General features: G+C 70.1%; 211 protein-coding genes, 1 tRNA gene, 1 pseudogene and 1 riboswitch (1 of these 214 running past the window's edge). Of the genes and pseudogenes, 107 read left to right on the top strand and 106 right to left on the bottom strand.

Going from position 1 to position 217,910, the window contains the following annotated elements:
* Window positions 1-71, top strand: partial view of a CaiB/BaiF CoA transferase family protein gene (locus ACK4JY_RS02265; protein WP_409602576.1) — the 3' portion only. It extends 1,117 nt beyond the left edge of the window; 71 of the gene's 1,188 nt are visible here — the last part of the coding sequence; its start codon lies off the left edge, out of view; it ends in the stop codon at window positions 69-71.
* Here the strand turns inward: ACK4JY_RS02265 and ACK4JY_RS02260 are convergent.
* The 8 genes from ACK4JY_RS02260 to ACK4JY_RS02225 form a co-directional block, all read right to left on the bottom strand.
* On the bottom strand, window positions 68-517 hold the full coding sequence (locus ACK4JY_RS02260; RefSeq protein ID WP_409602575.1) for a putative signal transducing protein: 450 nt from the start codon (window positions 515-517) through the stop codon (window positions 68-70). The two genes, ACK4JY_RS02265 and ACK4JY_RS02260, sit on opposite strands and share 4 nt — an antisense overlap.
* Window positions 514-888, bottom strand: coding sequence for a VOC family protein (locus tag ACK4JY_RS02255; protein ID WP_409602615.1), 375 nt, complete (start codon window positions 886-888; stop codon window positions 514-516). Before ACK4JY_RS02255 ends, ACK4JY_RS02260 begins: the two co-directional genes overlap by 4 nt.
* 27 nt (window positions 889-915) lie before the next feature.
* The gene (gene odhB, locus ACK4JY_RS02250; protein ID WP_409602574.1) at window positions 916-2,478 is read right to left on the bottom strand and encodes a 2-oxoglutarate dehydrogenase complex dihydrolipoyllysine-residue succinyltransferase; all 1,563 of its coding nucleotides are present in this window, start codon (window positions 2,476-2,478) and stop codon (window positions 916-918) included.
* Between the two features lie 69 nt (window positions 2,479-2,547).
* Window positions 2,548-5,550: a 2-oxoglutarate dehydrogenase E1 component gene (locus ACK4JY_RS02245; protein WP_409602573.1), complete on the bottom strand. Its 3,003-nt coding sequence runs from the start codon at window positions 5,548-5,550 to the stop codon at window positions 2,548-2,550.
* 215 nt (window positions 5,551-5,765) lie between these two features.
* On the bottom strand, window positions 5,766-6,668 hold the full coding sequence (gene sucD / locus ACK4JY_RS02240) for a succinate--CoA ligase subunit alpha (RefSeq protein ID WP_409602572.1): 903 nt from the start codon (window positions 6,666-6,668) through the stop codon (window positions 5,766-5,768).
* A gap of 53 nt (window positions 6,669-6,721) precedes the next feature.
* Window positions 6,722-7,912 carry an ADP-forming succinate--CoA ligase subunit beta gene (gene sucC / locus ACK4JY_RS02235; RefSeq protein WP_409602571.1) on the bottom strand — a complete coding sequence of 397 codons (1,191 nt, stop codon included), beginning with the start codon at window positions 7,910-7,912 and terminating at the stop codon, window positions 6,722-6,724.
* An 87-nt stretch (window positions 7,913-7,999) separates the two neighbouring features.
* Entirely contained in the window at window positions 8,000-9,508 is a 1,509-nt protein-coding gene (locus tag ACK4JY_RS02230; protein ID WP_409602570.1) for a spinster family MFS transporter, read from the bottom strand.
* A 107-nt stretch (window positions 9,509-9,615) separates the two neighbouring features.
* Window positions 9,616-11,850 carry a TonB-dependent receptor gene (locus tag ACK4JY_RS02225; RefSeq protein WP_409602569.1) on the bottom strand — a complete coding sequence of 745 codons (2,235 nt, stop codon included), beginning with the start codon at window positions 11,848-11,850 and terminating at the stop codon, window positions 9,616-9,618.
* Window positions 11,851-12,029: 179 nt separating this feature from the next.
* On the opposite strand from ACK4JY_RS02225, the gene ACK4JY_RS02220 reads away from it, so the two are divergent.
* Both ACK4JY_RS02220 and ACK4JY_RS02215 read left to right on the top strand, forming a co-directional pair.
* Window positions 12,030-12,749: a TetR/AcrR family transcriptional regulator gene (locus ACK4JY_RS02220; protein WP_409602568.1), complete on the top strand. Its 720-nt coding sequence runs from the start codon at window positions 12,030-12,032 to the stop codon at window positions 12,747-12,749.
* Window positions 12,749-13,531: a LytTR family DNA-binding domain-containing protein gene (locus tag ACK4JY_RS02215; protein ID WP_409602567.1), complete on the top strand. Its 783-nt coding sequence runs from the start codon at window positions 12,749-12,751 to the stop codon at window positions 13,529-13,531. Before ACK4JY_RS02220 ends, ACK4JY_RS02215 begins: the two co-directional genes overlap by 1 nt.
* Here the strand turns inward: ACK4JY_RS02215 and ACK4JY_RS02210 are convergent.
* The 3 genes from ACK4JY_RS02210 to ACK4JY_RS02200 all read right to left on the bottom strand — a co-directional run bounded on the left by ACK4JY_RS02210 (window position 13,528) and on the right by ACK4JY_RS02200 (window position 16,903).
* The gene (locus ACK4JY_RS02210) at window positions 13,528-15,009 is read right to left on the bottom strand and encodes a carotenoid oxygenase family protein (RefSeq protein ID WP_409602566.1); all 1,482 of its coding nucleotides are present in this window, start codon (window positions 15,007-15,009) and stop codon (window positions 13,528-13,530) included. The genes ACK4JY_RS02215 and ACK4JY_RS02210 overlap by 4 nt on opposite strands.
* A gap of 70 nt (window positions 15,010-15,079) precedes the next feature.
* Window positions 15,080-15,526 (bottom strand): DUF2141 domain-containing protein, encoded by a 447-nt coding sequence (locus tag ACK4JY_RS02205; RefSeq protein ID WP_409602565.1) that lies wholly within the window; start codon window positions 15,524-15,526, stop codon window positions 15,080-15,082.
* 156 nt (window positions 15,527-15,682) lie between these two features.
* Complete coding sequence (locus tag ACK4JY_RS02200; RefSeq protein WP_409602564.1) at window positions 15,683-16,903, bottom strand: YihY/virulence factor BrkB family protein; 1,221 nt, start codon at window positions 16,901-16,903, stop codon at window positions 15,683-15,685.
* Between the two features lie 82 nt (window positions 16,904-16,985).
* On the opposite strand from ACK4JY_RS02200, the gene prmC reads away from it, so the two are divergent.
* From prmC to ACK4JY_RS02175, 5 genes are all read left to right on the top strand, one after another.
* Window positions 16,986-17,891 (top strand): peptide chain release factor N(5)-glutamine methyltransferase, encoded by a 906-nt coding sequence (prmC, locus tag ACK4JY_RS02195; RefSeq protein WP_409602563.1) that lies wholly within the window; start codon window positions 16,986-16,988, stop codon window positions 17,889-17,891.
* A 288-nt stretch (window positions 17,892-18,179) separates the two neighbouring features.
* Window positions 18,180-19,172, top strand: a complete 993-nt coding sequence (locus ACK4JY_RS02190) for a DUF4167 domain-containing protein (protein ID WP_409602562.1) — start codon at window positions 18,180-18,182, stop codon at window positions 19,170-19,172.
* A gap of 135 nt (window positions 19,173-19,307) precedes the next feature.
* Window positions 19,308-19,964, top strand: coding sequence for a DUF4893 domain-containing protein (locus tag ACK4JY_RS02185; RefSeq protein WP_409602561.1), 657 nt, complete (start codon window positions 19,308-19,310; stop codon window positions 19,962-19,964).
* Window positions 19,961-21,328 (top strand): FAD-dependent oxidoreductase, encoded by a 1,368-nt coding sequence (locus tag ACK4JY_RS02180; RefSeq protein WP_409602560.1) that lies wholly within the window; start codon window positions 19,961-19,963, stop codon window positions 21,326-21,328. Before ACK4JY_RS02185 ends, ACK4JY_RS02180 begins: the two co-directional genes overlap by 4 nt.
* A gap of 71 nt (window positions 21,329-21,399) precedes the next feature.
* Window positions 21,400-21,801 (top strand): hypothetical protein, encoded by a 402-nt coding sequence (locus ACK4JY_RS02175; RefSeq protein WP_409602559.1) that lies wholly within the window; start codon window positions 21,400-21,402, stop codon window positions 21,799-21,801.
* Window positions 21,802-21,836: 35 nt separating this feature from the next.
* Here ACK4JY_RS02175 and ACK4JY_RS02170 read toward each other — a convergent pair whose 3' ends face one another.
* Both ACK4JY_RS02170 and ACK4JY_RS02165 read right to left on the bottom strand, forming a co-directional pair.
* Window positions 21,837-22,466: a DUF4240 domain-containing protein gene (locus tag ACK4JY_RS02170; RefSeq protein WP_409602558.1), complete on the bottom strand. Its 630-nt coding sequence runs from the start codon at window positions 22,464-22,466 to the stop codon at window positions 21,837-21,839.
* The gene (locus ACK4JY_RS02165; protein ID WP_409602557.1) at window positions 22,466-24,082 is read right to left on the bottom strand and encodes a serine hydrolase; all 1,617 of its coding nucleotides are present in this window, start codon (window positions 24,080-24,082) and stop codon (window positions 22,466-22,468) included. Before ACK4JY_RS02165 ends, ACK4JY_RS02170 begins: the two co-directional genes overlap by 1 nt.
* 237 nt (window positions 24,083-24,319) lie before the next feature.
* On the opposite strand from ACK4JY_RS02165, the gene ACK4JY_RS02160 reads away from it, so the two are divergent.
* Both ACK4JY_RS02160 and clpB read left to right on the top strand, forming a co-directional pair.
* The gene (locus ACK4JY_RS02160) at window positions 24,320-26,533 is read left to right on the top strand and encodes a TonB-dependent receptor domain-containing protein (protein WP_409602556.1); all 2,214 of its coding nucleotides are present in this window, start codon (window positions 24,320-24,322) and stop codon (window positions 26,531-26,533) included.
* A gap of 126 nt (window positions 26,534-26,659) precedes the next feature.
* Window positions 26,660-29,278 (top strand): ATP-dependent chaperone ClpB, encoded by a 2,619-nt coding sequence (gene clpB / locus ACK4JY_RS02155; protein ID WP_409602555.1) that lies wholly within the window; start codon window positions 26,660-26,662, stop codon window positions 29,276-29,278.
* Window positions 29,279-29,305: 27 nt separating this feature from the next.
* On the opposite strand, the gene ACK4JY_RS02150 is transcribed toward clpB, so the two are convergent.
* The 4 genes from ACK4JY_RS02150 to ACK4JY_RS02135 all read right to left on the bottom strand — a co-directional run bounded on the left by ACK4JY_RS02150 (window position 29,306) and on the right by ACK4JY_RS02135 (window position 32,364).
* Window positions 29,306-30,256 carry a DUF2971 domain-containing protein gene (locus ACK4JY_RS02150; RefSeq protein WP_409602554.1) on the bottom strand — a complete coding sequence of 317 codons (951 nt, stop codon included), beginning with the start codon at window positions 30,254-30,256 and terminating at the stop codon, window positions 29,306-29,308.
* Window positions 30,257-30,928: 672 nt separating this feature from the next.
* Entirely contained in the window at window positions 30,929-31,732 is an 804-nt protein-coding gene (locus tag ACK4JY_RS02145) for a hypothetical protein (protein ID WP_409602553.1), read from the bottom strand.
* An 11-nt stretch (window positions 31,733-31,743) separates the two neighbouring features.
* Complete coding sequence (locus ACK4JY_RS02140; protein WP_409602552.1) at window positions 31,744-32,124, bottom strand: DUF2442 domain-containing protein; 381 nt, start codon at window positions 32,122-32,124, stop codon at window positions 31,744-31,746.
* 30 nt (window positions 32,125-32,154) lie between these two features.
* On the bottom strand, window positions 32,155-32,364 hold the full coding sequence (locus ACK4JY_RS02135) for a DUF4160 domain-containing protein (protein WP_409602551.1): 210 nt from the start codon (window positions 32,362-32,364) through the stop codon (window positions 32,155-32,157).
* 428 nt (window positions 32,365-32,792) lie between these two features.
* Between ACK4JY_RS02135 and ACK4JY_RS02130 the strand changes: the two genes are divergently transcribed.
* From ACK4JY_RS02130 to ACK4JY_RS02120, 3 genes are read left to right on the top strand one after another with little or no spacing between them, the layout of a single operon-like run.
* On the top strand, window positions 32,793-33,470 hold the full coding sequence (locus ACK4JY_RS02130; protein WP_409602550.1) for an SOS response-associated peptidase family protein: 678 nt from the start codon (window positions 32,793-32,795) through the stop codon (window positions 33,468-33,470).
* Window positions 33,467-34,000, top strand: a complete 534-nt coding sequence (locus ACK4JY_RS02125) for a disulfide bond formation protein B (protein ID WP_409602549.1) — start codon at window positions 33,467-33,469, stop codon at window positions 33,998-34,000. The genes ACK4JY_RS02130 and ACK4JY_RS02125 overlap by 4 nt, the downstream gene beginning before the upstream one ends.
* Window positions 33,984-34,574, top strand: coding sequence for a demethoxyubiquinone hydroxylase family protein (locus ACK4JY_RS02120; RefSeq protein ID WP_409602548.1), 591 nt, complete (start codon window positions 33,984-33,986; stop codon window positions 34,572-34,574). Before ACK4JY_RS02125 ends, ACK4JY_RS02120 begins: the two co-directional genes overlap by 17 nt.
* Here the strand turns inward: ACK4JY_RS02120 and ACK4JY_RS02115 are convergent.
* From ACK4JY_RS02115 to ACK4JY_RS02100, 4 genes are read right to left on the bottom strand one after another with little or no spacing between them, the layout of a single operon-like run.
* Window positions 34,552-35,541: an esterase-like activity of phytase family protein gene (locus tag ACK4JY_RS02115; RefSeq protein WP_409602547.1), complete on the bottom strand. Its 990-nt coding sequence runs from the start codon at window positions 35,539-35,541 to the stop codon at window positions 34,552-34,554. The two genes, ACK4JY_RS02120 and ACK4JY_RS02115, sit on opposite strands and share 23 nt — an antisense overlap.
* Window positions 35,538-37,409, bottom strand: coding sequence for a cobaltochelatase subunit CobT (cobT, locus tag ACK4JY_RS02110; RefSeq protein WP_409602546.1), 1,872 nt, complete (start codon window positions 37,407-37,409; stop codon window positions 35,538-35,540). Before cobT ends, ACK4JY_RS02115 begins: the two co-directional genes overlap by 4 nt.
* 52 nt (window positions 37,410-37,461) lie before the next feature.
* A complete protein-coding gene (locus ACK4JY_RS02105) occupies window positions 37,462-37,701 on the bottom strand; it encodes a zinc-finger domain-containing protein (RefSeq protein WP_409602545.1) in 240 nt (79 codons plus the stop codon).
* 59 nt (window positions 37,702-37,760) lie between these two features.
* The gene (locus ACK4JY_RS02100; RefSeq protein WP_409602544.1) at window positions 37,761-38,015 is read right to left on the bottom strand and encodes a hypothetical protein; all 255 of its coding nucleotides are present in this window, start codon (window positions 38,013-38,015) and stop codon (window positions 37,761-37,763) included.
* A 158-nt stretch (window positions 38,016-38,173) separates the two neighbouring features.
* Here ACK4JY_RS02100 and ACK4JY_RS02095 point away from each other — a divergent pair, with 158 nt between their 5' ends.
* Window positions 38,174-39,148: an ABC transporter ATP-binding protein gene (locus ACK4JY_RS02095; protein ID WP_409602543.1), complete on the top strand. Its 975-nt coding sequence runs from the start codon at window positions 38,174-38,176 to the stop codon at window positions 39,146-39,148.
* Between the two features lie 78 nt (window positions 39,149-39,226).
* Here ACK4JY_RS02095 and ACK4JY_RS02090 read toward each other — a convergent pair whose 3' ends face one another.
* The 3 genes from ACK4JY_RS02090 to ACK4JY_RS02080 are packed head-to-tail and all read right to left on the bottom strand — an operon-like array spanning window position 39,227 to window position 41,623.
* Window positions 39,227-39,622, bottom strand: a complete 396-nt coding sequence (locus ACK4JY_RS02090; protein ID WP_409602542.1) for a Tat pathway signal protein — start codon at window positions 39,620-39,622, stop codon at window positions 39,227-39,229.
* Window positions 39,623-39,656: 34 nt separating this feature from the next.
* Window positions 39,657-40,661 carry a biotin synthase BioB gene (gene bioB, locus ACK4JY_RS02085; protein ID WP_409602541.1) on the bottom strand — a complete coding sequence of 335 codons (1,005 nt, stop codon included), beginning with the start codon at window positions 40,659-40,661 and terminating at the stop codon, window positions 39,657-39,659.
* Window positions 40,662-40,699: 38 nt separating this feature from the next.
* Window positions 40,700-41,623 carry an aspartyl protease family protein gene (locus ACK4JY_RS02080; RefSeq protein WP_409602540.1) on the bottom strand — a complete coding sequence of 308 codons (924 nt, stop codon included), beginning with the start codon at window positions 41,621-41,623 and terminating at the stop codon, window positions 40,700-40,702.
* 168 nt (window positions 41,624-41,791) lie between these two features.
* Here ACK4JY_RS02080 and ahcY point away from each other — a divergent pair, with 168 nt between their 5' ends.
* Window positions 41,792-43,183 (top strand): adenosylhomocysteinase, encoded by a 1,392-nt coding sequence (ahcY, locus tag ACK4JY_RS02075; protein WP_409602539.1) that lies wholly within the window; start codon window positions 41,792-41,794, stop codon window positions 43,181-43,183.
* A gap of 77 nt (window positions 43,184-43,260) precedes the next feature.
* On the opposite strand, the gene ACK4JY_RS02070 is transcribed toward ahcY, so the two are convergent.
* A complete protein-coding gene (locus ACK4JY_RS02070; protein ID WP_409602538.1) occupies window positions 43,261-45,693 on the bottom strand; it encodes a TonB-dependent receptor domain-containing protein in 2,433 nt (810 codons plus the stop codon).
* Window positions 45,694-45,829: 136 nt separating this feature from the next.
* On the opposite strand from ACK4JY_RS02070, the gene ACK4JY_RS02065 reads away from it, so the two are divergent.
* Window positions 45,830-46,036, top strand: coding sequence for a twin transmembrane helix small protein (locus ACK4JY_RS02065; protein ID WP_409602537.1), 207 nt, complete (start codon window positions 45,830-45,832; stop codon window positions 46,034-46,036).
* A 4-nt stretch (window positions 46,037-46,040) separates the two neighbouring features.
* Window positions 46,041-46,613 (top strand): cob(I)yrinic acid a,c-diamide adenosyltransferase, encoded by a 573-nt coding sequence (locus tag ACK4JY_RS02060; RefSeq protein WP_409602536.1) that lies wholly within the window; start codon window positions 46,041-46,043, stop codon window positions 46,611-46,613.
* 7 nt (window positions 46,614-46,620) lie between these two features.
* Here the strand turns inward: ACK4JY_RS02060 and ACK4JY_RS02055 are convergent, their stop codons facing one another.
* Window positions 46,621-46,953 carry a hypothetical protein gene (locus ACK4JY_RS02055; RefSeq protein ID WP_409602535.1) on the bottom strand — a complete coding sequence of 111 codons (333 nt, stop codon included), beginning with the start codon at window positions 46,951-46,953 and terminating at the stop codon, window positions 46,621-46,623.
* A 111-nt stretch (window positions 46,954-47,064) separates the two neighbouring features.
* On the opposite strand from ACK4JY_RS02055, the gene ACK4JY_RS02050 reads away from it, so the two are divergent.
* The 5 genes from ACK4JY_RS02050 to hslU all read left to right on the top strand — a co-directional run bounded on the left by ACK4JY_RS02050 (window position 47,065) and on the right by hslU (window position 53,155).
* Entirely contained in the window at window positions 47,065-47,829 is a 765-nt protein-coding gene (locus ACK4JY_RS02050; RefSeq protein WP_409602534.1) for an electron transfer flavoprotein subunit beta/FixA family protein, read from the top strand.
* Window positions 47,829-48,758, top strand: coding sequence for an electron transfer flavoprotein subunit alpha/FixB family protein (locus ACK4JY_RS02045; protein WP_409602533.1), 930 nt, complete (start codon window positions 47,829-47,831; stop codon window positions 48,756-48,758). Before ACK4JY_RS02050 ends, ACK4JY_RS02045 begins: the two co-directional genes overlap by 1 nt.
* Window positions 48,759-48,901: 143 nt before the next feature.
* On the top strand, window positions 48,902-50,395 hold the full coding sequence (locus ACK4JY_RS02040; protein ID WP_409602532.1) for an amidohydrolase: 1,494 nt from the start codon (window positions 48,902-48,904) through the stop codon (window positions 50,393-50,395).
* Window positions 50,395-51,747 (top strand): amidohydrolase family protein, encoded by a 1,353-nt coding sequence (locus ACK4JY_RS02035; RefSeq protein ID WP_409602531.1) that lies wholly within the window; start codon window positions 50,395-50,397, stop codon window positions 51,745-51,747. Before ACK4JY_RS02040 ends, ACK4JY_RS02035 begins: the two co-directional genes overlap by 1 nt.
* Window positions 51,748-51,853: 106 nt before the next feature.
* Complete coding sequence (gene hslU, locus ACK4JY_RS02030; RefSeq protein ID WP_409602530.1) at window positions 51,854-53,155, top strand: ATP-dependent protease ATPase subunit HslU; 1,302 nt, start codon at window positions 51,854-51,856, stop codon at window positions 53,153-53,155.
* Window positions 53,156-53,255: 100 nt separating this feature from the next.
* Here hslU and ACK4JY_RS02025 read toward each other — a convergent pair whose 3' ends face one another.
* Window positions 53,256-53,633, bottom strand: coding sequence for a hypothetical protein (locus tag ACK4JY_RS02025; RefSeq protein WP_409602529.1), 378 nt, complete (start codon window positions 53,631-53,633; stop codon window positions 53,256-53,258).
* Window positions 53,634-53,802: 169 nt separating this feature from the next.
* On the opposite strand from ACK4JY_RS02025, the gene mmcB reads away from it, so the two are divergent.
* Window positions 53,803-54,261, top strand: a complete 459-nt coding sequence (gene mmcB / locus ACK4JY_RS02020) for a DNA repair putative endonuclease MmcB (protein WP_409602528.1) — start codon at window positions 53,803-53,805, stop codon at window positions 54,259-54,261.
* Here the strand turns inward: mmcB and ACK4JY_RS02015 are convergent.
* The 10 genes from ACK4JY_RS02015 to ACK4JY_RS01970 form a co-directional block, all read right to left on the bottom strand.
* The gene (locus tag ACK4JY_RS02015) at window positions 54,246-54,722 is read right to left on the bottom strand and encodes a COG3650 family protein (protein ID WP_409602527.1); all 477 of its coding nucleotides are present in this window, start codon (window positions 54,720-54,722) and stop codon (window positions 54,246-54,248) included. The two genes, mmcB and ACK4JY_RS02015, sit on opposite strands and share 16 nt — an antisense overlap.
* Window positions 54,723-54,796: 74 nt before the next feature.
* Window positions 54,797-55,327: a CHAP domain-containing protein gene (locus tag ACK4JY_RS02010; protein ID WP_409602526.1), complete on the bottom strand. Its 531-nt coding sequence runs from the start codon at window positions 55,325-55,327 to the stop codon at window positions 54,797-54,799.
* Window positions 55,328-55,362: 35 nt separating this feature from the next.
* Complete coding sequence (locus ACK4JY_RS02005; RefSeq protein ID WP_409602525.1) at window positions 55,363-56,514, bottom strand: acyltransferase family protein; 1,152 nt, start codon at window positions 56,512-56,514, stop codon at window positions 55,363-55,365.
* Between the two features lie 36 nt (window positions 56,515-56,550).
* Entirely contained in the window at window positions 56,551-56,922 is a 372-nt protein-coding gene (locus tag ACK4JY_RS02000) for a hypothetical protein (protein ID WP_409602524.1), read from the bottom strand.
* 66 nt (window positions 56,923-56,988) lie between these two features.
* Entirely contained in the window at window positions 56,989-57,264 is a 276-nt protein-coding gene (locus ACK4JY_RS01995) for a KTSC domain-containing protein (RefSeq protein ID WP_409602523.1), read from the bottom strand.
* Entirely contained in the window at window positions 57,264-57,644 is a 381-nt protein-coding gene (locus ACK4JY_RS01990; RefSeq protein WP_409602522.1) for a DUF3597 domain-containing protein, read from the bottom strand. The genes ACK4JY_RS01995 and ACK4JY_RS01990 overlap by 1 nt, the downstream gene beginning before the upstream one ends.
* A 52-nt stretch (window positions 57,645-57,696) precedes the next feature.
* Window positions 57,697-58,224 carry a ribosome maturation factor RimM gene (rimM, locus tag ACK4JY_RS01985; RefSeq protein ID WP_409602521.1) on the bottom strand — a complete coding sequence of 176 codons (528 nt, stop codon included), beginning with the start codon at window positions 58,222-58,224 and terminating at the stop codon, window positions 57,697-57,699.
* A gap of 136 nt (window positions 58,225-58,360) precedes the next feature.
* Window positions 58,361-58,945, bottom strand: a complete 585-nt coding sequence (gene rpsP, locus ACK4JY_RS01980; RefSeq protein ID WP_409602520.1) for a 30S ribosomal protein S16 — start codon at window positions 58,943-58,945, stop codon at window positions 58,361-58,363.
* Between the two features lie 24 nt (window positions 58,946-58,969).
* A complete protein-coding gene (gene ffh / locus ACK4JY_RS01975) occupies window positions 58,970-60,493 on the bottom strand; it encodes a signal recognition particle protein (RefSeq protein ID WP_409602519.1) in 1,524 nt (507 codons plus the stop codon).
* Between the two features lie 210 nt (window positions 60,494-60,703).
* Window positions 60,704-60,850, bottom strand: a complete 147-nt coding sequence (locus ACK4JY_RS01970; protein WP_409602518.1) for a hypothetical protein — start codon at window positions 60,848-60,850, stop codon at window positions 60,704-60,706.
* A 125-nt stretch (window positions 60,851-60,975) separates the two neighbouring features.
* Between ACK4JY_RS01970 and ppc the strand changes: the two genes are divergently transcribed.
* Entirely contained in the window at window positions 60,976-63,672 is a 2,697-nt protein-coding gene (gene ppc, locus ACK4JY_RS01965) for a phosphoenolpyruvate carboxylase (protein WP_409602517.1), read from the top strand.
* 90 nt (window positions 63,673-63,762) lie between these two features.
* Here ppc and ACK4JY_RS01960 read toward each other — a convergent pair whose 3' ends face one another.
* Window positions 63,763-65,937 carry a M3 family metallopeptidase gene (locus ACK4JY_RS01960; protein WP_409602516.1) on the bottom strand — a complete coding sequence of 725 codons (2,175 nt, stop codon included), beginning with the start codon at window positions 65,935-65,937 and terminating at the stop codon, window positions 63,763-63,765.
* Window positions 65,938-66,061: 124 nt separating this feature from the next.
* Between ACK4JY_RS01960 and ACK4JY_RS01955 the strand changes: the two genes are divergently transcribed.
* The gene (locus tag ACK4JY_RS01955) at window positions 66,062-66,913 is read left to right on the top strand and encodes a glutamate racemase (RefSeq protein ID WP_409602515.1); all 852 of its coding nucleotides are present in this window, start codon (window positions 66,062-66,064) and stop codon (window positions 66,911-66,913) included.
* Between the two features lie 16 nt (window positions 66,914-66,929).
* Here the strand turns inward: ACK4JY_RS01955 and ACK4JY_RS01950 are convergent, their stop codons facing one another.
* Window positions 66,930-67,463 (bottom strand): carboxymuconolactone decarboxylase family protein, encoded by a 534-nt coding sequence (locus tag ACK4JY_RS01950; protein ID WP_409602514.1) that lies wholly within the window; start codon window positions 67,461-67,463, stop codon window positions 66,930-66,932.
* Window positions 67,464-67,551: 88 nt separating this feature from the next.
* Complete coding sequence (locus ACK4JY_RS01945; protein ID WP_409602513.1) at window positions 67,552-68,106, bottom strand: peroxiredoxin; 555 nt, start codon at window positions 68,104-68,106, stop codon at window positions 67,552-67,554.
* Window positions 68,107-68,337: 231 nt separating this feature from the next.
* On the opposite strand from ACK4JY_RS01945, the gene ACK4JY_RS01940 reads away from it, so the two are divergent.
* Complete coding sequence (locus ACK4JY_RS01940) at window positions 68,338-69,222, top strand: SIMPL domain-containing protein (RefSeq protein WP_409602512.1); 885 nt, start codon at window positions 68,338-68,340, stop codon at window positions 69,220-69,222.
* Window positions 69,223-69,267: 45 nt separating this feature from the next.
* Window positions 69,268-69,696, top strand: coding sequence for an HIT domain-containing protein (locus tag ACK4JY_RS01935; protein ID WP_409602511.1), 429 nt, complete (start codon window positions 69,268-69,270; stop codon window positions 69,694-69,696).
* Here ACK4JY_RS01935 and ACK4JY_RS01930 read toward each other — a convergent pair.
* A complete protein-coding gene (locus ACK4JY_RS01930) occupies window positions 69,680-70,249 on the bottom strand; it encodes a hypothetical protein (RefSeq protein WP_409602510.1) in 570 nt (189 codons plus the stop codon). The genes ACK4JY_RS01935 and ACK4JY_RS01930 overlap by 17 nt on opposite strands.
* 179 nt (window positions 70,250-70,428) lie before the next feature.
* Between ACK4JY_RS01930 and sdhC the strand changes: the two genes are divergently transcribed.
* The 6 genes from sdhC to ACK4JY_RS01900 all read left to right on the top strand — a co-directional run bounded on the left by sdhC (window position 70,429) and on the right by ACK4JY_RS01900 (window position 74,623).
* Complete coding sequence (gene sdhC, locus ACK4JY_RS01925; protein ID WP_409602509.1) at window positions 70,429-70,902, top strand: succinate dehydrogenase, cytochrome b556 subunit; 474 nt, start codon at window positions 70,429-70,431, stop codon at window positions 70,900-70,902.
* Window positions 70,899-71,306, top strand: a complete 408-nt coding sequence (gene sdhD / locus ACK4JY_RS01920; RefSeq protein WP_409602508.1) for a succinate dehydrogenase, hydrophobic membrane anchor protein — start codon at window positions 70,899-70,901, stop codon at window positions 71,304-71,306. The genes sdhC and sdhD overlap by 4 nt, the downstream gene beginning before the upstream one ends.
* A 4-nt stretch (window positions 71,307-71,310) precedes the next feature.
* Window positions 71,311-73,098 (top strand): succinate dehydrogenase flavoprotein subunit, encoded by a 1,788-nt coding sequence (gene sdhA, locus ACK4JY_RS01915; RefSeq protein WP_409602507.1) that lies wholly within the window; start codon window positions 71,311-71,313, stop codon window positions 73,096-73,098.
* Window positions 73,099-73,100: 2 nt separating this feature from the next.
* Window positions 73,101-73,901 (top strand): succinate dehydrogenase iron-sulfur subunit, encoded by an 801-nt coding sequence (locus tag ACK4JY_RS01910; RefSeq protein WP_409602506.1) that lies wholly within the window; start codon window positions 73,101-73,103, stop codon window positions 73,899-73,901.
* Between the two features lies 1 nt (window position 73,902).
* Window positions 73,903-74,223, top strand: coding sequence for a 2Fe-2S iron-sulfur cluster-binding protein (locus tag ACK4JY_RS01905; RefSeq protein WP_409602505.1), 321 nt, complete (start codon window positions 73,903-73,905; stop codon window positions 74,221-74,223).
* Between the two features lie 70 nt (window positions 74,224-74,293).
* Window positions 74,294-74,623: a PilZ domain-containing protein gene (locus ACK4JY_RS01900; RefSeq protein WP_409602504.1), complete on the top strand. Its 330-nt coding sequence runs from the start codon at window positions 74,294-74,296 to the stop codon at window positions 74,621-74,623.
* Here the strand turns inward: ACK4JY_RS01900 and ACK4JY_RS01895 are convergent.
* On the bottom strand, window positions 74,620-75,474 hold the full coding sequence (locus ACK4JY_RS01895) for an HAD family hydrolase (protein WP_409602503.1): 855 nt from the start codon (window positions 75,472-75,474) through the stop codon (window positions 74,620-74,622). The genes ACK4JY_RS01900 and ACK4JY_RS01895 overlap by 4 nt on opposite strands.
* A gap of 151 nt (window positions 75,475-75,625) precedes the next feature.
* On the opposite strand from ACK4JY_RS01895, the gene ACK4JY_RS01890 reads away from it, so the two are divergent.
* Complete coding sequence (locus ACK4JY_RS01890) at window positions 75,626-76,234, top strand: ankyrin repeat domain-containing protein (RefSeq protein WP_409602502.1); 609 nt, start codon at window positions 75,626-75,628, stop codon at window positions 76,232-76,234.
* A 4-nt stretch (window positions 76,235-76,238) separates the two neighbouring features.
* On the opposite strand, the gene ACK4JY_RS01885 is transcribed toward ACK4JY_RS01890, so the two are convergent.
* Complete coding sequence (locus ACK4JY_RS01885; RefSeq protein WP_409602501.1) at window positions 76,239-78,563, bottom strand: ATP-binding protein; 2,325 nt, start codon at window positions 78,561-78,563, stop codon at window positions 76,239-76,241.
* 130 nt (window positions 78,564-78,693) lie between these two features.
* On the opposite strand from ACK4JY_RS01885, the gene ACK4JY_RS01880 reads away from it, so the two are divergent.
* From ACK4JY_RS01880 to ACK4JY_RS01865, 4 genes are all read left to right on the top strand, one after another.
* Window positions 78,694-79,098: a metallopeptidase family protein gene (locus ACK4JY_RS01880; protein WP_409602500.1), complete on the top strand. Its 405-nt coding sequence runs from the start codon at window positions 78,694-78,696 to the stop codon at window positions 79,096-79,098.
* Between the two features lie 479 nt (window positions 79,099-79,577).
* Complete coding sequence (gene rlmN / locus ACK4JY_RS01875) at window positions 79,578-80,735, top strand: 23S rRNA (adenine(2503)-C(2))-methyltransferase RlmN (protein ID WP_409602499.1); 1,158 nt, start codon at window positions 79,578-79,580, stop codon at window positions 80,733-80,735.
* 230 nt (window positions 80,736-80,965) lie between these two features.
* Window positions 80,966-81,409 carry a DUF350 domain-containing protein gene (locus ACK4JY_RS01870; protein WP_409602498.1) on the top strand — a complete coding sequence of 148 codons (444 nt, stop codon included), beginning with the start codon at window positions 80,966-80,968 and terminating at the stop codon, window positions 81,407-81,409.
* A gap of 4 nt (window positions 81,410-81,413) precedes the next feature.
* Window positions 81,414-82,238, top strand: a complete 825-nt coding sequence (locus ACK4JY_RS01865) for a serine protease (RefSeq protein ID WP_409602497.1) — start codon at window positions 81,414-81,416, stop codon at window positions 82,236-82,238.
* A 1-nt stretch (window position 82,239) separates the two neighbouring features.
* Here ACK4JY_RS01865 and ACK4JY_RS01860 read toward each other — a convergent pair whose 3' ends face one another.
* From ACK4JY_RS01860 to ACK4JY_RS01845, 4 genes are all read right to left on the bottom strand, one after another.
* A complete protein-coding gene (locus tag ACK4JY_RS01860) occupies window positions 82,240-85,104 on the bottom strand; it encodes a M16 family metallopeptidase (RefSeq protein WP_409602496.1) in 2,865 nt (954 codons plus the stop codon).
* Window positions 85,105-85,193: 89 nt separating this feature from the next.
* On the bottom strand, window positions 85,194-86,081 hold the full coding sequence (locus tag ACK4JY_RS01855) for a hydrogen peroxide-inducible genes activator (RefSeq protein WP_409602614.1): 888 nt from the start codon (window positions 86,079-86,081) through the stop codon (window positions 85,194-85,196).
* 93 nt (window positions 86,082-86,174) lie between these two features.
* Window positions 86,175-88,412 (bottom strand): catalase/peroxidase HPI, encoded by a 2,238-nt coding sequence (gene katG / locus ACK4JY_RS01850; protein WP_409602495.1) that lies wholly within the window; start codon window positions 88,410-88,412, stop codon window positions 86,175-86,177.
* Between the two features lie 131 nt (window positions 88,413-88,543).
* Window positions 88,544-89,320 (bottom strand): EcsC family protein, encoded by a 777-nt coding sequence (locus ACK4JY_RS01845; protein WP_409602494.1) that lies wholly within the window; start codon window positions 89,318-89,320, stop codon window positions 88,544-88,546.
* Window positions 89,321-89,429: 109 nt separating this feature from the next.
* Here ACK4JY_RS01845 and mdh point away from each other — a divergent pair, with 109 nt between their 5' ends.
* Together mdh and gyrB are read left to right on the top strand one after the other, a co-directional pair.
* Window positions 89,430-90,392: a malate dehydrogenase gene (mdh, locus tag ACK4JY_RS01840; protein ID WP_409602493.1), complete on the top strand. Its 963-nt coding sequence runs from the start codon at window positions 89,430-89,432 to the stop codon at window positions 90,390-90,392.
* A 232-nt stretch (window positions 90,393-90,624) separates the two neighbouring features.
* Entirely contained in the window at window positions 90,625-93,075 is a 2,451-nt protein-coding gene (gyrB, locus tag ACK4JY_RS01835; protein ID WP_409602492.1) for a DNA topoisomerase (ATP-hydrolyzing) subunit B, read from the top strand.
* Between the two features lie 6 nt (window positions 93,076-93,081).
* Here the strand turns inward: gyrB and ACK4JY_RS01830 are convergent, their stop codons facing one another.
* Complete coding sequence (locus ACK4JY_RS01830) at window positions 93,082-93,516, bottom strand: surface-adhesin E family protein (protein ID WP_409602491.1); 435 nt, start codon at window positions 93,514-93,516, stop codon at window positions 93,082-93,084.
* A gap of 84 nt (window positions 93,517-93,600) precedes the next feature.
* Window positions 93,601-93,677 (bottom strand) — tRNA-Arg (locus ACK4JY_RS01825).
* A 130-nt stretch (window positions 93,678-93,807) separates the two neighbouring features.
* On the opposite strand from ACK4JY_RS01825, the gene ACK4JY_RS01820 reads away from it, so the two are divergent.
* Window positions 93,808-95,091, top strand: coding sequence for a hypothetical protein (locus ACK4JY_RS01820; protein ID WP_409602490.1), 1,284 nt, complete (start codon window positions 93,808-93,810; stop codon window positions 95,089-95,091).
* Between the two features lie 5 nt (window positions 95,092-95,096).
* Entirely contained in the window at window positions 95,097-95,435 is a 339-nt protein-coding gene (locus ACK4JY_RS01815) for a hypothetical protein (protein WP_409602489.1), read from the top strand.
* Here the strand turns inward: ACK4JY_RS01815 and ACK4JY_RS01810 are convergent, their stop codons facing one another.
* Window positions 95,436-96,218: an SDR family oxidoreductase gene (locus ACK4JY_RS01810; RefSeq protein ID WP_409602488.1), complete on the bottom strand. Its 783-nt coding sequence runs from the start codon at window positions 96,216-96,218 to the stop codon at window positions 95,436-95,438.
* Window positions 96,215-96,517: a 4a-hydroxytetrahydrobiopterin dehydratase gene (locus ACK4JY_RS01805; protein ID WP_409602487.1), complete on the bottom strand. Its 303-nt coding sequence runs from the start codon at window positions 96,515-96,517 to the stop codon at window positions 96,215-96,217. Before ACK4JY_RS01805 ends, ACK4JY_RS01810 begins: the two co-directional genes overlap by 4 nt.
* A 142-nt stretch (window positions 96,518-96,659) precedes the next feature.
* Between ACK4JY_RS01805 and ACK4JY_RS01800 the strand changes: the two genes are divergently transcribed.
* The 4 genes from ACK4JY_RS01800 to ACK4JY_RS01785 all read left to right on the top strand — a co-directional run bounded on the left by ACK4JY_RS01800 (window position 96,660) and on the right by ACK4JY_RS01785 (window position 100,270).
* Window positions 96,660-97,367, top strand: coding sequence for a Crp/Fnr family transcriptional regulator (locus ACK4JY_RS01800; protein WP_409602486.1), 708 nt, complete (start codon window positions 96,660-96,662; stop codon window positions 97,365-97,367).
* Between the two features lie 66 nt (window positions 97,368-97,433).
* The gene (locus ACK4JY_RS01795) at window positions 97,434-98,219 is read left to right on the top strand and encodes a class I SAM-dependent methyltransferase (protein WP_409602485.1); all 786 of its coding nucleotides are present in this window, start codon (window positions 97,434-97,436) and stop codon (window positions 98,217-98,219) included.
* Window positions 98,207-99,805, top strand: coding sequence for a 2-polyprenylphenol 6-hydroxylase (ubiB, locus tag ACK4JY_RS01790; protein ID WP_409602484.1), 1,599 nt, complete (start codon window positions 98,207-98,209; stop codon window positions 99,803-99,805). The genes ACK4JY_RS01795 and ubiB overlap by 13 nt, the downstream gene beginning before the upstream one ends.
* Window positions 99,806-99,826: 21 nt before the next feature.
* Complete coding sequence (locus tag ACK4JY_RS01785) at window positions 99,827-100,270, top strand: hypothetical protein (protein ID WP_409602483.1); 444 nt, start codon at window positions 99,827-99,829, stop codon at window positions 100,268-100,270.
* A 3-nt stretch (window positions 100,271-100,273) separates the two neighbouring features.
* On the opposite strand, the gene arfB is transcribed toward ACK4JY_RS01785, so the two are convergent.
* From arfB to hslV, 3 genes are read right to left on the bottom strand one after another with little or no spacing between them, the layout of a single operon-like run.
* Entirely contained in the window at window positions 100,274-100,678 is a 405-nt protein-coding gene (gene arfB, locus ACK4JY_RS01780) for an alternative ribosome rescue aminoacyl-tRNA hydrolase ArfB (protein ID WP_409602482.1), read from the bottom strand.
* The gene (locus tag ACK4JY_RS01775) at window positions 100,675-101,136 is read right to left on the bottom strand and encodes a YaiI/YqxD family protein (RefSeq protein WP_409602481.1); all 462 of its coding nucleotides are present in this window, start codon (window positions 101,134-101,136) and stop codon (window positions 100,675-100,677) included. Before ACK4JY_RS01775 ends, arfB begins: the two co-directional genes overlap by 4 nt.
* 57 nt (window positions 101,137-101,193) lie before the next feature.
* Complete coding sequence (hslV, locus tag ACK4JY_RS01770; protein ID WP_409602480.1) at window positions 101,194-101,751, bottom strand: ATP-dependent protease subunit HslV; 558 nt, start codon at window positions 101,749-101,751, stop codon at window positions 101,194-101,196.
* A gap of 141 nt (window positions 101,752-101,892) precedes the next feature.
* On the opposite strand from hslV, the gene ACK4JY_RS01765 reads away from it, so the two are divergent.
* The gene (locus tag ACK4JY_RS01765; RefSeq protein WP_409602479.1) at window positions 101,893-102,282 is read left to right on the top strand and encodes a BLUF domain-containing protein; all 390 of its coding nucleotides are present in this window, start codon (window positions 101,893-101,895) and stop codon (window positions 102,280-102,282) included.
* 31 nt (window positions 102,283-102,313) lie between these two features.
* Window positions 102,314-103,048 carry a HesA/MoeB/ThiF family protein gene (locus tag ACK4JY_RS01760; RefSeq protein ID WP_409602478.1) on the top strand — a complete coding sequence of 245 codons (735 nt, stop codon included), beginning with the start codon at window positions 102,314-102,316 and terminating at the stop codon, window positions 103,046-103,048.
* Here ACK4JY_RS01760 and ACK4JY_RS01755 read toward each other — a convergent pair.
* Window positions 103,045-104,031 carry a 2-hydroxyacid dehydrogenase gene (locus tag ACK4JY_RS01755; RefSeq protein WP_409602477.1) on the bottom strand — a complete coding sequence of 329 codons (987 nt, stop codon included), beginning with the start codon at window positions 104,029-104,031 and terminating at the stop codon, window positions 103,045-103,047. The genes ACK4JY_RS01760 and ACK4JY_RS01755 overlap by 4 nt on opposite strands.
* 29 nt (window positions 104,032-104,060) lie before the next feature.
* Between ACK4JY_RS01755 and ACK4JY_RS01750 the strand changes: the two genes are divergently transcribed.
* The 5 genes from ACK4JY_RS01750 (at window position 104,061) to ACK4JY_RS01730 (ending at window position 108,780) form a co-directional block, all read left to right on the top strand.
* Window positions 104,061-104,630, top strand: coding sequence for an SH3 domain-containing protein (locus tag ACK4JY_RS01750; protein WP_409602476.1), 570 nt, complete (start codon window positions 104,061-104,063; stop codon window positions 104,628-104,630).
* A gap of 113 nt (window positions 104,631-104,743) precedes the next feature.
* A complete protein-coding gene (fabA, locus tag ACK4JY_RS01745) occupies window positions 104,744-105,271 on the top strand; it encodes a 3-hydroxyacyl-[acyl-carrier-protein] dehydratase FabA (protein WP_409602475.1) in 528 nt (175 codons plus the stop codon).
* A 53-nt stretch (window positions 105,272-105,324) separates the two neighbouring features.
* Complete coding sequence (gene fabB / locus ACK4JY_RS01740) at window positions 105,325-106,554, top strand: beta-ketoacyl-ACP synthase I (RefSeq protein WP_409602474.1); 1,230 nt, start codon at window positions 105,325-105,327, stop codon at window positions 106,552-106,554.
* A gap of 103 nt (window positions 106,555-106,657) precedes the next feature.
* Window positions 106,658-107,857, top strand: a complete 1,200-nt coding sequence (locus tag ACK4JY_RS01735) for a cation:proton antiporter (protein ID WP_409602473.1) — start codon at window positions 106,658-106,660, stop codon at window positions 107,855-107,857.
* 125 nt (window positions 107,858-107,982) lie between these two features.
* Window positions 107,983-108,780, top strand: coding sequence for an enoyl-ACP reductase (locus ACK4JY_RS01730; protein ID WP_409602613.1), 798 nt, complete (start codon window positions 107,983-107,985; stop codon window positions 108,778-108,780).
* An 8-nt stretch (window positions 108,781-108,788) separates the two neighbouring features.
* Here the strand turns inward: ACK4JY_RS01730 and rph are convergent, their stop codons facing one another.
* Window positions 108,789-109,514, bottom strand: coding sequence for a ribonuclease PH (rph, locus tag ACK4JY_RS01725; RefSeq protein WP_409602472.1), 726 nt, complete (start codon window positions 109,512-109,514; stop codon window positions 108,789-108,791).
* A gap of 46 nt (window positions 109,515-109,560) precedes the next feature.
* On the opposite strand from rph, the gene ACK4JY_RS01720 reads away from it, so the two are divergent.
* Genes ACK4JY_RS01720 through grpE form a run of 3 tightly spaced genes read left to right on the top strand, consistent with a single transcriptional unit; the run spans window position 109,561 to window position 111,826 of the window.
* Window positions 109,561-110,118, top strand: coding sequence for a GNAT family N-acetyltransferase (locus tag ACK4JY_RS01720; protein ID WP_409602471.1), 558 nt, complete (start codon window positions 109,561-109,563; stop codon window positions 110,116-110,118).
* Window positions 110,115-111,203, top strand: coding sequence for a heat-inducible transcriptional repressor HrcA (hrcA, locus tag ACK4JY_RS01715; protein WP_409602470.1), 1,089 nt, complete (start codon window positions 110,115-110,117; stop codon window positions 111,201-111,203). Before ACK4JY_RS01720 ends, hrcA begins: the two co-directional genes overlap by 4 nt.
* Before the next feature lie 35 nt (window positions 111,204-111,238).
* Complete coding sequence (gene grpE / locus ACK4JY_RS01710; RefSeq protein ID WP_409602612.1) at window positions 111,239-111,826, top strand: nucleotide exchange factor GrpE; 588 nt, start codon at window positions 111,239-111,241, stop codon at window positions 111,824-111,826.
* 162 nt (window positions 111,827-111,988) lie between these two features.
* On the opposite strand, the gene ACK4JY_RS01705 is transcribed toward grpE, so the two are convergent.
* The 3 genes from ACK4JY_RS01705 to ACK4JY_RS01695 all read right to left on the bottom strand — a co-directional run bounded on the left by ACK4JY_RS01705 (window position 111,989) and on the right by ACK4JY_RS01695 (window position 114,074).
* Complete coding sequence (locus ACK4JY_RS01705) at window positions 111,989-112,885, bottom strand: dienelactone hydrolase family protein (RefSeq protein ID WP_409602469.1); 897 nt, start codon at window positions 112,883-112,885, stop codon at window positions 111,989-111,991.
* Between the two features lie 205 nt (window positions 112,886-113,090).
* Window positions 113,091-113,705: an alpha-ketoglutarate-dependent dioxygenase AlkB gene (locus ACK4JY_RS01700; protein WP_409602468.1), complete on the bottom strand. Its 615-nt coding sequence runs from the start codon at window positions 113,703-113,705 to the stop codon at window positions 113,091-113,093.
* A 3-nt stretch (window positions 113,706-113,708) separates the two neighbouring features.
* Entirely contained in the window at window positions 113,709-114,074 is a 366-nt protein-coding gene (locus tag ACK4JY_RS01695) for a hypothetical protein (RefSeq protein WP_409602467.1), read from the bottom strand.
* A 289-nt stretch (window positions 114,075-114,363) separates the two neighbouring features.
* Between ACK4JY_RS01695 and dnaK the strand changes: the two genes are divergently transcribed.
* The 3 genes from dnaK (at window position 114,364) to dapB (ending at window position 118,452) form a co-directional block, all read left to right on the top strand.
* Window positions 114,364-116,280 carry a molecular chaperone DnaK gene (dnaK, locus tag ACK4JY_RS01690; protein ID WP_409602466.1) on the top strand — a complete coding sequence of 639 codons (1,917 nt, stop codon included), beginning with the start codon at window positions 114,364-114,366 and terminating at the stop codon, window positions 116,278-116,280.
* 164 nt (window positions 116,281-116,444) lie between these two features.
* Window positions 116,445-117,629 (top strand): molecular chaperone DnaJ, encoded by a 1,185-nt coding sequence (gene dnaJ, locus ACK4JY_RS01685; RefSeq protein ID WP_409602465.1) that lies wholly within the window; start codon window positions 116,445-116,447, stop codon window positions 117,627-117,629.
* 73 nt (window positions 117,630-117,702) lie between these two features.
* Window positions 117,703-118,452, top strand: coding sequence for a 4-hydroxy-tetrahydrodipicolinate reductase (dapB, locus tag ACK4JY_RS01680; RefSeq protein WP_409602464.1), 750 nt, complete (start codon window positions 117,703-117,705; stop codon window positions 118,450-118,452).
* Window positions 118,453-118,601: 149 nt separating this feature from the next.
* Here the strand turns inward: dapB and ACK4JY_RS01675 are convergent, their stop codons facing one another.
* The 3 genes from ACK4JY_RS01675 to coaBC all read right to left on the bottom strand — a co-directional run bounded on the left by ACK4JY_RS01675 (window position 118,602) and on the right by coaBC (window position 120,728).
* Window positions 118,602-118,964, bottom strand: a complete 363-nt coding sequence (locus ACK4JY_RS01675) for a hypothetical protein (protein ID WP_409602463.1) — start codon at window positions 118,962-118,964, stop codon at window positions 118,602-118,604.
* A 74-nt stretch (window positions 118,965-119,038) separates the two neighbouring features.
* Window positions 119,039-119,488 carry a dUTP diphosphatase gene (dut, locus tag ACK4JY_RS01670; protein ID WP_409602462.1) on the bottom strand — a complete coding sequence of 150 codons (450 nt, stop codon included), beginning with the start codon at window positions 119,486-119,488 and terminating at the stop codon, window positions 119,039-119,041.
* A 13-nt stretch (window positions 119,489-119,501) separates the two neighbouring features.
* Window positions 119,502-120,728, bottom strand: a complete 1,227-nt coding sequence (coaBC, locus tag ACK4JY_RS01665; RefSeq protein WP_409602461.1) for a bifunctional phosphopantothenoylcysteine decarboxylase/phosphopantothenate--cysteine ligase CoaBC — start codon at window positions 120,726-120,728, stop codon at window positions 119,502-119,504.
* A gap of 133 nt (window positions 120,729-120,861) precedes the next feature.
* Here coaBC and ACK4JY_RS01660 point away from each other — a divergent pair, with 133 nt between their 5' ends.
* Entirely contained in the window at window positions 120,862-121,392 is a 531-nt protein-coding gene (locus ACK4JY_RS01660) for an S-type pyocin family protein (RefSeq protein ID WP_409602460.1), read from the top strand.
* A gap of 5 nt (window positions 121,393-121,397) precedes the next feature.
* Here the strand turns inward: ACK4JY_RS01660 and ACK4JY_RS01655 are convergent, their stop codons facing one another.
* The 14 genes from ACK4JY_RS01655 to ACK4JY_RS01590 all read right to left on the bottom strand — a co-directional run bounded on the left by ACK4JY_RS01655 (window position 121,398) and on the right by ACK4JY_RS01590 (window position 137,261).
* Window positions 121,398-121,814 carry a helix-turn-helix domain-containing protein gene (locus ACK4JY_RS01655; RefSeq protein ID WP_409602459.1) on the bottom strand — a complete coding sequence of 139 codons (417 nt, stop codon included), beginning with the start codon at window positions 121,812-121,814 and terminating at the stop codon, window positions 121,398-121,400.
* A 160-nt stretch (window positions 121,815-121,974) separates the two neighbouring features.
* A complete protein-coding gene (lnt, locus tag ACK4JY_RS01650) occupies window positions 121,975-123,570 on the bottom strand; it encodes an apolipoprotein N-acyltransferase (RefSeq protein WP_409602458.1) in 1,596 nt (531 codons plus the stop codon).
* Entirely contained in the window at window positions 123,557-124,018 is a 462-nt protein-coding gene (ybeY, locus tag ACK4JY_RS01645; protein ID WP_409602457.1) for an rRNA maturation RNase YbeY, read from the bottom strand. The genes lnt and ybeY overlap by 14 nt, the downstream gene beginning before the upstream one ends.
* Window positions 124,015-125,022 carry a PhoH family protein gene (locus ACK4JY_RS01640; RefSeq protein ID WP_409602456.1) on the bottom strand — a complete coding sequence of 336 codons (1,008 nt, stop codon included), beginning with the start codon at window positions 125,020-125,022 and terminating at the stop codon, window positions 124,015-124,017. Before ACK4JY_RS01640 ends, ybeY begins: the two co-directional genes overlap by 4 nt.
* Complete coding sequence (miaB, locus tag ACK4JY_RS01635) at window positions 125,012-126,415, bottom strand: tRNA (N6-isopentenyl adenosine(37)-C2)-methylthiotransferase MiaB (protein ID WP_409602455.1); 1,404 nt, start codon at window positions 126,413-126,415, stop codon at window positions 125,012-125,014. Before miaB ends, ACK4JY_RS01640 begins: the two co-directional genes overlap by 11 nt.
* Before the next feature lie 49 nt (window positions 126,416-126,464).
* Window positions 126,465-126,959 carry a Fur family transcriptional regulator gene (locus ACK4JY_RS01630; protein ID WP_409602454.1) on the bottom strand — a complete coding sequence of 165 codons (495 nt, stop codon included), beginning with the start codon at window positions 126,957-126,959 and terminating at the stop codon, window positions 126,465-126,467.
* A gap of 27 nt (window positions 126,960-126,986) precedes the next feature.
* Window positions 126,987-127,448: a GNAT family N-acetyltransferase gene (locus ACK4JY_RS01625; protein ID WP_409602453.1), complete on the bottom strand. Its 462-nt coding sequence runs from the start codon at window positions 127,446-127,448 to the stop codon at window positions 126,987-126,989.
* Window positions 127,445-128,122 carry a tRNA (adenosine(37)-N6)-threonylcarbamoyltransferase complex dimerization subunit type 1 TsaB gene (gene tsaB / locus ACK4JY_RS01620; RefSeq protein ID WP_409602452.1) on the bottom strand — a complete coding sequence of 226 codons (678 nt, stop codon included), beginning with the start codon at window positions 128,120-128,122 and terminating at the stop codon, window positions 127,445-127,447. The genes ACK4JY_RS01625 and tsaB overlap by 4 nt, the downstream gene beginning before the upstream one ends.
* Before the next feature lie 37 nt (window positions 128,123-128,159).
* Complete coding sequence (locus ACK4JY_RS01615) at window positions 128,160-128,549, bottom strand: helix-turn-helix domain-containing protein (RefSeq protein WP_409602451.1); 390 nt, start codon at window positions 128,547-128,549, stop codon at window positions 128,160-128,162.
* A 70-nt stretch (window positions 128,550-128,619) separates the two neighbouring features.
* Entirely contained in the window at window positions 128,620-129,213 is a 594-nt protein-coding gene (locus ACK4JY_RS01610; protein ID WP_409602450.1) for a helix-turn-helix transcriptional regulator, read from the bottom strand.
* A 128-nt stretch (window positions 129,214-129,341) separates the two neighbouring features.
* On the bottom strand, window positions 129,342-129,899 hold the full coding sequence (locus ACK4JY_RS01605) for a NifU family protein (RefSeq protein WP_409602449.1): 558 nt from the start codon (window positions 129,897-129,899) through the stop codon (window positions 129,342-129,344).
* A gap of 323 nt (window positions 129,900-130,222) precedes the next feature.
* Window positions 130,223-130,687, bottom strand: a complete 465-nt coding sequence (locus ACK4JY_RS01600; protein ID WP_409602448.1) for a universal stress protein — start codon at window positions 130,685-130,687, stop codon at window positions 130,223-130,225.
* A gap of 229 nt (window positions 130,688-130,916) precedes the next feature.
* Window positions 130,917-135,782, bottom strand: coding sequence for an NAD-glutamate dehydrogenase (locus ACK4JY_RS01595; RefSeq protein WP_409602447.1), 4,866 nt, complete (start codon window positions 135,780-135,782; stop codon window positions 130,917-130,919).
* 348 nt (window positions 135,783-136,130) lie between these two features.
* The gene (locus tag ACK4JY_RS01590) at window positions 136,131-137,261 is read right to left on the bottom strand and encodes an AI-2E family transporter (RefSeq protein ID WP_409602446.1); all 1,131 of its coding nucleotides are present in this window, start codon (window positions 137,259-137,261) and stop codon (window positions 136,131-136,133) included.
* Window positions 137,262-137,366: 105 nt separating this feature from the next.
* On the opposite strand from ACK4JY_RS01590, the gene ACK4JY_RS01585 reads away from it, so the two are divergent.
* Window positions 137,367-138,938, top strand: coding sequence for a helicase HerA-like domain-containing protein (locus ACK4JY_RS01585; protein WP_409602445.1), 1,572 nt, complete (start codon window positions 137,367-137,369; stop codon window positions 138,936-138,938).
* 881 nt (window positions 138,939-139,819) lie between these two features.
* On the opposite strand, the gene ACK4JY_RS01580 is transcribed toward ACK4JY_RS01585, so the two are convergent.
* Window positions 139,820-140,974, bottom strand: a complete 1,155-nt coding sequence (locus tag ACK4JY_RS01580; protein WP_409602444.1) for an MltA domain-containing protein — start codon at window positions 140,972-140,974, stop codon at window positions 139,820-139,822.
* Window positions 140,971-141,609: a TIM44-related membrane protein TimA gene (timA, locus tag ACK4JY_RS01575; protein ID WP_409602443.1), complete on the bottom strand. Its 639-nt coding sequence runs from the start codon at window positions 141,607-141,609 to the stop codon at window positions 140,971-140,973. The genes ACK4JY_RS01580 and timA overlap by 4 nt, the downstream gene beginning before the upstream one ends.
* A gap of 237 nt (window positions 141,610-141,846) precedes the next feature.
* Between timA and secB the strand changes: the two genes are divergently transcribed.
* On the top strand, window positions 141,847-142,356 hold the full coding sequence (secB, locus tag ACK4JY_RS01570) for a protein-export chaperone SecB (protein ID WP_409602442.1): 510 nt from the start codon (window positions 141,847-141,849) through the stop codon (window positions 142,354-142,356).
* 16 nt (window positions 142,357-142,372) lie between these two features.
* On the opposite strand, the gene dnaQ is transcribed toward secB, so the two are convergent.
* The 5 genes from dnaQ to ACK4JY_RS01545 are packed head-to-tail and all read right to left on the bottom strand — an operon-like array spanning window position 142,373 to window position 145,992.
* On the bottom strand, window positions 142,373-143,092 hold the full coding sequence (gene dnaQ, locus ACK4JY_RS01565; protein ID WP_409602441.1) for a DNA polymerase III subunit epsilon: 720 nt from the start codon (window positions 143,090-143,092) through the stop codon (window positions 142,373-142,375).
* Between the two features lie 5 nt (window positions 143,093-143,097).
* Window positions 143,098-143,739 carry a dephospho-CoA kinase gene (gene coaE, locus ACK4JY_RS01560; protein WP_409602440.1) on the bottom strand — a complete coding sequence of 214 codons (642 nt, stop codon included), beginning with the start codon at window positions 143,737-143,739 and terminating at the stop codon, window positions 143,098-143,100.
* Entirely contained in the window at window positions 143,736-144,533 is a 798-nt protein-coding gene (locus tag ACK4JY_RS01555; protein WP_409602439.1) for a shikimate dehydrogenase, read from the bottom strand. The genes coaE and ACK4JY_RS01555 overlap by 4 nt, the downstream gene beginning before the upstream one ends.
* Window positions 144,530-145,126 (bottom strand): Maf family protein, encoded by a 597-nt coding sequence (locus ACK4JY_RS01550; protein WP_409602438.1) that lies wholly within the window; start codon window positions 145,124-145,126, stop codon window positions 144,530-144,532. Before ACK4JY_RS01550 ends, ACK4JY_RS01555 begins: the two co-directional genes overlap by 4 nt.
* Window positions 145,123-145,992, bottom strand: a complete 870-nt coding sequence (locus tag ACK4JY_RS01545; protein WP_409602437.1) for a pyruvate, water dikinase regulatory protein — start codon at window positions 145,990-145,992, stop codon at window positions 145,123-145,125. Before ACK4JY_RS01545 ends, ACK4JY_RS01550 begins: the two co-directional genes overlap by 4 nt.
* A 516-nt stretch (window positions 145,993-146,508) precedes the next feature.
* Between ACK4JY_RS01545 and hemE the strand changes: the two genes are divergently transcribed.
* The 11 genes from hemE to ACK4JY_RS01490 all read left to right on the top strand — a co-directional run bounded on the left by hemE (window position 146,509) and on the right by ACK4JY_RS01490 (window position 156,952).
* Window positions 146,509-147,552 (top strand): uroporphyrinogen decarboxylase, encoded by a 1,044-nt coding sequence (gene hemE / locus ACK4JY_RS01540; protein ID WP_409602436.1) that lies wholly within the window; start codon window positions 146,509-146,511, stop codon window positions 147,550-147,552.
* On the top strand, window positions 147,549-148,607 hold the full coding sequence (gene hemH, locus ACK4JY_RS01535) for a ferrochelatase (RefSeq protein ID WP_409602435.1): 1,059 nt from the start codon (window positions 147,549-147,551) through the stop codon (window positions 148,605-148,607). Before hemE ends, hemH begins: the two co-directional genes overlap by 4 nt.
* A complete protein-coding gene (locus ACK4JY_RS01530) occupies window positions 148,604-149,083 on the top strand; it encodes a CopD family protein (RefSeq protein ID WP_409602434.1) in 480 nt (159 codons plus the stop codon). Before hemH ends, ACK4JY_RS01530 begins: the two co-directional genes overlap by 4 nt.
* 228 nt (window positions 149,084-149,311) lie before the next feature.
* A complete protein-coding gene (rho, locus tag ACK4JY_RS01525) occupies window positions 149,312-150,733 on the top strand; it encodes a transcription termination factor Rho (RefSeq protein ID WP_409602433.1) in 1,422 nt (473 codons plus the stop codon).
* Between the two features lie 82 nt (window positions 150,734-150,815).
* Window positions 150,816-151,043 carry a DUF6489 family protein gene (locus ACK4JY_RS01520; protein WP_409602432.1) on the top strand — a complete coding sequence of 76 codons (228 nt, stop codon included), beginning with the start codon at window positions 150,816-150,818 and terminating at the stop codon, window positions 151,041-151,043.
* Between the two features lie 136 nt (window positions 151,044-151,179).
* Entirely contained in the window at window positions 151,180-152,487 is a 1,308-nt protein-coding gene (mnmE, locus tag ACK4JY_RS01515) for a tRNA uridine-5-carboxymethylaminomethyl(34) synthesis GTPase MnmE (RefSeq protein WP_409602611.1), read from the top strand.
* A 66-nt stretch (window positions 152,488-152,553) separates the two neighbouring features.
* Entirely contained in the window at window positions 152,554-154,410 is a 1,857-nt protein-coding gene (gene mnmG, locus ACK4JY_RS01510; RefSeq protein WP_409602431.1) for a tRNA uridine-5-carboxymethylaminomethyl(34) synthesis enzyme MnmG, read from the top strand.
* A 44-nt stretch (window positions 154,411-154,454) separates the two neighbouring features.
* A complete protein-coding gene (rsmG, locus tag ACK4JY_RS01505) occupies window positions 154,455-155,027 on the top strand; it encodes a 16S rRNA (guanine(527)-N(7))-methyltransferase RsmG (protein ID WP_409602610.1) in 573 nt (190 codons plus the stop codon).
* On the top strand, window positions 155,017-155,823 hold the full coding sequence (locus tag ACK4JY_RS01500; protein ID WP_409602609.1) for a ParA family protein: 807 nt from the start codon (window positions 155,017-155,019) through the stop codon (window positions 155,821-155,823). The genes rsmG and ACK4JY_RS01500 overlap by 11 nt, the downstream gene beginning before the upstream one ends.
* Window positions 155,824-155,851: 28 nt before the next feature.
* Window positions 155,852-156,742: a ParB/RepB/Spo0J family partition protein gene (locus tag ACK4JY_RS01495; RefSeq protein WP_409602430.1), complete on the top strand. Its 891-nt coding sequence runs from the start codon at window positions 155,852-155,854 to the stop codon at window positions 156,740-156,742.
* A 24-nt stretch (window positions 156,743-156,766) separates the two neighbouring features.
* Entirely contained in the window at window positions 156,767-156,952 is a 186-nt protein-coding gene (locus tag ACK4JY_RS01490) for a hypothetical protein (RefSeq protein WP_409602429.1), read from the top strand.
* Here the strand turns inward: ACK4JY_RS01490 and holA are convergent.
* The 4 genes from holA to ACK4JY_RS01470 form a co-directional block, all read right to left on the bottom strand.
* Entirely contained in the window at window positions 156,949-158,001 is a 1,053-nt protein-coding gene (gene holA, locus ACK4JY_RS01485) for a DNA polymerase III subunit delta (protein WP_409602428.1), read from the bottom strand. The genes ACK4JY_RS01490 and holA overlap by 4 nt on opposite strands.
* A 10-nt stretch (window positions 158,002-158,011) precedes the next feature.
* Window positions 158,012-158,497, bottom strand: coding sequence for an LPS assembly lipoprotein LptE (gene lptE, locus ACK4JY_RS01480; protein WP_409602427.1), 486 nt, complete (start codon window positions 158,495-158,497; stop codon window positions 158,012-158,014).
* Complete coding sequence (gene leuS / locus ACK4JY_RS01475) at window positions 158,497-161,049, bottom strand: leucine--tRNA ligase (RefSeq protein WP_409602426.1); 2,553 nt, start codon at window positions 161,047-161,049, stop codon at window positions 158,497-158,499. Before leuS ends, lptE begins: the two co-directional genes overlap by 1 nt.
* Window positions 161,050-161,112: 63 nt before the next feature.
* Complete coding sequence (locus ACK4JY_RS01470) at window positions 161,113-161,553, bottom strand: DUF3576 domain-containing protein (RefSeq protein WP_409602608.1); 441 nt, start codon at window positions 161,551-161,553, stop codon at window positions 161,113-161,115.
* A gap of 355 nt (window positions 161,554-161,908) precedes the next feature.
* Between ACK4JY_RS01470 and ACK4JY_RS01465 the strand changes: the two genes are divergently transcribed.
* Window positions 161,909-162,322, top strand: coding sequence for an NtrZ family periplasmic regulatory protein (locus ACK4JY_RS01465; protein ID WP_409602425.1), 414 nt, complete (start codon window positions 161,909-161,911; stop codon window positions 162,320-162,322).
* Here ACK4JY_RS01465 and ACK4JY_RS01460 read toward each other — a convergent pair.
* Window positions 162,319-162,978, bottom strand: coding sequence for a thiamine phosphate synthase (locus ACK4JY_RS01460; protein ID WP_409602424.1), 660 nt, complete (start codon window positions 162,976-162,978; stop codon window positions 162,319-162,321). The genes ACK4JY_RS01465 and ACK4JY_RS01460 overlap by 4 nt on opposite strands.
* On the opposite strand from ACK4JY_RS01460, the gene ACK4JY_RS01455 reads away from it, so the two are divergent.
* Window positions 162,977-163,693 (top strand): YggS family pyridoxal phosphate-dependent enzyme, encoded by a 717-nt coding sequence (locus ACK4JY_RS01455; protein ID WP_409602423.1) that lies wholly within the window; start codon window positions 162,977-162,979, stop codon window positions 163,691-163,693. The genes ACK4JY_RS01460 and ACK4JY_RS01455 overlap by 2 nt on opposite strands.
* A gap of 62 nt (window positions 163,694-163,755) precedes the next feature.
* Window positions 163,756-164,442, top strand: coding sequence for a response regulator transcription factor (locus ACK4JY_RS01450; RefSeq protein WP_409602422.1), 687 nt, complete (start codon window positions 163,756-163,758; stop codon window positions 164,440-164,442).
* Here the strand turns inward: ACK4JY_RS01450 and ACK4JY_RS01445 are convergent.
* Entirely contained in the window at window positions 164,439-165,269 is an 831-nt protein-coding gene (locus ACK4JY_RS01445) for a hypothetical protein (protein ID WP_409602421.1), read from the bottom strand. The genes ACK4JY_RS01450 and ACK4JY_RS01445 overlap by 4 nt on opposite strands.
* A gap of 89 nt (window positions 165,270-165,358) precedes the next feature.
* On the opposite strand from ACK4JY_RS01445, the gene ACK4JY_RS01440 reads away from it, so the two are divergent.
* Window positions 165,359-166,768 carry an SLC13 family permease gene (locus ACK4JY_RS01440; protein WP_409602420.1) on the top strand — a complete coding sequence of 470 codons (1,410 nt, stop codon included), beginning with the start codon at window positions 165,359-165,361 and terminating at the stop codon, window positions 166,766-166,768.
* Here the strand turns inward: ACK4JY_RS01440 and ACK4JY_RS01435 are convergent.
* The 3 genes from ACK4JY_RS01435 to ACK4JY_RS01425 form a co-directional block, all read right to left on the bottom strand.
* The gene (locus tag ACK4JY_RS01435; RefSeq protein ID WP_409602419.1) at window positions 166,765-167,559 is read right to left on the bottom strand and encodes an exodeoxyribonuclease III; all 795 of its coding nucleotides are present in this window, start codon (window positions 167,557-167,559) and stop codon (window positions 166,765-166,767) included. The genes ACK4JY_RS01440 and ACK4JY_RS01435 overlap by 4 nt on opposite strands.
* A gap of 277 nt (window positions 167,560-167,836) precedes the next feature.
* The gene (locus ACK4JY_RS01430; protein WP_409602418.1) at window positions 167,837-168,469 is read right to left on the bottom strand and encodes a LolA family protein; all 633 of its coding nucleotides are present in this window, start codon (window positions 168,467-168,469) and stop codon (window positions 167,837-167,839) included.
* A 385-nt stretch (window positions 168,470-168,854) separates the two neighbouring features.
* A complete protein-coding gene (locus ACK4JY_RS01425) occupies window positions 168,855-171,224 on the bottom strand; it encodes a DNA translocase FtsK 4TM domain-containing protein (RefSeq protein ID WP_409602417.1) in 2,370 nt (789 codons plus the stop codon).
* A gap of 134 nt (window positions 171,225-171,358) precedes the next feature.
* Here ACK4JY_RS01425 and ACK4JY_RS01420 point away from each other — a divergent pair, with 134 nt between their 5' ends.
* Complete coding sequence (locus ACK4JY_RS01420) at window positions 171,359-172,612, top strand: UbiH/UbiF/VisC/COQ6 family ubiquinone biosynthesis hydroxylase (RefSeq protein ID WP_409602416.1); 1,254 nt, start codon at window positions 171,359-171,361, stop codon at window positions 172,610-172,612.
* 109 nt (window positions 172,613-172,721) lie between these two features.
* Here the strand turns inward: ACK4JY_RS01420 and ACK4JY_RS01415 are convergent, their stop codons facing one another.
* The 5 genes from ACK4JY_RS01415 to rpe all read right to left on the bottom strand — a co-directional run bounded on the left by ACK4JY_RS01415 (window position 172,722) and on the right by rpe (window position 177,196).
* Entirely contained in the window at window positions 172,722-172,916 is a 195-nt protein-coding gene (locus tag ACK4JY_RS01415) for a Trm112 family protein (protein ID WP_409602415.1), read from the bottom strand.
* Window positions 172,917-173,026: 110 nt separating this feature from the next.
* Window positions 173,027-173,686, bottom strand: coding sequence for an LON peptidase substrate-binding domain-containing protein (locus tag ACK4JY_RS01410; protein WP_409602414.1), 660 nt, complete (start codon window positions 173,684-173,686; stop codon window positions 173,027-173,029).
* A 10-nt stretch (window positions 173,687-173,696) separates the two neighbouring features.
* Window positions 173,697-174,593: a thioredoxin gene (gene trxA / locus ACK4JY_RS01405; protein ID WP_409602413.1), complete on the bottom strand. Its 897-nt coding sequence runs from the start codon at window positions 174,591-174,593 to the stop codon at window positions 173,697-173,699.
* A 120-nt stretch (window positions 174,594-174,713) separates the two neighbouring features.
* A complete protein-coding gene (locus tag ACK4JY_RS01400) occupies window positions 174,714-176,525 on the bottom strand; it encodes a heparinase II/III family protein (protein ID WP_409602412.1) in 1,812 nt (603 codons plus the stop codon).
* Window positions 176,522-177,196, bottom strand: a complete 675-nt coding sequence (gene rpe, locus ACK4JY_RS01395) for a ribulose-phosphate 3-epimerase (protein WP_409602411.1) — start codon at window positions 177,194-177,196, stop codon at window positions 176,522-176,524. The genes ACK4JY_RS01400 and rpe overlap by 4 nt, the downstream gene beginning before the upstream one ends.
* Before the next feature lie 158 nt (window positions 177,197-177,354).
* Between rpe and recQ the strand changes: the two genes are divergently transcribed.
* Both recQ and ACK4JY_RS01385 read left to right on the top strand, forming a co-directional pair.
* A complete protein-coding gene (recQ, locus tag ACK4JY_RS01390) occupies window positions 177,355-179,223 on the top strand; it encodes a DNA helicase RecQ (protein ID WP_409602410.1) in 1,869 nt (622 codons plus the stop codon).
* An 85-nt stretch (window positions 179,224-179,308) separates the two neighbouring features.
* On the top strand, window positions 179,309-180,229 hold the full coding sequence (locus ACK4JY_RS01385; RefSeq protein ID WP_409602409.1) for an aldo/keto reductase: 921 nt from the start codon (window positions 179,309-179,311) through the stop codon (window positions 180,227-180,229).
* Here ACK4JY_RS01385 and ACK4JY_RS01380 read toward each other — a convergent pair.
* Window positions 180,213-182,060: a TonB-dependent receptor plug domain-containing protein gene (locus ACK4JY_RS01380; protein WP_409602408.1), complete on the bottom strand. Its 1,848-nt coding sequence runs from the start codon at window positions 182,058-182,060 to the stop codon at window positions 180,213-180,215. The genes ACK4JY_RS01385 and ACK4JY_RS01380 overlap by 17 nt on opposite strands.
* Before the next feature lie 165 nt (window positions 182,061-182,225).
* Window positions 182,226-182,423, bottom strand: a riboswitch (cobalamin riboswitch).
* Between the two features lie 61 nt (window positions 182,424-182,484).
* On the opposite strand from ACK4JY_RS01380, the gene mutS reads away from it, so the two are divergent.
* From mutS to ACK4JY_RS01355, 5 genes are all read left to right on the top strand, one after another.
* Complete coding sequence (gene mutS / locus ACK4JY_RS01375) at window positions 182,485-185,175, top strand: DNA mismatch repair protein MutS (protein ID WP_409602407.1); 2,691 nt, start codon at window positions 182,485-182,487, stop codon at window positions 185,173-185,175.
* Between the two features lie 49 nt (window positions 185,176-185,224).
* Window positions 185,225-187,954, top strand: a complete 2,730-nt coding sequence (glnD, locus tag ACK4JY_RS01370; RefSeq protein ID WP_409602406.1) for a [protein-PII] uridylyltransferase — start codon at window positions 185,225-185,227, stop codon at window positions 187,952-187,954.
* A gap of 9 nt (window positions 187,955-187,963) precedes the next feature.
* Window positions 187,964-189,670 carry a murein biosynthesis integral membrane protein MurJ gene (murJ, locus tag ACK4JY_RS01365; RefSeq protein ID WP_409602405.1) on the top strand — a complete coding sequence of 569 codons (1,707 nt, stop codon included), beginning with the start codon at window positions 187,964-187,966 and terminating at the stop codon, window positions 189,668-189,670.
* Between the two features lie 41 nt (window positions 189,671-189,711).
* Window positions 189,712-190,755 carry a tryptophan--tRNA ligase gene (gene trpS, locus ACK4JY_RS01360; protein WP_409602404.1) on the top strand — a complete coding sequence of 348 codons (1,044 nt, stop codon included), beginning with the start codon at window positions 189,712-189,714 and terminating at the stop codon, window positions 190,753-190,755.
* 67 nt (window positions 190,756-190,822) lie between these two features.
* Window positions 190,823-191,509, top strand: a complete 687-nt coding sequence (locus ACK4JY_RS01355) for a GNAT family N-acetyltransferase (protein WP_409602403.1) — start codon at window positions 190,823-190,825, stop codon at window positions 191,507-191,509.
* A gap of 6 nt (window positions 191,510-191,515) precedes the next feature.
* Here the strand turns inward: ACK4JY_RS01355 and ACK4JY_RS01350 are convergent, their stop codons facing one another.
* Together ACK4JY_RS01350 and ACK4JY_RS01345 are read right to left on the bottom strand one after the other, a co-directional pair.
* The gene (locus ACK4JY_RS01350) at window positions 191,516-192,853 is read right to left on the bottom strand and encodes an RsmB/NOP family class I SAM-dependent RNA methyltransferase (protein ID WP_409602607.1); all 1,338 of its coding nucleotides are present in this window, start codon (window positions 192,851-192,853) and stop codon (window positions 191,516-191,518) included.
* 47 nt (window positions 192,854-192,900) lie between these two features.
* Window positions 192,901-194,886, bottom strand: a complete 1,986-nt coding sequence (locus ACK4JY_RS01345) for a potassium transporter Kup (protein ID WP_409602402.1) — start codon at window positions 194,884-194,886, stop codon at window positions 192,901-192,903.
* 209 nt (window positions 194,887-195,095) lie between these two features.
* On the opposite strand from ACK4JY_RS01345, the gene ACK4JY_RS01340 reads away from it, so the two are divergent.
* Window positions 195,096-195,566, top strand: coding sequence for an Rrf2 family transcriptional regulator (locus ACK4JY_RS01340; protein ID WP_409602401.1), 471 nt, complete (start codon window positions 195,096-195,098; stop codon window positions 195,564-195,566).
* 14 nt (window positions 195,567-195,580) lie between these two features.
* Window positions 195,581-196,387 (top strand): SDR family NAD(P)-dependent oxidoreductase, encoded by an 807-nt coding sequence (locus tag ACK4JY_RS01335; protein WP_409602400.1) that lies wholly within the window; start codon window positions 195,581-195,583, stop codon window positions 196,385-196,387.
* Between the two features lie 6 nt (window positions 196,388-196,393).
* Here ACK4JY_RS01335 and ACK4JY_RS01330 read toward each other — a convergent pair whose 3' ends face one another.
* Entirely contained in the window at window positions 196,394-197,092 is a 699-nt protein-coding gene (locus tag ACK4JY_RS01330) for a MarC family protein (protein ID WP_409602399.1), read from the bottom strand.
* Window positions 197,093-197,196: 104 nt separating this feature from the next.
* On the opposite strand from ACK4JY_RS01330, the gene pyrF reads away from it, so the two are divergent.
* Complete coding sequence (pyrF, locus tag ACK4JY_RS01325; RefSeq protein ID WP_409602606.1) at window positions 197,197-197,910, top strand: orotidine-5'-phosphate decarboxylase; 714 nt, start codon at window positions 197,197-197,199, stop codon at window positions 197,908-197,910.
* On the opposite strand, the gene ACK4JY_RS01320 is transcribed toward pyrF, so the two are convergent.
* The 3 genes from ACK4JY_RS01320 to ACK4JY_RS01310 all read right to left on the bottom strand — a co-directional run bounded on the left by ACK4JY_RS01320 (window position 197,907) and on the right by ACK4JY_RS01310 (window position 199,870).
* The gene (locus ACK4JY_RS01320) at window positions 197,907-198,983 is read right to left on the bottom strand and encodes a hypothetical protein (protein WP_409602398.1); all 1,077 of its coding nucleotides are present in this window, start codon (window positions 198,981-198,983) and stop codon (window positions 197,907-197,909) included. The genes pyrF and ACK4JY_RS01320 overlap by 4 nt on opposite strands.
* A 125-nt stretch (window positions 198,984-199,108) precedes the next feature.
* Window positions 199,109-199,537, bottom strand: a complete 429-nt coding sequence (locus ACK4JY_RS01315) for a hypothetical protein (RefSeq protein ID WP_409602397.1) — start codon at window positions 199,535-199,537, stop codon at window positions 199,109-199,111.
* Between the two features lie 72 nt (window positions 199,538-199,609).
* A complete protein-coding gene (locus ACK4JY_RS01310) occupies window positions 199,610-199,870 on the bottom strand; it encodes a DUF1674 domain-containing protein (protein WP_409602396.1) in 261 nt (86 codons plus the stop codon).
* An 87-nt stretch (window positions 199,871-199,957) separates the two neighbouring features.
* Here ACK4JY_RS01310 and htpX point away from each other — a divergent pair, with 87 nt between their 5' ends.
* The 6 genes from htpX (at window position 199,958) to ACK4JY_RS01280 (ending at window position 205,012) form a co-directional block, all read left to right on the top strand.
* Complete coding sequence (gene htpX / locus ACK4JY_RS01305; protein ID WP_409602395.1) at window positions 199,958-200,917, top strand: zinc metalloprotease HtpX; 960 nt, start codon at window positions 199,958-199,960, stop codon at window positions 200,915-200,917.
* Window positions 200,918-201,144: 227 nt separating this feature from the next.
* Entirely contained in the window at window positions 201,145-202,374 is a 1,230-nt protein-coding gene (locus tag ACK4JY_RS01300; RefSeq protein ID WP_409602394.1) for an argininosuccinate synthase, read from the top strand.
* A gap of 134 nt (window positions 202,375-202,508) precedes the next feature.
* The gene (locus ACK4JY_RS01295) at window positions 202,509-202,982 is read left to right on the top strand and encodes a translation initiation factor IF-2 (protein WP_409602393.1); all 474 of its coding nucleotides are present in this window, start codon (window positions 202,509-202,511) and stop codon (window positions 202,980-202,982) included.
* A 111-nt stretch (window positions 202,983-203,093) separates the two neighbouring features.
* The gene (locus ACK4JY_RS01290; protein WP_409602392.1) at window positions 203,094-203,705 is read left to right on the top strand and encodes a hypothetical protein; all 612 of its coding nucleotides are present in this window, start codon (window positions 203,094-203,096) and stop codon (window positions 203,703-203,705) included.
* A 43-nt stretch (window positions 203,706-203,748) separates the two neighbouring features.
* Window positions 203,749-204,381: a LysE family translocator gene (locus tag ACK4JY_RS01285; RefSeq protein WP_409602391.1), complete on the top strand. Its 633-nt coding sequence runs from the start codon at window positions 203,749-203,751 to the stop codon at window positions 204,379-204,381.
* 82 nt (window positions 204,382-204,463) lie between these two features.
* Window positions 204,464-205,012: a CC0125/CC1285 family lipoprotein gene (locus ACK4JY_RS01280; RefSeq protein WP_409602390.1), complete on the top strand. Its 549-nt coding sequence runs from the start codon at window positions 204,464-204,466 to the stop codon at window positions 205,010-205,012.
* A 139-nt stretch (window positions 205,013-205,151) separates the two neighbouring features.
* Here the strand turns inward: ACK4JY_RS01280 and ACK4JY_RS01275 are convergent, their stop codons facing one another.
* Window positions 205,152-205,892 carry a DUF6065 family protein gene (locus ACK4JY_RS01275; RefSeq protein WP_409602389.1) on the bottom strand — a complete coding sequence of 247 codons (741 nt, stop codon included), beginning with the start codon at window positions 205,890-205,892 and terminating at the stop codon, window positions 205,152-205,154.
* A 51-nt stretch (window positions 205,893-205,943) separates the two neighbouring features.
* On the opposite strand from ACK4JY_RS01275, the gene ACK4JY_RS01270 reads away from it, so the two are divergent.
* From ACK4JY_RS01270 to ACK4JY_RS01210, 13 genes are all read left to right on the top strand, one after another.
* The gene (locus tag ACK4JY_RS01270; protein WP_409602388.1) at window positions 205,944-206,477 is read left to right on the top strand and encodes a prolyl-tRNA synthetase associated domain-containing protein; all 534 of its coding nucleotides are present in this window, start codon (window positions 205,944-205,946) and stop codon (window positions 206,475-206,477) included.
* A gap of 75 nt (window positions 206,478-206,552) precedes the next feature.
* Window positions 206,553-207,320, top strand: a complete 768-nt coding sequence (locus tag ACK4JY_RS01265; protein ID WP_409602387.1) for an EAL domain-containing protein — start codon at window positions 206,553-206,555, stop codon at window positions 207,318-207,320.
* 119 nt (window positions 207,321-207,439) lie between these two features.
* Window positions 207,440-209,044 carry a bifunctional phosphoribosylaminoimidazolecarboxamide formyltransferase/IMP cyclohydrolase gene (gene purH / locus ACK4JY_RS01260; RefSeq protein WP_409602386.1) on the top strand — a complete coding sequence of 535 codons (1,605 nt, stop codon included), beginning with the start codon at window positions 207,440-207,442 and terminating at the stop codon, window positions 209,042-209,044.
* A 469-nt stretch (window positions 209,045-209,513) separates the two neighbouring features.
* Window positions 209,514-210,269: a dienelactone hydrolase family protein gene (locus ACK4JY_RS01255; protein WP_409602385.1), complete on the top strand. Its 756-nt coding sequence runs from the start codon at window positions 209,514-209,516 to the stop codon at window positions 210,267-210,269.
* A gap of 18 nt (window positions 210,270-210,287) precedes the next feature.
* Complete coding sequence (locus tag ACK4JY_RS01250; protein WP_409602384.1) at window positions 210,288-210,815, top strand: AAA family ATPase; 528 nt, start codon at window positions 210,288-210,290, stop codon at window positions 210,813-210,815.
* Window positions 210,815-211,714 (top strand): class I SAM-dependent methyltransferase, encoded by a 900-nt coding sequence (locus ACK4JY_RS01245; protein ID WP_409602383.1) that lies wholly within the window; start codon window positions 210,815-210,817, stop codon window positions 211,712-211,714. The genes ACK4JY_RS01250 and ACK4JY_RS01245 overlap by 1 nt, the downstream gene beginning before the upstream one ends.
* A gap of 38 nt (window positions 211,715-211,752) precedes the next feature.
* Window positions 211,753-212,445: a pseudouridine synthase gene (locus tag ACK4JY_RS01240; protein WP_409602605.1), complete on the top strand. Its 693-nt coding sequence runs from the start codon at window positions 211,753-211,755 to the stop codon at window positions 212,443-212,445.
* Window positions 212,442-213,080: a phosphoribosylanthranilate isomerase gene (locus ACK4JY_RS01235; RefSeq protein WP_409602382.1), complete on the top strand. Its 639-nt coding sequence runs from the start codon at window positions 212,442-212,444 to the stop codon at window positions 213,078-213,080. The genes ACK4JY_RS01240 and ACK4JY_RS01235 overlap by 4 nt, the downstream gene beginning before the upstream one ends.
* A gap of 48 nt (window positions 213,081-213,128) precedes the next feature.
* Window positions 213,129-214,343: a tryptophan synthase subunit beta gene (gene trpB / locus ACK4JY_RS01230; RefSeq protein ID WP_409602381.1), complete on the top strand. Its 1,215-nt coding sequence runs from the start codon at window positions 213,129-213,131 to the stop codon at window positions 214,341-214,343.
* Between the two features lies 1 nt (window position 214,344).
* On the top strand, window positions 214,345-214,734 hold the full coding sequence (locus ACK4JY_RS01225) for a hypothetical protein (RefSeq protein ID WP_409602379.1): 390 nt from the start codon (window positions 214,345-214,347) through the stop codon (window positions 214,732-214,734).
* A complete protein-coding gene (gene trpA / locus ACK4JY_RS01220; protein ID WP_409602377.1) occupies window positions 214,731-215,561 on the top strand; it encodes a tryptophan synthase subunit alpha in 831 nt (276 codons plus the stop codon). The genes ACK4JY_RS01225 and trpA overlap by 4 nt, the downstream gene beginning before the upstream one ends.
* Before the next feature lie 9 nt (window positions 215,562-215,570).
* The gene (accD, locus tag ACK4JY_RS01215; protein WP_409602375.1) at window positions 215,571-216,464 is read left to right on the top strand and encodes an acetyl-CoA carboxylase, carboxyltransferase subunit beta; all 894 of its coding nucleotides are present in this window, start codon (window positions 215,571-215,573) and stop codon (window positions 216,462-216,464) included.
* 4 nt (window positions 216,465-216,468) lie between these two features.
* On the top strand, window positions 216,469-217,743 hold the full coding sequence (locus ACK4JY_RS01210; protein ID WP_409602373.1) for a bifunctional folylpolyglutamate synthase/dihydrofolate synthase: 1,275 nt from the start codon (window positions 216,469-216,471) through the stop codon (window positions 217,741-217,743).
* Between the two features lie 48 nt (window positions 217,744-217,791).
* Here ACK4JY_RS01210 and ACK4JY_RS01205 read toward each other — a convergent pair.
* Window positions 217,792-217,910, bottom strand: a pseudogene (locus ACK4JY_RS01205) (IS5/IS1182 family transposase); the annotation flags it as partial.

Raw genomic sequence — 217,910 nt, 5'->3', positions numbered from 1 at the left:
ACGACCGGCCGCCCCCGGCGCTGGGTCAGGACACGGACGAGGTTTTCGGAGCGCTCCGCTCCGATCGCTAGCCCCGGGGCGGGTCGAACAGGACCTTGAACACGATCGCGATGGCGATCATCGCGGCGACCAGCACCACGAATGAGATCAGCACCCCCTGCCAGGCCACCGGCCGGAAACGGCGCGGCAGGCTGACGCCCCAGAAGCCGCCGGTGGCGAAGGCCGCCAAAGCCATGACCGTGCCGGTCGCCCGCGTCCCGACGTCCATGTCGGACACGTCGTCGCCGTCTTCGGTCGCGAACTCCCCCGCTTGGGCCCGCGCCAGCAGCGCCCGCGCCGCCTCCACGGCTGACGCCGGCGCCATCAACCGGATGCCGAGCGCCCGCTGCATCAGGGGATCGACGGTGGTCTGGTACCGCTCGGTGACGCTGACCTCGATTCCATGCGAGGCCAGAAACGCCGCCGCCAGATCGGCCTCATAGACATCGGTGAAGCGGGTGATCTCGCGCAGGCTCATGGCGCGACCGCCGGCCGCTGCAGCAGCGCTGGATCGGCATAGGCCTTGAGCTCGACCAGATAGCCGTCGGGATCGGCGAGCATCATCTTCGCCCGGTCGCCCGCTTCGTCCACCGTGGGCTCAAGCCGGAACGCCGTCCCCTCCCCGACAAGGCGGTCGGCGAGCCGTCTCCACGCGGTCCATTCCAGCGTCGCCCCGAAATGCTGGGCTTCGCGATAGGGCGACGGCACGACGGCGGCGGGCCGCTGATAGGCGGTGATCTGGGCGCCGAACAGCCACAGATCGACCCAGTGGGCGGTGACGCGCCCGGACCGCGCCCCGAGGACGTCCTCGTAGAACCGCCGCGTCCGCGTCAGGTCGGAGACAGACAGCGACAGGTGGAAGACGGGGTCCAGGCGCTACAGGTCCAGCAGCGCCCGCGCCGGATCCTCCAGCAGCTCCTTGACCCGCACGAGGAAGGTCACCGCCTCCTTGCCGTCGACGATGCGGTGGTCGTAGCTGAGCGCCAGATACATCATCGGCCGGATCACCACCTGGCCGTCCACCGCCATCGGCCGCTGGACGATGTTGTGCATGCCCAGAATGCCGGACTGCGGCGCGTTCAGGATCGGCGTCGACATCAGCGAGCCATAGGTGCCGCCGTTGGTGATGGTGAAGGTGCCGCCCTGCAGCTGGTCCAGCGTCAGGTCGCCGTCGCGGGCCGCCTTGCCGAGGGCCGCAATGCCCTTTTCGATGCCCGCCAGCGACAGGGTGTCGGCGTCGCGCAGGACGGGAACGACGAGGCCCTTCTCGGTGCCGACGGCGACGCCGATGTCATAGTGGTTCTTGTAGATGATGTCGGTGCCGTCGATCTCTGCGTTGACCGCGGGGATCTCCTTCAGAGCCGCGACGATGGCCTTGGTAAAGAAGCTCATGAAGCCGAGCTTCACCCCGTGGCGCTTCTCGAAGGCGTCCTTGTACTGGGTCCGCAGGGCCATGACGTTGGTCATGTCCACCTCGTTGAAGGTGGTCAGCTGGGCGGCGGTGTTCTGCGATTCCTTGAGCCGGCGGGCGATGGTCTGGCGCAGCCGGGTCATCTTGACCCGCTCCTCGCGCGGCTGGTCGGCGCGCGGCGCGGCGGGAGCCGCGGCCTTGGCGGCCGGGGCCGGCGCGGGGGCGGCGCCGATGGCGGCGACGGCGTCGGCCTTGGTGACGTTGCCCTTCGGCCCGGTGGCGGCCAGCGCCTTCGGGTCGAGGTTGTTCTCGGTCACCACCCGCTGCACGGCGGGCGACAGGTGCGGGGCGTCGCCCGATTTGATCTGGGCCGAGCCGGCGTTGGCCGAACCGCCCGAAGTCGGCGCGGCGGCCTGGGCCGTAGCGGGAGCGGCGCCCTCGCCCGAGGCGGCGAGGCTGCCGATCTGCTGACCGGGCGTGACGGTCGAGCCGGACTCCGCCTCGATGGTCAGGACGCCGGCGGCGGGGGCCGACACCTCGACCGCGACCTTGTCGGTCTCGATCTCGACCAGCAGCTCATCCTTGGCGACGGTGTCGCCCGACTTCTTTAGCCACGCCCCCATCGTGCCCTCGGCGACGCTCTCGCCCATGGTCGGGGTCATGATCGCGACCGAGCCGCCCGAAGCGGCGGCGGCGGGCGCCGGAGCCGCCGGGGCCGGGGCGGCTTCCGCCTTCGGCGCGGGCGCGGCCTTGGCCTCGGTCTTCGGAGCCTCGGCCACCGGCGCGGCGCCGGCGCCCTCGGTCACCACGCCCAGCACGGCGCCCGGTGTCACGGTCTCGCCGTCCGGGGTCTTGATCTCGGACAACACGCCATCGGCGGGCGACACCACCTCCAGCGAGACCTTGTCGGTCTCCAGCTCGACCAGGACCTCGTCCTTCCTGACGGGATCGCCAGCCTTCTTCGTCCACTTGCCGATCGTGGCTTCGGTGACGGATTCGCCGAGGGCGGGGGTCAGGATGTCGGCCATGGGACGGGCTTTCTCAGGTTCGTTCGTTTGTCATCCCGGAGTACGGCGCGGCCGCGGTTCCGGACGGGGTCAGGCGAAGGCGTCGGTCAGGAAGGCGTCGAGTTCTTTCAGGTGCCGGCTCATCAGGCCCGCGGCGGTCGAGGCCGAGGCCGGGCGACCGACGTAGCGGGCCCGTTTGGCCTTCACGTCCAGCTTCTCCAGCGTCAGCTCGATCCACGGATCGACGAAGGTCCAGCCGCCCATGTTCTTGGGTTCTTCCTGGCACCAGACCAGTTCGGCGTTGGGGAAACGGGCCAGTTCGGTCATCAGCGACTTCATCGGCCACGGATAGAACTGCTCCATCCGCATCAGATAGACGTCGTCGGTCTGGTCGCGCTCGCGGCGCTCCAGCAGGTCGTAATAGACCTTGCCCGAGCACAGCACGACGCGGCGGATGTCCCTGTCGGCCTTGATGGTGATCCCGGCGACCTCGGGCCGCGTCTGGGCGTCGTCGTGCAGGATGCGGTGGAACGAGCTGCCCTCGGCCATGTCGGCGATGGTCGAGACCGCCTTCTTGTGCCGCAGCAGGCTCTTGGGCGTCATGATGATCAGCGGCTTGCGGAACGGCCGGTGCATCTGGCGACGCAGGATGTGGAAATAGTTGGCTGGGGTGGTGCAGTTGGCGACCTGGATATTGTCCTCGGCGCACTGCTGCAGGAACCGCTCGAGGCGCGCCGAGGAGTGCTCGGGCCCCTGCCCCTCGTAGCCGTGCGGCAGCAGCATGGTCAGGCCGCACATGCGCAGCCATTTGCGCTCGCCCGAGGTAATGAACTGGTCGATCACCACCTGGGCGCCGTTCACGAAGTCGCCGAACTGGGCTTCCCACATGACCAGAGTGTTGGGGTCGGTCAGGGCGTAGCCGTATTCGAAGCCCAGCACCGCCTCTTCCGACAGGGCCGAGTCGATGACCTCGAACTGGGCCTGGTCGGCGGACAGGTTGTTGAGCGGCACATAGCGGGCCTCGGTGGTCTGGTCGACGATGCCCGAATGGCGCTGGGAGAAGGTGCCGCGCACCGAGTCCTGGCCCGACAGGCGCACCGGGAAACCCTCGTCCAGCAGCGAGGCGAAGGCCAGGCTCTCGGCCGTGGCCCAGTCGATGTTCTCGCCGGTCGTGATCATCTCGCGCCGGCCGTCCATGACGCGCCTCAGCGTCTTGTGCACGTCGACGTCGTTGGGCAGCGTGGTCAGGCGGTGGCCGAGGCCAAGCAGCTTGGCCGCGGGCACCGAGGTCTCGCCGCGGCGCTCCTCGCCGTCGGGCTGGCCGATGCCGGTCCACTGACCGTCCATCCAGTCGGCCTTCTTGGCCTCGAAGGTCTTGCCGGCCTCGAACTCGGCGTCGAGGAAGGCCTCGAACCGGGCCACCTCGGCGTCGACCTCGGCCTGGCTGGTGACGCCCTCGGCGATCAGGCGTTCGGTGTAGATCTCGCGCGTCGACGGCAGGGCGCGGATCTTCGAATACATCAGCGGCTGGGTGAAGGTCGGGTCGTCGCCCTCGTTGTGGCCGAAGCGGCGGTAGCAGAACATGTCCACCACCACGTCTTTGTGGAATTTCTGCCGGAACTCGGTCGCCACCTTGGCAGCGAAGACCACGGCTTCCGGATCGTCGCCGTTGACGTGGAAGATCGGCGCCTGGACCATCAGCGCCACGTCGGACGGATAGGGCGAGCTGCGCGAGTTGCGCGGGCTGGTGGTGAAGCCGATCTGGTTGTTGACGACGAAATGGATCGTCCCGCCGGTGCGGTAGCCCTTCAGCCCCATCAGGGCGAAGCATTCGGCGACCACGCCCTGGCCGGCGAAGGCGGCGTCGCCGTGGATCAGCAGCGGCACGACCTTGCTGCGGTCCAGCGCCCACTGCTCCTCGGGCTTGCCGACATTGGCCTCGCGGATGTCGAACGCCTGTTTCGCCCGCGCCTTGCCCAGCACCACCGGATTGACGATCTCGAGGTGCGACGGGTTCGCCGTCAGCGACAGGTGGACGTTGTTGCCGTCGAACGAACGGTCCGAACTGGCCCCCATATGGTATTTGACGTCGCCCGAGCCCTCGATGTCGCTCGGCACGGTCGAGCCGCCCTGGAACTCGTGGAAGATGGCGCGATAGGGCTTGCCCATCACCGCCGCGAGGGTGTTCAGCCGGCCGCGGTGGGCCATGCCCAGCACGATCTCGTCGACGCCCAAGGCGCCGCCGCGCTTGATGATCTGCTCCAGCGCCGGAACCATGGCCTCGCCGCCGTCGAGGCCGAACCGCTTGGTGCCGGGGAAGCGTTTGTGCAAGAAGCGCTCGAAGCCCTCGGCCTCGATCAGCTTGTTGAGGATCGCCAGCTTGCCTTCCTTGGTGAAGGCGTTCTGCTCGAACTTGTCGGGGCCCTCGAAGCGGGCCTGCAGCCAGTTCTTCTCCTCCGGCTCGGCGATATGCATGAACTGGATGCCGATATGGCCGCAGTAGGTGCGCTTGAGGATCGCCAGCACCTCGCGGATCGTGCCGGTCTGCAGTCCCAGCACGCCGTCCAGATAGATCGGCCGGTCCAGATCGGCTTCCGAGAAGCCGTAGAATTCCGGCGTCAGCTCGGGGTTGTCGGTGGGCGGCTCGATGCCCAGCGGGTCCAGCGTCGCCTGCAGATGCCCACGCACACGATAGCTGCGGATCAGCATCAGGGCGCGGATCGAGTCATGGGCGGCGGCGCGGATGGCCTCGCTGGAGACGCCGGCGTCCGGGGCGGCGTCAGCCTTCGCCGCCGGCGCGGCGCCCGGCTTCTTCGGGTCGGGCTTGGCGGCCGGCCAGCGGCCGTCGAACACGGCGGCGGACTCACTGGGCTCCGAGGCGTTCGACCGGCCCCAGCCGCCGGCGCCGCCGGCGGCGATCACCGTCTCGGCCGTGTCGCGCAGCTGGTCGAAGAAGGCGCGCCATTCGGCTGAAACAGACGCCGGATCGGCGGCCCATTTGCCGTGCAGGTCCTCGATGAACGAGGCGTTCGAGCCATACAGGAAGCTGGTCTCGGCAAAGACCTGATTCAGCCGACCGGCATCGTCCGCCATTGTTCTCGTCGCGTCCCTGGGGCGGCGCGCGCACATCCGCGCGGAGCCAGCGCTGCTGATATAGGCGCTGTTTCCTTATGGGTCATGACCGAATGGGGGCGAAAGGGCGGAAATTGTCTCGAATTCGATGAATTTTCGCGCCTCCGTGCCCCATAGGTGGGACATCACAGCCGCCGTTTCCGGCGGCTGCCAGCGGCCCGAAAGCCGCCGCCGACCTAGCCCTTGAGGACTTCCACGAGGGTCGCGCCCAGTCGGGCCGGGGACGGCGAGACAGTGATGCCGGCCTCCTGCATGGCGGCGATCTTGGACTCCGCATCGCCCTTGCCGCCCGAGACGACGGCCCCGGCGTGACCCATGGTGCGGCCCTTGGGCGCGGTGCGGCCGGCGATGAAGCCGACCATCGGCTTGGAGCGGCCCTTCTTCGCCTCGTCGATCAGGAACTGGGCCGCGTCCTCCTCGGCCCCGCCGCCGATCTCGCCGATCATGACGATCGACTGGGTCTCTGGGTCGGCGAGGAACAGCTCCAGCACGTCGATGAACTCCGTGCCCTTGACCGGGTCGCCGCCGATGCCGACGGCCGTGGTCTGGCCGAGACCCTCGTTGGTCGTCTGGAACACCGCCTCATAGGTCAGGGTGCCCGAGCGCGAGACGATGCCGACATTGCCCTTCTTGAAGATCGAGCCGGGCATGATGCCGATCTTGCACTCGTCCGGCGTCATGATGCCCGGGCAGTTGGGGCCCAGCAGGCGCGACTTCGAACCCTCGAGCCGGCGCTTGACGCGCACCATGTCCAGCACCGGAATGCCTTCGGTGATGCAGGTGATGAAGGGGATCTCGGCCTCGATGGCCTCGATGATGGCGTCGGCGGCGCCCGCCGGCGGCACATAGATGACCGAGGCGTTGGCGCCCGTGGCGTCGCGGGCTTCGGCGACCGAGGCGTAGATTGGCAGGCTCTCGCCGCCCGAACCGGTCCAGGTCTGGCCGCCCTTGGTCGGGTGCACACCGCCGACCATCTGGGTGCCGTGATAGGCCAGCGCCTGTTCGGTGTGGAAGCCGCCGGTCTTGCCGGTCAGGCCCTGGACGATAATCTTGGTGGTCTTGTCGACGAGGATGGACATGAGTCTGCTCTGATTATTCGGTCAGCGGGACGGTCGGTGGCGAAGCCGGAGCTTCAGCCGACCGCCGCGACGATCTTCTGGGCGGCGTCGTCGAGGTCGTCGGCGCTGGTGATGGCCAGACCCGACTCGTTCAGAATCTTCTTGCCCAGTTCAACATTGGTGCCTTCCAGACGGACGACCAGCGGCACCTTCAGGCCCACTTCCTTGACGGCCGCGACCACGCCCTCGGCGATGACGTCGCACTTCATGATGCCGCCGAAGATGTTGACCAGGATGCCCTGGACGGCCGGGTCGGCGGTGATGATCTTGAACGCCGCCGCCACCTTTTCCTTCGAGGCGCCGCCGCCGACGTCGCAGAAGTTGGCGGGCTCTTTTCCGTACAGCTTGATGATGTCCATGGTCGCCATGGCCAGGCCGGCGCCGTTGACCATGCAGCCGATGTTGCCGTCCAGCGAGATGTAGGCGAGGTCCCACTTGGAGGCCTCGATCTCCTTGGCGTCTTCCTCGGTCTCGTCGCGCAGTTCCTTGATGTCCGCGTGGCGGAACAGGGCGTTGCCGTCGAAGCTGACCTTGGCGTCCAGCACCCGCAGGTGGCCGTCGGTCATGACGATCAGCGGATTGACCTCCAGCATGGCCATGTCGGTGTCGACGAAGGCCTTGTAGAGGATCGGGAACAGGGTCTTGCCGTCCTCGGCCGCCGCGCCGTCCAGCTGGAAGGCGGCGTTGATCTTGGCCACGTCGGCTTCGGTCACGCCGCTGGCCGGGTCGATGACGATGGTCTGGATCTTCTCGGGCGTGTCATGGGCGACCGCCTCGATGTCCATGCCGCCCTCGGTCGAGACGACGAAGGCGATGCGGCCGTACTGACGGTCGACCAGCAGCGAGCAATACAGTTCGCGGTCGATGTCGGCGCCGTCCTCGATATAGAGGCGGTTGACCTGTTTGCCGGCCTCGCCGGTCTGGGCGGTTACCAGGGTGGCGCCCAGCATTTCCTTCGCATGGGCCACGACCTCTTCGATCGAGCGGGCGAGGCGAACGCCGCCCTTGCCGTCGGGGCCCAGTTCCTTGAACTTGCCCTTGCCGCGACCGCCCGCGTGGATCTGCGATTTCACGACATACAGGGGTCCGGGCAGCTGCTTCGCCGCCGCTTCGGCCTGGTCGACCGAGGTGATGGCCACGCCAGCCGCGACCGGTGCGCCGAAGCCCTTCAGGACCTGTTTGGCCTGATACTCGTGAATGTTCATGCATGCCGCCTTGGGAGGAGAGTCGGCGTGCTTATAGAACCCGCCCGTTCGCGGGTGCAACCGTGGTCCGAAGAACGGGCCCCGCCTTTAGTCGACCCAATCCTTCTTCAGCGTCCGCGACGCGCCGATGAGAAGCACCGCCGCCAGCAGGTAGAAGCCCATGCCGGTGTAGATCGCCCAGCGCAGGCTCTCGTCGCCGAAGCGCGGCGCCAACAGGTCGCTCATCCAGCCGAAATAGTAGAAGCCGACGGCGATCCCGAGCAGGTTGTTGATCAGCAGGAACAGGGCCGAGGCGGTCGAGCGCATCGGCGCCGGGACCAGATGCTGGACCGAGGCAGTGATCGGTCCCAGCCAGGCCAGGTTCAGCCCGGTCGGGATCAGGAAGATCAGGAAGGCGACGATCAGCTGCTGGGCATTGGTGCCGCCGCCGGGGAAGATCAGCCCGATCAGCCACGGCGAATTCATCGCCAGGATGAACATCGGGGCCGAGATCAGGAAGGCGATCGCCGGGGTCAGCGGATAGGCCCCCTTGCCGCGCTTCGACAGCTTGTCGGCGATGGCCCCGCCCATCCAGATACCGAGCGTGCCGCCGATCAGGGCGATGCCGGCGTAGTACCAGCTGGTCTGCGACAGGCTCAGGCCGAAGCTGCGCATGAAGAACAGCGGCAGCCAGCCGGCGACGCCATAGCCGCACACCGAGGACGAGGCCGCGCCCAGCGCCAGCAGCCAGAAGCTGGGCTTGGGAATCACCGCCGAGGCGGTGCGGCGGGCGATCATCAGCGAGACGCCGATGACCACCGCCAGCAGGCCGCCGAAGGCCAGCACCGGGGCGTTGCCCAGCGCCAGCCCGGCGAAATGATTCAGCGCCGCGAGGGTCAGGCAGGCCGCCCCGAGACCCAGCATGATCAGGGCGGCGATCCGGCCGGTGTTGCCGGAGCCGACCACCGGCGCGGCGGCGATCTTCGCCAGCTCGGCCTCGGTCTTCAGCGCGTCGGTCCCGCCGCGCGTCGGGTTCTTGACCGTCAGCAGCAGCACGGGGGCCAGCAGCACGCCGATCAGTCCGACGGCGATGAAGGCGGTGCGCCAGCCATAGGTCGCCGCCAGCAGGCCGCCAACCAGCGTCCCCGCCGCCGTGCCCAGCGGAATGCCGAAGGCGAAGGCGGCAAGGGCGCGCGCCCGCTGGCTGGGCGGGAAATAGTCGGCGATCAGCGAATAGGCCGGGGCCACGCCCCCGGCCTCGCCGACGCCGACGCCCATGCGGAACAGGAACAGCTGGGTGAAGGAGGTGGCCACGCCGCACAGGGCGGTGAAGCCGCTCCACACCGCCAGCGCCCCGGTCATGATCCACACCCGGCTGAAGCGGTCGGCCAGCCAGGCCAGCGGAATGGCGAGGGTCGAATACACCGAGGCGAAGGCGATGCCACCCAGCAGGCCGAACTGGCTGTCCGACAGGCCGAACTCCTCCTTGAGCGGGGCGGCGAGGATGCCGATGATCTGGCGGTCCAGGAAATTCAGCATGTAGACGAGGATCAGGATCGCCAGGACATAGTAGCTGTAGCCCGGGCGGACGGGCGCGGCGGCGGCCGTATCGGTCATGGCGTTTCCCTCGACGTTTCGGCGGACGGTAGCCGCCCCGGACTCGACTGCAAAGAAAAAGGCGGCGGCTCGTCAGAACCGCCGCCTTTTCGTGTTCGGTCGGCGGATCAGAACCGCGCGGTAAGCGTCGCGGTGACCGTCTTCGGCGCGCCGTAGAAGCCGATCACGGCGTCGCCAGTCAGGGCCCCGAACGAGCTGAAGTCATAGCCGCCGACGCGGTAACGCTCGTCGCTCAGATTCTTGCCGTGCACGCCGAAGGTGTAGCGTTCGTCTGACGAGGTCCAGACCACGCTCGCGTCCAGCAACCAGTAAGACTCCTGGTCGAGGATCGGCTGCGCCGACTCGAACAGCTGGTACGCGCCGCGGTAGGCGGCGCTGGGGGTGAAGGCGATCCTGGAGCCGTTGCCCAGCCAGTGGGTGTAGGTGAATCCGGCTGAACCGGTCCACTCTGGCGTGTTCTGGAAGTCGCGGGAATCCGACAGATCAATCACGCAGCCCGCGAGGGTGGGGCAGCTGGTATTCAGCGGGCCACTCGGGACGTAACCGAGATATTCGTCGAACTGGGCGTCGATGTAGCTCAGCATGAGGTTGGCGGCGAAGTTGTCGGTGAACCGCATCGAGGATTCCAGCTCCCAGCCGCGGATCGAGGCCTGGCCGACGTTGTCGACCACCGAAGCCACCACGCCCGGCGTCGTCGTCGGATACTGGGTGGTGATCTGCATGTCCTCGTAGGTCGAGTCGAAGATCGCCGTGGCGAAGTTGAAGCGATTGTCGAGCAACGAGCCCTTCAGGCCGATTTCGAAGGTGTCGACGATCTCGGAATCATAGCCCTCGTCGGTGGCCGGATAGGCCACCGAGTCGCCGCGCATGTCGAAGCCGCCCGATTTGAAGCCGCGACCGTACGAGGCGTACGTCGTGAGGTCCGGCGACATCTTGTAGGTGACGCTGACCCGGGGGGTGAATTCTTCAAACGTCCGGGTGTCCTCGTAGTCGGTGCGCGGCGCTTCGAAGGCGATGGCGCCCGCATTGCCGAAGACCGGGCTGCGGATGCCGAGATAGCGCTGGCGGAAGACCTCGCCGGTCTTCTCGTCCTTGGTCCAGCGACCGCCGACCGAGGCCGACAGGCGGTCGGTCAGGTCATAGCTAAAGTCCCCGAACACGGCGAAGCTCTCGGTCACCACCGAGCCGGAGGTCAGGGTGGTCAGATTGGCCCCGCCAACCACCGTGTCGAAGGCGCCCGCGGCATAGGCGTCCATATAGTAGACGCCGGCCACGCCCTGCCAGCGTTCGCCCTCGAACAGGGCCTGGAACTCCTGGCTGAACTGGTGGTCCTCATAGAAGGCGGGGATGTCCAGCAGGGGCGCGGGCAGGTTGTCGAAATCGATCGGGCCGAGCGTCTCGCCCTCGCGCCAGGCGGTGATCGACTTGAAGGTCAGGGTGTCGCTGGCGTTCCACTCGCCGAGCAGCGACAGGCCCGAGGTCCTGACCTTGTTGCGGTCGCCCGCCCCGGCGTTGGTGTCGTAGACGCTGCCGGGGCTGGGCGCGATCTCACGATAGCCGTGACGGGGGTTGGAATCATCCGCGAGGGTATCGCCGGACAGGCGGAAGAACAGGGCGTCGGTCGGGGCCCATTCGACGCTGGCGCGCAGGGCCATCACGTCCTTGTTGTAGTGTTCGGCTCCGGTGTTGAGGTTCTGCCCGTAACCGTCGCGCAGGTAGCGTCCGAGCGCGGCGGAGACCGAGACGGTGTCGCTGACCGGGGCCGACCCCGAGACGACGACGTCGCGCTGGTCATAGCTGCCGTAGGACATGCGGAACTCGCCCTCGGCCTCCTGGCCGATGCGGCCGGTGACGTATTTGATCGCTCCGCCGATGGTGTTGCGGCCGTAGAGCGTGCCCTGCGGACCGCGCAACACCTCGATGCGTTCGATGTCGAAGATGTCGAGCACGGCGGCCTGCGGCCGGGCCACGTAGACGTCGTCAATGTACAGGCCGACGCCGGGATCAAACCCCCACAGCGGGTCCTGTTGGCCGACGCCGCGGATGAACGAGATCAGCGTCGAGTTGGCCCCGCGAGCGGCCTGAAGGGTCAGGCTCGGCGTCGTCCGGGTCAGTTCGGTGATGTCCATGGCGCCGACGGCCGCCAGCCGCTCCGCGCTGTAGGCGCTGACGGCGACCGGTACGTCCTTCAGGGTCTCTTCGCGGCGGCGCGCGGTCACGATGACGTCGTCGACGGCGGAGGCCTGTTCGGCTTGCGGCGGCGCATCCTGCGCCATGGCCAGGGTGGAGAGCGCGCTCCAGGCGGCGCCTGCCAGCAAAGCGGTCTTGATATAACGGTTCATGTGAAGCCCCAATTCCTGTGTTTCCGGTCGCGACGCTTTATTTATTCAGCGTTCAATGATTTTCCGGGAACGTAACCGTTTTCGGTCGGCTGTCAAACGGCGGCGCTTGTCGCGGCGGCGGCGAGAAAGCGGACTGTGGCGCCGTTGCCATGACGGCCTGACGCGGCCTAGCTTGCGCCATGACCAAGCCCGACGCCCCCGCAGCCGCCGCCACGCCCACGCGCCGGGGACGACCGTCGAAAAAGCGCGCCGACGGGTCCGGCGACACCCGCGAGTCGATCCTCGACGCCGCCGAGGACCTGTTCTCGAAACACGGCTTCTACGGCGTCACCATCCGCGAGGTGGCGCGCGAGGCCGGCGTCGACACCGCCTTGGTCCACTATTATTTCGGCGCCAAGCGGGCCCTGTTCGACGCCGTCTTCCTGCGCCGGGCCGAGGTCTGGAACAGCGACCGGGTCAACGCCATCAATCGCTACGCCGAGACCGCCGGCGCGGACATGACGCTGGAGGGTCTGCTCGCCGCCTTCCTGCACTCGCCGTTCGAATGGGCGATGAAGGGTGGGCCGGGGTGGAAGCACTACGCCGCCCTGGTGGCCCAGACCAATGCCAATCCGATGTTCGGCGGCGAGATCATGACGCGCTATTTCGACCCCACGGCACGGCGGTTGATCGAGCTGATCCGGCGCGTCCTGCCCGAGGCACGCGAGCAGGACCTGTACTGGAGCTATCACAACCTGTCCGGGGCCCTGACCCTGACGCTGGGCGAGACCGGCCGGCTCGACCGCCTGTCGGGCGGCCTCTGCCGCTCGGGCGATCTCGACACCGCCGGCGAATATATGGTCCGCTTCGCCGCCGCCGGCTTCCGCGCCGTCTGCGGCCCCGGGAGTCGGCCCGAGTGATGGCGGGGTCCAACGACTCGCCGGCGCCGGGCCCGCCCGACTGGCGCCGCTTCCGCCTCGACCGGAACATCGGGGTGGCGCTCGGCGCGGCCGCACTGCTCGCCCTGACTGGCGCCTTCGGCACCATCGGCGTGCCGCTGTGGCTGCGCTTCGCCTACTGGGCGCCGCTGATCCTCGCTGGCGCCGTCTGGGGGCAGCTGTGCTCCCGACTGGTCGAGGGCCGGGTCGACCCGGATGAGCGGCCATGGCTGACGGTGGCCGCCCTGTCGGCCGCCATTGCCGGGCCGGTGGTGGTGCTGGTCTGGCTGTTCACCGGCTTGGTCTTCGAAGGCCGGATCTATCCGCCCGGACGGATTTTCGGCTTCATCGGACCCGTGTTGGTCGTCACCGTCGCCCTCAGCGCCGTCAACGTCTTCATGGGCCGCGCCGTCCCGGTCCAGACCCACGCCGGCGCCGGCGGGACCGCCCCGGCCCGCTTCCTCGACCGCCTGCCGCCGAAGCTGCGCGGCGCCACCCTGCACGCCGTCCAGGCCGAGGACCACTATCTGCGCCTGCACACCGACCGCGGCTCGGACCTGATCCTGATGCGGCTGTCCGACGCCGTGGCGGAGCTGGAGGGACTGGAGGGCGCCCGCACCCACCGCAGCTGGTGGGTCGCCCGCGACGCCGTGCGCGACGCCACCCGCGGCGACGGCCGCGCCGCCCTGACCCTCGAGGGCGGCCTCGTCGCCCCGGTCAGCCGCCGCTACGCCCGGGCCCTGCGCGAGGCCGGCTGGTACTAGCCGGTCCGGTGCTGGCCGGCCCAGCATCCGTGGAAGCCGGCCGGCAGGGCGACGTCGGCCCGCCAGGTCGCCACCGGCCCGTCCGCCACGCGGCCGGCCTCGAACACATGCAGCTCCGTCACCCCCTCGGCGAGGTTGATCGACGGCGCCACCAGCCAAGCCTCGGCCTCGCCCGACCGCCCGGGCCTGGGCACGAACAGCGCCTCCTCGGTGATCTGACGCTCGCCGAAGTGGAAGGCGTCGGACCGCCCGGTCTCCCAGTCGTGCACCGCCCAGCCGGTCGGCAGCGGCCGTCCGGACGTCTCGCCGGCGACATGGGCCGTCAGCCGGCGCGGCAGGCCGGCCCGGCGCGGATCGCCCTTGGGGAACTCCCCCGTGACGCCCGACCCGACCATCTCCGCCCGACCGTCGGCGTGCAGGGTGACCAACGACAGCACCGCCGGCTCGCCCGGCACGGTCCCGCGCTGTTCGACCAGCACCCGGGCGCCCTCGACCGCGAAGGCGACGTCCTTGCCGGCCGCGACATCGAAGCGGATCGTGCCCGAAGCCTCCTCCCAGGCGTCGCCGAGATGGAAATAGCTGAAGGCCGGCAGTTCGAAGATCCGCCGCCGCGACAGGTCGGCCTTGTCGATCACCAGCACCTGGGTTCCCAGTTCCGGCCGCCAGGCGAACTGCGAGGCGTAGGGCATGCCGCTGTGGTCGAACACCCACGGCTGCAACACCAGGATCAGATGCCGCGCGGTGGCGGTGAAGTCGTGCATATAGCTGGCCCGCGGCAGGTCGATGACCTCGGCCGTTCGCAGGCCGCGGTTCGGGTTCAGCCGCCACACGACGGCCTTGCCGCCGTTGAGGCCGATGTTCCAGATCGTGCCGTCGGGGTCGTAGCGGGGATGGGCCTGGAATGGCATGCCCTTGAGATCGTCCCTCAGGGTGACGAAGCGGCGGGTCGAAAGGTCGGCCGCCGACATGGCCATCGGCGAGCCGCCCTCCCACAGGGCCCAGACCTCGTCGCCGGCGGTCATGACGGCGGTGTTGGCGGCGTTGGCGTCGTCATTGGAACCGACCCGGGCGCGGGCGTCGCCGGCCGTGCCGAAGCCCGGCGTCACGACCGCCCCGATGGCGCTCTCGTGGCGACGGCGCGGCGTATCGGCGAACCGCGCCTCCAGCGTCGCCTTCCCGTCGGCGACGCGGAAGGCCCGCATCAGGCCGTCGCCGTCGAACCAGTGGGTGGCGCTGCCGCCCGGCCGCCGGAACTTGCCCGGCCCGTTGCGGAACAGCGTCCCCGCCAGCCCGGCCGGAACCCGGCCATGCACCAGCCGCATGGTCCGGGGCGCGACATCGGCCTCGAGATCGGCGGTGGCCAGGGCCCAGTCGGCGGCGGCCTCCTGGGCGGCCATGGCGCGGACGGTCTCGGGGGTGACGACGGCGGCCGAGAGGGCCGCGGCGCCCATCAGGAATTGGCGGCGGGAAGGGATCACGGCGGTCTCCTGAGAGGAATGTCGGCGCGGCCTCAGGCAGCGAGCCGCCGCGCGGCGAGCGGTAGGCCGCTCAGCGAATGCTGATGGTCTGGGCGGTCGCGCCCGAGACGGTGAAACGCGCGCGCGCCCAGCTCGCCGGGCCCATGTTGCCGACGGCGTTGTTGGAGAAGGCGTAGGGCTCGACCGGCAGGCCGAACGGATTGAAATTCATCTCGCCGTCGCCGTTGACGTCGTGGAAGGCCTTGGCCGCGTAGTCGCCGGCGGGCAGGTTGTCGAAGGTCGCCGTCCGCTCGCCGGCGGCGACGTCCAGCCTCCGCTGGCCGACGCCCCGGTCTGAGGCGTAGCCGGCCTCGGAATCATACAGGGCGACCATCACCGCGCCGGTTTGCGCGCCGGTTTCGAACGTCAGGGTTATGGAGCTCTCGGGCGCGCCCCCGGACGGACTCTGGGCGAGGGCGGTCCCGGCCGGGGCCAGCAGGGCGAGGGCGGCGAGGGCGATCAGGGGCAGGCGGGTCATCAGCGGTCTCTCGAACGGGAGAGGCCCGACCACCGGACCTCTCAGGCCCCGACCGTGCCGCCCCCCCCGCCGCCGCCGCCACGCCGGATGCGGAGAGCGCCGCCTCCCGTTCGTGAATGACCACGCCCGTCCGTTGGCGAAGCGCCAACGACCGCCTCAACTGCGCCGGATGCGCCGCTTCAACAGCCGGTCGGACAGGGCCTCGGCGTGTTTGAGGGTGAAGGCCAGCGCCGCCGGATTGCCCCGCCGCGGCCCGACCGTATCGGCCACCACCGCGCCCCGTTCGCCGATCGGGCGTTGGTCGCCGGTGGTGGTGTCGATCGCCGTCTGGTGCTCGACCTCGGCGTTCAGCTCGGCCCCCATCAGGATGATCTGCACGCTCAGCCAGGTCCACAGCAGGAAGCCCATCATCGCCGCCAGCGGGCCGTACGAGGCCGTGCGCACGAAATTCTGCAGATACCAGCTGAACAGCAGCGAGAGGATCACGCTCAGCAGGGCGGCGAACATCGCCCCCGGCGTCAGCCAGCGCCAGCGCGCCCGCGCCCGGCACGGCCCGAAGCGATAGATCACGGTCAGGGCGGCGACATAGACGACGCCGAGAACCGGCCAGCGCAGCGGCGCGAGGTAGGCCCACTCCTCGGCCAGGCCGAACACCCCCATCACCACCGGCACGCCGACGATCAGGCCCGCCGCCAGCAGGATGCTGAGCAGGCCCGACACGGTGAAGGCCATGCAGATGAGATTGTATCTGATCAGATTGCGCTGCTCGACCTCGTGATAGGCGATGTTGAGGCCGTAGAAGAGCACCTTGATCGCGCCATTGGCCGTCCACAGCGACAGGGCCAGGGTCCAGACCAGGGTGAAGGTCAGGGTGGTGGTGGCGTTCTCCGCCAGCCGCTGCATCTCGCCGCCGAGAAACTGCGCCACCGGGGAGGGCAGCACCGAATAGAGGAACTGCAGCCGCCCCCAGGCGTCGGCCGGATCGGCGAACAGGCCGTACAGGGTGACGAAGGCGGCCAGCGTCGGGAACAGCGACAGCACGACGAAGAAGGTCACGCCCCCGGCCACGAAGCCGACCCGGTCGCCGAAATAGGACGCCCCGACGCGCCAGAAGATATCGACCCAGCCCTTGTGCGGAATATGCTCCGGCCGCTGCGCCAACCGGCCGCGGCCGGGCTCCTTCGCCTCGAAATCCTCGGGCGTCGGCGCGCGCGGCGGGATCGGCTCGGGCCGCTGACGCCGCAGCTCGATGCCGTAGTTGTGCCCGTGCCGGTACAGCAGGTGCGCCGCCCCGGCCCCGGCCGCCAGCCCGCCGGCCACCGAGCCGATCAGACCCCACAGCCCGAGGCCGCCCCTTGCTTCAGACCGCTTCTGCATCCTGGCCACAACGGCTCCATCCCGACGGCGTTCCGGCGCCGTCGCGCTTGATATCCGCGCAAAGCCGCGCCAAGGCCAGAGCATGACCGACGCCGCCGCAGAAACCCCCTCTGGCCCGACCCTGCTGACCGCCTGGAAGGCCGCCGCCGCGACCCTCAAGGCCGGCCGCATCGACAGCCCTTCGATCGACGCCCGCCTGTTGCTCGAGGTCGCCGCCGGCTGCTCGCGCACCGACATCCTGACCGATCCCTACCGCGCCGTGACGCCGGAGCAGCAGTCCGCGCTCGACGGCTTCGTCGAACGCCGCCTCCGCCGCGAGCCGGTGTCGCGCATCCTCGGCAAGAAGGGCTTCTGGAAGATCATGCTGAACGTCACCCCCGACGTGCTCAGCCCCCGCCCCGACACCGAGGCCATCCTCGACGTCGTGCTGCTGGCCTATCCGCCCAACAAGGCCTTCGAGATGATCGATCTCGGCACCGGCTCGGGCGCCATCCTGCTGGCGACCCTCGCCGAGCGATTCGGCGCGCGCGGCGTCGGCACCGACATCTCGTTCGAGGCCCTCGCCGTGGCCAAGGAGAACGCGACCAACCTCGAGCTCGACAACCGGGCGACCTTCCTGCGCACCGAATGGGCCGCCGGATTCGGCGACCACAGCTTCGACGTCGTCGTCTCCAACCCGCCCTACATCCCGTCCGGCGACATCCCCGGCCTCGACCCCGAGGTGCGCGACCACGACCCGCATCTGGCGCTCGACGGCGGCCCCGACGGTCTGCAGGCCTATCGCGAACTGGCCCCCGAGATCCGCCGCATCCTGCGTCCCGACGGCCTGTTCGCGGTCGAGATCGGCTGGGACCAGGGCCCGCAGGTCAAGGCCCTGTTCGAGGCGGCGGGCTTCGAGCACGTCATCGTCGTCAAGGACCTGTCCGACCGCGACCGCGTCGTCACCAACGGCCCCGACCCGCGGACCAACCCCGTCCCGAAGATGTAGCCGGGCGCGTCCGCGCGCCCAAACAAACCCCTTGGAAACCGCCCGCGCACAGGCTAAGTCTTCGTCTGTCTCCCACCCAAAACGCACGCCTTGGACCGCTTCAGGCCCATCCACGCGCGCCCGGGACAGTGACGGTCTGATCATTCGGTCAGGCGGACCACGGGCCGACAACGGATTTCCGATCACATCGTCAGCGGGGATTGGCCCCGGAACGAAGCGGAACGACCAGACGGACAGCGCCGGCGGCCCACGCCCCCGACCGTCCCTTATACAAAGCACGAGCGTCCGATGAGAGATTTCAAGGGCATGAAGCGTCAGCGCGGACGCAACAGAAAGCCCGGCAGCGGCGGCGGAAACAACAACGCCAACGCCACCAACCCGAACCGTTCGTGGGACTCGCAAGGGCCCGAGAACATCAAGGTCCGCGGCAACGCCCAGACCGTCTATGAGCGCTACATGCAGCTGGCGCGCGACGCCTCGGCCGCCGGCGACCGGGTGCTGGCGGAGAACTACACCCAGCACGCCGAACACTATTTCCGCGTCCTGCGCGCCTTGCAGCCCTCGCGCCCGGTGTCCGAGATCGCCCAGCGCGAACTGGCCGGCCAGGGCTTCGACATCGATTTCGAGGACGAGACCGGGGCCCAGGCCGCCGCCATCATGGCCGCCGAAAAGGCCGAGGCCGACCGGGTCGCCGCCGCCGAGGCGCGTCAGCGCGACAACGAGGAACGTCAGAACGGCGAGCGTCAGAACGGCGGCTCGTACGATCGCCAGAACGACCGCCCGAACGACCGTCAGGCCGACCAGCCGCGCCGCGAATGGCGCGACCGCGACGACCAGCCGCGCGAGCCGCGCGACCAGGCTCCGCGCGCCGAGGGCGCTGAGGGCGCCGCCGGCGAAGGCGGCCGCCGCGAGACCCGCCGCGAGCGCTGGGAGCGCCGGCAGCAGGAGCGCAATCTGCGCTTCCAGAACGAGCGCGGCGAGGGCGACCAGACCGACGCCGCCCCGACCGCCGATGACGCCCCCGTCGCCGAGACGTCGAACGACAGCCGCGACGCCGAACCGGCCGCGCCCAAGGCCGAACGGACGCCCCGCGCGCGCCGCCCGCGTCGCGAGGAGTCGGACGCCGCCGTCGAAGAGGCCCCGACCGCCCTGCCCGGCTTCCTGACCCGCCCGACCGCCACGACGACCGACGGTCCGACCGGGGGCGGCGAGGGCGAGGCCCCCGCGCCCAAACGCCGCGCGCCGCGCCGCAAGGCCGAGGTCCCGGCCGACGAAGGCTGACGACCGCCCGCCCTGTGGCCCGACGCGCTTGACCTCGCGCGCCGGTCCGGGTCCAAGGGGCGTCTGTACGTTCACGGACGCCCGCCGGCCTCTCCCCATGAGGCGTGACGGGCCTTGACCCTACGGGAGCGCCGCATGCCTCGCCTGTTCCGGCCGTCGATTCTCATCGCCCTCGCCGCCGCCACGATCGCCGCCTGCGCCACGCCCCCGCCGCCGCCGCCGCCCGTTCCCGGCGGCCCCGACGCGAGCCCCGTCCTGCGCGACTGGCGCGGCGTCGTCACCGCCCGCGACCGCGACCGCTACACCCGACTGGGTGCCGCCTGGTCCCTCGCCCTGCAGCAGGCCGACCGCCAGCGCGGCTCGGGCGACCTCGCCTCGACCGGTGACCTGATCGACCCCGACGCCGGGCGCTCTCCGGTCGCGCCGCCGCCCGGCGACTATCGCTGCCGCACCGTCAAGCTCGGCTCCCAGGGCGGCGAGGACGGTCTCGGTTATGTGGTCTACGGCTGGTTCGCTTGCCGCATCGAACAGACGCCGGCCGGCCTGAAATTCAGCAAGCTGACCGGCAGCCAGCGCCCCTCGGGCCTGCTGTTCCCGGAGGACGAGCGCCAAATGGTGCTGCTGGGCTCCATGGCCCTGGCCGAGGAACCGGCGGCCAACTCCTATGGCCAGCGGCCCGACCGCGACCTCGTCGCCGTGCTGGAGCGGATCGGCGAGCGCCGCTGGCGGCTGGTCCTGCCGTGGCCGCAGTATGAGTCCAACCTCGACCTGATCGAACTCGTCCCCGCGTGACGAAGACGCCGGGCCCGAAACCTCGCAAGTCGCGGGCCCAGCCGGTGATCCCGGCCGCGTCGGAGGCCGCATCGGAGACTGACGTCTCGAAGGCTCGAAAACCGCGACGCGTTCGCGCGGACCCGCTCGACATTCCGTCGCCGCCGCGCCGGCCCCGCCCGGCGGACATCGCTGTCGTCGGCGCCGGCCCCACCGGCCTTGCCGTCGCCCTGATGCTGGCGCGGCAGGGCCGGCGCGTCATGGTCCACGAGCGGTTCGCCGCCCCCCGGCCCGTCGGCGCCGGCTTTATGCTCCAGCCCACCGGCCTGCACGTGCTGGACGGGCTGGGCCTGACCCCGCGGGTCGAGGCCCTCGGCCAGCGCATCGACCACATCTTCGGCCGCGAGGCCCGCCGGGGCCGCGTCGTGCTGGACGTCCGCTACAGCGATCTGAAACACGCGCGCCCGGCCATCGGCATCCATCGCGCCGCCATGTTCGCCATCCTGTACGAGGCCTGCGTCGAGGCCGGGGTCGATTTCGAGACCGACCGCGAGATCGTCGCCGCCGACGTCGGCCGCCTTGTCGACAGCGCCGGTCGCCGCAGCGCGCCGTTCAACCTCGTCGTCGACGCCTCGGGGGCGCGCTCGGCCATCGCCTACGGCATGGGCGTCGGCCGGCGCGACCTCGCCTGGGGCGCCCTGTGGACCACCGTGCCCTGGCCCGGCGCGCCGTTCGATCCGACGGCGCTGCAGCAGGTCTATCTCGGCGCCAGCCGCATGCTCGGCGTCCTGCCCACTGGCGTCCTGCCCGGCGCCCCCGACGCGCCGCTGGCGACCTTCTTCTGGAGCCTGAAGACCGAAATCTGGCCCGACTGGCACGCCCTCGGGCTGGAAGTCTGGAAGGACCACTGCCTGCGTCTCTGGCCCGAGCTGGCGCCGGTGCTGGACGCTGTCACCGACCGCGAGCAGATGACCTTGGCGTCCTACGGCCACCAGACCCTCGCCCGGCCGGTCGGCGAGCGGCTGGCCGTGATCGGCGACGCGGCCCACTGCACCAGCCCCCAGCTCGGCCAGGGCGTGAACATGGGCCTGCTCGACGCCCGCGCCCTCGCCGACGCCCTGACCCGCCACCGCGACCTGCCGACGGTGCTGAACGCCTACGCCCGCGCCCGCCGCTGGCATGTGCGGCTGTACCAGGCGCTCAGCCTCGGCTTCACCCCCTTCTACCAGGCCGACGGCCGGCTGCTGCCGTGGGTGCGCGACCATGTGCTGGGCAAGGTCGCCCGCCTGCCGCTGGCCCCGCGCCTGCTGGCCGCCACGGTCGCCGGGGTGTTGCTGGATCCGCGCGCCCCGGCATCCCCGGACGGCGCCGCCGCCCACCCTTGACCCCCGCCGCCGCTGCGGCGAGTCTGGACTGACGGGAGGCGGATCCGCTTCCGCATTCAGGGGGATATTTCATGCGTGGCTTCAGCCTCACCATCGGCGCCGTCATTCTGGTGGTCATCGTCGCCGCCGCGGCCCTGATCGGCATGCCGACCTACAACGTCTATTCCAAGCAGATGCAGGGCAAGGCGGCCTATGAGCAGGCGGTGCAGGACCGCCGAATCCGCGTGCTCGAGGCCCAGGCCGCGCTCGACTCCGCCACCCTGACCGCCCAGGCCGAGATCGCCCGCGCCCGCGGCACCAACGAGGCCAATCGCATCATGGCCGAAAGCCTCGGCGGCCCGGAAAACTACCTGCGCTGGTCCTACATCCATATGCTGGAGGAGACCGCCGGCAAACAGGGCCGCGAGGTCATCTACATCCCCACCGAAGCCGGAATGCCCATCCTCGAAGCCGGGCGACGGCCGGCGGAGTAGGCTGATCGCGGCAGGGCGCTCGCGCCCGGAGCCCTCTAGCCTAGCGGCCGATCGCCGAACCGCGCCCATGTTTTTGGAACGCGACGCTCCAGATGGTCCGGGTCGTCCTCGAACGGAACGCCCAATGGCTCCCGTCCCAATGTCGTGGACTCCATCTGGATGGGCATTTCAGCCGGATCAAGGCCGGTCCTCTCGCTCCAGACCTCGTCCGTGACGTAGAGAATCTCCTCAAACTCAAGAACCCCGTCAGCATCGGCGGCCACCATGTCGGCCAGGTCGTCGGGATGGGCCAGCAACCGCTCGAAGGCGGCCCGCCCCCGGGAGACCATCCAGCGTCGGAAATATTCGAAACCGTCGTCAGACGCGCCGCCATGCGCGACGTAGGCCACGGCCCACAGGTCCCAGGTGTAGGCCCGCGCCAACTGCACCTCGAAGGCGCTGCGGAAGGCGAGGACCTCCTCGGCCGTCAACGTCTCAAGCTCCGAGCGAAGGCTTGCCACCTGTCGGTCCGGGTCGGACTTATGGACGGCGGCCCGATCCATAATCACCCAGAAGCGCTGCTCGTCCATCGCCTGCACCACTATCGCCTCGCTCGTCTGCTGAACGTGGAGCCTGTCCGAAGCGGATGTCGAGGCCAACAATGCGGTAGCGAGGATCGCAATCATCACACCTTACTCAGCCGCAGGTCGTGGAAGTCGTAGCTGAAGTCGGCGTCCGGGCTGACCGCCTTCATCGTCGCCGTCGCCGGGGCGCCGTTCTCCAGCGTGAAGCTGATGAACGCATCCTCCTCCCGCCGGTCGGGGAACCGGGTCCGCATCGTCTCGCCGTCGTACGCCTCCAGCGGGCCCTGCAGTGTCGGCGTGCGGCTGAAGGCCAGCCACAGACCGCCGCCGCGCCGCTCGATCGTGATGTCGCCGTACCAGGGATCGCGCCACGTCCCGGCATAGGCCGCCAGCGGCAACGACGGGGCCGCCCCCGCCGCCTGTTTCGCCTCGATCTCCGCCGCCGCCGCGATCGATTTCGCGTCGCCCTCGGCCTGCAGCCGGACCCCGTCGGCGATCCAGTCGAAGTCGACCTTGCCCATGATGATGTCGGCGATGCCGCTGCGCAGGGCCCGGGTCAGGAACCCTTCCTCGGCATTGGTGAAATAGCTGAACCCGGCGTCGCGCCCGGGCAGCAGCACCGTGCCCGAGACATAGCCCGGCGCCCCGCCGCCATGGGTGATGAAGCGCTCGCCGCGATAGTCCTGCACCTGCCAGCCCATGGCGTAGGTCGAGGCGATGGCCCGCCCCGGCAGCTCCGCCGTCGGCCCGGCCGAGTTGGAGATGATGATGTTCGGCCGCCACATCTCGTTTCCGCGCGCCTCGGCATACAGCCGCGACCCGTCCGGCAGTTCGCCGCGCTTCAGCTGCACCGCGATCCATTTGGCCCAGTCGACCGGGTTGGTGACGAAGCCGCCCGCCGCCCCGGCCGAACTCCAGTTCCACACCTCCTGGATCGACTGGCCGATGGTCTGCATCTCGCCCTGATAGCGCAGCGGCGGCCCGATCCGCCCGTGCGGCAGGGCCGAGGTCGCCGGGTCCGCCGCCTTCATCAGCGGCAGGGTTTCGGTCATGCCCAGCGGGTCGAGGATGCGCGTCTGCACGAACGCCTCCCACGGCATCCCCGAGGCCGCGGCGACGACCTCGCCGGCGACCACGAACATCAGGTTGCAGTAGTGGTAGGCGGTGCGGAATTGGTCCTCGATCGGCACATGTGGCACGGCGGCCATGATCTCCGCCCGGGTGCGGTCGCTGTTGGGCCAGAACAGCAGGTCGCCGGCCCCGAGGCCGAAGCCGATCCGGTGGCTGAGCAGGTCGCGCACCGTGACCATGTCGTTGAGCTCGGGCTTCGACAGGGCGAAGTCGGGCAGATACGCCCGCACCGGCGCGTCCCATTTCACCTTGCCCTCGTCGACGAGGATGGCCAGGGCCGCCGCCGTCACCGCCTTGGTGTTGGAGGCGATGGCGAAATGGGTGTTCTCGTCGACCGCCGCCCCGCCGATCGCTCGCACGCCATAGCCGCGCGTCAGCACCGCCGTCCCGTCCCTGACCACCGCCACCGACACCGCCGGCTGGTCCGGGAAGGCGGCCATGACCTGTTTCACATAGGCGTCGACCGCCTCGGCCAGCGCCTCCCCCGCCAGGGCCGGCCCGGTCTGGGCCCATGACAGCGACGGCAGGGCGACCCCGGCCGCGGCCGAAGAAACCAGCGCCGCGCGGCGCGTGAGGCGGATCGACATGAAGACGCTCCCGAAAATCAGGCCGCAACGCTAGCCCGCGGTTCGTTCGGCGTCATCCCCACCCGCGCGCCATCGGGTCGCCGCCCGGCCTCTGCGTCAGGATACGGCGAAAAGGTGTCAAGTTCTGAAAAATCCGTAATGAAATTAACGCGATGTAACTGTTCAACCGCCGAGGGTGTATTTAAGTCTAACTTAAAGCCAACGCATGCTTGCGGCGCTCAATCGAGGGTTCTCAAAATGTCCTTCAAATTCATGCTTCTCGTCGGAACAGCTCTCGCCGTCTCGTCGGGCGCCGCCTTCGCCCAGACGACGCCCGCGCCCCAGACCCCCCCGGCTCAGCAGCCCGCCCCCGAACAGGAGGCGCAGGTCGAGGACGTGGTCGTCGAGGGCCGCGCCACCGACGTGCGCACCTCCATCGACTCGGTCAGCTACAGCCTCGCGGATGACCTCCAGGCCCAGACCGGAACCCTCGCGGAGGCCCTGCGCAACATCCCGTCGGTCGAGGTCGATCCCGACGGCAACGTCAGCCTGCGCGGCGACGCCAATGTCACCATCCTGATCGATGGACGGCCCGCGACCCAGTTCAACGGCCCCAGCCGCGGCCAGATGGTGCAGCAGGTTCCGGCCAGCCAATACGCCCGCATCGAGGTCATGACCAATCCGTCGGCGGCCTATAGCCCCGAGGGCTCGGGAGGCGTCATCAACCTGATCTCCAAACCAAACGCCGTGCGTCAGGGCCAGACGACCACCGGCTCGCTGCGCGCCAATATCGGCGACAACGGCCGCTGGAATATCGGCGGCAATATCGCCCATGTGATCGGCAAGACGACCCTGACCGCCGATGTTGGCCTGCGTCACGACGCCTTCGAGCAGCAGATCGAACGCCTTCGTACGACCTTCGACGCCGGCTCCGGCCAGTTCCTCGAGGCGCGCCAGTCCCAGAACGTCGACGGCGAGGCCGACGCCCTCTTCACGCGCTTCTCGGCAGAGCACAATCTTGACGACAAGACGCAACTGGTCGCCGAGGTTCGGCACACGGACGTCAGCACCAACGCCGACGCCCTCGATCTCTATGAGGCGGACAACGCCGCGGGCGGCGTCGCCGCGGCTTATCGAAGGACCTCGAACGGCGGCTTCGCCGGCCAGTTCTCGGGCGTCACCGGCCGGATCCTGCGCCGCTTCGACGACCAGGGCCACGAGTGGTCGAACGAGGTCCGCTTCGATCGCAACGCCTTCGACTTCAACTTCGATACCTTTGCCGACCAGCAGATTCCGGCGGCGGCGCCCTTCTACGAGGACATCGAAAACGAGAACCGCCAGGACATGCTGGGAATCACCAGCGCCTACGTCCGCCCGATGTCGGACGGTGGAAAGCTGCGCGCGGGCTATGAGCTGCAGGCCCTGAATCTGGAGCTCGACAGTTCTCTGGCGCGCGGGCCGACGCCGACCAGCCTGACCCCCGATCCGGTCGTCTCCAACGAATTCCACGTCGACCAGGCGGTCCATGCCCTCTACGCCACCTGGGAGCGGCCGTTCGGCGAAAACCTGTCGGCCCAGTTCGGCCTGCGGCTGGAACAGGCCGACATCGACCTCGACCAGGTGACAACCGACATCCAGTCGTCCAACGACTATTTCCGCGCCTATCCGAGCATGCACCTGCAGTACATGATCGGCGAGGGCGAGAGCCTGCGCGGCAGCTACAGCCGGCGCATCCAGCGCCCCGGCCCGCAGGACCTGAATCCATTCCTGACATATCAGGACAGCCTCAACCGCCGCTCCGGCAACCCCGACCTGCTGCCGCAGGAGACCGACTCCTTCGAGGTCATGTGGCAGAAGCGGGTGCAGCAGACCTTCTATCAGGCCACCCTGTACCATCGCGACACCCGGGACGCCTTCACCCAGGTGACCAGCGACCTCGGCGGCGGCGTCTTCCTGACCCGGCCCGAGAACCTCGGCTCCAGCGTCTCGACCGGCGTCGAGCTGGTCGCCAACGGGGCCCTGCACCCGACCCTGCGCTACAACGCCAGCATCAACGCCTTCCGCCAGTCGATCGACGCCGCCGGCATTCCCGGCGCGACCGATCGCGAGGACGAGAGCGTGTCCGGCCGCCTGACCCTCAACTGGCAGCCGAGCCAGAACGACTTTCTGCAGGTCTCCAGCATCTGGACCGGCGACCAGCTGCTGGCCCAGGGCGTCCGCGAGACGGCGACCCTCGTCAACCTCGGCTACCGTCGCAAGCTCAACAAGGACTGGTCCTTCCAGGCCACCGTCCGCGACCTGTTCGACGAGTTCGGCGCGACCACCGTCATCGAGACCCCGACCTTCACCGAGCGCACCAGCATGATCTTCGGCGGCCGGGCGGCCTATATCGGCCTGACCTGGAGCTTTGGCTCGGGCCAGCGCCGGCCGCCGGAGCAGTTCGACTTCTCGGCCGCCCCTACCGGCGGCTGATCGTCCAAGGGGGCTCCGACCCCCTTGTGTGACCCGATCGCCACACCCAGATTTGCGGCATCTCAAGGCGTCGCTTCCTGAAAGGGCGTCCCTGGGCTCACACTCCGCCTCACGAGGGGACACGCCGTGAATCTCGACCTCTATTCCGACCGCGCCAAACAGGCCGTCCAGTCCGCTCAGTCGCTGGCCCTCGCCCGCCGGCACCAGCAGTTCGCCCCCGAACATCTGCTCAAGGTGCTGCTGGAAGAGCGCGACGGCCTCGCCCGGAATCTGATCACCGCCGCCGGCGGCGACCCCGCGAAAGCCGAGAAGGCCGTCGAGACCGCCCTGTCCAAACGCGCCCAGGTCTCCGGCGGCTCGGGCCAGCTGTATCTCGACGGCGACACGGCCCGCGTCTTCGCCGCCGCCGAGGCCGCCTCGAAGAAGTCCGGCGACGCCTTCGTCACCACCGAACGCCTGCTCAGCGCCATCGCCCGCGAGGGCGGGGTCGCCGCCACCGTCCTCGCCTCGGTCGGCGCCACGCCCGACAAGCTCGACGAGGCGATCAACGAGATCCGCAAGGGCAAGACCGCCGACTCCGCCGGGGCGGAAGACGCCTACGACGCCCTCAAACGCTACGCCCGCGACCTGACCCTGGCCGCCCGCGACGGCAAGATCGACCCGGTCATCGGCCGCGACGAGGAGATCCGCCGCACCATCCAGGTCCTCGCCCGCCGCACCAAGAACAACCCCGTCCTGATCGGCGAGCCCGGCGTCGGCAAGACCGCCATCGTCGAGGGTCTGGCCCTGCGCATCGTCAACGGCGACGTGCCCGAGAGCCTCAAGGACAAGAAGGTCATGGCCCTCGACATGGGCTCGCTGATCGCCGGGGCCAAATACCGCGGCGAGTTCGAGGAGCGGCTCAAGGCCGTGCTCGCCGAGGTCACCGCCGCCGAGGGCCAGATCATCCTGTTCATCGACGAGATGCACACCCTCGTCGGGGCCGGCAAGGGCGACGGCGCCATGGACGCCTCCAACCTGCTCAAGCCCGCCCTCGCCCGCGGCGAGCTGCACTGCGTCGGCGCCACCACCCTCGATGAATACCGCAAACACGTCGAAAAGGACGCCGCCCTCGCCCGCCGCTTCCAGCCGGTCTTCGTCGAGGAGCCCAGCGTCGAGGACACCGTCTCGATCCTGCGCGGCCTGAAAGAGAAGTACGAGGTCCACCACGGCGTGCGCATCGCCGACGGCGCCATCGTCGCCGCCGCCACCCTCAGCAACCGCTACATCACCGACCGCTTCCTGCCCGACAAGGCCATCGACCTGATCGACGAGGCCGCGTCGCGCGTGCGCATGGCCGTCGATTCCAAGCCCGAGGCCCTCGACGAGATCGACCGCCGCCTGGTCCAGCTGCTGATGGAGCGTCAGGCGCTCAAGACTGAGGCCGAAGCCGTGGCCAAGGAACGCGGCAAGCCTGACAACGCCTTCGCCAGCCGTTTCGCCAGCCTCGATGAGCAGATCGACGACCTGCAGGTCCAGTCAGACGAGATGACGGCGCGCTGGAAGGCCGAGAAAGACAAGGTCGGCGCAACCGGTCAGCTGCGTGAGGCTGTCGACCGTCTACGCGACGAATTGGTCAAGGCGCAGAGGGCCGGCGATCTCGCCCGCGCCTCAGAGATCGCCTACGGCCAAATTCCCGCTCTGGAGAGGCAGCTCGCTGAGGCCGAAGCCACTGAGGGTTCCGGCGCCGCCTCCCTGACCCCCGAGGTCGTCGACGCCGAACAGATCGCCCAGGTCGTCTCCCGCTGGACCGGCGTCCCGGTCGACAAGATGCTGGAGGGCGAACGCGAGAAGCTGCTGACCATGGAGACCGCCCTCGCCCGTCGCGTCGTCGGCCAGGACGAGGCCCTCGCCGCCGTCGCCGACGCCGTGCGCCGCGCCCGCGCCGGCCTCAACGACCCCAACCGCCCGCTGGGCAGCTTCCTCTTCCTCGGCCCCACCGGCGTCGGCAAGACCGAGCTGACCAAGGCCCTGGCCGAATTCCTGTTCGACGACGAGGCCGCCATCACCCGGATGGACATGTCCGAATATATGGAGAAGCACAGCGTCAGCCGCCTGATCGGCGCCCCTCCCGGCTATGTCGGCTATGACGAGGGCGGCGCCCTGACCGAGGCGGTGCGTCGCCGCCCCTATCAGGTCGTGCTGTTCGACGAGGTCGAAAAGGCCCACCCCGACGTCTTCAACGTGCTGCTCCAGGTGCTCGACGACGGCCGCCTGACCGACGGCCAGGGCCGCACCATCGACTTCCGCAACACCCTGATCATCATGACCAGCAACCTCGGCTCCGAGGCGTTGGCGGGTCAGTCCGAAGGCGACGACGTCGAGGCCGTCCGCCCCTATGTCATGGACCAGGTCCGCGCCCATTTCCGCCCGGAATTCCTCAACCGCATCGACGAGATCATCCTGTTCCGGCGGCTGGGTCGCGGGCAGATGGCGGGGATCGTGCGCATCCAGCTGGGACGGTTCGAAAAGCTGCTGGCCGACCGGCGGCTCACTTTGGCGCTGGACGACAGCGCCGCCGCCTGGCTGGCGGACAAGGGCTACGACCCGGTGTACGGGGCTCGGCCGCTGAAGCGCGTCATCCAGAAGGAACTGGTCGACCCGATCGCGCGGAAGCTGCTGGCGGGGGAGATCGAGGACGGATCGGTGATTGGCGTGTCAGCCGGGGAGGGCGGGCTGGAGATCGGGAAGGCGCGGGTGCACTAGGCGGGCTCTTTGTCATCCCGAGCACGACTAGCGAAGCGGAATATCCGATACGACGACTCGGGAACCTGCATCGGTGGTTCCTGCGTCTTCTAGTAGGCGGACGAACGCATCGCGCATCGACCACGCGTCGACCGCCGGGCCTATGATTATGCGCTCGATTAGTTCTGGGACCTCTGCTCCTACGAACCCTTCGTCTGGATAATTCCGCAGCGGAATTTTGTGAACACACTGAGGGATACCCCGGACCACCTCAACATTGGACGGTAGCCTGTCAGTTGCCTCAAGCGCCGGAGTATGGATGATCCTCCACTCTCGTTCCTCGTGGAACCCGGGGTGTTTGGTGCAGACTGTCGAGAACCGCATCATCTGAAAAACCGCGTCTATGACGTTCTCTTGGCCGAGATCGCGCCATAGCTCCCGGCTATTCGCGATGCCTTCGCTCACCAGACCGAATTCTCGATAAAACTGCGCGCTACTGAGATAGGCTACGGGGCTCGTATAGGCCCGAATGGCGTCGCTGGCCGTGGCGAAGGCCGTACTGTTCAAGACAATCGCGACGCCCGCGGTTGACCCGTATGCTCGCCACATCGAGAGGCGGCCTATTCCATCTTCATTGTCATCGTGTTCCGAGATGCAGGTGACGTAAGTTTCACTCCGGAACGAGGGAAGCCAAAGATTGAACTTGCTCTCAAGTTCCTCGCACGTGCCTGGAAATTCTTCGTCCAAGGCGGCCTTCATCTTAGCGGCCGCCTCACCTTTGTAGGCAGCATTCAGACATTCAAAACCGTACTCTACCTCCATGTAGTCGTTCATGGTTGTCGTGCGCCGCATCCACACTTCTCGGTTTCGTATTATTCCGACGGCGGCTTCAGCAGTTGTGTAATGTACAAAACGGGTTCTCCCATTTCGGACGTCATTCTGCTTCTTCGTCGCGTACGGGAAAAATAGCGCGGCCAGTTGTTCTTCAACGTCGTTCATAAAACAACGATAGAGCGAGTCGCTCTTTCAAACACTGCCTGCTCGGGTCGCACGGAAGCACCGCGCTTCCTCTCCCGTTGGGAGAGGGCTTGAGCGCACGGCGGCGCAGCCGTCGTCCTGGCGCGAAAGGGTGAGGGTCGACCGTCTGGGGGCGGCTTCACCGCGTCTCGCAGCCGACGATTATTCGGCGGGTCGCTCGGAACCCAGGCTAAGCACCACCGGCACCGCAGAACAGATCGAGACCTTGACCGAGAGTCGGCGGTCTGTAGGCTCTCAGAGTTCGCTATATCCGAACGCACAAACGGCCCTCCGGGATGGAACCGAAGGGCCGTCTGCTCAGGTCTCCTTGTGGAAGGGAGACCGCCGGATCGGGACGCCGCCTGATTGCGATTCGGACCGGCGTCCCGACCAGCTGACTCCAGCCCGGTTTGGGTTAGCGGTCAATGACCGTCAAAACTCGATTGACGATAACGACAAGGGATGGCCTCTCCGCGTCCCCCTCTCCCATTGGGAGAGGGCTTGAGCGCACGGCGGCGCAGCCGTCGTTCTGGCGCGAAAGGGTGTGGGTCGACCGTCCGGGGGCGGCTTCGCCGCTCCACCCAGCCGCCCCTCATCCGGCGCTGCGCGCCACCTTCTCCCAATGGGAGAAGGGCGCTGTACCTCGCCAGACGCTCAGATCGCCTCCGCCGCCGCCCTGATCTCTTCCGTCACATCCCGCGCGCCGGTCATGTCCCAGCTGCTGTCCTCCAGCCGGAACAGCCATCCGTTCGCGTGTTCGCTGTAGCGGCAGCGCGCCTCAAGCCCCCCGTGCGGCAGAATGATCGCCCGCATGACCCGATACCGGCCGTCGAACAGGACCGCAGCGAGGTAGTCGAACTTCTTCTCCGGCAACCGACGCAGGAAGCTCAACTGCCGTGAGCCGTTGTGCCGGGTCAGGCGGCGGCTCTTGATCTGATAGCGGACCCCGTCCTTGTCGGTGGCGTCATGCCCGGCCGCCGAAGAGCTCTCCAGCGCCCAGCCGAACGCGGTCGAGAACAGCAGCTCGGCATAGTCGCCGACCGGGCTGTTCGAGGTGCGCACCACCTCGCGCCGCCGCAGCTCCTCCATCACCTCCGCATGCAGGGTCAGAAGCTCGCGGATCGACGCGCGGGCCAGCGGCGGGTCGTCGCCCGGCGGCTCGGTCGCACCCGAGGGCGTGACGACGACGAGGGGCGGCTGCCCGGGGGGTCCGGCGCCGTAGTGCTCCGGCGGCACCGCCTTTCTCAGCATATTGCCGAGGTTCATCCGCACTTGACCCGGGTTCAGATGGGCATATTGCTCGCGCCGATCGATGCCGTAGCGGCCGGCGACGGCGTGAAGCGCCTCGAGGTCCAGCGTGCCGTCTTGGGCGGTGACCTGCGGCCGGAGCCACAAGTTGAACGGGTCGTTCTTCGTCAGCCGCTCCCAACGCTCGCGCCGCTCCCGACTGATTTCCATAACTGAACCCCCTAAGCCGCCACGACCTTCCGCGGCCGCCCGCCCTTCAGCCCGTTCCTGCGCGACGCCGCCGCCCGCGCCTCCGCCCGGGTCCAGTCCATCGGGCCCAGAAAACCCTCCAGCAGTCGCGCCACCGAGAAGTCGGCGTCCAGTCGGGGGAGGTGCAGCACGGTCCCGCCGCCCTCGATGACCGCGCCGACGAAATCCTCCTCACGCGCCTTCTCCAGCCCGTGGGCGTCGCGCGGATCGAACATCACGTCGAGGCCGGTGTCGAGCCGCAGCTTGAGCCGGCGGGTGCGCTTGTCGAACCGCGCCTCCAGCGCGCGCGGCGTGGTCGTCTTGCGTTTGGCGCGGGCGAAGGCCTTTTCGTCGGGGACAAGCAACTCAGCCATGAATCGCACTCCAGGTCTCGCAACACTCACTCAGGCGCCCGGCGATCTCCTCGCCGAGCTCCCACACAAGGGCGAGGGTCCAGCTCCCTCGTAGTCCCAAAGCGCCACTGGACCGTCGGGGCAGTTGAGCAGGAACCTCGCATCGCCATCGGGTCCGATCGCATGCACATGCGGCGGCGGATGGTCGTTCGAATAGACCACCACCCGAAACCGCCTGCGGCTCCTGAAGATCGTCGCCATGCCGCAACATAGGCAATAACCTGGAATGTGTCCAGGTTTCCCCCGAACCGTCGTATACCCCCGTCGACCAGATAGTACCCGCCGGTCATGAACGACGCGTCAGCGGAGCGCCGCGCGCATTCCCTCTCCCACTGGGAGAAGGACCCGCGCGCACCCATGACGCTGTGCTGACAATCCGCGGAATTATAGTATAGGGAGGCCGGAATTCCTCCGCCTTTTCAAACCCCGCATCGATTCTCGAGCCGTTTTACCCGCCACAGGAAGACGCCGGGTTAGACTGCCGGCGGTCTTTGACAACCGCACCCTGCCCGTCCCGCCGAGGGGCGAACGATCCGGACGGTGTGGACGATCTGGACGGTGTTTTTCCGTTTTACCCGGGTAAAACACCCGGCTCCCTTCCCGCCCCAAATCCGGTCTAACCTCCCGCCATGTGCGCCTCCTATGAAGCCCGGTTCTCGGTCACCCAGCTGGTCGAGGCCTTCGACCATCACGGCGCCCCGCTGCGCTTCCCGCGCGGCTTGCCGAACATCGAACCGGTCGACGAGGTCCGCCCCACCGACCTGGCCCAAACCGTCCGCGCCATCTCCATGGAAGACGGGGCCGATGGCGAGGCCGCCGAACTGGTCCCCCTACGCTTCGGCTTTCGCGGCCCCGAGCGCCCCGGCGGCAAGGGCAAGCCGCCGCCGGTGATCAATTTCCGCTCCGAGGGCCGCGCCTTCTCCAACGGCGAGCGCGGCGGCCGCGCCCTGATCCCCGTGTCCGGCTTCTATGAGTTCACCGGCTCGACCTATCCCAAGACCCGCTGGATCCTGCGCGGCGTCGACCAGCCGGTGCTGGCCCTGGCGGCGATCTGGCGGGCGGGGGCCGAGGGCGAGCCCGACGCCTTCTCGCTGCTGACCGCCGAACCGGGCCCCGATGTCGCGCCCTATCATACGCGCGGCGTCCTGCCCCTGCCGCCCGCCGCCTGGGCCGACTGGCTGTTCGACCGCCGCCCGGCGCCGGAGCTGCTGATCCCGCCGCCGGCCGGGACGTTGGCGGCCTTTTCGGCCCCGCGCGGCGGCGCATCGACGCCGCCCTCCGGCCCGGCTATGAACGGGCTGATATGAGAGGCCTGTACCGACTCCTGACGCGGTGGTGGACCGCCTTCGCCCTCGCCGCCTCGCTGGCGTTGCTGGGCGCGGCGCATGCGTTCGAGCGCTTCGGCGGCCTCGCGCCGTGCAACCTCTGCCTCAAGCAGCGCGAGGTCTATTGGGGCGCCGTGGCCATCGCCCTGACCGCCACCCTGTGGCACCTGGTCAGCCGCGGCAGCCGCGGCACGCCGCGCATCGCCGCCTTCCTGCTGGCCGTGGTCTTCACCACCGGGGCGATCACGGCCCTGTTCCACGCCGGCGGCGAATACGGCTGGTGGAGCCTGCCGGCGGCCTGCATGGGCGGCGGCGACGTCAGCCTCGAAAGCCTCGCCGCCCTCGCCCTCGGCACGGCCCCGGTCCAGGCCCCGGTCTACTGCGACGCCGTGACGTGGCGCTTCCTCGGCCTGTCGATGGCAGGATGGAATGTGCTGATCTCCGTCGCCCTGGCGGTGTTCAGCCTGCTCGCCGCCAAGCGGCCAAAGGACGCCCGTGCCCCCCGCCCCTGAAGACGCCGCCGCCGCCCGCCCCGTCCGCCTCGCCCATCCCGGCCGGGGCGCCAGCCGTCGCCGCCGCGCCGAGATCCTGCGCGTCGACCACGCCGGCGAATACGCCGCCGTCCACATCTACCGCGCCCAGAAGGCGGTGTTCGAGGGCCGCGCCGGCAAGGCCGCCATCGCCGCCGACATGGCCGAAATGCAGGCGCAGGAAGCCGTCCACCTCGCCCGTTTCGAGGCCCTGCTGAACGCCGAACGGGTCCGGCCGACGCTCCTGACCCCGGTCTGGCGCCTCGCCGCCCTCGGCCTCGGCGCCGGCACCGCCCTGCTCGGCGAAAAGGCCGCCCACGCCTGCACCGAGGCGGTCGAGAGCGTGATCGAGGAACACTACGCCGATCAGATTTCCGAACTCGCGGAGCGCGACCCGGAACTGGCCGCCGAACTGACCGTCTTCCGCGACGAGGAGCTGGCCCACCACGACCACGCCGTCGACCACGGCAGCCGCGACGCCCCCGGCTACCGCCTGCTCAGCGCCGTGATCAAGGCCGGCTGCCGCGCGGCGATCAAGGTGTCGGAGCGGGTCTGACGTCGAAGGCCAGCAAGAGCGTCCGCTGCTGCGACCGTCCGTTGTCGTCCGACAGGATGTAAAGCCGCGTCCCGTCGCCCCGCCGGACCGCCGCGACGCCCTCGAAATTGTCGACCGTCGACGGCAGGCTCAGCTCGACCAGCACCGGCCCCAGCGTCCCGTCCGCCGCCATCCGCCGCACCCGCGCCCTGACGTCCACCGGCGCCCGGAAGCGCCGCTCCACGACCCAGAAGCCGTCGCCGCCCGGATCGCGATCCAGGCCGGTGATGCGGTATTCGCTGTCCGGCAGCGGCTCGGCCGGCGGCGCGACCACGACCCGGCAGCCGGCCGCCGCGCAGTCCCAGACCCCGCCCGACTCGCCGGTCACGCGCCAGCCGCCCGCCGCCGCCGCGCCCCCCTCCATGCCGCTGTTCAGCGGAAAGTCCGCGTCCGGCGACGCCAGCGGCTCCGGCGCCCCCGCCGTCTCCAGCCCATAGGCCCACAGCCGATGCCGCCGCTCGAAGGCCACGGCGATGATGCGGCCGCCCGCCAGCAGGAACAGCCCCTCGGCGTCCCCGTCCGCCTTGTCGGCGATCGGCGATCCGTCTTCCAGCGTCAGCCGGCGCCAGCGCAGCCCCTCCACTCCCGTCAGCCGCCCGGCCGCGTCGTGCCGCAGCCGCCCGCGCACCAGATCCCCGGCGTCGCTGACCGAGACGAAGTCGTCGCCGTCGACCAGCTTCAGATCCGACAGGCTGTGCAGCGGCGAGTCCGTGGCGAGCACCAGCTCGACCCCGCCGGCGAACCGCACCCCCTGCGCCAAGGCCGCCCCGCCGGGAATCCCCAGCCCGACCGGCCGCACCTCGGCCTCCCCGGCGGTCCAGCGCGCGGCGCCGCCGGGCCCGCCGGTCCAGACCGGGGCCGGAACCGCCGTGGCGCAGGCCGACAGCAGCAGGGCGGCCGCGGCCGCGATCCAGCGCGCGCGCCTCACGCCGCCCGCCGTCGCCGCTTCGGCGCCGCCTTCGGCTCGGTCTCGAACAGTTCGGCCAGCTTCTCGATCATCACCCCGCCCAGCTGTTCGACATCGACGATGGTCACCGCCCGACGATACCAGCGGGTCACGTCGTGGCCGATGCCGATGGCGATCAGCTCGACCGGCGAGCGCGTCTCGATCTCCTCGATCACCGACCGCAGGTGCTTGTCCAGATACAGGGCGGCGTTGGCCGACTGGGTCGAATCGTCGACCGGCGAGCCGTCGGAAATGACCATCAGGATCTGCCGCGCCTCGGGCCGGGCCTTGAGCCAGTCGTGCGCCCAGGTCAGGGCCTCGCCGTCGATATTCTCCTTCAGCAGCCCCTCGCGCATCATCAGGCCGAGGTTCTTCTTGGCCCGCCGCCACGGCGCGTCGGCCGACTTGTAGATGATGTGCCGCAGGTCGTTCAGCCGCCCCGGACTGGCCGGCTTGCCGGCGCTGATCCACGCCTCGCGCGCCTGTCCGCCCTTCCACGCCCGGGTGGTGAAGCCGAGGATCTCGACCTTGACGCCGCAGCGCTCCAGCGTCCGCGCCAGGATGTCGGCGCAGACCGCCGCCACCATGATCGGCCGCCCGCGCATCGAGCCGGAATTGTCCAGCAACAGGGTCACCACCGTATCGCGGAATGGGCTCTCGCTCTCGGCCTTGAAGCTCAGCGGACTGGTCGGATCGGTGATGATCCGGGTCAGGCGCGAGGTGTCCAGCACCCCCTCCTCCAGATCGAAGGCCCAGCTGCGATTCTGCTGCGCCATCAGCCGCCGCTGCAGCTTGTTGGCCAGCCGCGCCACCACCGAGGACAGCGCCGTCAGCTGCTGGTCCAGCAGCGACCTGAGCCGCTCCAGCTCGTTCGGATCGCACAGTTCGGCCGCGTCGATGGTCTCGTCATGTGCGGTGGTGAAGACGCGGTAGGCGTCGATCCGCCGGCCGTCGTCGCCGACCTCCTGCCGGTTGGGCAGGGCCCCCTCATTGATCTCCGGCCCCTCGTCGGAGGCGTCGCCATCGGGATCGGCCGGGGCGCCGTCGGGACGGGCGTCACGCTCCTCGCCCGCGGTCTGGTCGTCGGACGAGCCGTCCATCGACTGGCCCTCGCCGCCGCCGGCGTCCTCCTCCTCGTCCTGGTCGTCGGCGGCGTCCGGCTCCTTCGGATCCGGCTCGTCCTCGCCCTGATCATCCGAGGCCTCGTCGCCGCGCCCGTCGCCGGGATCGAGGTCCAGCGCCCGCAGCACCTCCTTCAGCCGCACGGCGAAGGCGTCCTGGTCGCCGGCGACCTCGGCCAGGGCGTCGATCTTCGCCCCGGCCTTCGCCTCAAGATCGGCGCGCACCAGATCCAGCATCGCCCCGGCCCCGTCGGGCGCCCGCTGTCCGGTCAGTCGTTCGCGCACCAGCAGGGCCAGGGCCTCGGGCGCCGAAACCCGCTCCGCCTCGGTGACCCTGAGCGCGCCGCTGCGCTCCAGCCGGGTCAGCAGGGCGGCGTTCATATTGGCCCGCACGCCTGCCAGCGACTGCGAGCCCACCGCCTCGACCCGCGCCTGTTCGACCGCCTCGAACACCTCGGCGGCTCGGCTGTCGGACGGGCGCAGGCGGGCGTGCAGGCCTTCGTCGTGATTGGCCAGCCGCAGGGCCAGCCGGTCGGCCTGGCCGCGCAGGGTGGCGCTCTCGGGCCCGGCTGGATCGCGCGGCGGATGCGGCAGGGTCAGGACGCCGTCGACCAGCTTCGGCCCGTCGGTCCCGAACACGACCTCCAGCTCCGACTGTTCGGCCAGCGCCCGCGCGGCATGGGCGAGCGCGCGCTTGAAGATTTCGGCGGGAGTCTCGGCGGAGGCCATGGCGTCCGGTTAGCCTGTCTGCCGCCCGCTGCAAAGCGGCGCGGGCATCGACCTAGTGCGCTTCGGGCGGCCGCGCGGCGGGGCTGAAATATTCGCTCTCGGGCTGCGGATGCGCCGACAGCACAAAGCGCCGGTCGCAATAGCCGCACTCGACGAAGTCGTCCTCGCCCATGTCCATATAGACCAGCGGATGGCCGAGGGCTCCGCCGCCGCCGTCGCAGGCCACGCGCTTGCTCGAGACCACGATCTCTTCCGGCGGCGGGATGATCGCATCGGGATGACGGGGCGGCATGATCGACCTTGGGGCTGGGGCGGGCGTCGGCGACTCCCTAGGCGGGGCCGCGCGCCGCGTCAAACCTCGCGCGGCTTGCGCCCGAACAGCCGGTCGATCAGGGCCTTGCGCCGTTTGAAGATGGTCCAGCCCAGCGAGGCGGCGGCGACCCACAGGCCGATCTCCCCGACCAGTGCCGCCGGACCGCCCCACAGCAGCGCCTCGCGCAGCTCCAGATGGCCCGTCTTGTACAGCACCGTGGCGAGCACGGCGCCGCCATAGCCGAGCAGGCAAACCCCGAAGGCGCTCCAGCCAATCAAACGGGTCCGGGACATCTGTTTTCCTCCGCAAACAATGCTGTTCACAATGTCAAGGAAACTAGACACGCCGAGGCCAGATGTAAAGCGTCTTTGACAGAGCTCCGGTCCGGCGGGGGCTTGGCCCCGGCCGGTCCCGCGCCTACCTAGGCGAACCGTCCCGTCGAAAGCCGCCCATGACCGATCCCGCCGCCCTTCCCGTCAACGCCATCGAGGTTCACGGGCTGGAGAAGACCTACGCCGGCAACAAGAAGTCGCCGCCCAAGGTCGCCCTGCGCGGTGTCGACCTGGTCATTCCGCGCGGCTCGATGTTCGGCCTGCTGGGTCCCAACGGCGCCGGCAAGTCGACCCTGATCAACATCCTCGCCGGCATCGTCAACAAGACCGGCGGCACGGCCGCCATCTGGGGCCGCGACATCGACAAACAGCCGCGCGACGCCCGCGCCGCCCTCGGCGTGGTGCCGCAGGAGATCGTCGCCGACGTCTTCTTCACCCCGCGCGAGGCGCTGGAGGTCCAGGCCGGCTTCTACGGCGTACCGGCCCAAGAGCGCCGCTCCGACGAACTGCTGGCCGCGCTGGGCCTCAGCGACAAGGCCCACGCCTATGTCCGCGCCCTGTCCGGCGGCATGAAGCGCCGGCTGATGGTGGCCAAGGCCCTGGTGCACAATCCGCCGATCCTGATCCTCGACGAGCCGACCGCCGGCGTCGACGTCGAGCTGCGCCGGCAGCTGTGGGAATACGTCCGCCGCATCAACGCCGAGGGCGTCACCATCCTGCTGACCACCCACTATCTGGAGGAGGCGCAGGAGCTCTGCGACACTATCGCCATCATGAACCGCGGCGAGGTGGTGGCCTGCGAACCGACGCCCCAGTTGCTGCGCCGGCTCGACACCCGCAATGTGGTCGTCACGCCCGAGCACGTGCTGGACGGCCTGCCGAAACTGAAGGGCTTCGAGGCGGTCGCGCGGCCCAACGGCGCCTTCGTCGTCACCTACCGCAAGGGCCAGTCCTCGGTGGAGCAGGTGCTGGCCGCCGTGCGCGCGGCGGGCGTCACCATCGCCGACATCACGACCGAGGATCCCGATCTGGAAGACGTCTTCCTCGCGCTGACCTATGGCGACGCGAGCGCGGTAGATCCGACGAGGGACTAGGCAGCAGGCAACAGGCAGCAGGCAACAGGAAGAAACCCGCCGCCGGCTTCACGCGCGATGCTCCTGCTGCCTGATGCCTCAGACGACCATCACCGTGCCGATCAGCAGCCGCGCCCCGGCGCGACCCAGAGTCGTATTGGTCGCGGCCTGGAGCTGGGCGATCAGCCGCTCCACGTCCGGCGGGGCGCCCGGCAACAGGCCATTGGCAGCCTGCTGCACGACCGCCGCATAGGCGGCGCGCAGCCGGGGGGCCGACTGCCCGACCCGCGTGCGCAGGGCGGCGTCGGGCGTATCGAGGCCGATCTCGACGGTCATCACCCCACGCCCGCCGCCCGCGCGCCCGGCATTGGCCGTGACGGTCGGCAGGGCCAGATAGCTGGCCTCGGGCGCGCCCTTGGCGTCACCTGCGGCCGCCGGGCCGGCAGAGGCAGTGGCGGCGACAGCGGTTAGGCCGAGAAGAGAGCGACGATTCATGCCGCCACGCTGGCACACGGCGCTTAAGGCCCGGTTACGCCGCCGCGACCCTCGCGTCCGCCGCCTTCGGCTCCATCGGCCTCAGGTCCAGCAGGGCGAACAGGGCCGCGTCCTCGTCCTGTTCCGGATTGGGCGTGGTCAGCAGCCGGCCGCCGACGAAGATCGAATTGGCTCCGGCCAGGAAGCACAGCGCCTGCATCTCCGGGCTCATCGTCTCGCGCCCGGCCGACAGCCGCACCATCGCCTTCGGACAGACCAGCCGGGCCACCGCCACGGTGCGCACGAACTCGATCGGATCGATCTCGCCCTCACGCTTGACCCGCTCGCCCAGCGGCGTGCCCGTCACCGGCACCAGCGCATTGACCGGCAGGCTGTCGGGGTGTTCCGGCAAGGTCGCCAGGGCGTGCAGCAGGCTGGCCCGGTCGCGCCGCGCCTCGCCCATGCCGACGATGCCGCCGCAGCAGGTGCTCATCCCCGCCGCCCGCACATGGGCCAGGGTGTCCAGCCGATCCTGATACGTCCGCGTGGTCACCACCTCGGCGTAATACTCCGGGCCGGTGTCCAGGTTGTGGTTGTAGTAATCCAGCCCCGCCGCCTTCAGCTGCCGCGCCTGATCCGCCGTCAGCATGCCCAGGGTCGCGCAGGTCTCCAGCCCCAAGGCCTTCACGCCGGCGATCATCGTCGCCAGCTTCGGCGTGTTGCGGTCCTTCAGCTCCCGCCAAGCTGCGCCCATGCAGAAGCGGCTGGCCCCGCCGGCCTTCGCCGCCATCGCCTCGGCCATCACCACCGTGGCGTCCATCAGCTTTTCCGCCTTCAGCCCGGTCTGGAAACTGGCCGACTGTGAGCAGTAGCCGCAATTCTCGGCGCAGCCGCCGGTCTTGATCGACAGCAGCTGGCTCTTCTGCACCTCTGACGGATCGAACCAGCGCCGGTGCACGCGCGCGGCCTCGAACACCAGTTCCATGAATGGTCGCCCGAACAGGGCCTCGACCTCTTGCAGGGTCCAGTCGTGGCGGGGGATCGAAAGGTCAGGGCTCATTTCGCCTTCCTTTGCTCCGCCGCGCGCGCAGGGGCAAGTCAGAGCTCGAACAGAACCTCGCCACGCCCCAGATCAATCGCCACGCTTTCGAACTGGCTGAGCAGGTCGATGCCCATCAGGAAGGCCGGCCTGTTCGCCAGTCCCCAAAGGTCGAAGGTATGATAATCCCCGACCAGCATGGGCGTGCCCAGAAGGCTCAGACCGGCGAACTGCACATTCGGGAAGATCATCAGCGTCGCCCCGGCCGAGCGGCCCGTCGGCGAGAGCACCCGGTTGGCTCCGCCGTCTCCCACGACGACGGGCAGGGCTCCCGCCGCCCGGGCGAGGGCGGTGTTGGCGATGCTGACCAGGGCGCCCGTGTCGACGATCGCCAGGGCCGACTCGCCGTTCAGCCGCGCCTCGATCATCAACAGCCCGAAGCGCTGCCCCGCCGCGCGCACCATGCGAGCCGTCGGTCGCGGGCCGTCCAGATAGCCCCCGGGGGTGCGCCGCGAGCGTGACACGCGGAGTCTCCGCGCGCCCCTGAAGGCCAGATCCAGCCGCAACCCGGCCAGCAGATCCACCCCCAGCAGCCCGTCGAGACCGCCCATGGCGCGCCGCGAAGCGACCGCCAGCCTCGGCTCCGGCACGTCGAGCGCGCCGGTCTGCAGGCGCCCGGCCCGGACCGTCCTGACCACTTCGCGGGCGATCAATGTATGCATGCCGATATCGGGCCCGGGGCGCAGCGCCAGCGGCTCGACCAGGTCGGAGGCAATCACCGAGGCGTTGGCAGCGCTGTCGACGGCGAAGGCGTAGGGTCCGCCCGCGTCGATCCGCACCGGAGCGGTGAGCCAGCCGCGATGCCGGGCCTCAACGGCGAAGTCCTGCGACGCAGGGGACGGAGCCCCGTCCCGCCCCGACGGCGGGGGTACGATGAGCCCGAGCCCGGCCCCGGCCAGATCGCGCCGCGTCCACTCCATCATCCACGCCCCTCACCCGGCAAGGTTGGCATGGAAACCGACGGCGGGCGAAGGATATTTCGAGATCCTGGCATCGCCATATAAGGATATCCTTATGTGTTTCTTGCCGAGAGGCCGAGGGACGGCTATAGGGCGCCACCCGCACCCGCTGCGAACCACCCGGAGCCGCCCGTGACCGACTACATCGTCCGCGACATCTCCCTGGCCGCCTTTGGCGACAAGGAAATCGCCATCGCCGAAACCGAAATGCCGGGGCTGATGGCCCTGCGCGAGGAGTTCGGCAAGGACAAGCCGCTCAAGGGCGCGCGGATCGCCGGCAGCCTGCACATGACCATCCAGACCGCCGTGCTGATCCAGACGCTGGAAGCCTTGGGCGCCGAGGTCCGCTGGGCTTCGTGCAACATCTTCTCGACCCAGGACCACGCCGCCGCCGCCATCGCCGCCTCGGGCACGCCGGTGTTCGCCACCAAGGGCGAGACCCTGGTCGAGTACTGGGACTACGCCCACAAGATCTTCGAATGGGCGGACGGCGGCTATCCCAACCTGATCCTCGACGACGGCGGCGACGCCACCCTGCTGTGCGTGCTCGGCCCCAAGGCCGAGAAGGACATCTCGGTCCTCGCCAATCCGCAGAACGAGGAGGAGGAAGCCCTCTTCGCCGTGATGAAGCGCTACATCGCCGAAAAGCCCGGCTTCTATTCGGCCATCCGCGACGCCATCGGCGGCGTCTCGGAAGAGACCACCACCGGCGTCCACCGTCTGTACCAGATGGCCGAAAAGGGCGAGCTGCCCTTCCCCGCCATCAACGTCAACGACAGCGTCACCAAGTCCAAGTTCGACAACCTGTACGGCTGCCGTGAGAGCCTCGTCGACGCCATCCGCCGCGGCACCGACGTCATGCTGTCGGGCAAGGTTGCCGTGGTCTGCGGCTACGGCGACGTGGGCAAGGGCTCGGCCGCCTCGCTGCGTCAGGGCGGCGCCCGGGTTAAGGTCACCGAGGTCGATCCGATCTGCGCGCTGCAGGCGGCGATGGAAGGCTATGAGGTCGTCACCGTCGAGGACGTAGCCGGCGAGGCCGACATCTTCGTCACCGCCACCGGCAACAAGGACGTCCTGACCGTCGACCACATGCGGGCGATGAAGAACAACGCCATCGTCTGCAACATCGGTCACTTCGACTCGGAGATTCAGGTCGCCGGCCTGAAGAATTTCAAGTGGGACGAGATCAAGCCGCAGGTCCACCACATCGAGTTCCCGGACGGCAAGAAGATCATCCTGCTGTCGGAAGGCCGCCTGGTGAACCTGGGCAACGCCACCGGTCACCCCTCGTTCGTGATGAGCGCCAGCTTCACCAACCAGACCCTGGCCCAGATCGAACTGTGGACCAACAAGTCGAAATACGAGAACCAGGTCTACGTCCTGCCCAAGCACCTCGACGAGAAGGTCGCCATGCTCCACCTCGGCAAGCTGGGCGCCAAGCTGACCACCCTGTCGAAAGAACAGGCCGACTACATCTCGGTCCCGACCGAGGGCCCGTTCAAGCCGGATCACTACCGCTATTGATCCACCGATCGGCCCTCCGGTCGTGAACGATGGGCCGCCCCGCAGGGGCGGCCCATTTTCGTTTCGCCGCGCCGCGATCAGAACCGGGCGTTGAGGCTGAGCCAGAAGCTGCGGCCCTTGTCCTTGTTGTTGTAGTGATCGAAGAACAGGGCCTCGTTGCGGCCGCCGCCGCCAACGCTGACGTCCTGATAGTCGCCATCGCCATTCAGGTCGCGGAACTCGGCGTCATAGGTGGTGAAGTCCTCGTCCAGCAGATTGTTGACCCGGGCGTTGACGGTCAGCCAGCGGGTCAGCTCGTACGATCCGCCCAGGTTCAGCACGGTATAGCTCTTGTAATACAGGTTCTCGCCGGTGATGGCGTGCAGGCCGCGGTAGCGGTCCGAGCGCGCCTCGCCGGTCAGCAGCAGGTTGAGCCGGTCGGTCGCCTGCCAGTCCAGCGAGGCGTTGGCCATGTGCCGGGCGCTGTTGCCCAGCGGCCGGCCGATCTCGGCCCCGCTCTTCTGCTCGCTGTCCGTATAGGTGTAGTTGCCGCGCAGGCCGACGGTCTCGAGGATGCGCCAGCGCCCGGCCACCTCGACGCCCCGGATCACCACCTCGTCGATATTGGTCGCCCGGCTGGTGCTGCCATAGCCGAGGTCGGCGTATTCGCCGCTGCTGGCGCAGGCCAAGGTGGTTCCGGCGCCGCACGGCTGATTGGCGATCTTGTCCTCGAAGGTGTTGTCGAAGGCGGTGATGTTGAAGTTGTGTCCCGCCGGAGACTCCCAATAGACGGCCAGCTCGGCGCTGACGCTGGTCTCGGGCTGCAGGTCGGGGTTGCCGAACATCGGCGAGGTGCCCTGTCCGCCGAAGCCGACTATGCCGTCGTACAGCTGGGTCGTCTTGGGCGTCTTGAAGCCGGTGCTGACGCCGCCCTTGATCGTCCACTGGTCGTTCAGGCTGTAGACGCCGTAAAGGCGCGGGCTCAGATGGTCGCCGAACACCTCGTGGTCGTCGTGGCGGACCCCGGCGGTGACCGCCAGCGGTCCCGACACCTGCCAGGTGTCCTCGGCGAACAGCGACCACATATTGTGCTCCTGCTTCAGGCCCGGCGTTCCGCTCTCGATGCCGAACACCCCGTCGGTCAGCTCGCCGCGGATGACCTGGCCGCCGACGACGACGGTATGCCCCCCGGCCATCTGGAACGGCAGGGTCAGCTGGGCGTCGAGAGTGTACTGGGCGCTCTCCAGCGTGCGTTTCGGACGCGGCAGGAAGGTCTCCTCGGCGATGGCCCGGCGCTCGGCCTCGCTCAGCCCGGCATAGGCGCCCGTGCCGTCGATCATGCTCAGCAGCAGGTCCCGCTCGGCGACGGTGAAGGGCAGGGTGCGGCCGTCGTTGTTGGTGGCGACATGCGAGAGCGACACCCGGCTGTCGCCGAAACTCCACCGGCCTTCGTGCGTCAGCGACCAGGCGTCGCGGGTGAACTCCTGCTGCGGGGCGTAGCCGACCCGCGGGTTGGCCCGCCGGGTCCAGGTTCCGCCGGCGCCGGCGCAGGCGGCGGCGTTGGAGCCGCTCGCGCCGAGGCAGAAGCTGCCGGCGCTCCAGATGCTGTCGATGTTGTCGACGGTGCCGACCGGATACTCCGGATTGCCGGCGTCATTGACCTGGATGGCGTTGTTATATTCCTGCCGGGAGGTGTCGTAGTCCAGCGTCAGGGTCTGGGTCGCCGTGGGGGTGAAGGTCAGGCTGGCGCCGCTCGACATGTTCTCGTTGTCCACTGTCTTGCCGCCGCCGCCGAAGCCCAGCGAACGCACATGCTCGAAGCCGGCGGGGTCGGTGACGGTCTCATAGACCGGGTTGGAGGCGTCGCGATTGTACCAGCTGCCGCGCACGCCGAGGTTCAGCAGGCCCGGCACGAGCGGCCCGTTGGCGTAGACATCGACCGTGGTGTCATCGCCGTATTCGTCATGGGTCTCAAAGGTGCGGGCCGTCGTCACCGAGCCGCTCCAGCGATCCAGCGTGCGTTTGGTGATGATGTTGATCACCCCGCCCATGGCGTCGGCGCCGTACAGGGTCGAGGCCGGGCCGCGGATGACCTCGATCCGCTCGATCGAGTCCAGCGGCGGGATGTGGTTGAACTGGTTGCCGCCGAAATTGTTCGGATAGATGTCGCCGTGGTTGTTCTGACGGCGGCCGTTGATCAGGATCAGCGTATAGTCCGAGCCCATGCCGCGCATCGAGATCGTGCCTTGGCCGGTCTTGTCGCGCGTCTCACCGATGTCGACGCCCTCCAGATCGCGCACCGCGTCCAGCAGCGTCATGTACGGCCGGGTCTGCAGCTGCTCGACAGTGATCACGCTGATGCTGGCGGGGGCGTCGACGATCTTCTGCTCATAGCCCGCCGCCGTGACGACCAGGTCGTCCAGCCGGGTGGCCGGATCCTGCGGGATCGGCGCCTGCGCGAGGGCCGGAGCGGCGCCCAGCAACAGGGCCGCGGCCGAAACCAGCGTCGGCAGACGATGAGTGATGCGCATGAGAAGGCCCCCGTGATTTGCGAGCGCTTCTCAAGCCGATTCTGCGAACGACTTGCAAGTGAATTGTGCGAACGTGTCGCATTTTCAGTTTGGGCCGCCGCTGGCGCTGCGCCGGGCAGGGGCCTAGAACCCGGACATGGGAACCGTATTCGACATCCTGATCATCCTCGCCATCGCCGCCGTGGCCATCACCCTCGGCTTCGGAGTCCGTTCGCTGTACCAGACCGGGCCCGAGGCGCGCTCACGCTCCAACAAGCTGATGCGGCTCCGGGTCGCGTTGCAGGCCCTCGCCATCGCCCTGCTGCTGGTCGCCATGTGGTGGAAGTCCACCTACGGAGCCTGAGCCCATGGTCGTCCTCAACCGCATCTATACAAAGACCGGCGACGACGGCGAGACCCGCCTGGCCTCCGGCGAGCCGGTGTCCAAGACCGATCCGCGGGTCGAGGCCTATGGCGCCGTCGACGAGCTGAACGCCGTCATCGGCGTCGCCCGGCTGCACTCCGGCCAGAACGACCGCATCGACGCCATGCTGGCGCGGATCCAGAACGAGCTGTTCGATCTCGGCGCCGACCTCGCCACCCCGCATGACCCGGCGCCGAAATGGGAGGCGCTGCGCATCCTCGACAGCCAGGTCGAACGGCTCGAATCCGAGATCGACTGGATGAACGAGAGCCAGAAGCCGCTCGACAGCTTCATCCTGCCCGGCGGCTCGCCCCTGTCCGCCCATCTGCATCTGGCTCGCACCATCTGCCGCCGGGCCGAGCGCGACGCCTTCCGCGCCCGCGAGGCCGGCCGCGACCTTTCGCCGCCCGCGATCCGCTATCTGAACCGGCTGTCCGACCACCTGTTCGTCGCCGCCCGCCGGGCCAACGCCCACGGCGCCGACGACATCAAATGGGTCCCTGGCGCGACCCGGTGACCGCCGCCTATTGCGCCGCCAGGGCCGCGCGCTGACGGTCGGCGTCCGCGTCGCGCGCCGCCTTCGCCGCCGCCATCCGGTCCTCGATCGCCAGCAGCTCGCGGTTCTTCAGATCCGAGGCCTCGGCCCGGCTCTGGCCGATCGGCCGCCCGGTGACCTCGGCGATCGAGATCGGCCGGGCGCAGACCGAGGTCTCCGGGTCCCACCAGCCGCCGTCCGCCTCGCAGCGGTCGCCCGGGGCGACCACCAGCGCCTGCCAGGCGAACATTCCGCCCAGCATCACGGCGAAGATGGCGAAGAACAGCACGGTCAGTCGCTTCATGGTCAGCAGGCGATGCATCGATGACTTCCGTTGTTGATCCGCGGCCCGTTGACGCGGCGTTACATTGACAGGCCGGGACAGGCGTTCCATTCCCTGCCCGAACATTCCGGCCATCTCATGGACAGCGCAATGAAGGTACTCGTCCCCGTCAAACGGGTGATCGACTATAACGTCAAGGCCCGCGTCAAGGCGGACCAGACCGGCGTCGATCTGGCCAACGTCAAGATGAGCATGAATCCGTTCGACGAAATCGCCGTCGAGGAAGCGGTTCGTCTGAAGGAAGGCAAGGAGCATCACGCGGCCGGCACGGCGACCGAGATCGTCGTCGTCTCGATCGGCGTGACCCAGGCCCAGGAGACTATCCGCACCGCCCTGGCCATGGGCGCCGACCGCGGCCTGCTGATCCAGTCCGACACCGACCTCGAGCCCCTCGCCGTCGCCAAGCTGCTCAAGGCCGTGGTCGACGAGGAGAAGCCCGACCTGGTCCTGATGGGCAAACAGTCGATCGACGGCGACAACAACGCCGTCGGCCAGATGCTGGCCGCCCTGCTCGACTGGCCCCAGGCCACCTTCGCCGGCAAGCTGGTGATCGAGGGCGGCAAGGCTGTCGTGACGCGCGAAGTCGACGGCGGGCTCCAGACGCTCGCCGCGACCCTGCCGGCCGTGGTCACCGTCGACCTGCGCCTCAACACCCCGCGCTACGCCTCCCTGCCCAACATCATGAAGGCCAAGAAGAAGGAGATCGCCGTCAAGGCGGTCGCCGACTACGGCGTCGACACCGCCGCGCGCCTGACGGTGCTCAAGGTCGTCGAGCCGCCCAAGCGCGGGGCCGGCGTCAAGGTCACCGACGCGGCCGATCTGGTCGCCAAACTCAAGACCGCGGGAGCCCTGTAATGGCCGTGCTCGTCATCGCCGACCGCGACGGAGACACCGTCCGCGACACCACCCACAAGACCGTCACCGCCGCCCTGAAGCTGTCGGGCGAGGTCGATGTCCTCGTCATCGGCCAGGGCTCGAAGGCCGCCGCCGACGCCGCGGCGAAGATCGCCGGCGTTCGCAAGGTGCTGCTGGCCGAAAGCGCCGGCCTGTCCCACCAGCTGGCCGAAGCCGTCGAGGCCACCGCCCTCGGCCTCGCCGACGGCTATGACGCCATCCTCTCGCCGGCCACCACCGACGGCAAGAATTTCATGCCCCGGATCGCCGCCAAGCTGGACGTCGCCCCGATCTCGGATATCATCGAGGTCGTCTCCAACGACACCTTCGTGCGCCCGATCTACGCCGGCAACGCCCTTGAGACGATCCAGTCCTCCGACGGCAAGAAGATCATCACCGTCCGCCCGACCAATTTCGACCCCGCCGCCGAAAGCGGTTCGGCCGCCGTCGAGAGCATCGCGGGCGCCGACGCCGGCAAGTCGGCCTTCGTCAGCGAGGAGATGGTCAAGTCGGACCGTCCCGAACTGGGCGCGGCGAAGATCGTCGTCTCCGGCGGCCGCGCCCTCGGCTCGGCCGAGGAGTTCCACGCCGTCATGGACCCGCTGGCCGACAAGCTCGGCGCCGCGGTCGGGGCCTCGCGCGCGGCCGTCGACGCCGGCTACGCCCCCAACGACTACCAGGTCGGCCAGACCGGCAAGGTCGTCGCCCCGGCCCTCTACATCGCCATCGGCATCTCGGGCGCCATCCAGCATCTCGCCGGGATGAAGGACTCGAAATTCATCGTCGCCATCAACAAGGACGCCGACGCCCCGATCTTCCAGGTCGCCGACTTCGGCTGGGTCGCCGACTACAAGACGGCGGTGCCGGAGCTGATGAAGGCGCTGGGCTGACACTGAATGGGTGAGGCGGGCGCATTCCGGTCCGCCTCACCTCGCCTTACCGGTTTGTAATGTTTCCGGCCTTGTCGTGACCCCGCCGAAGCCCTTGTAATCCCCCCTCGTTCTGCGCCGCCGGCGCATCAGGGGAGCGTCCGATGATCGTCAACCGCCTGCGGGGCCCCAGCCTCGCCACCCTCGCCTGCGTGCTCGCCGGCGCCTTGGCCCTTTCGGCCTGCGCCACCACCGGCGAAGACACGCCCGCCGCCGACGGTTCGTCCGACAGCGAGGCGCGCGTGCCCCTCGCCGCCGGCCTCGACGCCGCCGCCAATCCCGATCCCTTCCCCTCGACCTATCGCGGCCTGCCGCGCGAGGACTTCGCCATCGTCGGCGCCACCGTCTTCACCGGCGCCGGCCAGCGCATCGAGAACGGCGTCGTCGTCGTCACCGGCGGCCGCCTCGCCGCCGTCGGCGGGGCCGAAACCGCCATCCCGGCCGGCCACCGCCGCATCGACGCCGCCGGCCGGTTCGTCACCCCCGGGGTGATCGACACCCACAGCCACCTCGGCGTCTATCCCTCGCCCGGCGTCCAGGGCATGAGCGACGGCAACGAGGCGACCAACCCCAACACCGCCCAGGTCTGGGCCGAACACAGCCTGTGGCCCCAGGACCCCGGCTTCAACGCCGCCCGCGCCGGCGGCGTCACCACCCTCCAGATCCTGCCCGGCTCGGCCAATCTGTTCGGCGGGCGCGGCGTCACCGTCCGCAACATCCCGTCGGTGACCATGCAGGGCATGAAGATGCCCGGCGCCCCCTACGGCCTGAAGATGGCCTGCGGCGAGAACCCCAGCCGCGTCTACGGCAGCCGCAACAGCTCGCCCGCCACGGGCATGGGCAATGTCGCCGGCTATCGCGCCGCCTTCATCGCCGCCCGCGAGTACAAGGCCAAATGGGACAAATGGCGCGACGACGGCGAGGGCTCGCCGCCGACCCGCAACCTGCAGCTGGAAACCCTCGCCGGCGTCCTCGACGGCTCGGTGCTGATCCAGAACCACTGCTACCGCGCCGACGAAATGGCCGTGATGGTCGATGTGGCGAAGGAGTTCGGCTACAGGATCACCGCCTTCCACCACGCCATCGAGGCCTACAAGGTCGCGCCCCTGCTGGCCCGCGAGGGCATCTGCGCCGACATGTGGACCGGCTGGTGGGGCTTCAAGATGGAGGCCCTCGACGGCATCGAGGCCAACGCCGCCCTCGTCGACGCCCAGCCCGGCGGCTGCGCCGTCATCCATTCCGACGACGCCGAACTGACCCAGCGACTCAACCAGGAAGCCGCCGCCGCCCTCGCCGCCGGACGCCGCATCGGCATGGACATCTCTGAAGAGCGGGCCCTGTCGTGGATCACCCTCAACCCGGCCCGGTCGCTCGGCATCGCCGACCAGACCGGCTCGCTCGAGGCCGGCAAGCGCGCCGACGTGGTCATCTGGAGCGCCAATCCGTTCAGCGTCTACGCCCGCGCCGACCAGGTCTTCATCGACGGCGGCCTCGCCTTCGACCGGATGAACCCCGCCTACCAGCCGCTGTCCGACTATGAGCTGGGCCAGCCCGGCTACGGCCTCTCCGCCGCCAACGTCGCCCAGGGAGCCCGCTGATGCGCCTCAGGACCCTCATCCTCGCGGCCGCCTCCGCAGTCGCCGTCGCCAGCCCCGCCGTGTCCCAGGAGCTCACCGCCATCACCGGCGGCCGCGTCCTGACCGGGACCTCGGTGATCGAGAACGGGACCGTCATCATTCAGAACGGCCGGGTCGTCTCGGTCGGGACCGGCGCCGCCCCCTCGGGCGCCCGCGTCATCGACGCCCACGGCAAGGTGGTCACGCCCGGCTTCGTCGCCGTCGACAGCGGCCTCGGCGGCTCGGAGATCTCCTCCGTCGGCGGCTCGGACGACCTGCGCAACGGGGCCAACACCATCAGCGCCTCGTTCGACGTCAGCTACGGCCTCGACCCGTGGTCCTTCACCCTGCCGGTCGCCCGCCTCGGCGGCATCACCCGCGCCATCGTCGTGCCAAACCATCCGGGCGGCGGGGGCGGCGGCCACCACCATGACGACAGCGACTTCGCCGGCGTCGGCGAAGGGGGCTTCCAGTCGCCCAGCCTGTTCGCCGGCCAGGCCGCCATCATCCATCTGGCGGAGGGGACCGACATCCTCGTCAAGCCGCGCGTGGCCATGGTCGCCCCGTTCGGCGAGGCCGGGGCCGGGGTCGCCGGCGGCGCCCGCGGGGCCCAGTTCACCCAGTTCAAGGAAACCCTCGCCGAGGTCCGCCTCTACGCCCGCAACAAGGCCGCCTACGACCGCGCCGGCCTGCGCGACCTTTCGCTGTCACGCGCCGACCTCGAGGCCCTGATCCCGGTCGCCAACGGCTCCCTGCCGCTGATCGTCACCGTCCGCCGCGCCGCCGACATCCAGCAGGTGCTGCGCCTCGCCCGCGAGGAAGGGGTGAAGATCATCCTCGACGGGGCCGAGGAGGGCTGGCTGGTCGCCGCCCAGATCGCCGCCGCCGATGTGCCGGTCCTGCTCAATCCGATCTCCAACCTGCCGGACAGTCTCGAAACCCGGGCCGCGCGGATGCAGAACGCCGCCGTCCTCGACGCCGCCGGTGTGACCATCGCCATCAAGGGCAATGAGGGCTCGATCCACCGCGCCCGCGAGACCCGCTACAACGCCGGCAACGCCGTCTCCCACGGCCTGTCGTATGAGTCGGCGATCGAGGCGATCACGGTCAATCCGGCCCGCATCTTCGGCATGGCCGGCCAGTTCGGCGAGCTGCGCCCCGGCGCCGCCGCCGATGTGGTCGTCTGGTCCGGCGACCCGCTGGAGCCGCTCAGCAACGCCGAGACCATCTTCATCGGCGGCGCCGAACAGGCCCCCGTCAGCCGCCAGTTCCTGTTGCGCGACCGCTACGCCGGCGGCGGCGAAGGCGCCCGGCCCCCGGCCTATCCGCGCTGAGCCCCGCGCCCCTCCCCGCGGCGGGAGGGGCGCCTCCGGCGTCGTTTGAGCGGTTCTTGACCGTCCGGCCCTCCCGGACCCGGGCCCGCCGCCCTATCTGCACTGTATGACCGACCTCTCCCCCCGCGAAATCGTCTCCGAACTCGACCGCTTCATCGTCGGCCAGGATGACGCCAAACGCGCCGTCGCCGTCGCCCTGCGCAACCGCTGGCGGCGCAAGCGCGTGCCCGAGAACCTGCGCGACGAGGTCACGCCCAAGAACATCCTGATGATCGGGCCCACCGGCGTCGGCAAGACCGAGATCGCCCGGCGGCTGGCCAGGCTGGCCGGCTCGCCCTTCCTCAAGGTCGAGGCGACCAAATTCACCGAGGTCGGCTATGTCGGCCGCGACGTTGACCAGATCATGCGCGACCTCGTCGAGGCGGCCCTGATCATGGTCCGCGACAGTCGCCGCTCTGGCGTCAAGGCGAAGGCCGAGGCGGCCGCCGAGGAGCGCATCCTCGACGCCCTCGTCGGCCCCGGCTCGCAGCCGGCGACGCGCGACAGCTTCCGCAAGAAGCTGCGCGCCGGCGAACTGGACGACAAGGAGGTCGAGCTGCAGCTGGCCGACACCGCCTCGCCGATGCAGGGCATGGACCTGCCGGGGGGCGGCGGCATCGGCATGATCAATCTGACGGAAATGCTGGGCAAGCTGGGCGGCGGGCGGACCAAGACCGTCAAGCTGCCGGTGCGCGACGCCGTCGGCCCGCTGGTCGTCGAGGAGAGCGACAAACTGCTGGATCAGGACAGCCTGACCCGCGAGGCCCTGCTGCTGGCCGAGAACGAGGGCATCGTCTTCCTCGACGAGATCGACAAGGTGGCGGCGCGTCAGGGCGCCTCGGGCGCCGACGTCAGCCGCGAGGGGGTACAGCGCGACCTGCTGCCGCTGATCGAGGGCACCACGGTGTCGACGAAATATGGGCCGGTGAAGTCCGACCATGTGCTGTTCATCGCCTCGGGCGCCTTTCATGTCGCCAAGCCGTCTGACCTGCTGCCCGAGTTGCAGGGCCGGCTGCCGATCCGCGTCGAGCTCAAGGCCCTGACCCGCAACGACTTCGTGCGTATCCTGACCGAGCCCGAGGCCAATCTGATCCGCCAGAACCAGGCCCTGCTGGCCACGGAGGACGTCACCCTGACCTTCACCGACGAGGCCATCGGCGCCCTCGCCGACGCGGCGGTGGCGGCCAATTCCACGGTCGAGAACATCGGCGCCCGCCGGCTGCAGACGGTGCTGGAGCGGGTGCTGGAGGAGACCAGCTTCAAGGCCTCCGACCTCGCCGGCCAGACCATCGCCTTCGACGGCGATCAGGTGCGGGACAAGGTGGCGGACCTGGCGCGGGACGCGGATTTGAGCCGGTTTATTCTCTAGGCGCGGCTTCTGTCGGTTCAAGCCGCCCGGCTTTGGTTACAAACGCGACGCAGCGGACCAAGGGCCGGGTCGCGCCCCAGTGCGCGCCCGGCCGGTCAGATCAGGAGCTGAAGGCGCCGCGGCTGAAGCCGCCTCGAACACATTCCTTCTGTATTCCAGCCTGCTGGATGGCGTCATACTCGCCCTTCAAACGGCCGAGCTCTTCCTTCTGGTCGCCGTTGGCGAGGAAGAACAGGGCGGGCCAGAAGATAATAAGGCCGACCGTCATGGCCGCAGTGTCGTTGTTGGCGCGACTGCGCTGGTTCGCGGTCAGTTCGTTGACCTTGGCGGCAATTCGGCGGTTCTCTTCACCGAGCTGCGGACAGGTATAGTTCGCATAGTTCATCGGCGAGACGTAGCTGGCCGAAATGTTGTTGGGATGGGTGGCGCATGCGCCCAGCGTCAAGGCTGCGCCCAGCGCAACGACAGCGATCTTCATTTTGGTAGCCCCCGGGATGCTCGGCGAGTGTGCAGAGAGAATGACGGTAGCCGTCCAGAGTTGTCATTCTCCTACCCGTCTTGGTGAACGGGGCGCGCATCAGTGTTCGCCGGCGCGTCCTGCATTCAAGGCAGTTGAAAACGGAACGGAAGCCGAACATAACTCCCGCATGCCCCCCGCCGCCGTCGATATCGACCTCGTCTTCAGCCGGCCCGCGACGACCCTGTCGGTCACCCGTGGCGCGGCGCGGCTGATGGCCGACATGGGCTATGCGCCCCTGCTCGAGGTTTGCCTGCCCAACGGCCGGCGCGCCGACGTCATGGCCCTGGGCCCGCGCGGCGAGATCGCCATCTGCGAGGTCAAGTCGGGGCTGGAGGACTTCCGCGTCGATCGCAAATGGGGCGAGTACCGGCCGTATTGCGACCTGTTCTATTTCGCCGTGGCGCCCGAGTTCCCGTCAGACATCCTGCCGGATGAGCCCGGCCTGATCGTCGCCGACGGCTTCGGCGGGGCGGTGGTGCGCGACGCCTGCGCCGCGCCGCTGGCCCCGGCCCGGCGCAAGGCCCTGACGATCGCCTTCGCCCGGCTGGGGGCGCTGCGTACGCTGCGGGATCAGACGGCGGGCTGAGGCGTGTCGACCACCAGGCCGCTCTCGCCTGCCGCGTTGATCGCCGAGACGGAGGCGGCGCATCCGGTCAGCGTCTCTTCGCCGACCTTGACCAGAGCGGTCAGCGGGTAGGTGCGGTCGCTCATGCCGTCGCTGCATTCCGTCGCGGTGAGGGTGACGGACAGGGGGGCGCCCGCAGTGGTGGTCGCTTCCCAGATGGCCATGGTGCCCTGGATCACCGGCGCAGACCGCGGCGCGCGCTGCTCGGGCCGGTCGACGCCCGAGTACACCAGCTCCGACCCGGTCAGCTCGACCGCCCAGAACGGCTCCGTGCCCAGCGCCCGCAGCGGCGCGGTCAGATCGACGCCGGCCAGCACGGGCGCAGCCTCGGGCGCCGCTTCGGATGCGGCGGGCGCCTCCGCTGAGGGTGAACAGGCGGACAGGCCAAAAAGGGCGAGGGCGGTCAGGGCGAAGGCGCGCATGGATATCTCCAGGGGGCCGGAATGGAGCGCGGGACAGGGCGCCACGTCAAGCGTCGCCGCGACGTAGATCGGGGTCAGGGCTGGCCGGCGGCGCCGTGCGAGACCGAGGCCATCAGCACGCCGTCGGACGGCTGGATCGGGGCCTTATGGATGAAGCCCCAGGTCGGATAGACGCTGGTGCCCAGGTCGTTGATCGGATTGTACCAGACCTTGACGGCGGTCCAGTCGCCCTTGTCGGAGACGTCGACGACGGTGACATTCTCCTCGACCTTGCCGCGGCTGCCGCCCCAGTTGGCGTGGGTGACGCGGATGACCCGGTCGGTCAGCACCTCGGAGACGACGGCGACGTGGCCGCGGCTCATCCGGCCGCTGGGCTGGAAGGCGAGGACCGAGCCGGTGCGCGGGCGTTCGCTGGTCTGGAAACGGTCGCGGGCCTGGGTCCACCATGTGTGGGCGTCGCCGAAGATCTCGATGCCCGAGAACATCCGGGCGAAGGTGACGCACTGCCAGTACGGCTCTCCGGCCTTCGCGGCGGGGGCCATGCCGCCCAGCGCAAAAAATCCGAGGGTCGCCGCAACCGCGGCGGCTTTGAGCCGTTTCATCATGCTGGCGTGTTTCCCGACTGCCTCTGGAATCAGCCTTAGACGATAGTTTCAGAGGGTTGAAGAACCCTTTCAGGCGAATTCGCCTCGGGCCCTTCTGTCGGGCCAGCTGAGCCATTGCGCCTCGCCATACCCCGCAAGGCCTTGCGGGCCGGGCGTTCGACCAGGTGGTAGGTCAGGGCGGCGGCTGCCGGAATCGCCGCCAGAACCGCCAGCCACACAATCACGTGAAGACTTTTGTCCTCCGCCCCGGTCAGCCGCGCCGCGACATTGACGCCCAGCAGCAGCACCGGCGCGCACACCATATAGATGGAGTATGAAATCTCGCCGAGATAGACGCCCGGCTTCGAGGCGAAGACGCCGGCCCGCTCGTTTTCCACCCCGGCAAGCCCCAGGATCAGTCCTCCGGCCAGCAGCACCACGATCGGGTCCCACAGGCCCAGCGAGGCGCTGACCAGCAGGCCGACGCCGCAGGCCAGGGCGATCCAGCCGCCGTGGCGCACCGGCGCGCGGCGGTGGATCAGATACAGGGCGCAGCCGAGGGCGAAGCACGGCACGATCCGCAGCGCGCCCCAGCGGAAGGTCGCCTCGGTCAGCGAGAACCCCGCTAGCGGCTCGAACACGGCGTACAGGGCCACGGCGCCGACCGCGGCGAGGGCCGCGGCCAGCAACGGCCGCTCGCGCATCCGCCATGCCACGAATGCGAAGGCGGGGAAGCTCAGATAGGCGAACCACTCGGCCGAGATCGACCACGACGGGTGGTTGAACGCCGCGCTCGAGGCCAGGCCCCAGGCGTGGGTCAGGCTCAGATGCGCCGGCAGCGAGCGCCAGTCCAGCAGGCTGTCGCTGACCGTCAGACCGGCGACGGTGGCCCCGATCCCCAGCGCGATCATGCCGGCCAGGGTCACCAGATGCAGCGGATAGACCCGCGCGATCCGCGCCCACAGAAAGCCGCGGTAGCTGAAACCGCCGGCGCGGCCGCGGCCCGCCGCCTCGAGATAGACGTGGCTGAGGATGAAGCCCGACAGGACGAAGAAAACCTCGACGCCGAGATAGCCCTTGGTCACCGCCACCGGGACGAAGGCGACGTCGAGGTGCGGCCAGGCCGTGTACAGCACCACCCACAGGGCGGCGAGGAACCTCAAGGTGGTGAGGGCGCGCAGGTCGGGGGGCGTCTGGACGGGCGTCATGGCCCGCCAGACTGGGCGCTCAGGCTCTAGGAACCGTTAAGCGCCGCACTGCGAGGGTTTGGGCTCGTCCGGTTTGTACATGGCGCACGACCGGTCGATCTCGCCTTGGATCATGGCGCAGGGATTGGCGCTGTTGCACGGCGGCCGGGTCGCCGGACTGACCATGATGCAGCGCTCGACCAGCTTCGCCGAGGCCTCGGCGCCGATCTCGGCGAGACAAGAGCCAGCCGCCCCGCCGGCGGCCACGACGGGATCGACCTCCTCCTGCGGCGGGGCGTCGACCGGCATTTCCGGGGCCGGAGCCAGCGCCGTGGCCTCCGCCGGCTCGGCCGCGGGCGCATCGGCGGGTTGTTGGCAACCGGCGACCATGGCGGTCATGGCCACAAGGGCGAGAAGGGTCCGGCGCATCCAGTCTCTCCGATCGATCATGAAGCGCCACCATAGGCATGGTTCGCCACGGTGCGATAGCGGCCCTCACCCGCAGCGCCAATCCCGCTCGATCCGGCGAAACGGGTATCGGTCGCGAATGTTCGGCCCGAAGAACTGGCCTTTGGAAAAGGCCTCGCGGAAGGCGGCGTTCACCTCGGGCGGCACGCCGTCGTACTCATACACCTCGCCGCTGACGAAGGTGACGCGCAGGCAGCGACGCGGCTCGTCATAGCTGAAGCGGCGGATGACGCTGGAGGGCATCCGGGCTGAACGCCGCGTCGCGCCGACGGCTCCGGCCTGCGGAGCCGTCGGCGGTCGCATCAGTCGCGCAGCGAGTCCGGCACCAGGCCGCCGTTCTCGGCCAGCTTGCGCCAGACCGCCTTCGACAGGGCGATGTTCTGTTCGGCGCTGCCGTGCGGCCCGGCGTTGACGCCCAGCTCCTGGGCCAGGTCCTTGCGCGCCTCGAGGCTGGAGTCGAGACCCAGCAGCTTCAGCAGGTCGACGATCGAGGTGCGCCAGTTGCCGGCGCTCTCGCCCTTCATCTCGGCCATGGAGACCAGCACGGCCTCGACATCGACGGGCGCGGCGGCCACCCGGGCGGCGGGCGCGGCCGGGGCCGCCGAGGGGCTGGTCTGCGGAGCCGGCGCCGCCTTTGGCTTGTGACCCCGGATCCGGTCCCAGATCGAACTGAAGATGCTCATGACGCGCGTCCCTTGTGAATGGACCGGCTCAACGCGCCGCAACAGCTCCGGTTCAGTCCGGCTCGCGTTCTCCAACCTCGACCGGCCGGACGGCCAGCAGCCAGCCGTCGGCGAGGTGAACCTCAGGCGCGGCCGCCTTGGTGAACGGCAGGTACCAGGTCGGGCCGCCGGCCGCCGGAGCGATCTCCAGCATGTCATCGGCCCCGAAATTCTGCACCGATTTGACGGTCCCCAGAACGACCCCCTCGGGGTCGCGCGCTTCCAACCCGACCAGATCGGTCAGATAGAATTCGTCCTCATCGGGCTCCGGCAGCCGGTCGCGCCGGATGTGCAGCTTCAGCCCGCGCAGGGCGTCGGCCTGTTCCTTCGTGGTGATCTCCTTCGCCCGCCCGACCACGGCGGCCTTCTCCGGCCGCGCCGAGATCAGCGTCAGGCCGACCGAGCCGTCGGCGCGCAGCAGCGGGCCATAGGACATCAGCGCCATCGGATCGGCCGTATAGGCCGTGACCCGCACCTCGCCCTTGACCCCGAACCCGCCGGCGATCTGGGCGACGAGGATGAGCGTGTTGTCGGTAGTCATGGCCGCCTCGTTCTGATCCCGCGCCTCAAGTAGCGCGAAGCGCGACAGGCGCATCCCAATAAGTGAAAAGCAGCGCCCGGGCGTCCGGACGCTGCTTTCCGATCGTCTCATTCCGCCAAAGCGGAAACCGGAGCCGTCAGGCTTCGGTCTTCTCTTCTTCGGTCGCTTCGGTGGCCGGGGCTTCTTCAGCAGCGGCTTCAGCGGCCGGAGCCTCTTCAGCGGCGGCCTCGGCCGGAGCTTCCTCGGCGGCGGCTTCCGGTTCCGGGGCCGGGGCGTTCTTGGCGGCTTCGGCAGCGGCCTTGGCCTCTTCCTTGGCGCGCTCGGCGGCTTCGGCGGCTTCGACCTTGGCGGCGGCTTCGGCCTCGGCGCGGTCAGCTTCGCGCTGGGCCCGCTCGGCGGCGCGTTCCTGGGCCTTCTTGCCCGGCTCGGCCTTCTTCGGATTGTTCGACTGGGTCCATTTGACCTTGTCGGCCAAGGCTTCGTCCTGGCTCAGGAAGCGGGCCACGCGATCGGTCGGCTGGGCGCCCTTGGCGAGCCATTCCGTGATCCGGTCGGTCTTCAGCGTCACGCGCTTCTGCTCGCCGTCGCGCGGCAGCATCGGATTGTAGGTGCCGACCCGCTCGATGAATTTGCCGTCGCGCGGCGAATGCGAGTCGGCGATGACGATATAGTAGTACGGGCGCTTCTTGGCGCCGCCGCGGGCCAGACGAATCTTCAGCATTTTCAGTCTCTTTCTTTGGTCGGTCTATTTCTTGGTGGGGAAGCCCGGCAGGCCCGGAAGGCCCCCCGGAAGTTGTCCGCCGCCCAGGCCGGCGAGCCGGTCCTGGATGGCTTTCATTTCGTCGGCCGAGGGTTCCGGCATCCGGCCGCCCCCCAGCGCCTTGAGCCGGGCCATGTCGGCCCCGCCGCCGCCGCCCATGCCGGGCATGCCCATCATGGCGGCCATCTGCTTCAGCCCCTTGCCGCCGCCCTTGGACATGGACTTGACCATGTCGGCCATCTGGCGGTGCTGTTTCAGCAGGCGGTTGATCTCCTGGACCTCGACGCCCGCGCCCCGGGCGATGCGCTTCTTGCGGCTGGCGTTCAGCAGGTCGGGCTTCTTGCGCTCGGCCTTGGTCATCGAGCCGATGATGGCTTCCTGACGCGCGATCATGCGATCGTCGACGCCGCTCTCGGCCATCTGGTTCTTCATCTTGGCCACCCCGGGCAGCATGCCCATGATGCCCTGAAGACCGCCCATCCGCTTCATCTGCTGCAGCTGGGCGGCGAGGTCGTTGAGGTCGAACTGGCCCTTGGCCAGCTTGCGCGCCATGGCCTCGGCCTTGGAGGCGTCCAGCTCCTGCGACGCCTTTTCGACCAGGGCGACGATGTCCCCCTGGCCGAGGATGCGGCCGGCGACGCGGCGGGCGTCGAACACTTCCAGCGCATCGACCTTCTCGCCCGCGCCGATGTATTTGATCGGCAGGCCGGTGACGGCGCGCATCGACAGCATGGCCCCGCCGCGCCCGTCGCCGTCGGCGCGGGTCAGGACCAGGCCGGTCAGCGGCAGGCGCTCGTGGAAGGCCTTGGCGGTGCGCACCGCGTCCTGACCGGTCAGGCTGTCGGCGACCAGCAGGGTTTCGACCGGTTTGGCGACGGCGGCGACCTCGGCCACCTCCGCCATCAGCGCCTCGTCCAGCGTAATGCGGCCGGCGGTGTCGAGGATCAGGACGTCGAAGCCCTGCAGTTTCGCCGACTGAAGCGCCCGCTTGGTGATCTGGATCGGCGACTCGCCGGCAACGATCGGCAGGGTGCTCACTTCGATCTGTTTGCCGAGGGTCTGCAGCTGCTCCATGGCCGCCGGACGACGCGTGTCCAGCGAGGCCATCATGACCTTCTTGCGGTCGAACTTCGTCAGCCGCAGCGCCAGCTTGGCCGAGGTCGTGGTCTTGCCCGAGCCCTGCAGGCCGGCCATCAGGATGACGGCGGGCGGCGTGGCGTTCAGGTTGATCGGGGTCGGCTCCTCGCCGCCCAGCATCTCGACCAGGCCGTCATAGACGATCTTGACCACCTGATCGGCCGGCTTGACCGAACGGATGACGTCCTCGCCGGTGGCGCGCTCGGTGGCGAAGGCGATGAAGTCCTTGACGACCGGCAGGGCGACGTCGGCCTCCAGCAGCGCCACGCGGACTTCGCGCATCGCCTCGGAAACGTCCTTCTCGGACAGGGCGCCGCGCCCGGTGATCCGGTCGAAGACGCCTGTCAGCCGCTCGTTCAGAGCCTCGAACATTCACAACCTCTGTTGGCGCAGGCGACGCGGCTCCATACGACAACAGCCCCCGGCGACGATCACGTCGGCGGGGGGTTCTCGCCTGCCTCGTCCCGACGGATCGGGTGTCGTGCAGGTGGAGACGCGAGGTTCACTTGCGTCGGAAGCGGCGGCTTATGGCGGAAAAGCGGGGCCAAGACAAGGCAGGCGGCGGCACGAGGCGCCCGCCGGCTACATGCCCTTCGACGGATCGTCCGACGGCGTGTGCGGATCGGCCTGGTTTGAGGCCTTGCGGCTACGCATCATCGCCCAGACCACGGCGACGCCGAGCAGGAGGGGGCCGCCGACGATGACGATGCCCCAGGGGAATGCTTCCATGATGGTTCTCCTTTCAGGGAGACCAACCCGCTGAAACCGGATTTGCTCCCCCTCGCCCCGTCGCGCGCTCGCCAAGCCGGAACGACACGGGCATGGTTCGCCCACCGCTCTCCCCGGGAACCGACATGATCCAGGCCGCCGACGACCGACTGCGAGACGAAGTGCGCCTGCTGGGCGGGCTGCTCGGCGAGGTGATCCGCGACGAGGGCGGGCAGGATCTCTACGACCGCATCGAGGCCGTGCGTCAGGCCTCGGTGGCCTGGCACCGCGACGCCGGTCCCGCCGACGCCGCCCGGCTGGAAAAACTGCTGGGCGAGCTGTCGCTGGACGACGCCGTCGGCCTCGCCCACGGCTTCGCCGTCTTCTCCCTGCTGGCCAATGTCGCCGAGGACCGGGCCGGCAAGCGCCGCGCCCGCGAACAGACCGCCGCCGGGGCCCGCGCCGACACCCCCGAGGGCGCCCTGCAGCGGCTGTCCGAGGCCGGCGTCTCCGACACGGCCGCGCGCGACCTGCTGTCCGGGGCCCTGATCTCGCCGGTGCTCACCGCCCACCCGTCCGAGGTCCGGCGCAAGAGCGTCATCGACCGCATCGCCGCCGTGTCCGACCTGCTCGACGCCTGCGACCAGAACGATCTCGCCTGCTCGCCCGAGGTGCTGATGACCGGCCTGCGGCGGCAGACCATCATCCTGTGGACCACCCGGCTGGTGCGTCAGGCCGGGCTGGTGGTGCAGGACGAAATCGACACCGTCGTCTCCTTCCTCGAGCGGGTGTTCCTGCGCGTCGCCCCGGACCAGCTGGCCGACTGGCGCAAGCGGCTGGACGCGCCCGATCTGGAGCCCTTCATCCGCATCGGCACCTGGGTCGGCGGCGACCGCGACGGCAATCCCAATGTCGACGGCGCCGTCCTGTCGGCGGCCTTCCGCACCCAGGCCCGCGCCGCGCTCCGCCACTATCTGGACGAGGTCAATGCGCTCGGCGCCGAGCTCAGCCTGTCGGGCTCGATGAGTCATGTTTCTCCGGCGCTGGAGGCCCTCGCCGGCGCCTCGGGCGACCGCTCGCCGCACCGCGCCGACGAGCCCTATCGTCGCGCGCTCAGCGAGATCTACGCCCGCCTCGCCGCCACCCATCCGGTGCTGACCGGCCAGCCGGCGCCGCGCGCGCCCTCCTTTGTCACGGATCCCTACGCCGGGCCGGACGCCTTCCGCGCCGATCTGGCGGTGCTGCGCGACAGCTTGATCGCCAACCATGGGGCGGTGTTCGCCGACGACCGACTGGCCAGGCTGGTCAACGCCGTCGACGTGTTCGGCTTCCACATGGCCACCCTCGACCTGCGCCAGAACGCCGACGTCCACGAACGTGTGGTCGCCGACCTGCTCCGCGTCGCCGGCGTCTGCCCCGACTATCTGGCGCTGGACGAGGAGGCGCGGCTTGGGTTGCTGGCGGCCGAGCTGGCCTCGGGCCGCCCGCTGTTCAGCCCCTATGCGACCTATCAAGACGAGACGCTGAAGGAACGCCGTATCCTCGAGGCGGCGGCCGAGGCCCTGCGCCTGTTCGGGCCGCAGGCGATCCGCACCCATGTGGTGTCCAAGACCGACGCCGCCTCCGACCTGCTGGAGGTCTATCTGCTGCTGCGCGAGGTCGGCCTCTACCGCCCCGAGGACCCCGCCGCCTGCCCGATCCAGGCCGCGCCCCTGTTCGAGACCATCGACGACCTGCGCGCTTCGCGGCCGACGCTGGAACGGCTGCTGCGCGAGCCGTCCGCCCTCGCCGTGGCCCGCGCCCGCGGCGTGCAGGAGGTGATGATCGGCTATTCCGACTCCAACAAGGACGGCTCCTACCTGACCTCGACCTGGGAGCTGCACGAGGCCTCGCGCGCGCTGCTGCAGGTCACCGATGCGGCGGGGCTGCGGCTGCAGCTGTTCCACGGCCGCGGCGGCGCGGTCGGCCGTGGCGGCGGCTCCAGCTTCGCCGCCGTCGTCGCCCAGCCGCAGGGCACGGTCGCCGGCCGCATCCGCGTCACCGAACAGGGCGAGGTCATCGCCAACAAATACGGCGAACCCGACGTCGCCCGGCGCAACCTCGACGCCCTGACCTGCGGCGTGCTGCTGGCCTCGCTCAAGCCGCCGGTCGACGAGACCTTCACCGCCCGCCACGGTCCGACCGTCGCCGCCCTGTCGCGCGCCTCGATGGCCGCCTACCGGGCCCTGGTCTATGAGACCGACGGCTTCGTCGACTATTTCCGCGCCGCCACCCCGATCGCCGAGATCGCGGACCTGAAGATCGGTTCGCGCCCGGCATCGCGCACCGCCTCGACCGCGATCGAGGACCTGCGCGCCATCCCCTGGGTGTTCAGCTGGAGCCAGTCGCGCGTCATGCTGCCCGGCTGGTTCGGCTTCGGCTCGGCGGTGCAGGGCAGCGACATGGACGAGCTGCGGACCATGGCCCGCGACTGGCCCTTCTTCCGCACCCTGATCCAGAACATGGAGATGGTCATGGCCAAGGCCGACATGACCATCGCCCGCCGCTACGCCGCCCTCGTCCCCGACCCGGCCCTGGCCGAGCGGATCTTCGCCGCCATCCAGGCCGAATGGGATCGCACCCATGCGGCGGTGCTGGCGATCACCGACCAGACCGCCCTGCTGGCCGGCCAGCCCGAGCTGGACCGGCTGATCCGCCTGCGCATGCCCTATGTCGAACCGCTCAACCATGTGCAGATCGAGCTGATCCGCCGCCGCCGCGCCGGCGACGACGACCCCCGCGTCCGCGAGGGCATATTGCTCAGCCTCAACGGCGTCGCCGCCGGACTGCGCAACAGCGGGTGAGGAAAAGGCCGACGGATCCCTCCGTCGGCCCCTTCATTTACACCCGCGCTCCGCGCGGCGCCCTCCAGCAGCCCGAAGGGCGATAGGGCCCTAAGAGACCGGGAAACCCCGCACCTTCAGCAACGCCGTCACGTCCGGATCGCGACCGCGGAAGCGGCGGTAGGCCTCGGCCCGGTCGGTGGTGTTGCCCTCCGACAGGATGATCGCCTTGTAGCGCGCCGCGATGTCCGCATTGAAGACGTCGCCCGACTCCTCGAAATAGGCCCAGGTGTCGGCGTCCATGACCTCGGACCACAGGTAGCTGTAATAGCCGGCCGAATAGGCGTCCGAGGTGAACAGGTGATTGAACTGCGGCAGGCGGTGCCGCATCACGATCTCCTTCGGCATGCCGTAGCGTTCCAGGCTCTCGCGCTCGAAGGCGTCGATGTCCGCCGGCGGCGTGGCCCGGGTGTGCAGGTCCATGTCGACCAGGGCCGAGGACAGATAGCTGACCGTCTCATAGCCCTGGTTGAAGGTGGCGGCGGCCTCGACCTTGTCGACCAGCGCCTGCGGCATCGGCTGGCCGGTCTCCACATGCTTCATGAAGCCGTCGAGGATCGGCCGGCTCAGCACCCAGTGCTCATGCACCTGCGACGGATATTCGACGTAGTCGCGCGGGGTGCCGCCCAGCGCCGGATAGGTGATCCGGTACGACAGATAGTGCAGGGCGTGGCCGAACTCGTGGAACAGGGTGGTGGCGTCGTCCAGCGAGATCAGGATCGGGTTTGTGCCCTCGGCCTTGATGAAGTTGTTGTTGTTCGAGGCCAGCACATTGTCGACGCCGTCATAGGTCGAATACGACCGGTAGGTCGTCATCCACGCCCCCGACCGCTTGCCCGAGCGGGCGAAGTCGTCGGAGTAGAACAGGCCGACGTGGCTGCCGTCGGCCTTGTTCGTGACCTCGAACACCTCGACGTCCGGATGGAAGACCGGAACCGTCCCCTTCGCCAGCGGCGTGAACGCGTACCCGTACAGCCGCTCGGCCATATGGAAGGCGCCGCGCTTGACGTTGTTCAGCTCGAAATACGGCTTCAGCTCGTTCTGATCGAGATCGTATTTCTGCTTCCGCACCTTCTCGGCGAAATACAGATAGTCCCACGGCTCGATGTCGTGACCGGCTATCGCGCGCATGTCGGCGACCTCCTCAGCGACCCGCGCCGTGGCCGGGGCCCAGACCCGCATCATCAGATCCATGGCGGCGGCCGGCGTCTTCGCCATCGTGTCCTGCATTCGCCATTCGGCGTGATTGCCGAAGCCCAGCAGGCGGGCGCGTTCGGCCCGCAGCTTCACGATCTCGGCGATGGTGGCGTTGGTGTCATTGGCGTCGCCGTTGTCGCCGCGATTGACGAATTTGCGCCACACCTGCTCGCGCAGGGCCCGGTCGTCGGCGAACGACAGGAAGGGGTCGACGCTGGAACGGGTGTTGACGATGGCGAAGCCGCCCAGGTCGCGGCTGCGCGCCGCGGCGGCGGCCGCCGCCTTGTTCGACGCCGGCAGGCCGGCCACGCCCGCCTCGGCCGGAATGTGGGTGAAGGTGTTCTCGTCGGCGACGACCTTCTGGCCGAAGCGGGTGAAGGCGTTGGACAGGGCGGTGTTGATCCGGCCCAACTCGGCCTTCTTCGCCGCGTCCAGCGCCGCGCCGCTGCGCACATAGGCGTCGCGGCTACGCTCGGCCAGACGGCTCTGTTCGGCGCTCAGCCCGGCCGCCGCGGCGCCGTCGGCCACGGCCTTGATGCGGGCGAACAGCTTTTCATTGAAGGTGATCTCGTCGCCCGCGGCCGACAGCAGCGGCGACACCTCGGTGTCGACGGCCTGGTAGTCGTCCGAGCCGATGTTCTGCGTCATCACCCCGAACAGGGCCAGGGCCCGGTCCAGCGGCTCGCCGGCCATCTGCAGCGCCACCTGGGTGTTGGCGAAGGTCGGCGGCTCGGGGTTGTTGGCGATGGCCAGGATCTCGGCCCGTTGCAGCTCGATGCCCTCCAGGATCGCCTCCCGCAGCCCGGCGGCGGAGACCTTGTCCCACGGCGGCACGCCTTCATACGGCCCGGTCCAGGGCTGCAGCAGGGCCGCGCGCGGCGTCTGCGCCGGCAACACGGCGCGGGCGATGCGCGCGTCTTCGGCGAGGCCGGAGGCCGAGGCGCCGCCGCCGGTCTCCATGCCGTTCGAGGCGCAGGCCGACAGGGCGAACAGGCTGCCCCCGGCGATGAGAAGTTGGCGTCGATGCATGGGACAGGCCTCCGTCGTTTCTGGGCGTTGGGCGTTACCTAGGCCCTGTTGGCGCTGACTGTCACATGAACGGGCGGTAATCTTGGGCGTGGACGACAAAGGGCCGCACCGCTAACAGGCCCGCATGGCCATAGGCGTATTCGACTCCGGCGTGGGCGGTCTGACGGTGCACCGCGAACTGACGCGGCGCTTTCCCGACCGTGACTTCGTCTATCTCGCAGACCAGGCCAACGCCCCCTACGGCGGGCGCGCCGGCGAGGAGATCGTCGATCTGACCCGGGCCGGCTGCGAGCGGCTGTTCGAGGCCGGGGCCAATGTCATCGTCCTGGCCTGCAACACCGCCAGCGCCATCGCCCTGCGCCGACTGCAGCAGACCTGGGTGCCCGAGGCCCGCGCCCGCCACGGCCGCCCGGTCAATGTGCTGGGCATCATCGTCCCGACCATCGAGGCGGCCACCGGCCTGCCGTGGACCTATGAGGCCGAGCGGCGCGGCGACAAGATCGAGGCGCTGGAGATCACCGGCGTGTTCTGCACCGCCGCCACGGCCATGAGCCGGGTCTATGAGATCGAGATCGACAAGCGGCGCGAGGATCTCGCCGTCTTCTCCGAGCCCTGCCCCGGCCTCGCCGGCCTGATCGAGCTCGGCGCCCCGGCCGAGGAGCTGACCGTGGTGGTCAACGACCACGTCGACACCCTGCGACGCCGCATCGGCCGCCACCCGGACAAGGCCATCCTCGGCTGCACCCACTATGAGATCGTCGCCGACCTGTTCGCCGCCGCCCTGCCGCCGGGCACGCCGGTGATCCACCAGCCGACCGCGGTCGCCGACGCCCTCGACCGCTATTTCGACCGCCATCCCGAATACGCCCTGGGCGGCTCCGGCCGGCGCGACTTCCTGACCTCCGGCCAGCCCGGGCCGCAGTCCGATCTGGTCAGCCAGTTCTGGGGCGCGCCCCTGACCTTCGATCGCGCTTGACGAATGCGGTTCGGCGCTAGCCGGCCAGCGCCGTCTCGGAAGCGACGATCCGGCTGGCCGCATGAACCACCGCGCCGATGCGCAGCGCCGCCTGGACCTGGGTCGCCGGCACGCCATGCTTGCGCAGTTCGCCCTCGTGGGCGTCGAGGCAGGCGCCGCAGCCGTTGATGGCGCTGACCGCCGTCGACCAGAGCTCGAAATCCATCTTGTCGACGCCGGGATTGGCAAGGACGTTCATCCGCAGCCGGGCCGGAATGGTCGTGTACTCCTGGTTCTTCATCAGGTGCAGCGACCGGTAGTAGATGTTGTTCATGCCCATGATGGCGGCGGCCGACTTGGCGGCGTTCAGCGCCTCGGGCGTCAGCACGGTCGCGGCCTGGGCCTCGATCGCCCTGACCACGGGCGCGACGCCGATGGCGTGCGCCGAGGCGAGGAAGCAACCCCATTTCTGCTGGTCGTTGAGCACCGTCTCGGAGGCCAGCGAGCCGAGGTTCAGGGAGATGTCCTTGGCGTAGGCGGGAATGAGGTCGCGCAGGGCGTCGATCGACATGGGAGGTCCTCGAAAAATCAGTTCTGGAAACGAAACAGGCGGCGACTTCCGCCGCCGCCTGTCGAAGTTTGGAGACGGTTCGCCGCCGTTAGGCAGCGAGCGTCTCGCCGCCCACCGGGCGGTTGCAGGCGCACAGCTCGTCGGTCTGGAGGGCGTCGACGACACGCAGGGTGTCGGCCGGGGCGCGGCCCACGTTCAGGTTGGTGACATAGACGTGCTGCACGATGTTGTGCGGGTCGACCACGAAGGTGGCGCGCAGGGCGACGCCCTCTTCCTCGTCGAGAACGCCGAGGGCGCGGGCCAGCTTGCCGCCGTTGTCGGCGAACTGCCAGATCGGCAGCTTGCTCAGGTCGGCGTGGTCGCGGCGCCAGGCCAGTTTGACAAACTCGTTGTCGGTCGAGCCGCCCAGAACCACGGTGTCGCGGTCGTCGAAGTCACGCGCCAACGAGGCGAACTCGGCGATTTCGGTCGGGCAGACGAAGGTGAAGTCCTTCGGATAGAAGAAGATGACCTTCCACTTGCCCTCGAAGCTGTCCTGGGTCAGCGCCTCGAACGCCGAGACGCCGTTCTCTTCGTGGCTGTTGAAGCCCGGCTTGACGCCCGTGATCTTGAAGTCCGGCAGTTTTTGTCCGACGCCCAGCATGCGCTGTTCTCCTGATGGTTCTGAAAGAGGGAATCTCTGGAGCGCCGGGGGAGCGGCGCCGCAGGTGCGAATTGGCGTTTGCACTGCACAATGTCAATGAGTGGCGCCGCGACAGATCGATCAATTTTTCTTATAGCTGCCATAGGGCTGACGAGGTCTGACGATTGCCGGTCCATCGATTTACCGATCAGGGTTTCGCGGGCACTGTGCGGACCCGCCAAGGAGCCTGTCATGCACCGATTGATCGCCGCCGCCCTCGCTGTCGCGACCGCGGCAACCGCCGCCCCCGTCCTCGCCCAGACCCCGCCCGCGACCATCGGCGAGCGGTACGTCCCCGCTCCGTGGTGGATGCGCGAGCCGGTGATCGCCTCGATCGGCCAGGTCCGCACCCAGGTCGCCGCCAACCGGTCGAACTTCAGCGCCAGCTTCCAGTCGGTCGACCGCACCGCCGCCGACGCCTCGCGCAAGGCCGCCGACCAGGTTCGCGCCCTCGGCCAAGCGCTGGCCGACTACGGAGTCGAGGTCGTCCGGGTCGAGACCACCCTGTCGACCCGCCCGCTCTATGACCAGTACCGCGACGAGAACGGCGTCCTGCGCGACAACGCCCGGTCCGACCAGATCGAACGCTATCAGGCCGACGCCACGATCAGCGTCACCGTCCGCAACACACGGGTGCTGGAACGGGTCTACGCCACCGTCGTCGCTTCCCGGCCGACCTCGATCGGACAGGTCTCCTTCCACCTCGAGCCGGACAATGCGCTGAAGACCTGGCTGCAGGGCGAGGCGGTCAAGGACGCGGCGCGTCGGGCCCGCGAGGCTGCGGGCAACGCCGGCGCGACGCTGGGCGAGGTCAAGGTCATCGATCCCACCGGCCGCGGCTGCGAGACGGACGTGCTGGCCGGCTGGCCCTCCTACGGCTCGGGCGGCCTCGCCACCGACGTCGACGCCAGCGACATCGTTGTCACCGCTTCCCGCATGGGGGGACCGCCGCCGCCGCCGCCGCCGGCTCCGGGCATGGCGCCGTCCGAGGCCGAGATCGAATCCGCTCGTCTGGCCCTGCAGCCGCCGCTGCGCGAACTGACCGATCGCGCCTGCGTCGTCTACGCCCTCGACTGAGACGGCTTCGGTTGACGCGGCCCGCTTGTCGCGCGACCGAAGGACATGACGCCGCCATTCAAAGCCGACCCCGCCTTCGACCCCGGCTCCATCGTCGTCGACGACTGGCCGCTGTGCCAGGTGCGGCTGCAGGACGACGCCCGCTTCCCGTGGTTGATCCTGATCCCGCGACGCGACGGGCTGCACGAACTGGAGGACTTGGCCGCGCCCGATCGGGCGGCGCTGATGGACGAGATCGTCCGCGCCGGCGAAGTCGTGCGGATGCTGGGCGAGGCGGCCCAGCGGCCGGTGCAGAAGCTCAACGTCGCCGCCCTCGGCAATGTCACCGCCCAGCTGCACGTCCATGTCGTCGGCCGCCGCCACGACGACGGCCTGTGGCCCTATCCGGTCTGGGGCCGGCCCCGCGCCGCGCCCTGGGGCGCCGCGGCCCTGCAGGCGATGGCGTCGCGGATCCGGCTCAGTCAGGCCGAGTGAGGGTCACCGGCCGGGTCTCGCCGTCCAGCGTCAGCCGGCCGCTCCAGCCGCCGCCGGTCCGCTCCAGCGTGATCACGCCCCCGCCCTCCAGCGTCAGACTGCGTCCATCCGACAGGGCCGCGCCCGACCGGGGCACGCCCGTGCTGCCCGGGTCGCGCCAGCCGCCCTCGACCGGTCCGAAACCGGCATCCATCAGCACCAGATCGTACAGGGTCGCGCCCGTCGCATCGACGACGCGCCAGGCCCCGTCGAGCGGCCCGGCCATCTGGTCGGCGCGGATCTCGGCCGAGGCGACGCCCTGCTCATAGGCGATCTCGATGTCGGTCGGCGTCACCTCATAGGAGCCGGCATAGGCCTCGACCGTGACCGGCGCGGTCAACGGTCGACGGTGCGCGACGTTGGCGACATCCCCTTCGGCGCGCTCGCGACCGAAGTCCGACCCCGGCTCGAACGGCCGGATCACCGGCGCCACATAGGGCGTCAGCGTCGAAGGATGGGGCGCGGCCTGCGGCGTCAGCCAACCGGCCAGCACGGCGATCAGGATCCCCGACATGGCCCCACTGTGCCGTCATCGGCCCGATCTGGCAAAGCGGATGCCCGAAACCCGCGAATTCGTGATCGGATCGCCGCAGGCGGGCCGTGTGCGTTGACCCCCGCCGCGCCGCTGGACTAAAGCCTGATCACCGATTTCGAGCGGCTGATTTCGCTCAGGTTTCTGAGAACCATTCGCATATGTCGATCTCCCCCCTGCCGGGCGACGCTTCGAACGATCCGGCCGACGATCAGTCCGGCCGTTTCGTGCTCCAGCCCAACGGCCGCGTCCGCCCCCTGTCGCCGCACCTGCAGGTCTGGCGCTTCCATCTGACCATGCTGGGTTCGATCCTGAACCGGGTCGCCGCCGGCGCCCTGTCGTTCGGCGCCCTGTTCGTGGTCGGCTGGCTGGCGGCGGCCGCCTTCGGCCCCGACGCCTACGCCGGTTTCACCGCGGTCATGGGCTCGCCGGTCGGCCTGCTGGTCTGGTTCGGCCTCAGCCTCGCCGGGGCCTACCACCTGACCTCGGGCATCCGGCACATGACCTGGGACGCCGGCGAGGGCCTGACGCCGAAGACCGCCACCAATCTGACCGTCGTCAGCATGGTCGCCGCCGTCCTCATCGTCGCCGTCTTCTGGGGCGCGCTGTTCCTGACCGGGAGGGTCGTGCTTTGAGCCTGCGGACCAAAACCTACCGTAACGGAGTCAAGGTCTCCGAGCGCCACGGCGCCGGCGAATGGCTGCAGGAGCGGATCTCCTCCCTGATCCTCATCCCGCTGACCCTCTGGGGTCTGTGGAGCGGCTGGACCCTGTCGGGCGCCGGCTATGACGGCGCGCTCGAGTGGTTCCGCTCGCCGGTCAACGCCGTGCTTCTGGCCCTGACCCTGCTGATCAGCCTGTGGCACATGAACATGGGCGCCAAGGTCATCATCGATGACTACATCCACCGTCCGGTTTCGCGGAACACCCTGGTCGGCGGCATCGGCCTGCTGTGCCTGGTGCTGGCCGCGGCGGGCGTCTTCTTCATCGTGCGACTGGCGCTGGGCTCCGCCCCCCTGCCGGCCGGTTTCGGAGCCTGATCGCGTGGCTGCTGCTTATGAATTCGTCGACCATGCCTATGACGTCGTCGTCGTCGGGGCCGGCGGCTCCGGTCTTCGCGCCGCCCTCGGCGCCGCCCAGCAGGGGCTGAAGGTCGCCTGCGTCACCAAGGTCTTCCCGACCCGCTCCCATACCGTCGCCGCCCAGGGCGGCATCTCGGCCTCGCTGGGCAACATGGGCGAGGACAGCTGGCAGTGGCACATGTACGACACCGTCAAGGGGTCGGACTGGCTGGGCGATCAGGACGCCATCGAATACCTCGTCCGCAACGCGCCCAAAGCCGTCTATGAGCTCGAGCACTGGGGCGTGCCCTTCTCCCGCACCGAGGAAGGCAAGATCTACCAGCGCGCCTTCGGCGGCATGACGCGGAACTTCGGCGAGGGCCCGGTGCAGCGCACCTGCGCCGCCGCCGACCGCACCGGCCACGCCATCCTGCACACCCTGTACGGCCAGTCGGTGCGCCGCGAGGTCGAGTTCTTCATCGAGTATTTCGCCCTAGACCTGATCATGCAGGACGGCGCCTGCACCGGCGTGACGGCGCTCAAGCTCGACGACGGTGTGATGCACCGCTTCCGCGCCAAGATGGTGATCCTGGCCACCGGCGGTTACGGCCGCGCCTATTTCTCGGCCACCAGCGCCCACACCTGCACCGGCGACGGCAATGCCATGGTGCTGCGCGCCGGCCTGCCGCTGCAGGACATGGAGTTCGTCCAGTTCCACCCGACCGGCATCTACGGCGCCGGCTGCCTGATCACCGAGGGCGCGCGCGGCGAGGGCGGCTATCTGACCAACTCCGAAGGCGAGCGCTTCATGGAGCGCTACGCCCCGACCGTGAAGGACCTCGCCCCGCGCGACATGGTCAGCCGCTCCATGACCATCGAGATCCGCGAAGGCCGCGGCGTCGGTCCGAACAAGGACCACATCCACCTGCACCTCGACCACCTCGACCCGGCCATCCTGCACGAACGCCTGCCGGGCATCTCCGAAAGCGCCAAGATCTTCGCTGGCGTCGATGTCACCAAACAGCCGATCCCGGTCCTGCCGACGGTCCACTACAACATGGGCGGCATCCCGACGAACTATCACGGCGAGGTCCTGACCAAGGTCGGCGACAACGCCGACAGCGTGGTGCCCGGTCTGATGGCCGTGGGCGAGGCGGCCTGCGTCTCGGTGCACGGGGCCAACCGCCTCGGCTCCAACAGCCTGACCGACCTGGTCGTCTTCGGCCGCGCCGCCGGCCTGCGCTGCGGCGAAGTCGTCGACAAGGCCTCGGCCGTGCCCGACGCCCCCGCCTCGGCCACCGACGGCCACCTCGCCCGCCTCGACCGCTTCCGCCATGCGAACGGCTCGACCCCGACGGCCAAGCTGCGCATCGAGATGCAGCGCGCCATGCAGTCCGACGCCGCCGTCTTCCGCACCGGCAAGACGCTGGAGGAAGGGGTCGCCAAGCTGCGCGCCATCCACGCCGGCGGGGCCGACATCAAGACCACCGATCGCGGTCTGATCTGGAACACCGACCTGGTCGAGACGCTCGAATACGATAACCTGATCGACCAGGCCCTGGTCACCATCGAGAGCGCCCTGAACCGCACCGAGAGCCGCGGCGCCCACGCCCGCGAGGACTATCCGGACCGCAACGACGCCGAGTGGATGAAGCACACCCTGTCGTGGAAGGTCCCGACCGAGCCGGTCAGGATCGACTACCGCCCGGTGCATAACTACACGATGTCCGACGACATCCAGTACATCGAGCCGAAGACGCGGGTTTACTAGAGATGGTCCAGCTCACCCTCCCCAAGGGCTCGAAGCCCTCCACCGGCAAGGTCCACAAGGCCCCCGCCGGCGCGAAGAACGTCAAGACCTACAAGGTCTATCGTTACGACCCCGAGGTCGACGCCGATCCGCGCTGGGACACTTTCGAGGTCTCGGCCGACGACCACGGCCCGATGCTGCTGGACGCCCTGATCCACATCAAGAACGAGATCGACCCGACCCTGTCGTTCCGCCGTTCGTGCCGCGAGGGCATCTGCGGCTCCTGCTCGATGAACATCGACGGCCGCAACGCCCTGGCCTGCACCAAGGGCTGGGAGGAGTGCACCTCCTCGACCATCTCCATCGCCCCGTTGCCGCACCAGGCCGTGGTCAAGGACCTGGTCACCGACCTGACCCTCTTCTACGCCCAGTACGACTCGATCCAGCCCTACCTCCAGTCCGACGAGCCGGACCCGGAGCAGGAGCGCATCCAGCTGCCGGAAGACCGGGCCAAGCTGGACGGCCTGTACGAGTGCATCCTGTGCGCCTGCTGCTCGACCTCCTGCCCCAGCTACTGGTGGAACCAGACCGAATACCTCGGCCCCGCCGCCCTGCTGCAGTCCTACCGCTGGATCGCCGACAGCCGCGACGACGCCACCGACAAGCGGCTCGACGACCTCGAGGACCCGTTCAAACTCTACCGCTGCCACACCATCATGAACTGCGCCCAGGTCTGCCCCAAGGGTCTGAACCCGGCCAAGGCCATCGCCGAGACCAAGAAGCTGATGGTCTCGCCCAGCCGCAAGAAGACCGAGGCCGCCTGACTTGGCCAGGGTGACCTACATCGAGCACGACGGCCGCGAGCATGTCGTCGAGGTCAAGAACGGCCTCTCCGTCATGGAGGGGGCGATCCGTAACAACGTCCCCGGCATCGACGCCGACTGCGGCGGGGCCTGCGCCTGCGCCACCTGCCACGTCTATGTCGACGAGGCCTTCGCCGCCGAGACCGGTCGCGCCTCGGCCATGGAGGAGTCGATGCTCGACTTCGCCGAGAAGGTCCAGCCGAACAGCCGCCTGTCGTGCCAGATCCGCGTCAGCGACGACCTCGACGGCCTGATCGTCCGCCTGCCCGAATCCCAGCACTGAGTGCAGGCGTGGGCCGCGCCGGTGCGACGATGAAACCGGATCGAAACCCCAGGCTGCTAGCGGTCGAACCATGAACCGGCCGGAAGACCGCAGACTGGAGCCCCGCTCGCCCGCCAATGCGCGCGGCGTCGTCGTCGCGCCCGGGCTGGAGCTGGGCTGTCTGATCCTCGACCTGTCAAACGCCGGCGCCCGTCTGCGGCTGGACCGCAATCTCGCCCTGCCCGAGCGGGTGATCATCGTCGACGTCGCCCAGGCCACCGCGGTCGAGGCCCAGGTGGCCTGGCGCAAGGGTCAGGAGGCCGGGGTCAAACGTCTCGGCCCCGGCGCCTCCCTGCGCGGTCTCGTCCCGTCGCGCCTGACGACGGCGCGCGAGGCCCTGATCCGCGCCGGCGGCCGCTAGACGCCGTCCGGCATCGTCCCCGAGGTGATGGCGATCCGCCCGATCAGCCCCTTGACGATCAGGTCCAGCGCCGACCCCGCGCGATAGTCGGCGGCGGCGACGAAATTGACCCGGTCCTCCGAGATCAGCCCATAGATCTTCTGCTGGTCGCGCTCGGAATTGCGCGGATCATAGACGGCGATCGAGAAGCCGCCCTTGGTGTGCATCATCTTCATCGTCGGCACGTCGGTGTCGCCGTCGCCGAGGAAGATCATCCGCTCGAACGGCACCGGCCGGTCGTCGTCGGCCATGAAGCGGTTGATCTTCTCGTGCTCCCAGTGATTGAGCACGCCCTTGTTGATCCTGAACAGATACTGGGTCTTGGTCGTGTAGTTGACGCCGACCGCCGGCCAGATCGCCACGCCCTGGTCGTCATAGACGAATTTCGACGCGAACACGTGGCGGAACTCCGGCCGGATCGGGCAGCCGTCGATCATCTCCTCCAGCCCGGCCGAGATGATGTAGTGCTCGATCTCCAGCCCGTATTTCGCCCCCACGGCGTTGATCCGGTCGAACCATCCCTCGCCGGTCAGGTCCGACCTCAGCCCGTCGAACAGCTTCACGTCCTGGCCATGATCGCGGAGCAGGGCGCGGGTGATCGGCGCCTTGTTGGCCCGCGCGTGGTTCAGCATCAGCTGCATATACATCAGGATGCCGTCGCCATCGGCGTCGCGGGTCAGCCGTTCGGCCTCCTCCCAGAAGGCGCCCTTCTCCATTCCGACCGACGGAATGAAGGTGACCTCCTGCATATTGCCCCGCGCCAGGGTGCCGTCGAAATCGTAGATCAGCGCGGTCTTGAGGGGCTTGGCCATTGGGGGTCCGGCGACGATGATGGAGCGGTGTCCAGTGGCTAGTGGGTGGTGACGAGGGTGTCAAAGCGCTCCCCGACGTCCGGATGACGAAACCTTAAGGTCAGAAACCCGCCCGCTTCTGCCATGATCGAAACCTGATCAAGGAGCGGGCATGTCGAACTTCCAGATTTTCACCGGCCGCGACAGGCTGGTCCTGTCCCTGGCCGTGGTGGCCGTGGTGGGCGGCGCGGCGCTGCAGGCGTCGGCCCAGACAGCGTCCGGATCCTGGCTCGTCGATGCGGCGCGCAACGCCGACACCGGCGCGGCGCGCGTCTTTCTGGATCGGGGCGCGGACGTCAACCACGCCCGTGCGGGCGATGGCACGGCGTTGATCGTCGCCGCGCGGCTGGGCGATCTGGCGATGACCCGGCTGCTGGTGAACGAGGGCGCGGACGTCAACCGGTCCGTCGCCGGCGACGCCAATCCGCTCATCGCCGCCGCGTCGCATGGCCAGCTGGAGGTCGCTGAATTCCTGATCGCCGAGGGCGCCGACGTGAACGCCGTGGTCAAGGACGATGAGACGCCCCTGATCAACGCCGCGCGCGAGGGTCACCTCGAGATGGTGCGCAAGCTCGTGGCCAGCGGCGCGGACGTCAATCTCGCGGTCCGGGTCGAGCTGCCGTCGGGCGGCTCCGAACTGCGGTCGCCGCTCAGCCAGGCGCGTCGCAATCGTCACCGTGACGTCGCGGAGTTCCTGGTCGCCCGGGGCGCCCGCGACTAGCCCCTCACCCCAGCCGCAGCTCCGGCGGAACCGCCACCCCCGCCGCCTCCAGCGGCAGGTGCAGGATGAAGGCCGCGCCCTTGCCCGGCTCGCTCTCGACCTCGGCCCAGCCGCCGTGCAGCTCGACCAGGGCCTTGACCAGGGCGAGGCCGACGCCCGGCCCGCCGCGCTCGCGCTTGACGAAGCGGTCGAAGACATGGGCCTGCAGATGGTAGGGAATGCCGCGCCCGGTGTCCTCGACGCGGATGCGCACCTCGGCCGGCGCCGCCTCGGCGATCAGGGTCACCGCCCCGCCCTCCGACACCGCCCGCGCGGCGTTGTCGAGCAGATACTCCAGTGCCTGGCCGACCCTCTGCGCGTCGGCGCGGATCGGCCTCAGTCCCGGCGGGCAGCGGACCGTCAGGCTCGCGCCGCGCCCCTCGATCCGCTCGCGCACCCTGCCCGCCGCCTCGTCCAGCAAGTCGGACACCCGCACGTCGCCGAGCGTCAGCTCCATCTCGCCGGCGTCGATCTGGGCCATGTCCAGCACGTCGTCGATCGATCCGGCCAGCTGGCGGGCGGCGATGCGGATGGCCCCGGCGTGCTGGCGGCTGCGCTCGGGCAGGTCGGCCTGGGTCTCCAGCAGTTCGGAATAGCCGACGATGGTGGTCAGCGGCGTGCGCAGCTCATAGGAGACGCTGCCGACGAATTCGCGCTTCAGCGCCGTCGACTCTTCCAGCGCCTGGGCCTTGGCGGCGAGGGCCTGCTCCAGCCCGCGCCGGGCGGTGATGTCGGAAAACGCCACCAGGGTGGCGCCGTCGGGCAGCGGCCGGGTCTGCCACGAGGCGATCCGCCCGTCGGTGGTCCGCCCCTCGCCGGCGATCGGCACCCGGCTTTCCGGATCGGGATCGGCCACCCGCGCCTTCAGGCCCAGCCACAGGGCCGGATCGGGCATGGTCCGGTGGCACAGGGCGGCCACGGCGTCGAAATCCCCGGCCGCGTCCAGCGCCTCGCCGCCGACGCCCCAGAAGGTGTCGAACGCCTCGTTGTGCAGCCGGATGCGCCCGTCCGAGCCGAACACGGCGACGGCGTCGTTCAGCTTGTCCAGCGTCGCCTTCTGCACCTGGATCTGCGCGTTGAACCGGCTGCGCAGCTTCAGCTCGTCGGTGATGTCCGAGAACAGCAGCAGCACCCCGCCCAGCGGGTGCGGCTGGCGCACCACCCGCAGCGTCCGCCCGTCCGGCAGGGACCAGCTGTCGTCCGGCGCGGCCTCGGCGGCGCCGTAGAAGTCCAGCTCGTTGGATTTCCAGCCGGCGTAGTCGATGACCTCGGGCAGCAGCCGGCGCTGGCGCAGCCGGTCCAGCAGCTCGGCATGGGTCGGCCGCTCGTCCAGCCACGCCGGGTCGATGTTGAACAGGGTCTGGAACGCGGTGTTGTGGAAGGCCAGCCGCTTGGACGGCCCGAAGATGGCCACCGCGTCGGCGAGGTGGTTCAGCGTCTCGTCATGCGCCTCGACGTGACGGCGCAGGGTGTCGCGCGTCTCTTCGGCCTCGGTCATGTCGAGGGCGAAGGCCAGCACCGCCCCGGCCCCGCCAGGGGCCGGCTCGGCGACGATCCGCCACGCCCGCCGCCGTCCGCCGCCGGTGGTCCAGCGGAACCCCTCTTGGCGCTGGTGCAGCCGTCCGGCCTCGGCGACGATGGCGTCGGCCCCGCGGTCGAAGGTCAGCCCCTTCTCGCGGGCCGCGTCGATGTTCTCGGCCTTCATCTCGGCCAGCCACGCCTTGTTGGCCCAGGCCAGCCGCCCGGCCGCGTCGGTGATCCACGTTGGGGCGGGATAGGCGTCGGCCAGCAGGCCCAGGCCGCTCTCGGCCGCCGTGCCGACCAGCCCCAGCCGCGACAGCCGCAGCCACGCCGCCCCGGCCGAGGACCGGCCCTCGACGGCCCAGGCCCCGCCGACGCCGTCCAGCACCGCGTCGAAGGCCTCGCCCTGATCGATCAGCCCGTCCAGTCGCGGCCCGGCCGCCGCCCGGATCGCGTCCAGCACCACCAGCGCCGGATCGGCGCCGTCGTCCTCGCGACCGCCCAGTTCGCGCGTGATGGCGCTCCACGCCGCGGGCGAGCCGAGCCGGCGGGTGTGGCCTCCGGGAGTCAGCGCCAGCCGGGCGTCCTCGAACGCCGCCAGCGCCCCGTCGCGGTCGGCGAGAGCGGCGCGCGCGACCGACAGGTCGGCTTCCGCGACGTGCGTCCGCGCCGCCAGCCGGCCGCGCAGCCGCGCCGCCCAGGCGCTGAGCGCCAGCGCCAGCCCCGCGGCGCCCGCGGTCGCGACATAGGCGATGTCGGCTTCCGCCATCGTGATCGTTCAGCTCCCGCCCTGATTCGGTAACCATACCGCATGAGGGGCTAGGGACTAGGGACTAGGGACCAGGTGCATCCGTCGCGGACTTCTCAACATAGCCCCTAGCCCCTAGACCCTAGCCCCCATGAAGTGGACCACCCAACCCGCCCCCTCCCTCGAGGACTTCGCCCGTCTGGCCCGCGAGGCCTTCGACGCCCTGCCCGAGCCGTTCCGCTCGCTGGCCGGCGACGTCGTCATCCGCATCGACGACTTCGCCGATGAGGAGATCCTGGCCGGCTTCGGCATGGAGGACCCGTTCGAACTGACCGGCCTGTATCACGGCGTCGATGTCGGCCGCCGCGAGGGTCTCGGCCCCGCCCCCGAGGCCTCGCGCATCTTCCTCTACCGCCGCCCGATCCTCGACGAATGGTGCGAGCGCGGCGACGTCGGCCTGTCCGAGATCATCGCCCACGTCCTGATCCACGAAATCGGCCACCATTTCGGCCTGGACGACGACCGGATCGACGAAGTCGAGGACGGGGAGGACTGAGTCGGGCGCTCCCTTCTCCCCTTGGGGGAGAAGGTGCCCCGGAGGGGCGGATGAGGGGTGAGCCGGCTCCGGACCGGGTGTCAGCCAGTTCGCCGCAAACATCCCCCTCATCCGGACGGCTTCGCCGCCCACCTTCTCCCCCGGAGGGGAGAAGGAACGTGTTCACCGCGCCGCAAATCCGCCGCCAGCCATCACAATCTCACCCGCCAACCCGCTGTTTTTCCTCACCACCACCCCCGCCCCAGCGTCCTGAACCCGCCACAGGGCGCGGCGGTGGTAGGCTCGCCCCGGTCTTTGACAATCAACGCCCCGCGCCGCCGCTTAGGTGGCGCTCCGGCGAACCGGACGATCTGCACTATCTGGACTATCTGGACGGTGTTCCTCGTTTTTACCCGGGTAAAACCCCCGGCGCGCCCCCGCCTTAAATCCTTCCCGATCTGTGGTATAAGCCGCGCCTCCCGCCACCCAAGGACGTCCCCTTGAGCCTGACGCTCGATCTTTCGCGCACGCCCGCCGCCGACAGGCCGGCGGCCCCCGTCAACCTCTCCGGTCTGACGCGCGCAGGCCTGCGTCAGGCCCTGATCGACGCCGACGTCTGCCCGCCGGAAAAGGCGAAGATGCGCGCCAGTCAGGTCTGGGGCTGGATCCACCACTACGGCGTCACCGACTTCGCCGCGATGAGCAACATCGCCAAGGATACCCAGGCGAAGCTGGCCGAAGCGTTCACCCTCGCCCGGCCCGAGATCGTCGAGCGTCAGGTGTCGAAGGACGGCACCCGCAAATGGCTGATCCGCACCGCCCCGGGCATCGAGATCGAGACCGTCTACATCCCCGACGTCGGCCGCGCCGGCGCCCTGTGCGTCTCGTCCCAGGTCGGCTGCACCCTGAACTGCACCTTCTGCCACACCGGCACCCAGAAGCTGGTCCGCAACCTGACCGCCGCCGAGATCGTCGCCCAGGTCCAGGTCGCCCGCGACGACCTCGAGGAATGGCCGTCCCCGAAAGAGGACCGCCGCCTGTCCAACATCGTCTTCATGGGCATGGGCGAGCCGCTGTATAATCTCGACCACGTCGCCGACGCGATCGACATCATCAGCGACAACGAGGGCATCGCCCTGTCGCGCCGCCGCATCACCGTCTCGACCTCCGGCGTCGTGCCACAGCTCGATGAACTGGGAACCCGCACCCAGGCCATGCTGGCGATCAGCCTGCACGCCACCAACGACGCCCTGCGCGACGTGCTGGTGCCGCTGAACAAGAAATACGATCTCGAACAGCTGATGGCCGGCATCCGCGCCTATCCGGGCCTGTCCAACGCCCGCCGGGTGACCTTCGAATACGTGATGCTGAAAGGCGTCAACGACAGCCCCGAAGAGGCCCGCGCCCTGCTCAAGCTGATCGAGGGCATCCCCGCCAAGGTGAACCTGATCCCGTTCAATCCGTGGCCGGGCACCGACTACGAATGCTCGGACTGGAAGACGATTGAGCGCTTCGCGGCGATCCTCAACAAGGCCGGCTACGCCAGTCCGATCCGCACCCCGCGCGGCCGCGACATCCTCGCCGCCTGCGGCCAGCTCAAGTCCGAGAGCGAAAAGGTGCGGGCGTCGACGCTGCGCAAGGCGGCGCAGGCGGCGTAAGCCGAGTGACTCGTGGTTAGTGATTAGGGGTTCGCCGCTTCACTGGCGGCGGAAGGGCGGCGCGGACCGGGCCGTCTCACCGGCAGTGGCCAGCCACTAATCACTGACCACTAACCACTCCCTCCCCGACACACACCGACACTAATCTTGACCAACTGTGTCCCCGCCGCGCTTGCGGATTGGGGCGGGAATGGGGCACAGCCTCGGCCGTGACAGCCGCCCGGACACCCATGGACTCCTCGTCTCTCGCCACCGTGCTCGAAAGCCCCGAGGCCCAGGCCTTCGCCACCGGCTTCCCCACGACCGTCGCCCACCTGTGCGTCACCCTGGCCCTGCTGGCGATCGGCGCGGTGATCTACGCCCTGCTGACCCCGTGGAAAGAGATCGCCCTGATCCGCGACGGCAACGCCGCCGCCTCGGTGGCCTTTTCCGGCGTTCTGATCGGCCTCGCCATCCCGCTGGCGGTCAGCCTCAGCGTCTCCACCTCGGTGCGCGACATCCTGATCTGGGGCGTGGCCACGGTGGTGTTGCAGCTGCTGGTCTTCCGCATCGTCGACCTGTTCCTGACCGGCCTGCCGCAGCGCATCCACGAGGGCGAGGTCTCGGCCGCCGTCCTGCTGGTCGGCGCCAAGCTGGCCACCGCCGTGATCCTCGCCGCCGCCCTGACCGGCTGAGGCCATGGCCCGTCCGCCCGACTGGGTGATCTACACCCTCGTCCTCTCCGCCCTGATCGGCCTGTCGCTGGGCCAGCGCGAGAACGCCGACGCCCCGCCCGCCCCGCCAGCCCCCGACGAGCTGGAGGGCGCCCTGCTCGGCCCGGTCACCCCGTTCGATCCCGCCGTCACCGTCAACGCCCCGGACATCCCCTTCCAGCCCGCCTCCGGCACCGCCTTCTCGATCGCCAGCGAGGGCCGCTGGGTGACCGCACGCCACGTGGTCGAGGGCTGCCGGCGTCCGGCCATCATGGTCGGCGGCGGTCGCGCCGTCGCCGCCGACGTCCGCCTCGCCCCCCGCGCCGACATCGCCGTGCTGCAGACCGCCGGCGCTCCCGCCGCCCTGCCGGTCGCGACGGAGGACTCCCTGCGCAAGGGCCAGCGCGCCTTCCATCCCGGTTATCCGCAAGGCCGCGCCGGCGAGGTCACCTCGCGCCTGCTCGGCCGCGAGACCCTGCGCGTGCGCGGCCGGGGCCAGCGCGACGAGCCGGTGCTGGCCTGGGCCGAGGTCGGCCGCACCGACCGGCTGGGCGGCACCCTGTCGGGCCTGTCCGGCGCCCCGGCGCTGGACCGGCAAGGCCGCGCGGTCGGCGTGACCATCGCCGAGAGCCCGCGCCGCGGCCGCCTCTACACCACCGCGCCCGATACCTTCGGCCCCGCCGTCCGCGGCCTGCAGAAGGCCGACGAGCCGCTGACCGGCCGCACCGTCACCATCGACAACTACGGCCTCGTCGCCGACGACCTGCGCCGCGACCTGCGCGTCGCCCAGGTCGTCTGCCTCTCGACCTGACCTACCGCAGCGCTGCCGAGTCGATGTTCAGCTCGCTCAGCGGGACGACCTCGAGGTCCGGATATTTGGCCCGCAGTCCCTCGAGGAAGACCGAGGCGTCGCCGACGATGACGAGGCTGGCGTCAGCCGGCGACAGGTGCTCGGCCGCCGCCGCCTGGATCTGCGCCGGGGTCACGCCATTGACGTCGTCCCCATAGGTCGCCAGCTCCGACAGCGGCAGGCCGTACAGCGCCAGATTGGCGACCAGCCCGCCCAGGCCGTCGACCGTCTCCAGCGAGCGGCCGAAGCCGCCGATCAGGGTCGCCTTGCGCGGCGCCAGTTCGGCCGCGGTCGCCTCGGTCGCCGACAGCCGGGCGATCTCGGCCAGGATCAGGTCCGCCACCTCAGGCACGGCGTCGTTGCGCGTCTGCGCCGAAGCCGAGAGCAGGCCCTCGTCCTCACGCGTGCTGAGGCTGGAATAGGCGCCATAGCTCAGACCACGCTTGATGCGGATCTCCTGGCTCAGCCGCGCCGAGAAACCGCCGCCCATCAGGCCGTTGGCGACCAGCACCGGGAAATAGTCCTCGTCGGTCCGGGCGATGCCGCGCATGGCCGCATAGACCGCCGCCTGTCCCGCGCCCGGCTGGTCGATGACGATGACCCGCGGGGCCACGGCCGGGCCGGCCGGGTCCGCAACCGGCGTCGTGGCCGGTCCCGCCTGCCAGTCGCCGAAGGCTTCCTCGGCCAGGGCCTGGGCGGCGTCCGGGGTGATGTCGCCCGAGAACACCAGCGTCGCCCTGGCCGGCTGGTACATGCCGCCGTGGAAGGCGACGAGGTCCTCACGCGCGATCGACGGTATCGAGGTCGGCGTGCCCGACCCCGGAACCCCATACGGCGCGTCGCCAAACACGGCGCGGGCCGCGGCCAGACCCGCGACGGGACCGGGCTGCGACAGCTGCACCCTCAGGCCGTTCAGCGTCTGGGTCTGCTCGCGCTCCAGATCCTCGGCGGTGAAGGCCGGGTTGCGCACCACATCGGCCAGCAGGGCCATGGTCTGCGGAAAGACGTTCGACGGCGAGGAGGCGAAGACGGTGGTGAAGTCGACGCCGGCGCTGGCGCCGATATTGGCCCCGAGACGCTCGATCTCGGTGGCGATCTCGGGCGCCGTCCGGCTCTGCGTGCCCTGGGTCAGCAGGGAGGCGGTGAAGCCGGCGACGCCGGCCTTGCCGCCCGCCGCGTCATCCGCCGTGCCGGCCTCGAAATTGAGCCGGGCCGAGACCAGCGGCAGGCCGGGCTTGGGCGCGACCAGCACCCGCAGACCGTTGGCGAGGCGGCGCTCGGCCACCTGCGGCGTCGCCGGATCGACGGCGGTTCCGGGCTCCGGCAGCGGCGTGCGCTGGCCCTCGGGCAGCAGGGTGACCCGCTCGCCCGCCGGGGCCAGATCGGCCAGGGTCACCGGCGCCGTGAACACCTCCTGCACCGGCGAGGCGGGGTTCTCGTCGGTCGCCTGCAGATAGCGCATGGCGATGGCCCGATCGTCGGTCAGATACTGCCGCGCCACCCGCTGCACGTCCTCGACGGTGACCGCCTGGATGTTGGGGATGTCGCGGTCGGCCGTGGCCGGGTCGCCGGTCATGATCAGGGCGTAGCCGAGCGAGAAGGCGCGGCCGTCGATGGTCTCCAGCCCGCGCAGGGCCTGGGCCGTCAGCTCGGTCTTGGCCTCGGCCAGTTCCGCCGCGGTGACCGGTTCGTCGCGCAGGCGGGCGACCTCGGCGCGCAGCGACGCCAGGCCCTCGTCCGCGGTCTTGCCCTCGCTCATGATGGCGTAGGTGTTCAACACCCCGACCTGCTGCTGCTGGCTGTTGGACGAGCTGGCCGTGGTGGCGATCTGCTGGCGATAGACCAGGGACTGGTACAGGCGCGAGCTCTCGCCCGTCGACAGGATGCCGTCCAGCACGTCGAGCGCGGCGCGGTCGGCATGGTCATAGGGAACGGTCGGCCAGGTGATCTGCACCATCGGCAGCGGCACATTGGGGCCGTAGAAGGTGGCTTCCCGCGCCGGACCGAAGGTCTCGGGGACATTGTTCTCGGGCAGCGGCCGGCCCGGATTTTCGATGACGCCGAAATACTGGTCGATCCAGCGGTCCAGCTGGGCCTGATCGAAATTGCCGGCCACGATCAGATAGGCGTTGTCGGGCCGGTAGAAGGTCTCGTGGAAGCGCAGCACGTCGTCGATGGTCGCGGCGTCGAGGTCGGCGATCGAACCGATGCCGGGGCGGCGGTAGGGGCTGTCCTGGAAGATGAAGGCCTGGGAATGCAGGCGCTGGAACCGGCCGTAGGGGGTCGACAGCACCCGCAGGCGGAACTCCTCCTTGACCACGTCGCGCTCGCTCTCGAACGTGGCCTCGTCAACGACCAGCGACCCCATCCGGTCGGCCTCGGCGAACAGCATCCGCTCCAGATGCTGCGCCGGCACGGTCTCGAAATAGTTGGTCACGTCCAGGCCGGTGGAGGCGTTGTTCGAGCCGCCCACGTCCTCGGTCAGGCGGTCGAAGGTCTCCTGCGGCAGGTTCCGCGTCGCCTTGAACATCAGATGTTCGAACATGTGGGCGAAGCCGGAGCGTCCCTCGGGGTCGTCCTTGGCGCCGACCTTGTACCAGACCTGCACCGTCACGTTCGAAGTGGCCGCGTCGCGCGCCGTATAGACCTTCAGCCCGTTCGGCAGGACTCGCTCGCGGAAGCCGAGCGGCGGCACGACGATGGACCCCGGCCCGTCCTGCGCGGCGCCGACGGGCGCGTGGAGCGGCGCATCGAAGGCCTGCGCCGATGCGGCGACGCCCAGCAGCAGGGCGGAGATCGAGACGGCGGCGAACAGGCGGGTTTTCATGGTGCGGCTCCGGAGGCCCGTCGCGCACGGGCAAGGAACCCTATCAGGGCGAAAATCCGGCGCACCTTACGGAGTTGTAATACGGCCGCTCAGTCGATCTTCAAGGCCTCGGCCAGCAGCCTGGCCTCGGCGGCGCGGCTGGAGCCGGTCCGCCAAGCCACGACGATCTCGCGCCGCGGAGCCTTGGCCGAGATATGGCGCACGACCACGCCGGGCATGTCCGCCAGCCCGGCCCGGACCGCCATTTCGGGCAGGAAGCTGACCCCCAGCCCTGAGGACACCATCTGCACCAGGGTGTGCAGGGAGGTGGCGGCGAAGACGTCGTCGCCCTTCGGCGGATCGATGTCGAAGGCGGCCAGGGCCTGGTCCCTCAGACAATGGCCGTCCTCGAGCAGGATCAGGTCCTCGGCCTTCAACGAGCCGGGGGCGATCGGCCCGCCGGCGGCGAGCGGATGGCCGACCGGGGCGGCGGCGAGGATCTCGTCGTCGCCGATGCGCGCATGATCCACGCCCTGTGCGGAATAGGGCAGGGCGATCACGGCCGCGTCGAGGTGGCCGGCTTTCAACGCCGCCACCAGACGCGGCGTCAGGTCCTCGCGGATGAACAGCCGCAGGGCCGGATAGGCGATCTTCAATCCGGGCAGTTTGGCGGGCAGCAGAAAGGGCGCGACCGTCGGGATGACGCCGAGCCGGAACCGGCCCGACAGCGGCTTGCCGGCGTTCCGGGCCGCCTCGACCAGATCCTCGGTGCGGGCCAGCACGTCCTCGGCCCGGCGCACGGCCTCGGCCCCGACGGCTGTCAGCTGGACATTGCCGCGCGTGCGCTCGACCACCGAAGCGCCGAGGATCTTCTCCAGCTCCTGCACCCCGGCCGACAGGGCCGGCTGGCTGACGTGCGCCGCCTCCGCCGCGCGACTGAACGAGGCATGTTCGGCCAGGAGCTTGAGATACTGGAGCTGTCGCAGGGTCGGGAGCATGCGCCCGACATAGGCGCTCGCTATGTCGAAAGCCATGGCGATCTACCTAATCTATGAGAGTCCCCGGCGGCCCGCAGGCCGCCGGGGGGTGTCTCAGGCGTCGACCGCGGCCGTGCCGAACTCTTCCTCGAGGGTCACGTCGAACCGGTCGGCGTTCATCACCTTGGTCCACGATCCGACGAAGTCGCGAACGAATTTTTCGCCGGCGTCGGCAGAGGCGTAGACCTCGGACAGGGCCCGCAGTTGCGAGTTGGAGCCGAACACCAGATCGGTGCGCGTCGCCGTCCACAGCTCCTCGCCGCTGATCCGGTGGGAGCCGACGAAGACCTCGTCGCCACGGTCGTCGACCTCCTTCCACGCCGTTCCCATGTCGAGCAGGTTGACGAAGAAGTCGTTGGTCAGCTGGCCCGGACGTTTGGTCAGAACCCCGTGCGGCGAGCCGCCGTGGTTGGCGCCGATGACCCGCAGGCCGCCGACCAGCACCGTCATCTCCGGCGCCGTCAGGCCCAGCAGCTGGGCCCGGTCGACCAGCAGCTCCTCGGTCGGCACATTGAAGCGCACCGACAGATAGTTGCGGAAACCGTCGGCCTTGGGCTCCAGCACCGCGAAGCCCTCGACGTCGGTCTGTTCGGCGCTGGCGTCGGTGCGGCCCGGGGTGAAGGGAACCTCGATCGAATGACCGGCCGCTTTCGCCGCCTGTTCGATCCCGACCGAGCCGCCGAGCACGATCAGATCGGCGATCGAGACGTTGGTCCCGGAGGCCGCCTTGATGTCTTCATAGACCTGCAGCACCCGCGCCAGCTGGTCCGGCTCGTTGACGTCCCAGCTGCGCTGCGGCTCCAGCCGCAGCCGGCCGCCATTGGCGCCGCCGCGATGGTCGGAGCCGCGATAGGTGACCGCCGCGGCCCAGGCCGTCTTGACCAGCTCGGCCACGGACAGGCCCGAGGCCGCGATCCGGTCCTTCAGCGCCCGCACGTCGGCCTCGCCGATCACCGGCCCCTGACGCCGCGGGATCGGGTCCTGCCAGATCAGATCCTCGGCCGGCACTTCCGGGCCGAGATAACGGACCTTGGGCCCCATGTCGCGGTGGCACAGCTTGAACCAGGCGCGGGCGAAGGCGTCGGCGAAATAGTCCGGATCGGCCCGGAATTTCTCCATGATCGCGCGGTATTTCGGATCGACCTTCAGCGCCATGTCGGCCGTGGTCATCATCGTCGGCACGAGCTTGCCCGGCACGTGGGCGGCGGGCGCGAGCGTGTCGTCCGGATTGCCGACCGGCTGCCACTGTTTCGCCCCGGCCGGGCTGCGGACCAGTTCGTACTCATGGTCCAGCAGCATGTCGAAGAAGGTCATGTCCCACTTCGTCGGCGTCGGCGTCCAGGCGCCTTCGAGGCCCGAGGTGATGGTGTGGTCGCCGATGCCGCTCTCATGGCCCGACTGCCAGCCCAGACCCTGCTGGGCGATGTCCGAGCCTTCCGGATCGGCGCCGACCTTGGACGCGTCGCCGTTGCCGTGCGCCTTGCCGAAGGTGTGACCGCCGGCGGTCAGGGCCACCGTCTCCTCGTCATTCATCCCCATGCGCGCGAAGGTCTCGCGCATGTCGCGGGCCGACTGCAGCGCCTGGGTGTTGCCGCCCGGCCCTTCCGGGTTGACGTAGATCAGCCCCATCTGGATCGCCGCCAGCGGGCTTTCCAGCGCCTTGCCGGCTTCCTCGTCGATGCGCGTCTCGCCCAGCCACTCTTCCTCGGTGCCCCAGTAGACGTCCTTCTCCGGCTCCCAGACGTCGGCGCGGCCGCCGCCGAAGCCGAAGGTCGGCCCGCCCATCGATTCAATGGCGACGTTGCCGGCGAGGATCATCAGATCCGCCCAGGACAGGTTGGCCCCGTATTTCTGCTTGATCGGCCACAGCAGGCGCCGCGCCTTGTCGAGGTTGGCGTTGTCCGGCCAGCTGTTCAGGGGCGCGAACCGCTGCTGGCCCGAGCTGGCCCCGCCGCGTCCGTCGCCGGTGCGATAGGTGCCGGCCGAGTGCCAGGCCATGCGGATGAAGAAGGGGCCATAGTGGCCATAGTCCGCCGGCCACCACGGCTGGCTGTCGGTCATCAGGGCGGTCAGGTCGCGCTTGACGGCCGCATAGTCCAGCTTCTTGAAGGCCTCGCCATAGTTGAAGCCGTCGCCCATCGGATCGCCCGACCGGCCCTGCTGGTGCAGGATGTCCATGGTCAGATGGTTGGGCCACCAGTCGCGATTGTTGCGTCCCAGCAGGGTCCGCAGGGCCGCGGGCTCCTTCTTCGGATCATTGAGGGGCGTGGGTCCGCCGGCGTTTCCGTCCATGGTCTTCTCCTGCGTTCTGGGCGCGATTGGAGGGAGCCTAGGCTGAAGCTTGCGGAAAGGAAAATCGATAAACGTTGTCGCCAGCCATAGATGAATTTATCAAAGCGGATGCAGCGCGGTGGCGGCTGCGCTCAGGCGCTCTCCGCCAGCCACCGCATCCGGCACGCCATGATCGCCGTCTCGCCCAGCCGGTCGACCAGCCGCCAGTTGACCACCACCCCGACCGGCGCGCCGACCACGGGAATCAGTTGGGCCATCTTGGCCAGGTCGATGTAATCCCGATACTCGATCTGGAATTTCCTCCAGTCGTATTCCGTGATCACCTCGGGCTGATCGATCCCGGCGATCCAGCGCTCCAGTTCCGCAAGCGCCTCGGGCCGGCGTTTGGCGCTGGCGAAGGCGAGGTGGAAGATGTGCAGCACGAACAGCCGCTCGCGGACCGAGCCGCCGCCCCAGCCATAGGCGGCGACGATGTCGCCCAGCATCCTCACCTTGATCGCCATCAGGACCGGAAAGTCCGCCGCCGCCAGCACGAACCCGCCGGCCCCCGCCACCCCGCCCTCGACGCTGGCGGTGTTGCGATAAACCCTGATCGCCGCCCGGGCCCTGAGTTCGCGCGCCGCCAGCGACCCCTCCGGCCGCGGCTTCGCCTTCAGCAGGTCCGAGCCGAACAGAATGCCCTTCGTCATCGCCTCGACGCCGGCGGTGATGATGGCGTGCACCCGCTCCGGGATGATCCGGTTGATCCGCTCCTGGGTTCCGCGCGTCGCCTTGTCCCACAGCCCGGGCCGCTTCAGCACCTTCGCCCGCCAGGCCGCGACCTCGGCGCGCACGGTCGTGTCGTCCACGACGGTGATCAGGCCGGGCGGCGTGTCCTCGGCGGCGATGATCTGGGGCAGGCTGGCCATGACGGCTCCGGGTGACGCGGCGTTACGGTTGCAGGCGAAAGCGCGCGGGTCTAGACCGCCGCCCGACAGCGATATCGCATCGCACACCTTCCTCCCGGAGATGAAATCTATGGCTCGCGCGAAGATCGCCCTTATCGGCGCCGGCATGATCGGCGGCACCCTGGCCCACGTGGCGGCGCGTGAAGCGCTGGGCGACATCATCCTGTTCGACATCGCCGAGGGCACGCCCCAAGGCAAGGCGCTGGACATCGCCGAAGCCACCGCCGTCATCGGCACGGACGTCTCGTTGAAAGGCGCCAACGACTATGCCGACATCGCCGGCGCCGACGTCTGCATCGTCACCGCCGGCGTGCCGCGCAAGCCGGGCATGAGCCGCGACGACCTGATCGGCATCAACCTGAAGGTCATGAAGGCCGTCGGCGAGGGCATCAAGGCCCACGCCCCCAACGCCTTCGTCATCTGCATCACCAACCCGCTCGACGCCATGGTCTGGGCGCTGCAGAAATTCTCGGGTCTGCCCAAGGAGAAGGTCGTCGGCATGGCCGGCGTGCTCGACTCGGCGCGGTTCGCCTACTTCCTCGCCGAGAAGACCGGCGTGTCGATCCAGGACATCAACGCCTGGACCCTGGGCGGCCACGGCGACGACATGGTGCCGATGGTGCGCCACTCGACCATCGGCGGCCTGCCCCTGCCCGACGCGGTTGTGGCCGGCTTCCTGTCGCAGGCCGAACTGGACGCCATCGTCGACCGCACCCGCAAGGGCGGCGGCGAGATCGTCGCCCTGCTCAAGACCGGCTCGGCCTTCTACGCCCCGGCCGAGAGCGCCATCGCCATGGCCCGCTCCTACCTGCTCGACCAGAAGCGCGTCCTGCCCTGCGCCGTCTGGCTGTCGGGCGAATACGGCCTCAAGGACCTCTATGTCGGCGTTCCGGCCCTGATCGGCGCCGGCGGCGTCGAGAAGGTGATCGAATTCACCACCAATGACGACGAAAAGGCCATGTTCAAGAAGTCGGTCGAGTCGGTCCAAGGCCTGATCCAGGCCTGCAAGGACATCGACGGCTCGCTGGCCTGAGGCCCCTTACGGCGGCGGCTCCCGGGCCGCCGCCGAACGCCTGTGCGGCCCGGTCTCCTGACCCCCGCCGCCGACCCCGCAACGGCGTCGGTTTCGCTCGCAATTCTCCCGGAAAATCCTATATCTTGTCGGTTCCGGCGCGGATCAGATTCGCCGTCCGGTAACCGATGATTCCGGGCGGCCGCAGCGTCGCCCTTTCCGGCCCGAACCGGGCGATGATCCGACCGAATATATGACCGACCAGACCCCGAAATCCGCCGACCTTGGGCGCAACGTCGACACCGCCGAAGAAGCCGCCTACGGCGCCGATTCCATCAAGGTCCTCAAGGGCCTGGACGCGGTCCGCAAACGGCCCGGCATGTATATCGGCGACACCGACGACGGCTCGGGCCTGCACCACATGGTCTATGAGGTGGTCGACAACGCCATCGACGAGGCCCTCGCCGGTCACGCCGATCTCGTCCAGGTCATCCTGAACGCCGACGGCTCGGTCACCGTCACCGACAACGGCCGCGGCATCCCGACCGACATCCACGGCGAAGAAGGCGTTTCGGCCGCCGAGGTCATCATGACCCAGCTGCACGCCGGCGGTAAGTTCGACCAGAACTCCTACAAGGTCTCCGGCGGCCTGCACGGCGTCGGCGTGTCCGTCGTCAACGCCCTGTCCGACTGGCTCAAGCTGGTCATCTACCGCAACGGCAAACGCCACGAGATGCGGTTCGAGCGCGGCGACACGGTCGAGAGCCTGCGCGTCACCGGCGACGCCCCCCTGCGCGACAACGGCAAGGTGCTGTCGGGCACCGAGGTGACCTTCTTCCCCTCGGTCAGCACCTTCGCCCACATCGATTTCGACCTGAAGACGCTGGAGCACCGGCTGCGCGAGCTGGCCTTCCTCAACTCGGGCGTGGTCATCAAGCTGCAGGACCATCGCGGGGCCGAGCCCTTCGAGGAAATCCTGCACTATGAGGGCGGGGTCGAGGCCTTCGTGCGCCACCTCGACAAGTCCAAGACGCCGATCCTCAAGGACGTCATCGTCATCCGCGGCAAGAAGGAAGGGATCGAGATCGATCTCGCCCTGTGGTGGAACGACAGCTACCACGAGACCATGCTGTGCTTCACCAACAACATCCCGCAGCGGGATGGAGGCACCCACCTGTCGGCCTTCCGCGCCAGCCTGACCCGCGTCATGGGCGGCTATATCGACGCCGCCGGCGCCGCGAAAAAGGAGAAGGTCTCGGTTTCGGGCGAGGACGCCCGCGAGGGCCTGACCTGCGTCCTGTCGGTCAAGGTGCCGGACCCCAAATTCAGCTCCCAGACCAAGGACAAGCTTGTCTCGTCCGAGGTGCGTCCCGCCGTCGAGGGCCTGTGCTCGGAAGGCCTGTCGACCTGGTTCGAGGAACATCCGGTCGAGGCCAAGGCCGTCGTCGCCAAGATCATCGAGGCCGCCGCCGCGCGTGAAGCCGCGCGCAAGGCCCGCGACCTGACCCGGCGCAAGACGGCGATGGAAATCAGCTCCCTGCCCGGCAAGCTGGCCGACTGTCAGGAACGCGATCCGGCCAAGTCCGAACTGTTCATCGTCGAGGGCGACAGCGCCGGCGGTTCGGCCAAACAGGCGCGCAACCGCGAGAACCAGGCCGTCCTGCCCCTGCGCGGCAAGATCCTCAATGTCGAGCGCGCCCGCTTCGACCGCATGCTGTCGTCGGACCTGATCGGCACCCTGATCCTGGCCCTCGGCACCGGCATCGGCCGCGACGACTTCAACGCCGACAAGCTGCGCTATCACAAGATCATCCTGATGGCCGACGCCGATGTCGACGGCGCCCACATCCGGACCCTGTTGCTGACCTTCTTCTACCGCCAGATGCCGGAACTGATCGAACGCGGCCACGTCTACATAGCCCAGCCGCCGCTCTACAAGGTCTCCAAGGGCAAGCAGTCCCGCTACCTCAAGGACCAGTCGGAGATGGACTCCTACCTGATCGAGGAAGGCTCGTCCGAGGCCGAGCTGGACCTGCCGAACGGCGAGCGCCGCGTCGGCCTCGATCTGCAGGCGCTGGTGCGCGAAGCCAAGGCCTTCAAGGCCGGCGTCGATCGCCTCTCGCAGCGCGCTCCGGCCTTCGCGGTCGAACAGGCCGCGCTGGCCGGCCTATTCGACGAAGACGCCGCCGATCCGTCGAAGGCCGCCGCCCGCCTCAACCTCTACGCCGAGGAAGGCGACGGCGATTGGGCCGGCTCGCCCGGCGCCCAGGGCGCCGTGGTGTTCGAGCGCGTGCGCCGCGCCGTCACCGAGCGCATCGTGCTGGAGGAGGCCCTGATCCGCTCGCTGGACGCCCGCCGCCTGGCCGAGCGCGCGACCGCCTTCGAGGGCCTGTTCGAAAAGCCGGCCGTCTATCGCCGCAAGGACAAGGCCGTGACCATCCGCGGTCCGCTGGACCTGCTTGAGGCGGTGCTGGAGGCCGGCAAGAAGGGTCTCGCCATCCAGCGCTACAAGGGTCTGGGCGAGATGAACCCGGAACAGCTGTGGGAGACCACCCTGGACGCCAACGCCCGCACCCTGCTGCAGGTCAATGTCGAACACCAGGAGGACGCCTCCGACCTGTTCGCCAAGCTGATGGGCGACGTGGTCGAGCCGCGGCGCGAGTTCATCCAGGCCAACGCCCTCGACGCCGCCGTCGACGCCTGACAACCGTCAGGGACGTCCGGCGTCGACGAAGGCCTGGATCGACGCCCAGTGCGGCGGAAGGACGCTCGCGCCGTCGCAGGCGATCTCCTTCAGATGCTCGGGCATGGTATCCGGCCGCAAAGGCTCCCAGGCGGCATCCACTTCCGGATACTGGTCCATCTCGGCCCCGTCCGGTCCGAACTCGGTGACGCCGGCGGTGCGCCACTGGTCCGCGTCACAGCGAAACTGGTAGACCTCGATCGAGTGGCTGAGGTCGCCCGCGTCGCCTGCCCGGGGCACGGTGGCCACACGGACTGAGGTGATCCCGTCCGCGACCGCAATACTGTCCGCATCGGCCATGAAGGCATTGCTGACGGTGCGGGAGTACAGTTGCCAGGTTTCGGCCGCCGCCGGCCCCCCCAGCGTGAGTGACAAAAGTCCGGCGCAAACGGCGATTTTCATGGCGACCTCCCCAGATCCGCACCGACATGATGCGCCGCGACGCGCGCTTGGCAAGAGGCCCGGCCGATCATCTGGAAGGGAGAATGGCGCACCCGAGAGGATTCGAACCTCTGACCCCTGCCTTCGGAGGGCAGTACTCTATCCAGCTGAGCTACGGGTGCGTCTGACGGCGAAACGCCGGACGAAGGGCCTTACAGCAGGACCGCGCCGCTCTCAATCCCGAATGCGCAACCGGCTTGGCGGGCCTCGCTCCAGCGCCTAGCCTGCGGCGGCTCAACGATGGAGGTTCCGATGCGCGCTCTTGTAATCAGCCTGCTGTGTCTGCTCGGGGCCTGCGCCACCGCGCCGGCCACGCCGCGGACCACCGGCGACGACCTCGATGCGATCGCCCGGGACTATGTCGCCCTGATCCTCGAGATCGGCGAGCGCGAGGAAGGCTATGTCGACGCCTACTACGGCCCGCCCGAGTGGCTGGCGGCGGCCAAGGCCAATCCGCGCGAGATACCCGGGCTGATCCAGGGCGCCGCCTCGCTGACGAACCGGCTGAACGCCGTGACCACGGCGGGAGCCCGGCCAGAGGTCGCCCAGCGCAAGGCGTATCTGCTGGCCCATGTGTCGGCCGCCGCCGCGCGGCTGCGCATGCTGTCCGGCGAGACGATGGGCTTCGCCGACGAGGCCGAGGCCCTGTTCGGCGTCCGCCCCGACCTTCAGCCGCTGTCGTCCTACGACCAGGTGCTGGCCGAGATCGACGCCCTGCTGCCGGGACCCGGCCCGCTGGCCGACCGCGTCACCGAATTCCGCTCCCACTACGTCATCCCGAAGGACCGGCTGCAGGTGGTCATGGACGCCGCCATCGCCGAATGCCGCCGCCGCACCGCCGTGGATATCGCCCTGCCCGCCAACGAGAATTTCACCCTCGCCTTCGTCGGCGACAAGCCGTGGTCGGGGTATAATTATTACCAGGGCAATTCCCAGTCGAAGATCGAGATCAATGCCGACTTCCCGATCTACACCGAACGGGCGATCGATCTGGGCTGCCATGAGGGCTATCCCGGCCACCACGTCTACAACGCCCTGCTGGAACGGACTTTCGTGCGCGAGCGCGGCTGGGTCGAGATGAGCGTCTATCCGCTGTTCAGCCCCATGTCGTTCGTGGCCGAGGGCAGCGCCAACTACGGCATCGACCTGGCCTTCCCGGGCGACGAGGCGACGACGTTCGAGCGCGAGGTGCTGTTTCCGCTCGCCGGCCTCGACCCGTCGGCGGCGGAGAAGAAGGCGCAGCTGGGGGCGCTGACCCGCCGGCTGGCGCGGGCCGAATACACCATCGCCGATGCCTATCTGGCGGGCCGTATCGACCGCGAGGCGGCTATCGATCAGCTGATGACTTACACCCTCGCCGACCGGGCCAAGGCGACGCAACGGCTGCGCTTCATCGACACCTACCGCAGCTACATCATCAACTATGGACTCGGCCGCGACGTGGTCCAGGCCTGGGTCGAGCGGCAGGGGCCGGACCGCTGGGATGCGATGGAGACCCTGCTGTCGAGCCAGATCCTGCCGGTGGATCTGGACTGACCGTCGTGCTCAAGGGAGCCTTCCTCCTGTCCTTCGGTGGCGACGAGTTCGCCGTTCAGTCCTTTGCTGTCCCGCCCGAACCAGTTGCGATCGCGTTCAACGGACGGCGACGGATTTTCAACGAAGGAAGAACGAACGAATATTGCCTTTACCAATGCAGCATCGCCGACGGCGCGATCCACCACGTTGATGGCAACAGCGTGGGCGATACGGTGTTCGTGACGCTGCCTTGTGAACTCGAGGGCCAGGCGGTGGACGGGCGCGGGACGTCCGCTGCCATTGTCGATGCCGATGATCAGGTGATTCCGGTTGGCCGAGCGGTTATCTTGAAGATGACACCTTGATCACTGCGCCAGCATGCCCCCGTCGATCTTGAACTCGGCGCCGGTGACGAATTTGCTCTCGTCCGAGGCGAGGTAGAGGGCGCAATACGCCACGTCGTCCGGCTCGCCGATGCGTTTCAGCGGAATGCCGCGCGCCAGCTTCTCGTGCGCCGTCGCCTCGTCACCGCCGGCCATGGCCACGAACGGGTCGAGGATCGGCGTCTTGATGAAGACCGGGTGCACTGAGTTGCAACGCACGTTCCAGCCCGCCTTGGCGGCCTCGAGGGCGACGGTCTTGGTGTACATCCAGACGGCCGCCTTGGTGGCGTTATAGGCCCCCATGCCCGGCGCGGCGGCGAGGCCGGCGACCGAGCTGATGTTGATGATCGAGGCGGCGCCCGAGGCGCGCAGATGCGGCATGGCGTGTTTGCAGCCCAGCATGATCGACTCGACATTGACCGCCTGGACGCGGCGCCAGTTCTCCAGCGTATCCTGCTCGGCCCAGACCAGCTGGCCGCCGATGCCGGCGTTGTTGATCAGGATCGACAGCCCGCCCATGGCCGCCACGGCCTGATCGACCACCGCGACCCAGTCGGCCTCGTCGGTGACGTCGTGGGCGAAGGCGAAGGCGACGCCCGGGCATTCGGCGTTGATCGCTTCGGCGAGGGCTCGCGCGCCTTCGAGATTGGTGTCGGTGACGGCGACCCGTGCGCCCTCGCGCGCCAGCATCCGCGCCATGGCCTGACCGAGGCCGCCGGCCGCGCCGGTGATCAGGGCCGCCTTGCCGGCGACGCGGCCGCTCACGACCGGGCTCCGAGGGCGACGGCGGCCTCGTCGATGAAGCGCGCCATGTCGAGGTCGCGCCGGGTCACCCCGCCGGCGTCATGGGTGGTCAGGACGATGTCGACGCGGTTGTAGACATTGGACCATTCCGGATGGTGATCGACCTTGTCGGCCAGCAAGGCGACGCGGGTCATGAAGCCGAAGGCGGCGTTGAAGTCGGCGAAGGCCAGCTTGCGCTCGATGGCGGGGCGGGACCCCTCATGCGCCCGCCATGACGGCAGGGCCTTCAGCACCTCGTCCACGTCCAGCCGTTCCGTCATGCTTCGTCCTCGTACCGCGCGCGATCCTCGTAGAGCCGTATCTCGCGTGCCGCGCGGCCACAAGACGCCGGAGTCGGACACAGGAACGCAGTCAGAAGCTTGAGCGTTACAAACCATCACCCTTCGAACCGGGAGCCTCGGCATGGACAATCTGTGGATCGCCGCGCTCGACGCCGCCGACCGCAAGCGGATCGAGCCGCATCTGAGCGAGCGGCCCTTCAGCCAGGGTCAGATGCTGTACGACGCCGGCCAGTCGGTCGACGAGGTCTGGTTTCCCATGAGCGGCGTGGTGTCGCTGATGACCGTGATCGACGACGACCGGATGATCGAGACCGCCGCCATCGGCCGGGAGGGTCTGGTCGGCGTCACCTGCGGACCGACCAACGCCCGCGCCGCCAGCCGCGCCATCGCCCAGGTCGACGGCGTTTCAGCCTGCTGCCCCTCCGACGTTTTCGCCGACGCCCTGAGCCAGAGCGAGAGCATGCGGATGGCGCTGTCGAAATTCACCGAGAGCCTGTTCGCCCAGGTGCAGCAGGCCGCGGCCTGCAACGCCCAGCACCGGCTGGACGAACGGCTGGCTCGCTGGCTGCTGACCATTCACGACCGCGCCGACGCCGACCGCTTCGCCCTGACCCAGATGGACATCGCCGGCATGCTGGGCGTGCGCCGGGCCACCGTCTCCGAGGTCGGCTCGACGCTTGAGGAGCAGGGGCTGATCCGGCGGGGCCGCGGCTGGGTCGAGGTGCTGGACCGCAAGGCGCTGGAGGGGGCGTCCTGCGGTTGCTACGCCCTGATGCGCGGGGTGATGAAGGATCTCGGCGTGCCGCGCCCCAGCGCGCCGACCCGCTGAGCGGCCCAGCGAGGTGCGGCCACGCGGATGGATGACGGAGGCGGCGGGAAACGCTAGACCGCCGCAATGACCGACGCGCCCGCCTCCGACGCCCCTGCCGGCAAGACCTCCTCCTTCGGCTTCCGCGATGTGGATGCGAAGGAGAAGGTGCAGCTCGTGCGCGGCGTGTTCGACAGCGTCGCCTCGAACTACGACCGGATGAACGACCTGATGAGCGGGGGCGTGCACCGGCTGTGGAAAGACGCCGCGGCGGCCAAGCTGAATCCGCGTCCGGGCGAAACCATCCTCGACGTGGCCGGCGGCACCGGCGACATGGCGCGGCGCTATGCGAAGATGGCGCGCGGCGCCCAGCAGCGCCGCGGCGGGGACGACGCCTCGATCATCGTGCTGGACTACAACGCCGAGATGATCATGGCCGGGGTCCACAAGGGCGGCGAGCCGGAGATGTCCTGGACCGTCGGCGACGCCATGGCCCTGCCGATGCCCGACGCCTCGGTCGACGCCTATTCGATCAGCTTCGGCATCCGCAACGTCGCCGACATCCCCCAGGCCCTGCGCGAGGCGCGACGGGTGCTGAAGCCCGGCGGGCGCTTCCTGTGCCTCGAATTCTCCCGGCCGACCGCCTCGGCCATCCGCAAGGCCTATGACGCCTGGTCCTTCCACGCCATTCCGCGCATCGGCGGCTGGGTCGCCGGCGACCGCGACAGCTATCAATACCTCGTCGAGAGCATCCGCCGCTTCCCCGACCAGTCGACCTTCAGGGCCATGATCGAGGACGCCGGCTTCAGCCGGGTGACGGTGACCAATCTGTCGGGCGGCGTGGCGGCGATCCATCACGGGTGGGCGATCTGAGCCGCCGGATCGATCCCGCCACCCCGCCGCCGCCGCCCGCCACCGTGCCGGTGCGCCGGCCGGTCGAGGCCAGCCTGCGCCTGATGAGCTGGGGCTGGGTTCTGATCCGCCATGACGCCCTCGTCCCGCGCGAGATCACGCCGCTGCTGCCGGTGTCGATTCGCTGGATCGCCCATCTCCTGCACGGCTTCGCCGGGCGCGAGGGTCGCGAAGGCCGCCCCGGCCAGCGGCTGGGCAAGGCGTTCGAGCACCTGGGCCCGGTGGCGATCAAGCTGGGTCAGGTGCTGGCCACGCGCGCCGACATCTTCGGCGTTGAATTCGCCCGCGACCTCGGCCGGCTCAAGGACGCGCTTGAGCCCTTCCCGCTGGACCAGGCGCGCCGCGAGGTCGAGCGGTCGCTGGGCCGGCCGGTCGAGAGCCTGTTCACCGATTTCGGCCCGCCGGTGGGGGCTGCTTCCCTGGCCCAGGCGCATCCGGCCTGGCTGGCCGACGGGCGCAAGGTGGCGGTCAAGGTGCTGCGGCCCGGCGCCGAGCGGCGCGTCGCCCAGGGACTGGACTCGATGCGGCTGGCGGCGCGACTGGCGGTGCGCTTCGTGCCCCCGGCAAGACGGCTGGAGCCGTCGGCCTTCGTCGAGACCATCGCCCGGGCGCTGCAGCTGGAGCTGGACATGCGGCTGGAGGCGGCGGCGGCCTCCGAGCTCAAGGACATCATGGATCGGGCCCGCGACCGGGACGGCGGCCATATGACCGCCCCGGCGGTGATCTGGGACGGGGTCGGCAAGCGGGTGCTGACGCTGGAATGGGCCCCGGGCGTGGCCATGACCGATCCGCTGGCCGCCGAACAGCCGGGGCTGGACCGCAACGCCCTGGCCGACAATGTGGTGCAGGCCTTCCTGACCCAGGCGCTGGACTATGGGACCTTCCACGCCGACCTGCACGAGGGCAATCTGTTCTGTCACGCCCCGGCCGAGCTGACGGCGATCGATTTCGGCATCGTCGGACGGCTGGGACCGGCCGAGCGGCGCTATCTGGCCGAGATCCTGTGGGGCTTCCTGAGCCGCGACTACGACCGCATCAGCCGGGTCCATTTCGAGGCCGGCTATGTCCCGCCCGAACATTCGGTCGAGGCCTTCGCCCAGGCCCTGCGGGCGGTCGGCGAGCCAGTGATCGGCAAACAGGCGTCGCAGGTGTCGATGGGTCGCCTGCTGGGCCAGCTGTTCGAGATCACCGCCCTGTTCGACATGCATCTGCGGCCCGAGCTGATCCTGCTGCAGAAGACCATGGTCTCGGTCGAGGGGGTGGCCCGCCGGCTGAACCCCGACCACGACCTGTGGGCCGCGTCCCAGCCGGTGGTCGAGCGCTGGATTCGCCGCGAACTCGGGCCCCAGGCCCAGGTTCGCGACGCCTTCGAGGAGGCCCGGGCCACGCTCAAGGCCCTGTCGCGCCAGGCGCAGAGCGCGCCGGAGACGCGCACGGTCATCGTCCGCGAGACCCGCGCGCCGGCGTGGATGATCGCCGGGGTGACCCTCGCGGTGGCCGCCTCGACCGCCGCCCTTGTTCTGTCGCTTTGGCCCGCCATTCTCTGAGATCAGTCCGGAGACGATCCCATGAAGCCGCTTCTGCTCGCCGCCGCCGTCCTTCTGTTCGCCCCCGCCGCCCAGGCCCAGGTGGCCGCCGGCGCTGTGCCCAATACTTTCGACGGTCCCACGATGCCGGTGCAGGCCGTCCAGCCCGTTTCGCCGGCCCCGGCCGCCGCCCCGCTCAACCCGGGCGCCGAAGACGCCCTGCGCACGATCATCGCCGGGGCCCAGGCCGGAGCCATCGACTATGGGTTGATGACCGACGACCTCGCCGAAAAGGTCCGTGAGCAGGAGGCGGTTGTCACGCCGCTGATCCAGCGCTTCGGCGTGGTGGTCGCGGTCGACTTCATGGGCAGCCAGGAGGGGATGGACGGCTTCGCCGTCACCTTCGCCGAGGCGGTGACGGAATGGATGATCGCCCTGAACGACGAGGGCAAGATCACCGGCCTGCTGTTCCGTCCCGCCGAATAGACGTCAGTCGTCGCCGGCAGGCCGGCCGCGATCGCTCTTGATCGTCGAGCGTTTCGCCTTGCCTTCCAGCCGCCGCTCCTTCGAGGCGCGCGTCGGCCGCGTCGGCACGCGATAAACCGGCGCTACCGAGGCCTTGTCGACCAGTCCCTGCAGCCGTTCGATGGCGTCGGCGCGGTTGCGCTCCTGGGTGCGATGGCGGACGGCGGTGATCAGGATGACCCCGTCGAGGGTCAGCCGGCTGCCGGCCAGCTTCATCAGCCGCGCCCGCACCGGCTCGGTCAGAGACGGCGAATTGCGGGCGTCGAAGCGCATCTGCACCGCGGTCGAGACCTTGTTGACGTTCTGGCCGCCCGGGCCGCCGGCGCGGAAGAAGCGGAATTCCAGCTCGCTCTCGGGGATGACGGTCATCGCGGCGCCCGTTTCGCCCGCACCACGGCCTGGTCCAGCGCCTGCAGGAAGGCCGAGCGGTCCTTCGGCCCGAACGGCGGCGGGCCCGAGGTGGCCACGCCCATCGACCGAAGATGTTCGCCGACCATCCGCCCCGCCAGCGCCGAACCGATCGAATCGGGCGTGAACGGCTGGCCGTTCGACTTCAGCGCCTGGGCCCCGGCCTTGAGGCAGCGGTCGGCGAGCGGGATGTCGGAGGTGATGACGATGTCGCCGGGCCCGGCCCGTTCGGCGATCCAGTCGTCAGCGACGTCGGGACCGGCGTCGACCATGACCCGCTCGATCCAGCTTTCGCGCGGGGTGTTGACGAAGGCGTTGGAGACCACGAACACGCCGAGGCCGTAGCGGGCGGCGACGCGGTAAATCTCGTCCTTCACCGGACAGGCGTCGGCGTCGATGAAGATGCGGGGCGCGGTCATGGCGTCTTGCTGGCCGTTTTGCCTCCGGTTGTCGAGCGGGCGGGCCCTCAGCCGCCGCTAATCCAGCGTCTCCACCGTCAGATTGCCGTTGGTGTAGACGCAGATGTCCGCGGCGATGGCCATGGCCCGGCGGGCGATCTGTTCGGCGTCCATTTCGGTGTGGTCCAGAAGGGCCCGGCCCGCGGCGAGGGCGAAATTGCCGCCCGAGCCGACGGCGGCCACGCCATGCTCCGGCTCCAGCACGTCGCCGACGCCGGTGACGGTGAAGATCGAACTCCTGTCCGCCACCAGCAACATGGCCTCGAGCCGGCGCAGATAGCGGTCGGTGCGCCAGTCCTTGGCGAGGTCGACGCAGGCCCGGGCCAGCTGGTCGGGATACTGCTCCAGCTTGACCTCAAGCCGCTCGATCAGGGTGAAGGCGTCGGCCGTGGCTCCGGCGAAACCGGCCAGGACCTTGCCGCCGGCCAGGGTGCGCACCTTGCGCGCCGCGCCCTTGACGATGGTCGGCCCCATCGAGACTTGGCCGTCGCCGGCGATCACCGTACGGCCGTCCTTGCGCACGGCGAGGATGGTGGTGCCGTGCCAGCCGGGAGAAGTCGGATTGTCGTTCGTCATTCGTCTCAGATGGAGACAGGAATGCGGCGCGGCAAGCGGTTTCCCGCGGAATTACAACGTCGCCTTGGGACATATTTTCACCAATGCAATCGTTTACACGATCAAATTATACCCCAAATCTTGTCCTGTGAGGGAAGCGCCATGCTTCACCGCCTGATCTATGCCAGCGAAGCGATCGGCGCGACCGGAGCCACGACGCTTTCGATCGCCCAGATCCTCGGCGTGTCCGAGCGCAACAACCGGCGCGACCACCTGACCAGCTGCATCATGTTCCATGACGGCCATATCCTGCAGGCGATCGAAGGCGCGCGGGTCGACATCGACCGCCTGATCCGCCGGCTGCTCGATGATCCGCGCCATTCGGGCGTGCGGATCCTCAGCGACGAGCCGATCAAGGCCCGCCGCTTCAACGAGCCGATCACCCTGTGCGGCGACCCGGCCGCCCTGCTCGACCGCGTCGGCGTGGACTCCCTGTCGCGGGTCACGGCCAATGAGATCGAGGCGCTGCTGGAATTCCGCGACGCCGCGTGACGCGAGGCGACGGACCCCGTAACGGGGGCGGGTGAGCTTTTCTGACGACGAGATCGAGCGCTATGCGCGCCACCTGGTGCTGGCCGAACTGGGCGGTCCCGGCCAGCAGCGGCTGAAGGCGGCGCGCGTGGCCCTCGTCGGTCTCGGCGGCGTCGGGTCGCCGGCGGCCCTGTACCTGGCGGCGGCGGGCGTCGGGGCGCTGCGCCTGATCGACCCCGACGTCGTCAGCCTGTCCAATCTGCAGCGCCAGATCGCCTTTTCCGACGCCGATATCGGCCAGTCCAAGGTCGAGGCCGGCGGCCGGCGGCTGGCGGCGATGAACCCCCACGTCACGATCGAGCCCGCGCCCGAGCGCCTGACCGCCGACAGCGCCGGCCGGTTGCTGCGGGATTGCGACCTCGTCATCGACGGCACCGACGATTTCGACACCCGGTTCGCGGTCAACGCCGCCTGCATCGCCGCCGGCATCCCGCTGGTCTCAGGAGCGCTGGGACGGTGGAGCGGCCAGATCGGGGTGTTCACCGGCCGCCCCTGTTATCGCTGCCTGGTGCCCGAGACCCCGCCGGAGGCCGAGACCTGCGCCCGCGTCGGGGTGGTCGGAGCGCTGGCCGGGGTGGTCGGCGCGATAGCGGCGCTGGAGGCGATCAAGCTGATCACCGGCGCCGGCCAGCCCCTGACCGGCCGGCTGCTGCTCTACGACGGCCTCGCCGGAACCGCGCGCACCGTCGCCGTCGCCGCCGATCCGGCCTGCCCCGTCTGCGGCTAGAACATCGCCGGGATGACCCGGTCGGGCGGGCGGTGGCCGTTCTGGAAGGTCAGGATGTTGACGATGACGCGGTCGCCCATGTCCTGGCGCGCCTCGATCGTCGCCGAGCCGAGGTGCGGCAGCAGCACGACATTGGCGAGACCCAGCAAGCCCGGATGGATGGCCGGCTCATGCTCATAGACGTCCAGTCCGACGCCGGCGATGGCGCGGCGGGCCACGGCCTCGGCCAGCGCCGCCTCGTCGATCAGTTCGCCCCGGGCGGTGTTGATCAGCAGGGCGTGCGGCTGCAGCCGCGCCAGCCGCTCGGCCGACAGCAGGTGGTGCGTCTCCTTCGTCGCCGGGCAGTTCAGCGAGATGATATCCATCCGCGACAGCATCTGGTCCAGATCGTCCCAGTATGTGGCCCCCAGTTCCTCGGCGACCATGTCGGGGACCGGCTTGCGGTTGTGATAGTGGACCTGCATCCCGAACGCCCTGGCCCGCCGCGCCAGCCCTTGGCCGATGCGGCCCATGCCGACGATGCCCAGCCGCTTGCCCCACAGCTTGCGTCCGGTCATCCAGGTCGGGGTCCAGCCCTCGAACCGGCCCTCGGCCACGACCTGGGCGCCCTCGACGATGCGGCGGCTGACGGCGAGGATCAGCCCCATGGCGAGGTCGGCCGTGTCCTCGGTCAGGACGCCCGGCGTGTTGGTGACGATCAACCCTCGTCCGACCGCCGTCTCGACATCGATGTGATCCACCCCGGCCCCGAAATTGGCGATCATCTTCAGCCGCGGCCCGGCCGCGGCGATCAGTTCGGCGTCTATGGCGTCGGTGATGGTCGGAATCAGCACATCGGCGCGGGCCACGGCCGCCTCCAGCGTCGCCCGGTCCATCGGCGTGTCCGTCAGGTTCAGTTCGGCGTCGAACAGTTCGCGCAGTCGCGTCTCGACCGCGTCCGGCAGCCGTCTGGTTAACACGACCTTAAGCCTGGGCGCGGACATTCAGAGCCTTCAATTCCGTGGATACCTGCGTGTCTAGCAAAGCTCGCCCCCGCTTCCAAAGCCTTCGAAGGCTGGCCGCGACCGTCGTGGTCGTCGGCGCCGCTATGCTGGCCGGGGCCTTCCAGACCATGCCTGACGGCCGCCCGACGCCCAGCGGCCAGCCGGTGCCGCGCTGGCTGTCGCTCAAGTCGTCCGAGGTCCATGCCCGGTTCGGCCCGGGCCTCGACCACCGCATCCTGTGGGAATACCGCGTGTCCGGCCTGCCGGTGCAGGTGATCGCAGAGACCACCGAATGGCGCAAGATCTGCGACCCCCGGGGCGCGGTCGCCTGGGTGCACCGCAGCGTCGTCTCCGGCCGGCGCAGCGTGTTCAACGCCTCGGAGGCGGAGATCCCGATCCATGCGAACCGCTCGGACTCGTCTCCGGTGCGGGCCCGGCTGTCGCCCCGCTCGCTGGTCGCTCTCGGCGAATGCGAGGAGGGCTGGTGCCGCGTCGGGGCCCGACGTCTGAGAGGCTGGGTGCGCGAGTCCGCCGTGTTCGGAACCCAGGCCCGGCCGCTGTGCAACGCGGCCCGCCCGGCGGGGACCGGCCGTCGCTGAGTCCGCCCCGCAAAGGGGATGGTTGAGCCCGCCCCCGCGCTCGTGTAACCCGACGGCCACACCGGCCATGAGCCGCGCCCCGCGCGGCTGGCCGCCCGACAAGCGAGCGTCCGTTGACCCAATCGAATCCGTCGTCGTTCGACTATGAAGCGCTGCTGGCCTCGGGCCGCGGCGAGATGTTCGGCGAAGGCAACGCCAAATTGCCGGCCCCGCCGATGCTGATGTTCGACCGCATCACCATGATCAACGCCGACGGCGGCGCCCACGGCAAGGGCTATGTCGAGGCGGAACTGGATATCCATCCCGACCTCTGGTTCTTCCAGTGCCATTTCATCGGCGATCCGGTGATGCCGGGCTGTCTCGGGCTCGACGCCATGTGGCAGCTGGTCGGCTTCTACCTGGGCTGGATCGGCGGCCCGGGCCGCGGCCGGGCGCTCGGCGTCGGCGAGGTCAAATTCACCGGCCAGGTGACGCCGGACATCAAGAAGGTGGTCTACAAGATCGACCTCAAGCGGGTCATCAATCGCCGGCTGGTCATGGGCATCGCCGACGGGGTTCTGGAAGCCGACGGCGTCCCCATCTATACGGCGGCCGACATGCGCGTCGGTCTGTTCGGCGCGACTGAACCCGTCGGCGGCTAAACGGTTCACAGACCGCGGACAACGCGGCGATCAGAGTTCAAGAAGGAAACATCATGCGGCGTGTCGTCGTCACCGGACTGGGTATCGTCTCCTCCATCGGCACCGGCCAGGACGAGGTCGCGACCTCGCTGCGCGAGGCGAAGTCCGGCGTGAAATCGGCGCCAGACCATATCCAGCACGGTTTCCGCTCGCAGGTCTGGGCCCCGCCGTCGCTGGGCGTGACGGCCGAGGACTGGGCCCCGCACGTCGACCGCCGCGCCGCCCGCTTCCTCGCCAACGGCACCGCCTGGGGTCACATCGCCTTCGAGGAGGCGTTGAAGGATTCCGGCCTCACCCCGGACGAGATCAAGGACGAGCGCATCGGCCTGATTGTGGGCGAGGGCGGCCCCTCGACCCAGATCATCCTGCAGGCGGCGGCCACCACCATCGAAAAGGGCTCCCCCAAGCGCATCGGCCCGTTCGCCGTGCCCAAGGCCATGGCCTCCGGCCCCTCGGCCGTGCTGGCCACCTGGTTCCAGCTCAAGGGCATCAACTATTCGATCAGCTCGGCCTGCGCGACCAGCGCCCACTGCATCGGCGCGGCCGCTGAACAGATCGCCTGGGGCAAGCAGGACGTGGTCTTCGCCGGCGGCTGCGAGGACATCGACTGGTCGATGTCCAACATGTTCGACGCCATGGGCGCCATGTCGTCCAACTTTAACGACACCCCCGACAAGGCCAGTCGCGCCTATGACAAGGACCGCGACGGCTTCGTCATCGCCGGCGGCGCCGGCATCGTCGTGCTGGAAGAGTACGAGCGGGCCGCGGCCCGCGGCGCCACCATCTACGCCGAGGTCACCGGCTACGGCGCCAATTCCGACGGCTATGACATGGTCGCCCCCTCGGGCGAAGGCGCCGAGCGCTGCATGAAGATCGCCCTCGAAATGGCCGGCAATCCGCGCATCGACTATCTGAACCCGCACGGCACCTCGACGCCGGTCGGCGACAGCAAGGAGATGGGCGCGGTGCGCAATGTCTTCGGCGACGACCTGCCGATGATCTCCTCGACCAAGTCGCTGACCGGCCATTCGCTGGGCGCCGCCGGGGTGCAGGAGGCCATCTACTGCCTGCTGATGATGAAGCACGGCTTCGCCGCGCAGAGCGCCCACATCGAAAACCTCGACCCCGAGTTCGAGGGCATGCCGATCCTGCGCGAACGCCACGATGGCGAGCTGAAGCACGTCATGTCCAACAGCTTCGGCTTTGGCGGCACCAACGGAACGCTGATCCTGTCGAAGGTCTGACGGCAACCGGCGGGGCTTCGGCGCGCTATAGTCGGCCGCCAGACGAACGGAGCCGCTTCTGACCTTCGATCCCTACATCCTGTTCCTGCTCGGCCTCGGCGGCGTGGTCCTGCTGGTCTCCTGGGCCCCGGCGGGGCTGAAACGGCTGCCGTTGACCCTGGCGATCCTGTGCGTGGCGCTGGGCGTGCTGGTGTTCAGCACCGGGCTCTTGTCCTTCGATCCCGACCCCCGCACCTGGGACACGGCCACCGAGCGGTTGACGGAGCTGGTGGTGATCATCAGCCTGATGGGCGCCGGCCTGAAGCTGGATCGCCCCCCGGGTTGGCGCAACTGGTCGACCACCTTTCGGCTGCTGGCGGTGGCCATGCCCCTGACGATCGCGGCCGTCGCCTTTCTCGGATGGGCCGGGCTGGGGTTCAGCCTCGCGATGGCCCTGCTGTTCGGGGCCAGCATGGCGCCGACCGATCCGGTTCTGGCCGCCGACGTCCAGGTCGGCCCGCCGCGCGAGGGCGATGGCGACGAGGTCCGCTTCGGCCTGACGTCGGAGGCCGGGCTCAACGACGCCCTCGCCTTCCCCTTCGTTCACCTCGCCATCCTCGCCGCCGCCGGCGGTCTCGCCACCCAGTCCGGCCTGACGGACTGGTTCACCATCAAGGTCGGCTGGAAGCTGCTGGCCGGACTGGGGGCCGGCTGGCTGATCGGCAAGGCGCTCGGCTACCTGCTGTTCCGCGGCCGGCGCGGCCTGTCGAAGCTCGGCGACGGCCTTATCGCCGTGGCCGCCACCCTGATCGCCTATGCGGCGGCCGAGATGGTTCACGGCTACGGCTTCCTCGCCGTCTTCATCTGCGCCCTCGTGATCCGGGGCTATGAGCGGGACCATGACTTCCATCAGGAGATGCACGACTTCTCCGACCAGATCGAACGGCTGCTGATGATGCTGCTGCTGGTGTTGTTCGGCGGGGCCCTGGCCAATGGCCTGTTGTCCAGCCTGACCTGGACCGACGCCCTGATCGGCCTCGCCGTGGTCTTCGTCATCCGTCCGATCGCCGGGCTGATCGCCATGGCCGGGTCGGAACAGCCGTGGCGCGAACGGCTGCTGCTGGCCTTCCTCGGCATCCGCGGCGTCGGCTCGGTCTATTATCTGGCCTATGGCATCAACCACGGCGACTTCGGCGACAGCGAGCGGCTGTGGGCCGTGGTCGGCTTCATCATCCTGCTGTCGATCATCGTCCACGGCGTCACCGCCACGCCCCTGCTGGCCCGGCTGACCCGCCGTCGCGAGGCGGAGGCCGACGCGGCCTGACGCTTCCCCCGCCTTACGCCCCCTGCTAACCCTCCGCCAACGGCCTCATGCAGCGAGCAACCGCGTTGCGAGCGTTAGGCCACCCAACACGGAGACGGACCATGGCGAGCGAGAGCGGCTGGAACATGCCCACGGGCGAACTCATGAAGGGCAAGAAGGGCCTGATCATGGGGGTCGCCAACAGCAACTCCATCGCCTGGGGCATCGCCTCGCAACTGGCCGCCCAGGGCGCCGAACTGGCCTTCACCTACCTCGGCGAGGGCCTTGAGCGCCGCGTGCGGCCGCTGGCCGAGAGCGTCGGCGCCAAGCTGCTGATCCCGGCCGACGTCACCGACGACGCCTCGATGGATGCGGCCTTCGCCGAGCTGGAAAAGGCCTTCGGCACGATCGACTTCGTCGTCCACTCCGTGGCCTTCGCCAACAAGGACGAGCTCAAGGGCAGCTTCGTCGACAACACCAGCCGCGACAGCTTCCTGCTGGCCATGAACATCTCGGCCTTCAGCTTCGTCGACGTCGCCAAGCGGGCGTCGAAACTGATGCCCAACGGCGGCTCGCTGGTGACCATGACCTATCTCGGCTCGGAGCGGGCCATCCCCAACTACAACACCATGGGCGTGGCCAAGGCGGCGCTGGAGGCGGCGACCCGCTACATCGCCCGCGACCTCGGGCCGAAGGGCATCCGCTGCAACGCCATCTCGGCGGGGGCCATGCGCACCCTGTCGCTGGCCGGCATCTCGGGTGGTCGCGGCATGATCGCCCAGGGCCGGGCCATGTCGGCGATGAAGGAGGACACCTCGATGGAGGGCGTCGCCGGCGCCGCCCTGTGGCTGTGCTCCGACCTCGGCTTCTCGACCACCGGCGAAGTCATCCACGTCGACGCCGGCTTCCACATGATGGGCCTGCCGGACGGCGAGGAGGGCTGAGGCCCTCGTTACCGCCCCAGCGCCGCGCGCTGCATCGCGAACAGTTCGGCGCAGCCGCCCTCGGCCAGCTGGAACAGGCGATCGAACTCGGCGCGGGTGAAGCCGCGCTTCTCGCCCGTGGCCTGGATCTCGACGATGGTCCCCGAGCCGGTCAGGACGAAGTTGCTGTCGGCCTCGGCGGTGGAATCCTCCTCATAGTCGAGGTCCAGCACCGGCTGGTCGCTGCACACGCCGCAGCTGATGGCGGCGACCTGGTCGAGGATCGGGTCGGTCTTCAGCACCCCCTCGGCGCGCAGATAGTCGAAGGCGCTGGCCATGGCGACCCAAGCCCCGGTGATCGCCGCCGTGCGCGTGCCGCCGTCGGCCTGGACCACGTCGCAGTCCAGCACCACCTGGCGCTCGCCCAGCGCCTTGAGGTCGACCACGGCCCGCAGCGAGCGGCCGATCAGCCGCTGGATCTCCTGCGTCCGCCCGGTCTGCTTGCCCGCCGCCGCCTCGCGCCGGCCGCGGGTGTGGGTGGCGCGCGGCAGCATGCCGTATTCCGCCGTGACCCAGCCCTGCCCCTTGCCACGCATCCAGCCGGGCACATTCTCCTCGACCGAGGCGGTGACCAGCACCCTGGTGTGCCCGAAGGTCACCAGGCAGGAACCCTCGGCGTAACGGTTGACGCCCGTCTCCAGCGTCACGGGGCGGAGCTGTTCGGGGGCGCGTTCGGAGGGGCGGGCGGTCGACATGAGCGATTTCCTTGGACGGGACGGCCGGGCTGCTTATCCTGAAACCGTGAGCCTGTATTCCCCCCTGTCCGCGCCTTCCGCCGTCCGGCTGCGCCCGGCGACGCCGGAGGACGCCGATCTGCTCGCCGGCTGGGACCGCGAGCCGCACGTCATCGCCTGTTCGACCGACGACCCCGAGGCCGACATCGCCTTCGGCGGCATTCAATGGCGCGAGGAGCTGTCGGACCAGTCGGAGGTCAGCTTCTACCGCATCGCCGAGCTGCAGGGCCGGCCCATCGGCGTGATGCAGATCATCGACCCGCATCTGGAGCCGACCCACTACTGGGGCGACATCGGACCGAACCTGAGAGCGCTCGACATCTGGATCGGTCCGCCGGACGCGCTCGGCCACGGCTACGGCACGCAGATGATGACCCTGGCGATCAACGATTGCTTCGCCGATCCGGCCGTGACCGCCATCGTCATCGACCCGCTGGCCTCCAACACCGAGGCCCACCGCTTCTACCAGCGCCTCGGCTTCGAGCCAGTCGGGCGCCGGATGTTCGACGAAGACGACTGCCTCGTGCACCGGCTGTCGCGCCAGGGCTGGGAGGCGCGGTCATGACCAGCTTCGCCGGCGCCCCGTTCGGCGGGCCCTCCCTGAGCCTGCCCGCCCTCGACGAGCGCGCCCGCGACATCTTCCGCCGCATCGTCGAGGCCTATCTGCAGACCGGCGAGCCGGTCGGCTCGCGCACCCTGTCGCTGACCGGCGTCGCCCTGTCGCCGGCCTCGATCCGCAACACCATGCAGGACCTGACCCTCGCCGGCCTGCTCGGCTCGCCGCACAGCTCGGCCGGGCGCATCCCGACCCACGCCGGCCTGCGCCTGTTCGTCGACGGCCTGCTCGAGATCGGCGACATCGGGGCCGAGGAGCGGCGAGAGATCGACGCCCGCCTCGCCGGCAGCGGGCGCAATTTCGAGGAGGCCCTGAACGAGGCCTCGTCCCTGCTGTCCGGTCTGGCCGGCGGGGCCAGCATCGTCGCCAGCCCGATCCGCGAGGCCGGGGTCAAACACGTCGAATTCGTCGCCCTCGGCCGCGACCAGGCCCTCGCCGTGCTGGTCGCCGACGACGGCACGGTCGAGAACCGGCTGATGCCGCTCAAGGCCGGGGTCACCCCCTCGACCCTGCAGGAGGCGTCCAACTTCCTCAACGCCCGGCTCAAGGGCCGCCCCCTGCACGAGGCGCGCACCGAGATGCGCACCGAACTGGACGCCGCCCGGCGCGAGCTGAACGAGACGGCGGCCCGCCTCGTCGAGGACGGCATGGCCGCCTGGTCCGGCGGGGCCGAGCGCGAGCGGGCCCTGATCGTGCGCGGCCGCGCCAATCTGCTGCACGACCGCGAGACCGCCGAGGATCTCGAGCGGGTGCGCGTCCTGTTCGATGATCTGGAGCAGAAGGAACAGCTGATCGGCCTGCTGGACGGGGTCTCGACCGCCCAGGGGGTGCGCATCTTCATCGGCGCGGAAACGCGGTTGTTTTCGCTTTCGGGTTCCGCCGTGATCGCGGCGCCCTATATGACGGGCCGTCAGCGGGTTCTCGGCGCCATCGGCGTCATCGGCCCCGCGCGGCTGAACTATGCCCGTGTCATACCGTTGGTGGACTATACCGCCCGGGTGCTGGGCCGGATTCTGGACGGACAAGAGACTTGAGCGACATTCACGACGACACCCCGACCTCCGAGGAACTGGCCGCCGACATCGGCGAGGCGGACGGCTATGGCGAGCCGGACGACGGTCTTGGGCCCATCGACGCCCTGATCGCCGAGCGCGACCAGTGGAAGGACCGCGCCCTGCGCGCCGTCGCCGAGGCCGAGAATACGAAAAAGCGCGCCGAGCTGTCGAACAATGACGCCCGCGCCTACGCCATCCAGAAATTCGCCCGCGACCTGCTGGGCGTGGCCGACAATCTGGAGCGTGCCCTGCAGGCCGCGCCGAAGGACGCCGACGCCGGCGAGGCCGGTCTGGTCACCGGTCTGGAGCTGACCCAGAAGTCGCTGCTGTCGGCCTTCGAGGCCAACAATCTGAAGCGTGTCGCGCCGGAAGCCGGCGAGGCCTTCGATCCGCATTTCCACCAGGCGATGATGGAGCAGCCGTCCGACACGGTTCAGGGCGGTCAGGTGATCCAGACCCTGCAGGCCGGCTACGCCCTGTTCGGCCGCACCGTGCGCCCGGCCATGGTGGTGGTCGCCGCCAAGGGCTCCGGCGCGGCGGCGGGGAATGCGGCCTATGTCGCCGCCGGCGCGACCGGCGGGAATTTCGACGGCCAGGCCTGACCAATTCCCTTCTCCCCTCGGGGGAGAAGGTGGGCGGCGAAGCCGCTCGGATGAGGGGGCCCTATCCGTCGCAGGCCGTCGGAAGGTCAGGATGAGGCAGGCAGCCCCCTCATCCGGCCCTCCGGGCCACCTTCTCCCCCGAGGGGAGAAGGAAAACCGGGCCTATTTCAGCCGTTCCCCGAACAGCGCCAGCAGCTTCGCCCAGCCGTCCGCCGCATCGGCGGCGCGATAGCTGTCGCGATAGTCGGCGTGGAAGCCGTGCGGCGCGTCCGGATAGACCTCGATCCGGCTCTCCGTCTGGCTGGCCCGTTGCAGGGCCGCCCGCATAGCCTCGACGCTGGCCAGCGGGATGCCGCGGTCGGCCTCGCCGTACAGGCCCAGCACCGGAGCCTTGAGATCGTCGGCGAGATCGACCGGCCACGGCCCGCCGGCGACCTGCTCCGGCGTCGCGTCGGCCGGCGGGGCCAGACGACCGTACCAGGCGACGCCGGCGTCGATGGCCGCGAAGCGGGCGACGGCCTGCCACACCACCTTGCCGCCCCAGCACCAGCCGGTGATCCCGACCCTGTCGGCATCAGCCCACAGCTGCTGGCTGGCCCAGTCGAGGGTGGCGGCGACGTCGCCCATCACCTGCTCATGGCCGGCGGCGGCGACGATCTCCTGGACCCGCGCCATCTCGGCGCCGGCGGGGTCCTCGACCCGGACGAAGAAGGCCGGCGCGACCGCCGCATAGCCCTCTTTCGCCAACCGGCGGCAGATGTCGCGGATGTATTCGTGGACGCCGAAGATCTCGGACACCACCACGACCACGGGAAAGGGCCCGTCGCCCTCGGGCCGGGCGACAAAGGCGGGCAGGTCGAAGCCGTCGGGGGCCGGACAGGACACGTTCGCCGTCACCAGTCCGTCCGCCGGCGTGCTCACCGGGCTGGCCTGGGCCGCCAGGGCGGCGGGGGCGTAGCCGGCGAACAACAGCCCGCCGACACCGCCCGTGGCGAGGGCGCGGCGGCTGAAGCGGAAGTCGTCGGGCTGGGCCCCTTCGGGTCGGACGAGGTCTGGCATGGAGCCTCCGGCGCTCAAAGCGGGACAGTGGCCCGGGGTGTCGGGGGCGTCGAGTCACGGGGCAGTGATGAGGGGGATGAGGGATGAGGGATGAGGGATGAGGGATTGGCTGGCTTACGGTGTTGTCGCCCTCGATCAGGCAGCAGCCCCCGGTCGCCGACCTGCTGGACCCCGCTCCTCATCCCTCATCCCTCGTCCCTCATCCCTACCGAGCCCGCCGCAGCGTCAGATTCATCCGCCCGCCGCCCGCGATCAGCCCCGACGACTCCGCCAGGATCCGGTCGATCCCGTGCCGCGCCAGCCGCGCCGGGCCGGTCAGGGCGCAGATGTCGCCCGAGGCCAGCCGCACCGACCGCGTCGGCCCGCCCTCCGCCGCGCCGAAGCGGAACACCGCCGTATCGCCCAGGGAGATCGACAGCACCGGCGCCGCCCGGTCGGCCTCGTCCAGATCCTGATGCAGCCCCATCCGCGCCCCGTCGCGGTACAGATTGACCAGACAGGCGTCCGGCGGCTCCGGCCAGCCGGTCAGCTCCTGCCACAGCACAACCAGCCGCTCCGGCATCGGCGGCCACGGCTCCCCGGTCACGGGATGGACCGGTTGATAGCGATAGCCGCCCCGGTCCGAGACCCAGCCCAGCGGCCCCAGACTGCTCATCTGCACCGAGAACGGCCGTCCGGCCCGGGTGGTCGGCCGGTAGAAGGGCGCGCTTTCGACCGCCGACAGCACCGCGTCCCGCAGATCCGCCTGCTCGTCGGGCGACAGGGCCCCCGGCCACAGACGAAACCCCTCCAGCCCGGTGTCGATCTCGCGCGGCGCCAAGGCTCAGCGGGTCAGATAATAGTCGGCGATGCGGCAGACATTGATGTTCTCGCGCAGCAGCGTCTGGCCGCCCGCCAGCCCGGCCCGCAGGTCGTAGAGGCAGCCGCCGGACCCGTCGTCGATGGTCACCGGCACGCTGGCGCCGGTCGCCACCGGGGTCCCGCCCAGCAGGTCCGCGCCGAACGTTCCGGTGCGGACGTCGGCGGCCTGCAGCGTCTGCAACACCGCTCCGGTCTGGTTGTGCACGCGGACGCGGCGGTTCTGGCCGTCGCTCGACTGCGCCTGCACCGTCGACACGGCGTCGGTCAGCCCTGCGAGGCCGAGCGCGGCGGCGCCCAGGGCGGCGGTGAGTGTCGTCCGGGCGAGCATGGGCGCCTCCTTCTGGCCGGCCCGTCCGGCGGGCCGCCGCGGCCATTATAGACCCATGCGCGCTTCGTGACACACCTGACGGAGACTGACGCTGAATCGCGATCAGGCCTTGCAGGCGGGGGGCAGTTTCCCATATCCGCGACAGCCGCCGGAAAACCCCGCAGATCGTGGGGCTTTGCGACGGAACCGTACATTTGACCCAAGACCCGACATCAGGGGCGGTCACGCGCGGCGCTTCGCTTTAAAAGGCCGCCGCACCGCCCGCTGACATGGAGTGAAAGACCAAAACATGGCCAAGATCATCGGCATCGACCTGGGCACCACGAACTCGTGCGTCGCCGTCATGGACGGCAAGAACCCCAAGGTCATCGAGAACGCGGAAGGCAACCGCACGACCCCGTCGGTCGTCGCGATCCAGGACAATGGCGAGGTGCTGGTCGGCCAGCCCGCCAAGCGTCAGGCCGTGACCAACCCGACCAACACCTTCTTCGCCATCAAGCGCCTGATCGGCCGCGCCTTCTCCGACCCCGTCGTGGCGAAGGACAAGGACATGGTGCCCTATGAGATCGTCAAGGGCCCGACCGGCGACGCCTGGGTCAAGGCCCACGGCAAGGACTATTCGCCCCAGCAGGTCTCGGCCTACACCCTGGGCAAGATGAAGGAGGCCGCGGAGGCCTACCTCGGCGAGACCGTCACCCAGGCCGTCATCACCGTCCCGGCCTATTTCAACGACGCCCAGCGTCAGGCGACCAAGGACGCCGGCAAGATCGCCGGCCTCGAGGTGCTGCGCATCATCAACGAGCCGACCGCGGCCGCCCTCGCCTATGGCCTCGACAAGAACGACGGCCAGAAGATCGCCGTCTATGACCTCGGCGGCGGCACCTTCGACGTCTCGATCCTCGAGATCGGCGACGGCGTGTTCGAGGTGAAGTCGACCAACGGCGACACCTTCCTGGGCGGCGAGGACTTCGACCTGCGCCTCGTCGACTATCTGGCCGACGAGTTCAAGAAGGAACAGGGCGTCGACCTGCGCTCGGACAAACTGGCCCTGCAGCGCCTCAAGGAAGAGGCCGAAAAGGCCAAGAAGGAACTGTCCTCGGTCACCCAGTACGAGGTCAATCTGCCGTTCATCACCATGAACGCCTCGGGCCCGCTGCACCTGAACATCAAGCTGTCGCGCGCCAAGCTGGAAGCCCTCGTCGACGACCTGGTCCAGCGCACCATCGAGCCTTGCGCCAAGGCGCTGAAGGACGCGGGGATGAAGGCCTCGGACATCGACGAGGTCGTTCTGGTCGGCGGCATGACCCGCATGCCCAAGGTGCAGGAGGCCGTGAAGGCCTTCTTCGGCAAGGAGCCGCACAAGGGCGTCAACCCGGATGAGGTCGTGGCCCTCGGCGCCGCCGTTCAGGCCGGCGTGCTGCAAGGCGACGTCAAGGACGTGCTGCTGCTGGACGTGACCCCGCTGACCCTGGGCATCGAGACCCTCGGCGGCGTCTTCACCCCGCTGATCGAGCGCAACACCACCATCCCGACCAAGAAGAGCCAGACCTTCTCGACCGCCGACGACAACCAGTCGGCCGTGACCATCCGGGTCTTCCAGGGCGAGCGGCCGATGGCCCAGGACAACAAGATCCTCGGCCAGTTCGACCTGATGGGGATTCCGCCGGCGCCGCGCGGCATGCCGCAGATCGAGGTCGCCTTCGACATCGACGCCAACGGCATCGTCCACGTCACCGCCAAGGACAAGGCGACCAACAAGGAACAGTCGATCCGCATCCAGGCCAACGGCGGCCTGTCGGACGCCGACATCGAGAAGATGGTCAAGGAAGCCGAGGCCAACGCCGCGGCCGACAAGACCCGCAAGGAACTGGTCGAGGCCCAGAACTCGGCCGACAGCCTGATCCACTCGACCGAAAAGGCCATGGCCGAACACGGCGACAAGATCGACGAAGCCGGCAAGACCGCCATCGAGGCGGCCATCGCCGACCTGAAGACGGCCAAGGACGGGACCGATCCGGAAGCCATCCGCGAAAAGACCAACACCCTGGCCCAGGCCTCGATGAAGCTGGGCGAGGCCATGTACGCCTCGGCCCAGGGTGCCGGAGAGGACGGGGCGGCTGACGCCCCCGCCGACGACGGCGTGGTCGACGCCGAGTTCGAGGAAGTCTCCCCGGACGCCGACGGCGACGAGAAGAAGAGCGCCTAAGAGGCCACAGAGCCCTCCCTCCTCCGGCGCGACGCGCCGGGGGAGGGATCGCTGCACGAAACTTGCATCATTTTTCCGGGGCCCCATGTCAGCCCGGGCAGCCGTTTCGATCCATTCGCCCGGCAAGAGGCGGATCGTCGGCAGGGTAAGAGGACGAACGCCAGATGGCGACGCGTGACTATTACGAGATTCTGGGTGTCGAGCGGACCATCGACGCCGCCGGGCTGAAATCCGCCTATCGCAAACTGGCCATGGAGCATCATCCGGACCGCAACGGCGGCTGCGAGGACGCCATGGCGCGGTTCAAGGAGATTTCCGAGGCCTACAGCGTCCTGTCCGACGACCAGAAGCGCGCCGCCTACGACCGCTTCGGCCACGCCGGCGTCAACGGCGGCGGCGGCGGCAATCCGTTCGGCCAGGGCCAGGGCTTCGCCGACGTCAACGACATCTTCTCCCAGGTCTTCGGCGACGCCTTTGGCGACGTCTTCGGCGGCCGTCAGGGCGGCGGCGCCCGCCAGCATGGGCCCCGACGCGGTTCGGACCTGCGCTACGACCTCGAGATCACCCTCGAACAGGCCTACAAGGGCGCCGAGGTCGAGATCGCCGTGCCGACCACCGCGACCTGCGAGACCTGCGAGGGCTCGGGCGCCAAGGCCGGCACCAAGCCGGTCACCTGCACCACCTGCCAGGGCGCTGGCCGCGTCCGCACCGCCAACGGCTTCTTCCAGGTCGAGCGCACCTGCCCGCGCTGCGGCGGCCACGGCCAGATGATCGCCGAGCCCTGCACCAGCTGCGCCGGCCACGGCCAGGTGCGCAAGAACCGCAAGCTGCAGCTCAAGGTCCCGGCCGGGGTCGACGACGGCTCGCGCATCCGCCTGTCGGGCGAGGGCGACGCGGGGCAACGCGGCGGTCCGCGCGGCGATCTCTATGTCTTCCTGTCGGTGACGCCGCACGAACTGTTCGAGCGCGACAACCTCGACCTGCTGGTCACCGTGCCGGTGCCGATGACCACCGCGGCCCTCGGCGGCGAGATCGAGGCCCCGTGCCTGACCTCCGAGGCCTGCGACGGCCGCTGCCGCGCGCCGGTCAGCGTCCCCGCCGGGGCCCAGACCGGCCGCACCGTGCGCATCAAGGGCAAGGGCATGCCGCATCTGAACGGCAAGAACCGCGGCGACCTGGTCGTCGAGCTGTTCGTCGAGACCCCGACCGATCTGACGCCGCGCCAGAAGGAGCTGCTGGAAGAACTGGCCGCCTCGCTGGGCGACACCCAGACGCCGCGCAACTCGTCCTTCGCCGGCAAGGCCAAGCGCTTCTGGGCCGACATCCTCGGCGCCGAGGCGACGCAGTAGGCCGCCCGCCCGGCGAGGATGACGCCGGCCGCGAAAGCCTTCACAGTGTCGCCGACATGTTCAGGGGACTGATTTGAGCGCCATCTTCCACGCCGGCATCTCCGGCGCCCGCGGCCGCATGGGCCGCGCCGTCTCCACCGCCCTGGACGCCCGCGAGGACGTCGTCGTCGCCGCCCGGTTCGACCGCGGCGAGACCCCCGACCTGTCGCTGTGCGACGTGGTCATCGACTTCTCCACCCCGGACGCCTCGGTCGAACTGGCCCGCCTCTGCGCCGATCGCGGCGGCCCCGCCCTCGTCATCGGCTCGACCGGCCTGACGCCCGAGCAGGAGAGCGACATCCACAAGGCGTCGGAAAGGATCGCCATCGTCCGCAGCGGCAATTTCTCGCTCGGCGTCAACATCCTGATTGGTCTGGTCGAACACGCCGCCCAGCGGCTGGACGCCGCCGACTGGGACATCGAGGTGCTGGAGACGCATCACCGCAAGAAGGCCGACGCCCCGTCCGGCACCGCCCTGATGCTGGGCGAGGCCGCCGCCAACGGCCGCGGCGAGGATCTCGCCGACGTCCGCAGCCCGCCGTACGACGGCATCACCGGCGAACGGGAGACCGGCAGGATCGGCTTCGCCTCGCTGCGCGCCGGCGGCGTCATCGGCGAACACACCGTCCTGTTCGCCTCGGAGGACGAGACCCTGACGCTCAGCCACTCGGCCATCGACCGCTCCCTCTTCGCCAAGGGCGCCGTCGCCGCCGCGGCCTGGGTCCGCGGCCGCAAGCCGGGGCTATACGACATGCAGGACGTGCTGGGTTTCCGGCAGGCGTAGCGGGTCGTCATTCCTCCCCCGCAGGGGGAGTGGGACCATCCGAAGGATGGTGGAGGGGGCCTTCGGCGAAAGCCGGGGTCTGAACCAGGCCCCCTTCACCGCTTCGCGGTCCCCCTCCCCCTCCGCTTCGCTCGGGGGAGGAATGCCGATCAGTGCACCCGCCGCCGCCGCCCGAACCCGCCGGTCAGCAGCGTCTTGATGAAGAAGAACACGGCGATGACGATCGCATAGCCGAGGAACAGGGCCAGCACCGTCATCCAGAAGCCGAGGCTCAGCAGGTCCGGCAGCACCACCGCCCCGCCGTCCAGCAGCGGCCGCAGCACGCCGATCAGGATATGCACCAGCGCCGCCCCCAGGGCCGTGCCCCACAGGCTGCGCCATGCCGGCATCATCAGGGTGGCGATCACCGCGATGACCAGCCCCATGATCTGGTTGACGCTGTCGAACCCGCCCTGGGCGAGGCCGAAGATTCCGTTCAGAAACGCACCGATCGAATCCAGCAGGGACTCCATACGCCGACCTCCGTCTTGCTGCGGCCAGCTTGGCCGTGAGCAGGGTTAACGCAGGTTCGCCTGAATGGCTCCGCTTATCGTCCGGTCGAGCCGAAACCGCCGGCGCCGCGCGCCGTCTCGTCCAGCGCCGCGACCTCGACCATGGCCGCCTGTTCGCACTTCGCAATGACCATCTGGGCGATGCGTTCGCCGCGCCGGATCACGAACGGCTCCTGGCCGTGGTTGATCAAAATCACCCCGACCTCGCCGCGATAGTCGCTGTCGATCGTGCCCGGCGAGTTGAGGCAGGTCAGCCCATGCTTCAGCGCCAGCCCCGAGCGCGGCCGCACCTGGGCCTCGAACCCCGGCTCCAGCGCGATCTTCAGCCCCGTCGGCACCAGCGCCCGGGCGCCGGGCTCCAGCGTCAGCGGCGTCGCCTCCGCCACCGCCGCGCGCAAATCCATCCCGGCCGACCCGCCGGTCTCATAGGCCGGCAGGGGCAGGCCCTCGGCGTGCGGCAGGCGTTCGACGCGAACGGTCGTCATGGGCGGCGTATCCTCAGGCTTTGAAATGGTCGGCGATCCGGGCGGCCAGCTTCCGCGCCACCTCGGTCTTCGACTGGCGCGGCCAGGCCTCGATCGACCCGCCGCGGGTGAACAGGGTCACGGCATTGCCGTCGGCCCCGAACACATCGTCCGAGACGTCATTGCCGACGATCCAGTCGCAGCCCTTGCGCGACAGCTTGGCCCGGGCGTTGGCCTCCAGATCGGCGGTCTCGGCGGCGAAGCCGATGACCAGCGTCGGCCGCGCCGGACCGGGCCCCGACACCCCGGCGAGGATGTCGGGGTTCTCGATCAGGGCCAGCGACGGCGGCCCGCCGGGGGCCTTCTTGATCTTGCCTGAGGCCACGCCGTCGACCCGCCAGTCGGCCACGGCAGCGCTCATCACCGCGATGTCGGCGGGCAGCGCCGCCTCCACGGCCGCCGTCATCTCCCGCGCCGTCTCGACCCAGACCCGGTCGACCCCGACCGGCGCCGACAGGGCCACCGGCCCGGACACCAGCGTCACCCGCGCCCCCAGCGCCGCCAGCGCTTCGGCGATGGCGTAGCCCTGCTTGCCGCTGGAACGGTTGGTCAGACCGCGCACCGGGTCGATCGGCTCGAACGTCGGTCCGGCCGTCACCACCGCGTGGCGGCCCGCCAGCGGCCGCCCGTCTGGCCCGCCCAGCAAGTCCCCGATCGCCGCCAGAATCGCCTCCGGCTCAGCCATCCGGCCCGGGCCGAACTCGCCGCAGGCCATTTCGCCCTCGTCCGGCCCGACCACGGCGACGCCGTGAAAGCCGTCGAACCCCTTGAGCCGCTCGACATTGGCCTGGACCGCCGGGTGCAGCCACATCCGCACATTCATCGCCGGGGCCAGCAGCACCCGCTTGTCGGTGGCCAGAAGGGTGGTCGAGGCGAGATCGTCGGCCATCCCGTTGGCGGCCTTGGCGATCAACCCCGCCGTCGCCGGCGCCACCACCACCAGATCGGCCCAGCGCGACAGCTCGATATGGCCCATGGCCGTCTCGTCCTCGGGCATGAACAGGGCCTGGCGCACGGGATGGCCGGTCAGGGCGGCCAGCGACATCGGCGTGACGAACTCGGCCCCCGCCGGCGTCAGCAGGCTCATCACCTCGGCCCCGGCCTTCTTGAGCAGCCGCACCAGCGCCAGCGCCTTGTAGGCGGCTATGCCGCCGCCGACGATCAGCAGGATCTTGCGTCCGGTCAGCGAGGCCTGGGTCATGGCCCTGATCTAGCGACCCGGCCCCGTGGCGTCGAGAGACGCCCGAACAAGAACATTGCCGGAACAAGAACATTGCAGGAACAGGATAACAACGTTATGGTGTCCGCGCTCATGGAGACCACTGGAGGCTGCAATGACGGACAGGGGCGGACGGACGGCGGGGAGAACGGCGGCGGCAGGGCTGCTCGGCCTGGCGATGCTCGGGCTGACGGCCTGCGGCAACGGCGGCTCGGCGGTCGAGACGCGGGATCGGGCGGCCGACGGGGCCGAGGCGGTGCTGACCTCGGCGGCGGGACCGCCTGCGGCGGCCGAGGGTTCCGAAACGGCGAAACCGGCGCTCACCGCCAATCGCCGCGAAACGGCGGACGCCAAGGTCGCGCGGCTGTTCGAGCGCAACGGCGCCGACTTCGGCGCCGCCTCGGCGGAAGACTATCTCGACAAGGTGCGGGCCTTCACCGAGCGCCCGCCGGCCGGAACGGAGCGGGTCGAGCGGCCCAATGGCGATGTCCTGCTTTACCAGGCCTCCAGCAACACCTTCGCCGTGGTGTCGCGCGAGGGCGTGGCCAAGACCATGTTCAAGCCGCGCGACGGCGTGGCCTACTGGGCCGAGCAGAAGGCCGCCGCGCCCGCCTTCGGGCGGCGGCGGGAGTCATCGGCCGAATAGGAGTCTCAGGCCTCGTCTGTCCCGGCCTCGTCGGCCATCTCGCGGACCAGCTCCAGCGCCAGCTTCTGCCGCCGCGTTGACAGCTGGGGCGCCAGTCGGCCGATCTCGATGGTGTAGCGGGTGGCCGGATGGCCGTGATCGAAGCTCGCGCCGCCCTCGGCCACCCCGGCCGCCTGGACGCCGTCCAGACCCTCGAAGAAATAGCCGATGTCGACCTTGAAGAAACGGGCGATGTCCCAGAGCTTGGACGCCGAAATCCGGTTGGCGCCCTTCTCGTATTTCTGGATCTGCTGGAAGGTCAGACCGAGGGCGCGGCCCAGATCGCTCTGGTTATAGCCGAGCGCCAGTCGCTTTTCGCAGACGCGCCGGCCGACGTGCCGGTCAACCGGATGAGGTCCGTCCTCGCCCTTGCCTCTGGCCATGGTTCGTCTTGCCCTCTTCTGGGTATAGCGCCCCCTGAATGCGCCTGCTCGGGCCCGCTGTCACGGAAAAACGCCCGGATTCCCGCTTCACGCAATCCCCGGTAGCGCGGCCCCGCCGAAGCTTCACCGCGGACGCGAAACTCGCCCGACAGGCGGGAAATCAGCGTCGTGCGCGGACGATAAGCCGCCGCCAGCCGACCAGCGGCGCCAGCGCCACAAGCAGCCCCAGGGCGAACAGCAGGTCGCCGAACCGCCCATACAGGGTCGCCGCCGTCGGGGCCGGCAGGCGGGCGTCGATGACGCCGCTTTCGCCCGGCTCCAGCCGCTGCTCCCCGACCACCCGGCCCCATGGATCGATCATCGCCGAGACCCCGGTCGGGGTCGAGCGCACCACCGGCAGGCCGGTCTCGATGGCGCGATAGCTGGCCAGGTTCAGATGCTGCAGCGGCCCCGAAGTCCGCCCGAACCAGGCGTCGTTGGAGATGTTGACGATCCACTGCGGTCGCGCCGCCCCGCCGGGGGTGAAGCCGGGATACAGGCTTTCATAGCAGATCAGCGGCTGCACCCGGGGCAGGCCGGGAATGGAGATCGGCGCCGGGCGCGGACCGGCGCTGAAATCCAGCGGCATATGCGTCAGGCTGCGCACGCCCAGCGCGCCCAGCAGCCCACCCGCCGGCAGGAATTCGCCGAACGGCACCAGCCGGTATTTGTCATAGGCGGCGGTGATCTTCAGGCCCTCGCCGCCCTCGCCGGTCAGGGCCAGCAGGCTGTTGTAATAGCGGGCCCCGTCGGGCGCTTCGGGGTCGGCCACACCGCGGCCGAGGCCGAGGATCAGGCTCTGGCCCGGCCGCACCGCCCGGGCTATGGCCGCGGCGTCCGGCGATCCGGGGGCGAACACCTGATTGGCCGAGGCCGGCAGGGATCCCTCCGGCCATATCACCACGTCCGGGACCACCGCCCCCGGGCGCGCGGTCAGGTTCACATAGCGGTCGACGATGCCGCGATAGGCCTCGGGCGACCATTTCGACTCCTGCGGCACGTCGGCCTGGACGATCCGCACCACCGTATCGGTCAAGGCCAGCCGCGCGCCCGACAGCCGCACCGTCCCGCCGACCAGCAGGGCGGCCAGCGCCAGCACCCCCAGCACGGCGGCGCCGACCCGGGCCTTGCGGGGCCCCGGCCCCGCCAGCGGCCCGACGGCCGAAATCGCCGCCACCGTCACCAGGCTGAGGCCATAGACGCCAACCACGGCGGCGAACTGCGACGCCGGCGATCCGGCCGCCCAGCTGGCCCCGGCCGGGTTCCACGGAAAGCCGGTCAGCACATGGCCGCGCAGCCATTCCAGCAGGCTGAACAGGCCGGCGAAGACCAGCACCCGGACCACGCCGCCGGGCGCGAAACGCTGATAGAGGGCCGTCGCCGCGCCCCAGAACAGGCCGAGGCCGATCGGCAGCAGCGAGGCGGCGAAGGGCGCCATCCACGCCTGGGCCGGATTGACCAGAAACGCCTCCGCCACCCACCAGCAGCTAATGAAGAAATAGGCGAAGCCGGCCAGCCAGCCCATCCAGAAGCCGCCGCGCGGCGTCGCCGACCGCTCGGCCAGCAGCATCAGCAGCGGATAGCCCAGCAGGCCGGGCAGGAAACCGAACGGCGGATGGGCCAGGGCCGCGCCGGCCCCGGCCAGCAACGCCAGGGCGATGCGGCCGTAGTGCAGGATCAGCCGGTCGCGGCGGGAGGCGGGGTCAAGCTTGAGCATCGGCCCTGTATGGGTCGGCGACGCCCAGACTGGCAAGGATGGTCCGCTCCTCGGCCTCCATCTCCTCGGCCTCGCCGTCGGCCGCGTGATCGCGCCCCAGCAGATGCAGCACGCCGTGGACGGTCAGGTGCGATAGATGGTCAGCCAGGGTCTTGCCCTGGGCCGTAGCCTCCGCCGCGCAGACGCCATAGGCCAGCACCAGATCGCCCAGATGCGGCGCCTGCCCCGGAAGCGTCATGTCCGCCGCCGGAAACGACAGCACATTGGTCGGCTGATCCCGCTCGCGGAACCGCGCATTCAGGTCGCGCACCTCGGCGTCACCGGTCAGCAGCACGACGACGTCGCCCGCGACCGTCCGGAGCGCCGCCGTCGCCGCCCGCTCGACCACGCCCGCCGCATCCGGCAGGGCCGCCGTCCACGCCGCGTCCTCGATCTCGACCTCGATCATGCGCCCGAGTCCGAATCCGGATCCTCGAGGTCGGCGGCGGGCCGATGTTTCGCCGAATCGGCGTCATAGGCGCGGACGATACGCTCGACCATGGCGTGCCGAACGACGTCCTGGGCCTGGAAGCGCTGCACCCCGACCCCCTTCACGTCCTCGAGGATGCGCAGGGCGTGGCGCAGGCCGGAGTCGCGCGGGTTCAGCAGGTCGATCTGCGACGGGTCGCCGGTCACCACCATCCGCGCCCCCTCGCCCAGACGGGTCAGCACCATCTTCATCTGCAACCGCGAGGTGTTCTGCGCCTCGTCGACGATGATGAAGGCGTGCGCCAGCGTCCGGCCGCGCATGAAGGCGATCGGCGCCGCCTCGATCTCGCCCTTGTCGCGCCGCCGGCGCACGTCGTCGGCCCCCAGAATGTCGTTCAGCGCCTCCCAGATCGGCGCCAGATAGGGGTCGACCTTCTCGTTCAGATCGCCGGGCAGGAAGCCCAGCTTCTCGCCAGCCTCGACCGCCGGCCGGGTGATGACCAGCCGGTCGACCTGGCCGCGCCGTAGCAGCGAGGCGCCATAGGCCGCCGCGAGGAACGTCTTGCCGGTCCCCGCCGGGCCGACGCCGAAGGTCAGTTCGCAGCGCGACAGCAGGTCCAGATAGTTGGCTTGGGCCGCCGTCTTGGGCGCGATCGCCCCACGCCGTCCGACCGGCAGGGCGATGGCCCCCGGCGCCACCGTACCCTGCCCGGCCCGCGGCTGGGTCGCCGCCGCGCCGAGCGCCGTGCGCACATCGGCCTCGGTGATCTCGGCCCCGGTGGTCGAGCGCGCCGCCAGGGTCTCGATGACCCGCCTGGCCTGGGCCCGGTCGCGCGTCGAGCCGTTGATGGTGACCCCGCCGCCGGGCGTTTCGACCAGGACCTTGTAGGCGTCCTCGATCAGGGCGACGTGCCGGCTGTGCGGCCCCGTCACCGCCCGAACGGCGGCGTCATCCAACGCCAGGAACTCACTCTCACGCGCCATGGGCCGCCTTGTGCTGGAGCCGGCCGGTCAGGGAATTCTGCTGGCCGCTCTCGATCATCACCGGAACGATCCGGCCGATCAGATGATCCGCGTCATCGACGTGAACCGATTGCAGATACGGCGAGCGGCCGACGGCCTGGCCCGGGTGCCGGCCCTTGCGTTCGAACAGCACCGGCAGGGTCCGTCCCGCCTGGGTCGCGTTGAAGGCGATCTGCTGTTCCGTCAGCAGGGCCTGCAGCGCATGCAGCCGGGCACGGCTGACCGTCTCCGGAACCTGTCCCGCCATGGTCGCGGCCGGCGTGCCCGGGCGCGGCGAATACATGAAGGAGAAGGCCCCGGCGTAGGTCACGCGCTGCACCAGATCCATCGTCTGTTCGAAATCGGCCTCGGTCTCGCCCGGGAAGCCGACGATGAAATCCCCCGACAGCGCCATGTCCGGCCGCGCCTCCCGGATCCGCTCGACCAGCTCGATATATTTCGTCCGCCCGTGCTTGCGGTTCATCAGCCGCAGGATGCGGTCCGAGCCCGACTGCACCGGCAGGTGCAGCCACGGCATCAGCGCCTCCAGCTCGCCATGGGCGGCGATCAGGTCGTCGGACATGTCGTTCGGGTGGCTGGTCGTATAGCGGATCCGGTCCAGCCCCGGGATCTCCGCCAGCGCATATGCCAGCCGCGCCAGCGTCGACGGCGTCCCGTCCGGACCCTCGCCGTCATAGGCGTTGACGTTCTGGCCCAGCAGGGTGACCTCGCGCACGCCGCGCGCCGTCAGTTCGCGCGCCTCGGCCAGCACATCGGCGACCGGCCGCGACCATTCGGCGCCGCGCGTATAGGGCACGACGCAGAAGCTGCAGAATTTGTCGCAGCCTTCCTGCACCGTCAGGAAGGCGGTCACCCCCTCCCCGCCGCGCGGAACCCGCAGCGCGTCGAACTTCTCATTGGGCGCGAAATCGGCCCCGATCCGCTCGCCCCGCGCCCGCGCCGTGCGGGTCAGCAGCTCCGGCAGCTGGTGATAGGCCTGCGGTCCGACGACCAGATCGACCGCCGGCTGACGCCGCATGATCTCCTCGCCCTCGGCCTGGGCGACGCAGCCGGCCACGGCGATGGTCATCCGCGCCCCGCCCGCCGCCAGCCGCAGGTCGCGCATCTCGCGCAACTTGCCCAGTTCGGAATAGACCTTCTCGGCCGCCTTCTCGCGGATGTGGCAGGTGTTCAGAATGACGAAGTCGGCGTCCTCGGCCGTGTCGGTCGGCGCATAGCCCAGCGGGCGCAGCACATCGGCCATGCGCCCCGAGTCATAGACGTTCATCTGGCAGCCGTAGGTCTTGATGAACAGCCGCTTCGGCGCGGCGCCCGCCTCGTCCGTCTCCGGTGCTGCAACCAGGGTCTCGGTCATGCGCGACTTTTAGTGCGGCCGCGCCGTTCGCGCCATGGCCGCGGCCCCGCTAGTCGAGATCGGCCGGATCAATCTTGTCCGGGTCGATCCGTGCGGCGTGGCGCTTGAAGATCAGCCCGTCACGCTTGGACGGCTCGGCCCCCTCGATCGGCGTGCCGTAGAGCTCCAGCTTGTGGCCGATCAGCTCGAAGCCGAGCCGTTCGGCGATCTCGGTCTTGAGCCGCTCGATCTCGGCGTCGAAGAATTCGATCACCTCGCCCGACCGGGTGTCGATCAGATGGTCGTGGTGATCGTCGCCCGCCTCCTCATAGCGGCTGCGCCCGTCGCCGAAGTCGTGCTTCTCGACCACGCCGGCCTCCTCGAACAGCCGCACGGTGCGGTAGACGGTGGCGATCGAAATGTGCGGATCGATCGACGAGGCGCGGCGGTACAGCTCCTCGACATCGGGGTGGTCCTCGGCGCTCGACAGCACCCGGGCGATGACGCGCCGCTGTTCGGTCATGCGCATGCCGCGCTCGGCGCAAAGCTTCTCGATCCGGTCCATGGCGACAGGATAGGCGGGCCGGGCGGCCTAGGGAAGCGCCGGAGACAAGTTGAGAACCAGAAGCAGGGCGTCGCGCCGCCCGCCGTCGGCGCCGGCGTAATAGCCGGGCCGTCGCCCCGCCTCGACGAAGCCGGCCCGGGCGTACAGCACCCGCGCCGCCGCATTGTCCTCGGCCACCTCGAGGAACACCCGCACCGCGCCGCGCGCCGTCGCCGCCAGCACCCCCTCGCCGACCAGCCGCCCGCCCTGCCCGGCTCGCCGCGCCTCCGGCCGCACCGCCAGGGTCAGGATCTCCGCCTCGTCGGCGACGGCCCGCATCAGGATGAAGCCGTCCGCCGCTTCCACCGCGAACACCCCGGCCTGGCCCAGCAGGTCGGCGAACGCCGCCGCGCTCCACGGCGCGTCGTGCGGCCCGGCGAAGGCCTCGGCGTGGACCGCCGCCAGCCGCGCCGCCCGCTCCGCCGGGTCGGGAGCCGCCTCGACGCTCATGCCGCCGGCGGCCGCGGCTGGCCCGGCAGACGCGTCGGCGGCGTCGCATCGGGCGCGCGCAGATACAGCGGCCGCGGCGGGCTCGCCGCCGGATCGGCCGCCGCCGTCAGCCGCGCGATGGCCTCCGGCGCCGGTCCCTCGAGGGCGAACACCGCCGCGCCCGCGACGTCGTTCGCGATCAGCGCCGCGCCCGAGCCGATCAGCCCCGCCCCCGGCTCCAGCGCCCGCGCCCGGTCCCGCGCCGCCTCGATCGACAGGGCCTCGGCCGCGCCCTGCGCCTCGCCGCCCCGCCAGAAGCGCGCATAGACCTGTCCGCGTCGGGCGTCGATCAGCGCCGCCGCCGCCGGCAGCGGCCCGGCCGAGGCGGCCAGCGCGTCCAGCGTCGAAATCCCGATCACCGGCCGGTCCAGCGCCGCCCCCAGCCCCTGGGCGAAGGCCAGACCGACCCGCAGACCGGTGAACGACCCCGGCCCCGCCGTGACGCCGATCCGGTCAACGACGCCGAAGCCGCCCGCCTCGGCCACGGCGTCGCGCACCAGCCCGCCCAGCCGCTCCTGATGCCCCTTGGTCATGACCTCGGAGCGCAGGCCCAGCGGCCGCGCCCCGCCGGCCTCGACCGCGAACAACCCGGCGCTGCACAGCCCCAGCGCCGTATCGATGACCAGCACCCTCACGCGGCCGCCCTCGCGCCGGTCGTGCGTCCCGACGCCCTCAGTCGTCCCGGGCCAGCGCCCGCACCACCCGCGCCACCGCCCTGCGCAGCTCGCGGTCCTCGATCAGCGGAAAGGCCGTCGCCACCGCCCTCCCGTCCGCCGTCGCGGTGATGTGACGCAGCGCCTCCCAGCCGGTGTCGGAAGGCCCGCGCGCCGTCTGCACCGGCGGAAAGAAGGCCTCGACCGAGGTCGCCAGCACCGTCGCCACCCGATGCAGCCGCGAGGCCGAGATGCGGTTCTGCCCCGTCTCGTATTTCTGCACCTGCTGGAAGCTGATGCCGATCTGCTGCGCCAGGGCGGTCTGCGACAGGCCCATGGCCGAGCGCCGCAGGCTGATTCGCGCGCCGACGAAGGCGTCCACCTCTTCCGGTCCCCCGGTCCTGCCCATGGTCTGGCCCTCCCTGCTGAGGACAGAAGCGTTTCATGAAACCGCGATCATCGCAACCAAAACGTTTCATTCAGACATCCAGTCGCGCGATCACAGCCGAGACCTGCCGCGTCGCCGTGCGCGCGATCCGTTCCTCGCCGCCGCCGATCCCGCGCACCGTCAGGGCCTCGGCGTCGGCGCTGTCGTACAGCCGCACCCGCAGCTCGCCGTCGGCCATTTCGATGACGCAGCCCTGATCGCGCCGCGGCCAGCGACCGGGGGCGTATTCGACCACCACGCCCGACGCGGCCCAGGGCGCGAGATCGTCGTTGGACAGCTGCAGCCGGCGTGTCGCCCCGGCCGGTTCCAGCCCTGCGAAGACCCGACCCCGGCTCTCCAGACCCTGCGACGCGGACCCGATCGGCGGGACGCCCGGCGACGCGGCGGTTTCGGCCAGCTTCAGGGCGAGGGCCTCGGGCGAGGCGCCGATGGCGGCCGTGAAACGCCGCTGCACATCGGGCCGGAACAGGCTGGGCCGCTTGCCCGATTCATACAGGCCCCAGCCCTGGCTGGTCATGCCCAGCCGCTCGCCGGCCTCGGCCTGGTTCAGGCCCTGCTCGCGGCGCAGGGCGGCGAGCGCCTCGCCGAGGCGCCGGGCGTTGCTGTCGCTCTCGAACCGGGGCATGCGGGGATGATGGCGCCGTCCCCCGCCGGAAGCGAGGACGGATTTGTTTCAGCGTCGCACTATCGGCGAAGGGCCCAACCCGCGCTCAAGCAGCGAGCGACCGCGTCGCGAGCGTTAGCGCCCCTTGCCTAAAGCACCTGCTCGACGCGGGTCACTTCCGGCACATAGTGTTTCATCATCTGCTCGACGCCGGCCTTCAGCGTCGCCGAGGACGACGGACAGCCGGCACAGGCGCCGCGCAGGCGCAGGGACAGAACCCCGGTTTCGAGGTCGAAGCTGTCGAACAGGATGTCGCCGCCGTCCTGGGCCACGGCCGGACGGATGCGGCTGTCCAGCAGCTGTTTGATCTCGGCGACGATCTCGCTGTCCTCGACCCCGGCCTCGCCGCCCTCGACCGCGCCCTCGCGCAGCAGCGGCGCGCCGGAGACGAAATGATCCATCACCGTCGCCAGGATCGGGGCCTTCATCTGGCTCCAGTCCGGCCCGGCCGGATGGCGCGTCACCGAGACATAGTCCGAGCCGAAGAACACCCCGGCGACGCCCTCCAGCTGGAACAGCGCCTCGGCCAGCGGCGAGACCGCGGCCTGGTCGATGGTCAGGAATTCGCGCGGCCCGGCCGAAACCTCGCGGCCCGGCAGGAATTTGAGCGCGTTCGGGTTCGGCGTGGCTTCGGTCTGGATGAACATGCGCCTCAGATGCGCTCGCCGGCGGGTGGGTTCAAGACCCGGCCCCTCTCCCTCCCCGTCCCGGGGAGGGATGTCGGCGCGGCAGCGACGACAGGGTGGGGGCGGCCCGGCAGGGCCGCGCGGGCCCCGGCCGTGGCCCCCCCCCCGGGCCGCGCCCCCCCCCCGCCCCCCCCCCCCCCCCGCGGGGGGGGTGGGTGGGCGCCCCCCCCCCCCCCCCGGGGGGGGGGCGGCCGGGGCGGGCCGCGCGGTCGCCGGCCGTCCCCACCCGGCTGTCGCTGCGCGCCAGCCACCCTCCCCGGGACGGGGAGGGAGAAAACGGGGCTCTACGCCAGGTCCTCCAGTTCTTTCTCCGTCAATTCCCCCGGCACGATGGTCACCGGCAGCTTGCGCCCGGTGAAGGCCGCGCCCTGTTTGACCACCGCCGCGACCAGCGGTCCCGGGGCCGTAGAACCGGAAGCCAGCACCAGAATCTTGATGTCGGGATCCTCGCCGACGACCTTGCGGATACAGGCCTGCGGCTCGCCACGCTCGATGAGCAGGATGGGAATCGAGCCCGAGCGCTCCCCCGCCTCGGCCGCCCAGGTGTTCAGCGAGGCCTCGGCCTCGGCCCGGGTCTGGCGCTCGATCTCCTCGCGCACCCCGGCCCAGTGGGCGTCCGAGGCCGCCGCCGGGATGATCCGCAGCATGACCAGATGGCCCCCGGTCGACCGCGCCCGCCGCGCCGCATAGCGCAGCGCCGCCTCGAACTCGGGGCTGTCGTCGACCACGACCAGAAACTTACGCGGCATCGGCGGCCCTCTCCCTCACACGGTACGCTAGCAGATCGGAAGCGCGCGCGCGAAGCGATCCGGAGCCCGTCCCCATACTCCCGCTCATCCCCGCGAAGGCGGGGATCCAGTCCTGTCCAGCATGGCGCTTCAGGTCATGAGACCACCGGCATCCTGGCGCTGGACCACGCAAGCCGCTGGATCCCCGCCTTCGCGGGGACGAGCGGAATGGGGGGTCGGCCGCCCCCCCCTAGCTCGCCGAGGTCGCGATCTCGCGGATGGCGCTGTTGGCGATGGTCAGCTTGGCGAAGGTCCAGCCCGAGCCCGAGGCCTCGATCTCGTCAACCGAGGCGCGCACCCCCTCCACCGTCTTCAGCCGCGGCCCGATCCAGCGGTCGACCGCCTGTTCCGCCGACAGTTCGGTGGCCCCGACCGAGGCGTCGGTCGAGCGGGCCACGGCCCGCGTCAACATCAGCTGCTCGTTCATCAGGTCCTCGATCAGACGGCGCACCGCCAGCCGGTCGAAATGATCGGCCGAGGGCACCGCCCCCGCCGCCGCGCGCAGCCGGTCGAAATCGAAGGCGGCCCCGACCTGGTGGTACAGGGTCGCCATGGCCGGCTCGGGCCAGCCGGCCTCGCGGGCCAGATCGCCGATGTCGGCCGTGGCCACCAGCGGCCGCAGCATGGCGAAGTCGCGGGCCATGGCGTCCGGCGCCCCGTGCGCCGTGAAGGCGGCGATGCGGCCTTCCAGCTGGGCCTGTTCGAAGCGCGACAGCACGCTGCCGCCGGCGGCCCGCAGGGCGTCCGCGGCCGGGCGATAGGCGGCGATCAGGCTCTCGACCGAGGCCCCGTCCCGCGTGGCGCGGCGGGCCAGCCAGAAGGTCTGGCGGCGCAGCACGGTCGAGATCTCGCGATAGAGGGCGATCTGGGCCTCGGCCGAGATCTTCAGGTCCAGCGCCGACACCTCGTCCCACGCCTGGTCGAGGCGGAACACCTGCCGCGCCGCCTCGAAGGCGGTGACCATGGCCCCGGTGTCGCACTGGGCCGACAGCCGCAGCCGTTCCGGGAAGGTCGGGCCGCACAGGTTGACGATCTCGTTCGACATCACAGTCGAGATGATCTCGCGCTTCAGCCGGTGCCGCTGCATGTCGGCCTCGAACTTGGCCAGCGGCTCGGGGAAGTAGCGCACCAAAGTGCGGTGGAAGAAGGGATCGTCCGGCGCGGTCGAGGCGACCACGTCGTCGAACAGCTCGATCTTGGAATAGGCCGTCAGCACCGCCAGTTCGGGCCGGGTCAGGGCCTGACCGGCGGCCTTCATCTCGGCCAGTCTGACGTCGTCGGGCAGGCCCTCGACCTTGCGGTCCAGTTTCCCCTTGCCGCCCAGCCACTGCATGAAGCGCTGCTGCGAATCCAGCGCCCCGACGCCCTCGGCCTCCTGCAGGCTGATGGCCAGGGTCTGGTCGTAGTTGTGCACCAGCACCTTGAGCCCGACCTCCTCGGTCATCGAGGCCAGCAGGGCGTTGCGGTCTTCGGACTTCAGCGCCCCTGAGGCGATCGCCGCACCGGTCAGGATCTTGATGTTGACCTCGTGGTCGGAGCTGTCGACCCCGGCCGAGTTGTCGATGGCGTCGGTGTTGAGCCGGCCGCCGTTGCGCGCGAAGCCGATCCGCCCGGCCTGGGTCATGCCCAGATTGGCGCCCTCGCCGATGACCTGGGCGCGCAGATCGACGCCGTCGACGCGGATCGCGTCATTGGCCTTGTCGCCGACCTGCAGGTCGGTCTCGTGCGCCGCCTTCACATAGGTGCCGATGCCGCCGAAATAGAGCAGCTCGGCCGGCGCCTTGATGATCGCCTTCATCAGCGCCGCCGGGTCCAGCACGTCCTCGGCGATGTCCAGCGCCGCCTTGATCTCGGGCGACAACTCGATCGACTTGGCCGAGCGCGGGAACACCCCGCCGCCCTTGGAGATCTTGCTCTTGTCGTAGTCCTGCCAGGACGAGCGCGGCAGTTCGAACAACCGCGCCCGCTCGACCCACGACGCGGCCGGATCGGGATTCGGATCGATGAAGATGTCGCGGTGGTCGAAGGCCGCGACCAGCTTGATCGCCTTCGACAGCAGCATGCCGTTGCCGAACACGTCGCCGCTCATGTCGCCGACGCCGACGACGGTGAAGGGCTCGGTCTGGATGTCCTTGCCCATCTCGCGGAAGTGACGCTTGACCGCCTCCCAGGCGCCGCGGGCGGTGATCCCCATCTCCTTGTGGTCGTAGCCGACCGAGCCGCCGCTGGCGAAGGCGTCGTCCAGCCAGAAGCCGTAGTCGGCCGAAATGCCGTTGGCGATGTCCGAGAAGGTCGCCGTGCCCTTGTCGGCGGCCACGACCAGATAGGGGTCGTCGCCCTCCCACAGCACCACTTCGGCCGGATGCGCCACCGAGCCGTCGGCGAGGATGTTGTCGGTGATGTCCAGCAGGCCGGACAGGAAGGTGCGGTAGGCGCGGATCGCCTCGGCCTGCTGGGCGTCGCGGTCGCCGCCGGCGCGGACCACGGCGGGCAGCCCCTTGGGATAGAAGCCGCCCTTGGAGCCGACCGGCACGATGACGGCGTTCTTGACCTGCTGCGCCTTGACCAGGCCCAGCACCTCGGTGCGGAAGTCGTCGCGCCGGTCGGACCAGCGCAGCCCGCCGCGCGCCACCGGCCCGAAGCGCAGATGCACGCCCTCGATATGCGGGGCCCAGACGAAGATCTCGCGGAACGGCTTGGGCAGCGGCAGGTCGTCCAGCTCGCGCGAGGCGATCTTGATCGAGATATGCGCCTTGGGCGCGCCGTCGGCCCCGGTCTGGAAATAGTTGGTCCGCTTGATCGCCAGGATCAGCAGCGCCAGCCGGCGCAGGGCCCGGTCGTGGTCGAGGCTCTTGACCGCCTGCAGCAGGGCCATCAGCTTGTCGGCCTGCTCCTTGACCGCCGCCGCCCGCTCCCTGGCGTCGCCGCCGGCCGCCGGATCGAATTTGGCGTGGAACAGCGACACCAGACCGCGCGCCACGGCCGGATAGTCGCGCAGCGCCTCTTCCTGCACCGCCTGACTGGGGTCGAGACCGGTCTGCTGGCGATAGCGGGCGAGGGTGCGCACCAGCGCCGCCTCGCGCCAGCCGACGCCCAGCTCCAGCACCAGCCGGTTAAAGCCGTCGCTCTCGGTGCGTCCGGTCCAGACGGCCGAAAAGGCCTGCTCGAACGGCTCGCGCACATCGTCGAAATGCAGGTCCCCGCCGCGCGGGTCCTCGAGCAGGAATTCGTGCACGTGGATCGACGGACCGCCTTGGGGCGACAGGGCATGGCCCCATTCCTCGAGCGTCTTCAGCCCCATGTCGGCCAGCACCGGCAGCACGTCCGACAGCGGAACGGCCGCGCCCCTACGGTAGAGCTTGAAGCGGAAATTCAGCGGCCCGTCGGAGGCGTTGCGGAAGGCCCGCACCGCCACCGGCTCGCCGCCGTCATTGAGGCCCGTGGCGTTCAGCCCGTCGGCCGCCTGCAGGTCGCGCACCGCCTCGTCGGCGCTGTAGCGGTCGCGATAGCCGGCCCCGAAGGCCCAGGCCCAGCGGGCGCTCAGCGGCCCGACTTGGACGTCGTCGACGTCGGCGGTGCGCAGGGCGCTCTCGAACCGGTCGACCCAGCTGCGCCCGGCCTCGGCGATCTCGGCCTCCAGCGCGGCCGGGTCGGGGCAGGGGTGTTCGCCCGGGGTCACGCCGATGATGTAGTGGATGCGCACCAGCGGCTGGTCCGACAGCTGCGGATACCAGGCCGACAGCCGGCCGCCCCAGGCGTTGGCCAGAATCCGGCCGATGCGCTCGCGCACCCCCGGATTGAACCGCTCGCGCGGAATGAAGGTCAGCACCGAGACGAAGCGGTCGAACGGATCCTTGCGCGTGAAACTCTTGATCCGCGGCCGGTCGTGCAGGTGCAAGATGCCCAGCGCGATCTCCAGCAGCTCGTCCTCGGTGATCTGGAACAGCTCGTCGCGCGGATAGTTTTCGAGGATGTTCTTGAGCCGCTTGTGGCTGTGCGACCCGGCGACCTTGTCGGCGCGGGCGAGGGCGTTGGCCACCTTGCGGCGCAGCAGCGGCACCTCGTTGGCTGTCTTGTCATAGGCCTCGACGGTGAACAGGCCGACGAAGCGGGTCTCGCCCGAGGGCTTGCCGTCCGCTCCAAACCGCTTGACCCCGATATAGTCCATATAGGCGCGGCGATGCACCCGCGAGCGGGCGTTGGCCTTGGCCACCGTCACCGGCTCGGACAGGTTCAGCTGCTTCTTCATCGACCGGGTCAGCACCGCCGGCTCGTTGGCGCGGCGCAGCACGGTGCGCTCCGGATCGGCCAGCACGCCGAGGCCGGCGCCCGACTGCGACAGCGGCGCCTCGGCCTCATACCCGCCGTCGGCCGTGCGCGGATAGTCGTAGTCGCGGGCCCCGAGGAAGACGAAATGATCCGCCTCCAGCCAGCGCAGGAAGGCCAGGTTCTCGGCCAGGATGTCCGGGTCGACCCCCGCCACCCCGGCCTCCAGATGGGCGATGGACCGCGCCATCAGGGCGTTCATCGCCCCGTGGTCGGCGACTGCGGCGCGCACGTCAGCCATGGTCGCCGCCAGGCTCTCGCCGAGAGCGTCGCGCCGCTCCTGCGGCGTCGGGTCCATGACCACGATGATCACCGAGGTGCGGACCCCGTCGATCTCGACGATCGGGTGGAACATCGAGCGCACGGTGACGCCGACCTCGGCCAATTCGCCCATGACGCTGTCGACGAGGAAGGGCCGGTCGTCCTGGACGATGGCGATGGTGTCATAGCCGACGTTGTGCCCGTCGGCCCCGGTCAACGGCCCCAGGGTGATCAGGGCCGCGTCGCCCGGCCGTCGTCCGGCCGCCGTGCGCCACACCGAGGCCAGCAGATGGGCCAGGTCGGAGCCGCTCAGTTCCGGCGTCTCGTCGGCGACATAGTCGTCATGCGCCTGGACCAGATAGGCGCGGGCGCCCTCGGTCGCCGGGCCGCCGATCGCGGCGGCGAAATTCGCCTCCAGCGCCTCCAGGGTGATCGCCTGAGGGTGCGTGGGGGCGGTGGCGCCGGGCATGGAGGTCTCTTTGTGTATCGCGACCGCTGACGGGCCGCCTGGAACGTCGCCAGACTAGGCCGCTTCGCCGCTTGGGCAAGCCACACCGTCGGGACGGGGGTCCACTAGGCCAGCGGTCTGGCGACGGGAAGCCCGAAATGAGACGAAATCGCGCCCCCTGTGGTCCTCGCCCGGAACCAGAAACGACTAGGCCGCCGGACTTTCGCCCGGCGGCCTGTTCGGACCGGCGCCCTAGGAGGGGGGAGGGGAGGCGCCGATCTTGCGCGCCGCGGCTTGGGGGGGAGGGGGGCCGCGGCGACAGGGCTGAGATAGGCGCCGGTTGTGGCCAATCAAGGGCGCGGGAACGGCTCAATCAGGCCCGGCCTGCGGCGGGTTGACGCGGCGACGCGGCGGGGCCTTCGTCGCCTCGGAGTCGGCATAGGGCTCGCCGTCGCCGGACAGCAGGATGGCCATCCAGCGCGAGCCCTTGAACTCGGCCAGGATGGCCATGGCCATGACGGCCAGCGGCGTCGACAGGAACATGCCGACCACGCCCCAGATCTTGCCCCAGAAGGCCAGCGACAGCAGCACCACCACCGGGTCGATGTTCTGGTTGTCGCCCTGCATGCGCGGCTGGATCAGGTTGCCGCTGATGAACAATATGATCTGCAGCCCGACCAGCAGGATCACCGCCGGCCAGTAGCTCTCGAACTGGACAAGGGCGAACAGCGGCGGGGCGAGGCCCGCCACCGCCCCGCCCAGCACCGGAATGAAGCCGACGATGAAGATGACGAAGGTCCAGAACTCGGCGTTCTGCAGCCCCACGGCCCGCATCAGCAACCAGGCCGCGGCGCAGATCATCGCCCCGGTGACGGTCTGCACCCACAGATAGCCCTCGACCCCGCCGCGCACCCGCTCGAACACCTCCAGCGCCTCGCCGCGCGCGGTGCGGTCGGGGAACATGCCGACGATCTTGCGCCGGAAGCCCGACTGCGAGGCGATCAGGAAGGCCAGATAGATCATCACGAAGAAGGCGCCGGTCAGCACCCCTTGGGCCTGCAGGGCGGCGTCGGCGAGGTAGCTGCGCAGATCCAGCTGGTTCATCAGCTCCGCCGCCGTCGGCACGGTCTCGACCCCCAGCACCCGGGCGCCATCGATCAGGATCTGGTCGATGCGCGGGCCGATCCGCGAGGTCACGCCGTTCGCCTCGCTGAAGAAGCCGGCGGCGCCGTTCACGATCACCCAGATCGAGGCGAAGAACAGCACCACGACCAGGATCAGGGCGGCGGTCCCGGCGAACCGGTGCGGAATGCCGGTCCGCTCCTCGATAAACCGCTTCACCCCGTCGATCATGATCAGCAGGAAGATGGCCATGGCCAGCGGCGTCAGGATATCGCGCAGCCAGTAGACCGCGGCCCCGGTGGCGACGACGGCGATGGCCACCAGCGCATTGCGGGCGACAGAGGACGTCGGCAGGGTGATCGGGGCTTTCATCGCCATATGGTCAAGGTCCCCGGGCTTGCAGTCAATCGGCGGCGCGAACGGCCTTGAACCGCCGCGCCGGCCGGTAGAGCATGAGCGCCAAGCTTGGCCCGGAGTTCCCCCATGACTGATGCCGCCCACGGCCTGTTTCTCGGCCAGTCCCCGACGGAGGGCGGCGGACAGGCCGAAATCCTGCTGTGGAACCGCGCCAACCGCCACGGCGTCGTCGCCGGGGCCACCGGCACCGGCAAGACGGTGACCCTGCAGATCATGGCCCAAGGCTTTTCCGACGCCGGCGTGCCGGTCTTCTGCGCCGATGTGAAGGGCGACCTGTCCGGGATCTGCGTGCCTGGCGCGCCGAATGAGAAACTGCTCGCCCGCGCCGCCGGCATGGGGCTGACCCTGACGCCGCGCGCCGCCCCGACGGTGTTCTGGGATCTGTACGGCGAAAAGGGCCACCCGATCCGCACCACGGTCAGCGAGATCGGCCCGCTGCTGCTCGGCCGCATGCTCAACCTCAACGACGTCCAGGAAGGCGTCCTGTCGGTGGTCTTCCACGTCGCCGACAAGGAAGGCCTGCTGCTGCTCGACCTCGACGACCTGCGCGCCCTGCTGGCCCATGTCGGCGAGAACGCCGAACGGATCGGCCGCGAGGTCGGCCATGTCGCCCCCGCCTCGATCGCCGCCATCCAGCGCTCGATCCTCCAGCTGGAGCAGCAGGGCGGCAAGGCCTTCTTCGGCGAGCCGGCCCTGCGGCTGGAGGACATGATGCGCACCGGCCTCGACGGGCGCGGACAGGTCAATGTGCTGGACGCGACGAAGCTGATGGGCAGCCCGCGCCTGTACGCCGCCTTCCTGCTGTGGCTGCTGTCCGAGCTGTTCGAACAGCTGCCCGAGATCGGCGACCCCGACAAACCCCGCCTCGTCTTCTTCTTCGACGAGGCCCATCTGCTGTTCACCGACGCCCCGGCGGCCCTGCGCGAAAAGGTCGAGCAGGTCGTGCGGCTGATCCGCTCCAAGGGCGTCGGCGTCTATTTCGTCACCCAGAACCCGGCCGACATTCCGGACACCGTCCTGGCCCAGCTCGGCAACCGCATCCAGCACGCCCTGCGCGCCTACACCCCGACCGAACAGCGCGGCCTCAAGGCCGCCTCCAACAGCTTCCGCGCCAACCCGGCCTTCGACACCGCCGGGGCCATCCAGTCGCTCGGCGTCGGCGAGGCCCTGGTCTCGACCCTCGACGAAAAGGGCGCCCCGCATGTCGTCGCCCGCACGATGATCCGCCCGCCCGACAGCCGCCTCGGCCCCGCCACCGAGGCCGAGCGCGCCGCCGTCATGGCTGCCAGCCCGGTGCGCGGCCTCTATGACGTCGCCGTCGACCGCGAATCCGCCGAAGAGGTTCTGACCGCCCGCCGTGGCGAGGCCGACCAGGCCGCCGCCGGTGCAAAGCTGATCGCGGCCCGGACGAAGGCCGAGGCCGCCACCGCGAAGGAGGCCGAAAAGGCCGCCGCCGCCCGGGCGAAGGAGCAAGCCCGCCTCGACCGCGAAGCCGCCCGCCCCCGCGCCCCGGCCCGCCGCTCGACCCGCGAAACCCCGATCGAGGCGGCGACCAAATCGGTCCTCCGCACCGCCGGCAGCACCATCACCCGTGAACTCCTGCGCGGCCTGCTCGGCGGCCTGAAGCGGCGGCGGTGACAGGTGCAGGGTCCTTCTCCCGATGGGAGAAGGTGGCCGGGCGGAGCCCGGTCGGATGTGGGTCGGCTGTGTCAGTCGGCGCAAGCAGCCGCCCGGAACAGCGACGCGGCTTGCGCCGAATGTTCGCCCTCCCTGCTTTCGTCATCCTCCGGCAAGCCGCGTTTTCGCGGCGCAGACCGGGGAACCCAGTGGCGCGCGACAGCGCGAACCTGTCGGGAGCGCCGCTGTTCAGGATAGCCTGCCTGAATAGGTCGCCTTCGGCGCCGCTGGGTCCCCCAGTCTCGCTGCGCTCGCCGGAGGATGACGAAAGCAGGGACGAAGCCCATGACGCTGTGCTTACAATCCGCGAATCTATAGTCTAGTTACCAAAATATTCGCCAACTAATTCAACGGACTAATCTTTTCTCGATCCGTTTTGTCTGTCCTAGGGCGGGCCTCCCGTAAAATGCTCCCCATCCCGTCGAACGGGGAGGGCGTCGGATCCACGTTCCTCGATGGCGGCGGGCTGTGGTCGAGCGATGAAGCCCGGGCGACGGAGAGTCCGGGGGTCCTCGAGGGCAGGGATGGATCCTGCCCGCTTGCTCGCCGCGCGGCTTGAGGATCGGGCCGATGCCGCTACATGCGGTCACGTCCGACCCATGACGGCGTCAGCAATGGCCTGTCATGTTCCGGTAAGGCCTCAATCGGGCCGCCAGCCGGAGGGTCGTGTGGAAAACGACTGCGCGGGGCGGTCTGTCTCGTCGAAACGGTAAACACATTCCGCACCGGGCGAGGCCCGGTCGCCCCGCTCTCTCCCCACCCGCTTCCCCCGAAGTGGCGAAGAGTCGTGCCTTCTTCCGCCTCGAGGGGGGAGAAGCGCTCTCAGATCTTTGACAATCGAACTAGCCGCGCGGAACCAGCCGCCACATCCTCAGCGGGTGGCGCACCGCCCCGGCCTCCTCGCCGGCCGCCGCGCCCCGGCCCATGTACAGGTCGGCACGCACCGGCCCGCGAATGGCCGAGCCGGTGTCCAGCGCCACGACCAGCCCCTGATAGCTGCCCCGCGCCCCGACCAGATTGCCGCCGTCGGCCGAAATCCAGACCAGATCGCCATAGCGCCAGTGGCCGGGATCGACGGCGATGGCGCGGCGGGCCGGGAGGGGTATCCCCGCCGCCCCGTTCGGGTCGCCGCCGTCGTCGGGATCGAGGCTGAAGAAGATGTAGCGCGGGTTCAGCGCCATCACCGCCCGCGCCTCCGGTCCCCGGTGCGCCGCCAGCCAGGCCCGGATCGCCTCGCCCGAGGTCCCGTTGCGCGGCAGCAGGCCCTGCTCCGCCATCGGCCGGGCGATGCCGGCGAATTTCTGCCCGTTGTCCGCCGCATAGGCGGCCCGCGCCTTCGACCCGTCCTCAAAAGTCAGATAGCCCGAGCCCTGGATCTGCATAAAGAACAGGTCCTCGGCCCGCATCCAGGCCAGGGGCCCAGCCCCCCATTGGGCGCCCGCCAGCGCCCCCGCCTCGATCTGCGCCCGCGGCGGCAGGACCTGGCCGCGGGTCCAGCCGGCGGGCGGGGCCAGCACCGGACTGTCGAACACCGCGTCGGGGCTGCGGCGCGCGGCGTACTCCGGGGCGAAATAGGCGGTCAGCAGCCCCGGACCGCCGTCCGGCGTCTCCGCCGCCACGACCGAGAAACCGCTCTCGAAAAACGCCCGGGCCAGCGACGGGGTCACCGGCTTCGACGTACGACGCAACTGCTGGGCGCGCTCGCACTGGGTCCGGGCCGGCGCATCGCGGGCGACGCGGCAGGTGTCGGCCCAGGCGTTGAAGGCGGCCAGATGGTCCTCGTCGGCCCAGCCCGCCAGCGCCGCCGGACTCAGGCCGGGCGGGGCGTTCGGCGTCGGCGTCGGAGCCGGGGGCTGCGGCGCGGTCGGGACCGGCGTCGGGATCGGTGATGGTCCGGGCGCGGGGGCCGTGGCGCAGGCCGCCAGCAGCAGCGTCAACGTCAGAACGACGGCGCCGACGGCCGCCCGGGACTTCGCCCCGCGGCCGACCGGCCTCATGCGGCGGCGGGCTCGGTGCGGGCCAGCAGCCAGTTGGGATCGCTGGCGCCGAGGGTCCGTTCGAAGGTCCAGACCTCGGCGACGCGCCGGTCCTCGACCTGCTCCTCGACCGAGGCGTTGGCGGACTTCACCCGGTTGCGCAGTTCGGCGAGGAAGCGGACCTTGGCCGTGGCGCGGTTCTCCTGCGCCGTGGCCAGCTCGAGATCGGCGCGGGCCGGGTGCAGGAACTCCGCCTCCTCGGTCTCGCCGCGGGCCTCGCGCGCGGCGATCCCCGCCTCGAACGACTCCATCACCCGGGCCGTCAGCAGGGGCTTCAGCGTCTCGCGGTCGCCGGCGGCATAGGCGCGGACGATGGTCTCATGCGCCTGGCGGGCCCCCTCGAGGAAGCGCACCGGATCGAAATTGGGGTCGCGCGCCTTGAGCCCGGCGATCGACGACAGGGTCGCGGCGTCGAGCAGGTTCGGCCGCGCGGAGCCCGCCTCCGCCGGGACGGCCGTCGCCGCCGGCGGCTTGGCGCGCGCATCCTCCTCGGGCTGGCGCCCGACCTTCTTGCCCAGCACATTATAGAGCTGGAACAGCACGATGGCCGCGATCACGGCGAAGATGACGATCTGGACCTGGACCTGCACAGGCATTCCTTGACTGGCGGCCGACGAAAGCCGGGCGCGACGAAACGACGATTAGGGACTGATATGGGGGCGCGCAAGGCGAACGGCGCCCCCCGCCGCCCGCGACGGATCGCCCTGCCCCCGTTCGCGTCGAATCCTTCACGGGCGAGCGTCGTTGCCGGACCCGGCCTCGCATGCTAGTCGCCGCGCCTTCCGGGCCGGTCCGTCCGCGCCCCCACGTCCCTCCAGACAAGACCGATCGCCATGACCGACGCCGCCCCGCCCGCCGACGCCAACCCCGCCCCGAACGGCGTCGAGACGCCTCCCGGTCCCGGCTTCCGCATCCTCGCCCAGTTCGTCCGCGACCTGTCGTTCGAAAACCCCAAGGCTCCCGACTCCCTGCGCGTCGAAGGCAAGCCGGCCATCGATCTCGGCGTCGAGATGAACGCCCAGGGCCGCAAGGACGGCCTGTTCGAGGTCGAGCTGCGCCTCACGGTCAAGGCCACCACCGACGCCCTGACGGTGTTCAATGTGGAGCTGGTCTACGGCGGCCTGTTCGCCCTGCACGGCGTGGCCGAGCCCGACATCGAGCCGATGCTGCTGATCGAATGCCCGCGCTACCTGTTCCCGTTCGCCCGCGAGATCATCGCCCGCGCCACCTCGGACGGCGGCTTCTACCCGCCCTTTATGCTGGACCCGATCGACTTCGCCGGCATCTATCTGTCGCGCCAGCAGCAGATCGCCCGCGGCCCTGCCGAGATGGCCCAGGCCTGAGTCAGCAGAGGCGGCGTCAGGCCGCCTCGACCTCCAGCCCATAGGCCTTCCACAGCGAGTGGTCCTTCAGCGTCGCCCGCAGGAAGGCCAGATGCGCCGCCTGTTCCGCCTCGCTGACTCGCGCCGCCAGCGGTCGCGGTCGCGGCCCATAGGCGCCCAGCGCCGCCTCGGCCGCCGCCTGGCTGGCCACGGTGCGTCCAGACGACAGGTCCAGCCGCCGCTCCTTGCCGCCCTTCAGCTCCAGATAGACCTCGGCCAGCAGCCGCGCGTCGATCAGGGCCCCGTGCAGGGTGCGCTCGACAAGGCTGATCTTGAATCGCTTGCACAGGGCATCCAGCGAATTGGCCATGCCCGGAAACCGGCTCTGGGCCAGTTTCAGCGTATCGATCCAGCGCGTCTCCTCCAGCAGCGGATGGCCGCACAGGCCGCACTCGTAATCGATGAACGAGCGGTCGAAGGCGGCGTTGTGGGCGATCACCGGCGCGTCGCCGATGAACTCCATCAGATCCTTGACCACCTCGTGGAAGCGCGGCGCGTCCTTCACCTTCTCGTCGGTGATGCCGTGCACCCGGATGGCGTCCGGCGGGATCAGCCGCTCGGGATAGACCAGGGTGTGATACATCCGCCCGGTCGGCAGCAAGTCCTCGATCTCGATACAGCCGACCTCGATCAGCCGGTCGCCGGTCTTCGGATCGAAGCCGGTGGTTTCGGTGTCGAGGACGATTTCGCGGGTCATGCCCCTTATTGAATCGCTTCGTCGTCCGGCGAAACCCCGCGCCGGGGCGAAGTCCACCCCGGGGCCAGAACCGTCCCCACGATTTCGCCGACCCGGGCGCGCGCCGCCTCCAGCCCCTTATCAGTCTCGACGATAAAATCGGCGCGCCGGCGCTTCTCGGCGTCGGGCGTCTGCCGCGCCAGAATGGCCTCGAACCGCTCGCGGGTCATGCCGGGCCGGGCCAGCACCCGTTCGGCCTGGACCTCCGGCCCAGCGGTGACCACGACCACCGCATCGACCGCGGCGTCGCCGCCCGTCTCGAACAGCAGCGGAATGTCCAGCACCGCCAGCCGCACGCCGCGCCGATCGGCCGCCGCCAGCGCCTCCAGTCGCCCCCGCAGCACCAGCGGATGGACGATGGCCTCCAGCCGGCGGAAGGCGTCCTCGTCCTGGCCCAGCGCCCCGGCCAGCCGGATGCGGTCCACGGCGCCGTCCACCACCACGCCCGGAAACGCCTCGCCGACCGGCCCGACCGCCGCCCCGCCCCGGGCGTAGAGCCGGTGGACCGCCTCGTCGGCGTTCCACACCAGCGCCCCGGCCTCGGCGAACATCGCCGTCGTGGTGGTCTTGCCCATGCCGATGGAGCCGGTCAGGCCGAGCACGATCATGCGGCCTCTCCCAGCACCGCCAGCGCCAGCGCCCGCACGTCGACCGGCGGCGGCTCCACGCCAAAAAAGGCCTGGAACGACGGCCGCGCCTGGCCGATCAGCATGGCCAGCCCGTCCACCGTCGTCAGACCTCCTGCCCGCCCGGCGGCGAGGAAGGGCGTCAGCAAGGGCTTGTAGGTCATGTCCATCAGCACCGCGTCCCCCCGCAGCGCGCCGACGTCGATCTCCGGCGGCGCGCTCAGCGCATTGACCACCAGCGCCGCCTCCGCCGCCGTCTCAGGCCCCGCCACCGCGACGCTGAGGTCGGCGGCCAGCCGCTCCGCCCGCTCCGCCGTCCGGTTAAGCACGCTGACCTCGGCCCCCGCCGCCTTGAGCGCCGCCGCCGCCGCCCGTGCCGCCCCGCCGGCGCCGAGGATCAGCACCGGCCGTCCCGACAGGTCCAACGCCGGCGCCTGCTCCGCCAGCGCCGCCAGCAGGCCGGCCCCGTCGGTGCTGTCGGCCCGCACGCGGCCGTCTTCGAACACCAGAAGGTTGGCCGATCCACAGATCCGCGCCGTCTCGCTGACCTGATCCGCCAGCGCCAGCGCCGCGGCCTTGAACGGGGCGGTGACGTTCAGTCCGCGCAGCCCCCCGGCCCGGCCCTCTGCGACCAGGGCCGCGAACCTGGCCTCGTCCGCCGGTCCGAAGGCCCGATAGTCGGCGTCCAGGCCCGCGGCGGCGATCCACGCCCCGTGGATCAGCGGGCTCAACGAATGGGCGATCGGCTGCCCCGCCACCCCCGCGACCACGCTCATGTCGTCAGCACCCCGGCCCGGCGCAGCTCGGCCAGCACCGGCCACAGCGGCATCCCCAGCACGGTGAAATAGTCGCCCTCGACCGCCTCGAACAGCTGCGATCCCATGCCCTCGAGCCGGTACGACCCGACCGACCCCAGCAGGGCCTCGCCCTCGGCCGCCAGATAGGCGTCCAGAAAGGCGTCGGAAAAGTCGCGCATCCGCAGGGTCGCCGTGTCGACGCCGGACCAGACCACCTGGCCGTTGCAGGCCAGGGCCGCGCCGGAATGCAGCTGGTGGGTCCGCCCGCGCATCAGCCCTAACCGGTCCCGCGCCGCCGCCATCGACGGCGCCTTGGAGACCAGTCCGCCGGCGAAGGCCAGGGTCTGGTCGGCGCCAAGCACCCAGGCCTCCGGATCGTGGCGCGACACAGCCAGCGCCTTGACCCGCGCCAGCTCGACCGCCAGCCCCGCGGCGTCGGCCGGATCATGCACCGCCTTGACCGCGTCCTCGTCGACATCGGCGACCTGGACCGAGAAGGGCACGCCCGCGCCCTCCAGCATGGCCCGCCGCGCGGCGCTCTTGGAGGCCAGCACCAGACGTTCGCCGCTCACCCGAGAATCCCCAGCCTGTGGGTGCGGCGCTCGTTCAGCACATTGATGATCGCCGCCGCCGTCTCCTCGACCGAGCGCCGGGTCACGTCGATGACCGGCCAGCCGCGGCGTTCGAACGCGCGCCGCGCCTTGACCGTCTCCTCCCGCACCGCCTCGTGGTCGGTATAGGACGAGGCTTGCGCGGCGTTGAGCCCGTCCAGCCGGTTGCGCCGGATCTGCACCAGCCGGTCGGGCGAGACGGTCAGGCCGATGATCAGCGGGTTCTTCAGCGCCACCAGCCGTTCGCCGTCCTCCTGCCCCGGCACCAGCGGCACATTGGCGGCGCGGATGCCGCGGTGGGCCAGATAGATGCAGGTCGGCGTCTTGGACGTCCGGCTGACGCCGCACAGCACCACGTCGGCGCCCTCCAGCTGGTCGGTCGTGCCCTGGCCGTCGTCATGGGCCATGGCGTAGTCCAGCGCGGCGATGCGGTTGAAATAGTCGGTGTCGAGCGCGTGCTGGGCCCCAACCCGGGTCGACAGGGCGGCGCCGAGATAGCGCGACAGGGCCCCGACCAACGGATCGAGCGCGGCGATCTGCGGCATGTCCAGCCGGCGGCAGCCATCCTCCAGCTGTTCGCGCAGCTCGCGGTCGACGAGGGTGTGCAGCACCACGCCGGGCGAGGCGGCGATCTCCTCCAGCACCCGGTCCATCTGTTTCGACGACCGCACAAGGGCGTAGATGTGCTCGATCGGGATCACCCCGTCGAAGCGCGCCACGACGGCCTTGGCCATGGCGTTCAGGGTCTCGCCGGTCGAATCCGAGACCAGGTGGACATGAAAATAGGTCGCCAGTCGCGAGACGCCGGCCGCGCGGGCCGGGCTCATCGGGCGCCGGGCCCGGTGGACGAACTCATCGGAAGCGGTCCATGCGACGAGACTCCTGTGGACGGGGCCGGGCGCCGATCGCCCCGACCCGTGCGTCGATCTCTATAGCCGGACGGGCCGGACGCGGCGAGCGGGGATGACGGTGGACGGCGCCGGTGGTCGTCAGGCGAGTCGTCCCGTGCCGGACGCCTGTCCGATGATCGGGTGTGGACAGTGTTAACAAGACCTTAACGGCGCCCAGAAGCGAATGGCGGCGATCGGTCCGAAGGGCCCGCATGGCAAGGCTTCGTTAAGTGTTATCCCCGCTTTCACCAGCCCGGTGGACGTCCGGGGATGACCGGCCGACCCGGGGCGGACAAACCTGTTCGGACCAGCTTGGAACCCGACCTTATCCCCGTCATCCCCCGCCCTGCCTTCTTCCACCACTCTTCTTGATTCTCTTTCATTGAAGGAATGGGGGGTGCGACACGGCCCGGGCTTGAGGTGGACCGGCCCCCCCGGTAAGCCCGGGATCAGATGACCAACTCCCAGACGCCCCTGCTGCTCAAGGTTCTCGCCGGCGAGACGACATCGCGGCCACCGGTGTGGTTCATGCGCCAGGCGGGACGGTATCTGCCCGAGTACCGCGCGCTCCGGGCGACGACGCCCGACTTCATCTCCTTCTGCCTGACCCCCGAAAAGGCGGCCGAGGCGACGCTGCAGCCGATGCGGCGGTTCGGCTTCGACGCCGCCATCGTCTTCGCCGACATCCTGCTGATCCCCCGCGCCCTCGGCCAGGAGGTCTGGTTCGAGACCGGCGAGGGGCCGCGGCTCGGCGCCCTGCCGCCGGTGGAGGCCATGCGAGCGCTGGCCTCCGGGGCCGGAGAGGCGTTGAAACAGGTCGGCCAGACCCTGTCGATCGTCAGGGGTGAGCTGGAGCCCGGGCGGGCCCTGATCGGTTTCGCCGGCGCGCCCTGGACCGTAGCCACCTATATGCTGGACGGCGAGGCCCGCACCATCGGCAAGGGCGAGCGCGCCCAGGCCCGGACCTACGCCTATGCCGACCCAGAGAAGGTCGCGGCCCTGCTCGAGGTGCTGGTCGAGGCCACGGCCCATTATCTGAAGATGCAGGCCGACGCCGGCGCCCAGGTGCTTAAGATCTTCGAAAGCTGGGCCGAGGGCCTGCCCGACGACCTGTTCGAGAGCCTGGTCCTGCAGCCGCATCTGGCGCTGGTCAAACGGGTGCGCGAACTGGGGGTGACCGTGCCCCTGATCGGCTTCCCGCGCGGTTCGGCAGCGCTGGCCGAACGCTATGCGACCGCCTGCGACGTCCAGGCCGTGGCATTGGATACCGCCTGTCCGCTGGCGGTCGGCCGCCGGGTGCAGGCGATCAAGCCGATCCAGGGCGCGCTCGACCCGCTGCTGCTGCGCGCCGGCGGCCCGATGCTGGACCGGCGGGTGGACCAGTTGCTCGAGGCCTGGGGGCAGGGGCCGTGGATCTTCAACCTCGGACACGGAATTCTGCCCGATGTGCCGATCGAGCGCGTTGAACAGGTTCTCAAACGGATTGGCGCGCAATGAAGACGATCAACGGCCGCCGCATCGCCGTGGTGCTGTTCAACCTCGGCGGGCCTGACGACCAGGCTTCGGTCCGGCCCTTCCTGTTCAACCTGTTCAACGACCCGGCCATCATCGGCCTGCCGGGCGTCGCGCGGACGCCGCTGGCCTGGCTTATCTCCAGCCGCCGCGAAAAGACGGCTCAGGCCAACTACGCCCTGATGGGCGGCGGTTCGCCCCTCCTGCCGGAAACACGCAAACAGGCTGCCGCCTTGGAGGCCGCCCTGTCGTCGCGGCTGCCCGAGGACGAGGTTCGCGCCTTCATCGCCATGCGCTACTGGGCCCCGCTGACCGAGGAGACGGCGGCCGAGGTCGCGGCCTTCGCTCCGGACGAAATCGTCCTGCTGCCGCTGTATCCGCAGTTTTCCACCACCACGACCCAGTCCTCGATGAAGCGCTGGAACGCCGTCTACGCCGGATCCGGCGAGAGCCGCACGGTCTGCTGCTGGCCCGAGGCCTACGGCTGGGTCGAGGCGCAGGCCCGGGCCATCGCCGGCAAGCTGGACGAGGCCGGCGACCGACCGGTTCGCGTTCTGTTCTCGGCGCACGGCATCCCTGAGTCGCTGGTCAGCCGCAAGGGCGATCCCTACCAGGAACAGGTCGAAAGCACCGTCTCCGCTGTCGTGGCGAAACTCGAGGCCATGGGCCGCAAGGTCGACCACGCCCTCTGCTACCAGAGCCGCGTCGGACCGATGAAATGGCTCGGCCCCTCGACCCCAGAGGCGCTGGAACGCGCGGGGTCGGACGGCGTCGGCGCCGTGGTCGTGCCGATCGCCTTCGTCTCCGAGCATGTCGAGACCCTTGTCGAGCTGGACATCGAATACGGCGAACTGGCCCACGAACTCGGCGTCGCCCCCTATCTGAGGGTCCCGGCGGTCGGGACGTCGGAGCCGTTCATCACCGCCCTCGCCGACGCGGCGCTGCATGGCCTGTCGCGCACCGGCGTGGCGCCCTACGGCCCGGGCTGCCGCGGCGACTGGAAGGCCTGTCCCTGCCAAGCCGAGAACCGCGCCGCATGAGTTACGAGACGTTCAACGTCGTCCGCGGCCTGCACATCCTGGCGGTGATCGCCTGGATGGCGGGGATGCTGTTCCTGCCCCGCCTCTACGCCTATGACGCCGAACAGGCCGACAAGCCCGAGCCGCTGCGCGGCGAGATGCAGGGCCTGCTGAGGGAATGGCAGCGCCGCCTGCTCAAGATCATCGTCAATCCGGCAATGACCGCCGCATGGGTGTTCGGCGTGTGGATGATCGTCATCCATGTCCATGGCTTCGGCGAGGGGTGGGGCTTCCTCGCCCAGCCATGGATGGCGACCAAGCTGCTGGCCGTCGTGGCGCTCAGCGGCTGGCACGGCTTCCTCGCGGGCGAGTTCAAACGCATCCGGGCCGGGACCTCGACCCGCTCCGGCCGGTTTTGGCGCATGACCAACGAAATCCCGTTCCTGATCGCCGTCGTCGCCGTCCTTTCCGTGACCGTCGAATGGACGCTGGGATAGCCGCCGACGCTTGACCTCGGGGCCACGGCGTGGTTTCGCTGGTCGCGAACCGATCCTGGCCTGGGGCTCACGCCCTCCGGACGGTCCCTCTCATACAGCGACGCCTGCCGGATCGACCCTGCGGGACCCACGCCGCCCTCCCTGCCGGCCCCCGGGCCAACATCGCCAGCCGCCCAGACCCCGCCGGTTCGCGGGCGTCCGTGCGCGCCCGCCTGAAGAAGATTTTCCATGACCGACGTCCGCGACACCGATCCGACCGCCCCCGAGGCCGAGACCCTCGACGGCGACCAGCCGACCAATGAGGTCGACGCCGCCGACCTGCCGATGGTCGATCAGGAAGCCGGGGATGACGAGGAGGAGGACGACGGCGAGCCGATCGTCCCCAACGGCCGAATCACCTTGGCCGAGCTGAACGAGAAGACGCCGGCCGATCTGGTCGCCTTCGCCGAAGGCCTCGAGGTCGAGAACGCCTCCAACCTGCGCAAACAGGACCTGCTGTTCGCCATCCTCAAGGCCCTGGCCGACGAGGAAGTCGAGATCATCGCGGACGGCGTGCTCGAGATCCTGCCCGACGGCTTCGGCTTCCTGCGCAGCCCCGACGCCAACTATCTGCCGGGTCCGGACGACGTCTATGTCTCGCCGTCGCAGATCCGCCGCTTCGGCCTGCGCTCGGGCGACACCATCCACGGCGCCGTCCGTGGTCCGCGCGAGGGCGAGCGCTATTTCGCCCTGCTCAAGGTCGACACGATCAATCTCGAAGACCCCGAGATGGTCAAGACCAAGGTCCTGTTCGACAACCTGACCCCGCTCTACCCCGAAGAGCGGCTGCACATGGAAATCCAGGATCCGACGCTGAAAGACCGCTCGGGCCGGGTCATCGACATCGTCGCCCCGCTCGGCAAGGGCCAGCGCTGCCTGATCGTCGCCCCGCCGCGCGTCGGCAAGACGGTGATGCTGCAGAACATCGCCAAGTCGATCGAGAAGAACCATCCGGAAGTCATCCTGATCGTCCTGCTGATCGACGAACGGCCGGAAGAGGTCACCGACATGCAGCGGACGGTGAAGGGCGAGGTCGTCGCCTCGACCTTCGACGAGCCGGCCACCCGCCACGTCGCCGTCGCCGAGATGGTGATCGAAAAGGCCAAACGCCTGGTCGAGCACAAGAAGGACGTCGTCATCCTGCTCGACTCGATCACCCGCCTCGGCCGCGCCTACAACGCCACCGTCCCGTCGTCGGGCAAGGTCCTGACCGGCGGCGTCGACGCCAACGCCCTGCAGCGGCCGAAACGCTTCTTCGGCGCGGCGCGGAACGTCGAACAGGGCGGCTCCCTGACGATCATCGCCACCGCCCTGATCGACACCGGCTCGCGCATGGACGAGGTGATCTTCGAAGAGTTCAAGGGCACCGGCAACTCCGAGATCGTGCTGGACCGCAAGGTCGCCGACAAGCGCATCTTCCCGGCCATCGACGTGCTCAAGTCCGGCACCCGCAAGGAAGAGCTGACCACCCCCAAGGATCAGCTGGCCAAGACCTATGTCCTGCGCCGCATCCTTAACCCGATGGGCCCGCAGGACGCGATCGAGTTCCTGATCGACAAGCTGCGTCAGTCCAAGAACAATGCCGACTTCTTCCAGTCGATGAACACCTGACGGCGGTATGGCCGCTGTTTCACGTGAAACACCCTCAAGCAGCCTGCCGCGCGCATGGCGTCAGGGGAAAAGGAGTGGCGCTATGAAGGTCAATGTCGAGATCGACTGCACGCCGGCCGAGGCCCGGGCCTTTCTCGGCCTGCCCGACGTCGCGCCGCTGAACGATCACATGGTGGCCGAGATGAAACGGCGCATGGACGAGAACATGGCCGCCATGCAGCCGGACGAGCTGATGAAGACCTGGACCAGCTTCGGGATGCAGGCCCAAGACCAGTTCCGCAAGCTGATGGAAGCGGCGGTCAAGCCGTGAGCGACGCCGTCTCCTCCCCCGCAGGGGGAGGGGGACCGCGAAGCGGTGGAGGGGCTCTTTCCGCCGTCCGCCAACCCCTCCGTCACGCCGCTGCCGCGGCGCGCCACCTCCCCATCGGAGATGGGGAGGAGACATGATCCCCGACACCATCTTCGCCCTCGCCACGCCGCCGGGTCGGGGAGCCATCGCCATCCTCCGCCTGTCAGGGCCGCGCACCGATGCGGCCCTCGCCAACCTCGGCGCCGGCGGTTTGAAGCCGCGTCTGGCCTCGCTCCGCTCACTCGCCCGCGACGGCCGCCCCCTCGATCAGGCCTTGGTCCTCCGCTTCCCGGCGCCGAACTCCTACACGGGCGAGGATTGCGCCGAGCTGCATCTCCACGGCGGCCGGGCGGTCGTCGAAGCCGTCAGCGACGCCCTGATCAGCCTCGGCCTGCGCCCCGCCGAGCCCGGCGAGTTCACCCGCCGCGCCTTCGAGAACGGCCGGATGGATCTGGCCCAGGCCGAGGCGGTCGCAGACCTGATCGACGCCGAGACCACGGCCCAGGCGGCCCAGGCCCTCGGCCAGCTGGACGGCGCCCTGTCGCAGACCTACGCCGGCTTCCGCCACGACCTGCTCAAGGCCCTCGCCCTCGTTGAGGCCGAGATCGACTTTCCCGACGAGGAGGTGCCGGACCATCTGGCGCTTACAGCCGGGCCGGTGCTGGACGGGCTGATCGCCAATCTGCAGGCCGCGCTGGCCGACGCCCGGCGCGGAGAGCGGGTGCGCGAGGGCTATCGCATCGTCCTGATCGGCGAGACCAACGCCGGCAAGTCGTCGCTGTTCAACGCCCTGGTGGCGCGCGAGGCGGCCATCGTCACCCCGATCGCCGGCACCACCCGCGACGTGCTGGACGCCGACCTGATCATCGGCGGCTACGCCGTGACCCTGTCCGACACCGCGGGTCTGCGCGACAGTGACGATCCGATCGAGGCGGAGGGCGTGCGTCGGGCGCGGGCCCGGGCGGAACAGGCCGAGCTGCGGCTGTGGGTCCGGGCGCCGGGCGATCCGGAAGGCTCCGCGGCCGCCTATGCCCGGCCCGACGACCTGATGGTCTTCACCAAGGCCGATATCGAACGCGCCGCCCTGCCGCCGGACGGCGAGTCCCTGATCGTCAGTACGACTACGGGGGAGGGGCTGGGCGCCTTGCACGACTGGCTGGCGGCGCGACTGGCGCGCGACCTGTCCGGCGGCGATTTCCCGGCGGTCACCCGCGAGCGACACCGGCGGCGGCTGACCGAGGCGCTGGCGGCGGTCGAGGCGGGGCGGCGGGCGCTCGACCTCGCGCCGGAAATGGCCGGGGACGATCTGCGCCGGGCCGTCGACAGTCTGGCCCGCGTCACCGGCGCCATCGGCGTCGAGGACATCCTCGGCGAGGTGTTCACGACCTTCTGCATCGGCAAGTGACGTTTCACGTGAAACACGCCCCGCGCGCCGGTAGCGAAACCGCCGGCTTTCCCCTATGTCCCGGCCATGAAGCGTTTCGACGTCATCGTCATCGGCGGGGGCCACGCCGGCTGTGAGGCCGCGGCGGCGTCCGCGCGCGCCGGGGCCGCCACCCTGCTGCTGACCCAGAAGCTTGAGACCATCGGCGAGATGTCCTGCAACCCGGCCATCGGGGGTCTTGGCAAGGGTCATTTGGTGCGCGAGATCGATGCCATGGACGGGCTCATGGGCCGGCTGGGCGACGTCTCCGGCATCCAGTTCCGGCTGCTCAACCGCTCCAAGGGCGCGGCGGTGCAGGGGCCGCGCAGCCAGATCGACCGGCGCCTCTATCGCGAGGCGATGCAGGCCGAGCTGGCGGAGACGCCGAACCTGACCCTGATGGCCGGCACGGCCGAGAGCCTGATCCTCGACGGCGGCCGCGTCACCGGCGTCGTCACGGGGGAGGGCGTCGAGCTGCACGCCGCCGCCGTGGTCCTGACCACGGGCACCTTCCTCAACGGCGTCATCCACAAGGGCGACCAGCGCATCCCGGCCGGCCGTCACGGCGAGGCGCCCTCGACCGGTCTGGCCGCCGACCTCTACGGCGCCGGCCTGCAGATGGGCCGTCTCAAGACCGGCACCCCGGCGCGGCTGGACGGCCGCACCATCGCCTGGGACCGGCTGGAAATGCAGGCGGCCGACGCCGATCCCGTGCCGTTCAGCTTCCTGACCGGGCGCATCGACGTGCCCCAGATCGCCTGCGGCGTGACCCACACGACCGAGGCGACCCACCGCATCATCGCAGACAATCTCGGCGACAGCGCCGTCTATGGCGGGCACCTGTCCGGCCGTGGTCCGCGCTACTGCCCGTCGATCGAGGACAAGGTGGTGCGGTTCGCCGACAAGGCCTCGCACCAGATCTTCCTCGAGCCCGAGGGCCTCGACGATCCCACTGTCTACCCGAACGGCATCTCGACCTCGGTCTCCAACGCCACCCAGGCCGCCTTCCTGCGCACCATTCCGGGGCTGGAGGCGGTCGAGGTGTTCCGCTTCGGCTACGCCATTGAGTATGACTTCGTTGATCCGCGCGAACTGACCCCGGCGCTGGAGGTCAAGAAGCGCCCCGGCCTGTATCTGGCCGGCCAGATCAACGGCACCACCGGCTATGAGGAGGCGGGAGCCCAAGGGTTGATCGCCGGCCTCAACGCCGCCCGCGCCGCGGCCGGATCGGACCCGACCATCCTCGGCCGGGACCAGGCCTATATCGGCGTCATGATCGACGATCTGGTCACACGCGGGGTGACCGAGCCCTACCGGATGTTCACCAGCCGGGCCGAGTACAGGTTGACGCTGCGGGCCGACAACGCCGATCAACGGTTGACCCCTGTCGCCATGGCCGCGGGTCTGGTCTCGGCCGGGCGCCGCGCCGCCTTCGAAGCCAAGGCCGCTGCGCTGGCGGACGCCGCGGCGCTGGTGCGCGGCGCGACCTATACGCCCAAGGAGGCCGGCGCCCTCGGCATCGCCGTCAACGCTGACGGCCAGCGCCGCTCGATCCGCGACCTGCTGGCCTTCCCCGGCGTTGACCTGACCGCCTTCGAGGCCGCCCATCCCGCCATCGCCGCCTGGCCGCGGCAGGTGCGCGAACAGGTCGAGATCGACGCGGGCTACGCCGGCTATCTCGACCGACAGGCCTCGGACGCCGAGGCCCTGCGCCGGGAGGAGGCGTTGGCCATCCCGTCCGACCTCGACTATGCGGCCATCGGCAGCCTGTCGAACGAGGTGCGCGAGAAGCTGAACCTGGTCCAGCCGCGCACCCTCGGCCAGGCCGGGCGGATCGAGGGCATGACCCCCGGCGCCCTGACGGCCCTGCTGTCGCATGTGAAGCGGGCGAAGGTCGCGGCGTGACCCCATCCGAATTCCAGACCCTGACCAACGCCACCCCGGCGCAGATGGCCGACCTCGACATCTTCATCGAACGGCTGACCGAGACCAATGCGGTGATGAATCTCGTCGGGCCCGACAGTCTGCCGGACGTCTGGAACCGGCATATCTGGGACTCGGCTCAGCTGCTGAGCATGGCTCCCGCGGCCAGGACGTGGGCCGACCTCGGAGCCGGGGCCGGCTTTCCCGGTCTGGTGCTCGCGATCCTTCTGAAGGATCGATCCGACAGCCATGTCTGGCTGATCGACAGTCTTGGCAAGCGCTGCCGCTTCCTTCAGGAGGCGGTGGACGGGCTGTCGTTGCGGGCTACGGTGATCAATGGTCGGGCCGAGGAGCAGAGGGTCACGGCGGACGTCGTCACCGCCCGCGCCTTGGCGCCGATGGAGAAGCTGCTCGGCTATGCACAGCCTTATCTACAGCGCGGCGCACAGGGGCTGTTTCTCAAGGGGGAAAAGGCCGAGGTTGAGTTGATCGAAGCCCGCAAGGTCTGGCATTTCGACAGCAGTCTGTCCGTCTCGCGCAGCGACCCGCGCGGCCGTATCGTTTCCGTCCGGAGTCTCCGTCGTGTCCATAGCCGGTAAGACGCGCGTCCTCGCCATCTCGAACCAGAAGGGCGGCGTCGGCAAGACGACGACGGCGATCAATCTCGGCACCGCCCTGGCGGCGATCGGCGAAAAGGTGCTGATCGTCGACATGGACCCGCAGGGCAATGCCTCCACCGGCCTGGGTGTTCCACGTGAAACACGCCGGGTGACCATCTATGACGTCATCGTCGACGGGCGCTCCGTCGACGAGTCGGCGGTGCAGACCTCGGTCCCCGGCCTGCATATCCTGCCCGCCGACGCCGACATGTCGGGCGTCGAGATCGAGCTGAGCCAGGCCGATCGCCGCTCCTATCGCCTGCGCGACGCCCTTGAGGGGCAGGGCGGAGAGGGTCAGACCCGGTATGACTATGTGCTGATCGACTGCCCGCCGTCGCTCAACCTGTTGACGCTCAACGCCATGGCCGCGGCCGACGCCGTTCTGGTGCCGCTGCAGTGCGAATTCTTCGCCCTTGAAGGTCTGAGCCAGCTGATGAAGACCATCGAAATGGTGCGGCAGAGCCTGAACCCGACGCTGGAGATCCAGGGTCTGGTCCTGACCATGTACGATCGCCGCAACGCGCTGTCGGGGCAGGTGGCGGCGGATGTCCGCAAGCATTTTGGCGAGAAGGTCTACGAGGCGGTGATCCCGCGCAATGTACGGGTGTCGGAGGCGCCGTCGTTCGGCAAGCCGGCGCTGATCTACGACCTGAAATGCGCCGGCAGCCAGGCCTATCTGCGCCTCGCCCGCGAGGTGGTGGCGCGCGAGAAGACCCGGCGGCTGCAGGCCGCCTGATGCGAATTTACGAAGTGGAATCAGTATCTTGAGCGAACGTCAGCGCGGTCTGGGCCGGGGATTGTCGGCCCTTCTGGGAGAACAGGCCGGCGAAGCGGTGCCGGTCGACGGCTCGGCCGCCCCGGCCGGGGTGCGCATGGCGCCGATCGAGTCGCTGAAGCCTAACCCCGACCAGCCGCGCAAGCTGTTCGACCACGGCGACCTGGCCGAACTGGCGGAATCGATCCGCGACAAGGGCGTGCTGCAGCCGATCCTCGTGCGGCCGCATCCGAAGGACGACGGCGTCTGGCAGATCGTCGCCGGCGAACGCCGCTGGCGCGCCTCGCAGATCGCCCGCCTGACCCAGGTGCCGGTCATCGTCCGTGAGATGGACGACGTCGCGGTGTTCGAGGTGGCGATCATCGAGAACGTCCAGCGCGCCGACCTCAATCCGCTGGAGGAGGCCGACGCCTATCGCCTGCTGATGGAGCGGTTCGGCCGCACCCAGGACGCGGTCGCCGGCGTGGTCGGCAAGAGTCGCAGCCATGTCGCCAACACCCTGCGCCTGCTGCAGTTGCCGGAAGAGGTGCTGTGGTATGTGCGGCACGGCAAGATGAGCGCCGGCCACGCCCGGGCCCTGATCACCGCCCCCAACCCCGCCGCCCTGGCCGAGCAGATCGTCAATGAGGGGCTCAACGTCCGTCAGGCCGAGGTGCTGGCGCGGCGCGCGGCCGAGGGGCCGAAGCCGGCCAAGGGCAAGGCCCGCACCGGCGCCTCAGGCGAGGGCGGGGCCGATATCGCCGCGCTGGAACAGGATCTGACCGACGCCCTCGGCCTGCCGGTGTCGCTGGTCGATCGCGGCGGCAAGGGCGAGCTGAGCCTGCGCTACGGCAGTCTGGAACAGCTGGACGACCTGTGCCGGCGGTTGATGCGCGGCTGAGGCCTCCCGTGCTACAGTGACCGCATGACCGACAAACCGAGCAATCCGACCGCCGAAGCGATGAAGAAGGCGCTGGCCGCCAAGAAGGCCGGCGGCGGCCCGGCGCACGGCGGTCTGGAAGGCGGCGCCCGGGCCGAACAGAAGGCCCAGCAGACCCGCAATCTGGCCCTGTCCAAGCCGGCCTTCCGCAAGGCGTCCAAGCGCGGCTAGAGCCCCAGGCGGCGGGCGCGGGCTGAAATTTCCAGCAACAGACGCTCGGCGATCAACTGGTCGGGCGATCCGGTCGTCTTGGTGGCGATGTCGGCGGCGTTGACGCTGTCCAGCACCTTGTCGAGGTCCTCGAGCCGCCAGCTGCGGGCCTGACGCAGCATCTCGGCCTCCTGTTTCCAGAACACCCCGGCCGATTTGGCCGCCTCCTTGGCCCCGGCGCCGTTGGCCTGCAGCACATTGATGCGGCGCAGCTTGCCGAGGTGGATCGAGGCCTGACGCACCGCCATGACGGGCGATTCGCCCTCGGCCAGGGCGCGGCGCAGGCCCGACTGGGCCGGGGCGGGGCGGCCGCCGAAGGCCTGCAGCGCCGCGTCCTGCAGCGAGGCGTCGGGCTCGACCCCGAGATGCAACTCGAGCTCGGCGACGTCGATCGTCTGGCCCGAGCCGGGCCCGATATAGAGCACCAGCCGCTCGATCTCCTGCCGCATCAGGCCGCGTTCGCGCGGCAGGCGCGACACGAAACGGTCCAGCGCATCCTGGGTCAGCCCGACCTTGTCGGCGGCGAGGGCCTCGCGCGTCATCCGGGCGACATCGCCGGTCTCGTCCTCATAACAGGCGATGCCAACTGCGCCATGAGACGCTTCCGCGGCCTTGCGCAGGGCGGAGTCGCGGCCCAGCGCCCCGGCCTCGATCACCAGCATGGCATCGGGATTGTAGCCGCCGTCGGCGTGGGTCTTGAGGGCGGCGGCCAGCATCTTGTCGATCGAGGCCTTTTCCGAGCCGAGCCGGACCCGGACGAGTCGACGGCCGCCGATCATCGACAGGGCGGTCAGGGCCTCCTCAAGGCGGGCCTCGTCGCCGTCGATGTCGCTGTCGGTCAGGACCGTGACGTTGAAGGGGTCGTTCAGGTCCGGCGTGATGGCCTTGCACAGCAGCGCAGCGCGCTCGGCCACCCCTGAGCGATCCTTGCCGTGGATGACGGCGGCGCGCACCGAACGGTCCGGCGTCTTGAGGAAGCGATCGACCTCGGGCCGTTTCGCCAGGATCATCGCCGGCCTGTCATGGCTGGCCTTGCAGGGCCAGCATCAGGGCCAGCCGGATCTCGCGCGCCAGTTCGGCGGCGGCGCGTTCCTCGCCGTCCTGTTGGGCGGCGATGGCGGCATAGGGCTGGTCGGCGGCGGCGTAGGTGGTGGTCACCGTCTCCGTGCCGGTCAGGGGCGTCCCGCCGGCGGCGGGGGTCAGGGTCCAGCGGCCGATGACGGTCAGCTCATAGCGGGTGGCGGTGTCGTCGATGCGGCGGCCGAGCGGACGGCGCGACTGCTCGGCCGTGGTCTCCAGCCGCCAGAGCGGGACTTGGGCGGCATCGCGGCCGAGGGCGTCCTCCAGCTGCTCGCGCAGCCGGTAGCCGAGCCGGTCGTCCTGGGTGGTGACGGCGATGCGGCTGAGCCCGGAGCCGACCCCGGCGTCGCCGTACAGGGGCGTGAAGCCGCAGCCGGCCAAGGCCAGTCCCGCCAGTGCGACAAGCCCAGGCCGGCGGGCGCGCATCAGCCGACCACCAGATTGACGATGCGATCCTTGACCACCACGATCTTCCTCACCGTCTGACCCTCCAGCCGCGCCTGAACGTCCGCGTCGGCCAGAACGATGGCCTCGACCGCCGCCGGCTCAAGGCCGCGGGCGACGCGAATTTCGCCGCGACGCTTGCCGTTGACCTGGATCGGCAGGGTGACCTCGTCGTCGGCCGCCAGCGCCGGGTCGTGCTCCGGCCACGGCGCGTCGAGGATCATCCCCGCTTCGCCCAGCCGCGTCCAGCCTTCCTCGGCGAGGTGGGGGGTGAAGGGGGCGACCAGGCGCAGCAGGGCCGACAGGGCCTGACGGCGGGCCTCGCCGCCGGCCGTGGCGTGGTCGCGGATGACGGCGACGAAGGCGTACAGCCGGGCGATCGCCGAGTTGAAGCGGAAGCCGGCGATGCCCTCGGACACGGCCTTGATGGCCTTGTGGGTCTCGCGCACGAGGGCGGCGTTGGCGGCCTCGTCGCCGGGGTCGGCGGGATCGAAGCCGTCGACCTCGGTCCAGACCCTCTGGACGAAGCGGCTGGCGCCCTCGACGCCGCCCGGGGTCCATTGCACGTCGCGCTCGGGCGGGCTGTCGGACAGGACGAACAGCCGGCCGGCGTCGACGCCATAGGTGTCGACAATCTCCTGCGGCGCGACGACGTTCTTCTTCGACTTCGACATCTTTTCGATGTCGCCGATGACCAGGGCCTCGCCGGTCGAGCGCTGGCGGGCCGAGCGCTGGCCAGCTTCGTTGAGCAGTTCGACGTCGGTGGGCTCGACCCAAGCCCCGTCGGGCCGGCGGTAGGTCTCGTGCACCACCATGCCCTGGGTGAACAGGCCGGCGAAGGGCTCGCGCACGCTCATCAGGCCGGCGTCGGACAGGGCGCGCGAGATGAAGCGGGCATACAGCAGGTGCAGGACGGCGTGCTCGACCCCGCCGATATACTGGTCGACCGGCAGCCATTTGTCGGCCGCCGCCTTCGAGATCGGTTCGGACGCCGCCGGATCGGTGAAGCGGGCGAAATACCAGCTGGAGTCGACAAAGGTGTCGAGGGTGTCGGTCTCGCGCGTCGCATCCTCGTGACACGACGGGCATTTGACGTGTTTCCACGTCGGGTGGCGATCCAGCGGATTGCCGGGGGTGTCGAAGGTGACATCCTTCGGCAGTTCGACCGGCAGGTCAGCGGCGGGGACGGCGCCGCACGACGGGCAGTGAACGATCGGGATGGGGCAGCCCCAGTAGCGCTGGCGGCTGACGCCCCAGTCGCGCAGGCGATAGATGGTCGCGCCCTCGCCCTGGTCGGCCGCCTCGACGCGGGCGATGGCTTCGGCCTTGGCCGTTTCGATGTCGAGACCGTCTAGGAAGTCGGAGTGGAAGATCGCGCCGGGACCGGTGTAAGCCTCTGTTCCGACAACGAAATCGTCTCCGGCGCCGTCCGGTCTCACGACCGGGATGACGGGCAGGTCGTATTTGCGGGCGAAGTCGAGGTCGCGCTGGTCATGGGCGGGACATCCGAAGATGGCGCCCGTGCCGTACTCCGACAGGATGAAGTTGGCGATCCAGACCGAGACCTCGCGGCCGTCGAACGGGTGAATCACCTTCAGGTCGGTGTCGAAGCCGACCTTTTCGGCCTGTTCGATCTCGGCCTGGGTGGAACCGCCCTTGCGGCATTCGGCGATGAAGGCGGCGGCGTCCGGGTTCGTCTCGCCGACGGCGCGGGCGACCGGATGATCGGGGGCGATGCCCATGAAGGACGCGCCGAACAGGGTGTCGGGGCGGGTGGTGTAGATCTCCAGCCCGTCCGGGGCGGCGGCGGGCGCCGCGCCGGCCCAGGCCCAGGTCATCTGCAGGCCCTTCGACCGGCCGATCCAGTTCTCCTGCATCAGCCGGACCTTGTCCGGCCAGCGGCCTTCCAGTTCCTTGAGCCCCTCGATCAGGTCGTCGGCATAGTCGGTGATGCGCAGGAACCACTGGTTCAGCTTGCGCTTCTCGACCACCGCGCCCGAGCGCCAGCCGCGGCCGTCGACGACCTGCTCATTGGCCAGGACGGTGTTGTCGACCGGATCCCAGTTGACGATCGAGTCCTTGCGATAGACCAGACCCCGTTTGAACAGTTCGAGGAACCAGGCCTGCTGCTGGCCATAATAGGCCGGGTCGCAGGTGGCGAATTCGCGCGACCAGTCCAGCGACAGGCCCAGCAGCTTCAGTTGTTCGCGCATGGCGGCGATGTTGGACCAGGTCCAGTCGCCGGGGTGGACGCCGCGCTCGATGGCGGCGTTCTCGGCCGGCAGGCCGAAGGCGTCCCAGCCCATCGGATGCAGGACGTCGAAGCCCTGGGCCCGTTTAGAGCGGGCCACGACGTCGCCCATCACATAGTTGCGGGCGTGTCCCATGTGGATGTTGCCCGACGGATAAGGAAACATCTCGAGAACGTAGTATTTGGGCTTCCCGGTCTCCGCGGTGGGCGCGCGGAAGGCGTCGGCCTCCGCCCAGCGGGCCTGCTGACGGGGTTCGGCGGTCTTGGGCTCGTATCGGGCCACGGCAATCCTTGAGGCGTCGCTCCTGAGGGCGAGCCTGAGGAGGCTATGGTCGGGAGGAGTTAATCAGCGGGCGTTCTGGAGGTTGAGCTGGCGCGCCTTGGTCAGGATCGCGTTCTCAAGATCCGTCTCGGTCTGGGCGGCCACTGCGGCGCCGACCCACTGCCCGGAGGCGTCGCGCACTTCCTTGGACACGGTGACGTTCAGGGCGTCGGCGCGCAAACGGGTGTCGAGAATGAACACCGTCGCCTTGAACCGCTCGTTCGGCGTCTGAGGGTCGGTGTACCAGTCGTAGTTGACGACGCCGCCCCACGGATCGGCGTTGGCCAGCGGCATGAAGCTGAGGGTGTCGAGCGTGGCGCGCCACAGGAAGGCGTTGACGCCAATGCCCGTCTGGCCGGCCGGGACGGGCTTGGCCCCGCCGCCCATGCCCGGGATCCCGCCGCATGCGCCCAACATCAGACCCGAGGCGATCAGGGCGACCGCTGCGCCGCGAACCAGCACCATCGAGACTCTCCATTCCATCGAGACGTGCAGCGGGCCGTCCCGCGCACGCGTCAGCCCGCCCGATAAGCGGATGCCGAAGCGACGCTCTATAACACGCTGAAAAGGGGCGATGACAAGGCGAAGTCGCATCGTTTCCGCCCACTGGCGGCGTTCGGCAGCCGCGACGCCCCTCCCGGACGATTCAGGGACGACTTTGGGGCGACCTCGATCCGTGACGCTCGCGCCACAGGAGTCCCGCAGAGTCATGCGGAACCCCGGGTAATGGGCCACGTTTCGTTGACCGGGCTGAACAGCGGTGTCTAATCGGCGCCAAGGACCGCGAGGGAAGCTTCCGTCGCGGCGTAAAGGGCAGGACATGCGCCAGAATACGCGCAAGAACGGCGCCGTCATCGCCGGAGCGGCCGCAGGGCTCATGCTCCTGGCCATGGCCGATGTCGCCTCGGCCCAAGCCGCTTCGTCACGCGCCCGCACGCCGGCCGTCAGCCTGACCGAAGCCCAGGCCGCCCGCGCCGCCACCGGCGCCAACCAGTCCCGCCTGCGGTTCACTGAACGCGGCCGTTGGGGCCTCGACCTCAACCTGAGCCAGCCGGTCGGGCGCGACAGCAACCTCGGCGATGTCGAGGCCGGCGCCTATTACCGCGTCAACCCGCGCCTGCGCGTCGGCGCCACCGCCGGTCTGGCCGAGCCCGAGGCCGATCCGGCCAGCGCGCCGCAGACGGACCGCCGGGCCGCGCCGCGCTTCCGTCTGGAATCGATCTTCCGCTTCTAGGCGTCGACCGGCCCGAAGGCCGCCCGAACCGCCCCCACCCCCGCCAGACCACAGGCCCCCGAGCGAACCAGCTCGCCTGCATTCTCGCCGGTGATCCCACCGAGGGCATAGACCGGGACGGCGGCCTGCCGGACCAGAGCCGCGAACGCCCCGACGCCGAGCGCCGGCCGGGCCGCTGAGGCTCCGCCGGCCGCGAACACCGGCGACAGCACGGCGGCATCGAGACCCTTGGCGCGGATCAGCGCCTCCGCCGAATGCACCGCCCCGGTGATGCGCCAGTCGGGTCGGGCCGCGGCTAGGCCGGGCCCCTGCCCGAGCGCCCGTTCCGGAAGATGGACGCCGTCCGCCCCGAGCGTTTCGGCCAGTTCCGCATCGAGACCGACCAGCAGCAGGCCGTTGCGTCGATGCGTCGCCTCGCGCAGGCGCAGGCCGGTCTCTCGGGCGTCGGCTGCGCCGAACGACCGGAACACGACCCCCGCCCCGACCGGCAGCCGCGCCGCCGTCTCCCATGGGCGCGGGGTGCGGACGGGGTCGGTGAAGAAGAGCAGCGGCGGCAGGTTCGGCGCCGGACGCCCGGCGGCGCGGCTGACATCGGCGGCGTCCCGTGCGAGGACCCGGGCGACGTCCCACAGACTATCCGCTTCGGACTGGTTCATGACCTCCTCTTCTTCCGATCCCGCTTCAGGGTCCAGCATCGCCGACCGTTTCGAGGCCGTGCGTCGCCGGATCGCCGGGGCCTGCCGCGACGCCGGACGCGATCCGGCATCGGCGGTCCTGACGGCCGTGACCAAGACCCAGTCGGCGGAGGCGCTGGAGGCGGCGCTGGCCACTGGCCAGCGGGTGTTCGGCGAGAACCGGGTGCAGGAAGCGCAAGCCCACTGGGTCGGACTGCGCGACGGCGTGGCCGATCTCGAACTGCGGCTGATCGGGCCGCTGCAGACCAACAAGGCCGCCGACGCCGTCGCCCTGTTCGACGTCGTCGAGACCCTCGACCGGGAGAAATTGGCCGACGCCCTCGCCGCCGCCGCCGACAAGGCGGGACGAACGCTTCGCGTCCTGATCCAAGTCAACACCGGCGCCGAGCCCCAGAAGGTCGGCGTCCCGCCGGAACAGGCCGACGGCCTGGTGCGATACGCCCGCGACAAGGGCCTGAATGTCGAGGGTCTGATGTGCATTCCGCCGGCGGACGAGGCGGCGGGCCCGCATTTCGCCCTGTTGCGCAAGATCGCCCGGCGCAACGGACTGGGCGTGCTGTCGATGGGGATGAGCGGCGACTACGAGACGGCGATCCGCTTCGGCGCGACCCATGTCCGGGTCGGATCGGCGTTGTTCGGGGAACGAAACCGTCCCGAAACCCCCTCTATTGACTGAAAACCGCTCCGCTTCGGGTCCAACCCTTGGCGGAACGGCCGACGCTCGCCATTCTGGTACCCATGCCCGCACCCAAGACCATCCTGATCATCGACGACGACGACGACCTGCGCGAGGCGCTGGCCGAGCAACTGGCCCTGCACGAGGCCTTCCGCCCGGTTCAGGCGGCGACGGCGATGGAGGGCGTGCGGATGGGCCGCGAGGTGCGCGCCGACCTGATCCTGCTGGACGTCGACCTGCCCGACATGGACGGGCGCGAGGCCTGCCGGCTGTTGCGCAAGGACGGCGTCTCGACGCCGATCATCATGCTGACGGGCCAGTCGTCGGACGCCGATACGGTGCTGGGGCTGGAGTCGGGGGCCAATGACTATGTCACCAAGCCGTTCCGGTTCGCCGTGTTGCTGGCCCGGATCCGCGCCCATCTGCGCAGCCACGAACAGTCCGAGGACGCCGTCTTCCGCATCGGCCCCTATGAGTTCCGGCCCGCCGCCAAGGTGCTGATCGACGACAAGGCGCGCAAGGTGCGGCTGACCGAGAAGGAAACCAGCATCCTCAAATACCTGTATCGCGCCGGGGCCAAGGCGGTGTCGCGCGAGGAGCTGTTGACCGAGGTTTGGGGCTACAACGCCGGGGTCACCACCCACACCCTGGAAACCCACATCTATCGGCTGCGCCAGAAGATCGAGCCGGAGCCGGGCCAGGCGCGGCTGCTGCTGACCGACGCCGGCGGCTACCGGCTGCAGCCCTAACCCGGACGCCACTCGCTGAGGGTCTCGCCCGTCGGCGTCTCGAAGGCGACGCGGTCCAGCTGCACCGCCGCCACGCAGACCGGGCGCTGATTCGGGTTGGCGGCGCGGCAGCGGATCGCCCGCCCGTCCGGGAAGGCCGCCATCCGGCCCTGCAGGCGGACCCGGTAGCCGGCCTCGAGGGCGATCAGCGGCGCGTCGCCCGCCTGCCGGATGGTGTGGGCGTAGGCGCGACCGTTGCGCCGGCCGATGCGGGAGCTTCCCGTTTCGAACACCGCAGCCAGTCCGACCGTTTGCGGCGAGGCCGCCGCCGCTCCGCTGGTCAGCGGATCGACCCGGATCGAGGGACAGCCGTCAGCAGCCATCCACGGCCGGGCGACCCAGAACCCCTCCACCGCCTCCCACTGATCCTGCCCGGTCCCGGCCGAGCGGGTCCAGTCGCCGGGGGTCAGGCTCAGATTGATGTTCTCGCGCTCCGGGCCCCAGGACCAGCGGGCCAAGCCATCGCCCACGCCCTCGGCCGGCGACGCCTCGGCGCCCTCGCAACCGAAGGCGAGGCGAATGTCGAACTGGCGGCCCGCCAGCGACTCGCCGCTCGCGGCCTCGGCCCCCGCGGCGTAGTCGGCGGCGGCCCGGTCGATGGCCGCGAGCAGGGCCCGCCGGTCGAGGGCGACCGGCCCGACCGGTGTCGCGGGCGCGCTCGTGGCGGGCGTGGCCGGCTCTGGCGAGGGCGCCGCAGGCTCGGCCTCTCTCTGGCAGGCGGCCGCAAGAAGACCAGCCGCCGCAGCCACGACGACCGGCAGGCGAAGAGGCGAGACCGGTTTCAGCATGGAACCAGCCTAACACGTCAATCGCTCAATTGGGGGCGGCTGACCCGAAAAGGTTGACCTGACCCGGGCGCGAGGGGCAGCAGGGCGAAATGAATTTCGATCAGATCGCGGCTCTGCTGGTGCTCGTCACCGTGGTCGGTGTGCTCATTCACGGTCGCGTCCGCGCCGATGTCGTGGCCCTCGCGGGCGCTGCGGCCCTGCTGCTGCTGGGCGTGGTGCGGCCGGTCGAGGTGCAGGGCGCCTTCGCCAGCCCGGCGGTCATCGCCCTCGCCGGCCTGTTCGTCATCGCCTACGCCATCGAGCTTTCCGGCCTGCTGGGCCTGATGATTCGCCAGGCCACCCGGCTGGCCGCGCGCGTCGGAGCAATCGGCATCTGGGCGGTGCTGGGCATGTGCGGGGTGCTGGGCGGCTTTCTGAACAACACCCCGGTGGTGGTGCTGGCCGCGCCGGTGATCCGCGACGTGGCCACGTCGCTGAAGCTGTCGCCGAAACGCTTCCTGATGCCGCTCAGCCACATTTCGGTGCTGGGCGGCCTGCTGACCCTGATCGGCACCTCGACCAATCTGCTGGTCAACGACATGGCGCGTAACGCCGGCCAGCCGGTGTTCAGCCTGTTCGAGATCACGCCGGTCGGCCTGTGCATCGCCGTCGCCGGCGGGCTGTGGCTGTATTTCGTCGGCGCCCGGCAACTGGGGCGCAGCGTCCAGGCCGACGAGGCCGAGCAGGCCCGGCTGGCGGCGATGGAGGAGGCGCGCCAGGAGGCGGAGGCCGAGCGAATCGCCCGCAGTCGCCGCCGCTTCCCGTTCGGGCTGCCGCGTCTGGGCGAGGCGCGCACCAATGACGACGGCTCCGGCGACGCCCATCTGGGCGACGTCGCGCTGTTCGGCGCGGCTGACCGGCCGTTCGATCTGCGGCGGTCGCTGATCGCGCTCGGGGTCTTCGTCCTTGTCGTGGCGGCGGCCGGGCTCGGCTGGGCTCCGATCGCCGCCGCGGCCTTCGCCGGGGCGGTCGCCCTGATCCTGCTGCGGGTGATCACCCCCGAGGAGGCCTACGCCGGTCTGCGACCGGAGATCCTGCTGCTGATCGCCGGCATGGTGGTGGTCGGGACCGCCATCGAGGTCACCGGACTGGCGGCGACCGGCGCCAGCGTCCTGATCGAGGTGCTGCGGCCGTTCGGTCCGCTGGTCGGGCTGATCATTCTGTACGGGGTGACCCTGTTCGCCACCGAGCTGTTGTCCAACGCGACGGTGGCGGTGCTGATCACGCCGATCGCCGTGGCCCTGGCGGAGAGTTTCGGGGTCGACCCGCGGCCATTCCTCGTCGGGGTGATGATGGCCGCCTCGGCCGCCTTCGCCACGCCGTTCGGATATCAGACCAATGTGCTGGTCTATCAGATGGGCAACTACAGCTACATGGACTTCGTCCGGGTCGGGCTGCCGCTGAACCTTGTGACTTGGGTGGCGGGGATGATCGCCATCCCGATCTTCTTCCCGTTCTAGACGTCGAGGTCCATGGTCACCGGGGCGTGGTCGCTCGGCTGGGTCCATTCGCGGACGGTGTCGTGGATGCGGGCGCTGGCGGGGACCACGGCAGGGGTCAGGCCGGGCGAGGTCCACAGGTGGTCGAGGCGCAGGCCGCGGTTGGACTTGCGGAAGTCGGCGGCGCGATAGCTCCACCAGCTGGCCAGCTTGACCGGCTCGGGGATCTGGTCGCGGACCACGTCGCAGAAGCCGCCCGCCGCCTGCAGCCGGCGCAGGGTCTCGACCTCCAGCGGCGTGTGGCTGACGATCTTCGACATATAGCGATGGTTCCAGACGTCGTTCTCGCCCGGCGCGATGTTGAAGTCGCCGGCGAGGACCAGCGGCCGCTGCTTGTCGCGCCCAGCCATCTCGGCGGTGAGCCGCTCGTAGAAATCCATCTTGTGATCGAATTTCGGGTTCAGGGCCCGGTCGGGCGTGTCGCCGCCGGCGGGGATGTAGAAATTCTGGATCTCGACGCCGTCGACCATGGCGGCCACGCAGCGGGCGTGGCCCTCGCGGCAGACATCCAGCTTCGGGGCCTCGGCGATCGGCTTGCGGCTGGCGATGGCGACGCCGTGCCAGCCCTTCTGACCGCCGATCTTCAGATGCGGCAGGCCCATGGCCTCGAAGGCGGCCCGCGGAAACTGGTCCTCAAGGCATTTGATCTCCTGCAGGCACAGGACGTCGGTTCCGCTCTCCCCGACGAAGCGGGCGACCTGGTCGATGCGCAGGCGGAGGGAGTTGATGTTCCAGGTGGCGATGCGAAGCATCCGGGCTTCTTAGTGGGAGCGCGTCCAAAAGGCTCCGCCTTATTCGACCCGGCGCGCTCCCGGCGCTCAGGCAGCGAGCGACCGCCTTGCGAGCGATAGCGCCCCCCTGAACACAAAGAGACGCCCGGCCGTCGCCGGCCGGGCGTTTGAAGGTTCGTCTCTCTCGCCGCCGGGAAGGGGATGAAATCCGTAGCGGTTGAGACCGGCTCCCGCCGATCTGTGGCGAAAACAACACGCCCGAGAAAAAATGTCAAGGCTGGTTCGCCCCGAAGGCGAGTCAGCCGCGGCGCGGGCGCTGGGTCGGGTCGCGCAGCTGGAACAGGCTGGCGGCGAGGCCCGGGGCCGGGCGCAGGCTGGTAAGCTGGGTGCGGGTGCGGCCGCCTTGGGCGTCGACGATGGTCCACTCCTGCAACCGCACCGGGTCGCCGGCGAAGGCGAGCACCACCGAACCGTCGTTGGGACGGCGCTGGTCGCGGGCGGTGATGGCGAAGGCGCCCGAGGCCATGCGCGTGACGCGGTCGATGCGCACGCCCTGGTCGAGGCGGACGGTGCGGGCGAGGAAGGTCGACAGCGGCGTCTGGCCCAGCGGCACCTGGCGGAAGACGTTGAGGCGCGGGTCGTAGCGTTTGACGTTCGAGCCGTCCGAGACGACCAGCAGGCCGGCCGGGTTGGTGTATTCGAAGCGCATCTTGCCTGGGCGCTGCAGATAGAAGCGACCCTCGCGGCGCGAGGCGCCCGAGGTCTCGACGAAATTGCCCTGGGCCGAGGTCAGGCCCTGCAGATAGGTCTGGGCCCGGGCGAGGACGGCGCGGTCCTCGGCCGACAGACTGGCCTGGGCGTGCGCCGGCAAGGCGGTGACAGCGGCGAGGGCGGCGGAGCCAAGGGCAAAGGCGCGGCGTGAGACGGTCATAGGGGTCTTCTCCCGTTCGGGATGGTTGATGTCTGCCGTCTTGCGGGACTGGTCTGGCGGAGGCGTGACCCGAGCCTGACCATATTCAGGCGCTCCGATGAAGCCCCGTTCAGCTTCATCCGGCCCACGGCGGCCCGGATAACGTCTTCGGTCCGGCTCCGTTGCCCGGGCAGGGGAAAAGTGTCCGTGAAAAAATTCGTGGGACACTCGGACACTTCGGACACTTTGGTCTCCCTTCCGACCGCCCTGACGGAGGCCAGCCGGGATTATACGCCCGCCCCGGGGGCATGCTCGGTATAAGGCCTGAAAAAGACTGAAAGCCTTGCTGCTTCAACCGGTTGGCGCGCGGAAAAGTGCGGGAAGTGCGGTAACCGGCGCCCGTTGGCTACATCGGCGGCGGGCCGGCGAGGACGTCGCGCTTGCCGGCGTGGTTGGCGGGGCTGACCACGCCCTCCTGCTCCATCTTCTCGATCAGGGACGCGGCGCGGTTGTAGCCGATCTGCAGCCGGCGCTGGATGTAGCTGGTCGAGGCCTTGCGGTCGCGCGTGACCACGGCCACGGCGCGGTCGTACAGATCGTCACCCGAGCCGCCGCCCTCGTCGAAGCCGGCCGCGTCGCCGTCGCCGTCGGGATCATCGGTGATCAGGTCCAGATAGTCGGGCTCGGCCTGCGACCGCAGGTGTTTGCAGACCTCGTCGACCTCCTGATCGGTCACGAACGGGCCGTGCAGGCGGGTGATGCGGCCGCCGCCGGCCATGTAGAGCATGTCGCCCTGGCCCAGCAGCTGTTCGCCGCCCTGTTCGCCGAGGATGGTGCGGCTGTCGATCTTGGAGGTGACCTGGAAGCTGATCCGGGTCGGGAAGTTAGCCTTGATGGTGCCGGTGATGACGTCGACCGACGGGCGCTGGGTGGCCATGATCAGATGGATGCCGGCGGCGCGGGCCATCTGGGCCAGACGCTGGACCGCGCCCTCGACGTCCTTGCCGGCGACCAGCATCAGGTCGGCCATCTCGTCCATGACGACGACGAGGAAGGGCAGGGGTTCGGGGCGGATCTTCTCGGACTCGTAGACCGGGCGGCCCTGGTCGTCGAAGCCGGTCTGGACGGTGCGTTCGAAATGCTCGCCCTTGGCCACGGCCTCGCGGGCGCGCTCGTTGTAGGAGGCGATGTTGCGCACGCCGAGCTTGGACATGCGCCGATAGCGGTCCTCCATCTCGCGCACGGTCCATTTCAGCGCGACGACGGCCTTCTTGGGATCGGTGACGACCGGAGCCAGCAGGTGCGGGATGCCGTCATAGACCGACAGCTCCAGCATCTTGGGGTCGATCATGATGAAGCGGCACTCGGCCGGGCTGTGGCGATACAGGATCGACAGGATCATGGCGTTGACCCCGACCGACTTGCCCGAGCCGGTGGTGCCGGCGATCAGCAGGTGGGGCATGCGCGCCAGATCGGCGACATAGGGCTCGCCGCCGATGGTCTCGCCCAGCGCCAGCGGCAGCAGATGCGCCGGCTTGTCGTATTCGGCCGAGGCCAGCAGGTCGCGTAGATAGACGGTCTCGCGCTTCGCATTGGGCAGTTCGATGCCGATGGCGTTGCGGCCGGGCACGACCGAGATGCGGCAGGCGCGGGCGCTCATCGAGCGGGCGATGTCGTCCGACAGGGCGACGACGCGGCCGTGCTTGACGCCGGGCGCGGGCACCAGTTCGTACAGGGTGACGACGGGGCCGGGGCGGATCTGGTCGATCACGCCGCGCACGCCGAATTCCTGCAGCACGCCCTCCAGCATCTTGGCGTTCTGCTTCAGCGCCTCCTCGTCGACCGAGGCGACGCGCTTGGCCGGCTTGGTCAGCATGGCCAGCGGCGGCAGGTCGAAGCCGGTCGAGGGTTTGGCGAAGTCGAAGGCGACCTGGCTGTCGTCGAGCTCACGCTTCGACGGTTTGGGCGCGCGCGGGGCCGCCACCTTCGGCTCGGCCGCGCCGCGGGCCGGGGTCGGGACCGGCTCGCGCCACGGCGGGTCCTCGTCCGAATCCAGCGACAGCGGGGCGTCGTCTTCCGGCTCGGGCGCGGGACGGGGCCGGGGCGGAGCCTTGGCGGCCTTGCGGCGGATGTCGGCGACGGGCGCCGGAGCGGAGCGGCGCAGGCCGCGGGCCCAGTCGAGGCCGTCGCCGAGGTCGGCGAAGCGCAGGCCGATGGCGTAGCCGAGGCTCCACAACGCCAGCGGCAGGAACAGGACGCCGGCGCCGATCGCCGCGCCCGGCAGGCGCAGGGCGGCGAAGGCCATGCGCACCAGGCCGACGAGGGCGTCGCCCCACAGGCCGCCGAGCCCGGTCGCCAGCGGCCAGGCCGCCGGGGCCGCGAGGGCCGACAGGGCGGCGGACAGGGCCAGCACGCCGACCGTGGCGGCGAAGGCCTTGAACGGGGTCGGCTTGAGCCGCTGCTGGACGGCGTCGCCGATCGCCCCGGCGAGGCCGAAGGCGATCAGCAGCAGGGCCGCGGGCCATGCCGCGAGGCCAAGCGACTGCATGAACAGGTCGGCGAACAGGGCCCCGTTCAGGCCCAGCCAGTTGGTCGGCGCGATCGAAGAGGCGGCGTTGAGGCTGGGGTCGGCCGGATTCCACGAGATCAGGGACGCCAGCAGCAGGGCCGCCAGCAGCGCCTGCAGCACCCCGCGGAAGCGCACCACGAACGGCGCGCTCCACAGGATGCGGGCGCTCTCGAAGGCGCGGTGGCCGAGGGCGAGGGCGGCGGACATACGGCGGCGGACTCCGGGAATACAGGGCTCCGGCCACTGTCGGCCCGACAGGGTTAAGGGGCTGTTTACCGGCCTTTGCGCGGCTCCCACTTTGCCGCACTGGACCTTACGGCCCCGCGGCGCGACAAGCGGGCATGACCGAGACGGATCGATACGACGTGATCATCGCCGGAGCCGGGCTGGCGGGGGCGACCTTCGCCCTCGCCGCGGCCCGGGGCGGGCTGAACGTCGTGCTGGTCGATCCGCAGCCGTTTTCGGCCCAGTTGGCCCCGTCGTTCGACGGGCGCTCGACCGCCATCGCCTTTTCGACTTTCCGCATGCTCGATGCGCTGGGCGTCGGCGAAGGCCTGCGGCCGCACGCCTGCCGCATGGACCGGATTCTGGTCACCGACGGACGCCGGCCGGGGGCGGCGTCGCGTCCCGCCTCGTCAGCCTTTCTGCGTTTCGACGCCGATGAGATCGGCGACCGCACCGACGGCGAGCCGCTGGGCTATATGGTCGAGAACCGGCGCATCCGCGTCGCCCTCGCAGAGGCGGTGACGGCGGCGGGCCTCGAGGTCCGCGCCCCGGCCTCGGTCGACCGGGTCGAGGCCGGTCCGGGGCTGGCCACCGTGACGCTGGCGGACGGCGCCGTGCTGCGCGCGCCGCTGGTGGTCGGGGCCGAGGGCCGCGGGTCGCGCGTGCGGCGCGAGGCCGGCATCGACACGGTCGGCTGGGACTATGGCCAGAGCGGCGTCGTCGCCACCGTGGCCATGGGCCGCGACCACGGCAATGTCGCCCATGAGTATTTCCTGCCCTCGGGCCCGTTCGCCATCCTGCCGCTGACCGACCGGCGCGCCAGCCTGGTGTGGACCGAGACGACGCGGCGGGCCGAGGCGCTGAAGGCGGCGTCGGACGAGGCCTTCCACGCCCATCTGATGCGGCGGTTCGGCGATTTCCTCGAGGATGTCTCGGTGGTGGGGCCGCGCTTCGTCTATCCGCTGTCGCTGCAGCTGGCGGAAAACCTGACGGCGCCGCGCATCGCCCTGATCGGTGACGCCGCCCACGGGGTCCATCCGGTGGCCGGCCAGGGGCTGAACATGGGGCTGAAGGACGCCGCGGCCCTCGCCGAGGTGCTGGTCGACGCCCTGCGGCTGGGCGAGGAAATCGGCTCCGAAACGGTGCTGGACCGCTACGCCCGCTGGCGCCGGTTCGACAATGCGGCCCTGACGGCCGGCTTCGACGGCTTCGTGCGGCTGTTCTCCAACGACCTGGCCCCGGTCCGGCTGGCGCGCGATCTCGGCATCGCCGCCGTCAACCGCATCGCCCCGCTGCGTCGCGCCTTCATGCACGAGGCGGGCGGCGCGACCGGCGATCTGCCGCGGCTGCTGCGCGGTGAGGCGCTCTGAGGGGTGGCTGGTGGCTAGTGATTGGCCGCTTTCCTGCCTGCGGAAGGGCGGCGCGGCCGGCGCCGACGCACAGGCGCCGGCCAGCCACTAACCACTAGGCACTAATCACTCAGTCCAGCTTGCGCGCTTCCTCGGCCAGCATGATCGGCACGCCGTCGCGGATCGGGAAGGCCAGCTTCGCGCCCTTGGAAACCAGTTCCTGTCGTTCGCGGTCCCAGGTCAGGCGGCCGCGCGTGACCGGGCAGACCAGCACCTCGAGCAGGCGCGGATCGACGGAGGCGGGGGTGTGGAAGGCGTCGGACATGGGGGGAGGTTATAGGGATTAGGGATGAGGGACTAGGGATGAGGACGCCGCAGGGCGCGGAGGGCTGTATGGCGCGCATCTCCCTCATCCCATCCCCGATCCCTCATCCCTCACTGCATCGACGGCGCATCCCCGTCGCCTGAATCCGCCGCGTCGATGGTCAGCAGGGCGGTCAGGACGGCGGATCGGTCGGTCAGGCTGTCGGCCTCGAGCAGCGCCTGCTTCTCCGGCGGCTCGAACGGCAGGGCCATGGACAGGCTGTTGACCAGGGCCTCGGGCGGCGCGGTCTCGGCCGTGTCCCAGTCGATGTCGAGGCCGCGCGTCTCCAGATAGGCGCGCAGGGCGTCCAGCAGGCCGTCGCGATCAAGGCCGATGTCATCGACCGGCGGATCGGCGAGGTCTGCCTCGAACGGGGCGAAGTCGGCGCGGATCTGGCGGTAGGGGGTGCGGGTCGGCAGTTCGCTGCCGAGGCGGAAGCGGGCGCAGCCGGTCAGGGTGATCAGATAGCGGCCGTCCGAGGTCTCGGCGAAGCTGGTGATGCGGCCGGCGCAGCCGATCGGCGACAGGCCGGGCAGGGCGTCCGGACCGGGCTGGGGCTGGATCATGCCGATGATCCGGTCGCCGGCCATGGCGTCGTCGATCATGTTCAGATAGCGCGGCTCGAAGATGTTGAGCGGCAGCTGGCCGCGCGGCAGCAGGATGGCGCCGGGCAGCGGAAAGACCGGAATGACCTGCGGCAGGTCGGCGGCCCTGACATAGCCCTGCGCCATGCGGAGCCCCCTAGGCGAACAGGATGGAAGACAGACGGCGACGGCCGTCACGGGCGATCTCGGACGACGGCCCCGCCGCTTCGAACACGACGAGGAGCTGCTTGCGGGCGGCCTGGTCGTTCCACTCGCGATCGGCCGCGACGATGGCCAGCAGGCTGTTTACCGCGCGCTGCAGATCGCCGGCGGCGGCCTGGGCCAGCGACAGGTCGTAGCGGGCCTGATGATCGCCCGGGTCGGCGGCGACGCGGGCTTGCAGCTCCGTGCTGGCGCCGGCGGGCGCGGCCGAGGCGAGGGCCAACTGGGCGCGGATCGACTGGACCTGGGCGTTCTTCGACTCGGCCGGGGCCATGGCGAGGGTCTGGCGCGCCTGGTCGGGGTCGCCGTCGGCGAGATAGACCCGGGCCATGCCGGCGATCGCGCCTTCGTGGCCCGGCTCCAGCGTCATCACCTGGGCGAAGGCCTGGGCGGCGCCGCCGAGATCGTTCAGCGACAGCGATTCCTCGCCCATCGACATCAGCTGTTCGATATCGGAATTGGCGCTCTCGCCGCCGGTCAGCTTGTCGATGAAGGCCTTGAGCTGGCTTTCCGGCACCGCGCCCTGGAAGCCGTCGACCGGCTGGCCGTTGACGAAGGCGTAGACCGTCGGGATCGACTGGACGCGCAGCTGGCCAGCGTAGGCCGGGTTCTTGTCGACGTCGATCTTGACCAGCTTGACCGCCCCGCCGGCGGCGCGGACGGCTTTTTCGATCATCGGCGTCAGCGTCCGGCACGGTCCGCACCAGGTGGCCCAGAAGTCGACCAGCACCGGCTGGGTCTTCGACTGCTCGATGACGTCGGCCATGAAGCCGGCGTCGGAGCCCTCCTTGATCAGGTCGTCTGGCAGGGCGGTGGGGTCGGCGAGGCTCATCGGTCGATCCTGTGGTCGGAAACAGCGTAACGCGGCAGTCCGCAGATGGTCGCGGCGACCGTTCGTCTCAAGTGGCGGGCGCCCGGCCGCGCTCAAGTAGGGCGAAGCGCGGTAGCGCCACTAGGTGGGATCGCCGCCCGCCCCGGCGGGGCTCAGCTTCCAGCGGATCTTGGTCTCGGAATCGGTGCGGGCCGAACCGCGCACGACGATCTGCAGCGAACGGCGGGTCAGGCCCTCGTCGATATGCACCGAGGGCTCGATGGCCACGTCGGGGCCGTCGGTGCGGAACCACCAGCCGCGCCCGGAATGGCCGCGCAGCAGGATCGAGCGGCGGTCGCGGGCCAGCGAGGCCTGGATGCCCGGCTCCAGCTGGAAACGGATGGCGTAGGGGGCGGCGATGGCGCGGACCACCTCCTTCTGGCCGGGCGACGGGTGCAGCCGCTCCTCGGCGCGCAGTTCGTCCAGCCGCTGGTCGAGATAGAGGCGGCGCTGGTGCAGCAGGCCGTAGGCGTGGACCCAGCCGTCGTGCTCGGCCTCGAGCCAGACGGCGCCCTCGCCGTCCCGCCGATGGGTCTCGACGTGCAACGGCCGGCCGATCAGCCGGTGCCCCAGCAGCTCGCCCTTCCAGCCGCCCAGCGGCGAGGCGGTCGAGGTCTCGCCCAGCGTCAGGGTCGAATGGCCGGGGGCCAGCCGCAGGCCCTGACGATCGGCGGCGCGCGGGGTCCAGCCGCAGCCGGTGACCAGGCGGTCGCGGCCGCACACGATCTCGAGCGCCAGCGGCTGGGCGCAGGCGGACGCCGACCAGGCGCCGCGGGCCGGGCCGGCGACGTCGGCGGCGACGGTCAGCAGCGGGCTGCGGACGCGGGCGACGCCGCCGACGGTTCCGGTCGGCGGCTCCCCGCGGTCGACCTCGTCATGGGCGACGGCGGCGGCGATGCGGGCGGCGCTGGACGGTCCGCCGCCCTGCAGCGTCATCAGGCGGCCGTCCGGCAGGGTCTGGAAGCGGGTCGCCCTGGTCAGGCGCTGGATGGCCGTCAACACCGCCGGCGGCGGGGCCTCGGACAGCTGGGACAGAGCGTCTTCCAGCGTCAGCAGGTCGAGCAGCAGCTCCAGCCCCGCCTCCGGGCTGCGCGAGGCGTGGGCGCCGTCCTCGCCGATGGTGCGCGCGAGGGCCGCGGGCAGGGCGGCGAGGGCGCGGCGGCGCAGGCCGGCCCCGGGCGCGCCGGCCAGCACGCAGCCGGCGACGGCGGCGGCGATCAGACGCGTGGCCCGGGCGGCCGGGCCGCCGGGCGGGCGCAGCAGCTGGCGCGCCTGACGGCCGAGCCCGTCGGCGAGCCGCAGCCGCTCGGCCTCGGTGGCGACCTGGCCCATGCGGCGCGCGGCGCAGGCGAGGTTGAAGGTGCGCCGGGCAAGGATCTCGGGGTCCCAGGCGAACGGCGACCAGCGGGCGAACACCGTGGCCCAGGTCAGGGTCAGGCGCAGGGCCTCGCGCGCGCCGCGCTCGCCTTCCAGCATCAGCGACGGCAGCCAGGCGAAGGCGTGCAGTTCGGCGGCGAAGGCGCGGGTCGGACTGGGCCGGTTCCACGGATCCTCGGGCGCGGGCGCCTCGAGACTGGCGCCGGAGAGCTGGAATTTGCCGCCGAGGGCCAGTTTGCCCGGGGCCGGATCGACCGGGCGGAACTCGCGCGGGGTGGCGGCGAAGCCCTGGGCGACGCGGCCCTTCAGGGTCAGGGCGTAGCCGGGCAGGCCGTAGAGCTCGATCCACAGCTGGCGGCCCAGCAGGCGGCCGATGATGGCGGGCCACAGGCCGGGGCCGGTGGCGGCGTCGACGGTGCGCACCGGGGTCCGCATCGGCGCCCCGCGCAGACCCGGGATCTCGCCGGGCGCGGGACCGTCGGCTTCGGGGCGGGTGAAGGGTCCGATCGGGCTCATGCCGCCGGGCGTTCGGCGGCCTTCAGGGCCCGGATGTTGTCGGCATAGGCGGACGGTCCGCCGCGGAACACGGCCGTGCCGGCGACCAGGGCGTCGGCGCCGGCGGCGACGCAGGCTCCCGCGTTGGCGGCGGTGACGCCGCCGTCGACCTGCAGATGGGCCGGCGATCCGGCCGCGTCGAGCAGGGCGCGCGTCCGCTCGATCTTGCGCAGGGTGGAGGGGATGAAGGACTGGCCGCCGAAGCCGGGATTGACCGACATCAGCAGCACGAGGTCGACGAGTTCGATGACGTCCTCGAGCACCGACAGGGGCGTGCCGGGGTTCAGCACCACCCCGGCGCTGGCGCCGAGCTGGCGGATGCGGCCGAGGGTGCGGTGCAGATGCGGGCCGCTCTCGGGGTGGACGGTCAGATAGTCCGCCCCCGCCTCGCGGTAGGCCTCCAGCCACGGATCGACCGGGGCGACCATCAGATGCACGTCGAACGGCAGGGTGGTGTGCGGCCGCAAGGCCTTCACCACGTCCGGGCCGATCGTGATGTTGGGCACGAAATGGCCGTCCATGACGTCGACATGGATCCAGTCGGCGCCGGCCGCCTCGAGGGCGGCGACCTCCTCGCCCAGACGGGCGAAGTCGCTGGCGAGAATGGAGGGGCAGATCAGGGGGGCAGGCATGGTCCGGGGATAAGGCGGGTCGCGGGCCGTAGCAAGGCGCGGGCGGGGTTTCGGACGCCGCCCCGGCTACACGGTTGGGTCATCGCCGGCGCCGACATCGTCCGGCGAGGGGGACGACGGCCGTTCACACACCGGAACAAATGAGGCACAAGGCGGCGATGCTCGCTGACTCGCTCCCGACCGCCGCCTCGCCCTCCCTGGCCGACGCGCGCGCCACCCTCGAGCGGGTCTGGGGCCATCCGGACTTCCGCGGCCGTCAGGCCGAGGTGGTCGAGGAGGTGCTGGCCGGCCGCGACGTGCTGGCCGTACTGCCCACCGGCGGCGGCAAGAGCGTCTGCTACCAGATCCCGGCCATGCTGCGATCCGGTCTCGGCCTGGTGGTGTCGCCGCTGATCGCGCTGATGACCGACCAGGTAGAGGCGCTGAAGCAGCAGGGGGTGGCTGCCGCCCGGCTCGATTCCGGCGTCTCGATGGACGACCGCTCGGAGATCTGGCGCGCGGCGCGGGCCGGCGAGCTGGACCTGCTCTATGTCTCGCCCGAGGGACTGGCCCAGCCCCACCTGATCGACCGGCTGCATGACCTGCCGCTGTCGCTGATCGCCATCGACGAGGCCCACTGCGTCTCGCAGTGGGGGCATGACTTCCGGCCCGACTACCGGACCCTGGGCCGTCTGGCCGAGCTGTTCCCCGGCGTGCCGCGCGTGGCCGTCACGGCCACGGCCGACGCCCGCACCCGCGAGGACATCGTCCGCTCCCTGCGGCTCGGCGAGGCCCGGGTGGTGGTCGACAGCTTCGCCCGGCCGAACCTGCAGCTGCTGGCGGTGCGCAAGGAGAACGGCTCGCGGGCCCGCACCGACGCGGCGGTGATCGAGCTGGTGCGCCAGCGGCGCGGCAAGTCGGGCGTGGTCTATTGCGGCTCGCGCGACGGCTGCGAGCGCGTCGCCCAGGCCCTGCGCGACGCCGGGACCAACGCCATCGCCTATCACGCCGGCATGGAGGCGCGCGACCGCGACCGCCGGCTGGAGCGGTTCCTCGCCGAGGACGGGGCGGTGATGGTGGCGACCATCGCCTTCGGCATGGGCGTCGACAAGGCCGACGTCCGCTTCGTCATCCACGCCGATCCGCCCGGCTCGCTGGAAGCCTACTGGCAGGAGATCGGCCGCGCCGGGCGCGACGGCGAGCCGGCCGAGGGCATCACCCTGTACGGACCGTCGGACATCGCCTGGACGCTGCGGCGGCTCGACGGCCGGCCGATGGCCGAAGAGGTCAAGGCGGTGCAGGTGAAGAAGGCCCGCCAGCTGTTCGCCATGCTGGACGGGGCGGTCTGCCGCCCGCAGGCGGTGCGACGCTATTTCGGCGAGACCGGGGCGGAGCCGTGCGGCGTCTGCGACATCTGCCAGGACCCGCCGGCCCAGTTCGACGCCACCGTCCCGGCCCAGAAGGCCCTCGCTGCCGTCCAGCGACTGGGCGAGCGTTTCGGTCGGGGGCGGGTCATCGACCACCTGCTGGGCAAGACGAAGGACGTCCAGCCGTGGGAGACGGCCCTGTCGACCTGGGCCATCGGCGCCGACACCGCCCTGTACACCTGGCGCGACGTGGTCGACCATCTGATGTTCGAGGGCCTGCTGGTCGAGGACCCGAACGACGGCAAGCCGCTGGTGCGGCTGGGCGACCCCGAGGCCGTGCGGGCCGTCTATCGCGGCGAGCGGGTGGTCGACGTCCGTCTGGCCCCGGCCCGCGCCGTCGCGGCGAAGGAGCGGGTGCGCACCGGCCGCAACGCGGCGCTGGAGACCATGGACGCCGATGTCCGGGCCCGGTTCGAGACCCTGCGGGCGTGGCGGCGCGACCGGGCGGCCGAGCAAAGGGTGCCGCCCTACGTCATCTTCCAGGACAAGACCCTGCTGGAAATCGCCATGGCCGAACCGGCCGATCTCGAGCGGCTGGCGCATATTCCCGGCGTCGGTCAGACCAAATTGGACCGGTATGGCAAGGGCGTACTGGCCGCCCTGTCGCACCAGCCGGCCTGACGCCGCCCCGAACGCCGTTCCGCCGGTAAGATTCAGTCAAGGTCTCGGAAGGGGGGCCTTAAACTTTCGGCGTCACAGTTCGGCGGTGATCGCACACCGCGCCCCCTCCCCGATCGACAAATTGGCCGTGGCGGTCGTCCACGAGCCCGCCCGCGCCGCCAACGCCTATGCGCCGCTGCCCGCGGGCGCGCGCGAGGAGGCCCTGCGCTTCCTGCTTCAGACCGCCGCCGACGCCGGCGTGACCCTGGTGGCGACGCGGCCGGACGGCGACGGCGAGCGCCGGCTGGGCCAAGCCTGGCCCTTCCCCTCGCCCTTCCAGGTCACCGTCCGTACGGTTTCGATCGCCGAAGGCGTCGACCGCGTCGAGGCCCGCGCCCGTCGCTCGCTGGAGCGCCTCGGCCTGCCGCGCGGGGATGCGCTGCTGGTCGAGCGCGCGGACGATCTGGCCGGGGCCGAGGGTCGCGCCCTGTGGGACCGGCTGGAGGCGCTGAAGGCCCGCGGCCTCTACCGCCGCATCGGTTTCCGCGCCTGCGTCGAGGACGGCCCCGCCCTGCTGGCGCGACGGTTCCAGCCGGACGTGGTCGAGCTGCCGATCAATCTTCTCGACCAGCGGATCCAGCACACCGGCGTGCTGGCCGAGCTGGCTGCGCTGGGCGTCGCCGTCCACGCCACCTCGGTGTTCGCCGACGGCCTGCTGTTCATCAGCGGCGAACCGCTGCCGCCGGAAATGGCCGGCCACGCCCACGCCCTGTCGCGTATCCGCCGCCGCCTCGCCGAGGCGCGGATCGATCCGATGCAGGCCACCCTGGCCTATGTCATGGGCCTGCCCGAGGTCTCGGCGGTCATCGCCAGCGTCGCCTCGGCCGCCGAGCTGCGCGCCGTGGTCGCCGCCGCCAACGCCCAGACCCCCGCGCTCGACTGGGCCGCCCTGCAGCTGGAACCGGCGACGGCGGCCGCCGCCGGATCCAGCCTTCAGGGCCGTGGCCGCATCAGTAGCGCAGCCTGATTCCGACATAGCCGGACCGGCCGGGCTCGCCATAGCCGAGCACTTGCTGATAGCGTTCGTCGGCCAGGTTCTCGATCCGGGCGGTCAGCGTGACCGTGTCGGTCAGGGCGTAAGCGCCGTTCAGATTGGCGACGACGAAGCCCTCCCGGATGGCCGGCGTGGCGCCATTGGTGTCCCGGTCATCGCCTTCGGCCCGGACGGTGAGGGCGCCGGACAGGCGATCGCCGGTCCAGCCCAGGGTCGCCGATCCGGATTGCTCCGGCACGCGGGCGAGCGGGCGGTCGTTGCTCTCGTCCCGCGCGTCGGTCCAGGCCCAGGCAAGAGTCAGGTCGAAGCCGCCGCCCAGACGGGCCCGGCCTTCCAGCTCGATCCCGTCCGTCGCAGTCTCGGCGACATTGACGTAGTAGCTGTCGAAGGTCGCGGGATCGAAGACGTAGGTGATCTGGTCCTCGACCTCCAGCCGGTAGGCCGTGGCGCGCCCCTCGATCCGCCCACTGGCCGAGGCCCAGCCGATCGCCGCCTCATAGCCGGTCGCCGTCTCGGGCCGCAGCACCGGGAAGGGTTGCGACGAGAAACAGTAGTCGCACACGGCCTGACTGATCGAGGGCGCCTTGAAGCCCGTGCCCCAGGCCGCAGACAGGGTGAAGCCGGCGCCGGGGTCGAGCGCCGCCGACACCCGTCCGGTCGTCTTCGAGCCGAAATCGTCGGTGTCGTCGAACCGCAGGGACCCGGTCAGGCTCAGGCGCGCCGACGGATCGACCCGCGCCGTGGCGAAGGCCGAGGTCGTGCCGAGCGCTTCCGTCAACCCGGTCGATAGACTGCCTTCGGTATCCTCCCGTTCGGCGCCGATGGCGAAGGCGACGCCGGCCGTCTCGCCGTCAGCCTGCCAGCGGTACGACTGGCGGTCCGACTCGAAGGCCGTCGGGAAGTCCGTCACCGTTTCGCGGCGCATGTCCGCGGCCGAAAGGCTGAACTGGTGCGACAGGCCGAACGCTTCGAGGCGCAGACGGCCGAACCCGGACCACTGCTCGCTGGTCTGGGTCCCGTCGGTGTCGGCCAGGACGTAGTCGGGCGCCGGATAGCCGTCGAGGTCGGCGTCGCTGTCGGTCCAGCGGACCGAGCCGTCGAACGCCATGGCGTCGGCGAAGGCGTACCGTCCCCGCGCCCCGGCCGTCGTCGCGCTGAAGCCGTCGGCCTCGGTGGCCCCGTCCGCCTCATCGGCGGCGGAGACGCCGTCCGTGTCGAAACGCGAGACCCAGGCCCCGAAGCCATAGCGATCGGTCGAGACGCCGGCCGCCAGCCGGCCCCGCACAGTGTCGAACGAGCCGGCCTCCGCCTCCACCGCAAGCCCGTCGAGATCCCGGGTGGTGAAGGCGATCACCCCGCCGATGGCGTCGGAGCCCCACAGCGACGACTGCGGTCCCGACAGCACCTCGATGCGCTCGATGTCGGACAGTTCGAGACCCGAGAAGTCGAAGGCGCCGTTGACCTCGGCCGGGTCGTTCACGGGCGCTCCGTCGATCAGCACCAGGGTCTTGCCGGGCGAGGCGCCGCGCATCCGCACCTGGGCGACCCCGCCGAAGGCCCCGGAGCGAACCACGGACAGGCCGGGCACATCGGTCAGGATGTCGGCGGCGAAGACGGCGCCGCGCCGCTCGATGGTCTGGCGGTCGATCACCCGGGCCCCGGGCGTGTCGGCGACGATGGCCGGCAGGCGGGTGGCGGTGACGACCACCTCTGGCAGCTCGTCGGTTTCGTCCGGGGATTGGGCATGGGCGGACAGCGGAAAGAGCACGGCCGCGGCCGTGGCGTAGAGGATGGATCGCGTCATTCGCGGATCTCCGTCGGCCCCGCGCTGGCGCTGCGCGCGGCGTGTGAAAGCGACCGACCCGGCCCCCGGGAGAGGGCGCGGCGCTGGGGTCGGGTCGCTTCGACGGAACAGCTTCCACGCAAGGTGGAAGGGTTGGCCCCACGCCTCTGTCTGGTCCCGGACAGCGGACGAGCGACGTCGGCGGCCAGGTCTCCTGGCTTGCGGGTCAACAATCGACGTCCACGCCTTCCCGGTTTCCCAGTGGCGCCGGAGCGAACTCCGGATCGGACGACGATCTAGCCGCCTACAGTTGCGGGCACAGCCGCGGTGTTCGACCGCGTTCCCTTAACCGCCTGCGCGGCTTGTCGCAGCGCGGCGAAGCTTGTGCAAGGCGTCAGACGCCGCTTGAGCGCGCGGGCGCATTCCGTCACCTTGCGCCGCTCAGATGAACGCCCCCCTCGCCCATCCGCCGAAAGCCGATCCGCTCCCCTCCGCCGAGGGGGTGACGCCGGTCATGGCGCAATTTCTCGCCGCCAAGGCCCAGGCGCCGGACGCCATCCTGTTCTTCCGCATGGGCGATTTCTACGAGCTGTTTTTCCGGGACGCCGAGATCGCGGCCGCGGCTCTGGGCATCACCCTGACCAAACGCGGCAAGCACCAGGGCGAGGACATTCCGATGGCCGGGGTGCCGGTGCATGCGCTCGACGGCTATCTGGCCCGGCTGATCCGCCAGGGCTTCAAGGCGGCCATCTGCGAACAGCTGGAGGCGCCGTCCGAGGCGCGCAAGCGCGGCTCCAAGGCGGTGGTGCATCGCGACATCGTGCGGGTGGTCACACCGGGCACCCTGACCGAGGATTCGCTGCTGGACGCGCGCGGGGCCAACCGGCTGGCCGCGGTGGCGATCCGCAAGGGCCGGGCGGCGGTGGCCGTGGTCGAGCTGTCGGCGGGATCGGTCGACATCGTGGCCTGTTCGCTGGAGGACCTGCCGGCGACCCTGGCCTCGTTCCGGCCGTCCGAGGTGCTGGTCCCCGACCGGCTGTTCTCGGACGCGGCGGCCAAGGCCGCGCTCGACGGCTCCGGCGGCGTGGTTCAGGCCCTGCCGCAGGCGCTGGCCGAGCCGGTCGGAGCGCGGGCGCGGGTCGAGCGGCTGTACGGGGTCGCCTCGCTGGACGGCTACGGCGCCTTCGAGGAGTGTGAAGTCTCGGCGCTGGGACTGATCGCCGCCTATCTGGAGACGACCCAGGCCGGCAAGATCCCGGCCCTGTCGCCACCGCGCCGCTCGGGCGACACCGGCTTTCTGGCCATCGATCCGGCCACGCGCCTCAGCCTCGAGATCGACCGCACCCAGCGCGGCGAGCGCGAGGGATCGCTGCTGGCCTGTATCGACCGCACCGTGACCTCCGGCGGGGCGCGGGCCCTCGCCGAGCGCATCGTCCGACCGCTGCGCGACCCGGTCGCCATCAATCACGGCCTCGACGCGGTCGAATGGCTGCTGGAGCGGCGCGACCTGCGCCGCGATCTGCGCGACGGGCTCAAGGCGGCGCCGGACGTGGCGCGGGCGGTGTCGCGGCTGGCGCTGGGGCGCGGCGGGCCGCGCGACCTGGCGGCGGTCCGCGCCGGCCTGTCGGTCGCCGAGGGCGTGGCCGGCCTGTTCCCGCCGGAGCGCGACCCGCTGACGGGCCCCCCGGCCCGTCTGGTCGATTGCCTCGACCGGCTGGCGTTGTCGCCGGAGACCGGCCGCCTGCTGGTCGATCTGGCGGAGGGTCTGGTGGCCGAGCCGCCGCATCTGGCGCGCGACGGCGGCTTCGTCGCCCCCGGCTACCGGCCCGAGCTGGAGGAGGCGCGCCGCCTGCGCGACGACAGCCGGCGGGTCGTCGCCGACCTCGAGGCGCGGGCGGTCGCCGAGTCGGGTGTGGCCTTCAAGATCCGCCACAACGCCGTGCTCGGCTATTTTCTCGAGGCCTCGGCGAAGGCCGCCGAGCCGTTGCTGCGGCCGACCGGCGACAGCCCCTTCATCCATCGCCAGACCCTCGCCAACCAGGTCCGGTTCACCACCGTCGAGCTGTCGGAGCTCGATGCGAAGATCAGTCAGGCGGGCCATCGAGCCCTCGCCATCGAGGGCGAGACCTTCGAGACGTGGCGGCGCGCCGTCCAGGCGCTGTCCAGCACGCTGCAGGCCCTGGCCGGGGCGCTGGCCGAGCTGGACGCCCATGCGGCGTTGGCGGAATGGGCCGAGGAGGTCGGCGCCGTGCGCCCGACCGTCGACGCCACGCTCTGTTTCGAGGTCACGGCCGGCCGCCATCCAGTGGTCGAGGCGGCGGTGAAATCGGCCGGCGATCCCTATACGCCCAACGATTGCCGGCTCGACGGCTCGGGCGCCGCCTGCGCCCGCCTGTCGATTGTCACCGGGCCGAACATGGCCGGCAAGTCGACCTTCCTGCGCCAGAACGCCCTGCTGGTGGTGCTGGCCCAGGCCGGCGCCTTCGTCCCCGCCCGCGCCATGCGCCTCGGCGTGGTCGACCGGCTGTTCAGCCGGGTCGGGGCCGGCGACGACCTCGCCCGCGGCCGCTCGACGTTCATGACCGAGATGGTCGAGACCGCCGCCATCCTGGCCCAGGCCACCGACCAGTCGTTCGTGGTGCTGGACGAGATCGGCCGCGGCACCGCCACCTATGACGGCCTCGCCATCGCCTGGGCCGTGGCCGAGGCCCTGCACGACCACAACCGCGCCCGCACCCTGTTCGCCACCCACTATCACGAACTGGCGGGGCTGGAGACGCGGCTGGCCCATGTCTGCAATCTGTCGATGAAGGCGCGCGAGTGGAACGGCGACCTCGTCTTCCTGCACGAGGCCGCGCCGGGCGCCGCCGACCGCTCCTACGGCGTTCAGGTGGCCAGGCTGGCCGGCGTGCCGCCCGCGGTGGTGGAGCGGGCGCGGGCGGTGTTGGACCGGCTGGAGGGCGAGAAGACCGCGTCCATCAACCTCGACGATCTGCCCCTGTTCGCCATGGCCGAGACGCCCGCCCCGCCGCCCTCCTCGGCCCTGAGCGACGCCCTGTCCGCCATCGAGCCGGACGAACTGTCGCCCCGCGAGGCGCTGGAGGCGCTCTACCGGCTGAAGGCCCTCAAGCCTTGACCGCCCCGGCGTGGTCGCACCGTCCCGTTTCACGGTCTATATCCACGCCATGAGCTCCCGCAGCCGCCGACCGGCCGACAGCGCAGACGGTCCCGGGTCCGACGGCGACGGCTGGGCCGAAGCCGCTTCGGCGGCGGATCCCCGCGCGGTCGCCACGGAATTGCTCCGCAGGTCGTGGGAGGCCGCCCGGCTGCGCGCGGCGCAGCGGCTGGAAGCCGGCCTTGGCGGGGTCGAGGTGGCCCGGTTGCACGCGACGGCGGCGGACGAGCTGCTGAGGACCCTGTGGCGCTTCGCCACCGAAGATCTCTACCCCGCCCCCAACCCGACCGAGGCCGAGCGGCTGAGCCTGATCGCCGTCGGCGGTTACGGCCGCGGCGTCCTGGCCCCCTTCTCCGATCTCGATCTGCTGTTCCTGCGACCCTGGAAGTCAATTCCGCGCACCGAACAGGTCATCGAGTTCATGCTCTATGTGCTGTGGGACCTCGGCGTGAAGGTCGGCCAGTCGGCCCGGTCGGTCGACGAATGCCTGGCGTTGGCCAGGTCCGACATGACGGTGCGCACGGCGTTGCTGGAGGCCCGACCGCTGGCCGGCGACCAGAGACTGTCCGAGGATTTCATCGCCCGGTTCGAGGCCTTCATGGTCAAGGCCGATCCCCGGCCCTTCATCGCCGCCAAGCTGGAGGAACGCGACGCCCGTCATCAGAAGGCGGGCGCCGTGCGTTACCGGGTCGAGCCCAACGTCAAGGACGGCAAGGGCGGATTGCGCGATCTCAACACCCTGTTCTGGATCGCCCGCTCGCTGGCGCCCGACAGTCCGCTGGGCGCCCGCGTCATGGACGACCTGCTGACCTCGCGCGAGCGCCGGACCTTCGAGGAGGCGTTCGACTTCCTGTGGCGCACCCGGGCGCACCTGCATCTCGTGGCGGGGCGGGCGGAAGAGAAGCTGACCTTCGACTTCCAGCCCGAGGTGGCGCGGCGGATGGGCTGGCGCGGCCGCGGCGACGAGCCGGCGGTCGAGCGGTTCATGCGCCGCTACTTCCTCGTCGCCCGCGATGTCGGCGGCCTGACCCGGGCGATGTCGGCCAAGCTGGAGGCGCGGCAGCAGAAGCCGACCATGAGCCTGTCGCGGCTGATCCCGGGCCGAAAACGCAAGCTCGGCGTGGAGGGTTTCGTGGAGGACGGGGGGCGGCTGTCGGTCACCGGCCCGGAGGTCTTCGCCGCCGCGCCTGAGAAGCTGCTGTTCCTGTTCCGCTGCGCCGACGCCCATGACCTCGACCTGCATCCGGACGCCTTCTCGGCGGTCAGCCGGTCGCTGTCGCTGGTGACGCCGTCGCTGCGCCGCGATCCGGAGGCGACCCGCGCCTTCCTCGACATCCTCGCCCACGGCCAGCGGCCCTACCGGGTCCTGACGCTGATGAACGAGACCGGCCTGCTGGGGCGTTTCCTGCCCGAATGGGGGCGGATCGTCGGCCAGACCCAGTTCAACATGTACCATGCCTATACGGTCGACGAGCACACCCTGCAGGCCATCGGCATCATCAACGACATCTGGCGCGGCAAGCTGAAGGCGCAGCACCCGAACGCCAGCGAGATCGTCCATCGCATCGACGATTTCGAGGCCCTGATGCTGGCCATGATGCTGCACGACGTCGGCAAGGGCGGCGACCGGGGACAGCTGGAGGATGGGGCCATCGCCGCGCGGCGGGCCTGCGACCGGCTGGGTCTCGACCCCCGCCGGATCGAGTTCGTGGTCTGGCTGGTGCGCAATCACCTGGCGCTCAGCGACTACGCCCAGAAGCGCGACGTGACCGATCCGGAGACCGTGCGCGCCTTCACCGAACTGGTCGGCGACCCCGAGCGGCTGCGCACCCTGTTGATCCTCACCGTCGCCGATATCCGCGCCGTCGGCCCGGGCGTCTGGAACGGCTGGAAGGGCCAGCTGATCCGCGACCTCTACCAGCGGACCGAGGCCGCCTTCCGCAGCGAGACCCTGCATCCGGTCGATCCTCTCGACGACTATCCGGACCTGATGCGCAGAGGGCGCGCGGAAGGAGCGGTGGCCGAGGTGCTGGAGGCCGACCCGGCGGAGGCGGGCGGGCCCTCGGCCGCCCGGGTCGCCGTGGCGGCGCGGGACCGGCCGGGGCTGTTCGCTGATCTGGCGCAGGCGCTGGCGGCGGCGGGAGCGGATGTGGTCGGCGCCCGGGTGGCGACGGCGGAGGACGGCGCGGCCCTCGACGTCTTCGAACTCCAGGACGGGGCGGGCGCGCCCTATGGCCAGTCCGAGCCGCGGCGGCTCACACGCCTGCTCAAGGCGCTGGAAGCGGCGGCGCGCGGCCAGGCCGTGCGGGCCTCTCCGCCGCCGGCGCCGTTCAGCCCCCGGCGCGCGGCGTTCGACGTGCGGCCGACCACCATCATCGACCTCGAACAGAGCCCCTCCGCCGCCGTCGTCGAGGTCTCGGGGTCGGACCGGGCCGGGCTGCTGGCCGATCTGGCGCGGGTGCTGTCGGAACACCGGCTGTCGATCCGCTCGGCCCACATCGCCGGCTTCGGCGAGCGGGCGGTGGACAGCTTCTATGTCACCGACGCCCGGGGGCGGAAACCCAGGGCCGGGCCGGCGCTGGAACGGCTCCGCAGGGATCTGGAGACGGTGCTGGACTGGAAGGACCGGCCGGTCGAACGGGTCTCCAAGCCGGTCCGCGCCAGTCTGCGCGACGTGTCGGAGCTGGGCCGGCTGCGTCCGGCGCGCCGGCCCGTATCGCGTCCGCCGGAAGCAGGCTAAGGCGCTGACATGGCCGACAAGACCCAGCCCGCCGCGGAACCGACAGAGCCTGCCCCGTCCGTCCCGTCGGCGACGGCGACCGACACGCCGATGGTCCAGCCGCCCGCGTCGGCGACGACGGCGCGCAAGGGCGGCGGCATGATGCGATCGTCGGCCATCTTCAGCGGCCTGACCTTGGTCAGCCGGTTGGTCGGCTTCGCCCGCGACGTGGTCATCTCGGCGGCGCTGGGGGCCTCGGCGGGCCCGGCGGCGGACGCCTACAACACCGCCCTGAACTTCCCCAATCTGTTCCGCCGCATCTTCGCCGAGGGGGCCTTCGCCGCCGCCTTCGTGCCGGCCTATGCGCGCACGCTGGAGACCGAGGGCGAAGCGGTCGCCGACCAGGTGGCCACCGACGCCCTCGCCGCCGTCGCCTTCGCCACCGTCGCCCTGACCATCGTCGCCCAGCTGACCATGCCGTGGCTGATGACGGTCATCAACGTCGGCTTCCTCGACGACCCGGCGCGCTTCAAGCTGGCGGTGATCCTGACCCAGATCACCATGCCCTATCTGCCGTGCATGGCCATCGCCGCCCTGCTGTCGGGGGTGCTGAACGCGCGCGGCCGGTTCATCGTCTCGGGCGCCTATCCGATCCTGCTGAACCTGATCATGCTGGCCGCCGTGATCCCGGCCCGGGGCGATCAGGTCGGCGCCGCCTATGCGGCCTCCTGGGCGGTGCTGGCGGCGGGCGTGGCCCAGGCCGGGCTGTGCTGGTGGGCGGTGCGCAAGGCCGGCGCGAACATCCGCATCGGCCTTCCGCGACTGACCCCGGCGGTCAAGGCCATCATCATCACGGCCGTTCCGGCCGCGATCGGCAATTCGGCGACCCAGATCAACGTCTTCATCTCGGGCAACCTGTCCAGCTTCGTCGCCGGCGGGCGGACGTGGCTGGCGACCGCGGACCGGCTCTACCAGCTGCCGCTGGGGCTGGTCGGGGTGGCCATCGGCATCGCCCTGCTGCCGCGCCTGTCGCGCGCCGTGGCCTCGAAGGACCACCAGCAGCAACAGGCCTCGATGGACGAGGCGCTGATCCTGTCGATGGCCCTGACCCTGCCGGCGGCGGCGGCCCTGATGGCCATGCCCTATTTCCTGATCGACGCCCTGTTCACCCGCGGGGCCTTCCTGACCTTCGACGCGGTCAACACCGCCCGGGCCCTGTTCCAGTTCGGCTGGGGCGTGCCGGCCTTCGTGCTGATCCGCATCCTCGCGCCGGCCTTCTTCGCCAGGGGCGACACGCGCACGCCGATGAAGTTCGCCCTCGTCTCGGTGGCGGTCAACGCGGCCTTGGCGATCGGCCTGTTCTACGCCGGCTGGGGCGTGGCCGGGATCGCCGCGGCGGTGTCGGGCGCGGCCTGGACCAACGCCCTGCTGCTGGGCGGGGCCCTGTGGCGGCGCGGCCTGTACCGGCCCGGCGCGGCGGCGCTGTCGCGGCTGGGGCGGATCGCGGCGGCGGCGGCCGGGCTGGCGGTGGTGGTCGGCGTCGCCGCCTCGCTGCGGTCCGTCTTCGAGACGCCGATCGCCGGCCTGCTGGCGGCCATGGGAACCTCGCACGGCGCCAAGGAGGTCAGCCTGCTGCTGGTCACCGGGCTCGGCGGCCTGGTCTATCTGGCCCTCGCCTTCGCCACCCGCGCCGTCACCGTGGCCGAGGTGCGGGGCCTGATCCGGCGCTCCCGCTAGTTCGGGTTGCTCTCGCCGTCCCGGTGAGGCATTGGCCGCTGATGTCCGACGCCTCCCCCGCCCCCATCGCCTATGACGGCCCGCGCCGCGTCCTCAGCGGCATCCAGGCCTCCGGGGCCCTTCACCTCGGCAACTATCTGGGGGCGCTGAAGCGGTTCACCCAGCTGCAGGACACGGGCGCGCCCTGCTTCCTGTTTGTCGCCGACCTGCACGCCATCACCGTGTGGCAGGACCCGGCCTTGCTGACCGCCCAGACGCGCGAGATCGCGGCGGCCTATCTGGCCTCCGGGCTGGACCCGGCGAAGTCGGTGATCTTCCCGCAGTCGGCGGTGCGGGCCCATTCCGAGCTGGCGTGGATCTTCAACTGCGTCGCCCGCCTCGGCTGGCTGGACCGGATGACCCAGTTCAAGGAGAAGTCCGGCAAGCACAAGGAACGCTCCTCGGTCGGCCTCTACACCTATCCGGTGCTGCAGGCGGCCGACATCCTGCTGTACAAGGCGACCGAGGTGCCGACCGGCGAGGACCAGAAGCAGCATCTCGAACTGACCCGCGACATCGCCGCCAAATTCAACAACGACTTCAACGCGCCGGGCTTCTTCCCCCTGCCCGAGCCGCTGACCCAGGGGCCGGCGCCGCGGGTCATGAGCCTGCGCGACGGGGCGGCCAAGATGTCCAAGTCCGACCCGTCGGACCAGAGCCGCATCAATCTGACCGACGACGCCGATACGATCATGACCAAGGTGCGCAAGGCGCGGACCGATCCGGAGCCGCTGCCGGAGACGGTCGAGGACCTGGACGCCCGGCCCGAGGCCAAGAACCTCGTCACCATCTACGCCGCCCTCGCCGACATGACGCGCGAACAGGTGCTGGCCCAGTTCGGCGGTCAGGGCTTCGGCGCCTTCAAGCCGGCGCTGGCCGATCTCGCCGTGGCCTCGATGGCCCCGGTGACCGCCGAGATGCGCCGGCTGATGGACGATCCGGCCGAGATCGACCGGGTGCTGAAAGATGGCGCCGAGCGCGCCGCCGCCATCGCCGATCCGGTGGTCGACGAGGTCAGGAAGATCGTCGGCTTCTGGCGCGGCTGATCGCGGTTTCCGGCCGCTTTGTCGACAAGGGGCTGGCGGAGGTCCGGCGCGGGTTCCAGGTAGGGGGATGAGCCTGAATCACCCTCTCGATCGTCCCGTCTGGAGCGCCTTGACCAGCCGCCAGACCCCGCTGGCGCTGGGCGACGCCCGCGCCCTGCGCCTCGACCCGGAGTACGGGCTGTTCGCGGCGGCGGCCGATGCCTCCCCCGCCAGCACCGCGGCGCTCGGAATGCTGAATGTCTCGCCTGCCGGCCTCGGGCTGGTCGAGGCTGGCGACATGCCAGTTCCGCCGGGGGCGGTGGTGCGCAGCCGGGCCGCCATCGTGCAGATGGCGGCGTCATCCTTGAACGGCGGCGGCAAGTCCGTAGCCTTCGAGCCGCTGGGCGACGCCGACCGAGCGGAGATGCTGGCGCTGGCGACGCTGACCGTGCCGGGCCCGTTCTTCGGAAAAACCCACCAACTGGGCGACTTCATCGGCATCCGGCATGAGGGTCGTTTGGTCGCCATGGCCGGCGAGCGGATGAAGCCGGACGGCTTCACCGAGGTGTCGGGCGTCTGCACCCATCCGGACTATCGCGGCCGGGGCTATGCCGGGGCGCTGATGCGGGTGGTGACGGCGCGGATACTGGAGCGCGGCGAACAGGCCTTCCTGCACGCCTACGCCGCCCACGCCGCGACCATCGCCCTGTATGAGGCGCTCGGGTTCCGGGTGCGGACGCCGATTACCTATACGGTGCTGGCCGGCCCGGCCTGAGTCCCTTCACCCCACCCGGTCCAGCCTGGCGATGAAGAACCCGTCCAGCCCGCCCTTTTCGGCCCACATCGACGGCAGGATGCGCAGCCAGCCCTCCGGGGTCCGGGCCTCCTCGGGGGCGCCGAGGTCAGCGGGGACGGCGGGGGCGGTCCTGAACGCCGGGTTGCGGCGCAGGAAGGCGATCACCTGGGTCTCGCCCTCCTCGCGCTCCAGCGAACAGACGCAATAGACGAGCCGGCCGCCCGGCTTCACCCGCTCGGCGGCGGCGTCGAGCAGCCGGTGCTGGACGTCGGCCAGCTTGGCCACATCGGCCGGCTTGGTCGCGCGCAGCACCTCCGGATTGCGGCGGAAGGTGCCGGTGGCGGTGCAGGGGGCGTCCAGCAGGACGGCGTCGAAGGTGCGCGGATCGTCCCAGTCCTCGGCCGGGACGGCGACGACCTCGGCGGTCAGGCCGGTGCGGGCGAGGTTCTCGCGCAGCCGGTCCAGCCGCTTGTCCGAACGGTCCAGCGCGACCACCGAAACGCCGGCGGCGGCCAGCTGCAGGGTCTTGCCGCCGGGGGCGGCGCAGAAGTCGACCACGGTCTCGCCGGCCTGCGGGGCCAGCAGGCGGACCGGAACGGCGGCGGCGGCGTCCTGGACCCACCAGACGCCGTCGTCGAAGCCGGGCCAGCCGGCCAGGTCGCCGCGACGGCCAGTGCGGATCGTGCCGCCGGGCAGGATCTCGCCGTCGACGGCGTCGGCTGTGGCCGCGTCGTCCAGATCCGGCTTGAGGCTGAGATCGGCGGCCGGCTCCTCGCGGGCGGCGAGGGCGAGGGCGGCGAGAGTCGGCTCGCCATAAGTGGCGCGCCAGCGGGCGGCGAGCCAGTCGGGCAGGTTGGACTCGGCCGTGGTCAGGCCGGGGCCTTCGCGCTCGATGCCGCGCAGCACGGCGTTGACGAGGTTCTTGTACGGGCGGGTCTTGGGGTCGCGCTCGGCCAATTTGACCGCCGTCGACACGGCGGCGAAGGCCGGGGTCTCCAGCACCAGCGTCTGGGCGAGGGCGACGCGCAATATGGTGCGCACCGCCAGCGGCGGGCCCTTCTGCAGCTTGCGGTCGAGGATCTGGTCGATCTCGCCGAGGCGGCGCAGGGCGGCCATGGCCACGGCGCGGGCGAAGGCGCGGTCGGGGCCGGGCAGGTCGGCGACCTCGCGGAACGACAGGGCGGCGTCCAGACCGCCGCGGCCTTCCAGCGCCGCGTTCAGCAGGATGCCGGCGGCCAGACGCGCCTCGACGCCGATGTCGGCGGCCTCGTCGCGCGGCAGTTCGACCTTCGGCGGACGCGGCCCCCTCGACTTGTCGGCCATGCGGCGGCCGCGGGCGGCCGAGTTGCGGCCGCCGGTCGGTTCGCGGCTCACACCGACACCTGGGTGCCGAGCTCGACCACCCGTCCGGGCGGGATGTGGAAGAAGTCGGTGGGGTTGGCCGCGTTGCGCATCAGGAAAATGTACAGCCGATCCTGCCACATGGGCATGCCCTGGTTACTCGAGGGAATGATCGAGCGGCGGCCGAGGAAGAAGCTGGTCGACATGATGTCGAACTTCAGTCCGCGCTGCTTGCGGCAGACATTGAGCGCCTTGGGCACATTGGGCTGTTCCATGAAGCCATAGGAGATGACCAGCTTCTTGAAGTCGTCCGAGATCGGCTCGATGTGCACGCGGTCGGCCTCGGACACGCGCGGCCGGTCGGTGGTCCGCACCGTCAGGATGACGTTCTTCTCGTGCAGCACCTTGTTGTGCTTGAGATTGTGCATCAGGGCGACCGGGGCGATGTCCGGGTCCGAGGTCAGGAAGATGGCCGTGCCCGGGGCCCGGTGGGGCGGGCGGGCGCGCAGCATCTCGATCAGATCGGCCAGCGGCAGGCTGTCCTTGCGCGTCTTGGCCGTGACGATCTGGGTGCCGCGCACCCATGTCCACATGATCAGCAGCAGCACCGCGCCCAGCGCCAGCGGGAACCACGCCCCCTGCGGGATTTTCAGCAGGTTCGAGGTCAGGAACACCAGGTCGATGCCGATGAAGGGCACGATCGCGGCGAGGCTGACCGGCAGGGTCCATTTCCACAGCCGCCGGACGATGAACCAGGCCAGCAGGGTGTCGACGAACATCGAGCCTGTGACGGCGATGCCATAGGCGGCGGCCAGGGCGGTCGAGGTCTGGAAGGTGAAGACGAGCGCCAGCACCCCGACCATCAGCATCAGATTGACCGAGGGAACGAAGATCTGCCCGGCCTGGCTTTCCGAGGTGTTGCGGATGTCGATGCGCGGCAGCAGGCCCAGCTGGACCGCCTGCTGGGTCACCGAGAAGGCGCCGGTGATGACCGCCTGTGAGGCGATGACGGTGGCGATGGTGGCCATGATCAGCACCGGCCAGTAGGCCGCCTCGGGCACCATGCGCCAGAACGGATTGATCGCCGCCGACGGATCGGACAGCACCAGGGCGCCTTGGCCCAGATAGTTGAGCGTCAGGCAGGGCAGGACGAAGATCAGCCAGCCCTGGCGGATGGGCGCCTTTCCGAAATGGCCCATGTCGGCGTACAGCGCCTCGGCCCCGGTCACGGCGAGGAAGACGCTGCCGAGGATGACGAAGCCGAGGAAGCCGTTGTCGATCAGGAACAGCACGCCGTAGTGCGGCGACAGGGCGCGCAGGATCGAGATGTCGTCGAAGATGTGCCACAGGCCGAGGCCGGCGAGGATCAGGAACCAGACCGCCGTCAGCGGGCCGAAATAGCGCGCCACGCTGGCCGTGCCGCGCGACTGGATCATGAACAGGGCGATCAATATGCCGGCCGCGATCGGCAGGATGTAGGGGCTCAGTGCCCCGCCGATGCCGGGCGCGTCGCGCAGCCCCTCGACCGCCGAAACGACGGAGATGGCCGGGGTGATGACGCCATCGCCATAGAACAGCGCCGCGCCGCAGACCCCGAGCAGGAAGACCAGGGCCGAGCGCCGGCCCATGGCCCGCTGGGCCAGGGCCATCAGGGCCAGGGTGCCGCCCTCGCCCTTGTTGTCGGCCTTCATCAGAAAGACGACGTATTTCAGCGTCACGACCAGGATCAGGGCCCAGAACACCAGCGAGACCACGCCCAGCACGGCCAGCTCGGCCGTGCCGCCGCTGCGGCTGTGATGCAGGGCCTCGCGCATGGCGTACAGCGGGCTGGTGCCGATGTCGCCGAACACCACGCCGATGGCGCCGATGATCAAGCCCCATTTGCCGGCCTTGACGTGACCGCCCTCGCCGGCCGCCGCGGGATGCGGGTGGCGCGGGGCGACGGACTTGTCCTGGGGTGTGGGGGGAGTCGCGGCGCGCTTGCCGTCTTCACCTTGGGGAGGGGCCCCGACCATGAAGTGCCTCCGGGACGCCGCACGACGCGGTTCCCATCAAACGAGCGGCGAGCCTTTAGGCCCTTTCATCGGCCGGTTCAATCGTGCTGCAGGTGCGAAGATCGAGGCCGCGTCTGGACAGGGGGCTCTGACGGGCGGAAAAGCGGGACCGGCAGAAAGCCAAGCTGTTTGTTAAAGCCCCGTGCCCACCCTATCTTGGGGATAACGCCATGTCAGACAGTCAAAGATTTCCCGTCGCCGCCCACGCCCTGGCCTATCTGGCCCACAAGGGCGCCTACTCGCCGGCCGAGGCCGCGCCGAGCGCGATTCTGGCAGCCTCGGTGCCGACCAATCCGGTGGTGGTGCGGCGGGTGACCGCCCTGCTGGCCAAGGCAGGGCTGATCGCCACCCGCCCGGGCGCCTCGGGCGGGGCCTGGCTGCTGCACCGGCCCGACACCATCACCCTCGATGTGGTGCTCAAGGCGGTCAACGGCTGCGCCCACCTCGGCTCGCCGCCGGCCGGGGCCAAGGGCTGCCCGGTCAGCGAACACATTCCCCGCCAGGTGGCCAAGGCCCTGACCGCCGCCGACCGCGCCGCCGGTGACGCCCTGTCGAAGATCACCATCGCCGACCTGCTGGCCGAGAATCCGCCGTCGCTGGCGGCCTTCGCGCCGCACGCCGCCTGCCCCGTCGCCGCCTGAGCCCGGGGGACGCGATGAGATCGACCGTTCGCCGGACGGTTCTGATCACCGGGGCCTCCGCCGGCATCGGCGCGGCCCTCGCCCGCGTGTTCGCCGACCGGGGCTGGAACCTGATCCTGACCGCCCGCCGCGAGGCCCCGCTGAGGGCTCTGGCCGCCGAACTGGCCGGGCGCGGGGTGGATGTCAGCGTCATCCCGGAAGACCTCGCCGATCCGGCGGCCCCGCGCCGGCTGTTCGAGACGACGGCGGCGCGCGGCTTGACCGTCGACGGCCTGGTCAACAACGCCGGCTTCAGCCTGACCGCGGGCTTCCTCGACACCGATCCCGAGGCCCATGCGGCGATGATCCGCGTCATGCTGACCGCCCCGGTCGAGCTGGCCCGGCTGTTCGCCCCCGGCATGGTCGAGCGGGGCTACGGCCGCATCCTCAATGTCGCCTCGCTGGCGGGGCGGATGCCGGCGACCGGCGGCGACACCCTGTATGGGCCGATCAAGTCGTTCCTGATCAAGGCCTCGCAGGGCCTGCATCTGGAGCTGCGCGGCACGGGGGTGCACGTCACCGCCCTGTGCCCCGGCTACACCCTGACCGAGTTCCACGACGCCAACGGCACAAGGGCCGAGGTGTCGGCGGCCTATCCGGGCTGGATGTGGCAGGGCGCCGACCATGTGGCGCGGGTCGGCTATGACGCGGTGGAGGCCAACCGGCCGGCGGTGACGCCGGGGGTGATGAACAACCTGCTGGGCGGCCTCGCCAAACACCTGCCCGACCGGCTGGCCCTGGCCATGGTCGGCGGCCACGCGAAACGGCTGAAGCGGATCTGACGCCCGCTAGTGACCGCCCGTCGGATACGGCGTCGTGGCGATCGAGCTGAACATGCCGGGGATGGCTTCCGACAGGCCGGACAGCATGAACTGGATGGCCAGGGCGCACAGGATCAGACCCAGCACCCGCACGATCACGGCCATGCCGACGTCGCCGAGCAGGCGGCTCAGCGGTCCGGTCAGGGCGAAACAGACGAAGCTGACGAATCCGACCGCGCCGATGGCGGCGAGGGCGGCTCCGGTCCCGGCCGGGCCGATCTGCTGGCCCTCGCCGGCGACGATGATGACCGTCGAAATGGCCCCCGGGCCGATCATCAGCGGGATGGCGAAGGGCACGATCAGCCGCTTGAACCGCCGCTGGGCGTAGCCGCGCACATCCAGCGCGTCGGTCGCCGAATCGGCGTCGGCGAACATCTTGAGGAAGTCGCCGCGCACCATGTCGAGGCCGAGCAGCAGCAGCAGTATGCCGCCGGCGATGCGGAAGGCGGCCATGGAGATGCCGAAGAACTGCAGCAGCGCCAGGCCGGTGAACAGGAAGAAGGCGAGAAACACCACGGCGAACAGGCAGATCAGGGCCGAGACCGAGATGCGCTGGCGCAGCGTCGCGCCGGCCGTGGCGGCGGCGAAGATCGGCAGATTGCCGATCGGATCCATCAGGGCGAACAGGGCCACGAACAGGTTGACGCCCAGATCGACCGCGTTCATGTGCTGACCTCGCCCTGCAATTCATCCGACAACGGTCATCAAGGCTGACGCCCGCCCGCGCCTCCAGTCCTTAGCTGAGCCGAAGGAGGGACGCCATGACGCCCGTGCCGACCGACCCGCGCCTGATCATCGGCCTCGATCTGCCGTCCATCGACGCCGCCCGGGCCATGGTCGAGCGGCTTGGGGCTTCCGTTTCGGCCTACAAGGTCGGCCTGACCCTGCTGGCGCGCCCGGGCGGCGTGGCCTTCGCCCATGAGCTGCGGGCCGCCGGCAAGTCGGTGTTCCAGGACTGGAAGCTGCACGACATCGGCGCCCAGGTGGAGGGGGCGGCGCGGGCCGTGGCCGAGGGCGGCTGCGACCTGCTGACGGTCCACGCCCACCCCCAGGTCATGCGCGGCGCCGTGAAAGGGCGCGACGCGGCCGGAACGGGCACGAAACTGCTGGCGGTGACGGTGCTGACCAGCCTGTCCGACGCCGACCTGACCGAGATCGGCTACGGCTATACGGCCGGCGATCTGGTCGAACGGCGCGTGCGTCAGGCGCTGGATTGCGGCGTCGACGGGGTGGTGTCCAGCCCGCTGGAGGCGGCGCGGGCACGGTCGATCGCCACGGAAGCCGGCCGCCCCGACTTCCTGATCGTCACCCCGGGCGTCCGGCCGGCGGGGGCGGACAAGGGCGACCAGCAACGGGTGGCCACGCCGGCCGAAGCCCTCGGCGCGGGCGCGACCCATCTGGTCGTCGCCCGGCCGGTCGTCGGCGTCGCCGACCCGGCCGCGGCGGCCGCGGCCATCGTCGCCGGGATGGCCGGCGCCGCCTAGCCGCGCTCGCCCGGCTCCTGGCTGTAATACTGGCGCGGCGCGGGCGGCGGCGGGGGAGGCGGCGTCTCACCGTCAATGCCGTAGTACTGGTTCGGCGTCATCGGCGCCTCATAGACCGGCGGCGGGGCGGGGACATAGACGTCCGGCTGCTGGATGTGCACCGGCGGAGCCTGATGGATGCGCGGAGCCTCGACATGGACCCGCGGCGGCTCGACCGACACATCGGGCGCGGCGAGGTGCACATCGGGGGCCTCGACATAGACGTCCGACGGGGCGACGTGGACCCGCGGCGGGGCGACATGGACGTCCGACGGCCGCACATAAACCGGCGGCCCCTGGACATAGACCGGCGGGCTTTCGACATAGACCGGCGGCCCCTGCACATAGACCGGGCGCGGCCGCGGCTGCGGGCGGTGCTCCACCCGGCGTTCATGGCGGTAGTCCGGGGCCCGGCGGTCTTCGTACCGCTCTTCGCCATAGCCGCCGTAATAGGCCGAGGATTCCTCGTAACTTTCGTAGCTCTCGTACGACCGCTCCTCATAGCTGTCGCGGCGCTCGCTGTAGCCGTAGCGGCCGCCGCGGTCCTCGTACGAGGTCTCGCGGTAGCCGCCGCCGCAGCTCGGCGCCCGGCGGCCGTCGCGGCCGAAGCCGGTGACGACATAGCCGAACGGGGCGCTGGCGCAGGCCATCACGCGACGGTCGATGTCGTGATAGACCGGGCCGCCGACGGAGCCATAGCCGCCCGCGTCGCCGCCGTAGCCGCCGCCGACATAGACCGTGCCGCCACCATATCCGCGCCCGCGAACGCCGCCGACGTCATAGGTCCGGGCGTTGATGTACGAGCCGGCCGAAGCATGGGCCGAAGCCGAGGCCCGGGCGCTGGCGTTCACATTGACGTTCACATTGTGCGAGCCGCCGCCATGGCCGCCACCGCCATGCCCGCCACCGCCGTGGCCGCCGCCGCAGCACGGAGCGGGCGGAGGGCGATGGCCGCCGCCCCGGGGATCTCCGGCCTGGGCCGCGGAGGCGGCGAAAAGGGCGAGGACGGCGGCGGAAAGGGTTAACACGCGCATGATACGAACTCCGGAACTGGAGCCGTTCTAAGTCACTGGAATGAAAAGGGTTCGGAATGCACCGAGGGGGCGAATAGTCGGCCCCGGCATTCCCCGGACGGCGTGAAAATTAACCCTTTCGGGCCTCAGCGGTCGTACAGATAGACGTCGCCGCAGCCGCAATCGCGGTCGGACCGGCGCTCGCGCGACCAGCCGTGCGCCGCGGCCGGCCGGTCGTCATCATAGCCCCAAACGTCGCGGTAACCCGGATGCGGTCGGCGCTCGTAGCGGCTGTGGCCATAACCCGTCTCGCCGCGCCCATGGCCGTAGCGGACGCCGTAGGCCGGCGCCGGGCCATGGAACCAGGGTTGATCCGCATAACCGTCGGCCCGGCGGCCGGTGGTCCCATACGACCGGGTTTCGACCTCCGACAGCGGCGTCCCGCCGACCCTGCCGCCATAGGGGGTCACATAGACCGGCTGGCCCCAGGTCTGGGCCGCCGCGCTTCCGGCCAGGCCGATCGGGGCGAGGACGGCCAGCGACAGGCCGCCGGCGGCGGCGAGGGTGCGGATCATGACGGCGTCTCCTGTTCATCAGGGTTAACGCCGTTCGACGGCCAAAGTTCGCCGACCGCGGGGTTCGCCGATTCAGAAATCGACGGCCAGGCCCTTCTTCTCCCAGTCGCCATAGCGGGTCGGTTCGGGGCCGCGCGGGCCGCCGTGCTCGGGCGCCAGCGCCGTCTCGTCGCCCGAGGCGCGACGTTCGGCCGCTTCCAGCAGGGCCCGGCGCGCGGCGTCGCTGAGCGGCCGCTCCGGCGTGGCGTGGGGCACGTCCGTATTGAGCGCGGGCGGGGCGAGCCCCGGCGTCACGTCGGGGCCGGGGGCGTTGGTGGTGGGATGATCGGTCACAGCGCGGATGTCTTGAGCCACGGGGCGGGATTCCACAAGTTAGGGCGCGGTCAAGCCCGCGCCAGTCGTCCCGAGTTTTTTCCGCCGATGAACCATCTCAAGACCTTCGCCCTGCTGGCCTTTCTGACGGCCCTGTTCGCCGGCCTCGGGTATCTGATCGGCGGCGCGACCGGCATGCTGATCGCCCTGGTCCTCGCCGGCGGGATGAATCTGTTCGGCTACTGGAACGCCGACCGGATCGTGTTGAAGATGTACCGGGCCCAGCCGGTCGACGAGACCCATCCGAACGCCGTGGTGCGCACCTATGTCGCCGATGTGGCGCAGATGGCGCGCGACGCCGGCCTGCCGCGTCCGGCCATCGCCATCATCCCCAACGACCAGCCCAACGCCTTCGCCACCGGCCGCAATCCGGCCAATGCCGCCGTCTGCGCCACCACCGGCCTGCTCGACATGCTGACCCGCGAGGAGATTCGCGGCGTCATGGCGCACGAGCTGGCCCATGTGAAGAACCGCGACACCCTGGTCATGACGGTGACCGCCACGGTCGCCGGGGCCATCGCCGCCCTGGCCAATTTCGCCCTGTTCTTCGGCGGCGGCGGCGACGACGAGGAGCGGCCCGGCGGTCTGATCGGGGCCCTCGCCCTGATGATCCTCGCCCCCATGGCCGCCGGTCTGGTGCAGATGGCGATCAGCCGCACCCGCGAATACGAGGCCGACAAGGTCGGGGCCGAGATCGCCGGCGATCCCGGCGCCCTGGCCTCGGCCCTGCAGAAGATCGAGGGCTGGTCGAAGCGGATCGTCAATGTCACCGCCGAGCGCAATCCGGCCTCGGGCCAGCTGTTTATCATCAATCCGCTGTCGGGCCGCGGCGCGGACAGTCTGTTCTCGACCCACCCGGCGACCGGCAACCGGGTGCGGGCGCTGATGGAACTGGGCACGAGGATGGGGCTGGCGCCGCGCCGGGCGGCCATCGCCGAGGTCGCCGCCGGACCGCCCCGCACCAGCGTCCCGACCACCCCGTCGCGGGCCCCGGGGCCGTGGGGGTGAATGATGCTTCCCTTCTCCCGATGGGAGAAGGTGGCGCGCAGCGCCGGATGAGGGTCGGCTGGCGGATGCGGCGAAGCCGCCCCCGGACGCCTCGACCCTCACCCTTTCGCGCGACCGATCGCTTCGCTCCCGGGCGCTCAAGCCCTCTCCCAATGGGAGAGGGTTGCGTTGGGCGCGTCTTGGTCCTTTAAGCGCGCGAATCGCGCCTCCTCCCCAAGGACCCTCCCATGACCCTGCCCGCGCCGAAAAAGGTCGTGCTCGCCTATTCGGGCGGCCTCGACACCTCGATCATTCTCAAATGGCTGCAGACCGAATACGGCGCGGAGGTCGTGACCTTCACCGCCGACCTCGGCCAGGGCGAGGAGCTGGCGCCGGCGCGCGAAAAGGCGCTGAAGCTGGGCATCAAGGAAGAGAACATCTTCATTGACGACCTGCGCGAGGAGTTCGTGCGCGACTACGTCTTCCCGATGTTCCGCGCCAACGCCCTGTACGAGGGCCAGTATCTGCTCGGCACCTCGATCGCCCGCCCACTGATCGCCAAACGCCAGATCGAGATCGCCCGTCAGGTCGGCGCCGACGCCGTCTGTCACGGCGCCACCGGCAAGGGCAATGACCAGGTCCGCTTCGAACTCGGCTACTATGCGCTGGAGCCCGACATCCGCGTCATCGCCCCGTGGCGCGAGTGGGATTTCAAGTCGCGCGAACACCTGCTGGACTTCGCCGAGCAGCACCAGATTCCGATCGCCAGGGACAAGCGCGGCGAGGCCCCATTCAGCGTCGACGCCAACCTTCTGCACTCGTCCAGCGAGGGCAAGGTGCTGGAGGATCCGGCGGTCGAGGCCCCCGAATTCGTCCACCAGCGCACCCTGTCGCCGGAAGAGGCGCCGGACGTTGCGACCGTCATCACCATCGGCTTCGACAAGGGCGACCCGGTCTCTATCAATGGCGAGGCGATGTCGCCGGCCACCCTGCTGACCGCCCTGAACCAGTACGGCCACGACAACGGGATCGGCCGCCTCGACCTCGTCGAGAACCGTTTCGTCGGCATGAAGTCGCGCGGCGTCTATGAGACCCCGGGCGGGACCATCCTGCTGGACGCCCACCGCGGCATCGAGTCGATCACCCTCGACGGCGGGGCCATGCATCTGAAGGACGAGCTGGCGGTCAAATACGCCCATTTGGTCTACAACGGCTTCTGGTTTTCGCCCGAGCGCGAGATGCTGCAGGCTGCCATCGACCATTCGCAGCAGAAGGTCTCGGGCACGGTCCGGATCAAGCTCTACAAGGGCAACGCCACCGTCATCGGCCGCGAGAGCGCCGACAGCCTGTACGACCAGGAACTGGTCACCTTCGAGGACGGCGCCGTCGCCTATGACCAAAAGGACGCCGCCGGCTTCATCAAGCTGAACGCCCTGCGCCTGCGCGTGCTGGGCAAGCGGGACCGGCGCGACCGTTGATTCCCGGAGATCCGGGGCGGGATATGCGGCCTCTATAGGGCCGCGCCCGCAACAAAGGGCCTCGCCCCCGCCCCGGTTTGGCGCCACCTTCCCCGCAGGAGGACGGTCTCCTCCAGACGAACAGGAACTTTCCCATGGCCCTTCGCATCATTCTCGCCGCCTCGGCCGCTCTCGCCTTCGCCGCGCCCGCCCTCGCCCAGGACGCCCCCGCCGCTCCGGCCGCCGCGGCCGCCGAGGCGCCCTCGCCCGCCGCGATCGCCCTTGAGGCCCAGGGCGAGGCCTTCAAGGGTCGGATGGACGAGATGAAGGTCGAGATCGAAGCCGCCATCGCCGGCGCCGGCTCCGACCAGGCCAAGGGCATGGCCGACGTCGACGCCATCCTCGCCCGCTACCAGCCCGACATCGACGGCTTCGTCGTCGCCTTCGGGACCTTCATCGACGCCGAGGCCGCCGCCGCCACCGACGAGAGCGAGCGGGCCGAGCTGACGGGCGCCAAGGCCGGGGTCGAGACCGCCCTGTCCAGCATTCCCGCCCAGGTGCGGGCCGCCGCCCAGGCCGCCCTCGCCGCCCAGGCCGCTCCGCCGACCGCTCCGGCCGCCGCCGAATAGACCCATCCGGCGAAGGCGGCGGCGTTTCGGCCCGCCGCCGCCTTACCGCGATTTCACTTGAGCTCGGACGGCGTTCGACGGACCTTGCGCGGGTCCTTCAGGAGCTCCGCCATGATCAAGGCCCTCTCTCTCGCCGCCGCCCTCGCCCTGCTGCCGCTTTCCACCGCCGTGGCCCAGGAGGCGAAGGGGCCGTCGGAAGCCGCGCTCGAACAGGCGGCCGCGACCTTCGAGGCCCGGATGGAGTCCTTCGGCGCCCGCGCCGAGGCCATTTCCGACGACAAGAGCCTCACCGAGGAGCAGCGCGAGGCGCGCATCGCCGCCCTGTGGACCGAGTATCAGCCGGACGTCAGCGCCTTCACCGCCCTGGCCACGCAACACGCCGGCGCCATCGCCGCCGAAGCTCTCGCCGGGATCGATATCGAGGCCATGGTGGCCGAAGCGCTGGCCGGCGTCGACGTCGCCGCCATCACCGCCGAGGCCATGGCCGGAGCGCACGCCTCCGGCGCCCTCGCCGGCGTCCAGGGCATGGCCGCCAACGGCGCCTGGGCGTCCAACGATCCCGAACACCTCGCTACCTACGGGTTGATGGCCGACTACGCCGTCGGCGAGGCGCTGGACGAGGTCGACGCCGAGATGGAGGGGCTCGAGGCGGAAATGGACGCCGTCGCGGCCGAGGTCGAGGCCGCCGCGGCCGTCGAGACCGATCCGGCCGACGAAGGCTGATCTCCCGCTTGACCGCGGACGCGGCTGACGCGACACGGCGGCCATGTCCGGCCTTCCCGTCGATCCGCACCTGTATCTGACCTTCCTCGGGGTCATGGCCGTGATGGCCGTGACGCCCGGCCCGGCCAATCTGTTCTCGGTCGCCAACGGCGTGCAGCGCGGGCCCGCCGGGGCCCTCGCCGGCGTGGTCGGCATGAACGCCGCCACCCTGGTCTGGTTCGCGGCGGCGGCTCTCGGCCTCGGCGCCCTGGTGGTCGCCTTTCCCCAGGCCTTCCGGCTGATCTCGATCGGCGGCGCCCTCTATGTCGCCTGGCTGGGGATCGGTGCCCTCAGGGGCGCCTTCCGCCCCGTCGACGACGGCCATGCCCCGCCCCTGCGCCCCGGACGCAGCGCGCTGCGGGACGGCTTCATGGTCCAGATCGCCAATCCCAAGGTGGTGCTGTTCTTCTCGGCCGTGCTGCCGCCGTTCCTCGATGTGAACCGCCCGGCGGCGCCGCAACTGGCCCTGTTCGCCCTCGCCACCATCGGCATGGACGTGCTGTCGATGTCGGCCTACGGTCTGGGCGGGGCGGCCCTGGCCCGGCGGATGTCGGAGCCGCGTTTCCGGCGCCTGTTCGCCCTCGCCACCGGCGCCCTGCTGCTGGCGGCGTCCGTGCTTATTATCTCACGATTATAAGGGCTTGTCGGAGCGGGGAACCGCGCTGTTCATGTCCCGTTCAGCCGGGAGGGCGCTTTATGGGCGCTCAAGGAGATTTCAGATGAAGACTCGCGTCCTCAAACCCGCCGTCCTGGCCATGGCGGCGGCGCTCGCCCTGTCCGCCTGCGCAACGGCGACCCCCTACGCCCCGGCCGGACAGGGCAGCCGCTACGGCTATTCCGACGTCCGGGTCGATCAGACCCATTTCCGCGTCAATTTCGCGGGCAATTCCGTGACCTCCCGCGAACAGGTCGAGATGGGGCTGTTGCTGCGCGCCGCCGAGGTGACGCTGGAAAGCGGTCATGACTGGTTCGCCACGGTCAACCGCGCCACCGAGCGCGACGTGCGCTACGCCGCCTCGCCCGACCCGTTCTACTACGACCGGTACCGCCCCTACTGGGGTCCATCGTGGCGCTACTACCGCCGCGGCCTGTGGTCGCCGTGGGCCGATCCGTTCGGACCGAGCATGGATATCCGCGAGATCGACCGCTACGAGGCCCTCGCCGAGATCGTGGTCGGCAACGGTCCCAAGCCGGCAGGCGATCCCAACGCCTTCGACGCCCGCGAAGTGGTCCAGAACCTCGGACCGCGCGTCGCCCGGGCGATGTAGGACGAGCGATCAGGCAGCGGGCAGCAGGAACAGGTTCGGCTTGACGCCGACCCTGTCGCCCTGATCTGCCTGCTGCCTGCTGCCTGCTGCCTGCTGCCTGCTGCCTGCTGCCTGCTGCCTGCTGCCTGCTGCCTGCTGCCTACCCCAACCTCGGCGTCTTCAGCCGCCGCTTGTTCGTATGCGTCGCCGGCGCCGCGCCCAGTTCCTCGGGCAGTTCGCCCTTGAAGTAGAACCGCTGCCACGCCTCCTTGGCCGCGTCCGGATCGCCCGAGGCGAGCCGCTTGTTGAAATCCGTGCGCTGGCGGTTCCACGCCTCGAACTGCCCCTTCATCACTGGATTGGAGTCGAGCGAGCGGATCACCGGCTCGAAGGCCTCGGCCTTGCGGTGCTCGATCGGGGTGATGAAGCAGAACGGCTCGCCGCGCTCGAACTTGACCCGGCCCGGTCGCGTGAAGATCCAGTTCATGGTGAAGGGGAAGGGCAGCCAGTCGGTCTCGATCAGGCCGGTCAGCGGGGCGATGCCGTCCTTGACGTGGTTGGGCGCGCCCGTCGCCAGCAGGCCCCAGCCCGGCGGGGTGCGGAACAGATACTGCGGATGCAGGGTCAGGACGCCGCGCGAGAAGTGCGAGGTGACCACATGGTGCAGATTGGGCGAATGCCGGTCCGGGGTGATGACGATGTCGTTCTGGCTCGGCCCGCCGTTCCATTCAGCGGTGAAGCCGAGCGGACACAGGATCTCCCAGCCGGTGGTGTTGGCCATGGTCAGCGGCAGGCAGCGGTACGGGTGCCGGCTGGGGAAGGCGTCCATCCAGTCGCGCGGCTGGCGGCCCGGCACCATATCGCAGGGCTGGTCCGACATCGGGTAGCATTCCAGTTCCACGGCGGCGCTCCGGAGGGTATCGGGGATGGTCCCTCTCACTAGCGGCGCGCCATGACCGAACACAAGACGCTCCCCCCCGGACCGGCCTTCGACCGCGACCGCCTGCTGGCCTGGATGGCCGAAAAAGTCGTGGCCCAGACGACCCACGACCACCCGCCGGTGTTCCGCGTCGAAGAGGGGCTCGAGCTCAAGGCGGCGATGCCCGGGGCCCACACCAAGAACCTGTTCCTCAAGGACAGGAAGGGCCGGCTGTGGCTGATCTCGGCGCGGCAGGACACGGTCATCGACCTGAAGCAGGCCCCGGCGGCGATGGGTTCGGATCGGCTGTCGTTCGGCAATAAGACGCTGCTGTACGAGACGCTGGGCCTGACGCCCGGCTCGGTGACGGCCTTGGGGCTGATCAACGACGTCGACCGGCGCGTGACCTTGGTCCTCGACCAGGCGCTGTGGGAGGCCGACATCGTCAACTTCCACCCGCTGACCAATACGGCGACGACGGCCCTCACCCAGGCCGATTTCCGGCGCTTCCTGGCCTTGCTCGGGCGCGAGCCGGTCGTGGTCGATTTCGGCCGCCTCGCGGCCTGACGCCTGTCGCCCGACCGGCGTTCGAAGAAATCTTAATCTTTTCAGGTCATAAGCCGGACAACAAGGAGTCCCGCGATGTCTTGCGTAGCCTGTAAGGACGGGGTCGGTTTTGACCTCCCGATCACCATGGCCTTCCAGCCGATCGTCGACGTCGGCGGCGAGACCGTCTTCGCCTATGAGGCGCTGGTGCGCGGCCAAGGCGGACAGGGCGCCGGCGAGGTGCTGGCCCAGGTCTCGGCCGACAACCGCTACGGCTTCGACCAGCTGTGCCGGACGACCGCGATCGATCTCGCCGCCCGGCTGGACCTCGCGGCCGGCGGGGCCTGTCTCTCGATCAACTTCCTGCCCAACGCCGTCTATGAGCCGCGCGCCTGCATCCGCGCCACCCTCGCCGCGGCGATGAAGACCGGCTTTCCGCTGGACCGGATCATCTTCGAATTCACCGAGGAAGAGGCGCTGGACACCCAGCATATCCTCAACATCCTGCGCGCCTACCGGGCGATGGGCTTCAAGACCGCGATCGACGATTTCGGCGCCGGGTTCGCCGGCATCGGCCTGCTCAGCAAATTCCAGCCGGACGTCGTCAAGCTGGACATGGCCCTGATCCGCGACATCGACACCGACCGGGTGAAGCGGACCATCGTCAGCCACACGCTCGACATGCTGCGCGACCTTGATATCCAGCCGGTGTGCGAAGGGATCGAGACGGTCGGGGAGTACGACGTCCTGCGCGATCTCGGCGTCTCCCTGATGCAGGGTTATCTGCTCGCCAAACCCGAGGTCGAGGCCCTGCCGGCCGTCTCCTGGGTCCGGCCTGACGCGCGTTCGGCCCGGAGCGCCTGAGGCCTGTCGCTCCCGGGGCTGATTTTCGGCCCGGTCTGACCCCGGTGGTTCCAGCCCGGCCCGGACGGTGCTAGAGGCGCGGCCTCTCCCCCGACCCCACGCCAGACACGGACGCCGCCATGCCCGCCGCTCCCGACTTTCCCCCCGCGCCCGACCGCGTGGCGCCGCAGCGCGCCCTGATCTCGCTCAGCGACAAGACCGGGCTGGAGAATGCGGCCCGCACCCTGCACGAGCTCGGCGTCGAACTGGTCTCGACCGGCGGCACCCGCGCCGCCATCGCCGGCTTTGGCCTGCCGGTGAAGGACGTCGCCGACCTGACCGGCTTCCCCGAGATGATGGACGGCCGGGTCAAGACCCTGCACCCGGTGGTGCACGGCGGCCTGCTGGGCGTGCGCGACGCCGCCGACCACGCTGAGGCCATGACCACCCACGGCATTGGCCCGATCGATATCGTCTGGGTCGATCTGTACCCGTTCGAATCAACGGTTGCCTCGGGCGGGGCCTTCGACGCCGTGGTCGAGAACATCGACATCGGCGGCCCGGCGATGATCCGCTCGGGCTCCAAGAACCACGGCTATGTCGCGGTGGCGGTGGACGGCGAGTCGATCGGCCTGATCGTCGAGGCGCTGAAGGCCGACGGGGCCACCACCCTGGACCTGCGCAAACGCCTCGCCGCCCGCGCCTTCGCCCGCACCGCCGCCTATGACGCCGCCGTCTCGGGCTGGTTCGCCGGTCAGGTCGAGGACGCCGCCCCGGCCCGCAAGTCGATCGCCGGGTCGCTGGCCCAGACCCTGCGCTATGGCGAAAACCCGCACCAGACGGGCGCCTTCTATCGCACCGGAGGCGGTCGCCCCGGCGTGGCCGAGGCCCGTCAGCTGCAGGGCAAGGAACTCGGCTACAACAACATCGCCGACGCCGACGCGGCCTATGAGCTGGTCGCCGAGTTCGCCGCCCCGGCCTGCGTCATCGTCAAACACGCCAATCCGTGCGGCGTGGCGGTCGGCGCCGATCTGACCGAGGCCTATGCCCGGGCGCTGGAATGCGACGCCGTCTCGGCCTTCGGCGGCGTCATCGCCGTCAACCGCACCCTGACCGGCGCCGATGCGAAGCTGATCACCGACATCTTCACCGAGGTCGTCATCGCCCCCGGCGCCGACGAAGAGGCGCAAGCCGTCTTCGCCGCGAAGAAGAACCTGCGTCTGCTGCTGACCGACGGCCTGCCCGATCCGCTGGCGGCCGGCGAGGTGTTCCGCTCGGTGGCCGGCGGCTTCCTCGTCCAGTCGCGCGACCGCAGCCGCATCGCCGCCTCGGACCTCAAGATCGTCACCCGCCGCCAGCCGACGCCGCAGGAGATCGAGGACATGCTGTTCGCCTTCACCGTGGCCAAGCACGTCAAGTCCAACGCCATCGTCTATGCGAAGGACGGTCAGACGGCCGGCATCGGCGCCGGCCAGATGAACCGCCGCGACAGCGCCCGCATCGCCGCCATCCGCGCCCGCGAGGCCGGCGAATCCAATGGCCTGGCCCATTCCCTGGCCCAGGGCAGCGCCTGCGCCTCCGAGGCCTTCTTCCCCTTCGCCGACGGCCTTCTGGAAGCGGTCGCGGCCGGCGCCACGGCGGTGATCCAGCCGGGCGGCTCGATCCGCGACGACGAAGTCATCGCCGCCGCCGACGAGGCCGGCGTGGCCATGGCCTTCACCGGCGTCCGCGTGTTCCGGCACTGACGCCTGGGGCGCTAACGCTCGCCGCGCGGCGGCTCGCTGCTTGAGCGCGGACCGTCTCCTCCCCACGCAGTGGGGAGGGGGACCACCCGCAGGGTGGTGGAGGGGCGCCGCCGCACGGTCCTCACCCCTCCACCGCTTCGCGGTCCCCTCCCATCGCTACGCGACGGAGGAGACAGGCCTCGCCTCTGCTGACAATTCGCCGCCAGCCATCACGATTCCGGCGACGAAACTCCGCGATTTCAGCCACCTGCCCAAAACCCAGCGTCAACAACCCGCCACAGGAGCGCGCCGGTCTAGACTGCCGGCGCTTCGCCCGGGTCTTTGACAATCGCATCCCACGCCGGCCGCTTCAGGCCGAACGATCCGGACGGTCTGGACTATCTGGACGGTGTTTTTCTATTCTACCCGGGTAATATTCCCCGACCCATCCCGGCTTCCGCCGCGCCCGCCCTCCGCTATGGTGGCGCTTATGGACACCCTCTCCCAGCGCTGGGCCCGGCTCGAGCCCCACACTACCGTGACCGGCCCCGACGACGACCGGCCCCGTCCGGCGGTGCTGCTGTTCCACGGCTGCGGCGGCCTGCGCGGCCATCTGCCGAAATACGCCGAGGTCGCCAGACAGGCCGGCTGGCGCGCCTTCACCCTCGATTCCTACGCCCCGCGCGGCTGGAGCCGGACCTTCGCCATGGCCACGGTCTGCTCGGGCCTGCTTTTGCGCGGCCACGAGCGCGCCGGCGACATCCTCGCCACCCTGTACGGCGTCTCGCAACGCCCCGACGTCGACGCCGCCAAGATCGCCCTCGCCGGCTGGAGCCATGGCGGCTGGGGCATCATGGAGGCGATGAGCGCTGACCGGTCGCGGCCCGGACTGGGGGTCGCCGATCCCGGGGCTGTGAATCTTGACGGGGTGGTCGCGACGTATCTGGCCTACCCCTATGTCGGAGTCGCCGCCGCCAACCGGATGCGGCCGTGGCGGCACTGCCCGAAGACCCTGGCGGTGATCGCCCGCACCGACCACCTGACCACGGTGCGCAACGCCGAGCGGGTCCATGACATGGTCCGCAACTGCGGCGCGGAGGTCGAGACCTGGGTCGCCGACGGCACCCACAGTTTCGACGAGCCGAGCAGCGCCCCGCCGATGCGCTACGATCCCGTCCTGACCGACGAGGCCCTGCGCCGCTTCGCCGCCCTGCTCGGCGATGTCGCGGTCGCGCCGCCGGCCTGAGGCCGCTATAGGCCGGCTATGACCACCCTGATCGTGCTATACGGCCCGCCCGCGGTCGGAAAACTGACCGTGGCGCGACGACTGGCGGATCTCACCGGATTTCGCCTGTTCGACAATCATCTGACCGTCGATCTGGCCCTCAGCCTGTTCGACTTCGGCACGCCCGGCTTTCGCGACCTGCGCGCGGCGGTCTGGCGAGGGGCGTTCGAAGCCATCTTCGCGGCGCGGATCGAGGGCGTGATCTTCACCTTCAATCCCGAGCCCTCGGTGGACCCGGGTTTCATACATGGGCTGCTCGATCAGGCCGGTCGCGCCGGCGCCCGCGTCGTGCTGGTGGAGCTGACCGCCCCCGCCGGGGTGCTTCTGACGCGCATCGGCTCGGAGTCGCGTCACGGTACGGGCAAGCTGACCGATCCCGCCCTGTTCGCGGACCTTCTTTCCCGGGGCGCGTTCGACACCGGCTCCATGCCGCCCGCGTCGCTCACCCTCGACACCAACCAACTCTCGCCGGCCGAGGCCGCCGGGCTGATAGCGCAGGCGCTTTGATGACGACCCTCCTGTATGGCCGCCCCCCGGCGGTGTTCGATCCCCCCGGCGCCGCGGTCCAGACCTCGCCCCTGATCCCCGGCTCGACGCCGCTCGAGAGCCTGGCCGAAGGCTCGGCCGACGCCGCCATGATCTACGCCCCGCCGGGGGTGCTGGAGCGCCGCCACACCCTCGCCCTCGCCCTGCGCGCGCTCAAGCCCGGCGGCCGGCTCGACGCCATGGCCCCCAAGGACAAGGGCGGCTCGCGGCTGAAGAAGGAGCTGGAGGCCTTCGGCCTCGAGGTCGGCGAAAGCGCCAAGGCCCACCACCGCCGCTGCGTCGTCATCCGGCCCGAGACCCTGACCGGGCTCGACGCGGCCATCGAGGCCGGCGCGCCGCGCCTCGTCCCGGGGCTCGACGCCTGGTCGCAGCCGGGGATCTTCGCCTGGGACCGGGTCGACGCCGGGACCCTGCTGCTGGCCCAGACCCTGCCGCCGCTCAAGGGCGCCGGCGCCGATCTCGGCTGCGGCTACGGGGCGCTCGCCACCGTGGTGCTGGGCTCGCCGGCGGTCACAGCCCTGCGCCTCATCGACCTCGACCGCCGCGCCATCGAGGCGGCCCGCCGCAATGTCGATGACCCGCGCGCGACCTTCGACTGGGCCGACGCCCGCACCGTGGAGGCGCAGGGCGAACTCGACTTCGTGGTCATGAACCCGCCCTTCCACGACGGCGGCGCCGAGGACCGCCGCCTCGGCCAGGCCTTCATCCGTCAGGCCGCGGCCCTGCTCAAGAAGGGCGGCGTCCTGTGGCTCGTCGCCAACCGCCACCTGCCCTATGAGGCCGACATCACCGCCGCCTTCAAACGCTCGCAACCCCTCGCCGACAAGGGCGGCTACAAGGTCATCGAGGCGGTGAAGTGAAGACGCCTACGGCCCGCGTGGACAAGCTGCTCGGCTCCATGGGCTACGGCTCGCGCACCGAGATGGCGCGGCTCGGCAAGGCCGGCGGCGTCGTCCTCGACGGCGTCGATCTGACCGACGTGTCGAAGCGGATCGCCGTGACCCCCGACCTGCCGGCCCGCATGGAGGTCGACGGCGAACCGCTGGACCCGCCGCCGGGTCTGGTGATGATGCTGCACAAGCCGCTGGGCATGACCTGTTCGCGCAAGGAGGACGGCGCCCTCGTCTACGACGTCCTGCCGCCGCGCTGGCGCCGCCGCGACCCGGCCATCTCGACCATCGGCCGGCTGGACAAACAGACCACGGGCCTGCTGCTGCTGACCGACGACGGCGACCTGCTGCACCGGGTCATCTCGCCCAAACGCCATGTCGCCAAGGTCTATCGCGCGACGCTGGCGCGACCGCTGGTCGGGACCGAGGGCGACATCTTCGCCGCCGGCGGTCTGGTGCTGGAGGGCGAGGACAAGCCGTTGTCGCCGGCCGTGCTGGAGGTGCTGTCGCCGACGGAGGCCCGGCTGACGGTGACCGAGGGCCGCTATCACATGGTGCGGCGCATGTTCGCCGCCGTCGGCAACCACGTCGAAGCCCTCCACCGCGAACGGGTCGGCGGCCTCGCCCTGCCCGACGATCTGGCGCCCGGCGAGTGGCGGCTGTTGGATCCGGCCGGCATCGACGCCATCTTCGCCGCATGACCTCCGCCAAGATCTGCGGCCTGACCACGCCGGAAACCCTCGACGCCGCCCTCGCCGGCGGCGCGGCCTTTGTCGGCGCGGTGGTCTTCCCCAAGAGCCCGCGCCACATCGATCCCCTGCACGCCGCGACCCTGTTCGAACGGGCGCGGGGCCGGGCGAAGATCGTGGCGGTGACGGTCGACGCCGACGACGCCCTGCTGACCGAGATCGCCCTGATCCTCAAGCCCGACCTGATCCAGCTGCACGGTCACGAGACCCGCGAACAGGCCGAACGGGCGCGGACCCTGACCGGGGCCGGGATCATCAAGGTCCTGCCGATCCGCGTGCATGAGGATTTCGCCGGCGCCAATGACTGGGAGCCGTTCGTCGACCATCTGATGTTCGATGCGAAGCCGCCGGCGGGCTCGGCCCTGCCCGGCGGGGTCGGGGCGCGGTTCGACTGGACCTTGCTGGCCGACCGCGCCTTCCGCCACCCCTGGTTCGTCGCCGGCGGCCTGACCCCGGACAATGTGGCGCAGGCCATCCGGGTGTCGGGGGCGCCTCTGGTGGATGTGTCCTCTGGCGTGGAAACCGCCCCGGGTGTTAAGGACCCGGCCCTGATCGCGGCCTTCCTCGAGGCCGTCCGGTCGGCCTGATTTCCGCCGCTCCCCCAAAAGCCCCGATTGAGCGTGAAAGCTTCGCCCGTGAACGCCAGCATCCCCAACCAGTACGCCATGCCCGACGCCGAGGGCCGTTTCGGCCCCTATGGCGGGCGGTTCGTGGCCGAGACGCTGATGCCGCTGGTGCTCGAACTGGGCGCGGCCTATGCGGCGGCGCAGGCGGACCCGTCGTTCCAGGCCGAGCTGGACGGCTTCCTGACCGACTATGTCGGCCGGCCCAGCCCGATGTATCTGGCCGAGCGGCTGACCGACCACTACGGCGCGGCCAACATCTGGTTCAAGCGCGACGAGCTGAACCACACCGGCGCGCACAAGATCAACAACTGCATGGGCCAGATCCTGCTGGCCATGCGGATGGGCAAGACGCGGATCATCGCCGAGACCGGGGCCGGCCAGCACGGTGTCGCCACCGCCACCGTCTGCGCCCGCTTCGGCCTGCAATGCGTCGTTTACATGGGCGCCACCGATGTCGAGCGGCAGTCGCCCAACGTCTTCCGCATGAAGCTGCTGGGCGCCGAGGTGGTGCCGGTCACCTCGGGCCGCGGCACGCTCAAGGACGCCATGAACGAGGCGATGCGCGACTGGGTCACCAATGTCGAGGACACCTACTATCTGATCGGCACCGCCGCCGGACCGCACCCCTATCCGGCCATGGTGCGCGACTTCCAGTCGGTTATCGGGCGCGAGACGCGGGCCTCGATGCTGGCGCGGCGCGAGAAACTGCCCGACGCGGTCGTCGCGGCGATCGGTGGCGGCTCCAACGCCATCGGCCTGTTCCACCCGTTCATCGAGGACGCCGGCGTGCGGCTGATCGGCGTCGAGGCGGCCGGGCGCGGGCTGGACGGGCCGGACCACGCCGCCTCGTTGCAGGGGGGGCGCCCCGGCGTGCTGCACGGTAACCGCACCTATCTGCTGCAGGACGACGACGGCCAGATCCTCGAGGGCCATTCGATCTCCGCCGGTCTCGACTATCCCGGCATCGGCCCGGAGCACGCTTGGCTCAAGGACATCGGCCGGGCCGAATACCGCGCCGCCACCGACTCCGAGGCGCTGGAAGCCTTCCAGCTGTGCGCCCGGCTGGAGGGCATCATCCCCGCCCTTGAGCCCAGCCACGCCCTCGCCCGCGTCGGCGAGATCGCCCGCGAAGTGGGCGTGGGCGGCGATGTCGTGCTGAATATGTGCGGCCGTGGCGACAAGGACATCTTCGCCGTGGCGAAACACCTCGGCGTGGAGCTCTGACATGATGATGGCGATGATGATGGCCGCGGCCCTGTCGGCCGGGGACGGGCAGGCCGGGCGGCCGGACCTGCCGCTGCTGGCCGGGGCCACGGCCGCGCCTGACTGTGGCAACCAGGCCGTTCTGGCCGGCGCCTGGTGCGTCAGCGCGCCGCTGTCGGCGATGGAGGGCGTGGCCCAGGCCTATGTCGCCGAGCTGACCGGCAAGGGCTGGCTGGTCGCCGACGGCGGCCCCAATCGCGCCGTACTGGTGCGGCGCAAGGACGGCGGCGGCTGCGAGACGGTTCAGATGCTGATCGTGCGCGACACCTCCGCCCCGACGACGGCCGACAGCGTCGCCTGGCTGGGCGTCGCCACCGTGCCGGGCGACGTGTGCGCGCCGGAGGTCGAATGACCACCGCCCGTATCGACGCCCGTTTCGCCGCGCTGAAGGCCGAGGGCCGGGCCGGCTTCGTCGCCTATGTCATGGCCGGGGATCCGACCTGGGATCAGGCGCTGGAGATTCTGCGCGGCCTGCCGGCCGCCGGGGCCGACATCATCGAGCTGGGCTTTCCCTTCTCGGACCCGATGGCCGAGGGGCCGCCGATCCAGCGCGCCGCCCTGCGGGGGCTCAAGGCCGGTCTGACCCTGAAGGGCACGCTGGCGCTGGCGGCGGATTTCCGCGCCCGCGACGCCTACACGCCGGTGATCCTGATGGGCTATCTCAATCCGATCGAGACCTATGGCTATGACGCCTTCGCCCGTGACGCGGCGGCCAGCGGCGTCGACGGCCTGATCGTCGTCGACTGCCCGCCGGAAGAGGCCGGGCCGCTGTCGGACGCGCTCGACGCGGCGCAGGTGTCGCTGATCCGCCTCGCCACCCCGACCTCGGACGACGCCCGGCTGAAGATCATCGCCGAACGGACCTCGGGCTTCGTCTACTATGTCTCGGTCGCCGGCGTGACCGGGGTCAAGGAGGCCCAGACCCTGTCGGTGGCCCCGGCCGTGGCGCGCGTGCGCGCGGCCTCGGGCCTGCCTGTCGCCGTCGGCTTCGGCGTCAAGACGCCCGGGCGGGCGGCCGAAATCGCCCGGGTGGCCGACGCGGTGGTCGCCGGCTCCGTGCTGGTCGACGAGGTCCAGGCCGCGCTCGAGACGAACGAACCGGCCGCCGGGCGCGTTCTGGCGAAGGTGCGGTCCCTCGCCGATGCGGTCCGGGGTGCGCGCGTCAGCGAAAACGTCTAAAGCGCGCCCATGGTCGACAAGAACAAACCCCAGCAAGAGAAGCGCGGCGGCTGGCTGTCCCGCTTCGCCCCCGGCGTGCGCAAGATCGTCAACCGGCGCGACACGCCCGAGAACCTGTGGGTCAAGGATCCCGACTCGGGCGAGATGCTGTACCGCTCGGACCTCGAGACCTCGCTGTGGGTCACGCCCTCGGGCCGCCACATGCGCATCAACGCCGAACAGCGGCTGCGCTACACCTTCGACGACGGCGCCTTCGAGCCCATCGACACGCCCGACGTGCCCGAGGATCCGCTGAAATTCTCGGACGGCAAGCCGTACAAGGACCGCCTCGCCGCCGCCCGCAAGGCGGCCGGCCGCAGGGACACCATGGCCATCGGCTTCGGCGCGCTGGACGGCGTGCCGGCGGTGGTCATCGTCCAGGACTTCACTTTCATGGGCGGCTCGCTGGGCATGGCCGCGGGCGAGGCCTTTATCGCCGCCGCCCGGGCCGCTGTCGCGCGCGGCGTTCCGCTGGTCTGTTTCACCGCCGCCGGCGGGGCGAGAATGCAGGAGGGCGCGCTCAGCCTGATGCAGATGGCCCGCACCACCCTGGCCATCCAGGAGCTGAAGGCGGTCCAGCTGCCGTTCGTCGTGGTGCTGACCGACCCGACCACCGGCGGCGTCACCGCGAGCTACGCCATGCTCGGCGATGTGCATCTGGCCGAGCCGGGGGCCCTGATCGGCTTCGCCGGCCCGCGCGTCATCGAGGCGACCATCCGCGAAAAGCTGCCGCCGGGCTTCCAGCGCGCCGAATACCTTCAGGAGAAGGGCATGGTCGACAAGGTCGTGCCGCGGGCCGAGCTGCCCGAAACCCTCGGCCGGATCCTGTCGATGCTGATGGGTGGGAAGCGCCGGGCGGCCTAGGCCGATGGACCCGATCTCCGAACGACTGAAAGCGCGCCATCCCCAGCGCATCGACCTGTCGCTGGAGCGGATGCGGACGCTGTGCGCCGGGCTGGGGGACCCCCAGAACCGCCTGCCGCCGGTGATCCATGTCGCCGGCACCAACGGCAAGGGCTCGACCGTCGCCTTCATCCGCGCCATCGCCGAGGCCGCCGGCCTGCGCGTCCACGCCTACACCTCGCCGCATCTGGTGCGGTTCAACGAGCGCATCCGCCTCGCCGGGACGCTGATCGACGACGCGACGCTGAGCGCCGCCCTTGACCGGGTCGAGGCCGTGGACACCGAGGCGACGGTGTTCGAAAGCGCCACCGCCGCCGCCTTCCTCGCCATGAGCGCGATCCCGGCCGACCTCGCGGTGATTGAGGTCGGCCTCGGCGGGGTGCTGGACGCCACCAATGTCATCGAGCGGCCGTTGCTCAGCGTCATCGCCCCGGTCGACCTCGATCATGCGGAGTTCCTCGGAACCAGCCTGCGCGGCGTGGCGGTGGAGAAGGCCGGCATCCTCAAGCCCGGCGCGCCCGGCCTGATCGCCCGCCAGTCGGAAGAGGCCATGGCGGCCATAGAGGTCGCGGCCCGGGCGGTGCAGGCGCCACTGACCGTCATGGGGGTGGATTTCGACGCCTGGGCCGAGCGCGGCGGCATGGCCTTCCAGGACCAGAACCGCTTCCTCGACCTGCCCGCCCCGGCCCTGGCCGGCGCGCATCAGGTCGACAACGCCGGACTGGCGGTGGCCGTGGCGCTGGAGCTGAACCTGCCGGAGCAGGCCATCGCCAACGGCCTGCGCACCGTGCGCTGGCCGGCGCGGATGCAGCGGCTGACGGCCGGACCCTATGCCGAGGCGGCGCGGGCGGCGGAGGCCGAGCTGTGGCTGGACGGCGGGCACAATCCGCACGCGGCGCGGGCGCTGGCCGGGACCCTGCTGGAGCGGCAGGCGCGGGCGCCCCGGCCTCTGGCCCTGATCGCCGGGCTGCTGGCCAACAAGGACGCCGGCGGCTTCTTCGAGGCGCTCAAGCCCACCGGGGCGACGGTCTTCACCACCCCGTTCGAGGGCATGGCGGCTGAACCCGAGGCTCTCGCGGCCGTGGCGCGCGGCCACGGCCTCGGCGCGACCGCATGCGCCTCGGCGACGGAGGCGCTGGAGCGGGCGCTGCGTCTCGGAGCCGGGCGGGTGGTCATCTGCGGCTCGCTGTACCTCGCGGGCGAGGTGCTGGGCGCGAGCCGCGAGACGTGGCCGGAATAGGGTCTAGGGTCTAGGGTCTGGAGTTTAGGCGCTGACTTCTTCTAGCCCCTAGGTTCTGGACTCATAAGCCCTGAGCCAGAGGCGTGTTGAGGCGAGCAGGACGGCGGCGAGGAAGTTGCGGGCCAGCTTGTCGAAGCGGGTGGCGATGCGGCGGAAGTGCTTGAGCT

Origin of the sequence: Brevundimonas sp. (assembly GCF_046295595.1) — a bacterium.
Lineage (GTDB): Bacteria > Pseudomonadota > Alphaproteobacteria > Caulobacterales > Caulobacteraceae > Brevundimonas.
This window is presented reverse-complemented; position numbering and strand designations above follow the sequence as displayed.

What these genes read in the sequence shown, in the direction of transcription:
- ACK4JY_RS02260 (WP_409602575.1), bottom strand. Translation starts at nt 517, where the DNA reads ATGAGCCTGCGCGAGATCACCCGCTTCACCGATGTCTATGAGGCCGAT.
- odhB (WP_409602574.1), bottom strand. Translation starts at nt 2,478, where the DNA reads ATGGCCGACATCCTGACCCCCGCCCTCGGCGAATCCGTCACCGAAGCC.
- ACK4JY_RS02245 (WP_409602573.1), bottom strand. Translation starts at nt 5,550, where the DNA reads ATGGCGGACGATGCCGGTCGGCTGAATCAGGTCTTTGCCGAGACCAGC.
- sucD (WP_409602572.1), bottom strand. Translation starts at nt 6,668, where the DNA reads ATGTCCATCCTCGTCGACAAGACCACCAAGATTATCGTCCAGGGCCTG.
- sucC (WP_409602571.1), bottom strand. Translation starts at nt 7,912, where the DNA reads ATGAACATTCACGAGTATCAGGCCAAACAGGTCCTGAAGGGCTTCGGC.
- ACK4JY_RS02230 (WP_409602570.1), bottom strand. Translation starts at nt 9,508, where the DNA reads ATGACCGATACGGCCGCCGCCGCGCCCGTCCGCCCGGGCTACAGCTAC.
- ACK4JY_RS02225 (WP_409602569.1), bottom strand. Translation starts at nt 11,850, where the DNA reads ATGAACCGTTATATCAAGACCGCTTTGCTGGCAGGCGCCGCCTGGAGC.
- ACK4JY_RS02220 (WP_409602568.1), top strand. Translation starts at nt 12,030, where the DNA reads ATGACCAAGCCCGACGCCCCCGCAGCCGCCGCCACGCCCACGCGCCGG.
- ACK4JY_RS02215 (WP_409602567.1), top strand. Translation starts at nt 12,749, where the DNA reads ATGGCGGGGTCCAACGACTCGCCGGCGCCGGGCCCGCCCGACTGGCGC.
- ACK4JY_RS02205 (WP_409602565.1), bottom strand. Translation starts at nt 15,526, where the DNA reads ATGACCCGCCTGCCCCTGATCGCCCTCGCCGCCCTCGCCCTGCTGGCC.
- ACK4JY_RS02200 (WP_409602564.1), bottom strand. Translation starts at nt 16,903, where the DNA reads ATGCAGAAGCGGTCTGAAGCAAGGGGCGGCCTCGGGCTGTGGGGTCTG.
- prmC (WP_409602563.1), top strand. Translation starts at nt 16,986, where the DNA reads ATGACCGACGCCGCCGCAGAAACCCCCTCTGGCCCGACCCTGCTGACC.
- ACK4JY_RS02190 (WP_409602562.1), top strand. Translation starts at nt 18,180, where the DNA reads ATGAGAGATTTCAAGGGCATGAAGCGTCAGCGCGGACGCAACAGAAAG.
- ACK4JY_RS02185 (WP_409602561.1), top strand. Translation starts at nt 19,308, where the DNA reads ATGCCTCGCCTGTTCCGGCCGTCGATTCTCATCGCCCTCGCCGCCGCC.
- ACK4JY_RS02175 (WP_409602559.1), top strand. Translation starts at nt 21,400, where the DNA reads ATGCGTGGCTTCAGCCTCACCATCGGCGCCGTCATTCTGGTGGTCATC.
- ACK4JY_RS02170 (WP_409602558.1), bottom strand. Translation starts at nt 22,466, where the DNA reads ATGATTGCGATCCTCGCTACCGCATTGTTGGCCTCGACATCCGCTTCG.
- ACK4JY_RS02165 (WP_409602557.1), bottom strand. Translation starts at nt 24,082, where the DNA reads ATGTCGATCCGCCTCACGCGCCGCGCGGCGCTGGTTTCTTCGGCCGCG.
- ACK4JY_RS02160 (WP_409602556.1), top strand. Translation starts at nt 24,320, where the DNA reads ATGTCCTTCAAATTCATGCTTCTCGTCGGAACAGCTCTCGCCGTCTCG.
- ACK4JY_RS02150 (WP_409602554.1), bottom strand. Translation starts at nt 30,256, where the DNA reads ATGAACGACGTTGAAGAACAACTGGCCGCGCTATTTTTCCCGTACGCG.
- ACK4JY_RS02145 (WP_409602553.1), bottom strand. Translation starts at nt 31,732, where the DNA reads ATGGAAATCAGTCGGGAGCGGCGCGAGCGTTGGGAGCGGCTGACGAAG.
- ACK4JY_RS02140 (WP_409602552.1), bottom strand. Translation starts at nt 32,124, where the DNA reads ATGGCTGAGTTGCTTGTCCCCGACGAAAAGGCCTTCGCCCGCGCCAAA.
- ACK4JY_RS02135 (WP_409602551.1), bottom strand. Translation starts at nt 32,364, where the DNA reads ATGGCGACGATCTTCAGGAGCCGCAGGCGGTTTCGGGTGGTGGTCTAT.
- ACK4JY_RS02130 (WP_409602550.1), top strand. Translation starts at nt 32,793, where the DNA reads ATGTGCGCCTCCTATGAAGCCCGGTTCTCGGTCACCCAGCTGGTCGAG.
- ACK4JY_RS02125 (WP_409602549.1), top strand. Translation starts at nt 33,467, where the DNA reads ATGAGAGGCCTGTACCGACTCCTGACGCGGTGGTGGACCGCCTTCGCC.
- cobT (WP_409602546.1), bottom strand. Translation starts at nt 37,409, where the DNA reads ATGGCCTCCGCCGAGACTCCCGCCGAAATCTTCAAGCGCGCGCTCGCC.
- ACK4JY_RS02105 (WP_409602545.1), bottom strand. Translation starts at nt 37,701, where the DNA reads ATGCCGCCCCGTCATCCCGATGCGATCATCCCGCCGCCGGAAGAGATC.
- ACK4JY_RS02100 (WP_409602544.1), bottom strand. Translation starts at nt 38,015, where the DNA reads ATGTCCCGGACCCGTTTGATTGGCTGGAGCGCCTTCGGGGTTTGCCTG.
- ACK4JY_RS02095 (WP_409602543.1), top strand. Translation starts at nt 38,174, where the DNA reads ATGACCGATCCCGCCGCCCTTCCCGTCAACGCCATCGAGGTTCACGGG.
- ACK4JY_RS02090 (WP_409602542.1), bottom strand. Translation starts at nt 39,622, where the DNA reads ATGAATCGTCGCTCTCTTCTCGGCCTAACCGCTGTCGCCGCCACTGCC.
- bioB (WP_409602541.1), bottom strand. Translation starts at nt 40,661, where the DNA reads ATGAGCCCTGACCTTTCGATCCCCCGCCACGACTGGACCCTGCAAGAG.
- ACK4JY_RS02080 (WP_409602540.1), bottom strand. Translation starts at nt 41,623, where the DNA reads ATGATGGAGTGGACGCGGCGCGATCTGGCCGGGGCCGGGCTCGGGCTC.
- ACK4JY_RS02070 (WP_409602538.1), bottom strand. Translation starts at nt 45,693, where the DNA reads ATGCGCATCACTCATCGTCTGCCGACGCTGGTTTCGGCCGCGGCCCTG.
- ACK4JY_RS02065 (WP_409602537.1), top strand. Translation starts at nt 45,830, where the DNA reads ATGGGAACCGTATTCGACATCCTGATCATCCTCGCCATCGCCGCCGTG.
- ACK4JY_RS02060 (WP_409602536.1), top strand. Translation starts at nt 46,041, where the DNA reads ATGGTCGTCCTCAACCGCATCTATACAAAGACCGGCGACGACGGCGAG.
- ACK4JY_RS02055 (WP_409602535.1), bottom strand. Translation starts at nt 46,953, where the DNA reads ATGCATCGCCTGCTGACCATGAAGCGACTGACCGTGCTGTTCTTCGCC.
- ACK4JY_RS02050 (WP_409602534.1), top strand. Translation starts at nt 47,065, where the DNA reads ATGAAGGTACTCGTCCCCGTCAAACGGGTGATCGACTATAACGTCAAG.
- ACK4JY_RS02045 (WP_409602533.1), top strand. Translation starts at nt 47,829, where the DNA reads ATGGCCGTGCTCGTCATCGCCGACCGCGACGGAGACACCGTCCGCGAC.
- ACK4JY_RS02040 (WP_409602532.1), top strand. Translation starts at nt 48,902, where the DNA reads ATGATCGTCAACCGCCTGCGGGGCCCCAGCCTCGCCACCCTCGCCTGC.
- ACK4JY_RS02035 (WP_409602531.1), top strand. Translation starts at nt 50,395, where the DNA reads ATGCGCCTCAGGACCCTCATCCTCGCGGCCGCCTCCGCAGTCGCCGTC.
- hslU (WP_409602530.1), top strand. Translation starts at nt 51,854, where the DNA reads ATGACCGACCTCTCCCCCCGCGAAATCGTCTCCGAACTCGACCGCTTC.
- ACK4JY_RS02025 (WP_409602529.1), bottom strand. Translation starts at nt 53,633, where the DNA reads ATGAAGATCGCTGTCGTTGCGCTGGGCGCAGCCTTGACGCTGGGCGCA.
- mmcB (WP_409602528.1), top strand. Translation starts at nt 53,803, where the DNA reads ATGCCCCCCGCCGCCGTCGATATCGACCTCGTCTTCAGCCGGCCCGCG.
- ACK4JY_RS02015 (WP_409602527.1), bottom strand. Translation starts at nt 54,722, where the DNA reads ATGCGCGCCTTCGCCCTGACCGCCCTCGCCCTTTTTGGCCTGTCCGCC.
- ACK4JY_RS02010 (WP_409602526.1), bottom strand. Translation starts at nt 55,327, where the DNA reads ATGATGAAACGGCTCAAAGCCGCCGCGGTTGCGGCGACCCTCGGATTT.
- ACK4JY_RS02005 (WP_409602525.1), bottom strand. Translation starts at nt 56,514, where the DNA reads ATGACGCCCGTCCAGACGCCCCCCGACCTGCGCGCCCTCACCACCTTG.
- ACK4JY_RS02000 (WP_409602524.1), bottom strand. Translation starts at nt 56,922, where the DNA reads ATGCGCCGGACCCTTCTCGCCCTTGTGGCCATGACCGCCATGGTCGCC.
- ACK4JY_RS01995 (WP_409602523.1), bottom strand. Translation starts at nt 57,264, where the DNA reads ATGCGACCGCCGACGGCTCCGCAGGCCGGAGCCGTCGGCGCGACGCGG.
- ACK4JY_RS01990 (WP_409602522.1), bottom strand. Translation starts at nt 57,644, where the DNA reads ATGAGCATCTTCAGTTCGATCTGGGACCGGATCCGGGGTCACAAGCCA.
- rimM (WP_409602521.1), bottom strand. Translation starts at nt 58,224, where the DNA reads ATGACTACCGACAACACGCTCATCCTCGTCGCCCAGATCGCCGGCGGG.
- rpsP (WP_409602520.1), bottom strand. Translation starts at nt 58,945, where the DNA reads ATGCTGAAGATTCGTCTGGCCCGCGGCGGCGCCAAGAAGCGCCCGTAC.
- ffh (WP_409602519.1), bottom strand. Translation starts at nt 60,493, where the DNA reads ATGTTCGAGGCTCTGAACGAGCGGCTGACAGGCGTCTTCGACCGGATC.
- ACK4JY_RS01970 (WP_409602518.1), bottom strand. Translation starts at nt 60,850, where the DNA reads ATGGAAGCATTCCCCTGGGGCATCGTCATCGTCGGCGGCCCCCTCCTG.
- ppc (WP_409602517.1), top strand. Translation starts at nt 60,976, where the DNA reads ATGATCCAGGCCGCCGACGACCGACTGCGAGACGAAGTGCGCCTGCTG.
- ACK4JY_RS01960 (WP_409602516.1), bottom strand. Translation starts at nt 65,937, where the DNA reads ATGCATCGACGCCAACTTCTCATCGCCGGGGGCAGCCTGTTCGCCCTG.
- ACK4JY_RS01955 (WP_409602515.1), top strand. Translation starts at nt 66,062, where the DNA reads ATGGCCATAGGCGTATTCGACTCCGGCGTGGGCGGTCTGACGGTGCAC.
- ACK4JY_RS01950 (WP_409602514.1), bottom strand. Translation starts at nt 67,463, where the DNA reads ATGTCGATCGACGCCCTGCGCGACCTCATTCCCGCCTACGCCAAGGAC.
- ACK4JY_RS01945 (WP_409602513.1), bottom strand. Translation starts at nt 68,106, where the DNA reads ATGCTGGGCGTCGGACAAAAACTGCCGGACTTCAAGATCACGGGCGTC.
- ACK4JY_RS01940 (WP_409602512.1), top strand. Translation starts at nt 68,338, where the DNA reads ATGCACCGATTGATCGCCGCCGCCCTCGCTGTCGCGACCGCGGCAACC.
- ACK4JY_RS01935 (WP_409602511.1), top strand. Translation starts at nt 69,268, where the DNA reads ATGACGCCGCCATTCAAAGCCGACCCCGCCTTCGACCCCGGCTCCATC.
- ACK4JY_RS01930 (WP_409602510.1), bottom strand. Translation starts at nt 70,249, where the DNA reads ATGTCGGGGATCCTGATCGCCGTGCTGGCCGGTTGGCTGACGCCGCAG.
- sdhC (WP_409602509.1), top strand. Translation starts at nt 70,429, where the DNA reads ATGTCGATCTCCCCCCTGCCGGGCGACGCTTCGAACGATCCGGCCGAC.
- ACK4JY_RS01910 (WP_409602506.1), top strand. Translation starts at nt 73,101, where the DNA reads ATGGTCCAGCTCACCCTCCCCAAGGGCTCGAAGCCCTCCACCGGCAAG.
- ACK4JY_RS01900 (WP_409602504.1), top strand. Translation starts at nt 74,294, where the DNA reads ATGAACCGGCCGGAAGACCGCAGACTGGAGCCCCGCTCGCCCGCCAAT.
- ACK4JY_RS01895 (WP_409602503.1), bottom strand. Translation starts at nt 75,474, where the DNA reads ATGGCCAAGCCCCTCAAGACCGCGCTGATCTACGATTTCGACGGCACC.
- ACK4JY_RS01890 (WP_409602502.1), top strand. Translation starts at nt 75,626, where the DNA reads ATGTCGAACTTCCAGATTTTCACCGGCCGCGACAGGCTGGTCCTGTCC.
- ACK4JY_RS01885 (WP_409602501.1), bottom strand. Translation starts at nt 78,563, where the DNA reads ATGGCGGAAGCCGACATCGCCTATGTCGCGACCGCGGGCGCCGCGGGG.
- ACK4JY_RS01880 (WP_409602500.1), top strand. Translation starts at nt 78,694, where the DNA reads ATGAAGTGGACCACCCAACCCGCCCCCTCCCTCGAGGACTTCGCCCGT.
- ACK4JY_RS01870 (WP_409602498.1), top strand. Translation starts at nt 80,966, where the DNA reads ATGGACTCCTCGTCTCTCGCCACCGTGCTCGAAAGCCCCGAGGCCCAG.
- ACK4JY_RS01865 (WP_409602497.1), top strand. Translation starts at nt 81,414, where the DNA reads ATGGCCCGTCCGCCCGACTGGGTGATCTACACCCTCGTCCTCTCCGCC.
- ACK4JY_RS01860 (WP_409602496.1), bottom strand. Translation starts at nt 85,104, where the DNA reads ATGAAAACCCGCCTGTTCGCCGCCGTCTCGATCTCCGCCCTGCTGCTG.
- ACK4JY_RS01855 (WP_409602614.1), bottom strand. Translation starts at nt 86,081, where the DNA reads ATGCTCCCGACCCTGCGACAGCTCCAGTATCTCAAGCTCCTGGCCGAA.
- katG (WP_409602495.1), bottom strand. Translation starts at nt 88,412, where the DNA reads ATGGACGGAAACGCCGGCGGACCCACGCCCCTCAATGATCCGAAGAAG.
- ACK4JY_RS01845 (WP_409602494.1), bottom strand. Translation starts at nt 89,320, where the DNA reads ATGGCCAGCCTGCCCCAGATCATCGCCGCCGAGGACACGCCGCCCGGC.
- mdh (WP_409602493.1), top strand. Translation starts at nt 89,430, where the DNA reads ATGGCTCGCGCGAAGATCGCCCTTATCGGCGCCGGCATGATCGGCGGC.
- gyrB (WP_409602492.1), top strand. Translation starts at nt 90,625, where the DNA reads ATGACCGACCAGACCCCGAAATCCGCCGACCTTGGGCGCAACGTCGAC.
- ACK4JY_RS01830 (WP_409602491.1), bottom strand. Translation starts at nt 93,516, where the DNA reads ATGAAAATCGCCGTTTGCGCCGGACTTTTGTCACTCACGCTGGGGGGG.
- ACK4JY_RS01820 (WP_409602490.1), top strand. Translation starts at nt 93,808, where the DNA reads ATGCGCGCTCTTGTAATCAGCCTGCTGTGTCTGCTCGGGGCCTGCGCC.
- ACK4JY_RS01805 (WP_409602487.1), bottom strand. Translation starts at nt 96,517, where the DNA reads ATGACGGAACGGCTGGACGTGGACGAGGTGCTGAAGGCCCTGCCGTCA.
- ACK4JY_RS01800 (WP_409602486.1), top strand. Translation starts at nt 96,660, where the DNA reads ATGGACAATCTGTGGATCGCCGCGCTCGACGCCGCCGACCGCAAGCGG.
- ACK4JY_RS01795 (WP_409602485.1), top strand. Translation starts at nt 97,434, where the DNA reads ATGACCGACGCGCCCGCCTCCGACGCCCCTGCCGGCAAGACCTCCTCC.
- ACK4JY_RS01785 (WP_409602483.1), top strand. Translation starts at nt 99,827, where the DNA reads ATGAAGCCGCTTCTGCTCGCCGCCGCCGTCCTTCTGTTCGCCCCCGCC.
- arfB (WP_409602482.1), bottom strand. Translation starts at nt 100,678, where the DNA reads ATGACCGTCATCCCCGAGAGCGAGCTGGAATTCCGCTTCTTCCGCGCC.
- ACK4JY_RS01775 (WP_409602481.1), bottom strand. Translation starts at nt 101,136, where the DNA reads ATGACCGCGCCCCGCATCTTCATCGACGCCGACGCCTGTCCGGTGAAG.
- hslV (WP_409602480.1), bottom strand. Translation starts at nt 101,751, where the DNA reads ATGACGAACGACAATCCGACTTCTCCCGGCTGGCACGGCACCACCATC.
- ACK4JY_RS01765 (WP_409602479.1), top strand. Translation starts at nt 101,893, where the DNA reads ATGCTTCACCGCCTGATCTATGCCAGCGAAGCGATCGGCGCGACCGGA.
- ACK4JY_RS01755 (WP_409602477.1), bottom strand. Translation starts at nt 104,031, where the DNA reads ATGTCCGCGCCCAGGCTTAAGGTCGTGTTAACCAGACGGCTGCCGGAC.
- fabB (WP_409602474.1), top strand. Translation starts at nt 105,325, where the DNA reads ATGCGGCGTGTCGTCGTCACCGGACTGGGTATCGTCTCCTCCATCGGC.
- ACK4JY_RS01730 (WP_409602613.1), top strand. Translation starts at nt 107,983, where the DNA reads ATGCCCACGGGCGAACTCATGAAGGGCAAGAAGGGCCTGATCATGGGG.
- rph (WP_409602472.1), bottom strand. Translation starts at nt 109,514, where the DNA reads ATGTCGACCGCCCGCCCCTCCGAACGCGCCCCCGAACAGCTCCGCCCC.
- hrcA (WP_409602470.1), top strand. Translation starts at nt 110,115, where the DNA reads ATGACCAGCTTCGCCGGCGCCCCGTTCGGCGGGCCCTCCCTGAGCCTG.
- ACK4JY_RS01705 (WP_409602469.1), bottom strand. Translation starts at nt 112,885, where the DNA reads ATGCCAGACCTCGTCCGACCCGAAGGGGCCCAGCCCGACGACTTCCGC.
- ACK4JY_RS01695 (WP_409602467.1), bottom strand. Translation starts at nt 114,074, where the DNA reads ATGCTCGCCCGGACGACACTCACCGCCGCCCTGGGCGCCGCCGCGCTC.
- dnaK (WP_409602466.1), top strand. Translation starts at nt 114,364, where the DNA reads ATGGCCAAGATCATCGGCATCGACCTGGGCACCACGAACTCGTGCGTC.
- dnaJ (WP_409602465.1), top strand. Translation starts at nt 116,445, where the DNA reads ATGGCGACGCGTGACTATTACGAGATTCTGGGTGTCGAGCGGACCATC.
- ACK4JY_RS01675 (WP_409602463.1), bottom strand. Translation starts at nt 118,964, where the DNA reads ATGGAGTCCCTGCTGGATTCGATCGGTGCGTTTCTGAACGGAATCTTC.
- dut (WP_409602462.1), bottom strand. Translation starts at nt 119,488, where the DNA reads ATGACGACCGTTCGCGTCGAACGCCTGCCGCACGCCGAGGGCCTGCCC.
- coaBC (WP_409602461.1), bottom strand. Translation starts at nt 120,728, where the DNA reads ATGACCCAGGCCTCGCTGACCGGACGCAAGATCCTGCTGATCGTCGGC.
- ACK4JY_RS01660 (WP_409602460.1), top strand. Translation starts at nt 120,862, where the DNA reads ATGACGGACAGGGGCGGACGGACGGCGGGGAGAACGGCGGCGGCAGGG.
- ACK4JY_RS01655 (WP_409602459.1), bottom strand. Translation starts at nt 121,814, where the DNA reads ATGGCCAGAGGCAAGGGCGAGGACGGACCTCATCCGGTTGACCGGCAC.
- lnt (WP_409602458.1), bottom strand. Translation starts at nt 123,570, where the DNA reads ATGCTCAAGCTTGACCCCGCCTCCCGCCGCGACCGGCTGATCCTGCAC.
- ybeY (WP_409602457.1), bottom strand. Translation starts at nt 124,018, where the DNA reads ATGATCGAGGTCGAGATCGAGGACGCGGCGTGGACGGCGGCCCTGCCG.
- ACK4JY_RS01640 (WP_409602456.1), bottom strand. Translation starts at nt 125,022, where the DNA reads ATGGCGCGTGAGAGTGAGTTCCTGGCGTTGGATGACGCCGCCGTTCGG.
- miaB (WP_409602455.1), bottom strand. Translation starts at nt 126,415, where the DNA reads ATGACCGAGACCCTGGTTGCAGCACCGGAGACGGACGAGGCGGGCGCC.
- ACK4JY_RS01630 (WP_409602454.1), bottom strand. Translation starts at nt 126,959, where the DNA reads ATGGACCGGATCGAGAAGCTTTGCGCCGAGCGCGGCATGCGCATGACC.
- ACK4JY_RS01625 (WP_409602453.1), bottom strand. Translation starts at nt 127,448, where the DNA reads ATGAGCGTCGAGGCGGCTCCCGACCCGGCGGAGCGGGCGGCGCGGCTG.
- ACK4JY_RS01615 (WP_409602451.1), bottom strand. Translation starts at nt 128,549, where the DNA reads ATGGGCAGGACCGGGGGACCGGAAGAGGTGGACGCCTTCGTCGGCGCG.
- ACK4JY_RS01610 (WP_409602450.1), bottom strand. Translation starts at nt 129,213, where the DNA reads ATGCCCCGGTTCGAGAGCGACAGCAACGCCCGGCGCCTCGGCGAGGCG.
- ACK4JY_RS01605 (WP_409602449.1), bottom strand. Translation starts at nt 129,899, where the DNA reads ATGTTCATCCAGACCGAAGCCACGCCGAACCCGAACGCGCTCAAATTC.
- ACK4JY_RS01600 (WP_409602448.1), bottom strand. Translation starts at nt 130,687, where the DNA reads ATGCCGCGTAAGTTTCTGGTCGTGGTCGACGACAGCCCCGAGTTCGAG.
- ACK4JY_RS01595 (WP_409602447.1), bottom strand. Translation starts at nt 135,782, where the DNA reads ATGCCCGGCGCCACCGCCCCCACGCACCCTCAGGCGATCACCCTGGAG.
- ACK4JY_RS01590 (WP_409602446.1), bottom strand. Translation starts at nt 137,261, where the DNA reads ATGGCGATGAAAGCCCCGATCACCCTGCCGACGTCCTCTGTCGCCCGC.
- ACK4JY_RS01585 (WP_409602445.1), top strand. Translation starts at nt 137,367, where the DNA reads ATGACTGATGCCGCCCACGGCCTGTTTCTCGGCCAGTCCCCGACGGAG.
- ACK4JY_RS01580 (WP_409602444.1), bottom strand. Translation starts at nt 140,974, where the DNA reads ATGAGGCCGGTCGGCCGCGGGGCGAAGTCCCGGGCGGCCGTCGGCGCC.
- timA (WP_409602443.1), bottom strand. Translation starts at nt 141,609, where the DNA reads ATGCCTGTGCAGGTCCAGGTCCAGATCGTCATCTTCGCCGTGATCGCG.
- secB (WP_409602442.1), top strand. Translation starts at nt 141,847, where the DNA reads ATGACCGACGCCGCCCCGCCCGCCGACGCCAACCCCGCCCCGAACGGC.
- dnaQ (WP_409602441.1), bottom strand. Translation starts at nt 143,092, where the DNA reads ATGACCCGCGAAATCGTCCTCGACACCGAAACCACCGGCTTCGATCCG.
- coaE (WP_409602440.1), bottom strand. Translation starts at nt 143,739, where the DNA reads ATGATCGTGCTCGGCCTGACCGGCTCCATCGGCATGGGCAAGACCACC.
- ACK4JY_RS01555 (WP_409602439.1), bottom strand. Translation starts at nt 144,533, where the DNA reads ATGAGCGTGGTCGCGGGGGTGGCGGGGCAGCCGATCGCCCATTCGTTG.
- ACK4JY_RS01545 (WP_409602437.1), bottom strand. Translation starts at nt 145,992, where the DNA reads ATGAGCCCGGCCCGCGCGGCCGGCGTCTCGCGACTGGCGACCTATTTT.
- hemE (WP_409602436.1), top strand. Translation starts at nt 146,509, where the DNA reads ATGACCAACTCCCAGACGCCCCTGCTGCTCAAGGTTCTCGCCGGCGAG.
- hemH (WP_409602435.1), top strand. Translation starts at nt 147,549, where the DNA reads ATGAAGACGATCAACGGCCGCCGCATCGCCGTGGTGCTGTTCAACCTC.
- ACK4JY_RS01530 (WP_409602434.1), top strand. Translation starts at nt 148,604, where the DNA reads ATGAGTTACGAGACGTTCAACGTCGTCCGCGGCCTGCACATCCTGGCG.
- rho (WP_409602433.1), top strand. Translation starts at nt 149,312, where the DNA reads ATGACCGACGTCCGCGACACCGATCCGACCGCCCCCGAGGCCGAGACC.
- ACK4JY_RS01520 (WP_409602432.1), top strand. Translation starts at nt 150,816, where the DNA reads ATGAAGGTCAATGTCGAGATCGACTGCACGCCGGCCGAGGCCCGGGCC.
- mnmG (WP_409602431.1), top strand. Translation starts at nt 152,554, where the DNA reads ATGAAGCGTTTCGACGTCATCGTCATCGGCGGGGGCCACGCCGGCTGT.
- rsmG (WP_409602610.1), top strand. Translation starts at nt 154,455, where the DNA reads ATGGCCGACCTCGACATCTTCATCGAACGGCTGACCGAGACCAATGCG.
- ACK4JY_RS01490 (WP_409602429.1), top strand. Translation starts at nt 156,767, where the DNA reads ATGACCGACAAACCGAGCAATCCGACCGCCGAAGCGATGAAGAAGGCG.
- holA (WP_409602428.1), bottom strand. Translation starts at nt 158,001, where the DNA reads ATGATCCTGGCGAAACGGCCCGAGGTCGATCGCTTCCTCAAGACGCCG.
- lptE (WP_409602427.1), bottom strand. Translation starts at nt 158,497, where the DNA reads ATGCGCGCCCGCCGGCCTGGGCTTGTCGCACTGGCGGGACTGGCCTTG.
- ACK4JY_RS01470 (WP_409602608.1), bottom strand. Translation starts at nt 161,553, where the DNA reads ATGGTGCTGGTTCGCGGCGCAGCGGTCGCCCTGATCGCCTCGGGTCTG.
- ACK4JY_RS01465 (WP_409602425.1), top strand. Translation starts at nt 161,909, where the DNA reads ATGCGCCAGAATACGCGCAAGAACGGCGCCGTCATCGCCGGAGCGGCC.
- ACK4JY_RS01455 (WP_409602423.1), top strand. Translation starts at nt 162,977, where the DNA reads ATGACCTCCTCTTCTTCCGATCCCGCTTCAGGGTCCAGCATCGCCGAC.
- ACK4JY_RS01460 (WP_409602424.1), bottom strand. Translation starts at nt 162,978, where the DNA reads ATGAACCAGTCCGAAGCGGATAGTCTGTGGGACGTCGCCCGGGTCCTC.
- ACK4JY_RS01450 (WP_409602422.1), top strand. Translation starts at nt 163,756, where the DNA reads ATGCCCGCACCCAAGACCATCCTGATCATCGACGACGACGACGACCTG.
- ACK4JY_RS01445 (WP_409602421.1), bottom strand. Translation starts at nt 165,269, where the DNA reads ATGCTGAAACCGGTCTCGCCTCTTCGCCTGCCGGTCGTCGTGGCTGCG.
- ACK4JY_RS01440 (WP_409602420.1), top strand. Translation starts at nt 165,359, where the DNA reads ATGAATTTCGATCAGATCGCGGCTCTGCTGGTGCTCGTCACCGTGGTC.
- ACK4JY_RS01435 (WP_409602419.1), bottom strand. Translation starts at nt 167,559, where the DNA reads ATGCTTCGCATCGCCACCTGGAACATCAACTCCCTCCGCCTGCGCATC.
- ACK4JY_RS01430 (WP_409602418.1), bottom strand. Translation starts at nt 168,469, where the DNA reads ATGACCGTCTCACGCCGCGCCTTTGCCCTTGGCTCCGCCGCCCTCGCC.
- ACK4JY_RS01425 (WP_409602417.1), bottom strand. Translation starts at nt 171,224, where the DNA reads ATGTCCGCCGCCCTCGCCCTCGGCCACCGCGCCTTCGAGAGCGCCCGC.
- ACK4JY_RS01420 (WP_409602416.1), top strand. Translation starts at nt 171,359, where the DNA reads ATGACCGAGACGGATCGATACGACGTGATCATCGCCGGAGCCGGGCTG.
- ACK4JY_RS01415 (WP_409602415.1), bottom strand. Translation starts at nt 172,916, where the DNA reads ATGTCCGACGCCTTCCACACCCCCGCCTCCGTCGATCCGCGCCTGCTC.
- ACK4JY_RS01410 (WP_409602414.1), bottom strand. Translation starts at nt 173,686, where the DNA reads ATGGCGCAGGGCTATGTCAGGGCCGCCGACCTGCCGCAGGTCATTCCG.
- trxA (WP_409602413.1), bottom strand. Translation starts at nt 174,593, where the DNA reads ATGAGCCTCGCCGACCCCACCGCCCTGCCAGACGACCTGATCAAGGAG.
- ACK4JY_RS01400 (WP_409602412.1), bottom strand. Translation starts at nt 176,525, where the DNA reads ATGAGCCCGATCGGACCCTTCACCCGCCCCGAAGCCGACGGTCCCGCG.
- rpe (WP_409602411.1), bottom strand. Translation starts at nt 177,196, where the DNA reads ATGCCTGCCCCCCTGATCTGCCCCTCCATTCTCGCCAGCGACTTCGCC.
- recQ (WP_409602410.1), top strand. Translation starts at nt 177,355, where the DNA reads ATGCTCGCTGACTCGCTCCCGACCGCCGCCTCGCCCTCCCTGGCCGAC.
- ACK4JY_RS01380 (WP_409602408.1), bottom strand. Translation starts at nt 182,060, where the DNA reads ATGACGCGATCCATCCTCTACGCCACGGCCGCGGCCGTGCTCTTTCCG.
- mutS (WP_409602407.1), top strand. Translation starts at nt 182,485, where the DNA reads ATGAACGCCCCCCTCGCCCATCCGCCGAAAGCCGATCCGCTCCCCTCC.
- glnD (WP_409602406.1), top strand. Translation starts at nt 185,225, where the DNA reads ATGAGCTCCCGCAGCCGCCGACCGGCCGACAGCGCAGACGGTCCCGGG.
- murJ (WP_409602405.1), top strand. Translation starts at nt 187,964, where the DNA reads ATGGCCGACAAGACCCAGCCCGCCGCGGAACCGACAGAGCCTGCCCCG.
- trpS (WP_409602404.1), top strand. Translation starts at nt 189,712, where the DNA reads ATGTCCGACGCCTCCCCCGCCCCCATCGCCTATGACGGCCCGCGCCGC.
- ACK4JY_RS01355 (WP_409602403.1), top strand. Translation starts at nt 190,823, where the DNA reads ATGAGCCTGAATCACCCTCTCGATCGTCCCGTCTGGAGCGCCTTGACC.
- ACK4JY_RS01350 (WP_409602607.1), bottom strand. Translation starts at nt 192,853, where the DNA reads ATGGCCGACAAGTCGAGGGGGCCGCGTCCGCCGAAGGTCGAACTGCCG.
- ACK4JY_RS01345 (WP_409602402.1), bottom strand. Translation starts at nt 194,886, where the DNA reads ATGGTCGGGGCCCCTCCCCAAGGTGAAGACGGCAAGCGCGCCGCGACT.
- ACK4JY_RS01340 (WP_409602401.1), top strand. Translation starts at nt 195,096, where the DNA reads ATGTCAGACAGTCAAAGATTTCCCGTCGCCGCCCACGCCCTGGCCTAT.
- ACK4JY_RS01335 (WP_409602400.1), top strand. Translation starts at nt 195,581, where the DNA reads ATGAGATCGACCGTTCGCCGGACGGTTCTGATCACCGGGGCCTCCGCC.
- ACK4JY_RS01330 (WP_409602399.1), bottom strand. Translation starts at nt 197,092, where the DNA reads ATGAACGCGGTCGATCTGGGCGTCAACCTGTTCGTGGCCCTGTTCGCC.
- ACK4JY_RS01320 (WP_409602398.1), bottom strand. Translation starts at nt 198,983, where the DNA reads ATGCGCGTGTTAACCCTTTCCGCCGCCGTCCTCGCCCTTTTCGCCGCC.
- ACK4JY_RS01315 (WP_409602397.1), bottom strand. Translation starts at nt 199,537, where the DNA reads ATGATCCGCACCCTCGCCGCCGCCGGCGGCCTGTCGCTGGCCGTCCTC.
- htpX (WP_409602395.1), top strand. Translation starts at nt 199,958, where the DNA reads ATGAACCATCTCAAGACCTTCGCCCTGCTGGCCTTTCTGACGGCCCTG.
- ACK4JY_RS01300 (WP_409602394.1), top strand. Translation starts at nt 201,145, where the DNA reads ATGACCCTGCCCGCGCCGAAAAAGGTCGTGCTCGCCTATTCGGGCGGC.
- ACK4JY_RS01295 (WP_409602393.1), top strand. Translation starts at nt 202,509, where the DNA reads ATGGCCCTTCGCATCATTCTCGCCGCCTCGGCCGCTCTCGCCTTCGCC.
- ACK4JY_RS01290 (WP_409602392.1), top strand. Translation starts at nt 203,094, where the DNA reads ATGATCAAGGCCCTCTCTCTCGCCGCCGCCCTCGCCCTGCTGCCGCTT.
- ACK4JY_RS01285 (WP_409602391.1), top strand. Translation starts at nt 203,749, where the DNA reads ATGTCCGGCCTTCCCGTCGATCCGCACCTGTATCTGACCTTCCTCGGG.
- ACK4JY_RS01280 (WP_409602390.1), top strand. Translation starts at nt 204,464, where the DNA reads ATGAAGACTCGCGTCCTCAAACCCGCCGTCCTGGCCATGGCGGCGGCG.
- ACK4JY_RS01270 (WP_409602388.1), top strand. Translation starts at nt 205,944, where the DNA reads ATGACCGAACACAAGACGCTCCCCCCCGGACCGGCCTTCGACCGCGAC.
- ACK4JY_RS01265 (WP_409602387.1), top strand. Translation starts at nt 206,553, where the DNA reads ATGTCTTGCGTAGCCTGTAAGGACGGGGTCGGTTTTGACCTCCCGATC.
- purH (WP_409602386.1), top strand. Translation starts at nt 207,440, where the DNA reads ATGCCCGCCGCTCCCGACTTTCCCCCCGCGCCCGACCGCGTGGCGCCG.
- ACK4JY_RS01255 (WP_409602385.1), top strand. Translation starts at nt 209,514, where the DNA reads ATGGACACCCTCTCCCAGCGCTGGGCCCGGCTCGAGCCCCACACTACC.
- ACK4JY_RS01250 (WP_409602384.1), top strand. Translation starts at nt 210,288, where the DNA reads ATGACCACCCTGATCGTGCTATACGGCCCGCCCGCGGTCGGAAAACTG.
- ACK4JY_RS01245 (WP_409602383.1), top strand. Translation starts at nt 210,815, where the DNA reads ATGACGACCCTCCTGTATGGCCGCCCCCCGGCGGTGTTCGATCCCCCC.
- ACK4JY_RS01240 (WP_409602605.1), top strand. Translation starts at nt 211,753, where the DNA reads ATGGGCTACGGCTCGCGCACCGAGATGGCGCGGCTCGGCAAGGCCGGC.
- ACK4JY_RS01235 (WP_409602382.1), top strand. Translation starts at nt 212,442, where the DNA reads ATGACCTCCGCCAAGATCTGCGGCCTGACCACGCCGGAAACCCTCGAC.
- ACK4JY_RS01225 (WP_409602379.1), top strand. Translation starts at nt 214,345, where the DNA reads ATGATGATGGCGATGATGATGGCCGCGGCCCTGTCGGCCGGGGACGGG.
- trpA (WP_409602377.1), top strand. Translation starts at nt 214,731, where the DNA reads ATGACCACCGCCCGTATCGACGCCCGTTTCGCCGCGCTGAAGGCCGAG.
- accD (WP_409602375.1), top strand. Translation starts at nt 215,571, where the DNA reads ATGGTCGACAAGAACAAACCCCAGCAAGAGAAGCGCGGCGGCTGGCTG.
- ACK4JY_RS01210 (WP_409602373.1), top strand. Translation starts at nt 216,469, where the DNA reads ATGGACCCGATCTCCGAACGACTGAAAGCGCGCCATCCCCAGCGCATC.